Source organism: Vescimonas coprocola, from assembly GCF_018408575.1.
GTDB classification, from domain to species: Bacteria; Bacillota; Clostridia; order Oscillospirales; family Oscillospiraceae; genus Vescimonas; species Vescimonas coprocola.
The window spans coordinates 626733-857418 of the sequence record NZ_AP023418.1 but is presented as its reverse complement, the minus strand read 5'-3'; the positions used below and the strand labels follow the sequence as shown (position 1 = coordinate 857418).

The 230686-nt window shown below is 58.7% G+C and carries 217 protein-coding genes, 4 tRNA genes, 3 pseudogenes and 1 other annotated feature (2 of these 225 only partly in view); of the genes and pseudogenes, 66 read left to right on the top strand and 158 right to left on the bottom strand.

The genetic code is table 11. The features are described 5' to 3' along the window. Both KJS28_RS04220 and KJS28_RS04215 read right to left on the bottom strand, forming a co-directional pair. On the bottom strand, nt 1-1288 hold the 5' portion of the coding sequence (locus KJS28_RS04220) for a recombinase family protein (protein WP_213541862.1). The gene continues 755 nt to the left of window position 1, outside the view; the window shows 1288 of its 2043 coding nt (coding positions 1-1288); it begins with the start codon at nt 1286-1288; the stop codon falls past the left edge of the window. Next, a complete protein-coding gene (locus KJS28_RS04215; protein WP_213540306.1) occupies nt 1279-1587 on the bottom strand; it encodes a transposon-encoded TnpW family protein in 309 nt (102 codons plus the stop codon). Before KJS28_RS04215 ends, KJS28_RS04220 begins: the two co-directional genes overlap by 10 nt. A gap of 160 nt (nt 1588-1747) precedes the next feature. Between KJS28_RS04215 and KJS28_RS04210 the strand changes: the two genes are divergently transcribed. The 3 genes from KJS28_RS04210 to KJS28_RS04200 are packed head-to-tail and all read left to right on the top strand — an operon-like array spanning nt 1748 to nt 4682. Beyond that, a complete protein-coding gene (locus KJS28_RS04210; RefSeq protein ID WP_213541861.1) occupies nt 1748-2680 on the top strand; it encodes a sigma-70 family RNA polymerase sigma factor in 933 nt (310 codons plus the stop codon). Between the two features lie 56 nt (nt 2681-2736). Beyond that, nucleotides 2737-3645 (top strand): recombination protein NinG, encoded by a 909-nt coding sequence (locus KJS28_RS04205; RefSeq protein WP_071431000.1) that lies wholly within the window; start codon nt 2737-2739, stop codon nt 3643-3645. Nucleotides 3646-3656: 11 nt separating this feature from the next. Beyond that, complete coding sequence (locus KJS28_RS04200) at nt 3657-4682, top strand: virulence RhuM family protein (protein ID WP_071431002.1); 1026 nt, start codon at nt 3657-3659, stop codon at nt 4680-4682. A gap of 48 nt (nt 4683-4730) precedes the next feature. Here the strand turns inward: KJS28_RS04200 and KJS28_RS04195 are convergent, their stop codons facing one another. The 7 genes from KJS28_RS04195 to KJS28_RS04165 form a co-directional block, all read right to left on the bottom strand. Further along, nucleotides 4731-5102 (bottom strand): TnpV protein, encoded by a 372-nt coding sequence (locus KJS28_RS04195; protein WP_071431004.1) that lies wholly within the window; start codon nt 5100-5102, stop codon nt 4731-4733. Then, entirely contained in the window at nt 5086-5385 is a 300-nt protein-coding gene (locus KJS28_RS04190) for a hypothetical protein (RefSeq protein WP_228298439.1), read from the bottom strand. The genes KJS28_RS04195 and KJS28_RS04190 overlap by 17 nt, the downstream gene beginning before the upstream one ends. A gap of 43 nt (nt 5386-5428) precedes the next feature. Next, nucleotides 5429-5695 (bottom strand): hypothetical protein, encoded by a 267-nt coding sequence (locus KJS28_RS04185; RefSeq protein ID WP_213541860.1) that lies wholly within the window; start codon nt 5693-5695, stop codon nt 5429-5431. A 50-nt stretch (nt 5696-5745) separates the two neighbouring features. Then, nucleotides 5746-7212, bottom strand: coding sequence for a relaxase/mobilization nuclease domain-containing protein (locus KJS28_RS12450; RefSeq protein WP_228298438.1), 1467 nt, complete (start codon nt 7210-7212; stop codon nt 5746-5748). Nucleotides 7213-7215: 3 nt separating this feature from the next. Then, nucleotides 7216-7527 carry a plasmid mobilization protein gene (locus KJS28_RS04175; protein WP_213541859.1) on the bottom strand — a complete coding sequence of 104 codons (312 nt, stop codon included), beginning with the start codon at nt 7525-7527 and terminating at the stop codon, nt 7216-7218. Nucleotides 7528-7728: 201 nt separating this feature from the next. After that, nucleotides 7729-8604 carry an AAA family ATPase gene (locus KJS28_RS04170; RefSeq protein ID WP_229365628.1) on the bottom strand — a complete coding sequence of 292 codons (876 nt, stop codon included), beginning with the start codon at nt 8602-8604 and terminating at the stop codon, nt 7729-7731. A gap of 29 nt (nt 8605-8633) precedes the next feature. Beyond that, entirely contained in the window at nt 8634-8804 is a 171-nt protein-coding gene (locus tag KJS28_RS04165; protein WP_213541857.1) for a hypothetical protein, read from the bottom strand. 219 nt (nt 8805-9023) lie between these two features. On the opposite strand from KJS28_RS04165, the gene KJS28_RS04160 reads away from it, so the two are divergent. The 8 genes from KJS28_RS04160 (at nt 9024) to KJS28_RS04125 (ending at nt 18602) form a co-directional block, all read left to right on the top strand. Beyond that, nucleotides 9024-10340, top strand: coding sequence for a DUF6076 domain-containing protein (locus tag KJS28_RS04160; RefSeq protein ID WP_213541856.1), 1317 nt, complete (start codon nt 9024-9026; stop codon nt 10338-10340). Next, the gene (locus KJS28_RS04155; protein ID WP_213541855.1) at nt 10330-11241 is read left to right on the top strand and encodes a sigma-70 family RNA polymerase sigma factor; all 912 of its coding nucleotides are present in this window, start codon (nt 10330-10332) and stop codon (nt 11239-11241) included. The genes KJS28_RS04160 and KJS28_RS04155 overlap by 11 nt, the downstream gene beginning before the upstream one ends. 145 nt (nt 11242-11386) lie before the next feature. Further along, a complete protein-coding gene (vanR, locus tag KJS28_RS04150) occupies nt 11387-12082 on the top strand; it encodes a VanR-ABDEGLN family response regulator transcription factor (protein WP_213541854.1) in 696 nt (231 codons plus the stop codon). Then, the gene (locus KJS28_RS04145) at nt 12075-13181 is read left to right on the top strand and encodes a sensor histidine kinase (protein ID WP_227106235.1); all 1107 of its coding nucleotides are present in this window, start codon (nt 12075-12077) and stop codon (nt 13179-13181) included. Before vanR ends, KJS28_RS04145 begins: the two co-directional genes overlap by 8 nt. 131 nt (nt 13182-13312) lie before the next feature. Beyond that, nucleotides 13313-14353 carry a D-alanine--D-serine ligase VanG gene (gene vanG / locus KJS28_RS04140; RefSeq protein ID WP_021858468.1) on the top strand — a complete coding sequence of 347 codons (1041 nt, stop codon included), beginning with the start codon at nt 13313-13315 and terminating at the stop codon, nt 14351-14353. Then, the gene (locus KJS28_RS04135; RefSeq protein WP_407701752.1) at nt 14350-15102 is read left to right on the top strand and encodes a M15 family metallopeptidase; all 753 of its coding nucleotides are present in this window, start codon (nt 14350-14352) and stop codon (nt 15100-15102) included. The genes vanG and KJS28_RS04135 overlap by 4 nt, the downstream gene beginning before the upstream one ends. Beyond that, the gene (gene vanT / locus KJS28_RS04130) at nt 15089-17170 is read left to right on the top strand and encodes a serine racemase VanT catalytic subunit (RefSeq protein WP_213541852.1); all 2082 of its coding nucleotides are present in this window, start codon (nt 15089-15091) and stop codon (nt 17168-17170) included. The genes KJS28_RS04135 and vanT overlap by 14 nt, the downstream gene beginning before the upstream one ends. Nucleotides 17171-17591: 421 nt before the next feature. Continuing rightward, nucleotides 17592-18602, top strand: coding sequence for a helix-turn-helix transcriptional regulator (locus KJS28_RS04125; protein ID WP_213541851.1), 1011 nt, complete (start codon nt 17592-17594; stop codon nt 18600-18602). A 47-nt stretch (nt 18603-18649) separates the two neighbouring features. Here KJS28_RS04125 and KJS28_RS04120 read toward each other — a convergent pair whose 3' ends face one another. The 4 genes from KJS28_RS04120 to KJS28_RS04105 form a co-directional block, all read right to left on the bottom strand. Next, a complete protein-coding gene (locus KJS28_RS04120; protein WP_213541850.1) occupies nt 18650-19585 on the bottom strand; it encodes a tyrosine-type recombinase/integrase in 936 nt (311 codons plus the stop codon). Nucleotides 19586-19717: 132 nt separating this feature from the next. Next, nucleotides 19718-20719, bottom strand: coding sequence for a GGGtGRT protein (locus KJS28_RS04115; RefSeq protein ID WP_213541849.1), 1002 nt, complete (start codon nt 20717-20719; stop codon nt 19718-19720). 14 nt (nt 20720-20733) lie between these two features. Next, nucleotides 20734-21426 (bottom strand): iron-sulfur cluster assembly scaffold protein, encoded by a 693-nt coding sequence (locus tag KJS28_RS04110; RefSeq protein ID WP_213541848.1) that lies wholly within the window; start codon nt 21424-21426, stop codon nt 20734-20736. Between the two features lie 157 nt (nt 21427-21583). After that, complete coding sequence (locus KJS28_RS04105) at nt 21584-24016, bottom strand: ATP-dependent helicase (protein ID WP_213541847.1); 2433 nt, start codon at nt 24014-24016, stop codon at nt 21584-21586. Between the two features lie 283 nt (nt 24017-24299). Between KJS28_RS04105 and KJS28_RS04100 the strand changes: the two genes are divergently transcribed. After that, nucleotides 24300-25568: a putative DNA modification/repair radical SAM protein gene (locus KJS28_RS04100; protein ID WP_213541846.1), complete on the top strand. Its 1269-nt coding sequence runs from the start codon at nt 24300-24302 to the stop codon at nt 25566-25568. Between the two features lie 4 nt (nt 25569-25572). Continuing rightward, complete coding sequence (locus KJS28_RS04095) at nt 25573-26436, top strand: TIGR03915 family putative DNA repair protein (RefSeq protein WP_213541845.1); 864 nt, start codon at nt 25573-25575, stop codon at nt 26434-26436. A gap of 287 nt (nt 26437-26723) precedes the next feature. Here the strand turns inward: KJS28_RS04095 and radA are convergent, their stop codons facing one another. Together radA and KJS28_RS04085 are read right to left on the bottom strand one after the other, a co-directional pair. Further along, nucleotides 26724-28094 carry a DNA repair protein RadA gene (gene radA, locus KJS28_RS04090; RefSeq protein WP_213541844.1) on the bottom strand — a complete coding sequence of 457 codons (1371 nt, stop codon included), beginning with the start codon at nt 28092-28094 and terminating at the stop codon, nt 26724-26726. A 20-nt stretch (nt 28095-28114) separates the two neighbouring features. Then, nucleotides 28115-28834 (bottom strand): N-acetylmuramoyl-L-alanine amidase, encoded by a 720-nt coding sequence (locus KJS28_RS04085; protein ID WP_213541843.1) that lies wholly within the window; start codon nt 28832-28834, stop codon nt 28115-28117. 168 nt (nt 28835-29002) lie between these two features. On the opposite strand from KJS28_RS04085, the gene KJS28_RS04080 reads away from it, so the two are divergent. The 3 genes from KJS28_RS04080 to KJS28_RS04070 all read left to right on the top strand — a co-directional run bounded on the left by KJS28_RS04080 (nt 29003) and on the right by KJS28_RS04070 (nt 31845). Beyond that, a complete protein-coding gene (locus tag KJS28_RS04080; protein WP_021859092.1) occupies nt 29003-30019 on the top strand; it encodes a tyrosine recombinase XerC in 1017 nt (338 codons plus the stop codon). Between the two features lie 85 nt (nt 30020-30104). Beyond that, a complete protein-coding gene (locus KJS28_RS04075) occupies nt 30105-30914 on the top strand; it encodes a transketolase (protein WP_213541842.1) in 810 nt (269 codons plus the stop codon). Between the two features lie 4 nt (nt 30915-30918). Continuing rightward, on the top strand, nt 30919-31845 hold the full coding sequence (locus KJS28_RS04070; protein ID WP_213541841.1) for a transketolase family protein: 927 nt from the start codon (nt 30919-30921) through the stop codon (nt 31843-31845). 117 nt (nt 31846-31962) lie between these two features. Here the strand turns inward: KJS28_RS04070 and KJS28_RS04065 are convergent, their stop codons facing one another. The 12 genes from KJS28_RS04065 to KJS28_RS04010 all read right to left on the bottom strand — a co-directional run bounded on the left by KJS28_RS04065 (nt 31963) and on the right by KJS28_RS04010 (nt 40940). Next, nucleotides 31963-32412: an 8-oxo-dGTP diphosphatase gene (locus tag KJS28_RS04065; protein ID WP_213541840.1), complete on the bottom strand. Its 450-nt coding sequence runs from the start codon at nt 32410-32412 to the stop codon at nt 31963-31965. A 237-nt stretch (nt 32413-32649) separates the two neighbouring features. Next, nucleotides 32650-33384 carry a YebC/PmpR family DNA-binding transcriptional regulator gene (locus KJS28_RS04060; RefSeq protein ID WP_021859097.1) on the bottom strand — a complete coding sequence of 245 codons (735 nt, stop codon included), beginning with the start codon at nt 33382-33384 and terminating at the stop codon, nt 32650-32652. 15 nt (nt 33385-33399) lie between these two features. Beyond that, nucleotides 33400-34182, bottom strand: a complete 783-nt coding sequence (locus KJS28_RS04055; protein ID WP_213541839.1) for a Nif3-like dinuclear metal center hexameric protein — start codon at nt 34180-34182, stop codon at nt 33400-33402. Beyond that, nucleotides 34166-34864, bottom strand: coding sequence for a class I SAM-dependent methyltransferase (locus tag KJS28_RS04050; protein WP_213541838.1), 699 nt, complete (start codon nt 34862-34864; stop codon nt 34166-34168). The genes KJS28_RS04055 and KJS28_RS04050 overlap by 17 nt, the downstream gene beginning before the upstream one ends. Nucleotides 34865-34927: 63 nt before the next feature. Then, a complete protein-coding gene (locus tag KJS28_RS04045; RefSeq protein ID WP_021859100.1) occupies nt 34928-35137 on the bottom strand; it encodes a DUF1858 domain-containing protein in 210 nt (69 codons plus the stop codon). A gap of 183 nt (nt 35138-35320) precedes the next feature. Next, nucleotides 35321-35599 carry a zinc-ribbon domain containing protein gene (locus KJS28_RS04040; protein ID WP_021859101.1) on the bottom strand — a complete coding sequence of 93 codons (279 nt, stop codon included), beginning with the start codon at nt 35597-35599 and terminating at the stop codon, nt 35321-35323. A 35-nt stretch (nt 35600-35634) separates the two neighbouring features. Continuing rightward, nucleotides 35635-36258: a sigma-70 family RNA polymerase sigma factor gene (locus tag KJS28_RS04035; protein ID WP_213541837.1), complete on the bottom strand. Its 624-nt coding sequence runs from the start codon at nt 36256-36258 to the stop codon at nt 35635-35637. 53 nt (nt 36259-36311) lie between these two features. Continuing rightward, a complete protein-coding gene (gene glmM / locus KJS28_RS04030) occupies nt 36312-37679 on the bottom strand; it encodes a phosphoglucosamine mutase (RefSeq protein ID WP_213541836.1) in 1368 nt (455 codons plus the stop codon). A gap of 19 nt (nt 37680-37698) precedes the next feature. After that, nucleotides 37699-38739, bottom strand: a complete 1041-nt coding sequence (ruvB, locus tag KJS28_RS04025) for a Holliday junction branch migration DNA helicase RuvB (RefSeq protein WP_213541835.1) — start codon at nt 38737-38739, stop codon at nt 37699-37701. A 29-nt stretch (nt 38740-38768) separates the two neighbouring features. Further along, nucleotides 38769-39371: a Holliday junction branch migration protein RuvA gene (ruvA, locus tag KJS28_RS04020; RefSeq protein WP_213541834.1), complete on the bottom strand. Its 603-nt coding sequence runs from the start codon at nt 39369-39371 to the stop codon at nt 38769-38771. Nucleotides 39372-39373: 2 nt separating this feature from the next. Beyond that, complete coding sequence (gene ruvC, locus KJS28_RS04015) at nt 39374-39886, bottom strand: crossover junction endodeoxyribonuclease RuvC (protein ID WP_213541833.1); 513 nt, start codon at nt 39884-39886, stop codon at nt 39374-39376. A gap of 187 nt (nt 39887-40073) precedes the next feature. Next, complete coding sequence (locus KJS28_RS04010; RefSeq protein ID WP_021859107.1) at nt 40074-40940, bottom strand: radical SAM protein; 867 nt, start codon at nt 40938-40940, stop codon at nt 40074-40076. 120 nt (nt 40941-41060) lie between these two features. On the opposite strand from KJS28_RS04010, the gene KJS28_RS04005 reads away from it, so the two are divergent. From KJS28_RS04005 to KJS28_RS03990, 4 genes are all read left to right on the top strand, one after another. Next, nucleotides 41061-41675: a single-stranded DNA-binding protein gene (locus KJS28_RS04005; RefSeq protein WP_213541832.1), complete on the top strand. Its 615-nt coding sequence runs from the start codon at nt 41061-41063 to the stop codon at nt 41673-41675. Nucleotides 41676-41766: 91 nt separating this feature from the next. After that, nucleotides 41767-43167, top strand: coding sequence for an MATE family efflux transporter (locus KJS28_RS04000; protein ID WP_213541831.1), 1401 nt, complete (start codon nt 41767-41769; stop codon nt 43165-43167). Then, on the top strand, nt 43164-43334 hold the full coding sequence (locus tag KJS28_RS03995) for a DUF6472 family protein (protein WP_021859110.1): 171 nt from the start codon (nt 43164-43166) through the stop codon (nt 43332-43334). Before KJS28_RS04000 ends, KJS28_RS03995 begins: the two co-directional genes overlap by 4 nt. A gap of 23 nt (nt 43335-43357) precedes the next feature. Continuing rightward, nucleotides 43358-43825 (top strand): GNAT family N-acetyltransferase, encoded by a 468-nt coding sequence (locus KJS28_RS03990; protein ID WP_021859111.1) that lies wholly within the window; start codon nt 43358-43360, stop codon nt 43823-43825. 85 nt (nt 43826-43910) lie between these two features. Here KJS28_RS03990 and KJS28_RS03985 read toward each other — a convergent pair whose 3' ends face one another. The 9 genes from KJS28_RS03985 to KJS28_RS03945 form a co-directional block, all read right to left on the bottom strand. Continuing rightward, entirely contained in the window at nt 43911-45302 is a 1392-nt protein-coding gene (locus KJS28_RS03985; RefSeq protein WP_213541830.1) for an aminopeptidase, read from the bottom strand. Further along, nucleotides 45299-46939 (bottom strand): L-threonylcarbamoyladenylate synthase, encoded by a 1641-nt coding sequence (locus KJS28_RS03980; RefSeq protein ID WP_213541829.1) that lies wholly within the window; start codon nt 46937-46939, stop codon nt 45299-45301. The genes KJS28_RS03985 and KJS28_RS03980 overlap by 4 nt, the downstream gene beginning before the upstream one ends. Nucleotides 46940-46968: 29 nt before the next feature. Then, complete coding sequence (locus KJS28_RS03975) at nt 46969-47610, bottom strand: lactate utilization protein (RefSeq protein WP_213541828.1); 642 nt, start codon at nt 47608-47610, stop codon at nt 46969-46971. 3 nt (nt 47611-47613) lie between these two features. Beyond that, the gene (prfA, locus tag KJS28_RS03970) at nt 47614-48690 is read right to left on the bottom strand and encodes a peptide chain release factor 1 (RefSeq protein ID WP_213541827.1); all 1077 of its coding nucleotides are present in this window, start codon (nt 48688-48690) and stop codon (nt 47614-47616) included. A 9-nt stretch (nt 48691-48699) separates the two neighbouring features. Next, nucleotides 48700-49191 (bottom strand): flavodoxin family protein, encoded by a 492-nt coding sequence (locus tag KJS28_RS03965; RefSeq protein ID WP_213541826.1) that lies wholly within the window; start codon nt 49189-49191, stop codon nt 48700-48702. Nucleotides 49192-49294: 103 nt separating this feature from the next. Beyond that, the gene (abc-f, locus tag KJS28_RS03960) at nt 49295-51187 is read right to left on the bottom strand and encodes a ribosomal protection-like ABC-F family protein (RefSeq protein WP_213541825.1); all 1893 of its coding nucleotides are present in this window, start codon (nt 51185-51187) and stop codon (nt 49295-49297) included. 36 nt (nt 51188-51223) lie between these two features. Then, complete coding sequence (locus KJS28_RS03955; protein ID WP_213541824.1) at nt 51224-52579, bottom strand: UDP-N-acetylmuramoyl-tripeptide--D-alanyl-D-alanine ligase; 1356 nt, start codon at nt 52577-52579, stop codon at nt 51224-51226. After that, nucleotides 52576-53637 carry a D-alanine--D-alanine ligase family protein gene (locus KJS28_RS03950; protein WP_213541823.1) on the bottom strand — a complete coding sequence of 354 codons (1062 nt, stop codon included), beginning with the start codon at nt 53635-53637 and terminating at the stop codon, nt 52576-52578. The genes KJS28_RS03955 and KJS28_RS03950 overlap by 4 nt, the downstream gene beginning before the upstream one ends. A gap of 171 nt (nt 53638-53808) precedes the next feature. Next, nucleotides 53809-54957 (bottom strand): FtsW/RodA/SpoVE family cell cycle protein, encoded by a 1149-nt coding sequence (locus KJS28_RS03945; protein WP_213541822.1) that lies wholly within the window; start codon nt 54955-54957, stop codon nt 53809-53811. A 171-nt stretch (nt 54958-55128) separates the two neighbouring features. Here KJS28_RS03945 and KJS28_RS03940 point away from each other — a divergent pair, with 171 nt between their 5' ends. Genes KJS28_RS03940 through KJS28_RS03930 form a run of 3 tightly spaced genes read left to right on the top strand, consistent with a single transcriptional unit; the run spans nt 55129 to nt 56721 of the window. Continuing rightward, nucleotides 55129-55359 (top strand): AbrB/MazE/SpoVT family DNA-binding domain-containing protein, encoded by a 231-nt coding sequence (locus tag KJS28_RS03940; RefSeq protein ID WP_324614761.1) that lies wholly within the window; start codon nt 55129-55131, stop codon nt 55357-55359. Next, complete coding sequence (locus tag KJS28_RS03935; RefSeq protein ID WP_213541821.1) at nt 55356-56108, top strand: ABC transporter ATP-binding protein; 753 nt, start codon at nt 55356-55358, stop codon at nt 56106-56108. The genes KJS28_RS03940 and KJS28_RS03935 overlap by 4 nt, the downstream gene beginning before the upstream one ends. Next, nucleotides 56089-56721: an ABC-2 transporter permease gene (locus KJS28_RS03930; protein WP_213541820.1), complete on the top strand. Its 633-nt coding sequence runs from the start codon at nt 56089-56091 to the stop codon at nt 56719-56721. Before KJS28_RS03935 ends, KJS28_RS03930 begins: the two co-directional genes overlap by 20 nt. Nucleotides 56722-56810: 89 nt before the next feature. On the opposite strand, the gene KJS28_RS03925 is transcribed toward KJS28_RS03930, so the two are convergent. Next, nucleotides 56811-57080 carry a hypothetical protein gene (locus tag KJS28_RS03925; protein ID WP_021859124.1) on the bottom strand — a complete coding sequence of 90 codons (270 nt, stop codon included), beginning with the start codon at nt 57078-57080 and terminating at the stop codon, nt 56811-56813. 180 nt (nt 57081-57260) lie between these two features. On the opposite strand from KJS28_RS03925, the gene pfkA reads away from it, so the two are divergent. Further along, nucleotides 57261-58238, top strand: coding sequence for a 6-phosphofructokinase (pfkA, locus tag KJS28_RS03920; RefSeq protein ID WP_213541819.1), 978 nt, complete (start codon nt 57261-57263; stop codon nt 58236-58238). Between the two features lie 302 nt (nt 58239-58540). Here pfkA and KJS28_RS03915 read toward each other — a convergent pair whose 3' ends face one another. Both KJS28_RS03915 and fba read right to left on the bottom strand, forming a co-directional pair. Continuing rightward, nucleotides 58541-60445 carry a hypothetical protein gene (locus tag KJS28_RS03915; protein ID WP_213541818.1) on the bottom strand — a complete coding sequence of 635 codons (1905 nt, stop codon included), beginning with the start codon at nt 60443-60445 and terminating at the stop codon, nt 58541-58543. A gap of 79 nt (nt 60446-60524) precedes the next feature. Then, nucleotides 60525-61493: a class II fructose-1,6-bisphosphate aldolase gene (gene fba / locus KJS28_RS03910; protein WP_213541817.1), complete on the bottom strand. Its 969-nt coding sequence runs from the start codon at nt 61491-61493 to the stop codon at nt 60525-60527. Between the two features lie 177 nt (nt 61494-61670). Between fba and KJS28_RS03905 the strand changes: the two genes are divergently transcribed. Next, nucleotides 61671-62909: a 6-phosphofructokinase gene (locus KJS28_RS03905; RefSeq protein ID WP_213541816.1), complete on the top strand. Its 1239-nt coding sequence runs from the start codon at nt 61671-61673 to the stop codon at nt 62907-62909. Between the two features lie 53 nt (nt 62910-62962). Here the strand turns inward: KJS28_RS03905 and KJS28_RS03900 are convergent, their stop codons facing one another. Beyond that, nucleotides 62963-63559 (bottom strand): manganese catalase family protein, encoded by a 597-nt coding sequence (locus tag KJS28_RS03900; RefSeq protein WP_213541815.1) that lies wholly within the window; start codon nt 63557-63559, stop codon nt 62963-62965. Continuing rightward, nucleotides 63559-64020, bottom strand: coding sequence for a spore coat protein CotJB (locus KJS28_RS03895; RefSeq protein ID WP_021859130.1), 462 nt, complete (start codon nt 64018-64020; stop codon nt 63559-63561). Before KJS28_RS03895 ends, KJS28_RS03900 begins: the two co-directional genes overlap by 1 nt. A gap of 141 nt (nt 64021-64161) precedes the next feature. On the opposite strand from KJS28_RS03895, the gene pepF reads away from it, so the two are divergent. After that, complete coding sequence (gene pepF / locus KJS28_RS03890) at nt 64162-65961, top strand: oligoendopeptidase F (protein ID WP_213541813.1); 1800 nt, start codon at nt 64162-64164, stop codon at nt 65959-65961. A gap of 171 nt (nt 65962-66132) precedes the next feature. Here the strand turns inward: pepF and KJS28_RS03885 are convergent, their stop codons facing one another. The 4 genes from KJS28_RS03885 to ylxM all read right to left on the bottom strand — a co-directional run bounded on the left by KJS28_RS03885 (nt 66133) and on the right by ylxM (nt 68451). Beyond that, nucleotides 66133-66363 (bottom strand): KH domain-containing protein, encoded by a 231-nt coding sequence (locus KJS28_RS03885; RefSeq protein WP_021859132.1) that lies wholly within the window; start codon nt 66361-66363, stop codon nt 66133-66135. Between the two features lie 15 nt (nt 66364-66378). Beyond that, nucleotides 66379-66618: a 30S ribosomal protein S16 gene (gene rpsP, locus KJS28_RS03880; protein WP_021859133.1), complete on the bottom strand. Its 240-nt coding sequence runs from the start codon at nt 66616-66618 to the stop codon at nt 66379-66381. A 78-nt stretch (nt 66619-66696) separates the two neighbouring features. Further along, nucleotides 66697-68082 (bottom strand): signal recognition particle protein, encoded by a 1386-nt coding sequence (gene ffh / locus KJS28_RS03875; RefSeq protein ID WP_213541812.1) that lies wholly within the window; start codon nt 68080-68082, stop codon nt 66697-66699. Between the two features lie 3 nt (nt 68083-68085). Next, complete coding sequence (gene ylxM, locus KJS28_RS03870) at nt 68086-68451, bottom strand: YlxM family DNA-binding protein (RefSeq protein ID WP_021859135.1); 366 nt, start codon at nt 68449-68451, stop codon at nt 68086-68088. Between the two features lie 216 nt (nt 68452-68667). Between ylxM and KJS28_RS03865 the strand changes: the two genes are divergently transcribed. Genes KJS28_RS03865 through KJS28_RS03850 form a run of 4 tightly spaced genes read left to right on the top strand, consistent with a single transcriptional unit; the run spans nt 68668 to nt 72934 of the window. Further along, nucleotides 68668-69996: a DUF512 domain-containing protein gene (locus KJS28_RS03865; protein WP_213541811.1), complete on the top strand. Its 1329-nt coding sequence runs from the start codon at nt 68668-68670 to the stop codon at nt 69994-69996. A 5-nt stretch (nt 69997-70001) separates the two neighbouring features. Then, entirely contained in the window at nt 70002-71330 is a 1329-nt protein-coding gene (der, locus tag KJS28_RS03860; RefSeq protein ID WP_021859137.1) for a ribosome biogenesis GTPase Der, read from the top strand. Then, nucleotides 71323-71982 carry a glycerol-3-phosphate acyltransferase gene (locus tag KJS28_RS03855; RefSeq protein ID WP_213541810.1) on the top strand — a complete coding sequence of 220 codons (660 nt, stop codon included), beginning with the start codon at nt 71323-71325 and terminating at the stop codon, nt 71980-71982. Before der ends, KJS28_RS03855 begins: the two co-directional genes overlap by 8 nt. Before the next feature lie 31 nt (nt 71983-72013). Further along, entirely contained in the window at nt 72014-72934 is a 921-nt protein-coding gene (locus KJS28_RS03850; protein ID WP_213541809.1) for a DMT family transporter, read from the top strand. A 71-nt stretch (nt 72935-73005) separates the two neighbouring features. Here the strand turns inward: KJS28_RS03850 and KJS28_RS03845 are convergent, their stop codons facing one another. The 11 genes from KJS28_RS03845 to KJS28_RS03795 form a co-directional block, all read right to left on the bottom strand. After that, nucleotides 73006-74445, bottom strand: coding sequence for an aminoacyl-histidine dipeptidase (locus KJS28_RS03845; protein ID WP_213541808.1), 1440 nt, complete (start codon nt 74443-74445; stop codon nt 73006-73008). 193 nt (nt 74446-74638) lie between these two features. Then, nucleotides 74639-75340: a P-II family nitrogen regulator gene (locus tag KJS28_RS03840; protein WP_213541807.1), complete on the bottom strand. Its 702-nt coding sequence runs from the start codon at nt 75338-75340 to the stop codon at nt 74639-74641. Nucleotides 75341-75348: 8 nt separating this feature from the next. Beyond that, nucleotides 75349-76854: a DUF1538 domain-containing protein gene (locus KJS28_RS03835; RefSeq protein ID WP_407701755.1), complete on the bottom strand. Its 1506-nt coding sequence runs from the start codon at nt 76852-76854 to the stop codon at nt 75349-75351. Nucleotides 76855-77090: 236 nt separating this feature from the next. Further along, entirely contained in the window at nt 77091-77357 is a 267-nt protein-coding gene (locus KJS28_RS03830; protein WP_213541806.1) for a hypothetical protein, read from the bottom strand. A 19-nt stretch (nt 77358-77376) separates the two neighbouring features. Next, nucleotides 77377-78012 (bottom strand): IMPACT family protein, encoded by a 636-nt coding sequence (locus KJS28_RS03825; protein ID WP_213541805.1) that lies wholly within the window; start codon nt 78010-78012, stop codon nt 77377-77379. Beyond that, nucleotides 78005-78538, bottom strand: a complete 534-nt coding sequence (locus KJS28_RS03820; RefSeq protein ID WP_213541804.1) for a GNAT family N-acetyltransferase — start codon at nt 78536-78538, stop codon at nt 78005-78007. The genes KJS28_RS03825 and KJS28_RS03820 overlap by 8 nt, the downstream gene beginning before the upstream one ends. Beyond that, a complete protein-coding gene (hflX, locus tag KJS28_RS03815; protein WP_213541803.1) occupies nt 78535-79845 on the bottom strand; it encodes a GTPase HflX in 1311 nt (436 codons plus the stop codon). The genes KJS28_RS03820 and hflX overlap by 4 nt, the downstream gene beginning before the upstream one ends. A gap of 101 nt (nt 79846-79946) precedes the next feature. Further along, nucleotides 79947-80150, bottom strand: coding sequence for a 50S ribosomal protein L31 (gene rpmE / locus KJS28_RS03810; RefSeq protein WP_021859148.1), 204 nt, complete (start codon nt 80148-80150; stop codon nt 79947-79949). Nucleotides 80151-80249: 99 nt separating this feature from the next. Next, nucleotides 80250-83786: a helicase-exonuclease AddAB subunit AddA gene (gene addA / locus KJS28_RS03805; protein WP_213541802.1), complete on the bottom strand. Its 3537-nt coding sequence runs from the start codon at nt 83784-83786 to the stop codon at nt 80250-80252. Continuing rightward, on the bottom strand, nt 83773-87102 hold the full coding sequence (locus KJS28_RS03800; RefSeq protein ID WP_213541801.1) for a PD-(D/E)XK nuclease family protein: 3330 nt from the start codon (nt 87100-87102) through the stop codon (nt 83773-83775). Before KJS28_RS03800 ends, addA begins: the two co-directional genes overlap by 14 nt. A gap of 17 nt (nt 87103-87119) precedes the next feature. Next, entirely contained in the window at nt 87120-87902 is a 783-nt protein-coding gene (locus tag KJS28_RS03795; RefSeq protein ID WP_213541800.1) for an HAD-IIA family hydrolase, read from the bottom strand. A 218-nt stretch (nt 87903-88120) separates the two neighbouring features. Between KJS28_RS03795 and KJS28_RS03790 the strand changes: the two genes are divergently transcribed. The 4 genes and pseudogenes from KJS28_RS03790 (at nt 88121) to KJS28_RS03780 (ending at nt 91183) form a co-directional block, all read left to right on the top strand. Then, a complete protein-coding gene (locus KJS28_RS03790) occupies nt 88121-88675 on the top strand; it encodes a bacteriocin transport accessory protein (protein ID WP_213541799.1) in 555 nt (184 codons plus the stop codon). Continuing rightward, nucleotides 88675-89490: pseudogene (locus tag KJS28_RS12695) on the top strand (MBOAT family O-acyltransferase); the annotation flags it as partial. The gene KJS28_RS03790 and the pseudogene KJS28_RS12695, both read left to right, overlap by 1 nt. Nucleotides 89491-89584: 94 nt before the next feature. Next, nucleotides 89585-90070 carry an MBOAT family O-acyltransferase gene (locus KJS28_RS12690; RefSeq protein ID WP_324614777.1) on the top strand — a complete coding sequence of 162 codons (486 nt, stop codon included), beginning with the start codon at nt 89585-89587 and terminating at the stop codon, nt 90068-90070. Nucleotides 90071-90082: 12 nt separating this feature from the next. Further along, nucleotides 90083-91183, top strand: a complete 1101-nt coding sequence (locus tag KJS28_RS03780; RefSeq protein ID WP_228298437.1) for a hypothetical protein — start codon at nt 90083-90085, stop codon at nt 91181-91183. A 467-nt stretch (nt 91184-91650) separates the two neighbouring features. Here KJS28_RS03780 and spoIIR read toward each other — a convergent pair whose 3' ends face one another. From spoIIR to KJS28_RS03725, 11 genes are all read right to left on the bottom strand, one after another. Next, complete coding sequence (spoIIR, locus tag KJS28_RS03775; protein ID WP_213541798.1) at nt 91651-92283, bottom strand: stage II sporulation protein R; 633 nt, start codon at nt 92281-92283, stop codon at nt 91651-91653. Nucleotides 92284-92547: 264 nt separating this feature from the next. After that, on the bottom strand, nt 92548-93396 hold the full coding sequence (ispE, locus tag KJS28_RS03770) for a 4-(cytidine 5'-diphospho)-2-C-methyl-D-erythritol kinase (RefSeq protein WP_213541797.1): 849 nt from the start codon (nt 93394-93396) through the stop codon (nt 92548-92550). Between the two features lie 314 nt (nt 93397-93710). Then, entirely contained in the window at nt 93711-94937 is a 1227-nt protein-coding gene (gene tyrS, locus KJS28_RS03765; RefSeq protein ID WP_213541796.1) for a tyrosine--tRNA ligase, read from the bottom strand. A gap of 75 nt (nt 94938-95012) precedes the next feature. Beyond that, nucleotides 95013-95262: a binding site (T-box leader), on the bottom strand. A gap of 53 nt (nt 95263-95315) precedes the next feature. Then, nucleotides 95316-96989 (bottom strand): DNA repair protein RecN, encoded by a 1674-nt coding sequence (gene recN, locus KJS28_RS03760; RefSeq protein WP_213541795.1) that lies wholly within the window; start codon nt 96987-96989, stop codon nt 95316-95318. 27 nt (nt 96990-97016) lie between these two features. Beyond that, nucleotides 97017-97469 carry an arginine repressor gene (gene argR / locus KJS28_RS03755; RefSeq protein WP_213541794.1) on the bottom strand — a complete coding sequence of 151 codons (453 nt, stop codon included), beginning with the start codon at nt 97467-97469 and terminating at the stop codon, nt 97017-97019. Beyond that, complete coding sequence (locus KJS28_RS03750; RefSeq protein WP_213541793.1) at nt 97466-98338, bottom strand: NAD(+)/NADH kinase; 873 nt, start codon at nt 98336-98338, stop codon at nt 97466-97468. The genes argR and KJS28_RS03750 overlap by 4 nt, the downstream gene beginning before the upstream one ends. Before the next feature lie 12 nt (nt 98339-98350). Continuing rightward, nucleotides 98351-99154 carry a TlyA family RNA methyltransferase gene (locus tag KJS28_RS03745; protein WP_213541792.1) on the bottom strand — a complete coding sequence of 268 codons (804 nt, stop codon included), beginning with the start codon at nt 99152-99154 and terminating at the stop codon, nt 98351-98353. Further along, nucleotides 99144-100991, bottom strand: coding sequence for a 1-deoxy-D-xylulose-5-phosphate synthase (dxs, locus tag KJS28_RS03740; RefSeq protein WP_324614760.1), 1848 nt, complete (start codon nt 100989-100991; stop codon nt 99144-99146). The genes KJS28_RS03745 and dxs overlap by 11 nt, the downstream gene beginning before the upstream one ends. Nucleotides 100992-101012: 21 nt before the next feature. After that, the gene (locus KJS28_RS03735) at nt 101013-101594 is read right to left on the bottom strand and encodes a DUF21 domain-containing protein (RefSeq protein ID WP_228298436.1); all 582 of its coding nucleotides are present in this window, start codon (nt 101592-101594) and stop codon (nt 101013-101015) included. Nucleotides 101595-102433: 839 nt separating this feature from the next. Then, complete coding sequence (locus KJS28_RS03730; RefSeq protein ID WP_213541790.1) at nt 102434-104170, bottom strand: Rqc2 family fibronectin-binding protein; 1737 nt, start codon at nt 104168-104170, stop codon at nt 102434-102436. A 1-nt stretch (nt 104171) separates the two neighbouring features. Then, entirely contained in the window at nt 104172-104576 is a 405-nt protein-coding gene (locus tag KJS28_RS03725) for a Mini-ribonuclease 3 (protein WP_213541789.1), read from the bottom strand. 183 nt (nt 104577-104759) lie between these two features. Here KJS28_RS03725 and nifS point away from each other — a divergent pair, with 183 nt between their 5' ends. The 3 genes from nifS (at nt 104760) to sigG (ending at nt 107504) form a co-directional block, all read left to right on the top strand. Further along, nucleotides 104760-105944: a cysteine desulfurase NifS gene (gene nifS / locus KJS28_RS03720; RefSeq protein WP_213541788.1), complete on the top strand. Its 1185-nt coding sequence runs from the start codon at nt 104760-104762 to the stop codon at nt 105942-105944. Nucleotides 105945-105972: 28 nt separating this feature from the next. Next, complete coding sequence (nifU, locus tag KJS28_RS03715) at nt 105973-106410, top strand: Fe-S cluster assembly scaffold protein NifU (RefSeq protein WP_213541787.1); 438 nt, start codon at nt 105973-105975, stop codon at nt 106408-106410. 323 nt (nt 106411-106733) lie between these two features. Then, nucleotides 106734-107504, top strand: coding sequence for an RNA polymerase sporulation sigma factor SigG (gene sigG / locus KJS28_RS03710; protein ID WP_021859168.1), 771 nt, complete (start codon nt 106734-106736; stop codon nt 107502-107504). Between the two features lie 44 nt (nt 107505-107548). On the opposite strand, the gene KJS28_RS03705 is transcribed toward sigG, so the two are convergent. The 3 genes from KJS28_RS03705 to KJS28_RS03695 form a co-directional block, all read right to left on the bottom strand. Further along, a complete protein-coding gene (locus KJS28_RS03705; protein ID WP_213541786.1) occupies nt 107549-108079 on the bottom strand; it encodes a hypothetical protein in 531 nt (176 codons plus the stop codon). 65 nt (nt 108080-108144) lie between these two features. Then, on the bottom strand, nt 108145-109098 hold the full coding sequence (locus tag KJS28_RS12635) for a GDSL-type esterase/lipase family protein (RefSeq protein ID WP_213541785.1): 954 nt from the start codon (nt 109096-109098) through the stop codon (nt 108145-108147). 12 nt (nt 109099-109110) lie between these two features. Continuing rightward, the gene (locus tag KJS28_RS03695) at nt 109111-110448 is read right to left on the bottom strand and encodes an MBOAT family O-acyltransferase (RefSeq protein ID WP_213541784.1); all 1338 of its coding nucleotides are present in this window, start codon (nt 110446-110448) and stop codon (nt 109111-109113) included. 120 nt (nt 110449-110568) lie between these two features. On the opposite strand from KJS28_RS03695, the gene KJS28_RS03690 reads away from it, so the two are divergent. Then, nucleotides 110569-110799, top strand: coding sequence for a hypothetical protein (locus tag KJS28_RS03690; protein ID WP_213541783.1), 231 nt, complete (start codon nt 110569-110571; stop codon nt 110797-110799). A gap of 69 nt (nt 110800-110868) precedes the next feature. Here KJS28_RS03690 and KJS28_RS03685 read toward each other — a convergent pair whose 3' ends face one another. Continuing rightward, complete coding sequence (locus KJS28_RS03685; protein ID WP_213541782.1) at nt 110869-111414, bottom strand: TetR/AcrR family transcriptional regulator; 546 nt, start codon at nt 111412-111414, stop codon at nt 110869-110871. Nucleotides 111415-111709: 295 nt separating this feature from the next. Between KJS28_RS03685 and KJS28_RS03680 the strand changes: the two genes are divergently transcribed. From KJS28_RS03680 to KJS28_RS03635, 10 genes are read left to right on the top strand one after another with little or no spacing between them, the layout of a single operon-like run. Next, nucleotides 111710-112180 (top strand): Na+/H+ antiporter subunit E, encoded by a 471-nt coding sequence (locus KJS28_RS03680; RefSeq protein ID WP_213541781.1) that lies wholly within the window; start codon nt 111710-111712, stop codon nt 112178-112180. Then, entirely contained in the window at nt 112180-112500 is a 321-nt protein-coding gene (locus tag KJS28_RS03675) for an MrpF/PhaF family protein (protein WP_228298459.1), read from the top strand. Before KJS28_RS03680 ends, KJS28_RS03675 begins: the two co-directional genes overlap by 1 nt. Then, a complete protein-coding gene (locus KJS28_RS03670) occupies nt 112490-112840 on the top strand; it encodes a cation:proton antiporter (protein ID WP_021859175.1) in 351 nt (116 codons plus the stop codon). The genes KJS28_RS03675 and KJS28_RS03670 overlap by 11 nt, the downstream gene beginning before the upstream one ends. Then, nucleotides 112837-113142 (top strand): Na(+)/H(+) antiporter subunit B, encoded by a 306-nt coding sequence (locus KJS28_RS03665; protein WP_021859176.1) that lies wholly within the window; start codon nt 112837-112839, stop codon nt 113140-113142. The genes KJS28_RS03670 and KJS28_RS03665 overlap by 4 nt, the downstream gene beginning before the upstream one ends. After that, nucleotides 113117-114022 carry a hydrogen gas-evolving membrane-bound hydrogenase subunit E gene (mbhE, locus tag KJS28_RS03660; RefSeq protein WP_213541779.1) on the top strand — a complete coding sequence of 302 codons (906 nt, stop codon included), beginning with the start codon at nt 113117-113119 and terminating at the stop codon, nt 114020-114022. The genes KJS28_RS03665 and mbhE overlap by 26 nt, the downstream gene beginning before the upstream one ends. A 3-nt stretch (nt 114023-114025) precedes the next feature. Beyond that, nucleotides 114026-114418: a cation:proton antiporter subunit C gene (locus tag KJS28_RS03655; protein WP_213541778.1), complete on the top strand. Its 393-nt coding sequence runs from the start codon at nt 114026-114028 to the stop codon at nt 114416-114418. Continuing rightward, nucleotides 114415-115902 carry a complex I subunit 5 family protein gene (locus KJS28_RS03650; protein WP_213541777.1) on the top strand — a complete coding sequence of 496 codons (1488 nt, stop codon included), beginning with the start codon at nt 114415-114417 and terminating at the stop codon, nt 115900-115902. The genes KJS28_RS03655 and KJS28_RS03650 overlap by 4 nt, the downstream gene beginning before the upstream one ends. A gap of 24 nt (nt 115903-115926) precedes the next feature. Continuing rightward, nucleotides 115927-117372, top strand: a complete 1446-nt coding sequence (locus tag KJS28_RS03645; RefSeq protein WP_213541776.1) for a complex I subunit 5 family protein — start codon at nt 115927-115929, stop codon at nt 117370-117372. Nucleotides 117373-117386: 14 nt separating this feature from the next. Further along, nucleotides 117387-118847: a complex I subunit 5 family protein gene (locus KJS28_RS03640; RefSeq protein ID WP_213541775.1), complete on the top strand. Its 1461-nt coding sequence runs from the start codon at nt 117387-117389 to the stop codon at nt 118845-118847. Continuing rightward, the gene (locus KJS28_RS03635; protein ID WP_213541774.1) at nt 118844-120832 is read left to right on the top strand and encodes a complex I subunit 5 family protein; all 1989 of its coding nucleotides are present in this window, start codon (nt 118844-118846) and stop codon (nt 120830-120832) included. The genes KJS28_RS03640 and KJS28_RS03635 overlap by 4 nt, the downstream gene beginning before the upstream one ends. 56 nt (nt 120833-120888) lie before the next feature. Here KJS28_RS03635 and KJS28_RS03630 read toward each other — a convergent pair whose 3' ends face one another. Together KJS28_RS03630 and KJS28_RS03625 are read right to left on the bottom strand one after the other, a co-directional pair. After that, nucleotides 120889-121638: an acyl-[acyl-carrier-protein] thioesterase gene (locus tag KJS28_RS03630; protein ID WP_213541773.1), complete on the bottom strand. Its 750-nt coding sequence runs from the start codon at nt 121636-121638 to the stop codon at nt 120889-120891. 137 nt (nt 121639-121775) lie between these two features. After that, complete coding sequence (locus KJS28_RS03625) at nt 121776-124796, bottom strand: M14 family metallopeptidase (protein WP_213541772.1); 3021 nt, start codon at nt 124794-124796, stop codon at nt 121776-121778. 203 nt (nt 124797-124999) lie between these two features. Between KJS28_RS03625 and KJS28_RS03620 the strand changes: the two genes are divergently transcribed. Together KJS28_RS03620 and KJS28_RS03615 are read left to right on the top strand one after the other, a co-directional pair. Further along, complete coding sequence (locus tag KJS28_RS03620; protein ID WP_213541771.1) at nt 125000-125677, top strand: response regulator transcription factor; 678 nt, start codon at nt 125000-125002, stop codon at nt 125675-125677. Continuing rightward, nucleotides 125670-127004 carry a sensor histidine kinase gene (locus KJS28_RS03615; RefSeq protein WP_213541770.1) on the top strand — a complete coding sequence of 445 codons (1335 nt, stop codon included), beginning with the start codon at nt 125670-125672 and terminating at the stop codon, nt 127002-127004. The genes KJS28_RS03620 and KJS28_RS03615 overlap by 8 nt, the downstream gene beginning before the upstream one ends. Nucleotides 127005-127063: 59 nt before the next feature. Here the strand turns inward: KJS28_RS03615 and KJS28_RS03610 are convergent, their stop codons facing one another. The 17 genes from KJS28_RS03610 to KJS28_RS03530 form a co-directional block, all read right to left on the bottom strand. Next, the gene (locus KJS28_RS03610; protein ID WP_213541769.1) at nt 127064-127723 is read right to left on the bottom strand and encodes a hypothetical protein; all 660 of its coding nucleotides are present in this window, start codon (nt 127721-127723) and stop codon (nt 127064-127066) included. A 40-nt stretch (nt 127724-127763) separates the two neighbouring features. Continuing rightward, on the bottom strand, nt 127764-128117 hold the full coding sequence (locus tag KJS28_RS03605) for a TfoX/Sxy family protein (RefSeq protein WP_213541768.1): 354 nt from the start codon (nt 128115-128117) through the stop codon (nt 127764-127766). Nucleotides 128118-128228: 111 nt separating this feature from the next. Then, nucleotides 128229-128316, bottom strand: a tRNA-Leu gene (locus KJS28_RS03600). Nucleotides 128317-128344: 28 nt separating this feature from the next. Continuing rightward, a tRNA-Leu gene (locus KJS28_RS03595) sits at nt 128345-128432 on the bottom strand. 36 nt (nt 128433-128468) lie between these two features. Further along, nucleotides 128469-128555 (bottom strand) — tRNA-Leu (locus KJS28_RS03590). 199 nt (nt 128556-128754) lie between these two features. Continuing rightward, complete coding sequence (locus KJS28_RS03585) at nt 128755-128988, bottom strand: hypothetical protein (RefSeq protein WP_213541767.1); 234 nt, start codon at nt 128986-128988, stop codon at nt 128755-128757. An 828-nt stretch (nt 128989-129816) separates the two neighbouring features. Beyond that, a complete protein-coding gene (locus KJS28_RS12435; protein WP_228298435.1) occupies nt 129817-131571 on the bottom strand; it encodes a hypothetical protein in 1755 nt (584 codons plus the stop codon). A gap of 34 nt (nt 131572-131605) precedes the next feature. Continuing rightward, on the bottom strand, nt 131606-133297 hold the full coding sequence (locus KJS28_RS12430; protein ID WP_228298434.1) for a hypothetical protein: 1692 nt from the start codon (nt 133295-133297) through the stop codon (nt 131606-131608). A gap of 122 nt (nt 133298-133419) precedes the next feature. Beyond that, nucleotides 133420-133593 carry a BTB/POZ domain-containing protein gene (locus KJS28_RS03570; protein WP_213541766.1) on the bottom strand — a complete coding sequence of 58 codons (174 nt, stop codon included), beginning with the start codon at nt 133591-133593 and terminating at the stop codon, nt 133420-133422. Between the two features lie 812 nt (nt 133594-134405). After that, nucleotides 134406-135350: a hypothetical protein gene (locus KJS28_RS03565; protein ID WP_213541765.1), complete on the bottom strand. Its 945-nt coding sequence runs from the start codon at nt 135348-135350 to the stop codon at nt 134406-134408. Further along, the gene (locus tag KJS28_RS03560; protein ID WP_228298433.1) at nt 135347-136615 is read right to left on the bottom strand and encodes a DNA cytosine methyltransferase; all 1269 of its coding nucleotides are present in this window, start codon (nt 136613-136615) and stop codon (nt 135347-135349) included. The genes KJS28_RS03565 and KJS28_RS03560 overlap by 4 nt, the downstream gene beginning before the upstream one ends. Beyond that, entirely contained in the window at nt 136605-136835 is a 231-nt protein-coding gene (locus tag KJS28_RS03555; RefSeq protein ID WP_228298432.1) for a helix-turn-helix domain-containing protein, read from the bottom strand. Before KJS28_RS03555 ends, KJS28_RS03560 begins: the two co-directional genes overlap by 11 nt. A gap of 176 nt (nt 136836-137011) precedes the next feature. Then, nucleotides 137012-137389 carry a TnpV protein gene (locus tag KJS28_RS03550; protein ID WP_213541763.1) on the bottom strand — a complete coding sequence of 126 codons (378 nt, stop codon included), beginning with the start codon at nt 137387-137389 and terminating at the stop codon, nt 137012-137014. Nucleotides 137390-137523: 134 nt separating this feature from the next. Further along, complete coding sequence (gene gltA / locus KJS28_RS03545; protein ID WP_021859023.1) at nt 137524-138924, bottom strand: NADPH-dependent glutamate synthase; 1401 nt, start codon at nt 138922-138924, stop codon at nt 137524-137526. A 1-nt stretch (nt 138925) separates the two neighbouring features. After that, complete coding sequence (locus tag KJS28_RS03540; protein ID WP_021859022.1) at nt 138926-139768, bottom strand: sulfide/dihydroorotate dehydrogenase-like FAD/NAD-binding protein; 843 nt, start codon at nt 139766-139768, stop codon at nt 138926-138928. A gap of 138 nt (nt 139769-139906) precedes the next feature. After that, nucleotides 139907-140557 (bottom strand): Crp/Fnr family transcriptional regulator, encoded by a 651-nt coding sequence (locus KJS28_RS03535; RefSeq protein WP_213541762.1) that lies wholly within the window; start codon nt 140555-140557, stop codon nt 139907-139909. Further along, nucleotides 140535-141224, bottom strand: a complete 690-nt coding sequence (locus KJS28_RS03530) for a phosphatase PAP2 family protein (RefSeq protein ID WP_213541761.1) — start codon at nt 141222-141224, stop codon at nt 140535-140537. The genes KJS28_RS03535 and KJS28_RS03530 overlap by 23 nt, the downstream gene beginning before the upstream one ends. 181 nt (nt 141225-141405) lie before the next feature. Between KJS28_RS03530 and tig the strand changes: the two genes are divergently transcribed. Then, entirely contained in the window at nt 141406-142671 is a 1266-nt protein-coding gene (tig, locus tag KJS28_RS03525) for a trigger factor (RefSeq protein ID WP_213541760.1), read from the top strand. A 103-nt stretch (nt 142672-142774) separates the two neighbouring features. On the opposite strand, the gene KJS28_RS03520 is transcribed toward tig, so the two are convergent. Genes KJS28_RS03520 through glgB form a run of 5 tightly spaced genes read right to left on the bottom strand, consistent with a single transcriptional unit; the run spans nt 142775 to nt 150907 of the window. Continuing rightward, nucleotides 142775-145192, bottom strand: a complete 2418-nt coding sequence (locus KJS28_RS03520; protein ID WP_213541759.1) for a glycogen/starch/alpha-glucan phosphorylase — start codon at nt 145190-145192, stop codon at nt 142775-142777. 28 nt (nt 145193-145220) lie between these two features. Further along, nucleotides 145221-146642, bottom strand: a complete 1422-nt coding sequence (locus KJS28_RS03515; protein ID WP_213541758.1) for a glycogen synthase — start codon at nt 146640-146642, stop codon at nt 145221-145223. Nucleotides 146643-146697: 55 nt separating this feature from the next. Further along, nucleotides 146698-147813: a glucose-1-phosphate adenylyltransferase subunit GlgD gene (glgD, locus tag KJS28_RS03510; protein WP_213541757.1), complete on the bottom strand. Its 1116-nt coding sequence runs from the start codon at nt 147811-147813 to the stop codon at nt 146698-146700. Beyond that, the gene (locus KJS28_RS03505) at nt 147810-149021 is read right to left on the bottom strand and encodes a glucose-1-phosphate adenylyltransferase (protein ID WP_213541756.1); all 1212 of its coding nucleotides are present in this window, start codon (nt 149019-149021) and stop codon (nt 147810-147812) included. Before KJS28_RS03505 ends, glgD begins: the two co-directional genes overlap by 4 nt. After that, nucleotides 149018-150907, bottom strand: coding sequence for a 1,4-alpha-glucan branching protein GlgB (glgB, locus tag KJS28_RS03500; protein ID WP_213541755.1), 1890 nt, complete (start codon nt 150905-150907; stop codon nt 149018-149020). The genes KJS28_RS03505 and glgB overlap by 4 nt, the downstream gene beginning before the upstream one ends. Before the next feature lie 287 nt (nt 150908-151194). Between glgB and KJS28_RS03495 the strand changes: the two genes are divergently transcribed. Then, entirely contained in the window at nt 151195-151689 is a 495-nt protein-coding gene (locus KJS28_RS03495; RefSeq protein ID WP_213541754.1) for an N-acetyltransferase, read from the top strand. Nucleotides 151690-151804: 115 nt separating this feature from the next. Here KJS28_RS03495 and KJS28_RS03490 read toward each other — a convergent pair whose 3' ends face one another. The 3 genes from KJS28_RS03490 to KJS28_RS03480 all read right to left on the bottom strand — a co-directional run bounded on the left by KJS28_RS03490 (nt 151805) and on the right by KJS28_RS03480 (nt 153478). Further along, nucleotides 151805-152227: a CD1247 N-terminal domain-containing protein gene (locus KJS28_RS03490; RefSeq protein WP_213541753.1), complete on the bottom strand. Its 423-nt coding sequence runs from the start codon at nt 152225-152227 to the stop codon at nt 151805-151807. Nucleotides 152228-152262: 35 nt separating this feature from the next. Continuing rightward, nucleotides 152263-152829, bottom strand: a complete 567-nt coding sequence (efp, locus tag KJS28_RS03485) for an elongation factor P (protein WP_021859011.1) — start codon at nt 152827-152829, stop codon at nt 152263-152265. 145 nt (nt 152830-152974) lie between these two features. Next, nucleotides 152975-153478 carry a YqeG family HAD IIIA-type phosphatase gene (locus KJS28_RS03480; protein WP_213541752.1) on the bottom strand — a complete coding sequence of 168 codons (504 nt, stop codon included), beginning with the start codon at nt 153476-153478 and terminating at the stop codon, nt 152975-152977. A gap of 136 nt (nt 153479-153614) precedes the next feature. Here KJS28_RS03480 and KJS28_RS03475 point away from each other — a divergent pair, with 136 nt between their 5' ends. Next, nucleotides 153615-154391, top strand: a complete 777-nt coding sequence (locus tag KJS28_RS03475) for a glycoside hydrolase family 18 protein (protein WP_213541751.1) — start codon at nt 153615-153617, stop codon at nt 154389-154391. Between the two features lie 59 nt (nt 154392-154450). On the opposite strand, the gene rpsU is transcribed toward KJS28_RS03475, so the two are convergent. From rpsU to KJS28_RS03385, 18 genes are all read right to left on the bottom strand, one after another. Continuing rightward, complete coding sequence (gene rpsU, locus KJS28_RS03470) at nt 154451-154636, bottom strand: 30S ribosomal protein S21 (protein ID WP_021859008.1); 186 nt, start codon at nt 154634-154636, stop codon at nt 154451-154453. Nucleotides 154637-154831: 195 nt separating this feature from the next. Continuing rightward, nucleotides 154832-156274, bottom strand: coding sequence for a TasA family protein (locus tag KJS28_RS03465; RefSeq protein WP_213541750.1), 1443 nt, complete (start codon nt 156272-156274; stop codon nt 154832-154834). Nucleotides 156275-156534: 260 nt separating this feature from the next. After that, nucleotides 156535-158961: a leucine--tRNA ligase gene (gene leuS, locus KJS28_RS03460; RefSeq protein ID WP_213541749.1), complete on the bottom strand. Its 2427-nt coding sequence runs from the start codon at nt 158959-158961 to the stop codon at nt 156535-156537. A gap of 339 nt (nt 158962-159300) precedes the next feature. After that, nucleotides 159301-159669: a ribosome silencing factor gene (gene rsfS, locus KJS28_RS03455; RefSeq protein WP_021859433.1), complete on the bottom strand. Its 369-nt coding sequence runs from the start codon at nt 159667-159669 to the stop codon at nt 159301-159303. Then, nucleotides 159666-160853 (bottom strand): nicotinate-nucleotide adenylyltransferase, encoded by a 1188-nt coding sequence (nadD, locus tag KJS28_RS03450; protein WP_213541748.1) that lies wholly within the window; start codon nt 160851-160853, stop codon nt 159666-159668. The genes rsfS and nadD overlap by 4 nt, the downstream gene beginning before the upstream one ends. Nucleotide 160854: 1 nt before the next feature. Continuing rightward, nucleotides 160855-161175, bottom strand: coding sequence for a ribosome assembly RNA-binding protein YhbY (yhbY, locus tag KJS28_RS03445; RefSeq protein ID WP_213541747.1), 321 nt, complete (start codon nt 161173-161175; stop codon nt 160855-160857). A 1-nt stretch (nt 161176) separates the two neighbouring features. Then, on the bottom strand, nt 161177-161767 hold the full coding sequence (gene rdgB, locus KJS28_RS03440) for an RdgB/HAM1 family non-canonical purine NTP pyrophosphatase (RefSeq protein ID WP_213541746.1): 591 nt from the start codon (nt 161765-161767) through the stop codon (nt 161177-161179). Further along, nucleotides 161767-162489 (bottom strand): ribonuclease PH, encoded by a 723-nt coding sequence (gene rph / locus KJS28_RS03435; protein ID WP_021859429.1) that lies wholly within the window; start codon nt 162487-162489, stop codon nt 161767-161769. Before rph ends, rdgB begins: the two co-directional genes overlap by 1 nt. 12 nt (nt 162490-162501) lie before the next feature. Then, a complete protein-coding gene (gene ftsY, locus KJS28_RS03430) occupies nt 162502-163371 on the bottom strand; it encodes a signal recognition particle-docking protein FtsY (RefSeq protein WP_213541745.1) in 870 nt (289 codons plus the stop codon). A 34-nt stretch (nt 163372-163405) separates the two neighbouring features. Beyond that, nucleotides 163406-166978: a chromosome segregation protein SMC gene (gene smc, locus KJS28_RS03425; RefSeq protein ID WP_213541744.1), complete on the bottom strand. Its 3573-nt coding sequence runs from the start codon at nt 166976-166978 to the stop codon at nt 163406-163408. Nucleotides 166979-167173: 195 nt separating this feature from the next. Beyond that, on the bottom strand, nt 167174-168931 hold the full coding sequence (locus KJS28_RS03420; RefSeq protein ID WP_213541743.1) for a M3 family oligoendopeptidase: 1758 nt from the start codon (nt 168929-168931) through the stop codon (nt 167174-167176). Between the two features lie 153 nt (nt 168932-169084). Continuing rightward, on the bottom strand, nt 169085-169702 hold the full coding sequence (locus KJS28_RS03415; protein ID WP_213541742.1) for a flagellar basal body L-ring protein FlgH: 618 nt from the start codon (nt 169700-169702) through the stop codon (nt 169085-169087). Nucleotides 169703-169876: 174 nt separating this feature from the next. Then, complete coding sequence (locus tag KJS28_RS03410; RefSeq protein WP_213541741.1) at nt 169877-170587, bottom strand: hypothetical protein; 711 nt, start codon at nt 170585-170587, stop codon at nt 169877-169879. Between the two features lie 61 nt (nt 170588-170648). Beyond that, nucleotides 170649-172271 (bottom strand): recombinase family protein, encoded by a 1623-nt coding sequence (locus KJS28_RS03405; RefSeq protein ID WP_213541740.1) that lies wholly within the window; start codon nt 172269-172271, stop codon nt 170649-170651. A 100-nt stretch (nt 172272-172371) separates the two neighbouring features. Beyond that, a complete protein-coding gene (locus KJS28_RS03400) occupies nt 172372-172566 on the bottom strand; it encodes a hypothetical protein (RefSeq protein ID WP_002334813.1) in 195 nt (64 codons plus the stop codon). 71 nt (nt 172567-172637) lie between these two features. Further along, nucleotides 172638-173582, bottom strand: a complete 945-nt coding sequence (mobV, locus tag KJS28_RS03395; RefSeq protein ID WP_118769790.1) for a MobV family relaxase — start codon at nt 173580-173582, stop codon at nt 172638-172640. 182 nt (nt 173583-173764) lie between these two features. After that, nucleotides 173765-174160 carry a replication initiator protein A gene (locus tag KJS28_RS03390; RefSeq protein ID WP_118769789.1) on the bottom strand — a complete coding sequence of 132 codons (396 nt, stop codon included), beginning with the start codon at nt 174158-174160 and terminating at the stop codon, nt 173765-173767. Nucleotides 174161-174271: 111 nt separating this feature from the next. Beyond that, a complete protein-coding gene (locus KJS28_RS03385) occupies nt 174272-174685 on the bottom strand; it encodes a cysteine-rich VLP domain-containing protein (protein WP_118769788.1) in 414 nt (137 codons plus the stop codon). Between the two features lie 353 nt (nt 174686-175038). On the opposite strand from KJS28_RS03385, the gene KJS28_RS03380 reads away from it, so the two are divergent. The 4 genes and pseudogenes from KJS28_RS03380 to ant(6) all read left to right on the top strand — a co-directional run bounded on the left by KJS28_RS03380 (nt 175039) and on the right by ant(6) (nt 177602). Then, nucleotides 175039-175224: a DUF4177 domain-containing protein gene (locus tag KJS28_RS03380; RefSeq protein WP_204876404.1), complete on the top strand. Its 186-nt coding sequence runs from the start codon at nt 175039-175041 to the stop codon at nt 175222-175224. Between the two features lie 37 nt (nt 175225-175261). Beyond that, nucleotides 175262-176062 carry a helix-turn-helix domain-containing protein gene (locus KJS28_RS03375; protein WP_005610219.1) on the top strand — a complete coding sequence of 267 codons (801 nt, stop codon included), beginning with the start codon at nt 175262-175264 and terminating at the stop codon, nt 176060-176062. A gap of 106 nt (nt 176063-176168) precedes the next feature. Beyond that, nucleotides 176169-176555: pseudogene (locus KJS28_RS03370) on the top strand (zf-HC2 domain-containing protein); the annotation flags it as partial. Between the two features lie 180 nt (nt 176556-176735). Continuing rightward, nucleotides 176736-177602, top strand: a complete 867-nt coding sequence (gene ant(6), locus KJS28_RS03365) for an aminoglycoside 6-adenylyltransferase (protein ID WP_118497395.1) — start codon at nt 176736-176738, stop codon at nt 177600-177602. A 10-nt stretch (nt 177603-177612) separates the two neighbouring features. Here the strand turns inward: ant(6) and KJS28_RS03360 are convergent, their stop codons facing one another. The 16 genes from KJS28_RS03360 to KJS28_RS03285 all read right to left on the bottom strand — a co-directional run bounded on the left by KJS28_RS03360 (nt 177613) and on the right by KJS28_RS03285 (nt 191599). Beyond that, nucleotides 177613-177960, bottom strand: a complete 348-nt coding sequence (locus tag KJS28_RS03360; RefSeq protein ID WP_228298431.1) for a hypothetical protein — start codon at nt 177958-177960, stop codon at nt 177613-177615. 239 nt (nt 177961-178199) lie between these two features. Beyond that, nucleotides 178200-178337 carry a helix-turn-helix transcriptional regulator gene (locus tag KJS28_RS03355; protein WP_228298430.1) on the bottom strand — a complete coding sequence of 46 codons (138 nt, stop codon included), beginning with the start codon at nt 178335-178337 and terminating at the stop codon, nt 178200-178202. A 181-nt stretch (nt 178338-178518) separates the two neighbouring features. Further along, complete coding sequence (locus tag KJS28_RS03350; protein WP_213541738.1) at nt 178519-179526, bottom strand: transglutaminase domain-containing protein; 1008 nt, start codon at nt 179524-179526, stop codon at nt 178519-178521. Between the two features lie 66 nt (nt 179527-179592). After that, on the bottom strand, nt 179593-180705 hold the full coding sequence (locus KJS28_RS03345; RefSeq protein WP_213541737.1) for a peptidoglycan-binding domain-containing protein: 1113 nt from the start codon (nt 180703-180705) through the stop codon (nt 179593-179595). A gap of 15 nt (nt 180706-180720) precedes the next feature. Next, entirely contained in the window at nt 180721-182532 is a 1812-nt protein-coding gene (locus tag KJS28_RS03340) for a DUF859 family phage minor structural protein (RefSeq protein WP_213541736.1), read from the bottom strand. Between the two features lie 4 nt (nt 182533-182536). Beyond that, on the bottom strand, nt 182537-183262 hold the full coding sequence (locus KJS28_RS03335; protein ID WP_213541735.1) for a hypothetical protein: 726 nt from the start codon (nt 183260-183262) through the stop codon (nt 182537-182539). Beyond that, nucleotides 183259-184977: a hypothetical protein gene (locus KJS28_RS03330; protein ID WP_213541734.1), complete on the bottom strand. Its 1719-nt coding sequence runs from the start codon at nt 184975-184977 to the stop codon at nt 183259-183261. The genes KJS28_RS03335 and KJS28_RS03330 overlap by 4 nt, the downstream gene beginning before the upstream one ends. Before the next feature lie 10 nt (nt 184978-184987). Then, on the bottom strand, nt 184988-185362 hold the full coding sequence (locus tag KJS28_RS03325; protein ID WP_213541733.1) for a hypothetical protein: 375 nt from the start codon (nt 185360-185362) through the stop codon (nt 184988-184990). Between the two features lie 18 nt (nt 185363-185380). Further along, nucleotides 185381-185584, bottom strand: coding sequence for a hypothetical protein (locus KJS28_RS03320; protein WP_021859403.1), 204 nt, complete (start codon nt 185582-185584; stop codon nt 185381-185383). A 67-nt stretch (nt 185585-185651) separates the two neighbouring features. Continuing rightward, nucleotides 185652-186875, bottom strand: coding sequence for a N4-gp56 family major capsid protein (locus KJS28_RS03315; protein WP_213541732.1), 1224 nt, complete (start codon nt 186873-186875; stop codon nt 185652-185654). A gap of 63 nt (nt 186876-186938) precedes the next feature. Next, nucleotides 186939-187538, bottom strand: coding sequence for a hypothetical protein (locus KJS28_RS03310; RefSeq protein WP_213541731.1), 600 nt, complete (start codon nt 187536-187538; stop codon nt 186939-186941). Nucleotides 187539-187571: 33 nt separating this feature from the next. Further along, a complete protein-coding gene (locus KJS28_RS03305; protein ID WP_213541730.1) occupies nt 187572-187859 on the bottom strand; it encodes a ribosomal-processing cysteine protease Prp in 288 nt (95 codons plus the stop codon). After that, on the bottom strand, nt 187856-189598 hold the full coding sequence (locus tag KJS28_RS03300) for a portal protein (protein WP_213541729.1): 1743 nt from the start codon (nt 189596-189598) through the stop codon (nt 187856-187858). Before KJS28_RS03300 ends, KJS28_RS03305 begins: the two co-directional genes overlap by 4 nt. Before the next feature lie 122 nt (nt 189599-189720). After that, a complete protein-coding gene (locus KJS28_RS03295) occupies nt 189721-191085 on the bottom strand; it encodes a phage terminase large subunit (RefSeq protein WP_228298458.1) in 1365 nt (454 codons plus the stop codon). After that, nucleotides 191082-191426 (bottom strand): helix-turn-helix domain-containing protein, encoded by a 345-nt coding sequence (locus tag KJS28_RS03290; RefSeq protein WP_213541727.1) that lies wholly within the window; start codon nt 191424-191426, stop codon nt 191082-191084. The genes KJS28_RS03295 and KJS28_RS03290 overlap by 4 nt, the downstream gene beginning before the upstream one ends. After that, on the bottom strand, nt 191426-191599 hold the full coding sequence (locus KJS28_RS03285; protein ID WP_213541726.1) for a hypothetical protein: 174 nt from the start codon (nt 191597-191599) through the stop codon (nt 191426-191428). Before KJS28_RS03285 ends, KJS28_RS03290 begins: the two co-directional genes overlap by 1 nt. Before the next feature lie 354 nt (nt 191600-191953). On the opposite strand from KJS28_RS03285, the gene KJS28_RS12880 reads away from it, so the two are divergent. Further along, the gene (locus KJS28_RS12880; protein WP_456341199.1) at nt 191954-193150 is read left to right on the top strand and encodes a GNAT family N-acetyltransferase; all 1197 of its coding nucleotides are present in this window, start codon (nt 191954-191956) and stop codon (nt 193148-193150) included. 142 nt (nt 193151-193292) lie between these two features. On the opposite strand, the gene KJS28_RS03270 is transcribed toward KJS28_RS12880, so the two are convergent. The 6 genes from KJS28_RS03270 to KJS28_RS03245 form a co-directional block, all read right to left on the bottom strand. Beyond that, nucleotides 193293-193703 (bottom strand): DUF4430 domain-containing protein, encoded by a 411-nt coding sequence (locus tag KJS28_RS03270; RefSeq protein WP_213541724.1) that lies wholly within the window; start codon nt 193701-193703, stop codon nt 193293-193295. An 18-nt stretch (nt 193704-193721) separates the two neighbouring features. Further along, on the bottom strand, nt 193722-194333 hold the full coding sequence (locus KJS28_RS03265) for a thiamine diphosphokinase (RefSeq protein ID WP_213541723.1): 612 nt from the start codon (nt 194331-194333) through the stop codon (nt 193722-193724). Between the two features lie 5 nt (nt 194334-194338). Further along, nucleotides 194339-196486 carry a SulP family inorganic anion transporter gene (locus KJS28_RS03260; protein ID WP_213541722.1) on the bottom strand — a complete coding sequence of 716 codons (2148 nt, stop codon included), beginning with the start codon at nt 196484-196486 and terminating at the stop codon, nt 194339-194341. A gap of 10 nt (nt 196487-196496) precedes the next feature. After that, nucleotides 196497-197270, bottom strand: coding sequence for an SDR family NAD(P)-dependent oxidoreductase (locus KJS28_RS03255; RefSeq protein WP_213541721.1), 774 nt, complete (start codon nt 197268-197270; stop codon nt 196497-196499). 76 nt (nt 197271-197346) lie between these two features. Further along, nucleotides 197347-197967 (bottom strand): cytidylate kinase-like family protein, encoded by a 621-nt coding sequence (locus KJS28_RS03250; RefSeq protein WP_213541720.1) that lies wholly within the window; start codon nt 197965-197967, stop codon nt 197347-197349. 72 nt (nt 197968-198039) lie between these two features. Then, nucleotides 198040-198966, bottom strand: coding sequence for an adenylyl-sulfate kinase (locus KJS28_RS03245; RefSeq protein WP_213541719.1), 927 nt, complete (start codon nt 198964-198966; stop codon nt 198040-198042). A 214-nt stretch (nt 198967-199180) separates the two neighbouring features. Between KJS28_RS03245 and KJS28_RS03240 the strand changes: the two genes are divergently transcribed. Further along, nucleotides 199181-199257, top strand: a tRNA-Arg gene (locus tag KJS28_RS03240). A gap of 118 nt (nt 199258-199375) precedes the next feature. Here KJS28_RS03240 and KJS28_RS03235 read toward each other — a convergent pair. Continuing rightward, nucleotides 199376-200527: a tyrosine-type recombinase/integrase gene (locus tag KJS28_RS03235; RefSeq protein WP_213541718.1), complete on the bottom strand. Its 1152-nt coding sequence runs from the start codon at nt 200525-200527 to the stop codon at nt 199376-199378. A 1001-nt stretch (nt 200528-201528) separates the two neighbouring features. Between KJS28_RS03235 and KJS28_RS03230 the strand changes: the two genes are divergently transcribed. Continuing rightward, the gene (locus KJS28_RS03230; protein ID WP_213541717.1) at nt 201529-204873 is read left to right on the top strand and encodes an LPXTG cell wall anchor domain-containing protein; all 3345 of its coding nucleotides are present in this window, start codon (nt 201529-201531) and stop codon (nt 204871-204873) included. Between the two features lie 804 nt (nt 204874-205677). On the opposite strand, the gene KJS28_RS03225 is transcribed toward KJS28_RS03230, so the two are convergent. The 3 genes from KJS28_RS03225 to KJS28_RS03215 form a co-directional block, all read right to left on the bottom strand. Beyond that, nucleotides 205678-206829: a tyrosine-type recombinase/integrase gene (locus KJS28_RS03225; protein WP_213541716.1), complete on the bottom strand. Its 1152-nt coding sequence runs from the start codon at nt 206827-206829 to the stop codon at nt 205678-205680. 587 nt (nt 206830-207416) lie between these two features. Continuing rightward, nucleotides 207417-207866, bottom strand: coding sequence for a helix-turn-helix domain-containing protein (locus tag KJS28_RS03220; RefSeq protein ID WP_213541715.1), 450 nt, complete (start codon nt 207864-207866; stop codon nt 207417-207419). After that, complete coding sequence (locus KJS28_RS03215; protein WP_228298429.1) at nt 207856-208071, bottom strand: helix-turn-helix domain-containing protein; 216 nt, start codon at nt 208069-208071, stop codon at nt 207856-207858. The genes KJS28_RS03220 and KJS28_RS03215 overlap by 11 nt, the downstream gene beginning before the upstream one ends. 465 nt (nt 208072-208536) lie before the next feature. On the opposite strand from KJS28_RS03215, the gene KJS28_RS03210 reads away from it, so the two are divergent. Then, nucleotides 208537-209496 (top strand): DUF6076 domain-containing protein, encoded by a 960-nt coding sequence (locus KJS28_RS03210; RefSeq protein ID WP_213541713.1) that lies wholly within the window; start codon nt 208537-208539, stop codon nt 209494-209496. Nucleotides 209497-209562: 66 nt separating this feature from the next. On the opposite strand, the gene KJS28_RS12620 is transcribed toward KJS28_RS03210, so the two are convergent. From KJS28_RS12620 to KJS28_RS03170, 9 genes are all read right to left on the bottom strand, one after another. After that, entirely contained in the window at nt 209563-209694 is a 132-nt protein-coding gene (locus KJS28_RS12620) for a hypothetical protein (RefSeq protein ID WP_267873553.1), read from the bottom strand. A gap of 75 nt (nt 209695-209769) precedes the next feature. Next, nucleotides 209770-210924: a pyridoxal phosphate-dependent aminotransferase gene (locus KJS28_RS03205; protein WP_213541712.1), complete on the bottom strand. Its 1155-nt coding sequence runs from the start codon at nt 210922-210924 to the stop codon at nt 209770-209772. 12 nt (nt 210925-210936) lie between these two features. Continuing rightward, complete coding sequence (locus KJS28_RS03200) at nt 210937-211962, bottom strand: sugar kinase (protein ID WP_213541711.1); 1026 nt, start codon at nt 211960-211962, stop codon at nt 210937-210939. A gap of 12 nt (nt 211963-211974) precedes the next feature. After that, a complete protein-coding gene (locus KJS28_RS03195) occupies nt 211975-212931 on the bottom strand; it encodes a bifunctional 4-hydroxy-2-oxoglutarate aldolase/2-dehydro-3-deoxy-phosphogluconate aldolase (RefSeq protein ID WP_213541710.1) in 957 nt (318 codons plus the stop codon). Nucleotides 212932-212949: 18 nt separating this feature from the next. Continuing rightward, complete coding sequence (locus KJS28_RS03190) at nt 212950-213888, bottom strand: amidohydrolase family protein (RefSeq protein WP_213541709.1); 939 nt, start codon at nt 213886-213888, stop codon at nt 212950-212952. A 12-nt stretch (nt 213889-213900) separates the two neighbouring features. Next, entirely contained in the window at nt 213901-215022 is a 1122-nt protein-coding gene (locus KJS28_RS03185) for a BMP family ABC transporter substrate-binding protein (RefSeq protein ID WP_213541708.1), read from the bottom strand. Between the two features lie 23 nt (nt 215023-215045). After that, complete coding sequence (locus KJS28_RS03180) at nt 215046-215945, bottom strand: ABC transporter permease (RefSeq protein ID WP_213541707.1); 900 nt, start codon at nt 215943-215945, stop codon at nt 215046-215048. Continuing rightward, nucleotides 215942-216979, bottom strand: a complete 1038-nt coding sequence (locus tag KJS28_RS03175) for an ABC transporter permease (RefSeq protein ID WP_213541706.1) — start codon at nt 216977-216979, stop codon at nt 215942-215944. The genes KJS28_RS03180 and KJS28_RS03175 overlap by 4 nt, the downstream gene beginning before the upstream one ends. After that, nucleotides 216972-218501, bottom strand: coding sequence for an ABC transporter ATP-binding protein (locus tag KJS28_RS03170; protein ID WP_213541705.1), 1530 nt, complete (start codon nt 218499-218501; stop codon nt 216972-216974). Before KJS28_RS03170 ends, KJS28_RS03175 begins: the two co-directional genes overlap by 8 nt. Nucleotides 218502-218645: 144 nt before the next feature. Here KJS28_RS03170 and KJS28_RS03165 point away from each other — a divergent pair, with 144 nt between their 5' ends. Continuing rightward, nucleotides 218646-219437, top strand: coding sequence for a GntR family transcriptional regulator (locus KJS28_RS03165; protein ID WP_213541704.1), 792 nt, complete (start codon nt 218646-218648; stop codon nt 219435-219437). Between the two features lie 2 nt (nt 219438-219439). Here the strand turns inward: KJS28_RS03165 and KJS28_RS03160 are convergent, their stop codons facing one another. The 3 genes from KJS28_RS03160 to KJS28_RS03150 form a co-directional block, all read right to left on the bottom strand. Further along, the gene (locus KJS28_RS03160) at nt 219440-219817 is read right to left on the bottom strand and encodes a VOC family protein (RefSeq protein WP_213541703.1); all 378 of its coding nucleotides are present in this window, start codon (nt 219815-219817) and stop codon (nt 219440-219442) included. Between the two features lie 4 nt (nt 219818-219821). Beyond that, nucleotides 219822-221147 (bottom strand): amidohydrolase family protein, encoded by a 1326-nt coding sequence (locus tag KJS28_RS03155; protein WP_213541702.1) that lies wholly within the window; start codon nt 221145-221147, stop codon nt 219822-219824. Between the two features lie 401 nt (nt 221148-221548). Beyond that, nucleotides 221549-221860 (bottom strand): hypothetical protein, encoded by a 312-nt coding sequence (locus tag KJS28_RS03150; RefSeq protein WP_213541701.1) that lies wholly within the window; start codon nt 221858-221860, stop codon nt 221549-221551. A gap of 263 nt (nt 221861-222123) precedes the next feature. On the opposite strand from KJS28_RS03150, the gene KJS28_RS12750 reads away from it, so the two are divergent. From KJS28_RS12750 to KJS28_RS03135, 3 genes and pseudogenes are all read left to right on the top strand, one after another. Further along, nucleotides 222124-222369 (top strand): DUF6076 domain-containing protein, encoded by a 246-nt coding sequence (locus KJS28_RS12750; protein WP_213541700.1) that lies wholly within the window; start codon nt 222124-222126, stop codon nt 222367-222369. 194 nt (nt 222370-222563) lie between these two features. Further along, a pseudogene (locus KJS28_RS03140) lies at nt 222564-223451 on the top strand (radical SAM mobile pair protein B); the annotation flags it as partial. Nucleotides 223452-223822: 371 nt separating this feature from the next. Further along, nucleotides 223823-224263, top strand: coding sequence for an isochorismatase family protein (locus KJS28_RS03135; protein ID WP_228298427.1), 441 nt, complete (start codon nt 223823-223825; stop codon nt 224261-224263). A 168-nt stretch (nt 224264-224431) separates the two neighbouring features. Here KJS28_RS03135 and KJS28_RS03130 read toward each other — a convergent pair whose 3' ends face one another. Continuing rightward, a complete protein-coding gene (locus KJS28_RS03130; RefSeq protein WP_213541698.1) occupies nt 224432-224935 on the bottom strand; it encodes an SLOG family protein in 504 nt (167 codons plus the stop codon). 105 nt (nt 224936-225040) lie between these two features. Beyond that, nucleotides 225041-225568: a DUF4364 family protein gene (locus tag KJS28_RS03125; RefSeq protein WP_021858982.1), complete on the bottom strand. Its 528-nt coding sequence runs from the start codon at nt 225566-225568 to the stop codon at nt 225041-225043. A gap of 170 nt (nt 225569-225738) precedes the next feature. Here KJS28_RS03125 and KJS28_RS03120 point away from each other — a divergent pair, with 170 nt between their 5' ends. After that, nucleotides 225739-226575, top strand: coding sequence for a hypothetical protein (locus KJS28_RS03120; RefSeq protein ID WP_021858983.1), 837 nt, complete (start codon nt 225739-225741; stop codon nt 226573-226575). Nucleotides 226576-226728: 153 nt separating this feature from the next. Here the strand turns inward: KJS28_RS03120 and KJS28_RS03115 are convergent, their stop codons facing one another. Continuing rightward, a complete protein-coding gene (locus KJS28_RS03115) occupies nt 226729-230217 on the bottom strand; it encodes a DNA polymerase III subunit alpha (RefSeq protein WP_213541697.1) in 3489 nt (1162 codons plus the stop codon). A gap of 67 nt (nt 230218-230284) precedes the next feature. Beyond that, a protein-coding gene (locus KJS28_RS03110) for a C-GCAxxG-C-C family protein (RefSeq protein ID WP_228298456.1) crosses the window boundary here: on the bottom strand, nt 230285-230686 show its 3' portion. It continues 51 nt past the right edge of the window; 402 of the gene's 453 nt are visible here — the last part of the coding sequence; its start codon lies beyond the right edge, outside the window — the gene reads right to left on this strand; its stop codon occupies nt 230285-230287.

The window sequence follows — 230686 nt, the reverse complement described above, 5'->3', positions numbered from 1 at the left end:
GCTTTTTGTCCTTGCTCAGCTTTCGCTTGGCATCTTTGGCCGCTTCCACCTGCCGGAGCTGGGAGGCAGAGCGCACCTTTTCCATAAACGCCGCCTGATTGGAAATTGCAAAGGTGCTGACCGTGCGGATGGTGTCCAGAATCAGGGTGCGCAGAGCTTTGGTCGTGATATAGTGGCCGCAGCAGGCGGCAGTTCTTTTCTGATGGGCGAGGGTATAGGAGGAACAATCGAAGAAGTCAGATGGATAGGGATTGTTCTCTGTGCCGCCTTTGGAGCGGTGGTTATACATCTTCTCGCCGCAGTCGGCGCAGTACAAAAGGCCGGTCAGCGGATTCGCTTCCCCCAGCGTGTCGATGCGCTTGGGCGTCTTGCGGAGCTTCTGGGCAAGCTCCCATGTTTCTCTGTCCACAATGGCCTCGTGGGTATCTTCAAAGATCAGCCAATCCTCCTTGGGATTCATTACGGCGTTTTTATCTTTATAGGACTGCTTGTGGGAGCGGAAATTCACCGTATGCCCCATATACTCCGGCTTGGAGAGGATCTGTCCCACGACATAGCCGCTCCAGTTATAGGGATTGGAAAATTCCTCTTTGCTTTTCCAGATGCCCTTGTTTTGCTTGCCGAAGTAGACCGCAGGGGTGTCGATCTTGTCATCGAACAGAATGCGGGCGATGTCATAGGGACCTTTGCCCTCGATGGTCAATCGGAAAATACGCCGCACCACGGCAGCCGCTTCCTCGTCGATCAGCCAGTGGTATTTGTTCTCCGGATCTTTCTTGTAGCCGTAAATGGCGCAGTTGGTGGTGGGCTTGCCGGATTCCCCCTTGACACGGATGGCGGTTTTCTGCTTGCGGCTCAGGTCGCGCAGATACCATTCGTTCATGATGTTGAGGAAGGGGGCAAACTCATCGCTGTTCTGATCGTCGCTGTCCACGCCGTTGGCAATCGCCACAAAGTGGACGCCGTGCTGCCGGAAGAATACCTCCGTGTAAAAGCCGGTTTGCAGGTAATCACGACCGGCCCGGCTCATATCCTTGACAATGACATGGGCAACCTTTCCGGCCTCGATGTCCGCCACCAGCCGTTTCCATGCGGGACGGTCAAAATTACCGCCGCTCCATCCGTCATCGGTATAGTGGCGGCAGTTGGCGTAGCCTCTCTGCTGGGCATAGCTTTCGAGGTATTTTTTCTGATTCACGATGGAGTTGCTATCACCAGCATTGTCATCGTCACGGCTCAGCCGCTCATACAGAGCGGTGATCTTTTCCTCAGTCTGTTTCATGCGCATTCGGCGCTCCTTTCAGACTGACGGCTCATTTGTGGTGCTTCCATTATACCACAAGTACCGTCATTTGTAACCCCCTCATTGCGGATCATCCGCAGAATCTTTTCCTCCATAGTCTCCGCTGCTGTTTCGCTGAATGCGACCCTTACCTTATAGGTGGTGCCGCCGATGCGCCGAATGATGAACTGTTCCTGTTGCGTTTGCTCCATAGGCTTCCTCCTTGCGTAATTTGCTGGTTTTTGATATAATAAATCCGGTTCCGTTGACTGTAAGCCAACCGTGTCTTTCTGTTGGTTTTCCATGCCCCATATCCTCCTTTTCTTCGTTGATGGCTCGGAGAGTAACCTGTGTAACTTGCGTTAAGATTACTTCCTCTACTAATAGGAGAAATACGGGGTGTAAATCGGAACTGTTTTTTTGAGAAAAAAGAAAAAATATTTTTTTCGAGGAGGTGAAGCTGTCGTGGAATCATGGGAGGATGAACTGCTGTGGGATGATGATTTTTCCGATGAGGAAGAAGATACCGAGGAGCAAATAGAGGAAGCCGACCTTGAAATGGATGAGGATAGCTTCGCCGATTGGGAGGATGCGTCGGACGGTGCGCCGGAGAACGAATCGCTGGAGGAAGCGCTTGCAGAGGAACGCACGCTGGAGCTGGAAAGCGAGCTGGAGCAGGACGAGCATCCCAGAAACTATGCCGCCGAGCTGGAGGACGAGGAAGAGGAAGCCGCGCCCACCAGCGAAAAACGGCTCAAGCGGGAAATTCGCGCAGAGGCTGTGCGGCGGCTGGAGGAAGCAGCCCGGACGGAATCGGATTTTTTGACTGTGGTAGACGAGTGGAACAAGCTGGACAGAAATCGGGAACGCCGGGAGCGTGACCACGAAAACCTGCGCGGGGATGTGCCGTTGGAGTTTCAGGCCGTGCCAGAGCCGAGAATTGCTCCCCTCTGGATGAATCTGCCAAGGTTCCGCCAGCTCTGTCAGGGAAATTTTCTCGACATCATCTTCTCCTGTCCCTACGAGCTGCATGAGCTGACAGCAAACCGTTTTCTCTCCAAGCTCTTCTTCACCCTCAGTGATGAACAGAAGGAGGTACTGTATTACCTGTTCGTCAAGCAATACAGCACCACAAGGCTTGCTGCCATCCGTGGGCAGTCCGACCGGAATATCCGAAAGTTGCGTATGACCATTCAGAAAAAGCTGCAAAGGCGGATGTATGAGCATCTGAGTGAAAAGCTGGAAAGGGACTACAGCATTACTCTGCGGGAGCGCGAGTTCGTAGAGGAATATGAAGCACTGCTGCAAACCATGGGCAAAGATGCCGTGATCCGCCGGGAAAACAAAACCAAACCGAGAAAAAAGAAAGCCGCCCTTGACGATGACAAGGACGGTTGATACAATAGTAATACGGTTAATATATAGTTGGATTACGAGTTGAGAGGAACAGCGCCATGAAGAATCTCTTTGAGCAGTCCCGTTCCCATTGGGTACGGTATGACCGCTATGAACTGAAAACAGCCGCAGACGGCAAGCGGTATATCACGCCGGGGAAGAATGCCAAGCCCGACATATATAATCCCTTGAAGGAAGCGCCGGGAATCGTGCTGGATGCGCTGAATGTGGGAATGCTGATGATGAACCGCAGCCCGGAGGACGAGGTGCAGAAGGCCATTCTGGAATTTGTAACCCATTACGGTCTGCTGGGCCTGATGACAGCGCTGCCCACCACGCCGTCCTTCATGGATTATGAGGCGGTCTATCTGCCGAAAAACCACTTCATCAAGGCAGAATCCATGGAAACCGAGGACTATCTGGCGCTATTCTATCCCTTTGACCAGCTGGATCTGGTCAAGAAGGGCATTGAGTCCAGATGGAGCGTGTCCGGCGACAACATGATGGTGGCGCTGACCATGACCTTTGCGAGTGAACCCATGGCGAAAACCATGAGCTTCCAGCGAGAGTATGCTGAAGCCTATGACTGGGTGGCGCAGCAGTTCAAGGACTGGGCCTTTACGCTGACCACATCTATTCTGTACTACAACGATTATGACCTGATCGATGAGGATACCCGGAATCTGTATCGCAAAGGCATGGCTGCTTTCGGCGGCATTGCGCCCAGCTATCATATTGAGCTGCTGGACAAACCGACCATCTATTGGGACTTCCATTCGCTGCTGCTGGGCATCCAGATGATGTTCAGCTTCCTGCTGGTGGACGGAGAGAAGCCCCTGCGGCTGTGCAAGCACTGCCAGAAGGTGTTCCTGAGCAGCCGCTCCAATTCCGCTTTTTGCAGTCCCCGCTGCAAGAATCAGTATAATGTCTATAAGAGCCGTGGGAAGAAAACCAGCGAAGAAGATTGAGGTGAAACGACATGGCAGACGCCAAGAAGGATAAACTGCAAATCCGCAACAGCACAGTGGATTTCCTTGTGTTCACGAAAGATGCCCATGAGGATGGCATTGAGGTACGGGTACAGGATCACGACGTTTGGCTGACCCAAAAGGCCATTGCACGGCTTTTTGATGTAGACCGGAGCGTTGTGACAAAGCATCTGAAAAATGTATATGAAAGCGGTGAATTGTCCGAAGATGCAACTTGTGCAAATTTTGCACAAGTTGCGGATAACGGAAAAACCTATCACTATAAGTTCTACTCTCTGTCCGCCATCATAGCCGTAGGCTATCGGATCAATTCCGGCAGAGCCACGCAGTTCCGCCAGTGGGCAACCAAGGTGCTGGACACCTTCACCAAGCAGGGGTATGTGCTGGACAAGAGCAGGCTCATCAATGGGCAGATTTTTGATGAGGACTACTTCGATCACCTGATTTCCGAGATTCAGGAGATTCGGGCCAGCGAACGGCGCTTCTATCAGAAAATTACGGATATTTACGCCACTGCTGTGGACTACTCTCTCGATAGCCAGACCACAAAGGATTTCTTTGCCACAGTTCAGAATAAGATGCACTATGCCGTCCATGGCGGCACAGCGGCAGAGGTCATTATGGCACGAGCCGATCACACCAAGGAACACATGGGGCTGACCTCATGGAAGAATGCTCCTGACGGCAAGATTGTCAAGGCAGATGTGTCCGTTGCAAAAAATTACTTATCCATGGATGAAATGCAGGAACTGAACGAAATCGTCACCATGTATCTGGACTATGCTACCCGGCAGGCCAGACGGCATATTCCCATGACCATGGCAGATTGGGCCTCCAAGCTGGACGCTTTTCTGCAATTCAATGATGCAGAGATTCTGCAAAATAAGGGAAAAGTCACCGCTGCCATTGCAAAAGCCTTTGCCGAAAGCGAGTTTGAGCAGTACCGCGTCATTCAGGATCATCTGTATCAGAGCGACTTTGACCGTCTGGTAGCCAGCACGGAACAAAAGAACTAAAGTGTAAAAATGCCCGTTATCGGCCACGCAACCGATAACGGGCATTTGTCATTCATATACAAGCTCGGTCAAAACGATTTCCTCCGCGCGGCTGCGGATGCTGTTCATGCGGCGCACCCATTCCATTTGATCGGCAGCTTTGAGTGCTTCGGTCACGCCTTCTTGCTTCACCATTGCAGAAACGATGATTTCCATGCGCTCGTTGCAGGCTTGGTCGATCTCGGCAAGGTGCCGATGCAGCGTTCCGTTTGTGAGCAGGTTTGTGTAGAAAATAGGGCGATGTTCTTTCAGATAGCTGCGGCGCATATGTCCATACTTGCCAATCTGGTATTCCGGTTCCTCTGGCAGCGCAAGGTTTGGAATGAGATAATCGCCCTCCTGACGGTAAGTGCCGCCCATTTCCTCAAATAGAGATTTCATAAAAATTAGCTCCTTTTTGTGTTGATTTCCAGCGGTTATACGGACTTTTCTTCTCCTTTCCTACAACTGCTGTTCCATTCACCACAAATGAGCCGCAGTCATATGTATTAGGTGGGAGAAACCACCCTTTACATATTAACTCTTGGTTCTGGATACTGTTGGAGTCGCCCTCCAGATTATCATCTCGGGACAGACGGCAATAGAGCGCCGTGATCTTTTGGTTTGGCTGTAACATATTGACCTCCTTCATAAAATGCCAAACCGATTGAGAGATTGCAACCATACAATACCCCCAATCGGTTTGTTTGTCTATGCGAACCTGTTTTTCAGGCGGAAATATTTTTTGCGTCCTGCTCCAGGTCGATGACCTGTTTCATAAGATCGACCGTAGATTGCGTTCCTCCGAAACTGAATTCCGCGAACACAATGTACTCTCTGCCGCATACATGCTGTCGGCGGCTTTTTATAATCTTGCCGTCCCTTTCTTCCACTGCGGTATCCTGCACTGCCTTGGCAGAGGGAATATCCTCATCTCCATGCTTTTCTTCACTGTAGGAGCGGGGACGCTCATTGTATTTGAATTTATACGCCATATCGTTCCTTTCCCCTGACGCTACAGTCAGGCAACAAAAATAGCAGACCGTTACATGGTCTGCTGCTGTGTTTGTTCTGCCTGCTGATCTTCGGTCCACTGCTGTTCTGTAGATGATTGCTCATCCTGTGTGAGCACCATGGCTACGCCGGCCACCAGTCCGATGACAGCGCCGATATTTTTGGCTTCCTGTTCTGCCTGGATACGGCGGTAACGTTCCTCGACATCTTCGTTACCATCATCCAGTAACGCTCCAGTTACCGCCAGACCATACAGTCCAGCGTGGAGCGGCTTCATAGAAACAGGTTGCGGATGTTGCTGACCACTGTCGCTGTGCCATACCCCATCCCCAGCAGTGCCGCCACGATGAGCAGTACCAGTACGATCCATTTGGCCACTACGATCAGGTCGAAGTCCGGAAGCCAGTCCAGCCATTTGCAGGAATGCTTTTCTTTCTTCTTCCCAGCCTGTTCCAGCAGAGTGGTCATCTCCGTCAACGATTTCTGGATCTCCGCCATGCTGTTCTGCACCGCTGTCAGGTCTGTGTGTGATCTCAGGTTCGGAATATACTCCCGCATTCCACGCACTTCCCACCCGATGGATTCTGTCTTCTGTGTCAGCATCGTCAGAGCCTCCGGCAACGGACACTGGATGACAATGGGCGTGATCGGTGAACTCGACTCCTGCGCTGTCGGCTGCGGTGAAGGCTCGGGCCGGTTCAGGGCCATGAGCTCGTCCATAGATAATTTCTTCTCTGATCCTGAATTCATATTCCATGTTCTCCTTTAGATATTTGTCACCGAACAGCAAACGGTCCCGACACTGCCAGCCACTCGGCGTGGTATAGGTGATATTCTTTCGGGACTTTTCCCAGCGAACCTTGTAGCCCTCGCTCTCCATCAGCGCAATGAACTCCTCGCGGTTGGAAGCGTGGCGCATACAGTCATTGATGATATTCATGAGCTGCAGCTTCTTGCTCTGACCGCGGGCCGCCGTGTGATACTCTCCGATGGTCATAGTCTTTGTTTTCTGCTTTTGTTCCCTGGGTTGAAATACAGGAAGTGAAAACTCCTTGCAGACCATGTCGTTGCGTTGCCGCAGTTCCTGGAGCTGCTCCTTTGCGATATGCAGTTTCCGTCCGGTATCGAAATTGACCGAGTTGATGAGGAAGTGGGAATGGATGTGCTCACGGTCTGTGTGGGTGCAGACCAGAACTTCGTATCCCTCATAGTACTCGGCCAGCTTCAGTGCGGCCGCGTGAGCGGTGACCGGGTCGACTGCTTCGCCTTTCGGGAAGCTCTGTACCATGTGATAGAACAGTACACCGTCCGTCTTGTGGTAGAGCCGCTTGGTGGTCATGAAATCCGCGTAGACAGATTCCGGCTGACAGTTGATACCTGTGACCAACTGCTGCCCCTCGAACTCGGTCTTTTTATCCTGCATGGTATACCGCATCACGGCGCTCATGCATCCGGTGGTCTGGCCCCGCTTGTAGTTTGTGAAGCTGATGATAGCCATAGCTTACCAGCGCTTTCGTTCAAGGATCATCCGAACGGCACCACAGAGTTCAGAGAACGCCCGACATACGCTTTCCAGATCGATCACGGTCACTCGTCCCATGTGCGCCAGGGTGACGAGCTGGTTCAGATTTCTGCCGATGGACTTCAGCTCCTTCAGCACTTCTTTCAGGCCGTCGATGACCACCACCTGCTTTCCCAGGCAGCAGGCAGTGACGTAGTCGCTCATGGACGTCCCGGACTGCTTCGCCAACTCCTTGATGGCCTCCCGGTCTGTGGACGCCATGCGGGTGCTGAATTTAACATCTTTTTTCATGTCGTTTCCTCCAAATCGTAGATAAAGTGGGCCCGGGCTTCTGCCCGGAATTCATGCGGAAGTCGGGCAGCGGCGTTGCCGCAGACCAGACAAACGCGATGCTGGCCACCTCCAAGGAGGTGATTTCCCTGCACCGAACACCCGCGCTCCGCTTTCGGCCACAAATGGCCACAAACGGCGTTTCTTTTTCCCTGCGGGTGTTTACTCGCCATGCCCGGCAATCTCCCGCAAATCGCCGCACAGCGCCCCAACAGGGTCAACAGGGGCGACCACAGGTACACCCTGGGCATCGTCACTTTCGGCACGGCGCAGCTCGATGAGCCGCTTCCCGTTGCTGCGGCGCACCATACCGAAAATTCCGATTTTGCTTAGCGCGTCAAGGCTTTGCAGGATTAGGCGGGACACTTTCTTAGGCGAGATACGCTCCATACCGACAGGGTCGATTTTTTCAGACAGCTCTGTGGGAGTGCCGATAAATTTCGTACGGTCGCGCATCAGTTCAGAGACCAGATAGGTGATCCGGTCGCCCAGTAGCTCCGGCTGCGTTCTGCTGTCTGCTACCATCTCCCACACGTTTTCAACGTTGCGTTCCAGAGACAACTCCCGGTATTCAATGTCACGACCGATGCAGGAGAGCTTCGCCTTACCGCTGCCGCGCCGATCTTCCACCAGAGTAAAACTGGAATCCACCGCCCCGCTGATGGCTGTCGTACCGGAGATACGGTTGAACACATCATCGGCAGTTTCCTTTCGCAGATGATGGATCAGCAGGATGGCGATGCCGTGCTTGTCCGCCAGCCGCTTCAGCACGGACAGGTCCCGGTAGTCATTGGCGTAGGTGGCATCGTGGACGGGGCGGACCATCTGCAGCGTATCGACGAGGACCAGAACAGTATCCGGGTGAGCTACGAGGAAGCCCTCCACCTGCTCCTCCAGCCCCTGGCCGATGGGAGCACACTCCGTACAGAAATGGACGCTGTCCGGCGCGTCCTCTGTGATCTCGAAGAGGCGGTTCTGGATGCGAAGGACGGAGTCCTCCAGGCAGAGATAGAGGGTGGTGCCCTGCTTCACGCTCATTCCCCAGACCGGTTCTCCCTTGGCCACCGTCACCGCCAGCCACAGGGCAGCCAGGACTTGCCCACCTTGGGTGAACCCGCCAGGATATGCAGACCCTGAGAGATCAGCGTGTCCACCACAAAATTGGGCGGCTCCAGCGGACGGTCCATCAGCGTCCTACCGTCCACCGTGACCAGGGGACGGTCCATTTTGTTGCTCATAGTCAGTACCTCCAATTCAAAATATCTGAATACAAAAATCTCCCACCTCGAAAGAAGTGGGAGCAGTATTCTTTTAGAGGAGCAGTGCCCACAGGACTTTTGAGCATCCCCTTGCCCCTCTGCTTGTATTGTGGTGGAAAAGATGGTATCCTGATAAAAAGCATGGACAGATTAAAAATCAAGTAGGACAAATTATTGCAGAGGAGGGGGCCAGCGGAAATGGAGGGGAGCATCATATTCTATACCTACGGCAGCACCTTGGAGCTGAACGGGCAGCAGTTTGAGGCAGGCAGGCTGACCGAAGATCTGCTGAATCTATCACCGGATGACTACCACCCCCTGCACGAACGGATGGTGCGCATCCGTACCCTTATGGACATCTACGAGTATGTCCGCAAGAGTGAACTTTGGTGGAAACTGAATGATGAGATGGAGCAGCTCTGTCAGGAACTTCGCCGATATACTGTGTTCCGCTTGCTACCGGACGATTGCTATGACGCTTTCTTTTCGGTGATACGGGAGATCACAGGACAGTTCAGCTTGTTTCCTCCCGAGGAGCACAGCCTTTCAGAGGATGATCAGACAAAACTTCTCAGCGCCTCAGCGGAAGAATTCTTCCAGAGCGATGATGGGGACAGCGATCCTGAAATCTCCTTGGGACTGCTGGATCTGTTTCGTCGCAGAGAGGGCAGCGAGGAAAAGGGCGAGTTGTTTTATTACGAGATGTTTCGCCTCCTGGGAGCGTGCGAAGATACCTGGAGTGCCTACAAGAAATACATCGACCGCTACATGATGTATCTTCACGACATCCGTGCCTTTGTTCCTACCATCCGGAATTTCATCAAGTTTATCCTCTCCACACTCACGACCAATGGGCCGGAAAGTTATGCGGCAGCGCTCTATGGTTTCTATAACGATGATCGCACCGCAGAGAAGCTGATCGTCAACCCCATCACTTACCACGGGGACTGCTACAGGAGACACGATGAATATATGCTCTCCTATGTCCCGCGGGAGCTGCCGGACGGCTCCATGGCCATCTGTCAGGAGCATGTGACGGACAGCTTACAGGCGCTGATGAAGGCAGACTATATGCTGGCCCTGAATAGCGGACACAACATCCGCCGCTGCATCATCTGCGGGAAATACTTCATGCTGAAGAGCGGCGTCCACGCTTTGTACTGCGAAGGGGCCTGTCCCCACGCTCCTGGCTACACCTGTCGGCAATTTGGCACGGTGGAAGTTCAAAAGGAACTGGCAAAGAACAACCCCAAGGTGAAGGCCAAGCTGACTGCCTTTTCCAGGATCACGAAGGATATGCAGCGGAGAGCTATCTCTCAGGAGGATGCCAGAAGAGCCAAGGATCATGTGCGAGACCGGCTCTACGATGCGCTGCGCAGCCCGGATATCTCTGTTGAGGAGTTTTCTGAACAAATATCTACTGCGCAAGTGTATGAATATTGCCGCATCACCAGAGTGAGCAAGCCCCGAGGGCGTCCACCGAAAGCAAAGGCGGGTGGGACCCATGACCAATGAGGAATTGGTTCGCCGATATTACGGCGGTGATGAGCGCGCGCTGGAGGAGTTGTACCGCAGGAATCTCGGGCTGATCCGGCGCATCGCCCGGGAGACTGCCAGAGAGTTCAACTGTCTGCATATGGACAGGGAAAGACCGGGAGAGTTGTCCGGCTATACGAAAACGATTCTGGAGGATCTTTGCGGCGAGGGTGCGTTGGAATTTCTGACACGGGTCCAGAGCAGAGAATACGATGAGAGCCGTGCTGTGCTTGCCACCTACCTGTACCCACATCTGAAAGGCCGGATGATCCGTTGGCTGGAGCAACATATCGGAAATCTTTCTCTGAGCAAGCACGAGATGGATGCTGTCCGGCAGGCACAAAGGCTATATCATTCAGGTCAGTTCAGCATCGAAGAGATCGCGGAGAAAATGGATGTCCTTCTGGAACAGGCTGTCAAGCACATCCGTTACAACACCCATTTTGTTGGTGTCAATGATCTTATCCCTGGGAGCTATGACGGTGATCCCTTTGAGCGGCTGATGCCTGGGAATCTCTCTGTTTCTGCGGAGCAGGTCGTGTATCGAAAAGTCTGCATTGAGCTGCTGCAGGAACTATTTGATGCTCTCCCGAAGAAGGACAGGGACATCCTCGGAAAATTCTACGGCGTATTCGGATTTGAAAAAACTTCGCTGAAGGAAATCGGCATGTACCACATGATGAAGGAGTCCGCCGTGGAAAAGGCAAAGGAGCGTGCTGTCACAAAGCTGAAAAAAGCCTATCCGGGTAGCAGGCTGCAGATCTGGAGGAATGTTCATCGTATGATACGCAGACCGATCCTGCCAGCGAAGGATGACAGAGCACTGCGGCGCAGCTTCACGACTTCGACCCTACGAAATCAGGAGTCTGGAAGATCGTAGTTTCGATACAGTCTGGTGAGAATTTTGCGCAGACAGGAGACCGCAACAGTCCCCTTTAGGACATGTTTAGGAAAAATCAAGAGTCATACTCGCTTTTTTATACGTTCCGTGCTATAATGCAGAAAAACACGAAAGGCCGGCAACTATGGCTACACATATTTTAGTCGTCGATGACGAGACTGCGATCGCAGATCTGGTGGAGGTCTATCTGAAAAACGAAGGCTTCACCATCCACAAATTCTATAATGCCTCCGACGCCCTGGCTTGTGTGCGGACGACACGCTTGAATCTGGCGGTGCTGGATGTGATGCTGCCGGACATGGACGGCTTTACCCTCTGCCAGCGCATCCGGGAGGACCACCTGTTCCCCATCATCATGCTCACCGCAAAGGTGGAGGATATGGACAAGATCATGGGGCTGACCTTGGGAGCGGACGACTACATCACCAAGCCCTTCAATCCTCTGGAACTGGTGGCCCGGGTCAAGACTCAGCTGCGCCGCTACACCCGGTACAACCCCAGGGAGGGGACAGTCCAGGAGGTCACCGAATACGACTTTCGAGGCCTTCAGATCTCCAAGGCCACTCACAAGTGCGTCCTGTTCAGCGAGGAACTGGCCCTGACGCCCTTGGAATTCTCCATTCTCTGGTATCTATGTGAGCACCGGGGGAATGTGGTGTCCAGCGAGGAACTGTTTGAACATGTTTGGGGCGAGGCGTTTATGGACAGCAACAACACCGTCATGAGTCACATCGCCCGGCTACGGGAAAAGATGCACGAGCCCAGCCGAAAGCCCAAATTCATCAAGACCGTTTGGGGGGTGGGGTACACCATTGAGTAAGAAAGGAAATACCCGCAGCCGCCGGAGATCTTTGCGCATCTGGGGCGGCTACCTGCTGGTCCTCATGGCTTGGGTGGTCGCAGTGATGGCCTTGGCATTCCTGGGCTTCATCATCTGCGCCAGCATCACCTGGCAGCCCTCGCCGCTCTACGACTTCCTGAATTGGGTTCGAGACTACATCGTTCTGGTCTGCATCGTCACAGTGCTGGCGGGCTGGGTGGTCATCAGCTTCTATTTTATCTCCAAGCCCATCAAGCAGCTGGACGTGGTGGCCAATGCGGCAGAGCAATTATCCCGCCCCAGTGAGGAGCCCATCCAGCTGCCGGATTCCCTGGAGGACATCTCCATCCAGCTGAATCTGGCCCGGGAGCAGGCTCTCCGGGACGCCCGGGCAGCCCGGGAGGCAGAACAGCGGAAAAACGACCTAATCGTCTATCTGGCCCACGACCTGAAAACGCCCCTGACCAGCGTCATCGGCTACCTGACCCTCCTGCGGGATGAGCCTCAGATCTCCCCGGAGATCCGGGCCAGGTACACCGGCATCGCCCTGGAGAAGGCGGAGCGGCTGGAGGACCTCATCAACGAGTTCTTCGACATCACCCGCTTCAACCTCTCTCGCCTGGAGCTGGAGCGGCAGAGCGTGGACCTGACGCGGATGCTGGAGCAGGTCGCCAGCGAATTCCGCCCCATTTTCGCAGAATCGGGGCTGTCATGCAGCCTGGATCTGCCGCCCAAGCTGCACTATTCCTGTGACCCGGATAAGCTGGCAAGGGTCTTTGATAATCTCCTGCGCAACGCGTCTTATTATAGCCTGCCGGACAGCACGGTGGAAATTGCCGGACGGATAGAGGCCGGGAAAATCGTACTCACCTTCTCCAATGCGGGAAAGAACATCCCCCAGGAGAAATTGGACCGGATCTTTGAACAGTTCTTCCGTCTGGACAGCTCCCGCGCCACCCGGACAGGTGGTGCGGGCCTTGGCTTAGCCATCGCCAAGGAGATCGTGGAGCTCCACGGCGGGACCATTCGGGCGGACAGCACCGAGGATCGGATCACCTTCACCATCTGTCTTCCGTCAGACCATTCAGAAGCGCCGTAAGAAAATCACAAGAATTTCGCAGAAAACTTGCAAGGCATCCGTTGGTAGATAGACAAGTATGAAACGCCTGGTTCTGGTACCATTTCAGTATCAGAACCAGGCGCTTTATTTTGATTAGGAGGTCTTATCCCATGAAAACCATTCTCGTTCTCTTCGGCGGATGCTCCACGGAGTACGAAGTTTCTCTCCATTCCGCCTATGCGGTGCTGTCCCACATGGACCCCGCCCGCTATACTCCTTTGGCTGTGGGCATCACACGGGAGGGGCAGTGGCTCTGCTATACCGGCGACCTCTCCCGGCTGGAGGACGGTACTTGGCAGCAGGCGGCAGACTGTATCCCCTGCACCCCGCTGGTGGAACGGGAGGCCCACGCTTTACTACTGCTGGACGGCTCCGGCCGCCGTCTCCTCTTTGACGCGGTATTCCCAGTCCTCCACGGCAAGAACGGCGAGGACGGTACGGTACAGGGACTCTTTGAACTGGCCGGGGTCCCGGTCATCGGCTGCGGGACATTGTCCAGCGCCTTGTGCATGGACAAGGACCGGGCCCACCAGCTGGCGGCCCTGGCCGGCATCCGGGTCCCCCGGAGCCACGTCTTTCATTCCAGCGATGATTTCAGCCGGATCGCCCAGGCAGCGGAGGAACTGGGATACCCGGTGTTTGTCAAGCCGGTCCGGGCCGGCTCCTCCTTCGGTATCACCAAAGTCTCCGGGCCGGAAGAGCTGCCCGCCGCCATGGAGGAGGCCTTCCGCCACGACAGCGCCGTGATCCTGGAGGAGACGATCCCCGGCTTTGAGGTGGGCTGCGCGGTCATGGGCAACGAGGAACTGACCGTGGGTCTGGTGGACGAGATTGCGCTGTCGGAGGGCTTTTTCAACTATGAGGAGAAGTACACCTTAAAGACCTCCGCCATCCACTGTCCCGCCCGCATCCCGCCGGAGAAGGCGGCAGAGATCCAGGCAGCGGCAAAAACCATTTACCGTGCCCTGGACTGCCGGGTATTCGCCCGGGTGGATCTGTTCCTCACCCCGGATGGGGAGATCGTCTTCAATGAGGTCAACACCATCCCCGGCTTCACCGCCCACAGCCGCTACCCCAGCATGATGCAGGGCATCGGCATTTCCTTTGGGGAGCTGGTGACCCGCCTGATCGAGTTGGGGGTGGCGGGATGAGAACCGTGTCGATTCCCCGGGAGCAGATTTTTCAGGGGCCGCTGGTCCTGGTCAACCGGGCGCATCCCCTGCATGAAAAAGAGCGATCTGCGCTGACCTCGGTGGACCCGCACCACCCCGGCATTCTTCTTGAAAGCCGGGCACGGCAGCTACTGTCTGCCTGTATCCAAAAGGCGGGGGGACAGCGGGAGATCGTGCCGGTGTCCGGCTGGCGGAGCCAGCAGGAACAGCAGCGGATCTGGGATGACTCCATGGCGGAGCATGGGGAGACATTTACCCGCCAGTATGTGGCCCTTCCAGGATGCAGTGAGCATCAGACCGGCCTCGCCATCGACCTGGGAAAGGCTGCCGGATACATCGACTTCATCCGGCCTGCCTTTCCCTATGACGGCGTCTGCGGAAGATTTAGGCGTCTGGCGGCCCGGTACGGCTTTATCGAACGCTACCAGCGGGGCAAGGAGGAAGTCACCGGGATCTCGGCTGAGCCGTGGCACTTCCGCTATGTGGGGGCGCCCCACGCCCAGCTGATGGAAACCAACGGGCTGTGTCTGGAGGAGTACCGGGACTTTTTGCGGCAGGGTCCCCGGAGCGTCGCTCTGGAAAACGGCCGCATGGCCCAGGTGTTCTATGTGCCCGCCGCCGGAGCCGTCACAGAGGTGGAAGTGCCGGAGGGCTGCTGCCAGATATCCGGCGACAATGTGGAGGGATTTATCCTGACATGGTGGGGGGATACCCATGAGAACGGCTAAGAAAACCGTCCCGACTTTGGACCTCTTTCGTCTGGCGGCAGTCCTGCTGGTGGTGATGAACCACACCTCGCCCCTGGCGGATGTGTCTGCCATGGCTGATTTCTGGCTTACCCGGGTACTGGCCCGGGTGGCAGTCCCATTCTTTCTGATGACCACTGGGTACTTCCTGAGCCGGAATCACTGGGCTGGTGTGGGGCGGCAGCTGAAAAAGCTCTGCCTGCTCTACGGCGTCTGCATCCTTTTGTATCTGCCAGTGAATCTCTATGCCGGCAGCTTCACCGGTCCGGCGGATGTTTTGCGGAAACTGCTGGTGGACGGCACCTTCTACCACCTGTGGTATTTCCCGGCGACCATTCTGGGCATCGTCATCGCCCGGTGGCTCAGCCGGCTGGGCCACCGGGTGGCTCTGCCTGTGGCGGCGCTACTCTATCTCATCGGTCTGGGCGGGGACAGTTACTATGGACTGGTTTCCCAGATCCCGCTGCTTCGGACCCTTTACGACGGCATTTTTACACTGTGCGGCTATACCCGCAATGGCCTGTTCTTCGCGCCACTGTTCCTTCTGCTTGGGGTCGCCGGAAGGCGGTGGAACCAAAAGCTGTCTCTGGCGGGCTTCTTCCTCTCTCTGGCAGCCATGAGCGCCGAGGGGCTGTGGCTCCATCGCATGGATGTCCAGCGCCACGACAGCATGTACCTCGCCCTCCCCCTGTGCATAGTATGCCTTTTTTCTCTGCTGCTGGGCAGAAACAAGGGCGAGTCCAGGAAAGTCCGGGAATTTTCCACAGCCGTGTATGTGCTCCATCCCCTCTGCATCGTACTGGTCCGGGGAGCGGCAAAGCTACTGGGACTGGGAGAAATGCTCATTGAAAACAGTGTTCTCCATTTTATTGTGGTGCTGGCGCTCAGTGCGCTGCTCTCCGCCCCTTGCCTGCTGAGGCTTCAAAAGAAGCCCAGCCCCACCGCTCGGGCCTGGCGAGAGGTGGATCTGGCGGCCCTTGGGCACAACGCCCAGGTGCTGTGGAACACATTGGCCCCGGGGACAGAGCTGATGGCGGTGGTAAAGGCGGAGGCCTACGGTCACGGCGGGGCAGTGACCGCCCGCACCTTACAGCGAGCGGGCGTCCGGGCCTTTGCCGTGGCCTGCCTGGCCGAGGGGATTGCTCTGCGAAAGGCGGGCATCCGGGGGACGATCTTGATCTTAGCTTATACCTCCCCGGAGGAAACTCCGCTCTTGACACGATGGCATCTGACCCAGACGGTGGCGGATATTGACCACGGGCGGGCCTTGGCAGCCAGAGGGCGGCGTGTCCATGTCCATCTGGCCCTGGACACGGGGATGCACCGGCTGGGCATCCTGGCGGAAAACCGGAAGGAGATCCTGGAGGCATTCCGGCTTCCGAACCTGGTAGTGGACGGTGTCTTTTCTCATCTATACGTCTCGGACAGCCTGGAAGCCGAAGATGTTGCCTACACCCAGGAGCAGCTGACCTTGTTCTATGATACGGTGGCCTGGCTCCGAACTGCCGAATATGATCCCGGCAAAGTTCATATCCAGTCCAGCTATGGACTTTGGAACCTCCCAGCTCAGCCCTGTGACTATGTCCGGGCTGGAATCGCACTCTATGGAGTTCGAAGCGATGATGCGCCTGTTCAGCGAAGCCTTGATCTGCGACCGGTTCTGTCTCTCCGGGCCAGAGTGGCCAGTATCCGCACTGTGCAAGCCGGAGAGAGCGCCGGGTACGGGCGGGTCTTTCAGGCAGAGCAAGAAACCAAACTGGCGGTGGTCACCATCGGCTACGCGGACGGTCTGCCCCGGGATCTGCCTCAGCGGGGCGGCCAGGTGCTGATTCAGGGCCGGCGTTGTCCTATGGTGGGGCGGATGTGCATGGACCAGTTGCTGGTGGACGTCAGCGATCTTTCGGAGGTCGCTCCTGGCGATACAGTGACTATTATCGGCCGGGATGGCGGTCAGGTGATTCGGGCAGAGGAACTGGCTGCATGCTGTGGGACGATTACCAACGAACTGCTCTCCCGGTTAGGCATGCGGTTACCCATTGTTTCTGGTTAAAGAGCGGTAGGGAATTTTACAAAGATTCCGGTTCGGATTTCAACATGAATATACCTTTAAACAGGAATAGCCACCAACCACGATGAAATGGTTGATGGCTATTCCCGTTTGGTCGACACCAAGAGATTCTCTCAATCGGTTTAATCTGGTGTTTTCAAGATGTCCTTATGAGGAGTCGCCCTTCTGCGCATTGGTATTAAGTTGTGTCGCAAGATTATAATATCATACCCGCCCAAAAAAATCAAGGCAAATCGGAACATTTTCAAAGCGTTCAGTACAATACTTCCTATAAAAATTCTATCATATAGGAATTTGAACAACAATTAACTGGCTGCATAGGATTTCATATTTTTGAAAATCGCTTTTCTCTTTCCCTTTGGCATGTTATACTAATAGAAAACAGCAAAGGAAGGTTCTGCCTATGGCGAACTATGGAAAATACTACATCGCCGTCCGTCTGCTACTGCTGAAACAATATCTTGAAGCCAACGCAGGCAGAAACAGAATTGTACAGCGGCGGGAACTGGAAGACCTCTTGAGAAAACATGATATGCCAGTGGAAAAGAAAACCTTGTATCAGGACTTCGCCGCCTTAGGGGATGTCTGCGGCTTACAGTTGGAATACGATGTTCACAAGAAAGGCTACCGACTTCTCAACCCGCCCTTTGAGCCTTACGAACTTCGCCTTTTGGTGGATAGTGTTCAGTCCTCCAAGTTCATCACAAGGGAAAAAGCAAGGGAGATCACTGCCAAACTGAAAAGGTTTGCGGACAAGGACACCGTGGAGAGCCTGAACAGAGAAAACCATGTTGCCAACCGAGTGCGGAGCATGAACGATAGTGTGGTCAAGGATGCCGACCGCATCCACGAGGCCATCCGCAAAGACAAAAAAATCGGCTTCCGCTATTTCCACTATTCCCCCGCCACAGGAAACGCTAAAAACTATGTGAAGGACGGTCAACAGCTGATTGTCAGTCCCTACGCCCTTCTTTGGAACAACGGCAACTACTATCTTTACGCCTACGACGGAAAAAAGTTCCGCTATTACCGAGTGGACAGGATGGAGCGCATCAGTCAGCCTTTGGCAATGCCCCGAGAGGGTAGAGAGCTTTATAAGGAGAAGGACATCACAAGCCAAAAGGCAAAGGTGTTTGATATGTATGGGGGCACGGCTTGCGATGTTCGCATCCGCTTCCGCAATGAACTTGCCGATGCCGTCATTGACCAATTCGGCAAGGACATCCAGATGTTTGCGGTGGATGCCGAGCATTTCACCATTACCGCCCCCATCGAAGTCAGCCCCACTTTCTTTGCGTGGATTGCCACTTTTGGAAGAAGGGTAAAAATTCTTTCTCCTGAACCTGTCGTTGCAAAAATGCAGGAATTTCTGCAAAAATCCTTGGAAATGTATAAAAATGATGGAGAGATGTGAAAACACCTCCCCATTTGCTTATAGAGGATGAAAGATGATAGAAGATGCTAGGCTTTCATCCGAACTCGCTCCTGCTTCAAACTTCGGATGATGTTTACCTTGTCCACGTCCTCTTTCAAGTCGCTGGTCAGAATATTCAGATAGTTTTCTGTAATTGCCAAGCTGCTATGTCCTAATATCTTTTGGAGCGTCACCACGGAGCCGCCCATGGTTGCCCATTTTTTGGCGAACGTATGCCGAAAACGGTGAACACCTGTCTGTTCCAGCCCTCTTTCGTGGCAATAGTCCCAAATAGCATGGTAGCAGCTGCTTCTGGTGAGCTGTTTTCCGTACACCGAGCAAAAGAGCCAATCGTCGGCCACGCCGCCACGATACTGCAAGTATTCCTGTAAAATCTTCACAATGTCCTCGTTCAGAGGAATAATCAAGGGCTTTCTGTTCTTCGTCGTATTGACGTAGACCACACCGTTGTCAAAATCCACGTCCCTGATTTTAATATTGACCAAGCTGTTCTGTCGAACGCCAGTAGAAAGCAGAAAGTTCACAATCACCCAGCTTCGATAGGTGGAGAAGATGCACTTACGGACATCAGGCTTTTTCAGGAGCTTCCGCAGTTCTTCGTCCGTGTAGGTCTGAATGGGCGCTTTGTCTGCTTTTGGAAGGGGAATTTCAAAATGGGGGACATACCCACATTTCATAAAAAAGCGCATCAGGGTTTTCAGGTCTCTGGCATACGTCCCCATGGAAACTTCATTCAAATTTGGGTCATCACGCAAAGCAATGTAGAACTTCTGCATGGTCTGCTGATTCAAAGAGGATATCGGCGTATTGGGTGGAATTCTCTTGTAAATCTGTTTGACGGATTCCTGATAATGGTGGATGGTTCCGTCCCGTAAATTCCTTGCCTTGCAGTCCAGAATATATTCTTGGAACCCGTCGCTGAACGTCTTTTCTCTTGGAAAGCACATCCTCATTTTCTTCATCAAAAACACCCCTAAAACAGCAAAAACAGGAAGCACATCTTGCCGAATTTCTTCGGCAGGACGTGCTTCCTTGCTTATTATTTGCGAAAAGTGGGGTTTGAACTTTTGAGGTTCAAAAGCAGGGGTTTACCCTTACTTCTTCAGAGCCTCTTCCACAGCCACAGCCACGGAAACGGTAGCGCCGACCATGGGGTTGTTGCCCATGCCCAGGAAGCCCATCATTTCCACATGAGCGGGGACGGAGCTGGAACCGGCAAACTGGGCATCGGAGTGCATCCGGCCCATGGTATCGGTCATGCCGTAGCTGGCGGGACCGGCGCCCATGTTGTCCGGGTGCAGGGTACGGCCGGTGCCGCCGCCGGAGGCCACGGAGAAGTACTTCTTCCCCTGTTCGATGCACTCCTTCTTATAGGTACCGGCCACAGGATGCTGGAACCGGGTGGGGTTGGTGGAGTTGCCGGTGATGGACACATCTACACCCTCGTGGTGCATAATGGCCACGCCCTCCCGGACATCATCGGCACCGTAGCAGCGGACGTCAGCCCGCTCACCCTCGGAGTAACGAATCTCCCGGACGATGCTCAGCTTGCCAGTATAGTAGTCAAACTGCGTCTGAACATAGGTAAAGCCGTTGATGCGGCTGATGATCTGGGCAGCGTCCTTACCGAGACCGTTGAGGATCACCCGCAGGGGCTCCTTACGGGCCTTGTTGGCGTTCTTCACGATACCGATAGCGCCCTCGGCAGCAGCGAAGGACTCGTGGCCCGCCAGAAAGGCAAAGCACTTGCTCTCATCGCTGAGGAGCATGGCCCCCAGATTGCCGTGACCCAGACCCACCTTCCGGTCCTCGGCCACGGAGCCGTCGATGCAGAAGGACTGCAGGCCCACACCGATCATCTTGGCGGCCTCGGCAGCGGTCTTGACGCCGGACTTCAGGGCGATAGCTGCGCCCACGGTATACGCCCAGCAGGCGTTTTCAAAGCAGATGGGCTGGATGCCCTTGACGATCTCATAGGGGTCGAAGCCCTTGGCCTTGCAGATCTCCCGGCACTCCTCCACGGAGCCAATGCCATACTGAGCGAGGACGCCATTGATCTTGTCGATTCTTCTTTCGTAGCTTTCAAACAGTGCCATTTTTTGTCCTCCTCTTATTCCTGCCGGGGGTCAATGTACTTGGCGGCGTTCTCGAACTGGCCGTAGTGACCCTTGGCCTTCTCCAGCGCCGCAGCGGCGTCGTCGCCCTTCTTGATGAAGTCCATCATCTTACCCAGACTGATGAACTCATAGCCCACGATCTCGTCGTCCTTGTTCAGCGCCAGCCGGGTGACATAGCCCTCGGCCATCTCCAGATAGCGGGGTCCCTTGGCCTTAGTAGCGAACATGGTACCCACCTGAGAGCGCAGTCCCTTCCCCAGATCCTCCAGAGAAGCGCCCACGGATAGGCCGCCCTCAGAGAAGGCAGACTGAGACCGGCCATATACGATCTGCTCGAACAGCTGACGCATGGCGGTGTTGATGGCGTCGCACACCAGATCTGTGTTCAGCGCCTCCAGAATGGTCTTGCCGATGAGGATCTCGGAGGCCATGGCGGCAGAATGGGTCATACCGGAGCAGCCGATGGTCTCCACCAGTGCCTCCTCGATGATGCCATTTTTAATGTTCAGGGTCAGCTTGCAGGCGCCCTGCTGAGGGGCGCACCAGCCGACACCGTGGGTAAAGCCGGAGATATCGGAGATTTCCTTGGCCTGCACCCACCTCCCCTCCTCAGGGATGGGAGCCGGGCCGTGGTAAGCGCCCTTGGCCACCGGACACATATGCTGTACTTCCGCAGTATAGATCATGGTAACGATTCCTTTCTGTGCTGAATTTTTTACCATTGTGGATGGGTTTATCCTTTGGGGCTATTATAGCAAACGCCGGGAGAAATTTCAAGAAGTTCTAAGCAAATATTCCGAACATTCCGTGCATTTTTGCGCCAACGCAGGGAGTCTATCCCTCTCACAGCTTGGTCAGATGGGTCCCGGCGGCCTTGAGCATCAGTTTTTTGGTGCCGATCTTGTCAAAGGCCACTTCCACCAGCGCATCGCCGCCCATGGGCCGGACGCTGAGCACCATACCGTCTCCGAAGGCATTGTGGCGAACGCTGTCGCCGGCCCGCAGCTGCATCAGGGGCGCAGAGGGTGCTGCGGAGCGAGCCCGCACCGACGGAGCGGACGGAGCCGTTGTAGATCGGACCGGCTCCTCCCGACGGGTACGTACCTGAGACGCAGCGGTAGGACGCTGCCACTCCCCCTCCCAGTGGGACGCCGCCTGCTGGGGTTCGGGCTTCCCCAGCCACTCCATATTCTCCTCCGGGATCTCCTTGAGAAAGCGGGAGGGCATAGCGGGGCTGGTACGGCCGTACAGGGTGCGCTGCCGGGTATTGGTGAGGGTCAGCTTCTCCTTGGCACGGGTCATGGCCACGTAGCACAGTCGCCGCTCCTCCTCCATCTCCTCCTCATCCCCCATGGCCCGGTTGCCGGGGAACAGGCCGTCCTCCATGCCCACCACGAACACGCATGGAAACTCCAGCCCCTTGGCGCTGTGCATGGTCATGAGGGTGACGCAGTTGTCGGAGTCCGCCTGACTGTCCAGATCCGTATATAGAGCCACCTCGTCCAAAAAGCCCGCCAGAGTGGGGTTCTCCGGCTCGTTCTCCAGAAAGCCCATGATGCTGGAGGCCAACTCCTGTACGTTCTCCAGCCGGCCCCGGCTCTCCATATCGTCCTTTTCCTGCAGCATCCGCACATAGCCGGTGCGGTCACACACATATTCGTAGAACTCCACCAGCCCCAGATCGGCCACATGGCGGCGCATTTCCTCCATCATATCTGTAAATGTAAGAAGCTTTACAGCGCTTGCTTTCAGTTCTGGATAGTCGGATGCGTGGCAGAGGATCTCATAGAGGGGCCTCCCCTCCTCCGTAGCGATCACCTGCGCCTTATCCACCGTGGCGGTGCCGATCTTGCGGGAGGGTACGTTGATGATGCGCCGCAGCCGCAGATCATCGGTGGGGTTGTTGATGACGCACAGATAGGCCAGCATATCCTTGACCTCGGCCCGGTCGAAGAACTTCATGCCGCCGATGATCTTATAGGGTACGCCGTTGCGCTTAAAGGCATACTCCATGGCGTTGGACTGGGCGTTGGTTCGGTAGAGCACGGCGTGTTCCTTCCAGTTGACGCCCCGACGGTAGTTCATCATGATCTGCCCCACTACATAGTTGGCCTCGTCGGACTCATTGAAGCAGGTCTTGACGGTGATGATTTCCCCTTTTCCGTTCTCCGTCCACAGAGTCTTGCCCTTGCGGCCGGTGTTGTGGCGGATGACGGCGTTGGCCCCGTCCAGAATGTTCTGTGTAGAGCGGTAATTCTGCTCCAGACGGATGGTACGGGCGCCGGTATACTGCTTTTCAAAATTCAGGATGTTCTCGATGTTGGCCCCCCGGAAGCGGTAGATGCTCTGATCGTCGTCGCCTACCACGCAGATGTTGCGGTGTCCCCCTGCCAGCAGACTGGCCAGCAGATACTGCAAATGGTTCGTGTCCTGATACTCGTCGATGAGGACGTAGCGGAACTTACGCTGGTAGTAGGCCAGCGTCTCCCTGTCCGTCCGCAGCAGATCCACCGTGTGGAGGATGATATCGTCGAAGTCCAGCGCATTGGCGTCCCGTAGTTTCTGATTGTAAAGCGCGTATACTTTACCGATGCGCTTACGCCGCCAATCCTGAGATTTTTCTGCCTGAGCGGCAAACTCCTCCGGCAGGATCATATCATCCTTGGAGCGGGAGATGATGGTCTGGATCTCCCGGACGGGAAAGGTCTTTTCATCCAACTCCAATTCCTTGAGAATGTCCTTCAGGAGCCGTTTGGTGTCATCGGTATCGTAGATGGTAAAACTGCGGTCAAAGCCCAGCTTGTCGATGTCCCTCCGCAGAATCCGCACGCAGGCGGAGTGAAAGGTGGCGGCCCACACATCACGGGACTCCTCCCCCAGCATCCGCTCCAGACGATCCTTCAGCTCATTGGCAGCCTTGTTGGTGAAGGTGATGGCCAGTACCTCCCACGGGCGGGCGGGCTCCACGGCGCACAGATAATCCGCCAAGGGCTTCTGCTCCGGATCCGGGTGCCGGACATACTGCTCCAGAAACTCCACCTCATCGTCGGAGATGGGCATGGGGATCTCCTCCGTGTCGCTGCCCCGGCCATAGCGCAGAAGGTTGGCCACCCGGTTGATAAGCACCGTGGTCTTGCCGCTGCCGGCTCCGGCCAGCAGAAGAAGCGGCCCCTCCGTGGAGAGCACCGCCTCCCGCTGCTTGTCGTTGAGATGCTGATAGTTCAGGGCGATGGCCTGCCGCCTTGCCCGGATAAAGCGCTGCTGTAATTCATTCATGTATTTTTATCCCCTGCTTGTTGTTTTCCCCTATTTTAATACAAAATCCGGGGCCGGTCAACCTCTCTGCAGAAATATAGAAATTTTGTTCGATTTCATATTGACAGAAACGGATGTTCGACTTATAATGAGGATAGAACAAAAGTTTCACAGGAGGTATGTACTATGACGACCTTTGGATTTATTATGATGGTGGTGGGCGTGGCTTTCTTCTCCGGCAGCGCCATTCATGTCATCGACCGGCTGGATCGTCCCCAGCAGCGCCGCCGCACGGTGTAACGGCATGGAGCTGCTGGATAAGCTGGCCATCCTGACGGACGCCGCCAAATACGATGCGGCTTGTACGTCCAGCGGTGTCAAACGCAGCGCCCGGCCTGGGATGATCGGCAACACCACCTCCTCTATCGCCGGCTGCTGCCACAGCTTCTCTGCCGACGGGCGATGCATCACCCTGCTGAAGGTGTTGATGACCAACAGCTGCGTGTTCGACTGCAAGTACTGCGTCAACCGGCGCAGCAACGATACCCGCCGGGCGGCCTTCACACCACGGGAGCTGGCGGAGCTGACCATCGGCTTTTACCGCCGCAACTATATCGAGGGGCTGTTCCTCTCCTCCGGCGTGCTGCGAAGCCCGGATTATACCACCGAACGGATGATCGAGTGCCTGCGGATCCTGCGAGAGGAGTATCGCTTCAACGGGTATATCCATGCCAAAGCCATCCCCGGCACATCGCCGGAGCTGGTGCAGCGGCTGGGGCTGCTGGCAGACCGGCTCAGCGTTAACATCGAGCTGCCCTCTCAGAAGGGCTTACAAACTCTGGCTCCGGATAAAAGCAAACAGGCCATTCTGCGGCCCATGGCACAGATTCGGGACCGGGCCAGAGAGAGCAAGGCAGAGCTGGCGAAGTCCCGCCACGCCCCGGTGTTTGCCCCGGCCGGACAGAGCACTCAACTCATTGTGGGCGCCACGGCGGACAATGATCGCCATATCCTGCACCTGACCCAGTCTTTGTACGAGAAGTACCGTCTCAAACGAGTGTTCTATTCTGCCTATGTGCCGGTAGTCGAGAACAGTCTGCTGCCCTCCAAGGATACGAAGCCCCCTCTGCTGCGGGAGCACCGCCTGTATCAGGCGGACTGGCTGCTGCGGTTTTACGGCTTCCGGGCCGAGGAGCTGTTGGACGAGCAGCACCCGGACTTCAATCCGCTGGTGGACCCCAAGTGCCACTGGGCCATCGGACATCTGGAACAGTTTCCGCTGGAGATCATGAACGCCGAATACGAGACGCTGCTACGGGTGCCGGGCATCGGTCCGATAAGCGCACGGCGTATCGTCTCGGCCCGCCGCCATGGTACGCTGCGGTTCGAGGACCTGAAAAAACTGGGGGTGGTGCTGAAGAGGGCGCAGTTCTTTATCACCTGCGGCGGCCGGATGCGGCAGGGCCTGCAATTTACCGCCCAGACCCTTCAGCGGCAATTAGAGGCGATGGAGCGAGGGCAGCTGCCGCCGGAAGAGTGCCGGCAGCTGTCGCTGTTTGACTCGGCGGGGTGATACGATGGCATGGCAGGATGTGGTCTTTCAATACGACGGCAGCTTCGACGGATTCCTTTGCTGCGTGTTTGAAAGCTATGTACACAAAGAATTCCCCATCGCCTTTTACAGCGATGAGGAGTGTTTTTCCCTGTATTCCGTCCGCAGCATCCTGACGGTGCCGGAGCACGCCCGCCGGGTGTACCGGGGCATCTTCAAGCGCTCCAAGCGTGCCGCAGAGTTGCTGCACCGTGCCTTTCTCACCTGTATGGAGGATAAAGAGTTGCACCTTTACACCTTTGTCCGCAAGCTGATGGACGAAGGACCGGATTTCCTGAGAAACCAGTCGGATGCGGCCTACTACCCCGTGGCCAAGGCTCTGCGGCACATGAGCGGCGAGTTAGAGAAGCTGCGTGGCTTCATCCGTTTTTCCGAGTACAGTGGCGTGCTGGGAGCGGAAATCGAGCCAAAAAATCGAGTCCTCCCCCTGCTGCGAAACCACTTCTGCAATCGCTATGCCAACGAATCCTTTTTTATCTACGACAGTACACACAAGGACCTACTGCTATACAGCAGCGGCCGATCCCGAATGATGCGGGTAGACAGCCTGCAGTTGGCCCTGCCCGGTGAGGAGGAGCTTTGCTTCCGATCCCTATGGAAGCGGTTTTATGAGACGGTGGCCATCAGGGAACGGGAGAATCCCCGCTGCCAGAATACCTTCCTGCCCAAGCGATATCGAGGGACGATGACGGAGTTTCTTCCGCTGGACTATGAAAGGCAGCAGCAAAATCTCCCCTCCTCCCATGATGTAGCAAACGGCGCAATTATCAGAATGCTTGATTCAATTGAATTGCCGCCTACCACCAGTTTACCGGAACACTCTATATAGTTTCCGAACAGGTCGTGAGGAAGAGAATCTCCTTCAAATGGATAATTTACAGGATACTCGCTCTCTTTTGACGTGGGTACATATTTTGTTGAGATTCGCCCTTACCCTTCGCTGTCAGCAGACATAACAGAATATCTGGCAATTCTTAGCGTGTCAAGGATGGTGCTTATCCCCCGAAAGCAGGTCGCCGAAAACCAGGAATTTCTATTAGTCACTGTAAAGTATTACTATCTTACATCCGTTACAAAAAAAGGAAGAGGGCATATGCCCTCTTCCTTTTTCTCGCATCACTTCATCAGCTTTCCCTGTACCAGCAGCTGGAGAGCCTGCGCCACGTTCTGTACCGGCAGAAGCTCCAGATGCGGCAGTTCTTTCATCTCTTTGACCCGGTGCTCCGGGACGATGCACTGCGTGAAACCCAGTCGCTGCACCTCAGATAGACGCTGCTCCATGTGATTGATAGACCGTATTTCCCCAGACAGTCCCACCTCTCCGATGGCGGCCATATGGCTGGGAACGGGCTTGTCCAGATAGCTGGAGGCGATGGCCACCACAGCGGACAGATCTGCCGCCGGTTCCTCCAGCGTTAGACCACCGATGATATTCAGGTATGCATCACACTGGGAGACCTTCAGATTCCCCCGCTTCTCCAGCACCGCCAGCAGCATCGCAAAGCGGTTGTAGTCAAAGCCGTTGCTCATGCGCCGGGGATTGGCGGCGCTGGCCGGAGCGATGAGAGCCTGCACCTCCGCCAAAACCGGGCGGGCTCCCTCCATAGCGCAGGTGACGCAGGTCCCCGGTGCATCCTTGGGACGGCCCGACAGCAGCATTTCGGAGGGATTCTCCACCTCCTTCAGGCCCCAGTCCATCATTTCAAAGACGCCGATCTCGTTGGTGGCGCCGAAACGGTTCTTGGCTGCCCGCAGGATGCGGTAGGTCATGTGCTGATCGCCCTCGAAATACAGCACGCAGTCCACCATGTGCTCCAACACCTTGGGACCTGCGATAGAGCCCTCCTTGTTGACGTGGCCGATGACAAATACCGTAATGCCCTGTCCCTTTGCCAGTTGCATCAGGGCCATGGTACAGTCCTTCACCTGCCCCACGCCGCCGGCGGGAGAATCCATCTCTTCATTATACAGTGTCTGGATGGAGTCCACGATGAGCACATCCGGTTTTTCCTCCCGGACACATTCCATGACATTCCCTAAACACGTCTCCGACAAAACATACAGATTTTCGCTCTCCACCCGGAGCCGCTGCGCCCGCAGCTTCAGCTGGTGGGTGGATTCCTCGCCGGAAACGTACAGCACCTTGGAGAACTCTCCCAATTTTTTACAGATCTGGAGCATCAGTGTAGATTTGCCAATACCCGGCGCACCGCCCACCAAGACCAGTGATCCCTTGACGGCGCCGCCCCCCAAAACCCGGTCCAGCTCCCCCATACCCGTCAGGAAGCGGATCTCGTCAGAGGTACCCAGTTCTGTGATGCGTTCTGCCTTTACAGTTGTGGAAAAAACAGACTTTCTTCCGCTTTTTACCGGCTTATCCGTCTGCTCCACAATGGTATTCCATGCACCACAGGCGGGACAGCGTCCCGACCACTTGGGCGTCTCATTGCCGCACTCCGTGCAGAAAAAAACAGTCTTCGCTTTCATGGATATCCCCTTATTTTTTGTCAATGATTCCCAAAATTCAAGTATCCGGCCACAATGGCCGCCACCAGACGCTTCTGCTGCTCCGGCTGTCGGAGCAGCTGCGCCTCGTCGGCGTTGGACAGGAAGCCGCACTCCACCAGCACCCCCGGACACGTGATGTGCTTCATGAGGTACACCGAGTCCCCTATGGCCTTGGCGGTCTTTTCGTTTCCGGTGTTTACTGTCAGATTCAGCGCCTGCTGGATGGATTGCGCCAGCCCGGCGGCAGGCTCCTGTGGATTACTGAAGACCTGCGCTCCGTGGACGGCGGGGTGCTGGGGCATACTGTTCTGATGGATGCTGAGCAGCACCGCATGGGGCAGGGCGTTGATAAGCGCCACACGGTTCTTCAGGTCCGATACTTTCTTCTCCCGCAGGGTCTGGGCCTCCGGAGAATAGATGGCCTCCTCCCCTGTTCGGGTCAATCGGACACTGCGGCCCAGAAACACCAACAGCCCCTCCGCCTTTCGGACGATCTGCAGGTTGATGCCGCTCTCCGGCACGCCATCCGGGGACACGGCGCCGCCGTCCTCCCCGCCGTGTCCGGCATCCAGCACGATGACCGTCCCCGGTGAGGATATCTCTCCGCCGACCGCAGTGGGCCGGGTTTGCCGTCCGGTCAGCAGAAGTGTCAGCAGCAGGGTCGCCAGCGCTACCAGAATGCTCCACAGGAGCCGCCTGTGCCGCAGCCACAGTACCATGGCCCTCACCCCCTCCGGCACACTCTATGCGCCGCCGGGGTGCTCTATGCTGGGATTATACCATACCCATGCCGAGGATGCAAACCCCAGCGCCTTGCAAAATCCCCGCAGCATGGTATAATAGCTGCAGAGCGGCGGCGACGCCGTGCCATTTTGCGAGGTGAGACCATGCCCATCGACTACCGGCAGGAGGCCCCCCAGCTGCTGCTGGACTTTCTGTCCTACCATGAGACCATTAAGGCCCACTCCCAGCGGACTGTGGACGAGTATTTTCTGGATCTGCGGAATTTTTTCCGCTACCTGAAGCAGACCCGTGACCCGGCTCTGCGGGATGTCCCTATGGATCAGGTCAGCATCCGGGATGTGGATCGGGACCTCATCGCCTCGGTAACGCTGACGGATATCTACGGCTATATGACCTACCTCAGTCGGGATCGGGTGCTGCACCAGAATAGCCAGCGCTCTGAAAAGGGACTCAACGCCGCCTCCCGTGCCAGAAAGCTGGCCACCATTCGCTCCTTTTACGGCTATCTCTGCAACAAGGTCCATGTGCTGGAGGAGAATCCCGTGAAGGATATGGACTCGCCCAAGCTGAAAAAGACCCTGCCCCGCTATCTGACACTGGAGGAGAGCATGGCCCTTTTAGACAGCGTAGACGGCCCTAATCGGGAGCGGGATTACTGTATTTTAACGCTGTTTCTCAACTGCGGTCTGCGGATCTCCGAGCTGATCGGCCTGAACCGCAGTGACATTCAAGGAGAGGCCCTCCACGTGCTGGGCAAGGGCAACAAGGTCCGCATCGTCTACCTCAATGAGGCGTGTCAGGCGGCTCTGGAGCAGTATCTGGCGGTGCGGCGCCCCATCACCGGCAGGGATGAGGACGCCCTGTTTCTCTCCCAGCAGAACCGACGCATCAGCCGCTCCATGGTCCATGCGCTGGTGAAGCGGCATCTGCTGGAGGCGGGGCTGGACAGCACCCACTACTCCTCCCACAAGCTGCGCCACACGGCAGCGACCCTGATGCTGCAAAACGGCGTGGATGTCAAGGCCGTGCAGGAGGTGCTGGGCCATGAGCACCTGAACACCACCGAAATCTACACCCACATCGACAACGAGGCCCTACGGGTGGCGGCCCGTGCCAATCCCCTGTCACGGGTGAAGCCCAAGGGCAAGATAGACGAGTGATCCGCCGGATTTTTCCCGCAGATTCATTGACTTTACCGTCCAAATGCTATATGCTAAAAGAAATATGATGAGATGGAGGTTACCCATGAATACGGCAGAACTTTCCTGCATTTGCAAACAGGTGCGCCGGGACATCATCAACATGACGGCCAACGCCGGCAGCGGCCACCCCGGCGGCTCCCTGTCCGCCACAGAGCTGATGACCACCCTGTTCTTCCGACAGATGCGTATCGACCCCAAAAATCCCAAGGACCCCAACCGTGATCGCTTCGTTCTCAGCAAGGGCCATTCCGCCCCCTGCTATTATGCAGTGCTGGCGGAGCGTGGCTTCATCAGCCGGGACGAGTTCACCAACTTCCGCCAGCTCCACAGTATCCTGCAGGGGCATCCCGATTGTAAAAAGGTTCCGGGCGTGGACGCCTCCACCGGCTCTCTGGGACAGGGCTGCTCCATCGCTGTTGGTATGGCACTGGGTGCCAAGCATCAGGGGCAGGACGTGAAGGTCTACACACTGCTGGGCGACGGCGAGTGTCAGGAGGGGCAGATCTGGGAGGCATTCATGTCCGCTGCCCACTATAAGCTGGACAACCTGACGGTCATTATCGACAACAACGGGCTGCAGATCGACGGGCGCAACGACGAGGTCATGTCTCTGGGCGATCTGCCCGCCAAGCTGCGGGCCTTCGGCTTCGATCTCCACGAGATCGATGGTCACGATCTGGATGCCATTGCCGCAGCGCTGGACGCTCCCGCGGCCTCCGGCAAGCCCAAGTGCATCCTGGCCCACACCGTGAAGGGTAAGGGCGTTTCCTTTATGGAGGATCAGGTGGGTTGGCACGGCAAGGCTCCCAACGAGGAGCAGCGCCAGCAGGCTTTGAAGGAATTGGAGGACTGAGAGCATGAGTGAAAAAATCGCCACCCGTGAAGCCTACGGCAAGGCGCTGGTAGAGTTGGGCGCTTCCAACGATAAGATTGTGGTGCTGGATGCCGATCTGGCCGGGGCTACCATGACCAAATTTTTCAAGGCGGCCTATCCCGACCGCTTCTTTGACTGCGGCATTGCCGAGTGCAACATGATGGATGTGGCGGCGGGTCTGTCCACCATGGGGCTCATTCCCTTCTGCTCCACCTTTGCCATGTTCGGCGCAGGCCGGGCCTATGAGCAGATCCGCAACTCCATCGCCTACCCCCGTTTCAATGTGAAGATCTGCTGCTCCCACGCCGGCGTGTCCGTGGGCGAGGACGGCGGCAGCCACCAGTCCATCGAGGATATCGGCCTTATGCGGATGATCCCCGGCATGACTGTCATCGTCCCTGCCGACGGCAACGAGGCCCGAAAGGCCACCTTCGCTCTGGCTCAAATGGAGGGTCCCGCCTATCTGCGGACCGCCCGGCTGGCCTCCCCTGTTTTCGAGCAGGACTATCCCTTCGAGATCGGCAAGGCCAACGTCCTCCGGGAGGGTAAGGATGCTGCGGTGTTCGCCTGTGGCCTGATGGTCAGCGAGACGCTGGAGGCGGCGGAGCTGCTGGCCGCAGAGGGCATTCATATCTCTGTCATCAACGTTCACACCATCAAACCCATCGACGCCGCCTGCGTCACGAAGTACGCACAGAAGTGCGGCAACGTGGTGACGGTGGAGGAACACAGCGTCATCGGCGGTCTGGGCGATGCCGTGGCGGACGTCCTCATGGGCAAGGTGAACTGTAAATTCCGCAAGATCGGCATCAACGACTGCTTCGGCCAGTCCGGCAAGGCCAAGGATGTGCTGCGGGAGTACGGCCTCACCGCCGACCAGATCGCAGCCAAGATCAAGGAGACTCTGTAAAGCGCATCCGGATATACGAAGGCATCCCCCGGTAAACGCCGGGGGATGCCTTTTAGCGTAAAACAGATGCATCAAAGCAGGACAGCATGAAGTTTCCTGCTCTTTATCACCGCTTTACTACTTCAGGTCATACTTCCACGCACTGCCTTCCTGATAGTAGAAGAACTCGCTCAAAGCTTCTTCTGTGAAAACCCGAAGCATATCACACATATCCAAAGACAGCTTAAGCTTGGGCAGATCGGCAATATCCTCCCACCAGACCCTACCTTCGGGGCTGGAGCGCAGTTCGCCATCAAAACAAGTTGCCTTATAAAGCAGCACAACAAACCGGCACTGATTCTCACACCAGTCCTTGATGCCGCAGAGCTGAGGGGAACGGATATTCAGTCCGGTTTCCTCCTGCACCTCCCGAATCACGGCATCCGTAAAGGATTCTCCCGGCTCTACATGACCTCCGGGGAAGGTGACGCCCGGCCAGTCCCGCTTTTTCCGGTCGATCACGACGACCCGGCTGCCATCACAGATCATGCACATATTGGTAAATTCAACCGTTTCGATTCTCTCCATTATGTTCCTTTTCTGTTCGTGTGTATACGCAGTATAGCATAGCAATCATTTAGCTTTCAATAGGCGTGACGGAAGTTATCTCCCAAAATGTAACCTTTCTGCGAATACAAATGGATCTCAGCCTTTTCCGGTGTGGAACACATAAAATGTGAAATGCACAAAAGCAGGCGGCACCAAACTGAAGTTGAGCGCCGCCTGCTTTTTCATGTAAGGGCCGTTTTCTTGCAGGACTCTTTCTTAGTCCTGCTGCCAGTTGTGCCACACGTTCTGCACGTCCTCGTTGTCCTCCAGCATATCGATGAGCTTGTTCATGTTCTTCACATCATCCTCGCCGGTCATGGTCACATAGGTCTGCGGCACCATCTCCAGCTCAGCGCTGGCGAAGGTATAGCCCTTGGCCTCCAGCGCCTTCACCACATCGTTGAAGCTGTCGGGATCGGTGGTGATCTCGAACACGGGGCCGTCGGGAGAGAAGTCCTCGGCGCCGGCATCCAGCGCATCCATCATGACGGCATCCTCATCCAGCTCGCCATCCTCATTGTCGATGACAATGACACCCTTGCGGTCGAAGGACCAGGATACGCAGCCCTGAGCGCCCATGCCCTTGCCGAACTTATCGAAGTAATGGCGGATCTCCGGGGCGGTGCGCTGACGATTATCGGTCAGGGCCTCCACGATCACGGCCACACCGCAGGGGCCGTAGCCCTCATAGGTGACGGACTCGTAGTTATCGGTGTTTCCGGCGCCCAGTGCCTTGTCGATGGTACGCTTGATGTTGTCATTGGGCATATTGGCGGCCTTGGCCTTGGCCACCACCGTAGCCAGACGGGAGTTGTTGGCGGGATCGCCGCTGCCGCCCTGCTTGACGGCCACGATGATCTCCTTGGCGATCTTGGTGAAGGTGGCGGAGCGCTTGGCGTCAGCCGCACCCTTGGTCTTTTGGATATTGTGCCACTTGGAATGTCCGGACATAGTATCGTTCTCTCCTTATCTCATGTAAAATTTAACTGCGTCGCCATGTACGGCGGACTTTGTGACCTCCAGCTCCGGGAACGTCTCCCGCAGCCGGCGGACGATCTCCTGACACACCACATCCTCCGTGGGGAAGTGTCCTGCATCGATGAGATTCAGCCCCTGCGTATCCAGAAAGTCATTGTACCGCAGGTCGGATGTCACAAAGGTGTCGCAGCCCTGAGCGATGGCCTGAGGGATGTATTCCCCACACGCTCCGCCGCCCACGGCTACCCTGTGAACGGGCCGGCCGCCGTCTCTGTATCGCAGTCCATTGCAACTTAATGATTTTACCACATCTGATAGGAACTGTTCAAGGGGTTTTTCACAAGAAAGTGTGCCGATCCGCCCGATTTTTTCCTCATTCAGCGGTTTTGTATCCTGCAGACCCAGCGTGCAGGCCAGACAGTCGTTGACGCCGCCCTCCGCCGCATCCAGATTGGTGTGCATACACATGGCGGAGATATCCCGCTTCACCAACTCCGTCAGCAGCCCGCCCAGCCGGGTATCCTCCCGGAGCGTCTGCATCTGCTGGGCGTGCCAGCGGATGTTCATCACCGGGTGGTGGGACACGATCAGGTCGGTCCCCGTCTCTGCTGCCTCTGCCGCTACGTCCGGAGACACATCCAGCGCCACCAGCACCCGGTGGACCTCCCGGTCGCCCCGGCCCACCAGCAGACCCACATTATCCCAGTCCATGGCCAGCTCCGGAGGAGCCCACCGGAACATCATCTGCGTTACATCATTGACCGTTACCACGCTGCCACGCCTCCTTCTTTTCTTCCAGAATATCCGCCAGAGCCGCCAGCGGCTCCGCCTCGCTCTCGTCTCCGCCCCGGTGCAGGCCGTCCATCCGCAGATAGAGCCGCCGCAGCTGCTGCTCCAGATACAGGCCATACAGAGGGTCGTGCTCCAGACAGAAGCCGCCGTACCGCTCCGCATCCGACGCCTCACCGGAGGGGCCACCGGTGACGGACAGGATCACATACAATTTCCCCTTGTCCTGCACCAGACGCTCCTCGGTGCAGCGGTATCCGTTTTCCCGCAGCCAGCCCCGCAGCAGCTCCACCTTGGTCATGGGCTGCAGCAGCAGGGTGTGGTGGCCGTCCGCCGCCCATGGAGCGGCACGGAGGATATCCCGGATGGTCTCGCCGCCCATACCGGCAATGACCACGGTGTCTGTCTCCTCCGCCTCGATGCCGGACAGGCCGTCACAGAGCCGGAAGTCCAGCCCCTGTGTCTCGTATTCCTCCGCCGTGCGGCGGGCGTGTTCCAGCGGCTCCGCCCCCACATCGGCGGCGATGGCGGAGGGGATACGCCCTTCCTGCAGCAGCCAGACTGGCAAATAGCCGTGGTCGGTGCCGATATCCGCCAGACGGCCGCCATGCGGCGTCATCTCCGCCAGCAGACGCAGCCTTGGCTGTAATGTGATCCGTTTCATGGGGCCTCCTTCCAGACAGAAAGGAACGCATACGGCACCATGACCGTATGCGTTCGCTGCGTTTTACTCAGCGGCCTTGTTGGCCTCCTGATTCACCAGCTCCAGCAGCTTGTCCACGTCCACACCGTGAACGGCGCAGGCCTCCTCCACAGTCTCGCCACGGGAAGAGGGGCAACCCAGGCAGTGCATACCGATGGAGAAGAAGATGGGAGCGGTCTGAGGGGCAACATCCAGAATATCACCGATGATGGTGTCCTTTTTGATTTCGATCATGTGTCAAAACCTCCGTTTGATATTTACATCGTTAGTATATCCCATGTTTCCGTCTTTTTCAACAGGAAAATCATGAACAGCCTGTGAAAATCACAGAAAATGCAGAGTCCGTATCGGGCTGGGCATATAAAATGCGGGAGCCGCCGCATAGGCAGCTCCCGCATCATATGTCAGTCTGGCTGATCAGCCGTTCTCACGCATCTTAGCGAAGCAATCGCTGCAATACACGGGACGGTCGGTCTTGGGTTCGAAGGGAACCTTCGCCTCGCCGCCGCAGGCTGCACAGGTAGCGGTGAAGTACTCACGGGGGCCACGGGCGGCGTTCTTGCGAGCGTCGCGGCAGGCCTTGCAGCGCTGAGGCTCGTTCTGGAAACCACGCTCAGCGTAGAACTCCTGCTCACCGGCGGTGAAAACGAACTCCTTACCGCACTCCTTGCAAACCAAAGTCTTGTCTTCGTACATGATGTTACCCTCTCTTTGAGAAAAATATATTGCGTTCAGCGCTTGCTGATATCGCCTGATGAAAGTTGCCGAGCCACCTTGCGCCGGATGCGCTGCACGGCGTTGTCCACCGACTTGGGGGACCGGCCGACGGCCGCAGCGATCTCACGGCAGGTAAGACCGTCCAGATAAAACCCTAAAATCATGACCTCGAATTCGGACAGCTGCTTGCGGACATTCTCCAGCAGGCTGACAGCCTTCTCCCTGTCGATCAGCAGATCCTCGGGACCGGGCTGTGCAAAGGAAACATTTGCTTCAAAGAGTGAGGGATTCAAGGGAACCGATTGATTCAATGGGGCGTGCTTCCCCCCCGCCGCAGCCTTCACAACGGAATAGAGCCGGTGGCGGATACACGTTTCGGCAAAGGTTCGGAAGGAGGCATCCCGGTCCGGGTCATACTCCCGCATGGCCTTGATGAGACCGAACATCCCCTCCTGCATCAGGTCCTCGCTGTCTCCGCCCGCCAGAAAATAGGGCCGGGCGCAGGAACGAACCACCCGATGGTAACGGGCGGCCAGAACCTCCTCCGCCGGACGGTCCTGCTCCCTGATAAGGCGGCACAACGCCTCGTCCGGCAGCTGTTCCAGAGGGGCGCCGCCGGATTCCTGATCCTTTGTCATAGTCTATTATACCTTTTCACTAAAGAATTTGTCAAGTCATCCACGACGATTTGTCAAAACTGTATTTTTTCAGACAGAATTTTTATGAGATCAGCTAAATCTTCCGCCACTTTTCGGGCAACTTCGGTGGTTTTCGCCTCCACCATGACCCGAATCAGGGCCTCCGTACCGGAGGGACGGATCAGAACACGTCCCTTTCCGGCCAACTCCTGCTCCATCTGAGCGATAGCGTGCCGGAGGGCGGGATCCTGCATGATCGCATCCTTGACGCCGGGAACGTGGGATACGGCCACATTGATAAGCTCCTGTGGATACTGGGGGCAGCAGGATGCCAGTTCGGAGGCCCGCTTTCCGGAGCGGCGCAGGGCCTGCAGGAATTGCAGAGCCGTCAGCTCACCGTCGCCGGTGGTGGCGTATTCCCGGAAGATCGTGTGGCCCGACTGCTCGCCGCCGATGGCGTAGCCGCACTCCAGCATCTTCTCCAGCACATGGCGGTCGCCTACGGCGGTGCATACCAGCTCGATACCCTCCTTGCGGCAGTACTCGTGCAGGCCGAGATTGGACATCACCGTGGCCACGATGGCGTTGCCGGAGAGCTTTCCGTGACGCCGCAGATCGGCACCGCAGACAGCCATCACCTTGTCTCCGTCGATGGTATGGCCCGTCTCGTCCACCAGTAGGCAGCGGTCGGCGTCGCCGTCGAAGGCGATGCCCAAGTCGTAGCCGCCGGCCACCACGCCCTCGGACAGGGATTTCAGGTGGGTGGAGCCGCAGCCGTCGTTGATGTTCACGCCGTCCGGCTCTCGGTGGATGAAATCTGCGTGCAGGGGCAGGCCGTCAAACAGATCCGGCGCTGTGGCAGAGGCCGCGCCGTTGGCGCAGTCCACCAGCACCCGCAGGCCCGACAGGTCGCAGTCGATGCTGGAAATCAGATGGTCGATGTAATCCCGCTTCATCTGCCGCATCCCGTGAAGGCGCTTGCCGATCTCGCCGTGGGTCTTGACGTCCATGGGAGCGCCGCTGAGGATCAGCTCCTCCACACGGGCCTCACTCTCGTCGGAAAGCTTATAGCCCCGAGCGTTGAACACCTTGATGCCGTTGTGCTCATAGGGGTTGTGGGATGCCGAGATGACGATGCCCGCATCCGCCTGCTCCAGCACCGTCAGATACGCCACCGCCGGTGTGGGAATGGTGCCAAGGGGCATCACGTCACCGCCCACAGAGCAGATGCCCGCCATCAGCGCCGCCTCCAGCATATCCGAGGAGATACGGGTGTCCTTGCCGATGGTAATGGTGGGCTTGCTCCCCTTCTCCTCCGTCAGGACGGCAGCCACTGCCTGCCCCACATGAAAAGCCAGTTCTACGGTGAGATTTTCACCAACGATACCACGGATGCCATCCGTGCCAAACAGTTTGCCCATAAGAGGTTCCTCCTACTCCTTATATCTCCAGCTGTTCCTGTCCTAAAAACGCTATGTGCAGGTGCTCATATGCCTTCCGGGTGACGCAGCGGCCACGGGGTGTCCGGGTCAGGAAGCCCAACTGCATGAGGTACGGCTCATACACATCCTCCAGCGTCACGGACTCCTCGCCGATGGTAGCGGCCAGCGTTTCCAGCCCCACCGGGCCGCCGCCGTAGTTTTCGATGATGGCCCGCAGCATCCGCCGGTCCACTGGATCCAGCCCCAGATAGTCGATCTCCAGCGCCTGCAGGGCGTGATCCGCTACGGCCTTGGTAATAACACCGTCCGCCCGCACCTGAGCAAAGTCCCGCACCCGCCGCAGCATCCGGTTGGCGATACGGGGCGTTCCACGGGAGCGCCGTGCGATCTCCATGGCGCCCTCCGGTTGAATGGGGACATTCAGTATTCCGGCGCTGCGGGTGACGATCAGGGCCAGTTCTTCCGGGGTATAGAGCTCCAGCCGCAGTGTTACGCCGAACCGGTCCCGCAGCGGAGCGGACAGCTGTCCGGCCCGTGTGGTGGCGCCGATGAGGGTGAACTTGGGCAGATCCAGCCGAATGGAGTTGGCGGAAGGGCCCTTGCCGATGATGATGTCGATGGCATAGTCCTCCATGGCGGGGTACAAAATCTCCTCCACGGAGCGGTTCAGCCGGTGGATCTCGTCCACAAAGAGAATGTCGTTTTCGCTGAGATTCGTCAGCAGGGCCGCCAGATCACCGGGCTTTTCAATGGCCGGGCCGGAGGTGATGCGGATGTTGACTCCCATCTCGGCGGCGATGATGCCCGCCAGCGTGGTCTTGCCCAGACCCGGAGGGCCGTGGAGCAGCACATGATCCAGCGGCTCCGTCCGCCGCCGGGCGGCCTCGATAAAGACGGAGAGATTCTCCTTGGCCTTGGTCTGGCCGATGTACTCCGCCAGTGTATGGGGGCGCAGGCTCACCTCCGCATTGTCCTCCGGCAGCAGCGTCTTGGCTACCAGTGGCTCCTCGTAGATATCGGTGCCGAAATCAATGCTCATACGTCTCCCCCCTTCTCCTGCTTTTCATGTCACTTTACCATTTTCTTCAGCGCCTGCCGGATGATCTCCTCCAGCGGCAGAGCGTCCATATCGATGCCCTTCAGGGCCGTACTGATCTCCTGAGAGCCGTAGCCCAGCACTGCCAGCGCTGCCGCCGCCTCGCCGGACTTGCTGCCGCCTAAGGGCATGGGGGCGCTGCCGCCGCCGCTCGGTACCGTGAAGCTGCTCTGTTCCTTGGCCAGCTTATCCTTCAACTCCAGAATGATGCGCTGAGCAATCTTCTTGCCGATACCCTGCGCCGCCGTCAGCGCCTTCTCGTCCTCCGTCACGATGGACAGGGCCAGATTCTGGGGTGTGGTGGCCGACAGAATGGCCAGCGCCGCCTTAGGGCCAACACCGGACACGCCGATGAGCATCTTGAAGCTGTTGAGCTCCTGCTGACTGGCAAAGCCGTACAGCTCGAAGATATCCTCCCGCACGTGGAGGTAGGTGTAGAGCCTGGCCCTCTCCCCCTTTTTCAGCTGAGACAGGGTATAGTTTGTGGTGGCGCAGGCATAGCCCACGCCGCCGCAGTCGATGACGGCCAGACCGGCGGCGATCTCCGCCACGGTGCCGTTGAGATAGTAAAACATATTCAGACCGTCTCCTTTACATCGGGGTCCTTTCGCCGCAGCAGGGACGTGGCGCTGCGGGCGTGGCAGATGGCGATGGCCAGCGCATCGGCGGCATCGTCAGGCCGGGGGACGGCCTTCAGCTTCAGCAGCCGCCGGGTCATATCCATGACCTGCCGCTTCTCCGCCAGACCGTAGCCTACCACCGCCTGCTTGATCTGCATGGGAGTGTATTCATATACTGGCAAGTGCATTTTCTCCGCCGTGTACAGCAATACCCCCCGCCCGTGGGCCACGGCAATACCGGTGGTGATGTTCTTGCTGAAAAACAGCTCCTCGACGGACATCTCATCCGGCTGGAATTGCCGGATCAACTGCCCCAGATCGTCCCCGATCTGCACCAGCCGGGCTGCCAGCGGCATACCCGCCGGGGTGGTAATGGCTCCGTACTGGACCATCCGCTGCCGCCCGCCCTCGGAATCGATGACGCCGAAGCCCACGGTGGCCACTCCCGGATCAATGCCCAAAATACGCATAGCCGCTCCTTCCCGTTCACCCGCAGAGGATATAAAATCAGTTTATTATAGCAAATTCCCAGCGAAAAGGCAACAGGGAAAAACATTTCTCCCGCAGGCGGGCGCTGCCTGAGTGCAGAGGAAGCCGCCCCGGAGGGCGGCTTCCTCTGTGAAATAATAATACTTTACAGTTCTTTGCTCGCAGCGCTCACAGAGCACGCAAGTACTCCGGTCGCAGGCCGTAGCCCTCCAGGCCCTTCCGCACTCGCTCCAGCATGGCGTCCCGGTCCTGATTCAGCGTCCCCTTCAGCGTCAGGTAGTTGGAGGCGTGGTTCATCCGGAATACGCTGCCCTCGCTGTCGATGTGCTGGAGCAGCAGCTCCGTCTCCCGCAGGATATCCTCCGGGCCCAGAACGGTAAAGCTGCCCTCACGCACCCATTTCTCCAGCGGCGTACCCGGCTCCACCATCAGCGTCAGCAGACCGATGTACTCCGGCTTCATGGCGCTGAATGCCTCCGCCGTACCGATGGCGTGCTCCCGCATCAGCTCCCGGCTCCCAAGTCCTGAGATGGCCGTTACCGACAGAGCCAGTCCACAGCGCCGGGCCTTCTGCCCCGCCGCCACGATGGCCGCCGCCGTGTGGCCCTTGTTCATCCGGCGCAGCACCTCATCACAGCCGGACTCCAGCCCCATATACACCATGGTCAGGCCCTGAGACCGCAGCAGGCGCAAGTCCTCCTCGCTTTTGATCTGGAGACTGGTGGGCGAGGCGTAGCACGTCACCCGCTGGCACTCCGGGAACAGACCGTAGATCAGGCCCAGGATCTGGCTCAGCTCCTCCGTTTTCCGCATCAGGGCGTCGCCGTCCGCCAGAAAGACCCGCTCCACCTTTTTATAGACCCGGCGGGCCATCTCGAAGTCCTCCCGGACCTCCTCCATGGGTCGGATGGCGAAGTGCTTGTCGTCGTACATATCGCAAAAGGCGCAGCCGTTGTGGCTGCATCCGTAGGTCACCTGCACGATGAGGCTGTAAGCCTCACTGGGCGGACGGTATACCTTTCCCTTATAACGCATGGTCTCACGCTCCTTTGGTCGTTTGCTCCATTGTAGCAGATTTCTTTCCGTTTGAAAAGCACATATTCTCCGCAGGCGGTACATATAGTGTGCTGACTTCAACCAACGAGGTGACCGAATATGGAACAGAACTTCAACCACGTTCTTCTGTGCGGACAGGTTCTCACCCAGCCGCAGCCGTCCCACGTCAACCACGGCCAGAGCTTCTCCCGGTTCCTGCTGTCCGTCCCCCGGCTCTCCGGGCAGGAGGACTGTCTGCCGGTGATCGTCCCCCAGCCGCTGCTGGAGCTGTGTCCCCTGTCCCCCGGCGCAGCCGTCACCGTCACCGGCCAGCTTCGCTCCTTCAACAACCGCAGCGGACAGGGGCCACGGCTGGTGGTGTCGGTCTTTGCCCAGACCCTCCAGCCCGGTGGAGAGGGGCCGGTGAATCGCATTCGGCTGTCCGGCGTGCTCTGTAAGCCCCCTACCCTGCGCTGCACGCCCTTGGGACGGGAGATCTGCGATATCATTCTGGCGGTGAACCGGCGCTACGGCCGAGCGGACTACCTCCCCCTTATCGCATGGGGTACCGTTGCCCGTCAGACGTCCATTCTGGCGGTGGGCGCCCGTCTGACGGTGGAGGGCCGCATCCAGAGCCGCACCTACACCAAGAATCTGGAGACCGGGCCGCAGGAGCGAGTGGCCTATGAGGTGTCCGTCATGCGTCCGGCAGAGCTGTCGGAATTTGTAGAGTAGCTGCCGGATTTTGCGGTGCGCCTATTGAACCGCCATCCAAACCGTGGTATGCTTATACCTATACGAAAATCATGTAAAGGAACGCAAGACTATGCACCATATCCAGCACCCTCATCCGACCCACTCCGGCGTGGATATGACCGAAGGCAATATCACCGGCCATCTGATTCGCTTTGCGCTGCCGCTGCTGGCGGGCAACATCTTTCAGCAGCTATACAACATGGTGGATACATGGGTGGTGGGCAATTTCGTCTCCAACGAGGCCTTCTCCGCCGTAGGCACAGTGGGCCCCATCGTCAATATGCTCATCGGCTGCTTTCTGGGCTTTTCCAGCGGCGCCGGCGTGGTCATCAGCCAGTACTACGGCGCACGACGCACGGAGAGGGTCCACGACGCCGTCCACACGGCGCTGGTGCTGACGGTGATCCTGTGTGCAGTATTCACGGCGCTGGGCATCGGCTTTACGCCCCTGATGCTGCGTTTGATGAACACCCCTGCCGAGGTGTTTCCGGAGTCCTCCGCCTATCTGACCATCTATTTCGGCGGCATCAGCGGCCTACTGATCTACAACATGGGCTCCGGCATCCTCCGGGCCGTGGGGGATTCCCGCCGCCCCTTCTATTTTCTGGTGGTCTCCGCCGTACTGAACACGGCGCTGGACCTGCTATTCGTGCTGCGGTTCGGTATGGGTGTGGAGGGCGTGGCATGGGCTACGGTTATTGCACAGGCCGTCTCGGCGCTTCTGGTGATCGTTGTCCTTCTGCGAACGGAGCAGACAGTGCGGCTGATCCCCCGTGACCTTCGCATCCATCTTCCTGTGCTGCGGCAGATCATCCGGGTGGGCGTCCCCTCCGCTCTGCAAATGGCCATCACCGCCTTCTCCAATGTCTTTGTCCAGTCCTACATCAACTCCTTCGGCGCCGACTGCATGGGCGGCTGGACGGCCTATACCAAGATCGACCAGCTGATGCTGCTGCCGATGCAGTCCCTGGCCCTGTCCGCCACTACCTTTGTGGGGCAGAATCTGGGCCGCGGCAACGAGCCCCGTGCTCGGCAGGGCGTGCGCCGTGCGCTGGCCATTGCCATGGCCGCCACGGTGCTGGTGATGATTCCGGTGCTGGTCTTTGCCCCGCAGATGACGGCCTTTTTCAACCGGAAGCCGGAGGTGGTGGCCTACGGCGCTCTGCTGCTGCGGTGTATCTCCCCCTTCTATGTGCTGTGCTGCTTTAATCAGGTCTACGCAGCTGCCCTGCGGGGCGCCGGAAACAGTAAGGCCACCATGATCATCATGCTGTGCTCCTTTGTGCTGTTCCGACAGGTCTACCTGTTCATTATGTCCCACTACATCTCCCATGAGCTGATCCCGCTGGTCATGGGCTATCCTGCCGGATGGCTGGTATGCAGCGCCGCCACGCTGATCTACTATCGCCGTACCTCCTTCCTGTCCACCCGGCTGGTGGCGGAGGACGGCAGCAAGGAGGACATCCAATGACCAAGTGTGAGAGCTGTGTGTTCTATCAGTACGATGAGAACTACGACGATTATGTCTGCGACATGGACTTGGACGAGGACGAGATGGTGCGCTTCCTCTCCTCCCAGACAGACAGCTGTCCCTACTGGCGGCCTGGCGATGACTATCTCACCGCCCGCAGGCAGTAGATGAAGTACGGAAGGAATTTATTATGAACATCCGAGAAGCCACAAAAAATGACTGTGTGCATATGGATGCACTCCTGACGAAGCTGATCCGTTATGAGGCCCGATTTGATCCTAATTTGAGTCCAGAGGTCGTCATAGAGGACAATTACGCCGGGCAAATAGCCGCAGAAGGCTGTAAGGCTTATGTCGCAGAGGACCATGGGATCATCGTTGGATATCTCTATGGATTTACATACCGGATCCCGCAGGTGCTCTTGCAGCCCATCGCCATCGTCGATGCCCTGTATGTCGAAGAGGGCTACCGTGGGAAGGGAATCGCCAAAGATCTATTCCGCAAGTTTCAGGAGTTTGCGTCGGGCTGCGGCGCTGCCAGCATTGAGTTGAAGGTGATGTCCCGTAACAGAGATGCGCTGCGCCTGTATGCGTCGCTGGGGTTTTGCGAGACAAAAAAGTATATGGCGCTGCCGCTGTCGCAGAATGGAAGCAAATGACATTTTCCTTTAATAATAACGAAACAGGAACCGGCTTGCCCCGTAAAGGTCACGCCGATTCCTGTTTTGTGTATTTATTTGCACTTTACGCCAGATAGACGGCCTTGCAGCCCAGATAGTTCATGTAGCAATCCAGCTTGCCCACCGTCTCGAAGGGAGCGTGCATACTCAGCACCGGCACACCGGCATCAATGGTGGTGATGTTGCGGTTGGCCATGTACTGGGCCACCGTACCGCCGCCGCCGGCGTCGATCTTGCCCATCTCACCGATCTGCCACACCACGCCAGCCTCGTCCATCACCCGGCGGACATAGGCCACCGTCTCGGCGTCGGCATCGGAGGAGCCGCCCTTGCCACGGGCGCCCGTGTACTTGCACAGCCCCAGACCGTGGTTCACCTGAGCGTCGTTGCGCTTCTCATACACCTCAGCGAAATTGGGGTCATAGGCCGCCGTCACGTCGGAGGACAGGCAGAAGGCGCTCTCATAGCACACCCGCAGGGCAACGCCCTGACTCTCGCACAGATCCTCCATAAAGGTATCGAAGAAGGCGGACTGCATACCGGTGACGCCCATAGAGCCGATCTCCTCCTTGTCCGCCAGCATACAAACGGCGGTCTTGGTGGGGGTCTCCAGCTCCAGCAGAGCCTTCAGGGCCGCATAGCTGCACACCCGGTCATCGTGGCCGTAGGCGCCGATGAGGCTGCCGTCCAGACCGATATCCGTGGCATTAAAGGCCGGGACCACCTCCAGCTCGGCGGATGTCAGGTCATCCTCGCAGATGCCGTACTTCTCGTGGAGCAGATCCAGCACCCGCAGCTTCACACGGTCGCTGTCCTCGCTGTCGCCCAGAGGACGGCTGCCCATAAGAATATTCAGCGTCTCACCGGCAATGGCCTCGTTGAGGGGCTTCTTCCCCTGTTCACCGCCCAGATGAGGCAGCAGATCATTGATGACGAACTTGGGCTCGTCGCCCTCGCCCAGCACCACGGACACCGCCGTGCCGTCCTTCAGGGCTACCACACCCCGCAGCTGCAGGGGGATCGCCACCCACTGGTACTTACGGACGCCGCCGTAGTAATGGGTCTTGCCGTAGGCCAGCTCGCTGTCCTCATAAATGGGATGAGGCTTCAGATCCAGACGGGGAGAGTCGATGTGGCAGGCCACGATCTGTGCGCCCTCGGACAGGCTCTCCCGGCCGATCACGGCCAGCATCACGCTCTTCTTCCGGTTCACCCGGTACACCCGGTCGCCGGGCTGCAGGGCCATGCCCCGCTCATAGGGGATAAAGCCCGCCGCCTCCGCCAGCGCCACGGTGTGGGCCGTGCACTCCCGCTCGGTCTTGCTGTGGTCCAAAAAGCTCTTGTAGTCCCGGCAATAGGCCTCCATGGCATCCAGCGTCTGTTGGTCCACCCGGTCATAGCCGTTCTTGCTGCCGGAAAACAGCAGCTCTCTCTTGGCCTTCATTTCATCGGTCATCGTTCATGTCCTCCTTCGGTGATATGGTGGAGCTGCCGCAGCAGATCCCGGAAAAAAATCTCCGCCTTCTCCCGGAACGCCTCCGGCGTCTCCTCCTGATTTTCCAGCACATCTGTGCAGTGCTCACGATAATAGCTGTCCGGCTTCTGGGCCTGAATACGCAGCCGTGCGTACTCCTCCGGGATATGGTCCCGCTGCATGATCCGCTGAACCCGCTGCTCGCCGGGGGCCAGCACCGCCACCGTCCGGCAGCACAACTCCCCCAGGCCGCTCTCTATGAGGTTGATGGCATCCAACCCCACCAGAACCCTTCCCTCCATCCTCCTCCGCAGCACGCCGGGGAGATAGTCGAAAATAATGCCGTTGAGCCGCTCCAGCGCCTGCGGATCGGAAAAGACGAGACTCCCCAGCTTCTGCCGGTCCAGCTCCGTTCCCCGGAACACCTCGCCAAAGGCGTCCCGGATGCGGCTGCGCAGGGCTTCGTCCTCCCGCAGGGCCTGATGATACACGGCGTCGCAGTCCAATACCGTGCCGCCCAGCGCCTCCAGCGCCTGCAGGGCGCTGGTCTTTCCGGACCCGGTGCCGCCGGTGATGCCGATGACCACTGGGGCATCTCCGTCAATGAGGTGGAAGCCCGCCGCTTTTTTCAGCCGATTCCCTACCGCCAAGCCCAGCCCCGCATCATCGGGACACTGGGCGAAAATCTCCGTCACGTCCGTTCCGTCGAAGGTGCGCAGAGCGTCGAACACCCGCTGGGCCTGCGCCAGCTTGTCCGTGAACGGCCCCAGCCGATGGACGATATGACCTTCAAAATACCCAGCGAACTCGTCAAAGCAGATGACCCCCGCCTTTTCCCGCAGCAAGCCCCGGATCACCAGAGCGCTGTGGGCCGGGTCTCCGGTCACTGCCGTCACCGGCGCCTTGGGAGCGTAGTGACGGTACTTCATCCCCGGCGCACGGGGCTTTTCCCCGTCCTTCAGAAGCCCGGTGACGGCCTTATCTACCGCCACCGTACCCAGCACCTCCTCCAGCGCCTCCAACGGCAGTCCGCCGGGGCGCAGCAGCCGGGGCGGCGTCACCGTCAGGTCGATGATGGTGGACTCCACCCCCACCGCACACGGCCCGCCGTCCACGATACCGTCGATCTTGCCGTCCATATCCTCCGCCATGTGGCCTGCCGTGGTGGGGCTGGGCCGTCCGGAGGTGTTGCCGCTGGGGGCCGCCACCGGCACACCGGCAGCCTCGATGATGGCCCGTGTCACCGGATGGTCCGGGCAGCGCACGCCCACCGTCTCAAGCCCGCCGGTGGTTTGCAGGGGTACGTTCTCCCGCCGGGGCAGGATCATGGTCAGCGGCCCCGGCCAGAACCGCTCCGCCAGACGGTAGGCCGTCTCCGGTACCTCCCGGCAGTACCGCTCCAGCCACGAGGCATCCGGCACATGGATGATGAGGGGATTATCCTGCGGACGGCCCTTGGCCTCGAAAATATGGCGCACCGCCGTCTCGTTGAGGGCGTCCGCCCCCAGACCGTATACCGTCTCCGTGGGGATGCCCAGCAGCCCGCCCCGCCGCAGGATAGCGGCGGCCTGCGGGATGGCGTCTGCATCCGTCTCCGGATGGAATAGAATGGTTTTCACTGCGATCCTTCCCTTTTGCGGCGTATTTCTCAGAAACCCAGCTCCTCGCCCACCAGCACCACCTTGATGCGGCCTGCCGGGCGACAGATGCGGGTGGTGACGATCTGGCAGCAGATGCTGTCAGGCCCCGTACAGTCGGCGCACAGGCCGGTGACGGAACATGGAGTCTTGAGCCCGGCAAACCGCTGAGCGTTGACGGGAGCGGCGACCTCTCTGGCCCGGCGCATGGCTCCCTCCAGATCTCCGGCCACCTTGTTCATGCCCGCCACCACAATGACCTGCTCCGGTCCGAAACACAGAGCTGCCACACGGTTACCGGTGCCGTCAATGTTCACCAACTGACCGTCGGCGGAGATGGCGTTGCTGCTCATCAGGAAGGTGCCGCAGGTCAGCGCCTTCTTCAGCATCTCCTGCCGCTCCTGCGGCGTCTGGGCCGTATCCCGGTCAATGAGGGCGATGCCCTCTTGCGCCAGCCGCTGCTTGATCCCCAGTGCGTCCACCGTGGCGGTGCCGCCCCAGGACACCGTGTGCTCCTTGGGGATCAGCTCCACCACTTTCTCCACAGCCTCTGCCGCCGTGGAGACGTAGTAGGCCTCGAAGTGGCGCTTTTCCAGCGCCTTCACCACCTGCGGACCAGCCTTGTCGTATCGCTTCTTCGTGTTTGCATCCATGGCTCATTCTCCTTTCTCATAACCCTCCTGCAGCCGCCGGGTCTGATCGGCCAGCGTCAGCGCATCGATGAGGGCATCCAAGTCGCCGTTGATGACGGCGGCGAGGTTGAAATTTTTACTGTCCCCCGTGAGGCGGTGGTCCGTCACACGGTTCTGGGGAAAATTATAGGTACGTATCTTGCCGCTGCGGTCACCGGTCCCCACCTGACTGCGCCGGGTGGCAGCGATCTCGGCGTTCTGCCGGGCCTGCTCCGCCTCGTAGAGCTTGCTTCGCAGGATCTTCATGGCCCGATCCTTGTTCTTATACTGGCTCCGCTCGTCCTGACACTCCACCACCGTACCGGTGGGCAGGTGCGTAATGCGGATGGCGGACTCTGTCTTGTTGACGTGTTGTCCTCCTGCGCCGCTGGAGCGGAAGGTGTCGATCTGCAGATCCTTGGGGTCGATGGAAAGCTCCGTCTCCTCCGCCTCCGGCATCACCGCCACCGTGGCGGCGGAGGTCTGGATGCGTCCGCCGGATTCCGTCTCCGGCACCCGCTGCACCCGGTGGGTACCGGCCTCGAATTTCAGCCGGGACCACGCTCCGTCGCCCTCCACCGTGGCACAGACCTCCTTCACGCCGCCCAGCTCCGTGACGTTCTGACTGACGATCTCCAGCTGCCAGCCCCGGCGCTCGGCGTACATGGTGTACATCCGCAGCAGGTCCGCCGCAAATAGAGCGCCCTCCTCGCCGCCGACACCGCCCCGAATCTCCAGAACCACACTTTTTTCATCGTTGGGGTCTCTGGGCAGCAGCAGGCGCTTCAGCTCCTCGGCCAGCCGCTCCCGCTGCTCCTTGATCCGTGTCAGCTCCTCTTGGGCCAGCTCCCTCAGCTCCGGGTCCGACAGCATCTCCCGTGCCTCTGCGATGGCTTGCTCCATCTGCTGTAAAGCAGTAAAGGTTTCCACCACAGGCGTCAGCTCCTTCTGCTCCCTGCTCAGGTTCTTCAGCCGCTGCTGGTCGCTGTACACCGCCGGATCGGCCAGCTCACGCTCCACCTGCCGCAGCCGCTCCGCAATTTGATTCAGCCGATCTTCCATGGGGCCTCCTTACGTCTGCTCTGCCAGATAGCGCTGCACGTCCTGAATGAATTTATCCCGCCAGAACACATAGCCCACGGAGCCAGGCCGCAGGGATGCCTCCAGCAGATGGGGCTGGGCGGTGTAGCTGTCCATCTGCCGATAGACCTCCTCATACCGCTTATCGCCGCCTCGGGTCAGCACATAGGCCACCCGACTCAGCTCCTGCCCCCGGCGCTTCAGCAGCCCACGCACGGGGCTGGCACACCGTCCGGCCCACACGGGGCTGCCCAAAATTACCAGTCGGTATTCCTCCAAGGGCTTAGCCGTCTCGAATTTCTCCAGCGGATGGGTGGAGCGCCGCATGGCATCCAGCCCGGAGCGGAAATATCCCTTCCGCCCCTGCCGGTCCACGCCGTCGGTAAACTCCACCAGCTCGGCTTCCAGCGCCTCGGCGATCTCCGCCATAGTCTGACGGGTATTGCCGCTGCGGGAATAGTATAAACACAAAATGTCGCTCATCTATGGTGCCTCCTGATGGCCTGCCGGAGCAGGCCAGAGTAGAATTTCCTTGTTATTACAATATCTGTAAAGTGATAATACTTCTCAGCTTTTTCAAGGCGTGTTACTCCTCAATCTGCAGAGAAAGCTCCTCCCAGCGGGCCATTTCCTGCTCCAGCCGGGCCTCTACCTCCTGCTTCTCCTGATAGAGCCGATTCAGTTCCCCGGCATCGCAGGCGTGGGCCGCCATCTCCTCGTCCAGCCGGCGGCACTCCGCCTCCAGCTTGCTGATCCCTGTTTCGCAGATGGTCAGCTGCCGCCGGGCGGCCTGCTGGCTGCGGTTTCCACGTGGCGGACGGGTATCCCCTTTCTTCTCCTGAGCCTTCACCGGCTGGGGAGCCTTCTCCTGCGCCTTCACCGCCCGGTACTGGGCAAAGCCCATGGGGTAGTCAGTGATGGTGCCGTCCGCCAGCTCCCAGATACGGGTGGCAAACCGCTGGATGAAGTAGCGATCGTGGGAGACGAACAGCAGCGTGCCGTCAAAGGCCTCCACCGCCTCTTCGATCCACTCCCGTGCGGCAATGTCCAAATGGTTGGTAGGCTCGTCCAGAATGAGGAGGTTGATCTCCTCGTCCATCAGCATACACAGCCGCAGGCGGCTCAGCTCGCCGCCGGACAGCACCGACACCGGCTTGAACACATCCTCCCCCTGAAACTGGTAGGCGGCCAGCCGGTTCCGGGCGCTCTGGGCCGTCATACCCTTTTTCTCGTACAGCATAGTATCCAAAATGCTGCGCTCCGGGTGGTCAAAGTGAATGATCTGTGGCAAGTACGCTGCCTTTATAGACGGCCCCAGCTTAAAGATGCCGCTGTCTGTGGGCTCTATCCCCAGCAGCATATTCAGCAGCGTCGTCTTTCCGGTGCCGTTTTCGCCGATCAGGGCGATGCGCTCACCATCCTCCACCCGCAAATAGATGTCGGAGAACAGTGTCCGTCCGTCGAAGGCCTTGGAAACCCCCTTCACCTGCAGCACCTCGTCGCCCTTGAACTGGCGGCTGGCAAAGCGGGCATCCATTTTTTTGGCCTTGGTGGGCTTCTCCGTAGTACGCATCCGCTGGATGCGCTTTTCCATGGAGAAGGCCCGCTTATGGAGGGCGTCATTGCCCATGAAGGCCCACAGGTGCATCTGCTCGGCAGCCTTTTCCAGCTGCTGGATCTTGGCCTGCTCCTTGAGATACTGCTTCAGGCGCTCCTGGTAGCGGCGCTCCTTCTCCACGGCGTAGAAGCTGTAATTCCCGCTGTAAAACTCCGCCTTTCCGTCCAGCACCTCGATGATGCGGGTAACGGTGCGGTCCAGAAAATACCGGTCGTGGGAGATGGTCACCACCGTGCCACGGAAGGTGCGGATATATTCCTCCAGCCACTCCGTGGCCTGAAGGTCCAGATGGTTGGTGGGCTCGTCCAGCAGCAGGATATCCGTGTCCTCTAAGATCAGACGGCCCAAATTCACCCGTGTCTTTTCCCCGCCGGAGAGTTGGTCAAAGAGCCGCTGGCGCATCTCGGTATCGATGGAGAGGCCGTTGGCCACCTTGTTGACGGCGGTATCCGTATCGTAGCCGCCCAACCCCTCGAACCGGGCCGTCAGCTCGCCGTACCGCTTCAGGGTCTGGGAAGAGCTGTCTCCCGCCGCCATCTGCTCGGTAAGGCGGTCCATCTCCTCCTTCATCCGGAACATCCGTTCAAAGGCAGAGCGCAGCACATCCTCCACGGTGTATCCGTCGGGATACACCGGGATCTGGGAGATCAGGCCCACCCGGCGGTCGGGGGCCACCATTACCTGTCCCTCATCGTAGTCCAGTTCTCCGGTGAGGATACGAAATAAGGTGGTCTTACCGGCGCCGTTTTTCCCCAGCAGGCCCACCCGCTCCCCGGTGTCGATCTGGAAGGTGATGCCATCCAATATTTTCTTTTCCAGGTCAAAGGACTTGACCAGCCGGTTCACGCTGATATCGATCATAGATATTTCGTCCGTTTCGTTGTTTTCAGATGTATACTATGCTTCCTGAGTAAGGGCCTCCACGATGCGGTGGAACTCCATGGCATGGGACGCCTTTACCAGCATGGCTGTGCCGGGGGTCAGGGCCTCCTGGACGGCGGGCATTGCCTGCTCCACCGTGTCAAAGTGCAGGGCGATATTCCCCGCTCCCTGCGCCATAAGCCGGGCCTTTTCACCGATGGCGATGACCTGATCCAGCCCCAGCCGGGCCGCCAGCGCACCGGCCTCTCGGTGGGCGTCGCTGCTGAGCCGGCCCAGCTCGCCCATGTCTCCCATCACCGCCACCCGGCGACGGCAGTCGGTGTCCGCCAGAATGGTCAGCGCCGCCGCCATGGCCTGAGGATTGGCGTTATAGCAGTCGTCGATGATGAGCCGCTCCTCCGGCAGACGGATGCGCCGCATCCGGGAGCCCGTGGAGACATAATGCGCCACGCCCTCCCGGATCTGCTGTGCCGTCAGACCCAGCCGCTCGCCAATGGCCACCGCCATGGACGCCGGATAGATCATGTAGTCTCCCGGTGACGGAATGTGCAGCGGATAAACGCCGCAGGGCGTGGTCACGGTGCAGGAGAGGCCCTCCACTCCGTGGGTGACAATGTCCGTAACACGGACGGTGCAGTTCTCTCCCCGGCCACAGAGGATGGTCTCGAAGGGCAGCTCCAGTCCTGCCAGCAGAGCATCGTCGCCGTTGAGTACTGCCAGCCCGCCGGGCTGCAGATGCTCGAAGATCTCGCTCTTGGCCCGCAGGGTACCCTGACGGGTGTTGCCGAGATTTTCGATGTGGGCATCCCCGATGTTGGTGATGACCGCCACCGTGGGACGCACCATCTCCCCCAGATAGCGGATCTGGCCGAAGTGATCCATGCCCGTCTCGATGACCGCCGCCTGATGCTCCGGCATCAGGCGCAGCAGGGTCTGTGGCGTACCGATCTCGTTGTTGTAGTTGGCCTCGGTCTTGAGGGTAAGGAAATGCCGGCTCAGCACCGAGGCGATCATCTCCTTGGTGGTGGTCTTTCCGGCGGAGCCGGTGATCTGCACCACGGGGATGGGGAATTTCTCCCGATACCACCCCGCCAGCTGTCCCAGCGCCCGGAGGGTATCCTCCACCTGCACATAGAACTTCCCCGGCACCAGCGCCTCCGGCAGGCGGCTGCACAGGCAGCCCGCAGCGCCGTTCTCCAGCGCCTGCGTCAGATAGGTGTAGCCGTCAAAGCGCTCACCCACCAGTGGGATGAACAGGCAGCCCTGCTCGACCCTGCGGCTGTCGGTGCTGACGCAGGAAAAGCCCTCGCCGTCCTGCACCAGCGTGCCGCCGGTGGCCGCACACAGCTCCTTTGCCGTACAGGTCATCATGTCCGCTGCACTCCTCTCGCCTTCAGAGACTCCTCCACGATCCTCTCACAGAGGTCGGCATAGCTCAAACCCACCTGCGCCGCCTCCTGCGGAACCAGACTGGTGGGGGTCATGCCCGGCAGTGTGTTGATCTCCAGGCACCACGCCTTTCCCTCCTCATCCAGCAAAAAATCGGAGCGGGAATACACCGACAGGCCCAGTCCCCGGTGGAGCTTCAGCGCCATCTCACCGATCTGGTGCCACTCCTCCTCCGTGATGGGGGCGGGGCAGATCTCCTGAGCACCGCCCTTCTGATATTTGGAAACGTAGTCGAAATATTCGCCACGGGGGATGATCTCCACCGCAGGCAGATAGGCGTCCCCCAGCACGGCAATCTGGATCTCACGGCCCTTGATCTTCTTCTCCACCACCACGTGGTCGCCGTAGGTCAGCAGCTTGGCCAGGGCTTCCCGCAGCTGCTCCTTGGTATCCGGCAGCTCCACACCGATGGAACTGCCGCCGTTGACGATCTTCACGGCGCAGGGGACCTCCAACTCCTCCACCAGACGGGGGATATCGGAGGCCGTGTAATGGACGTCACGCCACGGTGCCGTGCGAATACCCTCAGACTCCAAAAACCGCTTGGTAACGGATTTGTCCATGGCCATGCCACTGCCCAGATAGCCAGAGCCGGTGTAGGGTACTCCCAGCAGATCCAGCGTGGCCTGAATACGACCGTCCTCGCCGCAGGAGCCGTGGAGCGCCAGAAACACGATATCCGCCATGGCGCACACCGCCAGCACGTCCTTGCCCAGCAGGGACGGCCCCTGATCCTTCCGACTGCGGCGCACGGCCTCCAGATCCGGAGCCTCCTCCGTGACCCGGTTGTCGCCGCACAGGCCGTCCGGGGCATCGAAGATATCCTCCAGCCGGCCCTCATAGCTCTCCAGCCCCAGGAACATATCCACCAGAATAGCCTGATGTCCCCGCTCCCGCAGCGCCCGGCACACACCGGTGCCGGAGGTCAGAGCCACCTGACGCTCCGTGCTGAGTCCACCGGCCAACACAACGATCTTCATAAGCTTTGCCTCGCTTTCCCTTGAATCACAGGGCGGCCCGCCGACTGCAAGCCACCTATTATATCAGTATGTCAGTATAGCATATCCCTCCGGCGATTACAACCGGGCAGGGAAATTTTCAACGACAAAAGAACCGCCCCATGGGGCGGTTCTTGGAAAAGCTCTATGCAGCTAACGCAGCCGGTCCGGCAGGGAGCGCTTCTGGATGCCGGAGACCATGCCCATGGCGATGAACAGCGTCACCACCGACGAGCCGCCATAGCTGATGAAGGGCAGCGTCAGGCCCACCACCGGCAGCACAAACAGGCACATCCCCACGTTGGAGACGATCTGGAACACCAGCATCCCCGCTACGCCCACGCAGATGTATGCGTCCAGCTGGCTCTTGGCGTTGCGGGCCGCCACGATACAGCGGATAACGATGGCCGCCAGCAGCGCCAGCGTCAGCACACAGCCCAGCATCCCCAACTCCTCCCCGATGACGGCGAAGATGAAGTCCGTGTGCCGGAAGGGCAGGTTCACGGAGGAGGTACTCTGGGTCTGAGCCCCGTGGAGCAGCCCTTGTCCCGTCAGGCGACCGCCGCCGATGGCCATCAGGCTCCGGGTCTGCTGCCATCCGGCCCCCAGCGGATAGAGACTGTGGTCCACCAGTACCTGAAAGCGCTCCTTCATATAGGGTGGGATCTTGTCCAGCTCCCACAGTAGGTAAAAGCCAGCCCCGGCGCCAAAGATGCCCAGAGCGAACCACCGGAGGGCTACCCCGGCGGCAAAGGCCATGCAGGCGAAGATACACACATACACCAGTGCGCTGCCCATGTCGGAGGAGATCGCGTAGTAAAGGCCGATGGTCACCAGCAGATTCCCCGCCAACAAACCCACAGCGGGGATGGACTTCATGTCGCCCCGGCCCTTCATCCACACCAGCTGGCGGGCCAGCAGCAGGATAAAGGTCAGCTTCACCACCTCTGCCGGCTGCACCTGAATGGGGATGCCCCGGACGCCCAGCCACGCCAGATTGCCGTTGGCCGACACACCCAGCGGAGTTTTCAGCAGCAGGAAGAAGCCAAGGTTAAAGGCCAGCAGCCACTGCCACTTTTTGCTGATCTCCGTCAGGTCCACCATGGACACCACGAAATACAGCACAATGCCCAGCGCCAAGCCGCACAGCTGGATGATGACGCACTTGAGTCCCCCCTGATACCGGGTGGCGCTGTAGATCATCACCACGCCGAAGAGGGACGTCACGGTACACAGGGCCAGCAGTAGAAGATCTGCTTGACGGATAATATCTAATATGGTATTTTTCACACTTTTCAGCATGGATGTTTCCTCGAATGATCTATATAGAGCTTATATCAATTTAGTGTACCACGTTTTCCTGCCGGTGTAAACCGAAGTTTTTGTGAACGTGGGATTGACAAGCGATGCCCGCGGTGATATATTGGAGTAAAAGTAAGAAAAGTTATACTTTTCATATTAGGAGGGATTGCAGTGGGAAAGAAGGACGACCGGTACTATATGTCCTCGGTAAAAATCGGCCCCAAGGGCCAGATCGTCATCCCCAAGGAGGCACGGGCCATGTTCGGCCTGGAGCCGGGGGACACGCTGGTGCTGCTGGCAGACACCAAAAAGGGCATCGCCCTACAGACGGCGGATAAGCTGAATCCCCTGCTGCGGCGGGTGTTTCAGCAGCTGCCGGGAGACGAGGAGGCGGAGGAATGAACGCACTGGCGGTCAAGGGGCTGTGTAAGCGCTATCCGGCCTTTTCGCTGGAGAACGTGAGCTTTTCCGTGCCGGAGGGAGCCGTCATGGGCTTCATCGGACGCAACGGAGCGGGCAAATCCACCACGCTGAAGGCTCTTCTGGGGCTGGTACACCCGGATGCCGGGGAGGTAACGGTGCTGGGCAAGTCCTTCCGGGAGGAGGAACAATCTATTAAAGAGCGCATCGGCGTGGTGCTGGGCGGCATCGACTTCTATCCCAAGAAGAAGGTACGGCTCCTCAGCGACGTGACCCGCCGGTTCTACGGCAACTGGCAGGAGGAGAAGTACCGTCACTACCTGAATCTGTTCGGCATTGACCAGGAGAAGCGGGTGGATCAGCTGTCTACCGGCATGAGGGTAAAGTACATGATCGCTCTGGCCCTGAGCCACGATGCCCGGCTGCTGATCCTGGATGAGCCCACCAGTGGGCTGGACCCGGTATCCCGTGACGAGCTGACGGAGCTGCTGCGGCGCATTGCCGCCGACGGGCAGCGCAGTGTGCTGTTCTCCACCCACATCACCTCGGATCTGGAGAAATGCGCCAGCCACATCACCTTCATCAAGGACGGCACCATCCAGCACACCGGCACGCTGGCGGACTTCCGGCAGCACTACGACTACCTCCGCCAGCCGGGACAGGAGCTGACGCTGGAGGACATCATCGTTTCCGTGGAGAGGAGGCCCTTGGATGAAAACGCTATTATATAAGCAGCTGCGGCTGGTGTGCCAGCCTATGACGCTGGTATTCTGCCTGTTCGGAGCCATGCTGCTGATTCCGGCCTACCCTTATACCGTCATGTGGTTCTATGTGATGCTGGGGCTGTTCTTCTCCTTCCTCAACGGGCGGGAGCAGAAGGACGTGTACTACTCCGCCTTGCTGCCCATCCGAAAGCGGGACACCGTCAAGGCCAACTGCCTGTTCGTGGGGCTCATCGAGCTGCTGGCGCTGGTCATCGCCGTCCCCTTCGCCCTGCTGCGGGCGAAGCTGGGTATCGGGGACAATCCCGTGGGCCTCAATGCCAATGTGACGCTGTTCGCCTGCGGACTGATGCTGTTCGCCGTGTTCAACGCCGTGTTCCTGCTGTCCTTCTACCGGACGGCCTACAAGGTGGGCGTATCCTTCGTGAAGGCGTGTATCGTCATGGCGGTGGCGGCGATCATCATGGAGGCCGCCGTCCACTTCCCGGCACTGAGCCGCTTCAACGGCTATGACCTGGCCTGTCAGCTGCCGCTGCTGGCGGCGGGACTGGTGATCTGGTGCGGCAGCTGGCCCCTGATCTTCCGGGGTGCCGCCGCCCGATACGAGAAGGTCGACCTGTAAGCGAGTGACCCTCAGCATCATCTGCGGACGGCAAGGACACCCTCTGAACAAAAGAGGACAGGGCTGCGCCCTGTCCTCTTTATGCTCTCTCAGTCCGCCAGACCTTTCCCGGCGGAAAACTGATCGTATTTCGCCTGAAGCCACTGCTTCAGCTCCTCCACACCGGCCTCGTCCCATGGGAAATCTCTCTCCTGCCTGTCCTGCGCCACCTCGTAGCAGTACACGGAATAAACCGCCGTGTGCAGTATGCCCTTTTCCTTCCCCATGTCAAAGCGGTAGCGGAAGTCTCCGATGCTGCCGGTATAGACAAAGGCCCGCTTGAACCAACGGGGCGTCAGCTCTGCAAATTGTGGATGCATCCTGTCCCCTCCCCTTTTGTTTTTTATCAGTATACCACAGCCTGCCGAAAAAGGACAGTCAAAAATAGACACCCGGCGGCAAAATCAGGAAAAAGCGCTTGAAAATCTCCTCCGACCGTGGTATCATGTATGTAACGTTTGGAACATTTAAGCTTCGGCTGAGAAAAGGGGTATCCGAATATGGAAAGTGCAGTGAAACGCATCGGCGTGCTGACCAGCGGCGGCGACGCTCCCGGCATGAACGCCGCCATCCGTGCGGTGGTGCGGACGGCAATGAAGAACAGCATCGAGTGCGTGGGCATCCGCCGGGGCTGGGCGGGCCTTATCGCCGGGGATATCTGTCCCATGAATTCCGGCAGCGTCAGCCGCATCATCAACCGGGGCGGCACCATTCTCTACACCGCCCGCAGCGACGAGTTCCGCACGCCAGAGGGACAGAAGAAGGCCGCCAACACCTGCAAGCTGCTGGGGCTGGACGGCATCGTGGCCATCGGCGGCGACGGCACCTTCCGGGGGGCGCAGGATCTGTCCAGATTCGGCGTGTCCGTGGTGGGTGTGCCGGGTACCATCGACAACGACATCGTCTGCACCGACTATACCATCGGCTTCGATACCGCCGCCAATACCGCCGTGGAGTGCATTGACCGTCTGCGGGACACCATGCAGTCCCACGAACGCTGCTCCGTGGTGGAGGTCATGGGCCGTCACGCCGGGTATCTGGCTCTGTATGTGGGCGTAGCCGTGGGGGCCACCGCTGTGCTGGTACCGGAGCATCAGTATGACTTTGAAAAGCACGTGGCCGAGAAGATCCGCGCAGCCCGGTTGGGGGGCAAAACCAACTTCATGATCGTGGTGGCCGAGGGTGCCGCCAGCGCCATGGATGTGGGCAAGGAGATCAAAGAGCATCTGGGGCTTGACCCCCGTGTCACCATTCTGGGCCACATCCAGCGGGGCGGCAGTCCCACCGCCAAGGATCGTGTGCTGGCCACCCGCATGGGCTACGAGGCGGTGCGGGTGCTGGCCGAGGGCATGACCAACCGGGTCATATGCGTCCGGGATGACCAGATCGTCAACGTGGATATCGATGAGGGACTGGCCATGAAAAAGACCCTCAACGCCGAGGAATTCGAGGTCATGACCGTTATGACCGGTGTGTGAGCCATATACGAAATAGAATAAGAGTATCCCATGGAGGAGAAGCACAGCTTCTTCTCCATGGTCTTTTTGTGCAAAAAGCGTTGACGGACATCGAATCTTATGGTTCGTAATAGGAAACTTTTCTTATGCTCCCTCTGCGTCACGGAGCGCTGTTTGTTGTGTTCTGCGCCGAACCTGCCTGTTTTGTCAAAAATGTTCATCTGTTATTGTGCATTTTTGCCGCCGCGCCCCCTCACGGGGTGCATGGATTGAAATCATAGTTGATAATTCAAGATATACATGGTATACTTAGCCGCACCCCCTCACGGGGCGCATGGATTGAAATTCATTGTTCTGACGCAGGTACAGTCAGGCAGAGTCGCCGCCTCCCTACACGGCATAGAGAAAAAATGTTCCAAAGGAGTGCTGTCCGAATGAATCCTGCTGATATCATCAAAGATGCTGTTGCACTTATCAAAGAATATGCACAGGAACTCAGTCAAAAAGAGCACAGAAATGATGTTGAATCCGGGGAATTGATCGGCTATACTGAGGCTCTTAGTGTACTTCAGGATGCGTGTTCGCCAGATATGCGCCGTGAAATCGGTCTTGATTTCGATATCGACGCAGCATACCTGAATAGTACGAAAAAAGGAGAGACTTGCTGTTATGACCTCGATGGAAAAGAAATTGACTGAAAACCGATTAACCGAACCACGGAGGAAAAAGGCAAGCCCTTGATGTTGACATTCTGCCCAGCATAGGTTATACTGCCAATATAACCATTCCGCAGAAGCTGCCGGGACGCTATTGTAAGCCCGGAAGAGCGAAGAAGCGGGATGGTTCTTTTTTATGTCCAGCATGGACTCGGAGTTTTTCGCCATTTGGGCGGCGATCCGCAGCACGTCCCGGTCGGAAAGCGGCGAGCTGCGAATTTGTGCTTGACTTTCCGTCTGGCCCTGTGCTACAATATCTCCAGTGGTGGATGTGGCCAATTCTCTGGCCCGCCCCACTTTTTTTATTGGGCTGATATCATACAGGTATTTTACACCGTTTGTGGATGTTGCGATGTGAAGCGTCGCCTCCCATACGGTGTTATTTTTATCCTGTAAATATGTAATTCGCTTGTCCCATGCGTTCTTCCCGTTGTTGTCCAACCACCCATGGGGGTAAGAAGCAGGTTTACTTTCCTTATACTGGGAAGTTCGGATCACCTCATCCGCCAAAACGACGGTTTCCTGCTTAATCTTTACAGCGTTCCCCTTTACAGCAATATCTTTTGTAGCGGCAACCTTCCGCCCATTCCGGTTGCGGAACTTCTCGCTGGGAGCTGCGATGCGGATATCCACCGCTTCCCCGTTGGGGTCATAGGCCGTGATGGTCTGGCCCCCCAACTCCTTCACCCGCTCACGCATCATCTCCTTGCGCTCTGCGTCCGTCAGCCCCTCCAGCAGCGTGGAATCCAGATAGACACCCTTGCCGTAATTCCTCCCGTCCTCGCCCTTGATCTCCCGGATAGAGAACTGATCCTTTACTCCCCGCTGATTCTCCGAGCTTCGTCCAGAAGCTCTTCCGGCGTTGCGTTCATGTTGTCCGCTATGAATTCTGCCATTTTCATCGCCGTTTCGTCCTCCCCGGCCACTTTGCAGAACACTGCCGCCCTGACCCATTCGGGAATGCTGATGTACTTCAAGCCACCTTTTAAAATCGACTGTGCTTCCGTCATTGTTCGAGCCCTCCATATAAACATTAATATTCTTAGCTTCTTTAACAGCTTGTTTGCCGCCCACTGCATACAGCGGAGTGGCTTCGGTGCCATCGCCAATGCCGTACAAGGCGAACACCTGTACGCCTTTTTCATCAGCATACACCCACTTGGTTGCCTCGTCAAGAAAGTTTTCCCCGCTTTTGATCTCGTCGTTCATCCGCCGTTCCAGCAGCTCCCACTCCGCTCGTTTCAGCTGCGGCCGCCAATACTTGCCCCTTGCCATGTACTGGGTTTCGCCGCCCTCGCTCCGGGTCTCCGCTCCCTGATAGCTCTCCACCGCTGCCGTGGCCGCCTTGTCATAGGCTTCCACAATGCGCTCCAGATAGTGCAGTCCGCCGTCCCGCATCTCCTTCAAGAGCGCCGCCTCCGCCTTGGTGTTGGTGGTCAGCCCATCGAAGTACGCCTTCACCTTGGCGATGAAGTCCTTCAGTTTGCCGATGAGCTTTTCCGTCCCCCACACTCCCCGTCGGCAGCGAGACACAAAAAATTCCCGGAGAGCCTTCGTTCTCCGGGAATTTTTTATGAGTCAATAGACGCTATCAAGCCTTGCCGGCGCAGCCCAGCACGTCCACCAGCTTGTGGCGCACCAGCTCCTTGATGTTGGCACGGGCGGGCTTCAGATACTCACGGGGGTCGAACTTGTCGGGATGCTCCTCCATGAACTGACGGATGGTGCCGGTCATAGCCAGCCGCAGATCAGAGTCGATATTGATCTTGCACACGGACAGCTTGGCCGCCTCACGCAGCTGCTCCTCCGGCACACCGATGGCATTGGGCATCCGGCCGCCGTGGTCGTTGATCATCTTCACGTACTCCTGCGGCACGGAGGAAGAGCCGTGCAGCACGATGGGGAAGCCGGGCAGACGGCGGGAGACCTCCTTCAGCACGTCGAACCGCAGGGGAGGCGGCACCAGAATGCCCTGCTCGTTGCGGGTACACTGCTCAGGCTTGAACTTATAGGCGCCGTGGCTGGTACCGATGGCGATGGCCAGAGAGTCGCAGCCGGTCTTGGACACGAACTCCTCCACCTCCTCCGGACGGGTATAGGATGCCTCATGAGCGGCCACCTTCACCTCATCCTCAATGCCGGCCAGCGTACCAAGCTCGGCCTCCACCACCACGCCGTGGTCGTGGGCATACTCCACCACACGCTTGGTGATCTCGATGTTCTCGGCAAAGGGCTTGGAGGATGCGTCGATCATCACAGAGGTAAAGCCGCCGTCGATGCAGCTCTTGCAGGTCTCGAAGTCGGGACCGTGGTCCAGATGCAGCACGATGGGGATATCGGGGCAGCACTCCACAGCGGCCTCCACCAGCTTCACCAGATAAGTGTGGTTGGCATAGGCACGGGCGCCCTTGCTGACCTGAAGGATCACGGGGGCGTGCTCCTCCTGGCAGGCCTCGGTGATGCCCTGTACGATCTCCATGTTGTTGACGTTGAAAGCGCCGATGGCGTAGCCGCCGTTATAGGCCTTTTCAAACATTTCCTTGGAAGTGACCAGTGGCATAAAAATCGCTCCTTTAGCAAAATAGTTCTTGACTTGTACGGAATGATTGGAATAATATATCCATGGCTTATTGTATCACACTTTTTCTTTTTTGCAACCCCCAGTCATTTACTTTATGGCATTTCCGTGCTAAACTGATAGAGCTTGATTAAAAATTCTTCTGTGGAGGTATAGATCATGAAAGAATTAAAGGGTGCCTGCATCATCGGACAGTCCGGCGGGCCTACATCGGTCATCAACGCCAGTGCCTACGGTGTCATCGACACGGCGCTGAAGTCCCCCTGCATCACGCAGGTGCTGGGCGCCGAGCACGGCATCAAGGGCGTGCTGAATGACCGTCTGTTCGACATGGGGCTGGAGGACCCGGAGGAGCTGCGGCTGCTGAAATACACTCCCTCCTCTGCTCTGGGCTCTTGCCGCTATAAGATCGCAGACCCGGAAAAGGACGATACCGACTATCGCCGGATCCTGGAGGTGTTCAAGAAGCATAACGTCCGCTACTTCTTCTATAACGGCGGCAACGACTCCATGGATACCTGCAACAAAATCAACACCTATATGCAATCCGTGGGCTACGAGTGCCGGGTCATGGGCGTACCCAAGACCATCGATAACGACCTCTTCGGTACCGACCACTGCCCCGGCTACGCCTCGGCGGCCAAGTACATCGCCACGTCCATGATGGAGGTCTATCACGACGCCCATGTCTATGACACCGGCATGATCGTGGTCATGGAGATCATGGGCCGCCACGCCGGCTGGCTGGCCGCCTCTGCGGCGCTGGCGTCGGAGTACGGCGCAGGTCCCGACCTCATTTATCTGCCGGAAACGGATTTCAGTATGCCCAAGTTCATCGAGGACGTGAAGCGGGTCTATGCTGAAAAGGGCAGCTGCATCATCGCCGTCTCCGAGGGCATCCACTATGAGGACGGCGGCTTCGTCTCCGAGGCCAAGGTAGCCGCCAATGACGGCTTCGGCCATGCTCAGCTGGGCGGTCTGGCCGCCATTCTGGCGCAGGTGCTGAAGGAGGAGACCGGCGCCAAGGTCCGTGGCATCGAGCTGAATCTGCTGCAGCGCTGCGGCGCACATCTGGCCTCCGAGACGGATATCGAGGAGTCCTTTATGGCGGGCAAGGCCGCCGTGGAAAACGCCGTCAACGGCATCAACGGCCGCATGATCGGTTTTGAGCGCGGCGTCCGGGACGGCCGCTATGCCTGCAAAACCAAGCTGATCCCTCTGATGGAGGTGGCCAATGTGGAGAAGAAAATCCCCCGTGAGTGGATCAATGCCGAGGGCAACGGCGTAAACCACCAGTTCATCGAGTACGCCCTGCCTCTGATTCAGGGTGAGCCGGATCTGCCCAAGGTGGACTCTCTCCCCCGCTTCGCCAAGCTGAAGAAAATTCTGGCAAAATAATTGCAGCCATAAAAAATGTCCGGCCATAGGGCCGGACATTTTTTGCAGTTCTCCTACTGATCGAAGGAGGGGTTGACGAAGTAGAGATTCTTCTGATCCATCTTCTCCTTTGCCAGCCGCAGCCCCTCGCCGAAGCGCTGGAAATGGACGATCTCACGGGCCCGCAGGAACTTGATGACATCGTTGACGTCGGGGTCATCCGACAACCGCAGGATGTTGTCATAGGTCACACGGGCCTTCTGCTCTGCTGCAAGGTCCTCTGTCAGATCTGCAATCAGGTCCCCCTTCACCGCCATGGAGGCGGCGTTCCACGGGAAGCCGGAGGCGGCAGTGGGATAGACCCCGGCGGTGTGATCCACGAAGTACGCTTCATAGCCGGCGTCCTTTACCTCCTGCTCCGTCATGTTCCTGGTCAGCTGGTGAACGATGGTTCCCACCATCTCCAGATGCCCCAGCTCCTCCACACCAATATCCGTCAGCAGCGCCTTCAGCTCCGGGTATGGCATGGTGTAGCGCTGGCTGAGATACCGCAGGGAGGCTCCCAGCTCTCCGTCCGGCCCGCCGTACTGGCTGATGATGAAGGCCGCCAGTTTGGGATTGGGGTTGGCGATGCGTACCGGGTATTGCAGCTTCTTCTCATAGACAAACATCAGTCCGAACCTCCTTCATCCCAGGGCCACGGGTCCTTGAGCCACCGGTAGCCGCCCTCGGTAACGGTGGTCTGGGTCAAGGGGCCGTACTGCGCCTCATAGCGGGCTCTCCCCTCCTGCGCCAACCGGATATATTCCCAGTAGAGGGCCAGCACCTCCTGATCCTCGGCATGGGTCACCAGATACAGCCCCAGCTCGTCGATGGCGAAATCCAGTGCCATCAGCTCTGACAGCGCCGTGTTGGCCGCCGGGAACCGGCTTTTCAGCTCCTTATGAAACGGCAGGTCCAGTCCGGGGAACAGCGTCCCCTGCTGCAAGGCCTCCCGCTGATCGTAGCGCTTGGGGTCCTGCCCCTGCATAGCCACAAAGGGAAACGCCATAGCGGCGCACCGTCCCGGCAGCTGCCCCTTCCCCTCCGGGCACTTATTCTCCGCCGCAGCGTTGGTGATTTCTGTGTACAAGAGTCCTTCCTCCTCACAGGTCATGTGTGAGCCAAGCGGCTCATCCCATTCTATGCCACCGCCGTGAAACTGGGGACTTCCCTTTTCGGAAACTTATGGTATAATGTCTCTAACGTATCTTTATCATAGGAGGAATCAGATATGGCAAACCAGATCATCCCCCAGCGCAGTGAGGTTCCGGAGGAATACACATGGAACCTGAAGGACCTGTATGAAAGCGATCAGGCTTGGAATGAAGAATACGAAGCCCTGAAGGCCCTCCCGAAGCAGATCGCCGCCTTCCGTGGCACGCTGGGCCGCAGTGCCGAGGACCTGCTGGCATGGTTCCGGCTCCAGGATCAGGTGGAGGAGCGGTTGAGCCGCCTGTATGGCTACGCCAGCTGCAAGGGCGACGAGGACACCGGCAACAGTTTCTATCAGGATATGCGCGGCAAAGCCATGAGCACGCTGGTGACCATCTCCAGCGCCGCCGCCTTCGCCACCCCGGAGATCATGGAGATCCCGGAGGATACCCTGAATCTGTTCTACACCGCCCAGCCGGAGCTGGAGACCTACCGCCGCAGCCTGTATCAGATCCGCCGCCGCAAGGCCCATATCCTCTCCCCTGCCGAGGAGAAGCTGCTGGCCTCCGCCGGCGAGATGGCCAACGCCTCCGAGAACGTAGCCAGCGTGTTCCGCAACGCCGATATGGTCTATCCTGACGTGGTGGACGAGGCCGGCAATGCCCATCAGCTGACGGACGCCACCTTCGTCCCCATGCTGATGAGCCCCGACCGGGAACTGCGCCGCCGTGCCTTCGAGACCTACTACAAGGCGCTGGGCCAGTATAAGAACACCGTGGCCGCCACGCTGGACGGCCAGTTCAAGCAGCTGTGCTTCTTCGCCAACGCCCGCCACTACGACAGCACCCTTCAGGCATCTCTGGACGCCACCGAGGTGCCGGTGCCGGTGTATCTGAACCTCATTGAGGCAGTCCACGGCAATCTGGATAAGATGTACCGCTATGTGGCCCTGCGAAAAAAGGTCATGGGCGTGGACGAGCTGCATATGTACGACGTCTATACCCCCATTGTGGCGGACGCCGACAAGGAGATCACCTATGAGCAGGCCAAGGAGACCGTGCTGGAGGCCCTCCATGTGCTGGGCGATGACTATGTGGCTCTGCTGAAGGAGGGCTTCAACAACCGCTGGATCGACGTCTACGAGAACGTGGGCAAGCGTGGCGGCGCCTATTCCTCCGGCATCAGCCGTCCCCACCCCTATGTGCTGCTGAACCACAAGAACAATCTGGACTGCCAGTTCACGCTGGCCCACGAAATGGGCCACGCCCTGCACAGCTACCACAGCTGCAAGTATCAGCCCATCAGCACCAGCGACTATGTCATCTTCGTAGCCGAGGTGGCCTCCACCTGCAACGAGGTACTGCTGATGCGCCACCTGCTGAGCAAGACCACCGACAAGAAGCAGCGTGCCTATCTCATCAACCACTTCCTGGATCAGTTCAAGGGTACCGTGTACCGCCAGACCATGTTCGCTGAGTTCGAACTGGCCATGGGCAAGATGGCCGAAAACGGCGAGGCCCTGACGGCGGACGCCCTGTGCAGGAAGTATCATGAACTCAATAAGCTCTACTTCGGCCCGGATATGATCTCCGATGACCAGATCGCTCTGGAGTGGGCCAGAATCCCCCACTTCTTCTATAACTACTATGTGTTCCAGTACGCCACCGGTTTCTCCGCCGCCGTTGCCATCGCCAACCGCATCCTCAAGGAGGGCGCTCCCGCCGTGGCGGACTATAAGAAGTTCCTCTCCGGCGGCTGCAGCACCGACCCCATCAGCCTGCTGAAGATCGCCGGCGTGGATATGAGTTCTCCGGAGCCCGTCAACAGCGCTCTGGCCCTGTTTGGTGAGCTGGTAGACGAGCTGGCAGAGCTGCTGTAAAGCAGTTTTCCTGCACAGCTATCCCGACCTATGACCATCCCCCATTCCGCTGCCCCGGCAGAATGGGGGATGCCTTTCGGAATGATCTCATCCAAACCTCATACCAAAACTCCCCCTGCGCCATATGGCGCAGGGGGAGTTTTACACGATTTGACGGGATGTGCCTTCCCTTTAGTCTACAATATCCACCGAAGCCTTCACGCCGGTGCGCTGTGCGTAGGAGCGGATCAGGGTACGGATCTCCTTGGCGATGCGGCCCTGACGGCCGATGACCCGGCCCATATCCTCCGGGGCCACACGCAGCTCCAGCGTCAGCTCATCGCCGGTTTCTACCTCCGTCACAGTGACCTGATCGGGATGCTGAACAAGGCTTCTGGCGATGTAGAGCAGCAGCTCCTTCATGCCTCTGCCTCCGCTTTACTGAACGTCGACTTTCTTCAGCAGAGCACGAACGGTCTCAGTGGGCTGAGCACCGGTCTTGATCCACTCACGGGCCCGGTCAGCGTCGATCTTGATCTCAGCGGGAGACACGCAGGGGTTGTAGGTGCCGATCTCCTCGATGAAACGGCCGTCACGGGGATAGCGGGAATCCGCCACTACCACACGATAGTAAGGAGCCTTCTTAGCGCCCATTCTTCTCAGTCTGATCTTAACCATGATGTTTTTCCTCCAATAATGTAAAATAGAATTGTATTTGATAAATGCTCCTGCACTTATTTACGGTCTTTGCGCCGGTCACTTCAGCCGCTTCTTACGCCCGAAGCCCTGCATTTTTCCACGGCCACCCATACCGGGCATTCCGCCCATGCCGGGGATCCCCCGGAAGCGTCCCTTGCTCATGGACTTGGTGAGCTGCTGGAGCATCTCGAAGGACTTCAGCAGCCGGTTCACATCCACCACCTGCAAGCCGCAGCCTGCGGCGATGCGCCGTTTGCGGCTGGCGTTGAGGATCTGGGGATTCTCCCGCTCCAGCGGCGTCATGGAGAGGATGATGGCCTTGGTGTGGGCCATCTGTTTTTCATCGATCTGGCTGGCATCCAGCTGCTTGCCCAGATTCCCCGGCAGCATCCCGGCGATCTGGCTCAGGTCGCCCATGTTCTGCAGCTGTTCCATCTGATCCAGATAGTCCGTCAACGTCAGTCGGTTCTTGCGGAGCTTCTCCTCCAGCTTCTTGGCCTGCTTCTCGTCGTACTGCTGCTCCGCCTTCTCGATGAAGGTCAGCATATCGCCCATGCCCAGGATCCGGGAGGCCATGCGCTCCGGATGGAACAGCTCGATCATGTCCAGCTTCTCGCCGGTACCCACGAACTTGATGGGCTTGCCGGTGGCCGCCCGGATGGAGAGCGCTGCACCGCCACGGGCGTCGCCGTCCAGCTTGGTGAGAAGCACACCGTCGATACCCAGCGCCTCGTCAAAGGCGGAGGCGGCATTCACCGCATCCTGACCGGTCATGGCATCCACCACCAGCAGGATCTCTGTGGGCTTCACCGCCGCCTTGATGGCCTTCAGCTCGTCCATCAGGGCCTCATCGATATGCAGCCGTCCTGCGGTATCCAGAAAGACCATGTCGTTGCCGTGGTCCCTGGCGTACTTGACGGCCTCCTCGGCAATGTGTACCGGGTCCGCCTGACCCATTTCAAACACCGGGATATCCAACTGTTTGCCCACTACCTGCAGCTGGTTGATAGCGGCCGGACGGTACACATCGCAGGCCACCAGCAACGGCCGCTTGCCGAACTGTCGGCGCATCAGGCCCGCCAGCTTGGCGCCGTTGGTGGTCTTACCGGCACCCTGCAGACCCACCATCATCACAATGGTGGGGCCCTTGGAGGCAAAGGTCAGCCGAGCGTTGGAGCCGCCCATCAGGGCCGTTAGCTCCTCGTTGACGATCTTGACGATCTGCTGACCGGGGGTCAGGCTGTCCAGCACATCTGCGCCTACACAGCGATCTGTGACCTGCGCCACAAAATCCTTGACCACCTTATAGCTGACGTCCGCCTCCAGCAGCGCCAGCCGCACCTCACGCATCCCCTCCCGGACATCCGCCTCGGTGAGACGGCCCTTGCCACGGAGCTTTTTGAATGCGGCGTTGAGTTTTTCGGAAAGTCCTTCAAATGCCATAGCTTACTCCCTCAGAGCGGCGGCATATTCGCAGATCTGCGCCGTCAGCCGTTCCAGCTCCGGATTCTCATACTGCCGGTAGTTGATAGTTCTGATCTCCTTGGCGGCGTCCTCAATGCCCTGCACCTTCTTCTGCATCTGCATGAAGCGCCGGATGAGACCCGTCTTATCCTCCAGCTCCGTCATGGCGGCCTCCGCCCGGACAATGACGTCCCGGACGCCCTGCCGGGAGATGCCGTAGTTCTCAGCGATCTCCGCCAGTGACAGATCCTCATTGTAGTAAAGATCAAAGAACTCCTTCTGCCGGTCCGTGAGGATCTCCCCATAAAAATCGAACAGCATCGTCATGCGATAGGTCTGGTTTTTCACGAAGATCCCTCCTATGTAAAGTCGATTTGCTTTACAAGCATGACTATCATACCCTATTCTTCCCCTCTTGTCAAGGTGAATTTTGCGGCAAACGAAAGTTTTTCCTCTACTGCTGCTGGTATTTTTCATGGAATAATTCTGCATTTTGCTTGCACAATTCCGTTGGTTTGGCTATAATAGACTGGATGCTAATGTGAAATATGAAGGAATGAACCCATGAGTACTGTTATCACCTCTGTGGATCACCGCAGCCCGGCCCAGCGGGCGGGGGTCCGGCCCGGAGAGAAGCTGCTGACCATCAACGGCCACGAGATCGTGGACGTGCTGGACTACCGCTTCTACGGATACGATGCCAAATGCCGGCTGGAGCTGCTGGAGCCCAACGGTTCCGTGCGGAATGTACAGATCAAAAAGGAAGAGGGCCTGGATCTTGGGCTGAATTTCGACACCTATCTGATGGACGAAATGCGCTGCTGCGCCAACCACTGTGTGTTCTGCTTTGTGGACCAGATGCCCCCCGGAATGCGCCAGACCCTCTATTTTAAGGACGACGACGCCCGGCTGAGTTTTCTGCAGGGCAACTATATCACCCTCACCAACCTGACGGAACGGGAGGCCCAGCGCATCATCGACCTGCGCATCAGCCCCATCAACGTCTCCGTCCACACCACGGACCCCCAGCTCCACTGCACCATGCTGGGCAACAAGAACGCCGTGCGCTCTCTGGAGTATATGCGCCGGTTCTGTGAGGCCGGCATCGTCATGAACGGGCAGATCGTCATCTGCCCCGGCTGGAACGACGGCGACCAGCTGCGCCGCACCCTGCGGGACCTGACGGAGATGGAGTTCTCCAGCTGCTCGCTGGTGCCGGTGGGCATCACCAAGTACCGCAAGGGCCTTGCCAAGCTGCGCCCCGTGGACGCCGCCACCGCCGCCGAGATCATCGACATCGCAGACGAATTCGGCCGGGAGAATCTGGAGCGCTTCGGCACCCGGCGCTTTTTCTGCGCCGACGAGCTGTTCCTGCGGGCGGGCCGCCCCCTGCCGGAGGAGGACTACTACGAGGGCTACCGCCAGCTGGAAAACGGCGTGGGGATGCTGCGCTCGCTGGGGGACGATTTTCTGGCAGCGCTGGATACGGTGGATGTACCGGAGGAATTTTCCTCCTTCACCATCGCCACCGGCACGGCGGCGGCCCCCTTCCTGACGGGACTGGTGCAGCAGGCACAGGCCCGCTTTCCCGACCTCCGGGGCGAGGTGGTGGCCATCGACAACGACTTCTTCGGCCACACCATCGACGTGGCGGGCCTGCTGACGGGACAGGACATCTCCGCCCAGCTGCAAAAGCGGCCGCTGGGAGACCGGGTGCTGATCCCGCTGCATATGCTGCGGCACGGTGAAACGGTATTTCTGGATGATTATACAGTAGAGCGTCTGTCTCAGGAGCTGGACCGCCCCGTACAGGTGGTGGGTCTGGACGGCTTCGATCTGGCCGACGCCCTCTTTGCCCCGGCGGAAAGCCGGCAGGACAACGGAAGGAGCTGATACCCATGTCCAAACCCTTGATTGCCATCGTCGGACGGCCCAACGTGGGCAAGTCCATGCTGTTCAACAAGATCATCGGTCGGCGTCTGTCCATCGTGGAGGACACTCCCGGTGTCACCCGTGACCGCATTTACGGGGAGTCCGATTGGAACGGCCGCAAGTTCCGCCTGGTGGATACCGGCGGTATCGAACCCAATACCGACAACCAGATCCTTGCCTTCATGCGGGAGCAGGCTCAGATCGCCATCGACAACGCCAACGTCATCATCTTCGTTACCGACATCAAGACCGGCATGACCGCCGCCGACCAGGAGGTGGCCGGGATGCTCCAGCGCTCTAAGAAGCCCATCGTGCTGGCAGTGAACAAGATGGACTCCACCGGCGCCGTAGACCCGGACTTCTATGAGTTCTACAATCTGGGTCTGGGCGACCCCATCGCCGTGTCCGCCGTCCACGGCCACGGCACCGGCGACCTGCTGGATGCCTGCCTGCAATACTTCCCCCCGGAGGACGAGGAGGAAGAGGACAGCGACGTCATTCAGGTGGCCATCATCGGCAAGCCCAATGTGGGCAAGTCCTCCCTCACCAACCGTATCCTGGGCCAGCAGCGGGTCATCGTCAGCAACGTGGCCGGCACCACACGGGACGCCATCGACAGCTACTTTGAAAACGAGACCGGTAAGTATAACTTCATCGACACCGCCGGAATGAGGAAAAAGTCCAAGGTGGACGACAACATCGAAAAATACAGTGTCCTGCGGGCCACCATGGCCATCGAGCGCAGCGATGTGTGCCTCATCATGATCGACGCACAGGACGGCGTCACGGAGCAGGATACCAAGGTGGCGGGTCTGGCCCACGAGGCCGGCAAGGCCTGTATCATCGTGGTGAACAAGTGGGATCTGGTGGAAAAGGACGACAAGACCATGGACCGGATGCGGGAGGATATCCGCCGGGACCTGAGCTATATGACCTACGCCCCCATCGTGTTCATCTCCGCCCTGACCGGCCAGCGTGTCACCCGTCTCTTCGAGCTCATCAACTATGTCCGGGAGCAGTCCTCCATGCGGATCACCACCGGTATGCTCAACTCCGTTCTGGCGGATGCACAGACCCGTGTGCAGCCCCCCACGGATAAGGGCCGCCGCCTGAAGATCTATTATATGACGCAGGTGGGCATCCGCCCGCCCCACTTTGTGGTGTTCTGCAACGATAAAAAGCTCTTCCACTTCTCCTATCGCCGGTATCTGGAAAATCAGATCCGCAGCGTGTTCGGGCTGGAGGGTACGCCCATCATCATGAGCATCCGTCAGAAGGGAGAAGAAGATGCATAACGTGACTGTAGCCTTCGCCGTACTGCTGGTGATGCTGCTGTCCTACTTCTTCGGCTGCTTCAACGGCTCTTTCATGGTATCCCACTTCATCATCCGGGACGACGTCCGCAAGCACGGCAGCGGCAACGCCGGTCTCACCAATTTCTATCGCACCTACGGCGCCAAATACGCCCTGCTGGTCATCGCCTGCGACATGGGCAAGACCGTGGCGGCGTGCCTGCTGGGCAGCTTCTTCTTCCGCTGTCTGGGTTGGGACGGCACCTTGGGTACGCTTCTGGCGGGCCTCGGCTGTGAACTGGGCCACATCTTCCCGGTGTTCTACGGTCTCCGAGGCGGCAAGGGCATCCTCTCCGGCGGCACGCTGGTGCTGCTGCTGAACTGGCGGGTGGCCGCCGTGGCATGGGCGCTGTTCCTGCTGCTGTGGCTCACCACCCGATACGTCTCGCTGGCCTCCATCACCGCCACCTGCAGCGCCCCCATTACCGTGTACTTCGTCTATGGCCACAACTGGCTCTACACCGGTCTGTGTCTGGCGGTGGCGGCTCTGGTGGTCTGGTGTCATCGGGAAAATATCCAGCGCCTTCTCCACGGAACGGAGAAAAAATTCAAGTGGCACGTCAACCCCACGGAGGGCAAGGATCCGCCTAAATAAGAGAGAGAATAAACAGAAAGGAACCAAGCACATGAAACACAACCAAATGCGTCAGGTGGTATTCCCCATTCTGGCGGCCTTTATCTGGGGTACTTCCTTCGTGTCGCAGGATATCTGCGCCGACTCCATGGGGGCCTTCACCTTCAACGGCACCCGTTACTTCATCGCCGTACTGTCTCTGCTGGTGGTGATCGCCGTCATGAACACCACTCGGAAGGACCGGCCCCAGCCCACGGCGGAGGAAAAGAAGGCCTCCCGCAAGCAGCTGTGGCTGGGCGGCCTCTGCTGCGGCACCGCTCTGGCCGTCGCCTCCAACTTCCAGCAGGCGGGTCTGGTGGCCGGCACCGACGCCGGCAAGGCGGGCTTCATCACGGCGCTGTATGTGGTGCTGGTTCCCCTGTTCGGTCTGTTCTTCCGCCGGAAGGTCAGCGGCCCGGTGTGGATCGCCGTGGTGCTGAGCGTGGTATCCCTGTACCTGCTGTGCATCAAGGGCGGCTTCTCTCTGGCCCCCGGCGACCTGCTGGTGCTGGTGTGCGCTGTGTGCTTTGCCGTACACATTCTCCTCATTGACCACTTCACCGCCCGCTGCGACGGCGTGAAGCTCTCCTGCCTGCAGTTCCTGTTCGCCGCTATCTGGTCCACCATTCTGGCCCTGATCTTCGACACCATTGACTTCCACGTCCTTTGGGAGTGCATCCTGCCCCTGCTGTACGTGGGCGTGTTCTCCTGCGGCGTGGGCTACACCCTGCAAATTCTGGCCCAGAAGGATTCCAACCCCACGGTGGTCACCATCCTGCTGAGTCTGGAGAGCGTGTTCGCCGTCATCGCCGGTGCCATCATCCTGCACCAGCAGATGTCCCTGCGGGAGTATATCGGCTGTGCTCTGATGTTCATTGCCGTGGTGCTGGCGCAGGTCCAGTTCCCCGCCAAAAAGGCCAAGCAGCTCCAGTAAGGCCTTTACAAATCAACAAAAGACGCCCTCCGGCATGGCCGGAGGGCGTTTCTCTATTCACTTCTTCCCTTTCAGGGCTTCATGCGGCGCAGCAGCTCCACCAGCATCTTCCAGACCCGCTGCACGGAGGAGATGGACATTTTCTCCCGGAAGGTGTGGATCTCCTTCAGATCCGGTCCGAAGGACACGCAATCCAGCCCCGGCAGCTTGGCGGAGAACAGCCCACACTCCAGACCGGCATGGATGGCCTCCACCTTGGGTTCATAGCCGTACTGATCGGTGAACACCTCCACCATCAGATCCCGCAGCGGAGAATCCGGCAGATAGGCCCAGCCGGGGTACTCCCCACGGGTGGAGGTCTCCCCGCCCAGCTCCGCCGTCAGGCAGGCGATGCGCTGGAGCAGCATCTGCTTCTGGCTCTCCACGCTGCTGCGAACGCTGCTGGACAGATGCACCGCCGTCTCGCCGGTGGTGAGGATGCCCATGTTCAGGGAGGTCTGCACCAGACCGGGGATGTCGGCGCTCATGACCTGTACGCCGTTGGGGTGGCACACCAGCAGGCACACCGCCCGGCGGGTGGACACTGCGTCCATAGGCAGCATGGCCGTCTCGGCAGGCTCCACCGTTACCTCTACGTCGGGATCCGTCACCCGGTACTCCTCCCGCAGGGACTGCGTCATGCGGCGGCAGACCTCGGCGGTGACCTCGGCGTTGGCGGAAATCAGCGCCTGTGCGCCGGTGGGAATGGCGTTGTCCTTCAGACCGCCGCAGACCTCCACCAGCCGCAGCTCCGTCTCCTCCGCCACAGAGGCCAGCACACGGCCCATCAGCTGAACGCCGTTGCCCCGGCCCTTGTCGATCTCCGTGCCGGAGTGGCCGCCTACCAGCCCCTGAACGGTAATGCGCTGCACAGGAGCCGCAAAGACCTCCCGCCGCACCGGCAGCACGCAGTCCATCCGAGCGCCTCCGGCACAGCTGACGGTGAACACGCCCTCGTCCTCAGAGTCGATATTCAGCATCCGACGGCCCTTCAGGCCGGACACGTCAATGCCCATGGCCCCGTCCATGCCCGTCTCCTCGTCCACGGTGATGACCGCCTCAATGGGAGGATGGGGCAGGCTCTCGTCGTCCAGCACCGCCAGCGCCATGGCCACGGCGATGCCGTCGTCGCCGCCCAGCGTGGTCCCCTTGGCATAGACAAAATCTCCGTCGATGGCCAGATCCAGCCCCTCACGGGTCATGTCCTTGCCGCAGTCCGGCGCCTTTTCACACACCATGTCCATGTGACCCTGCAAAATCACCGGCTCCGCCCCCTCGTACCCGGCGGAGGCGTCCTTAAAGATGATGATGTTGTTCAGCGCATCCTGCTGATACCGCAGGCCCCTCTCCCTGGCAAACTCCGCCAGCCAGTCGCTGACGGCCTTGGTGTTGCCCGAACCGCGGGGAATAGCGCTCATCTGCTCAAAAAAGTGAAATACCCGTCCCGGCTCCAGATGCTCCAGAACTGCCATATACATCGCTCCTTTTCTCTGTATGGGATATCACCCTTAGTATACCCCCTGCCGCCGGATTTGACAAGAGAAAAACTGCCGGGACTCTCCTCCCGGCAGCTTTCACGCTAAAACATCTAAAGCTTTTTCTAAGGGCCACCCACAGACGGCGCGGCCTTGCGCCGCTTGATTGGAGATTGCCCCTCGCCGCCTCTTATTCGTCGGCGTTGATGTGGTACAGCCCCGCCACATCCTCCAGCGCCACCGAGAAGGTCACGGCCTGCGCCTCGGTATGCGCCCCCGCTTGGGCCATGATGGCCTGCATCACGGTGTTCTTGTCGCCGGTAGGCACCACCATGAGGATGATCTCCCGCTCCTCGGCAATGGACATTCCAAAGAACTTCCCGGCATCCTCGGCGCCGGTGCTCTTGGCGTGCAGAATGGTGCCGCCGTGGGCTCCTGCGCTGCGAGCGGCTCCCATCACCGTGTCGGTGTAGCCCTGATTGGCAATGGCCACGATCAGCTGATACGCTGCATCCTTCATGCTCTCATCCTCCTTCACTTCCACATCCGGCTCCGCCTCCGGGTTGCCGGTAATCAAATAGTTCATGGCCGTCCGCCCGCCGATGCTGCTCAAAGGCAGGCACATGGCAATGCCGGTGCCGGGGTTGGTCAGGTGCATGGTGCTGACCAACTCCTTCATCAGCACCTCCTTGCACGCCGGCGTCACCACCGACAGCATCACGGACTTCTCTGTGGCCTCCAGACCCAGATAGCTCAGTACCTCATCGCTGGCAGTCCCACGGCCCAGCGCCGTAAACACCACCGGTGCGCCGAAGGCCCGGTAGAAATCCACAAATCGCTTGGAGCCCATCACCCGGTTGGTAATGGTGATCATCAAATACAGTCGCTTCATATGCCCTCCTATGCCAGCTCGATGATCTCCTCCACCTGCCCAACGGCCGGTACAGGAGTGCGCTTGCTGAGCTTTCGCTGATAGCTGACGCCCAGCAGCTGGATGGTCACCAGCGGCGTCATAGCCACCATGGCCACCACGCCGAAGGCGTCCGTCACCACATTGCCCCCCAGCGCATCACAGGCCCCCATGGCAAAGGGCAGCAGGAACGTGGCCGTCATCGGACCGGAGGCCACGCCGCCGGAGTCGAAGGCGATGGAGGTAAAGATCTTCGGCACCACAAAGGACAGCGCCAGACTCAGCACATAGCCGGGGATCAAAAACCACATGATGGAGATACCCGTCAGCACCCGGATCATGGCCAGCGCCAGCGACACCGACACGCCGATGGAGAGCGCCGCATTCATGGCGCTGGCGGGAATGGCTCCGGCGGTGATCTCCTCCACCTGCCGGTTCAGCACATGGACCGCCGGTTCCGCCGACACGATGAAGTATCCGATGAGCATGGCAATGGGGATCAGCAGCCAGCTGTAGCTCTCATGGGCGGCGATGCTCTCCCCCAGGAAGCTGCCCACGGGCATGAAGCCCACGTTGACACCGGTAAGGAACAGCACCAGCCCGATATAGGTGTACAGCAGGCCAAAGAGCATACTCATGACCTCCCGCCGGTGCATCCGCCGGGTGACCAGCTGGAACAGGACGAAAAACGCCAGAATGGGCGCCAGAGAAAGGAAGATCTCCTTGAAATACTCCGGCAGCGCATGGGTATACGACCGGAACATCTCCGCCGTGTCCTTGGCATCTGGCACGCTCACCGGGGTATAGGAGCTGCCGTCTGGCTGATACAGCAGGCCCAGCAGCAGCACCGTGATGATGGGGCCGATGGAACACAGGGCCACCAGACCGAAGCTGTCGCCCCCGGCGTCCTTATCGTTACGCACAGCACTGACGCCCACGCCCAGCGCCATGATAAAGGGTACCGTCATGGGGCCGGTAGTGACGCCGCCGGAGTCGAAGGCGACGGCCCAGAAGTCCGGGGACACGAAGCCCGCCAGCACGAACACGATGGCATAAAACCCGATCAGCAGATACGACAGCTGGATGGCAAACAGGATACGCAGCAGGGCGATCACCAGAAAAACCCCCACACCCAGCGCCACAGACCAGATGATGACCCGATCCGGGATAGACGGCACCTGCCCTGCCAGCACCTGCAGATCCGGCTCCGCCACGGTGATGATGACGCCGATCAAAAAGCTGATGGCCACAATGACCCACACCTTTTTGGACTTGGTGATCTCCTTACCTACCGCCTCACCCAGCGGGATCATGGACATCTCTGAGCCCAAGGTGAACAACCCCATGCCCACGATCAGCAGCAGACTCCCCAGCAAAAACGCCATCATGGCGTTGTTGGAGATAGGGGTGATGGTAAAGCACAGCACCAGCACAATGGCGGTGATGGGCAGCACCGAGGTCAGCGATTCCTTCAGGGGCTTGCGGAAAATGGTCAGCACCTCTCCGGCCTCCCGCCGCTTGCGCCGCAGGCGATCCTGCTGCGCCTGTACGCTCAATGGCTTACGAGACAAATATCTTCCTCCTTTTCCAATTTTCTCCTGACAAAACGAGAGCGCACCTGTCCGCACATCGGGCAGATACGCCTCGTCTCTTCGTTGATACTATTCTACCATGAAAAGCCCCCTCAGGGCAAGGGGTTTTCCGTAAAGAATCCGTGAACAAATGGCAAGGCTTACTCCTTGTCAGTGTCCGCCGCATCCTGCTTCTTGGCTTTCTCCTCCCGTTCCCTGCGGATATGATCCACCAGCAGCATCACGCCCATCAGCAGGCAGGCGATGCCCAGCACCAGATAGATGGCGCCGCCCCGCTCCAGGATCCCCACCAGCGCAAACAGCACGCCGAGGATAAAGACGATGACCGTGATCTGCTGCCGCTTGCGCCGGTCCCGCTGGCGCTTGATCTCCTGGATCTGTTCGTCGGTGTATTCCGTGTACTTCATTCCTTCTTCTCCTTTTCCGTTATAACTCCTCCCGTGGGCCGGGACGGTAGCTCTCCTCCATCAGCGCCAAGGTCAGCCCTCCGGCGGACAGCTCCGTCAGCCGCCCCTGCAGGGTCTCCCGCCTCTCCGACGGCAGAGATACCGTCAGCGTCACATCAGCGCCGTAGTCCATATCGTCCAGAATACCGTCCGCAGCGGCGATCTCCAGCTTCACCCGCTCAAACAGCGGATAGGGGCAGCTGAGCCGCACACGGGCCCACAGACCCATGGTGGCCACGCCCGCCGCCGCCAAGGCATCCCGTGCGCCCTTGGAGTAGGCACGGGTCAGTCCTCCGGCCCCCAGCAGGATACCGCCGAAATACCGGGTCACCACGCACACCGCTCCGGTGACGTTCTCCCGCTGGAATACGTTCAGCATGGGCTGTCCCGCCGTTCCCTGAGGCTCTCCGTCGTCGGAGTAGCGCACCAGATTCGGCCCCAGCAGATAGCACCAGCAGTTGTGCCGTGCGTCATAATACTTCTTCTTCGTCTCCTGGATCCGGGCTTGGGCCTCCTCCTCCGTCTCCACCCGCCACACGTGGCTGATGAACCGGGAGCGCTTCTCCACAAACTCGCTCTCCGCCTCCTGAAAGGGGATGCGAAAGCCGTCAGCCATGGCGCACCTCCCACTCCTGTCTCGTAATGGCCTGACACACGCCGGGATGCTCCGTTCCGTCGGGCCACGGCGACGGCGGCGTATCGCAGACATGGCGGAAGCCGCACTTCTCCTGCACCCGCCGGGATCGTTCATTCCCCGGAAAATGGGCGCACCACACACGCTCCGCACCCATCTCCCGAAACTGCCAGCGCAGCATCGCCTCCACAGCCTCCGGGATCAGTCCCTGTCCCCAGTAGGGGCGGGCGATCCAGTAGCCGATCTCCGGCTCACCCCTCCCCTCCGGTATCTCCGTGGGGAATACGCCGATGGCCCCGATGGGGCCGCCGTCCCCGCCCTTGAGCACCACGGCAAAGGTTCCCTCCTTGGCCAGCACCGTCCGGATGATGTCCCGGCTGTTTTCCACGGAGGTGTGGGGCGACCATCCGGCGGCGGGGCCTACCTCCGGGTCGCTGGCCCAGCGGTACAGCGCCTCGGCATCGCTCTCCTGCCACGGCCGCAGCAGCAGCCGTTCCGTCTCCATCATTCCCAGTCCTCCTTCGGCTCCGTCCAGCCCTCGATATAGTCCTTCAGCTGGCCCAGCACCTTGGGGGGGCACACCGCCGTCACATCAATGCTCTCCTGATAGGCCACATCCTCCACCTTGGCCTCTCGATAGAGGCTGTCCAGCATCCCCGCCTTGTCATAGGGCAGATGGATCACCACCCGGCGGGTGCCCTTGTCCAGCCTCCGGTCGATGGCCTCCATCAGCGCCGGGATGCCCTCCCCGGTCTTGGCGGAGATGGACACGGCGTCCTCCTCATGGCTTCGCTCTCCGGAGAAGGCCACGTCGCACTTGTTGTATACCCGGATGCAGGGGATCTGATCCGCCTTCAGCTCGTGGATCAGGTCCTCCACAATGGAGGCCTGCTGCTGCCACTGGGGATTGGACACGTCGATGACGTGCAGCAGCAGATCGGCGTACTCCAGCTCCTCCAGCGTGGCCTTGAAGGCCTCCACCAGCTGGTGGGGCAGCTTACGGATAAAGCCCACGGTGTCGGAGATCACCACATCCAGCGTATCGCTGACGGTGAGCAGCCGTGTGGTGGTGTCCAGCGTATCAAACAGCCGGTTGTTGGCGGGGATACCCGCCCCGGTGATGGCGTTGAGCAGGGTGGATTTTCCGGCATTGGTGTAGCCCACAATGGCCACCACCGGGATCTCGTTTTTCTGCCGCCGCTGGCGCTGGGTGCTGCGGACCCGCCGCACCTCCTCCAGCTCCGCCTTCAGCTTGTCGATCTTCCGGTGAATGTGGCGGCGGTCCGTCTCCAGCTGTGTCTCGCCGGGGCCCTTGGAGCCGATGGGGCCCTTGCCGCTGGTTCCGGCCTGTCGCTCCAGATGAGTCCACATACCCACCAGCCTCGGCAGCAAATACTGGTACTGGGCCAGCTCCACCTGCAAGCAGCCCTCCTTGGTCTTGGCCCGCTGGGCAAAGATGTCCAGGATCAGGCCGCTGCGGTCCAACACCTGTACCCCGGTCATCTCCGTCAGCACCCGGATCTGTGAGGGCGAGAGGTCGTTGTCGAAGATGACCATGGTGGCCTCTTCCTCCTGCACCATGCGCCGTACCTCCTCCACCTTGCCCTCTCCGATGAAGCTGTGGGGGTCCGGCTTCTCCCGGCTCTGCAAAATGGTGCCGACGGCTTGCCCTCCGGCGGTCTCTACCAGAGCCGCCAGCTCCGCCAGACTCTCCTCGTCTGCGTTATCCTCCCGCAGCACCGGGGAGCGCAGCCCCACCAGCACCGCATAGTCTCTCTTATTTTCCCTGTTTTCTTCCAAAGTTCTGCGTTCCATGTACATCCTCGCTTCCGGTTTTCACCTAATAATATAGTATACCCGGCGGCAAAAGTAAAGAACCCGCAGCCAAAAAGCTGCGGGTCCTGTAAAAAGTGTCTTTACTTGTCCAGGCCGAAGCGCTTGTTGAACTTCGCCACACGTCCGCCGGTATCCACCAGCTTCTGCTTGCCAGTGAAGAAGGGGTGACACTTAGAGCAGACTTCTACGCGAATATCCTTCTTCGTAGAACCTGTCTCAATTACATTACCGCAGGCGCATTTGATAGTAGTCTGCTGATAATTGGGATGGATTCCTTCCTTCATTGCTCTGGTTCACCTCTTTCTGGTACAATAGTCCTCTTTCACAAAGGCAACTGTGATGATACCACATCTCATGGCAAAATGCAAGCACTTTTTGCAAATTTACAAATTTATTGTGGCGCCCGTGGAGAAAAAGTACAATACCTTGCGGCAGACCTTCTCCTCCATCACCCGCTCCAGCGCCTGAGCATAGGCCTCCAGCTGGGGCCGGTACTCCTCCGCCCGCTGCGGCTCCTCGCCGGGAGCCAGACGGTCGGTCTTGAAGTCCACCACCACAAGCCCCTCCTTCGTGCGGAAGGCGCAGTCCACAACGCCCTGAAGCATCAGCTCCTCTCCCTCCGCCGCCGGGTCGTACAGCGCCGCCGGCATCAGCAGGGCAAAGCGATACTCCCGCCAGACCTGCCGGGCCTGCCGGATCTCCTGCGCCAGCGGCGTCGCCAGAAACGCCCGGATGCGCTCCGTGTCCACCGCCTCCGCCTGCTGGGGCGTCAGAAGCCGCCGCTCCGTGAGCTGCCGCACCTGCTCCTCCGGGTCCGGGCCGTCCAGCTCCAGATACTGCATCACCAGATGCATGGCCGTCCCCCGCTCCGCAGCAGTGAGCCTGCGCTCCTGCTGCAAAAAGAGGGGTCGCTGAAAGTCCAGCCGCCGTGGCCGGGCGGATGCCGCCCCCTCTGCGATCTCCTCATCCAGCACCCTGCCCTTCAGCTGGGTAGCCGTCACCTTGGTGGGGATGGTGCAGGCCGCCGTGTGGCCATAGCGCAGTTCCATGGCGGAGAGATCATACCGCCGCTCCTGCACCGCAGCCTCCTCCGGGGCCGCAGCCGCAGACCCACATTCAAACACCGGGTTCTCCCACAGCCGCACCTGCCAGCCACCATCGGAGAGGGCCGGCTGCTCCGGCTCCATGTCCGCCCACTGCCGCAGCACCGCCGCCTCCGGCGTACACAGCAGCGGCAGCAGGATCCAGTCCCCCGGCGCCTTGGCGCTCCCCACGGCCTCCGGCGCCGCAGGACAGCCCGCCACACTGAGCAGGCCCCGGACCCGATTGCGTGCAAAGCGCATACAGTCCACGCAGATCAGCTTCTCCTTGGCACGGGTCATGGCCACGTACAGGATCCGCATCTCCTCCGCCAGACTCTCCCGTGACAGGGCCAGCTGAATGGCCTGCTTGGAAACGGTATCGTACCGGATACGCCTCCTCCGATCCACCCGCTCCGTCCCCAGTCCCAGCCGGGGATGCACCAGCACAGGCCGCTGGAAATCGTCCCGGTTGAAGCCCTTCTGCAGATCCGCCAGGATCACCACCGGGAACTCCAATCCCTTGGACTTGTGGATGGTCATCAGCTGTACGCCGCCGCTCTCCTGCCTTGCGCTGATATCCGGCAGGTCGCCGCTCTCCATCAAGTCATGCAGATAGCTGACAAAATCGAACAGGTTCCCCCGTCCCGCAGCCGCCAGCTGCCCGGCGTAGGCGTACAGCGCCAGCAGATTGCTGCGCCGCTGCGCACCACCCTCCATGGCCCCGAACACCGCCAGTGCCTGCCAGTCCGTATACAGCTTCCACAGCAGCCGATCCGCCGTCAGCTCCCCGGCCGCCGCCCGCAGCTGCGCCAGCCGCTCCAGAAAGGCACGGCTATCCTCGCCGTCGTCGGCACACAGAGCGCCGTAGTAGTCTCCCCCCGGATGCCCGCCCCGGATCTGGGCCAGCCGATCCGGCGAAAAGCCCAGCAGCGGCGACCGCAGCACCGCCAGCAGCGGCACATCCTGCCGTGGATTGTCCACGATCTGCAAAAACGACACCATCACGGCGATCTCCATGGTCTCGAAGAAGGACTGCTCCTCCCCGCCGGCGCAGGGGATATCCTCCCGCTGCAGAGCCGCCGTGAAGGCCTTCCGCCTTGCCGCTGGAGAGCGCATCAGGATCACGATATCCTCCGGCTGAACAGGGCGCTGCTGCCCGTCCTCCCCCTGCACGGGGAAGCCCTCGTCCAGCAGCTGCCGGATGCGATGAGCCACGAACCGGGCCTCCACCTCCGTCCGGTCGAAGCGTTCCTCCTCCGTATCCGCCACGCTGATCAGATGGAACTCCGTATCCGTGTCGCTGCGCTCCGGATAGCCTGCGGCCCCGTAGTTCAGTCGTTCCTCCGGCCCGTAGTCCATCTCCCCCATCTGCCGGGACATGATGCTGCCAAACACAAAGTTGGCAGCCGAAAGCACCTGCCGCCGGGAGCGGAAGTTCTGGCTCAGCAGCACCTTTCGTGGCTGCCCCTCCTCCGCCTCCTCTGCCGGTCGGTAGGCCAGATATTTCTCCAGAAAAATGGTGGGGTCCGCCAGCCGGAACCGATAGATGCTCTGCTTCACATCCCCCACGGTGAACAGGTTCTGCCCGTCCCGTGAAATGGCCCGGAAGATGCAGTTCTGCACCTCGTTGGTGTCCTGATACTCGTCCACCATGATCTCCCGATATCGCCCGGACAGCTGCCGCCCCAGCGGCGTCGGCGCACCGTCGTCACCCTGCAAAAGCCGGATGGCATAGTGTTCCTGATCGCTGAAATCCATGCAGTTGCGCCGCACCTTCTCCGCCTGATAGGCGGCGGTGAAGTCCTCCGTCAGCTGCACCAACGCCAGCATGGCCGGGGCCATGGCCTCCAGATCCTCCAGCTGCTCGCTCTCGCTGACCGCCAGCAGCGCACCGATCTCATCCAGCTCGTCCTTGCACCGCTTGCGTACCGCCTGCGCCTGCTCCTTGGCCCCGTCGCAGCCCTTGACGACGCCCATCCGCCGGAAGGAGGGCTTCAGCCGGGCCATGGCGTCCCAGCCCTCCTGCGCCGCCGTCTCATAGCCCTGCAGCTGCTCCGCCATCTCCAGAAACCGGTCGCCGTAGCCCCGGTACAGATCCGGATACTGCTCCATCCACGCCGCCGTCTCCGTCAGCTTCCTCGCCCAGAACCGGGTCCGCCGCAGGATGCTGTCCGTCAGTACCTCCCGGTAAGGCCCCACGGACTCCGGCACCTGCTGCCACTGCTCCCGCAGCCGCTCCAGCCACCGCATGGGGTAGGCGTGGCTCTGGATCTTCCCGTGGATATCCAGCACCAACCGCTCCAGCGCCCGGTCGTCCCGCCCGGCGCCCAGCGTCTCCGCCAGCTGCTGGGCCTGAGTATCCCCCCGGCCGATGCGCTGGTAAAACTCCTCCAATACCTGCTCCAGCACCTGCATCCGCAGCAGCTCCGCCTCCTGCTGATCCAGCACCCGGAAATCCGGGGTCAGGCTCCTTTGCCCCTCCGGCGGCAGCAGGTGGATGTTCTCCCGCAGCAGGCTCCCGCAAAAGGCATCCACCGTTTTGATGTCCGCCTGATACACCCGCATCATCTGGCGGCGCAGGTGCATATTCTCCGGCTGACGGGCCACTCTCTGGCTCAGCTCTGCGGCGATCCGGCCCCGCAGCTCCGCCGCCGCCGCTTTGGTGAAGGTGATGATGAGGAAATCGTCGATGCGGCAGCGCTCCCGCTCCATATAGCCGAACAGCCGCTCCACCAGCACCTTGGTCTTGCCGGAACCGGCGGCGGCGGACACCAGCAGACTGCCGCCCCGGTCCTCCATGGCCCGCCGCTGCTGCGGCGTGGGCTCAAAGCTCCCCATGACGTCCCTCCTCTCCCGTCTCATGCGCTACAAATTCCCAGAACTCGTCGGCCTTCACCCGTTTCAGCGGCCGCAGCCGGTCGTCGGCCTGCCCGTCCTGGAAGTGACAGGCCGAGGCAAAATCGCAGTAGGTGCAGGCGCTCTCCTGAGGCCCCCGCCAGCAGGGGTCTGCATCGATGTTCCCCTGCCGCAGCTCACGGGTGATCTGGTGCAGCAGCTTCTCCACATACTGCCCCAGCCGCCCCAGCTGCGCCGCCGTAGCCACGCCGCCGCTGATGCCGCCGTCCTTGCTCACCTGAATGGGCAGGAAGCACGGCGCCTCCAGCGCACTGTGCTCCATGGCCCGCAGCACCTCCGGGTCTCCCAGCACCATGCCGTCCCGCCGCAGTTCCCGATCCATGGCCCTGCGGAGGGCCTCCGGTGAAATGTCCCGCTCGGTCTTCAGGATCAGATCCCGTGCCGGGTGGTACAGCACCCCCGCCGGGACAATGGGGTATCCGAAGCAGGACTGTCCCTCCTTCTCCAGCGTGAACAGATACAGCAGCATCTGGATCCCCAGCCCGTACCGCACATCCGACAGATCGAAGGACTTGCGCCCCGTCTTATAGTCCACCACCCGCAGATACAGCTTCCCGTCGTGGAGCCAGCCGTCCACCCGGTCCACTTTTCCGCTGACGGAGAGGGTGGCATCCCCCTCCTGAATGGTGATGGCCGGCAGTGTGCCGTCCCGTCCGCCGAAGCCCAGCTCAAAGGCCACGGGCTTGAAATCCGATTCCGCCAGCTCCTCCGCCATGCGGTCCACGATGTCCTCCGCCGTGGTGCGCAGCCGCCCGAACAGATAGCGGAACCGGGCGCTCTTTTCCTCGTAACCCGGTATCTCGTCCCGGATGTAAAGGTCAATGTATTTACGGACCATAGCGTGTAGCTGCGGCGTTTTCACCGCCGCCCAGCCGCCGCTGCCTGCCACCTCACGGGCGGTGTTCTCCAGCAGATAGTGCAGAAACGTCCCGATCTCCGGGGCCTCGAAGCCCGCCGGACGCCGCTCCTTGGCCCGCAGGCCGTACTGCATAAAGTAGCCGAAGTGGCACTGCCGCACCCGATCCATCCGGGAGGCGGACATCCCCATCCGGGTCCCGTACAGGGACTGCACCGCCGCCGGGGACAGCCGTCCCCGGCGCAGCTGTCTGGCCCGCTCCATGGCCGCCAGCGTCCCGGCGTACTCCTCTCTCCCGGCAAAGTACCGCCACAGGGAGCCGCCCATCTCCTGACCGGCCTCCTCCAGCGCCACCGCCGGGGTCAGCAGACGCACCGTCTCCCGCTCCGGCATCAAGCCCGGAAACAACCGCTCCAGCCGCCGCACCACAAAGGAGGGCCGCAGCTGTCCGCCGTTGTGATCCGTCACCGGATAGCTCACCGTCAGATGCTCCGACGGCTGGGCCAGACAGGCATAGATGTTCTGCAATTCGTTGTCCAGCGGGTCAAAGGCCGCATCCGACAGCAGAATGTCCCGCTGCTGCAAAATCTCCCGCTCCTCCGGCTCCAGCAGGCCGTGGCCCGACGGCGGCTGGGGCAGCACATGGTCGTTGGCCCCCAGCAGAAACAGCCGCTTCACCGAGTGCCGGTCGTTGCGGGTCAGCTCGCTGACCTTCACCTGATCCAGCGTCGCCGGGATGGTTCCCACGCTGTACTGGGTCAGCACCAGCCGCAGAAGCCGGGCAAATTCCTCGCCGGAGAGCTCCATCTCCCCCAGGATCTCCGCCATCTGATCCAGTACGCCGCACAGGATCCTCCACAGCTGGCTGTATTCCTCCGCCAGCTGGGCCTGTCCCTGCCGCAGCAGCTCCTCTGTCGTCTCCTTCAGGCGCTGCGGCACGCCGGACTCCTCGGCAAATATGTAAAGCATCTCCGCTTTATCCCTGGCCTTCGGCCTATCCTTCAGGCCATCGCTCAGGGGCAGCAGCGTAGAGCGCACCTTCTGCCTTATGCGGTTGACATCCGCCAGCCGCTGCTGCCGCTCCGGGGTCATCTCCTGCCCGTAGCCGTCGGGGTTTGCCGTCCACTCCGTGTCCCGCAGCCACATATTTCCCCGGATGCTCCACAGGATCACATAGTTCTCCAGCAGGTCACATTCCTCCGCCGTGATGCCCGCCATCCCCGTCTTGAGATAGCGGAACATATCCTCCCGCCGGAAGCCGCCGGTAACGGCATCCACCGCCCCCAGCAGCATGGTCAGGGGCGGCTTTGCCAGAATATCGCTGCGGCGGCTGATGTACGCCGGGATGCCATCCCGCTGAAAAACGCTCTCGATGACCGGGCCGTATACCTCCATGTTCCGGGCGGTAACGGCAATGTCCCGCCAGCGGCAGGCCCCGGAGGCCACCAGCTTCCGAATCTGCGCCGCCGTCCGTTCCACCTCGCCGTATACCGTGCCGCACTCCCACAGCGCCACCTGCTGTCGGCAGTCGTCCCCCTCATAGGGCATATCCTCCCCCAGCAGGTGCTTCTCCAGATGGGCCAGCGGCCCCTTTCCAGAGCCGGTGAGCCACACGATCTCGCACTCCGTCCCCAGCTGCCGGGCCATCCGCTCCAGCCGCTGCCGCTGACGCAGGGCATTCTGAAACAGCGTCCCCTCCGCCCGGTCGCCCAGCAGCGTCACCGTCACGCTCTCCGCCTGACGCATCACCTGCTCCAGCACGCTCTCCTCCAGCTTGTTCAGGTAGGAGAACCCGTCCAGATACACGTCCTTGCCCCGGAGATAGTCGCTCTCCGCCAGCCGGTCCCGCAGCTTCTGGAGCCGGGACCGGGCGTCCACGCCCTCGGCATGGAGCTTCCCGTCATAGGCGGCATACAGCAGCGCCAGATCCCGGAGCTTATCGCCCATGGCGCCCTCCATATCCTCCACCTGCTGCCACAGAGCCTGTGGCGTGATCTCATAGGCGTAGAACTCCTCCGTCAGATCCGTCAGCTGCCGCAGAAACGCCGCCCGCTGGGAGGGCCGTCCGAACACCTTCAGCCGGCTGTGCAGCTCCTGCAGCGCCAGCCGCATGGTCAGCAGCTTTCCGCCGCCGTCCAGCGTAAACTCCGCCAGTCCGCCGGTCTGGGCCAGCACCCGGCTGCCGAGGCTCTGGAAGCTCAGCACCTCCGCATCACGGGAGGCCGTAGGCCCCAACGCCCGGCACAGATCCACCTCCGCCTCATGGGAGATATGCTCCGGCACCAGCAGCACCTGCGGCCTCTGGCTGCGCTGCCGGGCCATGGTCTCCAGCACCCGGCGGGACTTTCCGGCCCCCGCCCGTCCGATCCATATGGAAAGCATGGCTTCCCTCCTTCACCTTACTCCGTCACGCCGGGGATATCTCCCACGCCGTCCAGCACCAGCCGGGGCCGGTACGGGAACTTCTTGATGTCCGCCCGGCTGGTGATGCCCGACAGCACCAGCACCGTATCAAGGCCTGACTCGATGCCTGCCACCATATCCGTATCCATCCGGTCACCGATCATGGCCGCCTCCTCGGAGTGTACCCCAAGGATCCGCAGGCCCGTCCGCATCATCAGGGGATTAGGCTTGCCCACAAAGTACGCATTCTGTCCGGTGGCCATCTCGATGGGTGCGATCATAGCCCGGCAGGCGGGGATGATGCCGTCCTCGGCAGGCCCCGTCAGATCGCTGTTGGTGCCGATGAGCTTGGCCCCCTTCAGCACCAGCCGAACCGCCTTGAGGATGTTCTCATAGTTATACGTATTGCCCTCGCCGATGATGACGTAGTCCGGGTCCACATCGTTCATGGTGATGCCCTCGTCGTGAAGGGCCATAATGAGCCCCGCCCCGCCGATGACATAGGCGCTGCATCCCGGCGCCTGACTGCTGATGAACCGGGCCGTGGCCAGTGCGCTGGTATAAAAGTGGCTCTCGTCCACATCCAGCCCCATGCGGTGCAGCTTCTGCTGCAGCTCCTTAGGAGACCGCTCGGAGGAGTTGGTGAGGAACAGGAAATTCTTCTGCTCCCGATACAGCCACTCCACAAACTCCTTCACCCCCGGCAGCAGACGGTTCCCATGATAGATCACACCGTCCATGTCGCAGATAAAGCCCTTCTTCTTTCTCAGTTCCTCCATGGATCATGCTCCTTTCTGAATTGGCCTTTTTCAACACTTATATTATACCTTGCCGTGGGACATAATCCAAGCACGCTTTTGTAAAATCCGCTGTTTTCCAGAATTTTTAGCAATTTCCTGCGGGAAGTACATATTTTGCTTGCTTTTCCCTGAAAATCGGGTACAATATAAGGGCGTCTGCTCTCCGGCAGACAAAAAATCGACTTTTGGAGGAACCTATGAAAAAAATCGTATCTCTGGCGCTGGCCGTACTGCTGGTGCTCTCTCTGGCTGCCTGCGGCAGCAAGAACAGCGGCACCGGTGACGTGTCCGATGCCCTGACCCTGCTGAACACCGTCTGGGCCACCTACAGCGAGGAGGAAAAGTTCCCCGTCAGCGGCGGCGACTATGACCACCCCGTGGACGACGCTCCCGGTGCCTTCGACATCTCCAACGCCGACAACATGGACTATATGCTGGGCTTCCCCGGCCCCTCCGTGGCCAATCTGGTGGACGCAGCATCCCTGATGCACATGATGAACGCCAACACCTTCACCTGCGGCGCCTACCACCTCAGCGATGACGTCAGCGCCGCCGACGTAGCCTCCTCCCTGCGGGATAATATCATGAACCGCCAGTGGATGTGCGGCTTCCCCGACAAGCTGGTGGTCATCACCATGGGCCAGTTTGTGGTCTCCGTCTACGGTGCCGAGGATCTGGTGGATACCTTCCGGGATAAGCTCCAGAACTGCTTCTCCTCCGCCGCTGTAGTCTACGACGAGCCCATCGCCTGATGCTCTTTTCCAGTATCCCCTTTCTTTTTTACTTCCTGCCGCCGGTGCTGCTGCTCTACTTCCTGACGCCGGACCGTTGGAAGAATCTGACTCTGCTGCTGAGCAGCCTTGTGTTCTACGGCTGGGGCGAGCCCCGGTTCCTGCTGTTCATGCTGGCCTCCATCGCTCAGGGCTACGCCTTCGGTCGGCTCATGGAGCGGTATCCCCGTCATAAGCGGCCCTTTCTCATTCTCTCGGCAGTGCTGAGTCTGAGTCTGCTGGGCTACTGCAAATACGCCGGCTTCTTCCTCCGCACCTTGGGTGCGCTGACGGGCCTTTCCCTGCCGGCTCTGCAGATCGCCCTGCCCATCGGCATCAGCTTCTACACCTTTCAGGTGCTCAGCTACGTCATCGATGTCTACCGTGGCACGGTGCCGCCCCAGCGGAACCTGCTGCAGCTGGCCACCTATGTGGCCATGTTCCCCCAGCTCATTGCCGGACCCATTGTCCGCTATGCAGACATTGCCCCGGAGCTGACCCGCCGCCGCCCCACGCTGGCGGACGCTGCCGCCGGCGCACGGCGTTTCGTGGTGGGGCTTGGGAAAAAGGTCCTGATCGCCAACGTGCTGTATGAGTTGATGTCCGCCTTTTTGCAGTCCATCCAGCCCTCGGTGCTGTTTACATGGCTCTACGCCGTGGCCTGCGCCCTGCAAATTTACTTCGACTTCTCCGGTTACAGCGATATGGCCGTGGGCCTCGGCCGGATCTTTGGCTTTCATTTCCCGGAAAACTTCCGCTACCCCTTCCTCTCCGGCAGCGTCACGGAGTTCTGGCGGCGCTGGCATATCAGTTTGGGCAGCTGGTTCCGGGACTACGTCTATATCCCGCTGGGGGGGCAGCCGATGCTCCCGCAGCCGGTGGCTGCTGAACGTGTTCCTTGTCTGGGGCCTGACGGGCCTGTGGCACGGGGCGGCATGGAATTTCGTGCTGTGGGGCCTGTTTTTCGCCGTCCTGCTGGCGGCGGAAAAGCTGTGGTACGGCCACGGGCTGGAAAAGACCCGGCTCTTAAAGCACCTGTATATGTTCCCCCTGCTGGCGGTGAGCTTCGTACTCTTCAATGCCGCCGACCTCCCCGCCGCCGGGCAGCAGATCGCCGCCCTCTTTGGTTTCGGCGGCCTGCCCGCCTCCGGGGTGGAGAGCCTTTACTACCTCCGCAGCTACGCTGTGGTGCTGGTCATTGCCCTGCTGGGGGCCACCCCCCTGCCCGTCAAGGCGGTGCAGCGCCTTCGGGACACCTCTGCCGGCAGCGCCGTGCTGTCCGCTGCGGAACCTGTGGCGCTGGTGCTGCTGCTGGCGCTCTGTACGGCGTATCTGGTGGACGGCTCCTTCAATCCCTTCCTGTATTTTCGGTTTTAAGGAGGGCTGACCGTGAACGAAAAACGCACTGCCCTGCTGACGGTATGCCTGCTGGGGGCCTTTCTGCTGACATTCTCCCTCTGGGCGTACCTGAAGCCCGACGGCGCCTTTTCCCAGAGTGAGCGCCGCAAGCTGACTCCAAAGCCAAGATGTACAGTAGAAAGCATTTACAGTGGGCGCTATATGTCGGATTTCGAGACATACGCCCCGGATCAATTCCCCCTGCGGGAGCAGTTCCGGACCCTGAAATCCCTGACCAGTCTCTACCTGCTGCGCCAGAGAGACACCAACGGCGTATATCTGGCGGAGGGCTATGTCTCCCGTCTGGAGTACCCCATGCAGGAGGACTCCATCGCCCACGCCGCCCGGCGCTTTGACTACCTGTACGACACCTATCTCTCCGGCACGAACTGCCGGCTGTATCTGTCGGTGATCCCGGACAAGAATGCCTTTCTGGCCTCCTCCCACGGTTATCCGGCGCTGGACTACGGGGCCTTCACCCAAAGCCTGCGGGAAAAAACTCCCTACCTCACCTATCTGCCGATAGGCGATCTGCTGTCGCTGGAGGACTACTACCGCACCGACCTCCACTGGCGGCAGGAGCAGCTGACGGACGTGGCTGCCCGCCTGCTGGAGGGGATGGGGGCCGAAGCCCCTGGCACCTTCCGAGAGGAGACTCTGCCCACCCCCTACTACGGCGTGTACTACGGCTACGCTGCCCTGCCCATGGAGCCGGACACCATCCGCTATCTCACCAATGACACCTTGGAGAGCTGCACCGTCTACCACTACGAGACCGGCCAGACCACCGGCATCTACGATGGGGAGAAGGGTGCCGGGCGGGACCCCTACGAGTGGTTCCTCTCCGGCTCCGAGTCCCTGCTGACGGTGGAAAATCCCCATGCTGCCACGGACCGGGAGCTTGTGATCTTCCGGGACTCCTTCGCCAGCAGTCTGGCCCCCCTTCTGGTGGAGCAGTATGCCAAGATCACGCTGGTGGACATCCGATACCTTTCCAGCACAACGCTTGGAAAGTATCTTACCTTTACAGATCAGGATGTGCTGTTTCTGTATAGCGTTCCCGTCCTGAACCACAGCGACACCCTGAAATGACCCCGTCATCCCTGACGTGGCCGCAGCATTCCCCTGTCTGGCAGCGGTACTCTTGACCCCTTGCTAACCCCGACGCATCCACAGTATGGCCCTGGCTGGCAGCGGTATATCTGACCGCCTTCATCCCTGCAAACATCACGCATCCACAGTATGGCCCTCCCCGGCAAATGCCGGGGAGGGCCATGTCAGCGTGTCGAAAAAGTCTTTTCGACACGCTGAGGCATTTTTCAGACCTTCAAAAAGCTCTGAAAAATGCGGATCATCATCGTGCAGGACACCCTTCCCGGGTTTCCCGCACACACCCTTCCGCCCCGTTGACGAAAGGTTTCCGCTCTTTTGACAGGCTCACATGACCCTCCCCGGTGTTTACCGGAGAGGGTCATGTATCGTATATCTTAAAGCTGTACAGATTCAACATTCCATATGGAATCTTCTCACCAACCCATCCGACCGGCCGCCCTCTCCGCTCAGTGCTTTCCCAGCCACTGGCGCAGGCCCTCCCAAAGCTCCACCGCCCGGAACCGCAGGACGTAGCCGCCGTCCTCCTCGGTGATGAGGGACAGATCCTCCTCCCCCAAGCCGCCGGAGACGGCCGTCTCCTGAAAGTCGCAGGCGGCAGTGGTACACAGGGGTGGGAACACCACGCACCACCAGTTTTTCCCGGCTCCCTCCCCGATGACCACCCGCAGAGCCAGATACTCCCCGGAGGGTAATGCAAAGCCGTCATACTCCCGTGTAGGAAACTCCGTCTCCTCCAACCAGGCGCTGACGGTGTATCGGCTGCCCTGAGCGGCGATCTCCTCCGCCGCCGTCTGCTGCAGCCGGGGCAGCGCCTCGGCGAGACGCTGCCGGGCCTCCTCCATGTCTCTCGACTGGCGCAGGATGTCCTCCGCCAGCACCAGCACCCGATCCCGCACCCGCAGCTTCAGGGCCTGATCCGCCTCGCTGTCGGAATTGGCGATGACGTGGAGTCGGATGACCTTCTGCTCCAGCGCATCCTGCCGCTGGAGGGTGCAGGCCCCCCACAGCAAAGCCGCCGCCACTGCCAGCAGCAGCGCCGCCTCCCATGTATGTAATTTATTTCCAGTTTTCTTCCGCATAGGAAACACCTCTCCGTGTCGTTGATTTTTGCACGGAAGGATGAAAGCACCGTCCCATGCAGCTTATCTGCATTGTGGACGGTGCTTTTGCGTTTTATACCGGTACGGAAAAATTTTGGACGATCACAGGACAAAGCCGGGACAAAATCACGACCTCTTTTTTCTTCCTTTTTGTCCGCTGGACGTCCGATAAATGTCCAGAAAAATGTCCAGAGAAATGTCCAGAGAAATGCCTAAAAGGATATCAGGCCGCCGTCGGGCAAATTACCCCCGTCCCACGCAGCGGACAAAGGGGACCTCGGTCATGGCCGCTGCGGATGACCGGGCAGCTTCCTCCTGAGAAAAAATTCCCACCACGGCGGATCCGGAGCCGCTCATGCAGGCCGCCCCCGCCCCTAATGTCAGGAGCCTATTCCGGATGACAAAAATTTCACTCTCCGGTGACAGCACCTGTTCAAAGACGTTGCCGATCCGGGAGAAGATCTCCGCCAGATCCCGGCGCTGTAAGGCATCCATCATCCGGCGGGTGTCCGGGTGGACCGCCATCCCCGCCTCATCCAGTCGCCGGTACATCTCCGCCGTGGAGAAGGACACCTGCGGCTTGCACACAACGAACCAGCACTCCGGCAGCGCCCGCAGCGACAGCAGCTGCTCTCCCTTCCCCTGCACCAGCACCGTGCCGCCCCGGACGCAGTAGGGGACGTCACTGCCCAACTCCATGCCCATGCGTTCCAGCGCCTCCATGGGCAGCTCCGGGGCGTACAGCTTCCGCAGGCCACGCAGCACAGCGGCAGCGTCGCTGCTGCCGCCGCCCAGCCCCGCCTGAGAGGGGATACTCTTTTCCAAGGTAATATGCAGGCCATCGCAGGCCACGCCTGTGGTGCGGAAGAACACCTCCGCCGCCCGCCACGCCAGATTGCTCCCGTCGGCGGGGATCGCCGCATCGTCGCAGGTCAGGGAGATGCCCTCCCCTGTGCCGCTCTCCATCGTCACCGTATCGTACAGCGCCACGCTCTGCATCACCGAGACTACCTCGTGATAGCCGTCGGGGCGTCTGGCCCCCACATCCAGCGTCAGGTTCACCTTGGCGGGTGCCAATTCTTGCCGCTTCATGCCGCTCCCTCACTCTCCTTGTTCTCTCGATGATTATATCACAAGTCATGCGGAAATTCCATAGTGAGAAGGAAATTCGTGAAAAATGGTCAAGACTCCGATCCAAAAGGGTCGGAGTCTTGTGGTATGACCGTCGAAATGCCGGGCCTTTCTTAAAAGTCTTTGCCTTTCCCGCTTCCGGAGGTGAGGGCATTCCCCTTATGGTTCCCCGCTTTTTGTGGGATGGCGCACACATTGCCGCCCTTCGGCAGCGGGCAGACCGGTGTCTTTCAGGACGCTGGCCCCCGGTTTACGGTATTTCGCTCTCTGGGAGATCAGACCAGTACGACCCTGTGGAACACCTTCTTACCCTTGCGGATGATGACGCCATCGCCGGTGAACTGCTCACAGCCCAAGGCTTCGTCAATGGACTCCACCTTCCGGTCGTTGACGCTGACGCCGCCCTGCTGCACCAGACGGCGGGCCTCGCCCTTGCTGGCGCACAGGCCGCAGCGGACCATCAGGTTCAGAATATTGATCTGCCCGCCTCCCAGATCGTCGTTGGTCAGCTCCGTGGTGGGCATATGGGCGGCGTCGCCGGCACCGGAGAACAGAGCCTTGGAGGCCTGACGGGCCTTGTCGGCCTCCTCGTCGCCGTGGACCAGCTTCGTCAGCTCATAGGCCAGAATGTCCTTGGCCTCGTTAAGCTTTGCACCCTCCCAGCCGGCCATCTCGTCGATCTGCTCCAGAGGCAGGAATGTCAGCATCCGGATGCACTTGAGCACATCGGCATCCGCCACGTTGCGCCAGTACTGATAGAACTCGAAGGGACTGGTCTTGTTGGGATCCAGCCACACGGCGTTGCCGGCGGTCTTGCCCATCTTGTTGCCCTGAGAGTCCGTCAGCAGGGTGATGGTCATGGCGTGGGCATCCTTGCCCAGCTTGCGGCGGATCAGCTCCGTGCCGCCCAGCATATTGCTCCATTGGTCGTTGCCGCCGAACTGCATATTGCAGCCGTTGTGCTGGAACATATAGTAGAAGTCGTAGCTCTGCATGATCATGTAGTTGAACTCCAGGAAGCTCAGGCCCTTCTCCATGCGCTGCTTATAGCACTCGGCCCGCAGCATATTGTTGACGGAGAAGCAGGCACCCACCTCACGCAGCAGATCCACATAGTTCAGCTTCAGCAGCCAGTCGGCGTTGTTGAGCATGACGGCCTTGCCCTCGCCGAACTCGATAAAGCGCTCCATCTGGCGTTTGAAGCACTGGGCATTGTGGTCGATATCCTCCTTGGTGAGCATCTTCCGCATATCGGTGCGGCCGGAGGGGTCACCGATCATGGTGGTGCCGCCGCCGATGAGGGCGATGGGCTTGTTGCCCGCCATCTGCAGGCGCTTCATCAGGGTCAGGGCCATGAAATGACCCGCCGTCAGAGAGTCCGCCGTGCAGTCAAAGCCGATGTAGAAGGTGGCCTTGCCGTTGTTGATCATTTCACGGATCTCTTCCTCGTTGGTGACCTGTGCGATCAGGCCACGGGCCACCAGCTCTTCATAAATTCCCATAGTTGTTCTTTCCTTTCTCCTTTATGTGGGATGTGATCGGGCGCAGGGGGAAAAGAAAACGCCCCCTGTCCGCAGACAGAGGGCGATGTATCATCGCTGTACCACCTCAGTTTCGCCGCTCCCTCACGGAAGGCGGCCTCATGGAGTGCCATCACACTCCGCCGCTGTAACGGGCGGGCCCGACCGTGCCTACTGGCCCGCAGCGGGGCGTTGGGGCGGCTGCTCCGGGATGTATTCGCAGCGGCGCTCCTCTCCTCTTTTCACCGGACAGAGGCTCTCTGGGCAGGCAGCAGGCGCTGTTACTTGTTCCCTTCCTTGCAGTAGTTTTTGTAGTTGCTGTGAGGACATTATAGGGGGTATCGGCGGGTTTGTCAAGCCCTATTCCAGCGTACGCTTGAAATCCTCCGCCGCAGACAGCAGCTCCTCCGCCCCCTCCAGCATGGTGGGAGTGATATGGGCGCCGCCGGTGAGGCGGGCCAGCTCCTGCCGCCGCTGGGCCCGATCCAGCCGCCGCACATGGGTAAAGGTGCGGCCGTCGGTGACGCCCTTCTCCACGGAGAAATGGGTATCGGCCATAGCGGCCAGCTGGGGCAGATGGGTGACGCACAGCACCTGCTTGGTGCGGCTGATGCGGGCCATCTTCTCCGCCACCTTCTGAGCGGCCCGGCCGGAGACACCGGTATCCACCTCGTCAAAGACCATGGTGCCTACCCGGTCCTGCTCCGACAGAACGTTCTTCATGGCCAGCATGATGCGGGCCAGCTCGCCGCCGGAGGCGATCTTCTGGATGGGACGCAGTTCCTCGCCCACGTTGGCGGACATAAGGAAGCGCACGGCGTCCATTCCGGACTCAGACAGGGGCTGGGGCTGGAAGTCGATGGCGAAGCGGATGCGGCCCATATCCAGCTGGCGAAGCTCCGTGAGGATCTGCTCCTCCAGCCGCTCGGCCGCCTGATGGCGGGCCTTGGACAGCTCCTCCGCCGCAGACTGGGCAGCAGACAGGGCCTTCTTCTCCAGCTGCTGCAGGTGCAGCAGGGTGTCGCCGGCGTCCTCGATGGCGTCCAGCTCCTTGGTGCTGCGGTCCAGATAGGCCAGCATACTCTCTACATCCGGGCCATACTTCTTTTTCAGCCGGTACAGCTGATCCAGACGGCCCTCCACCTCGTCCAGCTCCTGCGGGGAGAAGTCGAAGGCGTCCCGCTTGTCCTGCACAGTGTAGGCCAGATCGTAGACCTCGCTGTACACCGCCTCCAGCCGCTGGTACAGCTCCTCGAAGCTGTCGTCCAGACGGCGGATGGGCTCCAGAGCGCTCTGGGCCTGCCGCAGCAGGGCCAGTGCGCCGCTGGTGCTGTCGTCGCCGCTGAGGCAGAAGTCTGCCTCGGAGACGGCGGACATGAATTTTTCGCCGTTGCGCAGCAGGTTGCGGCGGGAGGTCAGCTCCTCCTCCTCACCGGGCCTCAGCTTGGCCCGCTGAAGCTCCTGGATCTGGTAGCGCAGGGTATCCATGCGGCGGGCCTTCTCCGCCTCGTCCATTTGCAGGGCGTGCATCTGGCGACGGATATCCGTCAGCTTGGCGTATTTCTCCCGATAGGCGGTCAGAAGCGGCTCGGTGCGGCCGAAGCTGTCCAGATACAGCAGGTGCTGCTCCTCATCCAGCAGCTGCTGGCCGTCGTGCTGACCGTGGATGTTCAGCAGGCGGCTGCCCAAGGTGCGCAGCTGCGTCACCGTGACGGGGCGGCTGCCCACCCGGCAGACGTTTTTGCCGTCGGCGTGGATCTCCCGCTGCAGCAGCAGTTCCTCATCCCATGTGATGCCCAAGTCCTCCCCTACCTCCGGCGGGATGCCGGTGAAGCAGGCGCTGACGTAGGCCTTGTCGGCCCCGGTGCGGATCAGGTCACGGGAGGTGCGCTGACCCAGCACGGCGCTCAGCGAGTCAATGACGATGGATTTACCGGCGCCGGTCTCGCCGGTGAGGGCGTTGAAGCCCGGCTCAAAGGTGATATCCGCCCGATCGATGATGGCGATATTTTCGATATGGAGCAATTCCAGCATCTGTCATCCCTCCGTACAGGCGCTGTTTCAGCGCAGCATCTCCTTGATCTCGTCGGCAAACTCCGCCGCTGCGGCGTTGTCACGCAGCACCAGCAGAACGGTGTCGTCCCCCGCCAGAGACCCCACCAGATAGGGAACCTCCATGCCGTCCAGCGCAGCGGCGGCACCGTTGGCCAGACCCGGCATGGTCTTGATGACCACCAGATTCTGGGCGTAGTCCACGCTGAGGACACCCTCCCGGAAGATGGTACGCAGGCGGTCGGCAAAGTTCAGCTTTGTCCGATGGGCGGACACGGCATAGCGGTAGCGGCCCTGCCCTACCGGCTCCTTGATGAGGTGCAGCTCCTTGATGTCCCGTGAAATGGTGGCCTGCGTGCTGCGGATCCCCCGCTCCTGAAGCCGTTCCAGCAGCTGTTCCTGTGTCTCCACCGTCTCCTCGGCAATGATCTGCAGCAGATGCTCCTGACGCTGATTTTTCATGCTTTTGTGACCTCCCCGCCCATTTTCTTATCCAGGATCTCGCAGAAGCTCTTCTTGGACAGCCGCACCAGCTTGGTGGTGTATCTGGAGGTGCTGACACGCACCTGATCGTTGTTTTTCAGAGAGAACGCCTTGCCGCCGTCCACGGACAGGTAGACGAACTTGCGGTTGGCGTCCGGTGCCTCCACGGTGATGACGTGCTCCGGCGAAAGGACGTAGCTGCTGGAGCGGGTGGAGTGGGGGCAGATGGGGGTCAGCAGCAGGTTCCGGGCCGTGGGCTCCACGATGGGGCCGCCGGCGGCCATGGAGTAGCCGGTGGAGCCAGTGGGGGTGCTGGCGATGACGCCGTCGCCGCCGACCTTGGTGAGCTGGCCCTCCTCTGTAAAGATATTCAGCCTTACAACCCTTGCAATAGAGCCCTTGGAGATGACAGCGTCGTTGAGGGCGATGTTGTTATACACGGACTTTCCGCCCCGGAGGACGGACACGTCCAGCATCATCCGGGACTCCACGTCGAAGCTCCAGTCCGCCAGATCCCGCAGGCGGTCCAGCTCGTCCACCTCCAGCTCCGACATGAATCCGAGGCTTCCCAGATTCACTCCCAGCACCGGGACGCTGTGCAGCGCCACCGTCCGGGCCAGATGCAGAATGGTGCCGTCGCCGCCGAAGGCGATGAGCAGATCCGCCGAGCGGATCTCCTGATGCAGCGGGGTGATTCGCAGGCCCAGCTCCGCACCGTAGCCCTCCCGCTGGAAGGGCAGGCACACCACCGTCTGAAAATGCAGGGCATCCAGCAGCTTTTTGGCCTCCTTGCACACCCGCAGCTCGCTATCCCGATAGGGATTGGGGCAGAGGATCACTTTTTTCATATCTACTCCTCCTCAGTCCTTCAGCTGACTGTGCGACTCCGCCACCAGTGTCGGTAGGTCAAAGCTGCCGTCCGGCTCATCGCACTTTTTCAAATAGCCAAGATATTCGATGTTCCCCTCCGGTCCACGGATGGGAGAGTAAGTGATTCCAAGCACTGTAAAGCGACTCTCCTTGGCATGGGTCAGGAAGTGCTCCAGCACTTCGAGATGTACAGCAGGGTCCCGTACCACACCTTTTTTGCCTACCTTTTCCCGGCCGGCCTCGAACTGGGGCTTGATGAGGCAGGCGATCTCGCCCCCCTGCCGCAGCAGACCGTACAGCGCCGGGAAGATCAGCTTCAGGGAGATGAAGGACACGTCGATACTGGCAAAGTCCAGTGGATCGGGGATCTGTTCCGGAGTCAGATACCGGGCGTTGGTGCGCTCCATGCACACCACGCGGGGATCGCTGCGGAGCTTCCAGTCCAGCTGGCCGTAGCCCACGTCCACGGAATAGACCTTCCGGGCGCCGTTTTGCAGCATACAGTCCGTAAAGCCCCCGGTGGAGGCGCCGATGTCGGCGCAGATCTTATCGGTCAGGGTGATGGGAAAGGTCTTCATGGCCTTTTCCAGCTTTAATCCGCCCCGGCTCACATAAGGCAGAGCGTGGCCTCGGACCTCGATAGGGGCGTCGCTCAGCACCGCCGTGCCGGGCTTATCCACCCGCTGGCCCGCCACGAACACGTGGCCCGCCATGATGACGGCCTGTGCCTTCTGGCGGCTCTCCGCCAGGCCACGCTCCGTCAGGAGTACGTCCAGCCTTGTTTTATTGCTCATGCACAGCCTCCTCTGCCGCAGCGGCGACGCCCTCAGCGTCCAGTCCGCAGAGATGACGCAGCTCCGCTACACTGCCCTGTGGGATAAAGCGGTCGCCTGTATTTTTCAGCACCAGCCGCCGGGGGGCCATGCCCAGCTGGGCCATCATGGCCGCCACCCGCTGGCCCACGCAGCCGGTCTCCACGCAGTCCTCCAGCACCAGCAGACGCTCCGTGCCGGTCAAAGCCGTGCGGATGGTCTCCGGGGACAAAGGGGCAATGGTGCTGAGCTTCAGCACCTGAGCGGAGATACCCCGCTGTGCCAGCAGATCGGCGGCGGACAGGGCTTCGTTGATGAGGGTGCCGTAGGTCAGGAGGGTGATATCCGTCCCCGGACGCAGGCAGGCGATGGCCTCATCGCTGCGATCCTCCTGATAGGCCCCCTCCCCGCCACGGGGATAGCGCACCGCCACGGGACCGGTCTCCTCCTGCACCGCACGGCGCAGCATGGTCCGCAGCTCGGCAAAGCTGGCGGGGCAGAACACCTTCATGCCCGGCACCTGCGACAGGTACATCACGTCGAAGCAGCCGTGGTGGGTCTCGCCGTCAGCCCCCACCAGTCCGGCCCGGTCCACCCCCAGCACCACATGGAGCCCGCTGAGGGCCACATCATGCAGCAGCATATCATAGCCACGCTGTAGAAAGCTGGAGTACACCGCCAGCACCGGCACAAGGCCCTGCTTGGCCATGCCCGCCGCCGTGGCCACGGCGTGGCCCTCGGCAATTCCCACATCGAAAAAGCGGCTGGGGTAGGTCTTGGAGAATTTCGTCAGCCCCGTACCGTCCACCATGGCGGCTGTCAGGGCGCAGATGCGGCGATCCTCCCCCGCCAGTCGGGTCAGTGTCTCACCGAACACGGAGGAAAAACTGGGTGCGGCGGGCTTGCCGCTGCCGGTACGGACATCGAAGGGTCCGATGCCGTGGAACCGGCCGGGATCCGCCTCGGCGGGGCCGTAGCCCTGCCCCTTCACCGTGTGGACATGGAGCAGCACCGGACAGTGGAGATCTTTAGCCTCCCGCAGCATCCGGGTCAGCTGGACCACATCGTGGCCGTCCACCGGCCCCATATACGTAAAGCCCATGTTCTCAAACAGGGTGCTGCCGGGAAGCAGGGACTTTTTCAATGCCGTTTTCACGTCGTGGCTGACGGAATAGAGCCTCTGCCCCGTCTGGGAGGACTCCAACACCTGACGGTAGCGCTTTTTGAAGGCGTAGTAGCCGGGCTTGCTGCGCAGGCGTGACAAATGCCGGGACATCCCGCCCACATTGGGGTCGATGGACATCCCGTTATCGTTCAAAATCACGATCATAGGCTCGTGAGAGGCCCCGGCGTCATTCAGTCCCTCGAAGCTCAGACCGCCGCCCAAGGCTCCGTCGCCGATCAGGGCCAGCACCTGATAGTGCTGATGCAGCAGCGTCCGGGCCCGTGCCATGCCCAAGGCCACGGACACGGAGTTGGAGGCGTGGCCGGCGATGAAGGCATCATGGGGACTCTCCCACGGCTTGGGGAAGCCGGAGAGGCCGTCCAGCTGGCGCAGGGTGCCAAACAGCTCCCGCCGCCCGGTGAGGGCCTTGTGGACATAGCACTGGTGTCCCACGTCGAACACCAGACGATCCTGCGACGTGTCGAATACCCGGTGGATGGCCACCGTCAACTCCACCACGCCCAGATTGGACGCCAGATGCCCGCCTGTCCGTGACACCTGCTCCAGCAGGAAGGTGCGCAGCTCACGGCACAGCAGGCGGGCCTGTTCATCATTCAGTTTCCTCACATCGGAGGGGTCATGTATCTGTTCCAACAGCAAGTTGATCGCTCCATTTCATCGGTAAAGATGCAGGGTATGCATGAGCCGGGCCACCCGGTACACCACGCCGGTACACTCGTTGATGGCCACCGTCTTTCCCAGCGCCTTGCCGCCGATGGTGATACCGGAGATCAGCGCCGTCACGGCGATGGAGATAAGAATGGAGGTAGTGCTCAGGTCCTTCTGCAGCTCCACCACGATGACAGCCGCCGTGGAGCCGCTGACGATGCCGCAGATGTCGCCCACCACGTCGTTGCAGAAGGAGCTGACCTGATTGGCGTTTTTCAGCAGACGGATGGCCTCCTTGGCGCCCTTTTCCTTGTGGGCCGCCATGGAGTGGAAGGGCTTGGGGTCGGCGGCGGTGACGGCCACGCCGATCATATCAAACACGATGCCGAGGGCGATGAACACCGCCAGCACGATGATGGCCACGGCGTAGCCGGTCCCCTCCAGCGCAGTGGAGGAGAAAAAGCTCAGCAGCGCCGACAGCGCCACCGCCAGCAGAAAGACCCGCAGCGCCCAGCTGCAGCCGCTTTTCTTCTTGTTCTTACTCTTGCTCTTTCCCTTATTTCTATCGGTTTTATCGCTTTCGCTCAAAGGAATATCCCTCTCTTTGCTTTGCAAAAATATAGATGCTTCATAAGAAAATACTGAACAGGGCAGCGCCGAGGGTTAATCTTGCGGCTTAGGTACGGGTAGGATTTCCCCACAGCACACCTCTCGTTGCCGATCAGGCGGTTTCCCGTTCGGTGCTGCGCCATGATGTTACCGGTCATGAAACCCGACTGCCACTTAGTCCGCACTGCAATCCCCCCTGCGCCCCTGTGGGACAGCCTAGGTGATTTCCACAGCAGTCAAACCGTCTCTTAGCCTCTTTTGCAGGCAGGGTTTCGAGAGAATCAACACGCTGCCCCTGGCCAGGGGCAGTGGTGCTTCCACTTCCCTATCTACCCTACCCACGCAAGGCAGGCTACTCTGCACACAGCGTTCACGGCACAAGGCCGGGTAGCACCGCATTGCAGGTTCATAATCTGCCTCGTACACAAGTCGCTTGACCACAAAGGGAGTACGCCTGTGCACAACAGCAGGTCTCCACAGAGGCAGGGTCGGGTCCTCCATGCCATTGGAGGGCGCCCCACCACCGCAGATGCGGGGGCTCCCGCATCTCCTCCCAGCACCCACCCCAAACTGGGCGTAAGCAGCAGGCACCAGGAGTTTCACAGTTGTGCCCTTAAAAGGATTTTTAGGCCCTTCTTAGAAGACGGCAGATCTGACTAGGATACTGCGCCGCTGTTCAGTGATTCAATATATTATCATACTTCCGCCGAATTTACAACTGATTTATGCAAGATATTCCGTATATTTTAAGTCATCCGGGGAAAAATCGGCCGTTAAGAAATTTACAAGCCCCGGAGGAAGGGCCTCCGGGGCTTACCTTACCTCACCGACAGACGGCGGGTCAGTGCCTCATCCGGTACGGCGTAGATCGTCTGATAGGTGGTATAGACTACCATGCCGGGCTTCCCCCCGGCGGGCTTTTTCACGAATTTCACCGGGGTATAATCCACCGGCACCTTGCCGCCCTCCCGGCCCTGAGAATAGTAGGCGGCCAGCGAAGCGGCCTCCTCAATGCTCCGGCGGTCCGGCTCTGTGCCGCCGGTGCAGAGGATCACATGGGAGCCGTGGATCTTTTGGGTGTGGAACCAGATATCCCGGCGGTCGGCGTCCTTGCACGTCAGCTTGTCGTTCTGACGGTTGCTGCGGCCCACCAGAATTCGCAGGCCCGCCGTGGAGCGGAACTCCCGTGGGCGGGAAGCCCGCTGGAAGCCGGGCTGTTTCTTGCCCCGGCCCCGAAGGTAGCCGCCCTCCGTCAGCTCGGTACGGATGTCGTTGAAGTCCTGCTCCAACTCCGCCTGCTGTAGTTCCTGCACCACGCTCTCCAGATAGGAGAACTCCTGCCGGCCCTTTTCCAGCTGCTCCGTCAGGATGCGCTCCGCCGTCTTGGCCTTGGCATACTGCTTGAAATAGCGGGCGGCGTTCTGCTGAGGCGTCAGCAGCGGGTCCAGACGGATATCCAGCTGGGGGCAGCCCTCCTCGTAGTAGTTCTCCGCCGTCAGGTGGGTCATGCCCCGCTCCAAGCGGTAGAGATTGGCGGTGATGAGCTCACCGGCCAGTCGCAGAGGCTCCCGGTCCTGTGCGGCGGCGTACTCCTTCTCCTGAAGGGCCAGCTTCCGGCGGACACGATCCCGTGCGGCGGTGGCGGCCTTCATCAGATCCTGCCCCTTCTGGCGAACACGGTCCGCCTGTTCCCGGCCCTGATAGAAGTCATCCAGCAGTTGGGCGAAGGTGTCGTAGGTGCGGCAGGTGACCGAGGGTCCGTACTGGGTCACGGGGAAATAGGAAAAGTCCGCCGGTCGGCCCTCACGCTCCAGCAGCTGCGGGAGAAAGCGGCCCTCCTGCACCTGCTGCTGCCATGTGTGGAAGGTCTGCCACAGGGCATCGGGTTCGGCGCTGCGGGCGTCCGTCTCGCCGCAGGTGCGGCAGACCAACTCCCGTGCCAGCAGAGGCGGAATGGCGGTGAAGGTATCCATGAGCCAGCGGTCCAGCGGACTGTCCTCCGGGCGCCGGGCCAGCAGGCGGCGGAAGGCATCCTCCTCCGTCGTCAGCGGGTCGCACTTATCCTGACGGGGCGGCAGGTGGTAGTAAAGCCCCGGCAGTACCTGACGCTGCTGGGACATCTCGAAGTCCACCCGGCGCAGGCAGTCCACGATGCGGCCCTCCCGATCCACCAGAATGAGGTTGGCGTGGCGGGGCATGGCCTCCAGGATCAGGCGGTAGTCGCTCTGCTCCCCCAGCTCGTCCACCGCCCGGACGGTCAGCGTCACCACACGCTCCAGCGGCTCCTGCTCCAGACGCAGCAGCCGTCCCCCGGCCAGATGCTTCCGCAGCAGCATACAAAACATGGGGGGCTGGGCGGGGTTGTCCCGCAGCTGCTGGGTCAGATGCAGCCGGGGCTGGCTGGCTCCGGCGTTGAGCAGCAGGCGCCGCCCGCCCCGCAGCAGCAGGATCACCTGATCCCGTGCCGGCTGCTGGATCTTCTCAATGCGGGCATTTTCTATCTGTGCGGCGGTCTCACGGACCACGGCCTGCATACAAATGGCGTCCAGCGGCATATTATTCCCCCTCCATCATCACGGCGAACAGCTGCTCCACCCGGTCGTGGCGGCCACTGAGATGCAGCCAGCCCAGCAGCGCTTCCAGCGCCGTGGCCTGCTGGTACTGCGCACGGCTGGCGTGGGCGGGAATGGAGTGGACGTTAGCGTTGCGACCCCGGCGGAACACCGCCTGCTCCTCCTCTGTCAGCAGGGGCAGAATGCGCTGGGCCAGCTCCGCCTGCTTGGGGGCGCACACCAGCGCCACCGTGGCCCGGTGCAGGCCCTTGCCAGTGGCCTTGCCGTGGGCGCAGAGCCATGTCCGCACCAGCAGCTCATACACGGCATCCCCCATATGGGCCAATCCGATGCTGCTGATGCCCCGGATCTGATCCGGCGGCAGCTGTATGTGAAGGTAGTCGGTCATATGCGTTATCTCCTGAATCTATATATGTGCTTCAGTGTATCACAAAGCAGGGTGAGATGCAAGCGCACCGGCGGAGAGGGCTTTTTCTCCCAAAATTTTCAATACCCCTTGACTTGGTAGGTTAATCCTGCTATACTACTAACATACCAAAATGGTAGGTAAATCTTTTCAGGAGGAATCCCTATGATATACGCAGATAATGCCGCTACCACCAAGATGAGCCCTGTGGCGCTGGCCGCCATGCTGCCGGCGCTGGAGGACAACTACGGAAACCCCTCCAGCCTGCACAGTGTGGGCCAGCACGCCGCCGAGCTGCTGCAGAGCGCCCGTGAGGCCATGGCCCGGTGCCTGAACTGCAAGCCCCGTGAGATCCTCTTCACCTCCGGCGGCAGTGAGGCCGACAATCAGGCTCTGCTGTCCGCTGCGGAGCTGGGACGGCTGAAGGGCAAGAAGCACATCATCTCCACCGCCTTTGAGCACCACGCCGTCCTCCACTCCCTGAAGCGTCTGGAGAAGCAGGGCTTCGAGGTGACGCTGCTGCCGGTGGGCCCCACCGGCACCGTTACCGCCCAGCAGGTGAAGGAGGCCATCCGGCCGGATACCTGTCTGGTAACGGTGATGTACGCCAACAACGAGATCGGCAGCATCCTCCCCATCGAGGAGATCGGCGCCGTATGCCGGGAGGCGGGCGTGCTGTTCCACACCGACGCCGTACAGGCGACGGGACATCTGCCCATTGACGTCAAGGCCCAGCACATCGATATGCTGAGTCTCTCCGGCCACAAGTTCCACGGCCCCAAGGGCGTAGGTGCTCTGTATGTCCGGCAGGGCGTACCCATCACCAGTCTCATCGAGGGCGGCGCACAGGAGCGGGGCAAGCGAGCCGGTACGGAGAACGTCCCCGGCATCGCCGCCATGGCCGCTGCGCTGGAGGATGCCTGCGCCCACATGGAGGAGAACCGGGCCAAGGTGACGGCTCTGCGGGACAAGCTCATTGCGGGGCTGTCCCAGATCCCCCACAGCGCTCTCAACGGCGACCCGGTGAACCGGCTGCCCGGCAACGTCAACTTCTGCTTCGAGGGCATTGAAGGCGAGTCTCTCCTGCTGCTGCTGGATGATGCAGGCATCTGCGCCTCCTCCGGCTCCGCCTGTACCTCCGGCTCGCTGGATCCCAGCCATGTGCTGTTGGCCATCGGGCGGCCCCATGAGGTGGCCCATGGCTCCCTGCGGCTGAGCCTCAGCGAGTGGAACCAGCCCTGGGAGATCGACCACATCCTGCGGGAGGTTCCCCGTGTGGTGGCGTATCTGCGGTCCATGTCCCCGGTATGGAAGGATCTGGAATCCGGTAAGAAGCAATTCATGCTGTAAGCGTTGATTTAGTGAAAGGAGTACTATCATGGCACTGTATACCGATACTGTAATGGATCATTTCATGCACCCCCGGAATGTGGGTGAGATCGCCGACGCCGACGGCGTGGGGCAGGTGGGCAACGCCAAGTGCGGCGACATTATGAAGATGTACCTGAAAATCAAGGACGGCGTGATCGAGGATGTGAAATTCGAGACCTTTGGCTGCGGCAGCGCCATCGCCTCCTCCTCCATGGCTACGGAGATGATCAAGGGCAAGACCATCGATGAGGCGCTGGCCGTCACCAACCGGCAGGTGGTGGAGGCGCTGGGCGGTCTGCCGGCCCACAAGCTGCACTGTTCCGTGCTGGCGGAGGAGTCCATCAAGTCCGCCATCAAGAACTACTATGACCGCAACGGCATCGAGTACGACCATAGCAAATTCCCGGATGACTGCGGCGAGGTGGAGTCCTGCCGCATGGTGTAAGGGCGAAATCGTTTACAGATCAAAAGTCCCTCAGCTGTATCTGACAGCTGAGGGACTCAGCGTGTCGAAAAGTTTTTTCGACACGCTGCAATCATTTTTCAGAACTTCAAAAAAGTTCTGAAAAATGGTGATTATTATCGTGCAGGACACCCCTTCCGGGTTTCCCGCACACACCCTTCCGCCCCGTTGACGAAAGTGTCCCCCCTTTTTGACAGCCAAGAGGCTTTCTCTATTCTCCGTCGAATGTGCGGGATTTTTGTCACGCCGTATAAGCCGCCTATCTGCGGGAAATACTGTCATCATCCAAGTGGTGGAGGCGGCGTATGCAGGGGAAGGTGGAAATCTGCGGGATCAATACAGCCCGGCTGGAGATCCTGAAAAACGACGAGATGATGGAGCTTCTCCGGCGCACCAAGCAGGGGGATATGGCGGCCCGTGAGCGGCTGATCCGGGGCAATCTCCGGCTGGTGCTGTCGGTGATCCAGCGGTTCAGCAGCCGGGGCGAGAACGCCGACGATCTGTTTCAGGTGGGGTGCATCGGTCTTATCAAGGCCATCGACAACTTCGACATCCGTCAGCCGGTGCGGTTCTCCACCTATGGCGTTCCCATGATCGTGGGGGAGATCCGCCGCTATCTCCGGGACAACAGCACCCTGCGGGTCAGCCGGAGTATGCGGGACACTGCCTATAAGGTCCTGCAGGCCCGTGAGCGGCTCCTGCGCCAGCAACAGCGGGAGCCTACGGTGGAGCAGATCGCCCAGGAGCTGGAGCTGCCCCGTGAGGAGGTGGTGTTCGCCATGGACGCCATGTCAGCCCCGGTGTCTCTGTATGAGCCGGTGTACGCCGACGGCGGGGACGCCGTGTGCGTCATGGATCAGATCCGGGATGACCACAGCAGCGATGAGGGCTGGCTGCAGCAGCTGGCGCTGAAGGACGCCATCTCCCACTTGCAGCCCCGTGAGCGGAACATTCTGGCCCTGCGGTTCTGTCAGGGCAAGACCCAGATGGAGGTGTCCTCCGAGATCGGCATCTCGCAGGCGCAGGTGAGCCGGTTGGAGAAAAATGCCATACGCTCCATCAAGCAGGAGCTGTGAAAAAGGAGGTGTGACCCACAGGTCACACCTCCTTCGGTCATTCTTCAGTTGCTCCACGGGGCGTTGCTCTCAGGTGACAATGGCCATGAGATATTCTGCCAGTCCGTTCGATCGGTGTAGTAGGAGTAGGTGTTCCCCTCCAGCGATACAAAGGAAACGAACACACCCTCCCAACGGCCGGAGCTGCTGCGCTTCAGCGGATAGCGCCACAGGCGCATCACCGAGGTGTCACTGTAATAGAGGGTGGCATCCGGCTCCCCCTCCGGCAGCCGGTCGGTGAAGTGGCCCACGCCCAAAGCGGCCAGACTGCTGTATATGGAGCGGGCGTTACTCTCCCGCAGGCGCAGCTCCTGTCCGTCCACCAGCGCCCGGACGCCCCGGTGGCGCTTGGCATAGATGGTGCTGGCGGAGACGGCGTCCATGCAGGCCTCGTAGCGGTTCTTGATGTGCTGGGGCCGGCTGATGAACAGGCCGATGCAGGTCAGCACTACCAGAGCGATCGCCAGAATGACCGCCCACCACGGGAAGGTTTTTTGCCGGGGGCTGCGCTGCACCCGGTCATAGAGTTCCGTCATTTTGCCGCCCCCTTTCCTTTTGTGTTCTTACACAGGATACCACACATCCGGTGATCTGTAAAGGCCTACCGGCCGCCGCTGATCTGCTGGCACAGCCACTGGGCAAACAGCGCTGCATCCTTGGCGTAGGGATGGACGCCGTCGCTGGTGTACTCCTCTTTCATGTAGCCCTCGTCATCGCAGTAGAGGTGGGAGGCGTCCAGACAGTGAACCTTCTTGCCGTCGGCCAGACCGGCGATGCCGTCGTTGACCTCCTGTAGGCGCTGGGGGCTGAAGTAGCTGGCGCTCTCTGCCACGGAGCGGGACACACCGTAGACCTTCAGCAGGTAGATGGTGGCATCCGGCTGGAGACTTTTCAAGGTGTCGATGTCCTCCTGATAGGCGCTCAGCAGGCTGCTCATGGGGTAGCCACACTCGTTGATGCCCAGCATGATGAAGATCTTCTTATAGGTACGGTTTTGCAGCAGGGTCGTCAGGTCCGTGGCATCGAAGTTATCGTCCGAGGCGGTAACGGAGAACATCTGGAAAACATTCATGCCAACGTCTGTGAAGTAATTTGCCTTGCCAAGTCTTGCATAGTAGGCGGAGCTGACCATGCGGGAATCTCCGATGAACAGGGCATCGTCGAAAAAGCTCTCGTCCTCGCCGTACTTGGCCCCCGGCACCACGGTGGGAAGCTCCGTAGGCACTCCCGGCACCTGCGGCTTCTCCGGTTCGTCGGGTTTTTCCGGTTCAGTGGGCTGCTCCGGCTCGGCAGGCTTTTCCGGTTCAGTGGGCTGCTCCGGCTGCTTTGGCTCATCCTGACTACGCTGCTTGGCCTGCTCCATGCGGCGGAGGTCTGTGTCGTCATGCAGCAGCATGAATGGCACGGCGATGGCCAGACGGTCCTCCCAGCCCCCTACATACTTTTGCAGCTGGGCCTTCAGCACAAGGCCCGTTACGGTGGCTGCCAGGGAGGTGGCCACCAGCAGGATGGCCAGCGCGGCCAGTCCTCTCTGTTTTGGTTTTAATCTCTTCATGGCTGCTCGTCCTCAAAAGCTGAAATACATAAAGGGGTCGTTGGTGGCCACCGCCATACAGTAAACGCATACCCAGAACAGCACCAGCAGGAGCACCGTTCCCAGCGGGGAGGTGCGGATGCGGCGCCAGAGCTTCTCCGGTAAGGGCGTGGACACCAGCAGACCGATGACCAATACCACGGCGTACTGCCGTCCGTAGACCAGAAAATCCCGTGCATGGACCGCCGTGCCGCCGGAGAAGGCAAAGAGCCGCCCGATATAGCTGCCGATGTCCTTCAGGGAGGGGATGGCGAAGAGCATCCAACTTAGGGGGATCACCAGGAGCATATAGAGCCGGGAGATCACCTGACTGCGCCGGAGCACCTTGCCCCAGCCCAGACGTTCCAGAGAGATGAGGGCAAAGAGGAACAGTCCCCACAGCAGGAAGTTCAGCGTACTGCCGTGCCACAGGCCCGTAAACAGCCACACCACCAGCAGGTTCAGGTAGGTACGGCCCTCCCCCTTTTTGCTGCCGCCCAGCGGGATGTACACATAGTCCCGAAACCAAGAGCTGAGACTGATGTGCCAGCGGCGCCAGAAGTCCCGCATGGAGCGGGCGGCGTAGGGGTGCTCGAAGTTCCGGGGCAGCCGGAAGCCCAGCATCTCCCCTACGCCGATGGCCATCCATGAATAGCCGCAGAAGTCCAGATACAGCTGCAGAGAGTAGGCCACAATTCCCAGCCACGCCATAGGGGTGGAGACGCTCTCGAAGCCGATGGTCTTGACCTGACGCCACAGGCCGCCGATCTGGTTGGCCAGCAGCACCTTCATGGAAAGACCGATGATGAAGTCCCGCAGGCCCGCATCCAGCTCCCGCAGGGTGCAGGTGCGGCGGTACATCTGCTCCTTCAGATCCGCCGGGTCCATGAGAGGGCCGGAGAGGAGCTTGGGGAACATCAGGATCTCTGCGGCGTAGGACACCGGACACTCCTCCGGCTCCATGCGGCCACGGTACACGTCGATGACGTAGGCAGCCATCTGGAAGGAGTAAAAGCTCAGGCCCAGCGGCAGGGCGATGCCACTGCCCAGCAGGCCGGCATATTTGAAGCCGAAAAGGCACAGGCCCAGCACCAGCAGGTTCCCCACCAGCAGGGGCTTGCTCCCCGCCAGCTTCCGGCCGGAGAGCCACGTCAGAGCCATGAGCCCCAGCAGCAGCGCCAGACACCACGGCCGCTTCCATGTGCCGAGCAGGTAAAAGACAAGACTCCCTAATGTCAGAACGCCGTTTCGCAGTCGCTCCGGCATCAGGTAATATACTGCCAGAAACACCGGCAGAAAGATGAAAATAAAGGGTAGTGTGTTAAAGCCCATGCGATTCTCCTATGGTATTGAACGTGACCGATGCTGTCTATCCAGAAAGACAGCCCGCAGATCACTCTGCAGGCTGTCCCGTAAGCTGCGTGAAACTGTATTCTATTATGGTCTATCCCCATGGGAATTACAATTACAAAATATGCACAAAATGGTTACAATTTGTCTTTTATCTCCGGACGAATAGAGTCCCACGGCATCGCCGTGGGACTTTCGTTCATCGGTTTCAGTTTTGATGCTCGTCCGGCCACGCAGCCGGTGCAGCGCATATTGCAGGCGGAGGTGGGATCCATGCGGATCAGCCACGGCACGTTGATATCGTACTTTTCCGCCGTCTCCCGGGCCGCATGATAGCCCCGCCCTCATAGACGGCGGCAGAAGCGTCCTATTGGGGACATTTCTGCCGGTTTATCCGAAAATTCAGTTCGCCGGCTCCGCCATGGCGCTGCGGACAAAGGCGGTCATCAGCTCCCCCAGCCGGTCCACGCTGCGGTCGATGTCCGCCTCCATACGGTTCCACAGGAATTGCAGGAAAAAGCCCACATAGGCATAGCGACAGAAGGCGGCGATCTCCTCCACCCGCTCCTGCGGCAGGCCGCTGTCTGCCGTCTGCTGCTGCACCAGCCGGAAAAAGGTGTCGTCCGTCAGGGAGAGCACATACTGCTCCATCCGGTCCCGTGACAGGGCGTTGAACACATGGTAGATCTTGGCGGGATGGGCCTGACACTCCCGCATGACGGCCTTGGTGGACGTATGCCAGTCGGTACCCTCTCCGGTGAAGCGGCCCAACTCCAGATGGAACCACGCATCCAACAGATCATAGATGTCCCGGTAGTGGTAATAAAAGGTGTTGGAGCTGATATCGCACCGCTTTACAAGGGCCGTCACGGTGATCTTGTCGAAGGGCATCTCCTCCAGCATCTCCCCAAAGGCCCGCATGATGGCCTTTTGTGTGTATAGCGCCATGAACGCACCTCCTGTTCTTCACCGTATTATAACAGGAGACGCCCTCCGGCGCAAGGGGTGCCTTCCGGCGGTGGAAATATGCCAAAAACCGGCACGATTTCCTATGCTGCGGACTGGAACTTTCCGGGTTTCCCGGCGGCTTTCCTTCATTTTTTCGCATTGTGAAACCTTTTTTTATTGACTTGTGCTTTCCAACCATGGTACAATAAATTTTGCGTGCAACTTTGGACGTTTTATGTAAATTATCAGGGGATGGGTACGGAACAGCCCGCCCCGGAAAAGGATGTGACAGTCCATGCTGATGTGTGTGTTTCTGTTTCTGCTGTGGCTTATTTTCAACGGGCGGGTGACGCTGGAGATCTGCCTGTTCGGCATCGTCGTAACGGGGCTTGTATATGCCTTCTGCGTCGCCGTGCTGGGGTATCATCCCCGGAACGAGCGGCGGGTGCTGGGGCGGCTGGGGCGGTATCTTCAATACGGCGTGACGCTGGTATGGGAGATCGTGAAGGCCAATGTGCAGACCATGAAGGTCATTCTCTCCCCCAAGGCTGCCTACCGCCCTGCCGTGGTGCGGCTGCAGGTGCCGCTGGAGGAGGCCAGCTCCCGTGTGCTGCTGTCCAACTCCATCACCCTGACCCCCGGCACCGTCACCATCCGGCAGCAGGAGGAGGAATTTCTGGTACTGTGTCTGGATAAGGACGGCGGTGAGGCCATCCCGGACTGGAATCTGGTTCGTATTCTGAAGAAGCTGGAGGGCAGCAAGTGATGGATCTGATCGAGCAGTGCTATAATTATCTGTTCTGGGGCGCTCTGGTGGTGCTGGCTGTGGGCATTCTTGCGGCGCTGGTGTATATCATCCGGGCCAGGCTGACGGTGGACCGCATCATCGGCATCAACCTCGTCGGCACCATCGTGGTGATGGTCATCGTGGTGTTGACCTTCCTGTTGGGAGAGGATTATCTGGCGGACATCGCCCTGATCTATGTGGTGCTGTCGTTTATCGCCGTGATGATGCTCTGTCGCATTTACATCAATCTCTATCAGCGCAATCAGCGGAAAAAGGAGGAGGCGTCCCATGATCGGTGAATGGATCCGCTTCGGCGTGACGGCCCTATGCGTGGTGGGGGGGCTTTTCGCCCTGCTTACGGCGCTGCTGGGCCTGTTCCGCTTTGACTATGCCCTGAACCGGCTCCATGCTGCCGCCATTGCCGATACGCTGGCGCTGGGGCTGGTACTGCTGGGCGTCATGGTGGCGGTGGGCTTCCGGGCCGTGCTGTGGAAGCTGGTGCTGGTGCTGGTGATCCAGTGGTATACCTCTCCCCTGTCCAGCCATATGCTGGCGCAATTCGAATACCGGGCCGGGCAGGAGGATCTGGCCCGCTATCTGGAGCTGCCGGAGGAGACGGAGGAGGTGAGCGCCCCATGAGCACCGTGTTCCGTCTATTGCTGCTGGCGGGTCTGCTGGTGTGCGCCGTGGCCACGGCGCTGGTGAAAAAGCCCCTGCGGGCGGTCATCATCTACATGGCCTACTCCATCATCATGTCCGTCATCTGGATCCTGCTGGAGGCGCCCGATCTGGCCCTGACCGAGGCCGCCGTAGGCGCAGGCATCACCGGCATTCTGTTCTTCCTGACGCTGCGGCGCATCGACCGCATCGACCGGGATGCCGACGTGGAGGAGACGCAAGGAGAGGAGGAACCCCATGAAGAAAACGAAGCGACCCACTGAGCAGGAACTGCTGCACCAGTGGCTGGAGGGCGATCTGGACCTGACTCAGCAGCTGTATGTGGAGAAGGACGAGCCGCAGCCGGAGGCTGTGGAGCCCTATCAGCCCAAGCGGGATCGGGACACCTTCCTACGCTCCCTGCGGCGCTCCCTGCGGCTTTATAATGTGCTGGCCTTCCTGCTGTGCGCCGTGTTTGCGGCGCTGATGCTGATGACGGTGGCCAACCTCCCCCGCTACGGCTCGGCGGATGCACCCACCGTCAATGAGGTGGCCCAGCGCTATGTGGAGCAGGGTACGGAGGAGACCGGGGCCGTCAACACCGTGGCGGGTATGATTCTGGACTACCGTGCTTTCGATACGCTGGGTGAGTCCTTTGTGCTGTTCACCGCCGTGTGCGCCGTGACCATCCTCATGAATCTCTCCCCCAAAAAGCGCCGCCCCCTGCCCAAGGAGGTGGTGAACTACGCCGCCGATCCCATTGTGGCCGGGGTGTGCCGGGGGCTGATCCCGGTGATCCTGCTGTTCGGCGTATACATCCTTCTCAACGGCCATCTCTCCCCCGGCGGAGGCTTCTCCGGCGGAGCGGTGCTGGCGGCGGGTCTGATGATCTATGCGCTGGTATGGGGCGACGAGGCCGCCTCCCGCACCTTCCGGGCCTCCATTCTCCGGGCGGTGGTGGTGTGCTCTCTGGGCTTTTACTGTCTGGCCAAGAGCTACTCCTTCTTCACCGGCGCCAACCATCTGCACTCCATCATCTCGCCCGGCACGCCGGGGAACATTCTCTCCGGTGGTCTGATCCTGCCGCTGAACGTGGCGGTGGGACTGGTGGTGTGCTGCACCATGTATAGCTTTTATATGTACTTCCGAAGGGGGGAGCTGTAAAAAATGCATCTGGAAAATCTCCCCTTTAACTATGAGGAGGCTGTGGCGGTGCTGCTGTTCGTCATCGGCTTTTGTATGCTGCTGTTCTCCCGGAATCTCATCAAGAAGGTCATCGGACTGGACATCATGGACAGCGGCGTCTTTCTGCTGCTGGCGGACCGGGGCTACATCGCCGGGCGCACCGCTCCCATCATCGTGGACGGCGTCACGGACATGAGCCGGTATGTCAATCCCATTCCCGCCGGTCTGGTGCTGACGGGCATTGTGGTCTCCGTCAGCGTGTCGGCGGTGATGCTGTCGCTGACGGTGCGGATCTACAAGACGTATCGGACACTGGACGTGGATAAGCTCTACATGATGATCTCCCATAAGAAAAAGAGGAGGGACCGCCGATGAGCTTCGTGCAGAACTTCCCCCTCTTTGCCATCATTCTGTCGCTGGTATGCGCTGTGATCTCCTTTGCCGCCAACGACCGCTGGGCCAGAGGTCTGACGTTGTTCCTGCTGAGCGTCAGCGTCTGTATGCAGGCGGCGCTGCTGGTGTTCTGCGCCGTGAACGGCACCAGCTACTCCTATATGATGGGTCATTACCCCGCCCCGTGGGGCAACGAGATCACCGTGGGGGTGCTGGAGTCCTTCATGGCCCTGCTGTTTGCGGCGGTGATGCTGATGAGCGTGCTGGGTGGGATGCCCCGCATCCGCCGGGACATCCCGGAGCACCGAATGAGGCTTTACTGGGTGATGATCGATCTGGCCCACGTGGCTCTGCTGGCCCTGTGCTACACCAATGATATCTTCACCGCCTACGTGTTCATTGAGGTACTGACCATCGCCTCCTGCTGCCTGCTGGCGGCCCGTGACGGCGGACGGCCCCTGCTGGCCGCCGTGCGGTACATGATCTTTTCTCTGGTGGGCTCCGGGCTGTTTCTCATCGGCGTCATCTTCACCTACTCCATTACGGGCCAGCTGCTGTTCCCACAGCTGAAGGAGTCCATTGCCCTGCTGTGGGCCGACGGCACCTACCGCTTCTCCATGACCGTGGCCATCGGTCTGATGGTGGGCGGACTTGCCATTAAGAGCGGCCTGTTTCCCTTCCACTTCTGGATGCCCGACACCTATGGTCGGGCCACCCCCGCCTCCGCCGGTATCCTGTCGGGAGTGGTGTCCAAGGGATACATCTTCCTGCTCATCAAGATCATCTATCAGGTCATCGGCATCGAGGTCTTTGCCGCCAGCGGTATTCAGGACCTGCTGCTGGTGCTGGGCATCGGCGGCATGGTGGTGTGCAGCATTTCCGCCATTCAGACGGGGCGGCTGCGGACCATGATCGCCTACTCCTCCGGCGCACAAATCGGATACATCTACATGGGGCTGGGCATGGGGACCCAAGCCGCCCTTCTGGCGGCGCTGCTGCAGATCGTGGCCCACGCCGTCACCAAGCCCATGCTGTTCCTCTCCGGGGCAGGGCTGGCCGGGGCATCCGGCGGCCATCAGGACTTCCGTTCCCTGCGGGGGGCGGCCCATCGGGCTCCGGCAGCAGGCGTGCTGTTCACCATAGGCGCTCTGTCCATGGTGGGTATTCCCATTTTCGCCGGGTTCATCCCCAAGCTGTACTTCGCCACCGCTGCCGCCGCCACCGTCGGGTGGCGAGTCTGGGCGGTATGGCTGGCGCTGGGGGCCTCCACGGTGCTGAACGTGCTCTACTTCCTCTACACCGCCATGCTGATCTGGGTGCCGGAGGAGACGGAACACGCCCAGCGTCCCAAACGCTTCTCCCCCCTGCCTACGGCGGGGCTGGCGGCCATGAATCTGGCCGTTGGCCTTGGCTCCGCCGCCGTGACGGAGCTGTTCGCCATGGGCATGGGTCTATTCTGCGGCTGACCGGAAAGGAACAGGTGACCATCTATGCTGATTCTCTTGATCGCACTGCCCCTGCTGACCGGTCTGGCGGCAGCGCTCCCCTTCCCCAGCCGCCGGGGGCGGCTCACGTTTCTGCTGACCATGCAGATCATCGAAACGGCGCTGGTGGTCTGGACACTGGTGTCCGGACGCAGCTATACCACCAACATCTGGCACCTGACGGAGTCCCTGACCATCGCCATGAAGCTGGACGGTGTAGCAGCCGTGTTTTCCGCCCTGACGGCGGTGGCTTGGCTGCTGGCCCTCATCTACTCTGTGGAGTACATGAGTCACTCCCAAAATGAGGCACGGTTTTATGTGTTCCTCTTTCTGTCGGAGGGGATGCTGCTGGGGACGGCTTTGTCGGCAGACTTCGTATCTATGTACGTCTTTTACGAGCTCACCAGTCTCTGCTCCATGCCGCTGGTGCTCCATGAGCTGACCCACGACGCCGTTACCGGCGCTATGAAGTACCTCTACTACTCCATTGGCGGCGCCTTCTTCGTGCTGTTCGGCATCGTGGTACTCTACACCAATACCTCCACCCTGGACTTCGCCCCAGGCGGCACCCTCATTGCCGGGCAGCACACGGGACTGGAGCTGCTGGCGGTGTTCTTCGTGGTGCTGGGCTTTGGCACAAAGGCAGGCCTGTTCCCCATGCACAACTGGCTGCCCTCGGCCCACCCGGTGGCTCCCGCTCCTGCCAGCGCCCTGCTGTCGGGCATCATTACCAAGGCGGGCGTCATCGGTATCATCCGGGTACTGTACTTCATCGCCGGCCCCTCTGCGCTGCGGGGTACATGGGTTCAGACGGCCTGTCTGGTGCTGGCGCTGGGGACGGTGTTCATAGGCTCCATGCTGGCCTACGGCGAACGGGACTTCAAGAAGCGGCTGGCCTACTCCAGTATCTCCCAGATCTCCTACGTGCTGACGGCACTGTTCCTGCTAACGGAGGACGGCCTCACCGGCGGCCTTTTGCAGGTATTCTTCCACGCATGGGCCAAGATCGGTCTCTTCCTCATTGCCGGCGTCATCATCCATCTGGCAGGGCTGCGGAACGTGGAGGACTTCCGGGGACTGGGACGGCGCCTGCCGGTGACGTTTTTGTGTCTGGTGTTCGTCTCTCTGTCGCTGGTAGGTATCCCGCCCTTCGGGGGATTTGTCAGCAAGTGGGCCATCTCTCTGGCGGCACTGGACGGACTCGGCGGCCCTCTGGCCTATCTGGTCCCGGCGGTGCTGCTGGTGTCGGCACTGCTGACGGCGGGATACCTGTTCGCCCCCATCGTCAGCGCCTTCTTCCCCGGCGAGGGCTTCGCCGGGGAGCCACGGCTCCGGGAGCCTCCGGCCATGACCCTGCCGCTGGTGGTGCTGGCGGCGGTGTGTCTGGTGCTGGGTCTGTTCCCCGACCGGCTGACGGCGCTGTTCCAGTCTCTGGCAGCGCAGGTGCTTTAAGGAGGTGCGGGTAAATGAACGGACTTTATCTGACGCTTCCCATTTTCCTGCCGCTGGTGGGCGGGCTTGCCTCGTACCTGATCCGCTTCCCCAGCACTCGCAGCCGCCATCTGTTCTATGGGGTGCTGATCTGCCTGACCTCGGCGATAACATGGCTCTCCATTCTCCGCTGCGGCAGCGAGAGCTTCCAGCTGCTGCGCTTCACGGAGGAGCTGACCCTTACCCTGCGGATGGACGGCGCTTCCCGGCTCTTTGCGGGGCTGGCCGCTACCCTGTGGCCCTTTACCATGCTGTACGCCTTCGACTACATGAGCCACGAGAAGCATCTGTCCATGTTCTGGTCGTTTTTCACCGTCTCCTTCGGCGTAACGCTGGGAGTGGCCTTCGCCGGAAACATGATGACCATGTATCTGTTCTATGAGCTGCTGACACTGGCCACTCTTCCGCTGGTGATGCAGCCCATGTCCACCACCGCCCGGAAGGCCGGCGTCAAGTACGCCGTCTACTCCATGAGCGGGGCGGCGCTGGCCTTTATCGGGCTGGTTTTTCTCGTTGTCAACGATGCGCAGGACTTCACACTGGGCGGCCATCTGGCGGGCTACACCGGCGATCGGCAGCTGCTGCTGGCGGTATTCGTGCTGGCCTTTGTGGGCTTCGGCGTTAAGGCGGCCATCTGGCCCCTGCACGCATGGCTGCCCGCTGCGGCGGTGGCCCCCACACCGGTGACGGCGCTCCTCCATGCGGTGGCCGTGGTGAAATCCGGCGCCTTCGCCTGTATCCGCCTGATCTACTACGCCTTCGGCACGGAGATCCTGGTGGGGACGTGGGCGCAGCAGGCGGTGATGACTCTGACCCTTATCACCATCCCGTTCGCCTCCTGTATGTCGGTGAAGCAGCGGCACTTCAAGCGGCGGCTGGCCTACTCCACGGTGTCGAACCTGTCGTACATCCTCTTCGCCGCTACCATTATGACCCTTCCGGCGCTGACGGCGGCCTTTCTGCACCTCATCGTCCACTCCGTGGTGAAGATCCTGGCCTTCTTCACCGCCGGAGCCGTACTGCATTACAGTCACCGGGAGTACGTCCATCAGCTGGAGGGGCTGGGCAAGCGGATGCCCGTGACCTTCGTGTGCTACACGGTGGCGGCCTGCGCCCTGACGGGCGTCCCCCCCTTCACCGGCTTTGTCAGCAAGTGGTACATGGCTCTGGCGGCGGTGGACACCTATCAGCCCCTGCCCATCATCGGCTTCGGCGTGCTGCTGGTGTCGGCGCTGCTGACGGCTATCTATATGTTCCAGATCGCAGTCCGGGCATGGTTCCCCCGGCACAGCGCTCCGGCCATTCCGGAGGGCTCCATCCATGAGGCGGGGTGGCAGATGCTGGTACCCATGGTGGTGCTGGCGGCGGCCTGCCTGCTGATGGGCCTGATGCCCCAGGGGCTGCTGGATCTGATCCGAGAGGCGGTGACACTGTGACGACCTTCTATCTGCTGATCCTGTTTATGCTGCCCGCCGTCATGGCTGTCGGCATCGCTATCCCACGGCGGAGGGAGCTCTCCGCTCAGTGGGTCGGAGAGCTGGTCATCGCCACGGCGCTGCTGGTGCTGGGGGCCATGCTGGCCCTGTGCCGTCTGCCGGTAGGGACAGTCATCGTCTCCCCCGTAGTGGGGCTGTCCTTCACCTTTGGCGGCTTCCAGCGGCTCTATGGGCTGGTGGTGTGCTTCATGTGGCTCATCTGCGCCATGCTGTCGCCCCAGTATTTCCGGGGCCATCACCACCTGCGGCGGTACTATTTCTTCTTCCTCATTTGCCTGAGCTTTACGCTGGGCGTGTTCCTGTCGGCGGATCTCAAGACCACCTTCCTGTTCTTCGAGCTTATGAGCCTCGGCTCCTATGTGTGGGTGGTGCAGGAGGAGACGCCGGAGGCGCTGGACGCCGGAAAGACCTATCTGACCATCGCTGTTCTGGGCGGTCTTGTGACGCTGATGGGGCTGTTCCTGCTCCAGCATCTGACGGGGACACTGGTGCTGTCGGAGCTGAAGGATGCCTGCGCCGCCGTAACGGACCGCACGGCCCTGTGGTGGGCGGCTCTGTGCGTGTTCTTCGGCTTCGCCGCCAAGGCGGGTGTGTTCCCGCTGCACATCTGGCTGCCCAAGGCCCACCCGGTGGCCCCGGCCCCCGCCAGCGCTCTGCTGTCGGGCGTGCTGACTAAGGCGGGTATTTTCGGTATTCTGGTCGTCACCGTCTACCTGCTGCCGGGCAACCGCAGCTGGGGCGTTCTGGTGCTGATACTGGGCTGCATCACCATGGTACTGGGCGCCGTAATGGCGGTGTTCTCCACCAACCTCAAGTACATTCTGGCCTGCTCCTCCCTGTCCCAGATCGGGTTCATTCTGGTGGGCGTGGCCATGCTGACCCTGCTGGGGGAGCACAACGCGCTGGCCGCCCACGGTACGGTGCTGTATATGCTGAACCACTCGCTGGTGAAGCTGACCCTCTTTCTCTTTGCCGGTGTGGTGTATTACAACACCCACCAGCTGGATCTGAACCGCATCCGTGGCTTCGGGCGAGGTAAGCCCCTGCTCCACGGACTGTTTCTGTGCGGAGCCTGCTCTCTGGCCGGTATCCCCGGCTTTCTGGGCTACGTCAGCAAGACGCTGGTCCACGAGGCGGTGGTGGAGCTGGCGGTGGAGACCGGCAGCACCGCCATTACGGTGGTAGAGTGGCTGTTCCTGCTATCCGGCGGATTGACGGTGGCCTATCTCACCAAAATCTATGTGGCGGTATTCTGGCAGACGGCACCGGCAGATGCCCACGCCGCCTCCCGGCGCTGGGGAACGCCCCTCTCCGTGGCGGCGCTGATGCTGGCAGCGATACCGCTGCCGATGCTGGGTCTGCTGCCCCATGGGCTGTCGGAGAAAATCGCCGCCGCTACCCTCTCCTTCACCGGCGGTCATGATTTCTCCCATGCCGTCCACTATCTGGCTTGGGAGAACCTCAAGGGCGTGGTCATCTCCCTGTCCATCGGTATGCTGGTATATTTCCTGCTGATCCGGCCCCTTCTCACGGAGCGTCGGGACGGCGAGATTCGCTACCGCTCCCTGTGGCCGGCGTGGCTCAGCTTGGAGGAGAGCGTCTACAAGCCCCTCTTCCGGTGGCTCATCCGGGTACTGATGACCCTGTGCCGGGTGGCATGCGACCTGTTGGACCTACTGGTGCTGGTGATGCGCCGCACCCTGCTGCGGGATACCCGTGACCACGTCCGCCGCTCGCCCCATAGCTCTGTGGTGCGGGCCATGTCCCACAACAGCAAGTACTCCCAAGAGGAGACGGCAGATCACGTAGGTACCGTACTGGACACCTTCCAGCGGATGGAGGGAAGTCTCTCCTTTGCCCTGCTGATGGCGTGTCTGGGTCTGTGCCTGATCCTGCTGTGCGTCATCCTCCACGTGTTCGGATAAGCAAAAAGCCCCCGCAGGAAACGGAAGCGTTTCCTGCGGGGCTTTTGTATGCTCACTTACTTTTCGTGAAAGCGGACGGCAGCCAGTACGGCGGTCTTGCCGTCGGGCTTCCGCACAGCCATGCGGCAGATGCTGCCCTCCCGGCGGCAGAGAACCGACAGCTCCTCCCCCTCGAAGCAGGGAGCGGCATAGTGGACCTCCATGGAGGCGATTTCCCCGCCTGCCAGCACGCTGGCCGGGAAGCAGTCCAGCAGCAGCCGCACATAGGCCACATTGTTCATATGGTGGCCCATATCGATGTCCGTAGAACGCACCGTATGCCGCTGCACCAGCTCCTCCGGCAGCAGGTCGTCCCGGAACCGGGCGGGGGCCTCCGTGATGCCCTCCCGCTCCGCAAAGAGGAAATCCTCCGGGAAGCCAGACTGGGCAAAGGGAATGAGCCGCCCCTTCTCCCCCAGCACCGCCCACTGGGTGCGGCCCAGCGCCAGCAGCTGATCTCCCTGCCGCAGGCTGTAGCTGCGGAAGCAGCGCAGGGATCTCCCCTCGCAGTGCTCCGGCCATGTGGCCGCCGTCACCTCCTGCGCCAGAGCAGGCCATTGAAAAAAGTCCACCCGACTGTGGAGAGTCAGCCAGAAGGCGCCACGTTGCGCCATGGCTGCACCGCCTACGCCGATGCGCTCGGCGTGTTCTGCGGCAATGGCCTGAAACATAGTGAAGGCCGCCAGCGGCGACATCCGGGCCGATGCCCCGCAGTAGTCCGGGGACAGGGTGAAGTTCTTCTCAAAAAAGCCTTGCAGTTGGGTCATAACGCACCTCCGGGGAAAATGTTTTTTAGTATCATACCACATTTTCCCATTTCCGGCAACCCGCCGAAAAAACAGCCTCCTCCGCCTGTAAGGCGGAGGGGGCTATTTTCAGGTTATGTGGCTATTTGGGAAGAAGATCAATCCTCACGCTTCTTGGCGGAGAGCACCAGCACAGCGGCCACAGACAGAGTCGCTGCCATGACCCACACGGTAACGGTCATGCCGTCTCCGGTCTCCGGAGACTGGGTATCCTTGCCGGTATCGGGCTTGGTATCCGGGTTGGGGGTGGGCTCAGGGGTCTCGCCGGACTCCACGTTGAAGTCGGTACCCAGGAGCTTACTGTAAATGGCGTTGGTAGCCAGACGGTAGTCATCGGTCTGGTGAGCCTTATTGGTGATGCTGGTGCAGAACACCGTCATATCCAGTCCGTTGGCCTGATAGTCGATAGCCACGGCGTGGCCCTTCAGGCCCGCCTCAGGATCGTCGATGCCGTTCCACCAGCCGGCCTTGTAGAAGTCATCCTCGCTGCTGGCCCGCATGAGCACGGCGGCCTCCTCCGGGTAAGCGGAAATGATGGAGCCGCCCTTGGTGTAGGTGGTAAAGTCGCCGTCGGCGGCATAGCTGGCAGTGATGAGGCTGTCGGCATACTCCACGTTGAACAGGGCCTCGTAGTCGTTATAGACCTCCTCGGGGCCGTACATTCCCTCCTCGATGATCCACTGGATGTCGAAGTCGAAGCCGGGGATGGTGGCCTTGGCGTACTCCAGGATGTTGGCGCTGGCGCCCACGAAGGGCAGGCCCGCCTTTACCGCAGCCTGCACGTCCTCCTCCGGCTCGTTGCTGGAGAACACCACGTTGGCCTCGGAAACATCGCTGGTGGTCTTGAAGTTCATCTGGCGGCTGAAGGCGAAGCGGTCAAAGTGGTCGTCGTCCACATAGACCTTAGGCTCGGTGATGACCTTGGCCTTGGGCACATCCGCCACATGGGTAATCTCGATGACATACTGGTCGTCGATCTGACCGGCATCCTTGTGGTCGATGACGAAGTCGCCCTTGCTGTAATGATCGCCGGCCTCAGTGATGAAACCCACGGTGACGCCCTTGGCCAGCAGGTCATTGACGGCGTTGACGGCGGCCAGACCGTTGTTGCTGATAACGGTGGCGGTGTTTCCGTAGGTGGTGACCCATGCCGTGCCGTACTCCACGGTGTTGGCGTCGGCGGTCTTACCCTCGAACACACCGGCCTTGGTGATGGCGGTACAGTCAAAGCCACGCAGCTCCGGGAAGTTGGTGACGGACTCACTGTAAAGCCCCGTCCAGTTCTTCACGATCTTGCCCTTATACAGAACGGCGTTGGCGAAGCTGCGGCTGATCTGGTGCATATCGATGACGAAGGCGCCGGCCTTATAGGTCACACCGTCCACCGTCACGTCCTCGGTGAGCTTCTCCACCTGCACGCCGTTGCGGATGAAGTACTCCTGCATGAAGTAGGCGTCGGCGATATCCCGCTGGGAATCGGCATCGGTGGGAATGACGTAGTACTCCGGATAGAACTTACCGTACTCGTCCTTTTCACGGAAGTTGGCCTCCACCTGATTGTCCTGGGTAACGAACCACTTCTCGGTCTCCGGGGACTCCTCGTTGTTCAGCGCCCGCCGGAAGAACTCCAGCTGGTTCAGGTACAGGTCGTCCTTGTTCTCGGCCACGTAGGCGGTATGGCCGATGAGGCCGTACTTACCCATGGTGACGGAGGCTTCGTTGTTCTCGCCGCACTCCACCGTGTAGCCGATGGTGCCGTGGAACAGCGCATAGGTGGGGGTGTAGTTGGTGGACATATCGTCGGAGGGATACTCGAAGCGGCCGGTAGCGGGATCAAAGCCGGACTCCAGAGCGATGTCGTACCAGGGCTTGTTGTCCTCGGTGGCGCCATTCTCCTTGGCGTACTCGCTGGAGGAATTGTAGATGGAGTTCATGGAGGCCACGTCGCCGAACGCCCGTGCGCCCTGCAGGGCGTAGTTCATGAACAGGTCGTACTCCAGATTGGGCTCGTGGGGAGGCGTGCAGGGCTCGATCTGCAGCTGGGTGCGGGCATAGTAGATGAAGCCGTGCAACTCCACCAGCGTGACGGGCTTCCACTTCACCAGATCCGCCGTGGCTACCTGAGACTCGATCTGGGTCTGATAGGTGCTGTCACGGTTCAGGTCAAAGTCCTCGGAGTTGCCACGCTGATAGTGCTCCAGTGCATAGGGGTTCTCGGTGGGACGGATGATGAAGAACACGTCGCTCAGCACGTCTTTGACGTTATAGGTGCAGGTCTCGTTGTCGGCGTTCTTATAAGAGATGGTCTCCTCCGTGGCGATGGCCTTCAGGAACTCGATCTGCTGGTCCACGGCGGGGCACTCATTGGGGTGGATGTTGGTGATGTAGACGGGGATCTGATAGTCCGCCAGCTTGCCGGACTTCACATCGGCGGCCACGGCCTCAGGATCGGTCTGAGCCCGCTGCAGCAGGGCCATGTAGTTGTCCACCACGGCCTTGTCCCGTGCCACGATGACCTCCATGATGTCCTTGCCGTCGGTGGAAAGGCCCGTGGATTCATAGGACATATACAGATTGTTGGTCTGGTGGTCCATGATGTCCTTGATCTTGCTGTCCAGCTCGTCATAGGGGGTGTAGGAATCGTAGACCTCATAGCGCATGGTTTGGCTGGCGCTCTTGCCGGTGGACTTATCCGTCACCTTCAGCTCATACAAACCACGGTAGGCGTACCAGGGACGCCAGTAGGCGGCGTCATCGCCGTCAAACAGGTAATCCACACTGAGGACTGCCGACACGTCGCCGTTTTCGGCAATGGTCAGATCCTTCACGGTGAACACGGGCTCACCGCCATTCTCCTCGTCCTCCCAGTTGCGCCACTCGTCCAGAGGATCGCCGCCGAAGGTCCACTCCAGATTGGTGGCCTCAGGCTTGTAGCCCAGGTTGAAGGACAGGGTGACCTCACGCTGATCCGTCATGGACAGGCGTGTGGTGCTGATGCTCGTAAATGCCGCTGAGTCGCTGCCGGTCTCGGCAGCGTTTGTGGTGACCGCCAGGGGGATGAGCATTGCGATGCATAGGACAGTCGCCAAAATTTTGGTTACAAATCTGCTCTTTCTCATGCTTTTTCCTCTCTTCATGGTTGATATTGCGGGGTACGAGGTCTATACTGATTATAAGACGTTTTTCTGCCCCGTCGGGGGAAGCGTAAGAATCATAATGATTTTCATGCAAATCTTACATTTCTTAACATCCGGTCTTTTCACCAAAGTTCTATGAGATAATGTACCAAAACCCGGCACGATCAACAGAGGAGCGGTGGACTATGGCAGGGAAAATTTTGATCGTCGATGACGACAGAGACATCACCCAGATCATCCAGCTGCTGCTGGAGGGCGAGGGCTACGACACGGCGGTGGCCGGAAGCGGCGAAGAGGCGCTGGAGCGGCTGGACGGCACTGTGGAGCTGGTCATTCTGGATATCATGATGGAGGGCCTGAACGGCTTCGACACCTGCCGCCTCATCCGGCAGAGCAGCTATGCCCCCATTCTGTTTCTCTCCGCCATGTCCGGGGAGACGGAAAAGGTGGCGGCCCTGATAGCCGGGGGCGACGACTATCTCTGCAAGCCCTTTTCGGCGGCGGAGCTCATTGCACGGGTCCGCTCCCTGCTGCGGCGCTACACCGTCTATCAGGGGCCGGGGCACACAGAGCCGGAGAAGGAGCAGCTGGTGCTGGGCATGGACAACGAGGTCATTGTCAACGGTCAGACCGTCAAGCTGTCCTACACGGAGTATGAAATTCTCCACCTCTTTCTCAAGCGTCGGGGACAGGTGCTGTCCATTTCGGAGATCTACGAGGCCATCTGGACAGAGCCGTACAGTTACAGCGCCAACAACATCGTCATGGTCCACATCTATAAGCTGCGGCGCAAGCTGGAGCAGGACTGCAAGCATCCCACCATCCTGAAAACCGCATGGGGAAAGGGCTACTACATTGAATAAACTGTTTCACCGGCTCAGCACCCGCATCCTGCTGGGGATCCTGCTGGCCGCCGCCATCAGCGCCGTGGTGTACACCGCCGCCAACGGGGCCCTCAAGGCTTTTTTCCAATACTACGCCATGCAGCCGGAGGTGTTCCAGCGCCTGTCCGACGAGCATTTTGCAGACCTCCAGGATTTTGCCACGGAAAACCATATTGTCAGCACCGACGGCAAGCCCTTCACCCAATGGAACGACAAATACCACTATGTCTCCCTCATGGTCATCCGACAGAATGAAGGCCTGTGCTACAACTCCTTCGTCTCCTACAATATGACCTACACCGAGGAGGACAGCCAGACCTTCTTCTGGGGCTCCAAGGTTCTCCCCACCTATGAGTACCAATTGCAACTGGAGGACGAGACCTGCAAGGTCTATTTCAGCGGCTATTTCGATCAGGCCTATACCTCCCTGCGAAAGGCCATCTGCGGTGTGCTGTTCGTAGCTTCCTTCGTGACGGCCTTCTTCCTTCTCTTCCAAAAGTACATCCGGTACATCGGTGAGATGGAGCAGAACGTCTCCTCCCTGTGCAACAAGAATTTCAGCCAGCAGATCCCCATCCGCTACAAAACGGAGCTGTCCACGCTGGCGGCCAACATCAACCATCTGGGGGACACCATCCAGCTGCTGCTGCTGACGGAGGACGCCAAGCTCAAACAGAAGGAGCAGTTCGTCAAATCCATCGCCCACGATATCCGGACGCCCCTGACGGTGGTCATCGGCTATCTGGAGCTTCTCTCCAAGGGCTACGCAGGCAGTCAGGAGAGCGCCCAGCTGTTCATCGACCGGGCGCTGGAAAAGACCAACCACATCCGCCGTCTCACCGATGACCTCTTCACCTTCGAGGAGAATTGCCGCACCCTGCCGCTGGATACCTACGACGGGCAGGAGCTGCTGCGGCAGGTGATCTCCAACATCACCAGCTTCCTGACCAGCAACCGCTTCCGGCTGGAGTACACTAGCTTCGTCTCCCAGCCCTTCCGGATGCGGGCCAATGTCACTCTGCTGATGCGCCTGATCGACAACATTTGCTCCAACATCGCCAAGCACGGCGCCCCGGAAAAGCCCGTGGTTCTCACCGTCTCTGCCGCCGAGGGATATCTGGTGCTGGAGGAGCGCAACGCCATTCTCCGCAAGACCGTAAAGACCGCCGCAGCCGACAGCGGCTACGGGCTGGCCATCTGCGAGGACGTCATGGGTGCCATGGGCGGCAGCATCTCCCACCGGACTCAGGGCAGTCTCTTCTCCGTGACCCTTCGTTTCCCCATCCTGCCCCAGCAGGAGGTGTGAGCGACGAAACAAAAAAGGACCTCTCCGTCATGCGGCGGAGAGGTCCTTTTTGTTGACTTTCAAGCGCTTTTACAGCGATCAGTGGATGGTGATGTGATCGGTGTAAGCGCCAGACACATTAAAGTAGTTGTCCAGTGCTTCACCGCTGACCTGCGTACCATTGTGGAAGAAGGTGCAGTTGGTGCAGTCGATGGTAGCGGTATATATTGCAACGGCTGGTCAATCAAAAAAGCTTCCAGATATTGATAAGAGCCTTTTTCCGTGTAGAAAAAATTGTTTTTGCGTATGATTCCGATTCCTGCCTTCATTCCTGCCCACCGCAGCGCAGTAATACCAAAATCACGGTCAGTTGCTGTTTGAAAACCACAATCCATAAGATATTTTTCAAAACGTGTGCTGGTTTGATATCCTTCTGAATTTGGATTTCTTCTTCCATCTGTCAAATAGTATTTTGCAACATAATTTTGCAGATTGTTTGGAATATAGTATTTCCCATACCAAAATGACACAACGACAATTGCCTTTGCCAAAGAGTAATCGTTTTGTAAGTGTGCAAAACTTCTAAACGACTCATATTTATCCTTCGTTTGCGGAAAGTGCTCCATGCGCTCTTCGAGTCTCACCTCATAATCACGCATCATTTGAACCGGAATAATACCGCACTTGTCAAAGCCGAGTTCTATTGCTTTATTTACAATATCTAAAGCTGTGATCTCCATATTTCACTATCCTTACAAACAAACGCCGATCTATTGGTTTCTAAAGGGATTTTATCAGTTCGACAAATTGGAAGTTGTTCATTTTTTTCGGCTTTTGGGCTGGCAGTTCATCACACATCGCATGAAACAAGCCTGTCAAAAATCTCTTATTATCAACTTCATTTACCAACAGCATCTCTTTTGCTCCTTCATAGGGTAATTCATACGGAGCTGTCGGCATATAACTAATTGCTGATTTTACTGGTTTAACAAGTAATCTATCGTCATAGATACCGCCTGCAATCTTGCCACGATAATAAATAATAAATTCTCCCATCATAGCTCGATAAGTAATTTCTTCTAACTCAGATAGCTGCCCTAAAATAAACTCTAAGTATTCCTTGCTTGATGCCATATTTCCACCTCAAATCCCGATTGGTCAAGATTATTCTATCATCATGCAGCCTGCCAAGCAATAAATAGCAAAAAATTCCGCTGTAATTTTATCAAAATTACAGCGGAACCTTGGTGCGCGAGGCGGGACTTGAACCCGCACGCCCGTAATGAGCACTAGAACCTGAATCTAGCGAGTCTGCCAATTCCACCACTCGCGCATATCCATATGAAGTTTGAAAAAAAGAATGGTGCGCGAGGCGGGACTTGAACCCGCACGCCCGTAATGAGCACTAGAACCTGAATCTAGCGAGTCTGCCAATTCCACCACTCGCGCATATCCGTTCTTCTTTTTTTCACCGCAGGAGAGGGATGGTGCGAGTGATGGGACTTGAACCCACACGTCCAATCGAACACAAGCACCTCAAGCTTGCCTGTCTGCCTATTCCAGCACACTCGCAAATGAGTCCCTCAACCGGCGACTTGTTTATTATATCATTTTGTTCGATTTTGTCAAGAGCTTTTCCCAACTTTTTTATTTTGGCAAGTTGTAATATGTATTTTGACAGGTGGGACCTGTCGAAATACAGGGTCGGATCAAGACCCAGAAGATATGGAGGTACATCCAATGGAAGAAAAGGTATTTGTATCGGCACCTCTTAACTGCCTCCGATGTCTGCCGTGTAGTCCCCTCCTGCGGCAGTCAAACTGCCGTCAGGCGTGCTATTATCCTGAATAACGAGCCAATCTATATTCATCTTCTGAATACCGGCACCGCCGGTATTGCTTTTCGCTATATTTGTGCCATTCAATTCCAGCGTTACCGCACCCTGCCCTGTCGTTTTGATTGCAGAGCCGCTGCTCATTTGAATGTCCACATTGAAAAGTGTCACCAGCTCCGTTTTCCCCCATCCGCTTTAATCGTAATCGCATTTTGGGTCATGGTACCGGTAATCACAACATAAGTAAAAGGCCTGTTTTTGCCGGAAAAAGTCCTGTTCAAGACCGGCAGAATTCACGGATTTTCTAATAGAAACGCCGCAGACGATGCGGAGGCCGTTTGGCGCTCCCACAAAAAGAAATCTGCGAAAAATTACAGTCTTGACCGTCAAACGACTTCCTCACAAATAGGAGAAATCACGGGTGTAAAACGGAACTGTTTCTTGAAAAATTTGCGGATTGTTTGCCGCTTCACCCGAATGGCGTTTTTCTATCCCTGCCCCGGAATCTCACCGCAGCGTTGTTCTGCTTGCCCCCATCGGGGAGGTCGTGGCAGAATCATATCCCATTCGGACGGTCATTCAGTTTTCAATTTACCCCTCAATAGGTAGGCAGCGAGAAGGGCCAGAAATTAACCCCCTCTGCAAAATTGTTTGAACGGTATCTATAACGGCAAAAAGAGTCGGTACACAGCACATCAAATCAGCGGGAGATGATCTCTCGCTATATCTTTGATGAAACTATGTACCGGCTCTGAAATTCAGAAACCTTCAGTGTCTGCTTTTTTCGCCCCGCAGGCAGACACTGCATCAGGAGCGGCGCAGCCACAATCTCTTTCGGCGGCTGCCTTGTGTTTCACTCAGATATTCAGTTGTGGCCCTCTAATGAGAGCATATAGATTATATCATACAGAACACTTGTTCGTCAATCTTTTTCGGTATATTGTGACAGGAAAGACGGCTGCCGTTTCCGACAGCCGCCCTTGGGTTAAACATTTGATTTTACTTTACGCTATACTTTTTCTTCCTGCTGACAACCGTTGTGCCAATGGCTGCACCGCTGCTGACAAACAGCAGGGCCATCCACAAAGCAAGGTTGCTGGTATCGCCGGTCTGCGGACTCTTATCGGATGTTCCCGGTTTGGTACTGGCAGGTTTTTTCTCAAGAGCAGCAATGGCATCTTCGATAGCCTTTGCCATCTTGTCTACTTCAGATTGCTCCGTAATATTTTTACCACGGACAACAGCCTTGACAGCAGCTTCCACACCGGAGAAATCCTTGTAGTCATCCTTCTTCAAAGCGTTCGCTTTGGCAATGGCTGCATCTACCTTTGTGTAATCTGCATCCTTGTATTGCAGGGCAGCAATGGCATCTTCAATAGCCTTTGCCATAGCGTCTACCTCTGTTTGCTGGGCTTTGCTTTTTGCTCGGTCAACAGAGTTAATGGAATCTTCTACCGCAGAATAATTTGTATAAAGGCTGCTATCAAGAGCCGTTGCCCTTGCGATGGCTGCATCGACAGCTGTGTAATCAGCGGGGATGTTATTGTCATCCCACACAAAAGTTGGATGACCGATTCCGGCAACCCATTCAACGTCCGCACCGGCATTGGTTTGCAAGCCAGCAAGGACATCTGCGGAGGTGAAGTTGGAGACAGCAGTGCCGCACGATGACTGGTCAAAGGTCGGGTCGGCACCCGCAGTACCTGCATCCCAATCAACCACCAGCTTAGTAACGGCTAAGTAATTGCCTTTATTATCAGGATATTTTTCTTCATCAAGCGTTACACCATCAGGAGGGGTATCCGGCCAAATGCAGTCGGTAACATGGGGCTTTACAACAGCTGTAATCCAAGTGATATTGCCAGGCTCAGCGCCAGTGATGTTTTTTGTTGCAACTATGCAATTTTTGATTATTACGCCAGGCCTGTTCCCAGAGAAGTTTTCAAAGTTTGCACCGAGAATACCACCTACAGCTGAATAGATATTTTTGCAGGAAACAGAACCGCCAAACCAACAATCGGTAATCGACGAGCTGTCCGCAGAGTTTTCCCACTGACCAATCAGCCCGCCAACGGTATCAACATGATCTTCATCGGATTCTGTACTGATAACCGTGGCGTCTGAGCCGCAGCCTTTTACTTGTGTGCTCCCAGTGCATTGGCCAATCAGTCCGCCGACCATCTTGTCGCCAACATTGTTTTCTATCTTTCCGCTTGTATAGCAGTTTTCAACTGTGCCGCCATCGACCCAATCTGCCAAAATGCCGGCAAGTAACGAACCATCATTTGAGGCAATATCAGCGTCTATAACAAGTAAATTCTTTAATGTACCACCGTCAGAAACAACTCCGAATAGTCCGTTTCGAATAAGTTCGTCACCAGTAGAGTGATGATGCAAATTCGTGATTTTGTGATACTGCCCATCAAAAGTACCAGCAAAATATCTGCCAAAGTTGCTGCCATTTCCAATGGGGGTCCACTGGCAGCCGGATAAGTCGAGGTCATTATCTAAGTAAATCGTTTTCCCTTCAAATGATACAGATGCAGTTTTGTCATTGACTAACTGCGCTAAACCGGCCAACTGTTCGGCAGTGGTGAAATGGTATTCAGTATCCGTCTTATGGTCGGTGTACCAGCTTATATCTGCCGTACCGTCCCAATTATCTACTGAAGTTCCTTCAGCAAACGCTGTCATTGGAACAAGTGCCATCACAAGGCACAATGCAAGCAGAAGGCTTAGAATTTTCTTCTTCATTTTCATTCCTCCAAAATAAGGGAACGCTATTCCATTATCTGTTGTACTTTTTCTTCCTGCTGACAACCGTTGTGCCAATGGCTGCACCGCCGCTGACGAACAACAGGGCGATCCACAAAGCAAGGTTGCTTGTATCGCCGGTCTGGGGACTCTTATCGGATGTTCCCGGCTTGGTGCTGGCAGGTTTTTTCTCAAGAGCAGCAATGGCATCTTCGATAGCCTTTGCCATCTTGTCTACTTCAGATTGCTCCGTAATATTTTTACCACGGACAACAGCTTTGACAGCGGTTTCCACACCAGAGAAATCCTTGTAGTCATCCTTCTTCAAAGCATTTGCCTTGGCAATGGCTGCATCAACCTTTGTGTAATCTGCATCCTTGTATTGCAGGGCAGCAATGGCATCCTCGATAGCTTTTGCCATTGCATCTACCTCAGATTGTTCCGCTTTGCTTTTATTCCGATCCACAGCCTCAATTGCAGCCGTTACATCCGAATAATTCGAATACAGATCCGCATTCAAGGCTTCTGCCTTTTTGATTGCTTCGTCAACTGTCGAATAGTCAGCGGAAACATTTCTGTCATCCCATCCAAATGTCGGATGTCCAATCCCGGATACCCACTCTACATCGCTTCCTGCATTTGCCTGAAGTCCTAGGAGAACATCGTCAGAGTTAAAGTCGTTGGTAGCGGTTCCTGCTGAGTTGCCGCTTTCTTCATTAGAAACATTTGAACCATATCTGTCATCAGCAGGCCAGAAACAATTTTCTGCTGATACATCTACGACATAACCAAGCCAGTAAGTATTTTCCCAGCCATCGTTGCCGATTTCTTTTGTAGCGACAAGGCAGTTGACCATGCTTACACCTTTGCCATATCCGATAATACCGCCAACGGGAGCCTGAATGGAGTTTACAACGATTTCTCCGCCAAACCAACAGTCGCTTATTGTCACCTGACCAGTATATGAGGCTCCAACAATGCCACCCAGCGAATCCCAACAATCCATCGGCTCTAACCCGCCTTCTTGTTCTGCATAGTACTCGCCGTCATAGTTACCCGTAATTGCAGCGGTAGAATAACACTGGCTGATACTGTTGTTCCCATTTAAAAATCCTGCAATACCACCTATGTATTTTTCTACATAAGAGCCTCCAGTAATAGAACCAGTAGTATAACAATTATTTATAGTGGAATGGGTCATCCAGTCCACCAAAATACCTTTTCCGTAAGTGGATCCATCTTTCATTGGTATCACGATATCCGCATTTTCAATGCCGAGATTTTTTACAGTCGCATTATATATACTTCCGAACAAACCATTTCTATACAAGTTATTGTTATTGTCTTTGTTTTCAGATTTTAGGCCCTCATGAGAATACAGGTTATAAACTACATGGCTTTGTCCGTCAAAAACCCCCTGAAATGATCCCACATCCGTATTTGCTCCGTCACCGATAGAGATCCATTCATGCCCGCCTAAATCCAAGTCATTATCAAGATAAACAGTTTTGTCCTTAAAATATGCTGTATCATCATTGATAAGCTTTGCCATGCCTGCCAACTGCTCGGCTGTTTGCAGATGAAATTCCGTTTCATTCTCATCATACCAGCTTGTATCGGCTGTCCCATCCCAAGAGTCTGTGGTGCCTGCCGCAAACGCTGTCATCGGGACAAGCGCCATCACAAGACACAACGCAAGCAGAAGGCTTAGAAGTTTCTTCTTCATTTTCATTCCTCCCAAATAATTCTATCCGCTATTTTTACTTTCTCCGACAGCGGACACGCCGGAGAAGACAGAAGGTTTAACCGGAAAAGATAGATTTGCCGGTCGTGGTTAGAACTTCAATATCAAACCACCACCCTTCCGGCAAACGCAAAAGCCGAAGCCAAGGCACAATGCGCCCTGTCTCCGGCAACTGGTTCGTTATAAATTGTATGAAATAAGACTTGACACGCTGAAAAAACGGCGCTATGCTCCTGCCGAGCCGAGCCGATAATAATCGGCGCATTTCCATTTGCCATAGTCAAGTCCTCCTTCCATAATTTCTAAGACAAAAGGATATGACTTCCCCTACCCCATAGATATACAAAGGTATTTTAGCAGATTTTCCCCAAAATCTCAAGTAGTTTTTAGAATATTACTCTCTTTTTTCTCAAAGTATTGCCTTCTTCCATTACTCACGGAACTTTATGACTTCTTGAATACTTCCCGAAAAAGAAAAGCCGCCGTCGCTTGACAGCGACTTTTCTCTTTAGCGGGTAAACCGTATCAGCAGTTCATTTATAGCATCCACTGCGCCGTGTCTTTTCGCCTGTATCTCTCGATTTCTGCTTGCAGCTCCTTTCGCATTTCCTGCAAAGCTCGTTATATTTCTTCCTGCCACGCTCATCAAGAAAGAACGCCCATTCTTTCTTGAGGTATTTCGGCATACGGGGCATAGGGGCCACCTCCTTTTCACTGTCGAATTGCCGATTTGCTCCCGAAACGCAGAAACGCCCAAAACCTGACCCCGCTGTATGGTTTCGGGGCGATTCTGGGCGTTTTCTTTCGATATGAGCGGCTTTGTTTTGACGGCGGTATCCTTATCGTCCGTCATTCAAAAGCCGCTGTTTGTCGCTTCCGGGTAACAAAAAAGCGCCGTATTACTACGACGCTTTTGTCTTGCTCGGAAAAGAATATTATGTTGCGTTCAAAAATTATATTTTATCTTTCCACCACGGGAAATTGCCTCCACCAATTCCCCAAAAATATGTTTTTAAGGCATCCATTGATACTCCATAATCAATAGTAGATTTTCTTGAAACCAAATCCGCCCATATCATTAGACGGCGATTTAGCGCCTCGATATCAAGCGTTTTGCTTCCTGACAATTCCATTGGGTCATTTTGAGCCATTCTTCCAAAAAGAGTTCTGGACTATTTTTTATTCTACGATAGGCCCCTGGAAATTTCACTTTTTTACCATTGGACAATAGCATTTCCTCTTGTCCACCTGCTGAAAATTGATCTCGTATGTGGGGGTCAACAATTCCTTGTGAAGTTAACCACAACGCATATCTATCATAATTACCGCCAAATACTTCTGGATAATTCACGCAACCAAAGATAGTGTATTTTCGCTTATCTTCTGGCGATACATTTTTCCATAGTCTTATCGTTGCAGATACCGTTTCATCAGAGGAGTCTCCTGTCCACCATAGGCTTTCTCCCTCTTTTAGTTGACTGCGATAATATTTCGCAACTGGAGCAATCGGATTATCCATTTTTCTTAGGTCATCATAAGGAACGCCCATTTTATCAAAAATGGTTTCACCTTGGTTTAACCTCATATCAATAAGATAGCGTGGCATATGAGTTACAGCAATACCATATAAGCACTGTTCATAAGGTTTTGATAAAAACTCTATTGGATTTCCGCCAAGTTTGCCGAAAGTCATATATATTCGTTCAATGCCATTCACTCTTGTCGTTTCAAGTATACTGCTTCCCGTTGATGTCCAGTGATTTTCTTTGGTACTTTTCACCTCTACGCCGTAATATTTTGCAGCAATAATATCGGGAAATCTTTGACCAGAAATTTTTTCAATTGTGTTCTCGAATGCAGTACCTTTTGCCGATTCAACAAGAGCTTCTTTCACATCATCCTCAAGCGGATTACCGCCTCTTGTAGCATAGTATTTAGGTCGTTTTAATGCGTCGGCATTCAAAAGCCGGTCAGTTTGAAACATCAGCTTCTGAAATTCGCTTAATGGCGGATGAGGATTAACTGATACGATCATTTCATTTCCTCCTCAAAATAAACACTCCACTTTTCTGATATATGTTTTGCAATATTGTATGCAAGGACACAGGGCACGGCATTACCGATAATTTTATATGCATCACTGGAGGATACTCCGCAAACATCTCCTCTTTTGGGAATGATAAATTGATAATCATCAGGAAAAGTCTGAATGCGCGCACATTCTCTCACAGTTAGCCTGCGCTCTTGTAATCCAGCCATCAGCTCTTCTGTATGGCTTCCTCCGTGTTCTGCAGCAAGGCGGCGATATTCAATATTGCCGTGATGTTCGGATCGGATTGTCGGTCCGATGGAGTCCAGCCTTATTTCTATTTGTCCCTGACAATGTTTTCCCATATACTTTGCTTTAGAATACTTCTTCTGGGATGGATCATTAGTTTCATTGGGTTCTAACAGGCCATTAAATGCCTCACAACAAGTTACAGGAGGATATAAAGAAGCATCATCAGTTGTAAACGAATGAGTTCTTGGAGGATATGGGTCATAAGTAACAGGAATATCCTTCTTCCTCAGTGCCGTCAATGCGTTTTTTTTGAGAGCCGACTTCTTAAACCCAAAAAAAATCACACGCTCTCGTGATTGTGGCACACCATAATCTGCTGCGTGAAGTACCCTTGCCGGAACAACAAGGTATCCGCCATTTGCAGCATTTGAAAAGTCTTTTTCGATGACCTCTTTAACATCATCTAAGTTTGTAAGCCCTTTTACATTTTCGGCAATAAACAAAGCTGGTTCTGTTAGCGTTACAACATCTCGCATCCACATATACAGTTGTCCACGACTTTCCACAGAAGGTTCTCCAACTTCTAATTTTCCTCCATTATGGCTCTTTTCAGAATTAAAGCCCTTTCTTTTGCCTGATATTGAAAAATCTTGACAAGGAAATCCACCAGTAACAACATCAATATTGTCCGGGAAAACCTTTTCGCCATCTTTTGCACGCTTCACAAGATCAACAATACTATCAATATGATATATTTCTTTGGCATTCTTCATTCTATTGGAAAAATAAGAAACCCAAGCCGTCTTTGCATCTGGACGAATATCATTAGCAAAAACAGTATGAAATCCTGTCTCTGCCACTCTTACGGTATTGCCGCTTTCTTCTGTAATCCAATCTGGGTGAACCTTAATGTTAATTGAACGCTTGAGGCAGGTAAAGCCGCCTTCAAATCCAATATCCATACCGCCACACCCAGAAAATAAAGACAACACATTCACAACATAGTCCTCACATTTCATTTTGAGCGTTGAGCCACTCAATTTCTATCGATTCGTATTGGAGTTTATGTTTTTCACAGAACTGTTTCAGATTTTTCATTGCAGTTAAATTAGGCTTTGCTTTTCCGTGTTCCCATCTATTTATGGTTGAAGCGGTTACTCCCAACTCTTTTGCAAAAGCTTCTTGTGTCATAAAAGCTTTTTGTCGAGTTGTTTTCAAAACCAAGGAAAGTTGCATCATTCTTACGCCCTCCTAACACGATATTGGAATTATTATAGTATTAACCACGCGTTTAATCAAGCGGTGCTTAAAAAATTTTCGGTTTCTTCCATTACTCACGGAACTTTATGACTTCTTGAATACTTCCCGAAAAAGAAAAGCCGCCGTCGCTTGACAGCAGCCTTTCCGATAGCTTGTTATGCGTAAATCAAATCGTTTGAAACAACCTCCATAGCGGCGCTGCGGATGCTGTTCATTTTCTGCACCCACAGCATTTGGTTTTCCGCTTTGATCGCTTCCGTTACGCCCTCCTTTTCGGCAAGTTGTTTTACCAGCCGAGAGAACATTTCCTCTGCTTGCTCGTTTATGTCGGCAAGGTAATCGTTCAGTTTGCCGCTTATCAGCAGTTCGGAATAGAGTCCCTTGCGGTGCTGTTTCAGATACCGCAAATGCCGCTGTCCCCATACGCCGATATGCCTTGATTCTTCTTTAGGCAGTTTCAGGCAGGGAAGATAGTAATCGCCCTGCACTTCATACCAAAGTCCGTTTTTCTCGTCATAAATGTACTTATCCATTTTGTAATCCTCCAATTATGATTGATTTTGCCTACAATCCAATCATTCCGGCCGATTACAAAAGCCAAAGGGAGAGGACTTCCTTACGAAGCCTCTCCCTTGGGACAGTCCTTGTTTTTTATGTAAACTCTCGCTTACTTGTTGCTCAGATACTCGTCGATGGACTTGGCGCCCAGCTTACCGGCACCCATAGCCAGAATGACGGTGGCAGCACCGGTAACGGCATCGCCGCCGGCATACACGCCCTGACGGGAGGTCAGGCCATCCTCGTTGACGATAATACCGCCCTTCTTGTTGACCTCCAGGCCCTTGGTGGTGGACTTGATCAGGGGGTTGGGGGTGGTACCCAGAGACATGATGACAGCGTCCACATCCAGCTCGAACTCGCTGCCCTTCTTCTCCACGGGACGACGGCGGCCGGAGGCATCGGGCTCACCCAGCTCCATCTCCACGCAGGTCATGGACTTGACGCAGTCCTGCTCGTCGCCGTTGATCTGAACGGGGTTATTGAGAGTCTTGAAGATCACGCCCTCCTCGATGGCGTGCTCCACCTCCTCGTGACGGGCGGGCAGCTCCTCCATACCACGGCGGTACACCACGTACACATCAGCACCCAGACGCTTGGAGCAGCGGGCGGCGTCCATAGCCACGTTGCCGCCGCCTACCACGGCCACCTTCTTGCCCTTCAGATCCATGATGGGGGTATCGGAATCCTCACGATAGGCCTTCATCAGGTTGATACGGGTCAGGAATTCGTTTGCGGAATACACACCCTTCAGGTTCTCACCGGGAATGTGCATGAACATGGGCAGACCGGCGCCGGAGCCAACGAACACGGCCTCGAAGCCGTTCTCCTCCATCAGCTCATCGATGGTGATGGTGCGGCCTACCACGATGTTGGTCTCCACCTTCACGCCCATAGCCTTCAGGCCGTCCACTTCCTTCTGCACGATGCTCTTGGGCAGACGGAACTCGGGGATGCCGTACACCAGCACGCCGCCGGCCAGATGCAGAGCCTCATACACGGTGACCTCATAGCCTTTCTTGGCCAGATCGCCGGCGCAGGTCAGGCCCGCAGGGCCGGAGCCAACCACGGCCACCTTGTGACCGTTGGACTGGGGCTTTTCAGGAGCCTCGGTGCTGTGGGCGTTGTGCCAGTCGGCCACAAAGCGCTCCAGACGGCCGATGCCCACGGGATCGCCCTTTTTGCCACGGACGCAGTGCATCTCGCACTGGCTCTCCTGCGGACAGACACGGCCGCAGACGGCGGGAAGGGAACTGGTCTGATGGATCACCTGATAGGCGCCCTCATAGTCCCGCTCCACGATCTTGGCGATGAACTCCGGGATGCGGACGTTGACGGGGCAGCCGTTGACGCAGGGATGGTTCTTGCAGTTCAGGCAGCGGGCCGCCTCGTCCAGAGCCTGCTCCTCGGTGTAGCCCAGAGCCACCTCGAGGAAATTCTTATTCCGGACATTGGGGTCCTGAGAGGGCATTTCGTTCTTATCCAAACGCATATTGATCTTTGCAGCCATCTTACTTTACCTCCTGCTTGAACAGATTGCAGACTTCCTCGTGCTTATGCACCTCGAAATCATGATACATCTGGTTGCGCTTGACAGCCAGATCCCAGTCCACCAGCTGACCGTCGAAGTCGGGGCCATCCACGCAGGCGAACTTGGTCTCGCCGCCCACGGTCAGACGGCAGCCGCCGCACATACCGGTACCGTCGATCATGATGGGGCTCATGGAGACGGTGGTGGGTACGCCGTAGGGGGCCGTGGTCTTGCAGACGAACTTCATCATGACCATGGGGCCGATGGCAAAGATCTCATCATACTGATTGCCGGCGTCCAGCAGCTCCTTCAGTGCCTCGGTCACAAGACCCTTCTGGCCATAGGAGCCGTCGTCGGTGCAGACCTTCATCACGGAGGATACGGCCTTGAACTTATCCTCCAAGATCACCACGTCCTTGCTCTTGAAGCCCACTACCGCGTGGACCTCAGCGCCGCAGTCGTGGAACTTCTTCAGAACGGGGTAGGCAATGGCGCAGCCCACGCCGCCGCCGACGACGCAGACCTTTTTCTTACCCTCGGTCTCGGTGGGCTTGCCCAGAGGACCCACAAAGTCATGCAGATAATCGCCCTGCTGCTTGTGGCTCAGCTTCTCGGTGGTTGCGCCCACGGTCTGCACGATGATGGTGACGGTCCCCTTCTCACGGTCATAGTCGTGGATCGTGATGGGGATACGCTCGCCGTTCTCGTCCACACGCAGAATGATGAACTGACCGGGCTGGGCCTTCTTGGCCACCATGGGTGCCTCGATCTCGTACAGGATCACAGTGGGCTTCAGCGCTTCCTTCGTTACGATACGATACATGGATGTTCCTTCTTTCCTCAAAAGTCATGGCTTGCTACGTTCCATGGGCACACACGGAACTCCTCACCCGTGTGCGCTCGTCTTATCTTATCACATCCGCCCATGGTTCGTCAAATATTTCCTTGCACTTTCCCTTTTTCATGCAAGGGCATGGTGCAGCGTCACCTGTCCCCGGTCGATATCCACCAGATGCTCCTCCTTCATTTTCCGCAGCTCCCGCATCATGGCACTGCGGTCGGCGGAGATATAGTCCGCCAGAGCACTGAGGGTAAAGGGCAGATGAAAGCTGCCGCAGTCGTCGCCGCCGGTCTGAAGGCCGAAGTAGCACAGCAGTTTCTCCCGGATGCTGCGGCGGCTCAGAACCTCCACCCGCTCGGAGAGGGCGGCGGCCTTGCCGGTCATGATATGGAACATATTCTCCACCAGTCGGCTGTGATGGGTGCAGGCCTTTTCGCATCGCCGGGTCAGATGCTCGGCGCTCATGAACCACACCCGGCACGACTCCGCCGCCACCACCGTGATGCTGTCCCCGGCCACATTTTCGAACATCAGCATCTCTCCGAACACGCTGCCTGTGGGCAGATGCTCCAGAATGGTGCGTCCCCCCTGCCGGTCGATGCGCTGGATGACGGCGCTTCCGGCGGTCAGAAGCCCCAGCTCTCCCCGGCCCTCGCTGATGTCATAAATCACAGTGTCGGCCCGGAAGCGCTCCTCCCGGACGCCGAAGCACACCCGCATCTGCTCTACCTCATCGGAGCTGATGCCCTCAAGGATCGGTATGTTCTCCACAGGGGACCTCCTTTCCCGCTGCCGCCATGCGGCGATCCCGCCGCCCGCCGATGATCACATAGATGATGACATAGGCGATGGCGCCCACCACCAGGCCCGCCACCACATCGATGAAGGCGTGCTGCTTGACAAAGAGTGTGGAGCAGATGATGATGACGCCCCATATGTCTGCGAAAGTGCGCCATCCGGTGCGCCGCAGTCCCGGCGTCCGGTGAACGGCATAGAGGGCGTCCAGCACCCCCAGCACATGGACGCTGGGCAGCACATTGGTGTTGGTGTCCAGATTGTAGGTGTTCTGGAGGAGCCACGTGCAGAAGTTGTGGTGCTCCATCACCGCCGGGCGCAGGTCCTGTCCGTTGGGTACCAGCGCACAGAAGATGGTGGCAAACCCGAAGGTCAGCATGATGCTCCACATATACCGCCGGAAGCCCTCGGCATCCTTGACGATCAGGTAAAGGCCCAGCGCCAGCAGAAGAAAGCTCCACGAGTCATAGGGAATGACAAAGTACTCGCAGAAGGGGATGTATTCATCGATGAAGGTCTGGGTGGCCCAATAGTTGTCGGTGATGAAGTGCTCAATAAGGAAAAAGCCCCCCAGATACACCGGCAGATACAAGCCCCACCACATATGGGGGTGGTCCTTGATGAAGGTCTTGATGGTCTGCATGAGAATCCTCCTGATTTCAACAATTTTCCGTGAGGGGCATTATAGCATAGCCCCGCCCAAAAAGGAAGTGCTCCTGTGATATAAGTCACAATTATTTTACAAATCCATTTCCCGGTTGCGGCGGCGGCAGATTTCGAGTATAATAGATCTGTTATAAATGAAAAGATATGGAGGAATCCCCATGATCCTGCAAAAGAAAGAGGAGCTGGCCAACCGCCAGCTGCGCCTGACCATCACCGTGGAGCGTGATGCGTGGGAGAAGGCCCTGAACGACGCCTATCAGGAGGTCAAGGCCCTGTACCCGGTGGAGGGCTACGCCGTGGGCAAGGCTCCCCGTGAGGCGCTGGAAAAGGCATACAGCCACGATCTGTTCTATCAGGAGGCGGTGAACGAGACCTTCCCCGCCGCACTGGTGGAGGCCATCGCCTCCGAGGACATCCAGATCGCCGCCCCTCCCGCCCTGAACGTGGAGACCATTGGCCCCGACGGCTACACCTTCACCGCCCTCATCGACCTGTACCCGGAGGTGAAGCTGGGTCAGTACAAGGGCCTGTCCGCCCCGTGGGAGAATGTCGAGCTCTCCGACGATGACACCAACGAGGCCGTCCAGCGTTTCCTGACGGAGCATCTGGTGGAGCAGGAGCAGAACCGGGCCGCCATGGGCGACGAAGTCACGCTGGACTTCGAGGGCTTCGTGGACGGCGTACCCTTCGAAGGCGGCAAGGGCGAAGGCTATCCCCTGCTGCTGGGCAGCGGGATGTTTATCCCCGGCTTCGAGGAGCAGGTAGCGGGCATCCGCCCGGAGGAGGAGCGGGATGTCCACGTCACCTTCCCCACCCAGTATGTGCCGGAGCTGGCGGGCAAGGATGCCACCTTCCACGTCAAGGCCCACCGCATCGTCCGGCGGAGCCTGCCCCAGCTGACGGATGCCTTTGCACAGGAGCAGGGCTTCGAGGACGTGTCCCATCTGCGCCGCAGCATCATGGAGCAGGCCATCCTGCAAAAGCAGCAGGCTGCCTCCAACGCCTTTGCCGAGGCCCTGATGCAGCAGGTGGTGGCGGGCATGGAGGTGCAGCTGCCCGACTCCATGGTGGAGAGTCAGCTCACCGGCATCCTTCAGGAGCTTCAGCAGCATCTGGAGAGTCAGGGCGCCTCTCTGTCTGACTACCTGCAAGCAGCGCAGCTGACCATGGACGACCTGCGGGACCACGCCCGTGAAAATGCCATTGCCGCCGCCCGCTACGAGCTGGCCATGACGGAGATCGCCCGTCAGGAGGGCATCACTATCACCGAGGAGGAGCTGGAGGAGAAGTATCAGGAGATGGCCGCCCTCTACGGCATGACCGTTCCCCAGCTGCGGGAGCAGGTGCCTCCCGCCCGGCTCCAGCACGATCTGAAGCTGGCCAAGGCCCGTGCCGTTGTTGTGGACTCCGCCCTGCGGAAGTAACTCCCCTGCAAAGCCTTCTCCCGCAGAAGCCCTCATAGAGTAAAAAAGCACTCCCGGAGGATGCAAATGCGTCCTCCGGGAGTGCTTTTTTCAGTTCCGGTGCTTACTTCTTATACGGTACGTGCCAGATGGTATCGGCATAGTCCGCCACCGACCGATCGGCGGAGAAGATTCCGCTGCGGGCGATGTTGTGCAGACTCATGCGGTTCCATTTCTCCCGATCCCGGTAGGTGTCCGTCACCCGCTGGGATGCGGCGCAGTAGGAGGCAAAGTCCGCCAGCAGCAGATACTGATCCGCCGGGCAGTCCACACCGAACAGCAGCCTCTGGTACAGATCCTCGTAGCTGACGCCATCCCGGAACCCGGCCTTCAGCTGATCCAGCGCCCGGCGCAGCACTGGGTCACGGGTGTACAGCAGATATGGGTCATAGCCCCGGCTCATGTGGGAGGCCTCCTCCGCCGTCAGGCCAAAGAGGAACATATTCTCGTCCCCCAGCACCTCGTGCATCTCCACGTTGGCACCGTCCAGCGTGCCGATGGTCAGTGCGCCGTTCATCATGAACTTCATGTTGCCGGTGCCGCTGGCCTCCTTGCCGGCGGTGGAGATCTGCTGACTCACCTCGCTGGCAGGCATCAGCATCTCCGCCATGGAGACCCGGTAATTCTCCAGAAATACCACCTGCAGCTTCCCCTTGCAGATGGGGTCGTTGTTCACCTGATCCGCCAGAGAGTTGATGAGACGGATGATGCGCTTGGCTACGGCATAGCCGGGAGCGGCCTTGGCGCCAAAGAGGAAGGTCTGAGGCGGGAAGTCCATGTCCGGGTCGTCCTGCAGCTGCTGGTACAGGGCGATGATGTGCAGTACGTTCAGCAGCTGCCGTTTATACTCGTGGAGCCGCTTCACCTGCACGTTGAAGATAGCGTCCGTGTTCAGCTGCACTCCTTGCTGCCGGTACGCCCACCGGGCAAAGGTCTCCTTGTTGCAGCGCTTGATCTCCTCCAGCCGGGCCAGCACCGCCCCATCCTCAGCATAGGGGTCCAGTTCCTGCAAATGGCCCGCATGGGTCAGATAACCGTCCCCGATGAGCTCCCGGATCAACCCGTCCAGACCAGGGTTGATCTGGCTGAGCCAGCGGCGATGATCCACGCCGTTGGTGACGTTCTTGAACTTCTCCGGCTCCATTCGGCAGGCGTCCCGGAACACATCGTGGCGCAGGATATCCGAGTGCAGAGCGGACACGCCGTTGATGGCCATACCGCCGGCGATGCAGAGGTTGGCCATCCGCACCACGCCGTCCCAGATGACCGCCATCTTGGCGGTCTTTTCGGGGTCGTGATAGAAGTTCTCCACCTTCTCCTGCCAGCGGCGGGCGATCTCCTGCAAAATCTGCCAGACACGGGGCAGCAGCGTCTCGAACAACTGCTGGGGCCAGCACTCCAGCGCCTCCGCCAGCACCGTGTGGTTGGTGTAGGCCACGGAGCAGGTGGTAATGTGCCACGCCTCGTCCCAGGAAAGGCCCGCATCGTCCACCAGAATACGCATCAGCTCCGGGATCACCAGCGCCGGATGGGTGTCGTTGATCTGGATGATGTTCTTCTCGTGGAAGTTTTTCAGGGTGCCGTAGGTCTGGATGTGCTGCCGTGTGATGGACTGCATGGTGGCCGAAACGAAGAAATACTGCTGCTTCAGCCGCAGGGACTTGCCCTCATAGTGGTTGTCCTCCGGATACAGCACTTTGGAGATGACGTCCGCCATGGCCCGCTCCTCCCCGGCCCGCAGGTACTGCCCCTCGCTGAACAGCTTCATGTCGATGGGCTTGGGACTCTTGGCGTCCCACAGCCGCAGGGTGTTCACCTGCTGGGTATCGTACCCGGCGATCTCCATGTCGCACGGCACCGCCAGCACACGGGTATAGTCCTCATGCACCACCATCAGGTGGCCGTTGTCCCACCGGGTGCGGACCTTGCCGCCAAAGTGGACCTCCTCCGTCTCCTGCGGCTTGGGCATGAGCCATGCATCGCCCAGATTCTTCCAGTCGTCGGGCAGCTCCACCTGCTGGCCGTCCACGATCTTTTGCTTGAAGATACCCAGCTCGTAGCAGATGGAGTAGCCTGTGGCGGGGATCTCCAACGTGGTCATGCTGCCCAGATAGCAAGCCGCCAGACGGCCCAGACCGCCGTTGCCGAGACCGGCATCCGGCTCCATGTCGAAGATGTCCGCCGCCTTGAAGCCCAGCGCCTCCACGGCCCCTGTCAGCGGCTCCAGCAGCTCCAGATTGTAGGCGTTCTTCATCAGGCTGCGTCCCATGAGAAACTCCATGGACATATAGTGGACCTTCCGCTTCTCCTGACTGTCCACCTCCTCACGGGTACGCACCCCCCGCTCGGCCATGATATCCCGCAGCACCAGAGCGCAGGCCTTCATGATCTCTCCGTCGGTGGCCTGCTTCTCCGTGCAGCCGTAGTTCAGCCGCAGCTTCTGCACGATGGCCTCCTGCAATGTTTCCTTCGTATAAGTCATAAATATCCTCCTGTATTGCATCCGGGACTTACCGCCCCAGCAGCTTTCCATAAATATTCCGGTAGGCCCCGGCGCTGCGATCCCAGCTGAAATCGCCCTCCATGCCCCGCCGCCGCACCATGCGGAAGCCCTCTGCATCGCCGTGGTACAGGCCCACCGCCTGCCCGATGGTGTCCAGCATGGCCCCGGCGTCGTAGGCGGCAAAGACATAGCCGTTGCCGTCGGGCTGCCCCACCTGACAGGACCGGACGGTGTCGTTGAGACCGCCGGTCTGCCGGACGATGGGTACAGCACCATAGCGCATGGCGATCATCTGCGACAGGCCGCAAGGCTCGCTCTTAGAGGGCATCAGAAACAGGTCGCTGCCGGCATAGATGCGGCGGGACAGGCCTTCGTTGTAGCCGATCCAGGCACACAGCCGTCCCGGATAGCGGTTCTGAGCGTGGCGGAAGAAATTCTCATATCCACCGTCACCGCTGCCCAGCACCACCAGCTGACAGCCGGTGGCCATGATGCCATCCAGCGCCTGACACACCAGATCCACGCCCTTGTGTCCCACCAGCCGGGTCACCATAGAGAGGACCGGTGTCCCCTCCTCCTGAGCAAGGCCCAGCTCCTGCTGAAGTGCCGCCTTGCATAAGGTCTTCCCCTCCGACTCCGCCGCCGTGTATCGGGCGGGCAGATCGGGGTCGCACTCCGGGTCATAGCTCACCATATCGATGCCGTTGAGCACGCCGGAGAATTTCCACTGGATGCTGCGCACCACGCTGTCCAGTCCGGCGGCATAGGCGCTCTCCCGCAGCTGGGCGGCGTAGGTGGGGCTGACGGTGGTCACGGCGTCCGCCGTCACCATGGCCCCCTTCATGAGGTTCACGCACCCATCCATCTGTAGAACGCCGCTCTCGTACCAGTCTCCCCGGTTCAGGCCGAAAAGATCCTCCACCGTGTCGGCGCCGTACTTGCCCTGATACTCGATGTTGTGAATGGTGAACACGGTGGAAACGTTTTCAGCCACAGTTTTCAAGTAAATCGGCACCAGTGCAGTCTGCCAGTCGTTGCAGTGGATCACCTCCGGCCGCCACTCCAGCATGGGAAGCACCGACACCACCGCCTTGGAAAAGAAGGCAAACCGCTCTCCGTCGTCCATCTGGCCATACAGCGCCCCACGGCGGAAGTACCGCTCGTTATCCAGAAAATACCAGACGACGCCCCGGTGCTCCAGCGAGAACAGGCCGCAATACTCATGCCGCCACGCCAGGTCCACATAGGTATAGCCGTGCCAGCGCATTTTCTCTCTCCATGCGTCCGAAACTTGCCCGTACAGCGGCAGGATCACCGCCGCACGATCCCCACCGGCAGCCACCGCCGGCGGGAGACTTCCCAGCACATCCGCAAGACCTCCGGTCTTGCAGAAGGGAGCCGCCTCGCTGGTCACATATAAGATATCCATGCCGTTACCTCCTTGCACCCCCTCCCCGCAGTCTGCGGGGAGGGACGTGATTCGTTTATACGGTGGCGTTGCGGGCCACCACCACAGGATAGCTCTCGTCTCCGATGAGGGTGCGTCCCTCCCGGATGGTCACAGCCTTGTCGGCAATGACGCAGCGCAGGGTGGCATCCTTTTTCACCACCGTGCCCTTAAAGAGCACGCAGTTCTCCACCTGCGCTCCCTTCTCTACCCGGACACCCCGAAACAGGATGCAGTTTTTCACGCTGCCCTGAATATCGCAGCCATCGGCAATGAGGGAATTCTCGCACACCCCGGCGGGATCCAGATACGTCGGGGGCGCATCGTTCTCCTTGGCCAGAATGGGCCGTTGGGGGTCGAACAGCAGCCGCCGCTGAGCCGGATCCAGCAGCTCCATGCTGCGGCGGTAGTAGGTCTGTACCGTATCGATGCGGGCAGCATACCCCTGCCACACATAGGCGTGCAGATGCAGCCGATCCTTCTGATCCTGTAAAATGTGGTGGCGGAAGCTGTACCGGTTGTGGGCCATGCACTCCTCCACCAGCTGCACCAGCAGCTCCCGCCGCAGGATGCACACGTTCAGGCAGCGGTAACCCGCCGGGGTGTGGACGTCGTAGGCCACATCCACGATACGGCCCTGTTCATCCATCTCCAGATAGGTATCGCTGGGGTCGCCGGGCTCCGCCGTGCATACCTCCGTCAGGTCGGCCCCGGAGGCGATATGCGCCTGCAATACCTGCTCCAGCGGCAGGTTGATGACCAGATCGCTGTCCGCCAGCACCACATACTCCTGCCGGATCTCCCGTAGGTACTCCAGCACGCAGCCCAGCGCCTCCACCTTCCCCCGGAAGCGTCCGGCGGAGTTGCGGCTCTCGGCATAGGCGAAGGCCGGCAGCAGCGTCAGCCCGCCCCGATTGCGGCTCAGATCCCAGCTGCGGCCGTTGCCCAGATGATCCAGCATACTCTGGCACTTGCCGTGCATGATGACGCCCACGTCGTGGATCCCGGCGTTGACCATGCTGGAGAGCATAAAGTCCACCACCCGGTAGTTGCCGCCGAAGGGCATGGAGCCGGGGATGCGGTGGGCGATCAGATCCCCCAGCCCCGTGGGCTTTCCGTAAGAAAAGATGATGCCGTGCATGGTGTGGTTCATGCCTTCACCTCCCCGTGATGCCGGTCCAGCAGAGTCTTGGCGGAGACGATCTCCCCGTCCCCTATCACGGTACCGGGTCCCAGCACCGCCACGCCCCAGTCATCCGGATCCTGTGCCGTCTCCGGCGGAGCGCCCACCTGAGCGTCCCTGCCGATGCGGCAGTTCTCACCCACGATGGCGTACTGCACCACGGCTCCCGACTCCACCACGGCGCCGGGCATCAGCACGGAGTAGGAGACGACGGCCCCCTCCCCCACCTGAGTGTTGTAGCTGAGGACGCTGTTCTTCACCTCGCCCAGCACCTCGCAGCCCTTAGCCACGGCGCTGTTGCCGATGTCCGCCTTGGGCCCCACATAGGCCGGGGGACAGGAGGGCGTGCGGCTGTAAATAGGCCACCGGCGATCCAGCAGGTTCAGTCCGGAGCCGGGACTCAGCATATCCATGTTGGCGTCCCACAGGGACACCAGCGTTCCCACGTCCTTCCAGTAGCCGTCAAAGCGCCATGCGGTCATCCGTTCTCCCGCCGCCAACATGGCGGGGATGATGTTCTTGCCGAAGTCGTTTTCCGAGGTGGGGTCCGCCTCGTCGGCCACCAGATACTCCCGCAGCTTGCTCCATGTGAAGATATAAATACCCATCGACGCCAGATTGCTCTTGGGTTCCTTGGGCTTCTCGGCAAACTCCGTGATGCGGTCCTCCCCGTCCACCGACATGATACCGAAGCGGCTGGCCTCCGCCCACGGCACCTCCATCACGGCGATGGTGCAGGCAGCCCCGGTCTCCTTGTGGCGGCGCAGCATCACGGCATAGTCCATCTTATAGATGTGGTCGCCGGAGAGCACCGCCACATACTCCGGATCGTACAGATCCACGAAGCCGATGTTCTGATAGATGGCGTTGGCCGTCCCCTTGTACCAGCTGGCGCCGGTGGCGCTCTGGTAGGGCGGCAGAATGTGAACGCCGCCGTCCAGCCGGTCCAGCTCCCACGGCTGACCGTTGCCGATGTAGCTGTTGAGCTCCAGCGGCCGGTACTGGGTCAGCACGCCCACAGTGTCGATACCGGAGTTGGCGCAGTTGGACAGGGGAAAATCAATGATGCGGAACTTCCCGCCAAAGGGTACCGCAGGCTTTGCCATGTCGCCGGTAAGCACATACAGCCGGCTCCCCTGTCCGCCGGCCAGAAGCATGGCGACACATTCTTTTTTCATGTCCGTCCCTCCGTTCCGTTTTTCGGTTCTGCGGGCCGCCTGGACCGGCCCTTGAGGATCACCCCGCCCAGCGGCGGGATCCTGATTTTCAGGGACCTTTCCCGCCCGTGGGAGGGAATGTCCTCCACGGTCAGCAGCCCCTCATTGCACACACCGGAGCCGCCCCACTGGAGGCTGTCGGTATTGAACACCTCTTCATAATACCGCTTGCCCCCCGGCACGCCGAAGCGGTAGTCCTCCCACGCCTCCGGGGAGAAATTCACCGCACAGACCAGCTCATGGCCCGCCCGATCCCGCCGCAGGAACACGATGACGTTGCTGCGGTTGTCATCGACCACCAGCCACTCGAAGCCATTCCAGTCGCTGTCGTTCTCCCACAGGGGCCGGTTTTTCCGATAAAAGCGGTTCAGCTCCCGGATACATTCATGAGTCCGGCGGCAGTCCTCCTGCTCCAGCAGATACCAGTCCAGCTGTCCGGCGAAATCCCACTCGTGCCATTGGGCCAGTTCCGTTCCCATGAAGGTCAGCTTCTTGCCGGGGTGCGCCAGCAGGTACAGGTAAAAGCCCCGCACCCCCGCCAGCTGCCGCCAGTCGTCGCCGGGCATCTTCCCCCGGAGGGAGCCCTTCATGTGAACCACCTCGTCGTGGGACACCGGCAGCACGAACCGCTCCGAGAAGGCATACACCATGGAGAAGGTCACATCCTTGTGGTGGTACTGGCGGAACCACGGATCCATTTTCAGATAGTGGCAGATGTCGTTCATCCACCCCATGTTCCACTTGAGGTCGAAGCCCAGACCTCCCTCCTCTACGGGCCATGTGACCTTGGGCCACGCCGTGGACTCCTCCGCCGCCGTCAGGGCCGGCGGATCCATGGCGGCGGCCATCCGGTTCAGATCCTGCAAAAAGGAGATGGCCTCCAGATTCTCATGGCCGCCGTAGACGTTGGGCCGCCACTCCTGCCGGTCATAGTCCAGATACAGCATAGACGCCACGGCATCCACCCGCAGGCCGTCCATGTGGTACTCCCGCAGCCACCACGCCGCCGAGGACAGCAGGAAGCTCCGCACCTCGCCCCGGCCGAAGTCAAAGACCCGTGTTCCCCATCCGGCGTGTTCCCGCTTCAGGGGGTCGCCGTACTCGTACAGGCAGGTGCCGTCGAAATCGATGAGCCCGTGCTCATCCTTGCAGAAGTGGGCCGGCACCCAGTCCAGGATCACGGCGATCCCGGCCCGATGCATCCGATCCACGAAATATTTCAAATCCTCCGGGGTGCCGTAGCGGGCGGTGGGTGCAAAATACCCCACACACTGATACCCCCACGAGTCATCCAGCGGATACTCCGTCACCGGCAGCAGCTCCACGGCGTGATAGCCCATGTCCCGAACATAAGGGGCCAGCCGGTCCGCCAGCTGCCGATAGGTGAGAAAGCTGCCGTCCTCCTGCCGCTGCCAGGAGCCGGGATGCACCTCGTAGATGTTGAGTGGCCCCTCCCACAGAGGCTCCCGGCGGCGCTTTCCCCTCCATGCCGCATCCCGCCACGGATAGGGTGCCATCTCCCACAGACGGCTGGCGTTCGCCGGACGCAGCTGGCTGTAAACGCCGTAGGGATCCGCCTTCCAGCGGGTGCGCCCGTCGGCGCCCTCCACCACATATTTATAGGACTGCCCCACTTGGGCCTGCGGCACCGTGGTCTCCCAGATGCCCTCCGGCCAGCGGTTCATGGCAAGGCCCTGCCAGTCGCTGAAGTCCCCCGCCACCCGGACGCTCCGAGCATTGGGGGCATAGACCCGGAAGCACCAGCCCTCCGCCGTGCGGTGTGCGCCCAGCAGAGACTGCGCCTCCTGCCAGCTGCCCTCAAAAAACCGTTTCAGACCGCCTTCCATGCTCTCCCCTCCGTCTCTGGGGCAGGCGCAAACTCCCCTACCCCACCTTTGTGGGCTTATTTTACTCCAATCCCCTCCCCCCGTCAAGCGCCGGTGGCCGTCAAGACACCATTTCTACGAATCCCACAACGAAAAAGCGCACGGGCTATCCCGTGCGCTTTTTTCAGCCTTTTCCGCAGCTTATGAAAGTCCCTTCCAACCATCCGATGCGTTCTTGCGGCGGCCGCCCGGATATGCTATACTCTCCTTATCAACGATGTACATCTCCACCATGAAAGGAGCCCTCCATGCTGACCATCCGCAGAGCCGCTGTCGCCGATCAGCCGCAGCTTATGGCCATCTATCGCACGGCGCAGGAATATATGCTGCAAACCGGAAATCCCACCCAGTGGGGCCGCTCCTATCCGTCGCCGGAGCTGATCCGCTCCGATATCGCTCAGGGCATCTGCCGGGTCCTTAGCGATGAAGCCGGGATACATGGGGTGTTTGCGCTGCTGGATACCCCCGAACCCACCTATTCCCGGATAGAGGGTGCCTGGCGGAACGACGCCCCCTACCTCACCATCCACCGTCTGGCCGGGGACGGCCGGACACACGGTCTCTTCCGCTGTGCTGCGGACTACTGCAAGGCCATTTCCCGGAATGTCCGAGCGGATACCCACGCCGACAACCGCACCATGCAGCATTTGCTGGAGGAGAACGGCTTCCTCCCCTGCGGCACGATCCATGTGCGGGACGGAACGCCCCGGCTGGCATACCATTGGACGGCAGACCGCCCGTGACCTGTACGCCATCCACCGCCTTGCGGCCCCAGCACTCCCCCATACAGCACGCAAAAAGGCCCGGCGCATCATGCGCCGGGCCTTTTCATCGCTATTTTTGCCGCAAGTCAGCTGCTTACTCCTCGTCTTCATCCTCGGCATCCGCCAGATCGCTCAGGTCGAACTCCAGCTTCTCGCCGCAGTTGGGGCAGCGGATCTCGCCGCTCTCCAGCGTGTCCTCGTCGAACACGATCTCCTCCTCGCAGACGGGGCAGGTGGTCTCGAAGTACTCCTCGTCGTCATCCTCGTCCTCGTCATACTCGTCGTCATCGTCCTCCAGCTCGTAGAGGGCCTCCTCCACCTCGCACAGGTCGTCGCTGACGGCGTCCAGACCGTCCTCCACGTCGCACAGCTCGTCCTCCAGATCCTCGAACTTCCCGGACATATCGTCCAACACGTCGATGATGGCGGCAATGAGCTTGCCCTCCTTGGACTCGGTGTCCAGAGCCAGCCCCTCGGCCAGACCCTTCAGATACGCTACCTTCTCAGAAATCTCCATGTTTGTTCTCCTTTCTAAGTACGGTGGTCCTTTCCTTACTTGGCCCGGCCGATGTACTCGCCGGTACGGGTGTCGATACTGATCTTATCACCGATGTTGATGAACAGGGGCACCTTCACCTCAGCGCCGGTCTCCACGGTGGCGGGCTTGAGGGTGTTGGTGGCGGTGTTGCCGGCCAGACCGGGCTCGGTCTCGGTGACCTCCAGATCCATGAAGTTGGGACACTCCAGGCCAAAGACGCTGCCCTTGTAGCTCAGCACCTTGCAGACGGTGTTCTCGGTGACGAAGCGGAAGGCGTCGCCCAGAATATCCTTGTTCAGGGGGACCATGTCATAGGTCTCCTGATCCATGAAGTAGTACAGGTCGCCGTCGTTGTAGCTGTAAGCCATGTCCTTGCGCTCCACGAAGGCCTCCTCGAACTTAGCGGTGGGGTTGAAGGAAGTCTCGGTGACGGCGCCGGTCACCACGTTCTTCATCTTGGTGCGGACGAAGGCAGCGCCCTTGCCGGGCTTGACGTGCTGGAACTCCACGACCGTCATGATCTTGCCCTCGTACTCGAAGGTCTTGCCGTTTCTGAAATCACCGGCAGTAATAGTTGCCATAGTTGTATCCTCCCATATTATGAGAAAATCTCCTTCTGTGGGAGTATTTCCTCGGATTCATGAATTTGCATAGCAGTTGTATTTTACATGATATGTCCCGTTTTGGCAAGGGCTTTGCCATATTTTTTCCCGCTTTCCGGGGAAATTATGTATGCCGGCGGCGGCAGACGGCCTTAAAGGGCGCCTGCAAGGCGTGGAGCACCCAGTTCCATGCACCCTTCGGCCCTCCGGCAGGCTCCACCATCAGGGCCAGTACCCCCGCCAGATTGGCCCCCAGCATATCCGTCAGCAGCTTATCCCCCAGCATGGCCGTCTCGGCGGCGGTGACTCCGGCCCGCTCCATAGCCCGGCGGAAGCCCGTGGTGCGGGGCTTCTGTGCATGGCCCACATAGGGGATGCCCAACTCTCGGCAAAAGGTCTCCACCCGGTGGGAGGAGCGGTTGTTGGACAGGATCATCACCTGCACCCCGCCTTCCTCCATGCGGCGCAGCCACTCCCTTACCCGGTCGTCCGGGTGAGGGACGTACTTAGGAGCCAGCGTATAGTCCAGATCGCTCAGCAGCAGACGGATACCCCGCTGCCGCAGATACTCCGGGGTGATCTCCTCATAGGTTTCAAACAGCCGGTCCGGCACCAATGATACTCGCATACATCCGCTCCTGCCTACATAATCTGCCTATGGTATCCTCGGGCAAAGAGAATCTCTCCGCATCATTCCGACCCTTCTCTCTGCCTGTCAGCGCTATCATACCATGAAATCCGCCGGATGACAAGGGGGACTGAACATGACGCTGTATCTCACCGCCGCACCGGACCGGCTGGCGCAGGCCAGAGCCGCCACAGCCCAGCTGGCCCATGCGGCCTACCGCATCGGGCCGGGCTCCCAGCTGCTGGCAGCGCCCCTCCCGGCGGCGCTGCGGGGTGGCCTGATGGTGGTATCTGACCGACAGGCCCCGGCAGTGGAGCAGCCGGAGCCGCTGGCCCGTCAGCTGGTGCGGGTGTGCCTGCGGCGGGGCTTTTCCGGGATAGTGCTGGATCTGGAGGAGCTGCCGGAGGGCCGGTGGGCGGAGGATCGGGCGGCCCTGATCCGGCAGCTGGCGCCGCTGCTGACGGCCTACGGCCGCCGCCTCTATGTGCCGGAGATCTACGCCGCTGCCTCGCCGGAGACGGTGGTGCTGCTGTGTACCGCCCTCTCCGGCGGCAGCCTGCAGGGTCGTCTGGAGGAGGCCTGCGCCGCCTACGGCGCTCAGCGGCTGGCGTTGGATCTGGAGCGGCTGATGATGGACTTCCCCCTGCCCTGCCCCAGCGGCGAGGGGGTGCGGCTGAGTCGGGAGGAGCTGTCCATACGGATGCAGGGACGGTCCGTGTTCTACGCCGAGGATCTGTGCGCCCGGTACTTCACCTATCGCCGGGGCGGACAGACACATTTTGTTCTCTTTGATGACGCCGGAACGCTGAAGCGGAAAATGGAGATGGGGCAAGTACTGGGCATCCGGGAGGGGTTCGTGATGCTGCCGGAGGTGGAGGATCTCACGGGATTTCTCTTCACCGGGGAAGGCTGACGCATCGAAAATCTGAAAAAACGAAGGTCTGAGCAGATGCTCAGACCTTCGCAGTGAGATCAATAATATCTCTTGTTTCTGTTCTTGCGGGCAGCCTCGGACTTCTTGCGGCGCTTCACGCTGGGGCTTTCGTAGCACTCTCTCTTACGCACCTCAGCCAGAACGCCAGCCTTCGCACAGCTTCTCTTGAAACGCTTCAGAGCGCTATCCAGGGACTCGCCTTCCTTGACGTGTACTTCGGACATCTATTTTTCCCTCCCTCCGATGCACCCGGCTATTTCCAGGGTGCTCTTTAAGAGCCACTATACATGACTTTAACAGGGGATATTATACCGGGAAGTATGGTACTTGTCAAGGCATTTTCAGAAAAAACGGCGGGAATTGCGAAAAAAGTCCCGCCTGTCGATACAGGCGGGACTTGCATTCAAAACGGTACTGATTTAGCTTATTGCAGTGCCGTCAATGGTCAGTTTACCGGTGGTGCCGGGAACAAAGCGTCCGTACAGCTCGCTCTGACCGGCAGGAGCGGTCTTGCTGTCCTGTGCAAGGGTATTGCCGGTAGAAACGGCATGGTTGATGGTGACCTCGCCAACATTGGCCGTACCCACCACTACGCCGACACGCCAGCCACCATCATCCGTGGAGTGCAGTTTGGTATTCGTCACCGTGCAGTCGGTGATGGAGTGATAGGTGGCGGGGTTTGCACCGGCGTGACCGATGATACCGCCCACAGAGCCTTTGGCCGTGATTTCGCAGTTATCCACAGAGCATTTGGTGATGGTCACATAGGTATCCACCGGACCGTCATTGGGTTTGTTATAGCCGGAGGACCAGCCCACAAGGCCACCCACACGAGCGCCAGCGGTGCTGGTGATGGTGGAATTGGTCAAATGGCAGTTGACCAATTCGATTTTCGGCATGGAATCCACATTGCAGATGAATGCACCGATGCCCTGCGTATTGGTGCTGTCGTTGATGGTCATCTTATCCAACGTCAGATCCTTGATCACGATACCGGAGGTACCGGCAAAACCGCCGGCGAACAGAGCGTTGTTCAGGCCGGAGATGGTATGGCCGTTGCCCTCCACCGTAATGACACCGGCGCCACGATAACCATCCACCGTAATGGGCGTCCAGGTCTCGCCCTCTGCCAGCGTGATATCCTCGTTGATGATGACCTTGTTGTCGCCGGAGCCTGCATCCGTGAGGGTGGTCAGTGCCGTTCTCAGCTCCTCAGCCGTTGCAACGGTAACGGTGGTGGGTACCTTTTCGGGATACTCGGCAGCGTTATCGTATCTGTTGTTGAAGCTGTCGCTCTCTACGGTGTCCTGCGTAGCCACCACGGTGATGGTGATGTTCTTGAGCTCCTTGCCCATGTAATCATTGCCTGCGGTGGTATCCATCGTACCGGTGAGGGTGATCAGACCGGTCGATGCCTTATCCGTACCCTTGGCGGTCAGGTGACCTTCCTGATGGATGTCAAAGGCAGTTCCATCCGCCGTCTTATAGGTAAAGGTGATGACCTTCAGCAGACCAGAGTCACCCTCCAGACCGGTAACAACGATTTTGTACTTCAGGGCCAGATTGCCCTTGTTGACGATCTGGAAGGGGGTCAGCTCATAGGTGCAGCCCGGCTCCCACAGGGGATTCTGCTCTTCGTCAAAAGCGGTACCCTCCTGCGTTTTCCATGCCAGATTTTTGATTGCATTGCCGTTTTCGTCCTGAATCTCGATATCCAGATTACCGGCCTGGATCTTGTTGACACCCGTGCTTGCGGTGTCGGTGAACCATGCAAAGGTAGCGCCTACCAACATGGCCAGGCACAAGACCATGGCCATGACGCTGCCCAGCAAGGCCCGTTTGGTGGACTTGCGATTTGTCATGATATCTTCCTCCTATTTTCTTGTGCGTGACCGATGGAGCGCTTGCACAGGGAGTGTTCCTTCGTCACACTGTCTATACACGCATGTTAGCACTCCTTACGGCAAATTGCAAGAGGGAACGCCAATTTTCATCGATTTGACGCAAATATTTGCAGTGTGCTTATGCAGCATTACATAAAATACCACATTCTCCGGGGAAAAAGGGGTTTTTGGGCAGAATAAGCGCCGTCCCCTTTGCGGGAGGCGGCGCTTCTGCGTTTTTACTTGGCGGGCTTGACGATGAGGTTGATGAGCTTATTCTTCACCAGAATGGTCTTAACGACCGTCATGCCGTCGGCGGCCTTCTGAACCTTATCCAGCGCCAGAGCGGCGGCCTTCACCGTCTCCTCGTCGCTGTCCATAGCCACGGTAACGGTACCCTTGAGCTTGCCGTTGATTTGCACGGCCATCTCCACGTGGGAGTCCACGGTCTTGGACTCGTCCCAAGTGGGCCAAGGCATCTGCATGGCCATCTTGCCGGTCTTGGCGGCGTAGCCGGTGAGCTCCCACATCTCCTCCACCATGTGGGGGGCGAAGGGAGAGAGCATCAGCATCAGCTGCTGCAGGTCGCCACGGGTCAGGCCGGAGGAGTAGAACTCGTTGACCATGGCCATGAGGGCGGCAATAGCGGTGTTCATCTTCAGGTCGTCGATGTCGGTGGTGACCTTCTTGATGGTCTTGTGGATGATGGAGGCGTTCTTCCCGGAGATCTCATCGCTGTCCTGCGCCAACTCCATGAGGTTCCAGCAGCGATCCAGGAAGCGCTTGGAGCCCTTGACGGCCTCGTTGGACCATGTGACGGCCTTCTCGAAGTCACCAATGAACATGATGTGCAGACGCATGGTGTCGGCGCCGTACTGGGCCACGATATCGTTGGGATTGACCACGTTGCCGCGGGACTTGGACATCTTCTCGCCGCCCTCGCCAAGGATCATGCCGTGGCTGGTGCGCTTGGCGTAGGGTTCCTTGGTGGGGACCACACCGATGTCATAGAGGAACTTATGCCAGAAGCGGGAGTACAGCAGGTGCAGAGTGGTATGCTCCATGCCGCCGTTGTACCAGTCCACGGGGCTCCAATAATCCAGCGCCTCCTTGCTGGCCAGCGCCTTGTCGTTGTGGGGGTCCATATAGCGCAGGAAGTACCAGCTGGAGCCGGCCCACTGGGGCATGGTGTCCGTCTCCCGCTTGGCGGGGCCGCCGCAGCAGGGGCAGGTAGTGTTGACCCAATCGGTCATCTTGCTGAGGGGGCTTTCGCCGTCATCGGTGGGCTCGTAGCTCTCCACCTGCGGCAGCACCACAGGCAGCTGCTCCTCCGGCACCGGCACCCAGCCGCACTTTTCGCAGTTCACCAGAGGGATGGGCTCGCCCCAATAGCGCTGGCGGGAGAACACCCAGTCACGGAGCTTGAAGTTCACCTTCTCCTTGCCGAAGCCCTGCTCCACCACGTACTTCTTCATGGCGGGGATGGCCTCCTTGACGGTCATACCGTTGAGGAAGCCGGAGTTGACCATGATGGCGGTGTCATCCTTGGCCACGAAGGCCTCCTTGGTGACGTCGCCGCCCTGCACCACCTCGATGATGGGCAGGCCGAACTTCTTGGCAAACTCCCAGTCACGCTGATCGTGGCCGGGGACACCCATGACCACGCCGGTGCCGTAGCCCATGAGGACGTAGTCGGAGACGAACAGAGGCAGCGGCTTGTGGGTGACGGGATTGATGGCCTCGATGCCCTCCAGCCGGACGCCAGTCTTTTCCTTGTTCAGTTCACCACGCTCGAAGTCGGACTTGCGGGCAGCCTCCTCCTGATAGGCGGCCACGGCATCCCAGTTCTTGATGTGGGGCTGCCAGTTCTTCAGCAGGGGATGCTCCGGGGAGATGACCATATAGGAGGTGCCGAACAGGGTATCGGCACGGGTGGTATAGACGGTGACCTCGTCACCGATGTTGGTCTGGAAGGTGATCTCGGCGCCGGTGGAACGGCCGATCCAGTTGCGCTGCTGGATCTTGACACGTTCGATGTAGTCCACATCCTCCAGATCGTCCAGCAGGCGCTGGGCGTAGGCGGTGATCTTCAGCATCCACTGGCTCTTCTCCTTACGGATGACCTCGCTGCCGCAGCGCTCGCAGACGCCGTTGACCACTTCCTCGTTGGCCAGCACGCACTTGCAGCTGGTACACCAGTTGACGGGCATAGTGGTCTTATAGGCAAGGCCACGCTTGAACATCTGCTGGAAGATCCACTGGGTCCACTTGTAGTAGCTGGGGTCGGTGGTGTCGATGCAGCGGTCCCAATCGAAACCGTAGCCCAGCATTTTCAGCTGGCTGGTGAAGTTGGCGATGTTCTGCTTGGTGACGATGGCGGGGTGGATATGGTTCTTGATGGCATAGTTCTCCGTGGGCAGGCCGAAGGCATCGAAGCCGATGGGGTACAGGACGTTGTAGCCCTCCATACGCTTTTTGCGAGTGACGATGTCCATGGCCGTGAAGGGCCGGGGATGGCCCACGTGCAGTCCCTGACCGGAGGGGTAGGGGAACTCGATGAGGCCGTAGAACTTGGGGCGCTTGTCCCCGGTGACGGCGGCGTAGGGCTTGGTCTCCTCCCACCGCTTCTGCCACTTTTTCTCGATGGCAGCAAAATCGTACTTCATGTCGTTTTCTCCTTTTATGTTACAGTCTTTTCCTGACAAAACAAAAGCCCCCGACCGCTGCTGCGGTCAGGGGCGAAGCAACTCGCTGTACCACCCTGCTTCCGTGATGAGGTTCTCCCCCCTCACGCTCAGGCGGCTTTAACGCAGGCCATACGTCCCGCCCTGTTCAGGCAGGAGGCTCCGGGGCCAGTACAGCAAGGCACCTCCGCCGACTCACACCATACGTCGGCTCTCTTGGGGGCAGGTCTGCCTTGCCTTTTTCCCTTCATTGCTTTTGACAATACCCTTTTATGATAATATTCTTCGATGGATTTGTCAAGCGTTTAGCCGGGAATTGTTTTATTCCTTGGCGTCCACCACGCCCGTCAGATCCACCGGCGTACCGTCACGCCACAGGCGCTCCAGCCCGTAGAACTCACGGGCCTCGGCGTTAAAGACGTGGACAGCGATGCAACCGTAGTCCAGCAGCACCCACGTGCCGCCACGGTAGCCCTCCCGGTGCAGGGGATCCTCCTCCGCCTCCTCCAGCAGGACCTTCTCCACGTTGTCCACCAGTGCGTTGATCTGGGTGTTGGAGGAGCCGGTGGCGATGACAAAGTAGTCCGCCAGCGTGGTCAGCTCCCCGATCTCCAGCACCTGAATTTCCTTTCCCTTTTTATCCGACAGCGCACGGGCTGCCAACAGCGCCAGCTCCTTGGCATTTTTCATTTTGCTTCACCTCTTAACAGAAAATCTCTCGCTTCCAGCGTATCATGATGCACGGGATTGCCCATGCGCTCCATCTCGTCGATGGTGTCGGACAGGCCCATCAGGAGGCCCTTGTCCAGATCGTCGTATACCGCACGGCGCAGTCTCTCCACCCCCGGAAAGTCCCGATTGGGCTCGATGTAGTCCGCCAGATAGATGACCTTTTCCAGCAGGGTCATATCCGGCTTGCCGGTGGTGTGCCAGCGGATGGCCTTGTAAACGGCGTCCTTCACGCCGAAGATGTCACGGGCCACAGCGGCGCCGGTCTTGGCGTGCAGCAGCTTCAGGGCGTGCTGCTCCAGCTCGTCCAGCCGAATATCGTACCTGCGGCACAGGGCCAGCTGCTGCTCCATATCCAGCTTCTTGGTGCAGTCGTGGAGGAGGGCGGCGATGCGGGCATCCGTCTCGTCGGCCCCGTAGCGCCGGGCCAGCCGGATGGCCTCCTGCTCTGTTCCCAGCACATGGGGCATCCGCTTGGGCTTTAAGAAGCTCAGGGCGATGGGCCGCAGCTCCTCCGGCGTCAGGTGCTTCAGCTCCGCATGGGTGCCGTAGAGCCGCTGGCGCAGGATGTAGCCGTACACCGCCTCCGGCAGATACTCCCTGCCCTCCGGCAGCAGCTGCCGCAGACGGGTGGAGGAGATATCCACCACATGGGGGTTCTCCACCACCGTCACCTGCGCCCCGAAGGTCTCCTCCAGATATGCCCTCTGCCGGGCAAAGCGCTGCTGCTCCGGGTCCCCGGTGCGGCTGAAGGCCGCCACACGGGCAAGGCGCAGGATCTCCTGCGGCTCACGCCAGTCCTGCAAGGACAGGAACATATCCGTTCCCATCAGCAGCCACAGCTCATCCTCCGGGTACTGCCGGCGCAGGGTGCGGAGGGTATCCGCCGTGTAGCTCTTCCCCCGCCGCTTCACCTCCACGTCCAGCACCTGTGCAGGGCAGGACAGCTCCGCCGTGGCCAGCGTGGCCATCTCCAGACGCTGGGCGGCATCGGCGCCGCCCTCCGGCAGTGCCTTATGAGGCGGGATGCTGGCGGGGATCAGCAGCAGAAGGTCCAGCCCCAACTGCTGCGCCGCTGCCTGTGCCGCCGTGATATGGCCCCGGTGAATGGGGTCAAAGGTCCCGCCGTAAATACCGATCTTCATATCACACGCTCTTCTTCCGGTCCTTGACCAGCTCGATCTTCCGCTTGACCTTGTCATGCTGCATCCGATAGAGGACGAATTTGCTGCCGATGACCTGCACCACCTCGCACCGGGCGGCTACCTTCAACTCCTCCGCTGCCTCACGGGCGGTGAGCATGGAGTTCTCCAGCACCCGGCCCTTAATGAGTTCCCGTGCCTCCAGGGCATCATTGACCTGCTTGATGAGGTTCTCCCCGATGCCGTCTTTGCCCACATGGACGATGGTATCCAGCGTGGACGCCATCCCCCGCAGCTGGGCTCGCTGCTTGCTTGTCAGTTCCATATCAGTGATTCTCCATATATTCTTTCAGTTTTTCCCCAAAGGCCCGCAGGGCCACGCCCCGGTGGCTGATGGCGTTCTTCTCCTCCGGCGTCAGCTGGGCGAAGGTCTTTCTCAGCTCCGGCACGAAGAACACCGGGTCGTAGCCGAAGCCGTTCTCCCCCTGCGGGGCATAGGCGATGGTGCCGTGGCAGTCGCCCTCGGCCTCCAGCACGTCCCCGTTGGGGAAGCAGCACACCACCGACGTATGGAAGTGGGCGGCACGGGTCCCGGCTCCCCGGAGATTCTCCAGCAGCAGCCGATAGCGGGCCACATCGTCATCCAAGCCGCCATAGCGGGCGGAGTACACACCGGGGGCGCCGTTGAGGGCGTCCACGCACAGGCCGGAGTCGTCGGCAATGGCGGGCAGTCCGCTGGCCTGCATGACGGCCTCGGCCTTGATGCGGGCGTTTTCCGTGAAGGTGGTGCCGGTTTCCTCCGGCTCCAGCGCCAGCCCCAATTCGGACTGGAGTACTACCTCCACCCCCAGCTGGCCCAAAATGCGCTGCATCTCCGCCAGCTTGCCCTGATTATGAGAAGCCAATACGAATTTCATCACAGTACCTCCCCCAGAATATCCTTTTCCTTCCGGATCAGCTCCCGGCAGCCCTTGGCGCACAGCTCCACCAGCTCCTGCTGCTCTGCGGCCGTAAAAGCCCGGCCTTCACCGGTACCCTGAAGCTCGATGATCTCCCCCAGCTCATTCATGACGCAGTTCAGGTCCACCATGGCCCGACTGTCCTCACTGTACGGCAGGTCCAGCATGGGTGCATCGTCGATGATGCCGGCGGAGATGCCCGCCACGAAGTGCTTCACCGGCGTCCGGGGCAGCACCCCCTCCTCCACCAGCTTGCGGCAGGCCAGTGCCAGAGCGATGAAGCCGCCGGTAACGGAGGCGGTACGGGTGCCGCCGTCGCCCTGCAGCACGTCGCAGTCCACGGTGATGGTGCGCTCGCCCAGCAGGCGGCGGTCTACCGCCGCACGGAGGCTGCGGCCGATAAGGCGCTGGATCTCGGCGCTGCGGCCGGAGAGCTTCAGCTTGTCGATGTCCCGGCGGGAGCGCTGGCGATTGGCACGGGGCAGCATGGAGTACTCCGCCGTCACCCAGCCGCAGCCGGGGGCCACATGGGGCGGCACCCGCTCCTCCACGCTGGCGTTACAGAGCACCACCGTGTCGCCGCAGCGGATCAGCACACTGCCCTCAGCGAATTTGATGAAGCCCGTGGTGATCTCCACCGGGCGCAGCTCATTATATTTTCGTCCATCTGCACGGGTCATATGCCTTCCTCCTCAGATAAGATCGTTGACGAATTCCCTTGCGTCAAAGGGGCGCAGGTCATCGATGCCCTCGCCAAGGCCCACGAACTTCACCGGCACCTGCAGCTCCTGTGCGATGGCAATGACGATGCCACCCTTGGCGGTGCCGTCCAGCTTGGTGAGGATGATGCCCGTCAGACCCGCCGTCTCTTTGAACTGCCGGGCCTGAATGAGGCCATTCTGGCCGGTGGTGGCGTCCAACACCAGCAGCGTCTCCTTGGCGGCGTTGGGGGCCTCCCGGTCGATGATCTTGCGGAGCTTCGCCAGCTCCTTCATCAGGTTATCCTTGTTGTGCAGGCGGCCTGCCGTGTCGCACAGCACCACGTCCGTATTCCGGGCCTTGGCCGCCGCCAGCGAGTCAAACAGCACGGCACCGGGGTCGGCTCCTTCGTTCTGGCGCACGATGTCCACACCGGCCCGCTCCGCCCAGATCTCCAGCTGATCGGCGGCGGCGGCACGGAAGGTATCTCCGGCGCACAGCAGCACCTTCTTGCCCTCATTCTTCAGCCGGTGGGCCAGCTTGCCGATGGACGTGGTCTTACCCACGCCGTTGACTCCGATGATGAGGGCCACGCTGGGCCGGGTAGAGAGGTCCAGCGCGGGATCGCCCACCGACAGCTTTTCCGTCAGAATGTCCCGCAGGGCGTTTTTCACGTCCTCCTCGTGGGTCAGCAGCTTGGCATAGGCCCGCTTTTTCAGCTGGGCCACGGCGTCCACCGCCGTATCCATGCCCACGTCCGCCAGGATCAGAGCCTCCTCCAGATCGTCGTAGAATCCCTCGTTGAGGGAGTCGAAGGACATGGGCTTGAGCCACGCCTCCTTGAATTTTGCAAACAGTCCCATGGCTGCTTCCTCCTTGCATCGGGCTGCCGCCCGGTTATTTGATCTTCAGCTCCTTGGCCATATCATTGAGGTTGATGGTAAGGATGCGGCTGACGCCACGCTCCTGCATGGTGACGCCGTACAGCACGTCGGCCTCCTCCATAGTGCCACGGCGGTGGGTGATGACGATGAACTGGGTCTTACCGGCGATGCGGCGCATATACCGGGCGTAGCGCACCACGTTGGCCTCGTCCAGTGCCGCCTCGATTTCGTCCATGACACAGAAGGGCGTGGGATGTACCTTCATGATGGCAAAGTACAGGGCAATGGCCACGAAGGCCTTTTCACCGCCGGACAGCAGCGTGATGGTTTTCAGCTGCTTGCCGGGGGGCTGGACCTTGATCTCGATGCCGCAGCCCAGAATGTCGTTCTCGTCCTCCAGCTCCAGCCGGGCCTTGCCGCCGCCGAACAGCTCCAGAAATGTCTCCTGAAAGCTCTCGTTGAGCAGCCGGAACTGCTGGGCGAAGATCTCCGTCATCTGGCGGGTGATCTCGTCGATGACCCCTGTCAGCTCCTCCTTGGCCTTCTCCACGTCCGTCCGCTGCTCGGAGAGGTAGGTATAGCGGGTATTCACCCGGTCGAACTCCTCGATGGCCCCGATGTTGGGAGTGCCGAGGCTCTTGATCTCCCGGTTCAGCTCCCCGATGCGGCGGGTGGCCTTGGGGATACTCTCCAGCTCCATGCGTTGGCTCTGGGCTTCGGAGTGGCTCAGCTCATACCGCTCCCACAGCTTATCCAGAATGTTCTTCTCCTCCATGGCGGCGGCGTTTTTCTGCTGCTCCAGCCGGGCCACCTCACGCTCCGTGTGGAGGACCTCCTCGTTGCAGCGCTGCATCTCCTGATTCTGCTGGGTGCGGCGGCGCTCCAGCTCCAGCTTCTCCGCCGCCAGCGATGCCAGCTGCTCCTTCAGCTGGCGGCATCCGGCCCGCAGCTCTTCCGCCTTCTGCCGATGGATATCCATCTCCTGGCCGGCTTCCTCATTGGACCGACGGAACCGCTCCAGCAGCGCCTCCCGCCCGGCCCGGTCGGTATGCATCTGGACCTGCAAACGCTCCAGCTCCCGGCGGCTGTGGAGCGAGGTCCCCCGCTCCGCCGCCAGCGCCGCCAGCGCCGTCTTATGCTCGGTGATCTGGCCGGAGATCTCATCTGTCCGGGTCTGTAGGTCGCTCTGCCCAGCCCGGCTCTCCTCCGCCTGACGGGACAGGCGCTCCGCCTCGCCCTCGTGGGCGGCGATCTCCTGACGCACCGCCTGCATCTGCGTCTCCTGCTCCTGTAGGCGCCGGGTCAAAGTCTCCCGCTCCTGCTGCAGGCCGTCCTGAGACAGACGCAGATTCTCCAGCAGGATCTCATGGTGCTCCTGCCGGCCCTCCAGTGTCAGCACCTGTTGGGCTGCCGCCCGCTGCTGCTCCTTGGCCACATCCAGCTCATACTGGGCCTTTTGCAGCTCACGGCCCGTCTCCTGCGCCCGGCGGTCGGCATCCGCCAGCTGCCCACGCAGCTGCTCCAGCTGACCTGCCAGCCGCTGCAGCTCGTTGGCACGGGACAGTACACCGGCGCTGCGGCTGACGCTGCCGCCGGTCATGGAGCCGCCCCGGTTGATGACCTGCCCGTCCAGCGTCACGATGCGGAAGCGGTTCTGGTACCGCCGGGCCATGGTGACGCCGCAGTCCAGATCCTCCACCACCACCGTGCGCCCCAGCAGGTTCTGGAACACGCCGTCGTAGCGCTTTTCATACTGCACCAGCTCCGAGGCAACGCCCACGAAGCCGTACTCCTCCTCGATGCGGCTCTCCCGCAGCTTCTCCCCCCGGACAGCGTCCAGAGGCAGGAAGGTGGCTCGTCCGCCGTCCCGCTGCTTCAGGTAGCCGATGGCGGACTTGGCATCGTTCTGCGTGTCCACCACGATATTTTGCAGGGCGCCGCCCAAGGCGATCTCGATGGCCACGGTGTATTGCTCCTGCGTGGTCATGAGGCTGGCCACCGGGCCGTGTACGCCCCGCAGGCCGCCCTTGTCCGCCGCCTGCATCACCAGCTTCACCGCACGGGAAAAGCCCTCGTACTCCTTCTCCATCTCCGTCAGCAGGCGGATGCGATCCTCCATGGCCGCCGCCTGACGGCTCAGCTGCTCCCGCTGCTGGGCGCTTTCCTGCGCCCGGCGCTGTCGCCCGCCCATTTTCAGGCCGTGGCCCTGAATGACGTTCTCCGCCGCTGCGGCCTCCTCACGGGCCTCCTCCAGCGCCTTACGGTTCTCCGCTGCTGCGCTCTCCTCGGTTTGGCGGCGCTCCTGCAGCTGCTCCAGCTCACGGCCCACCTCCTCCAGTCGGGTGCGGGCCGCCTGAGACTGGGCCTCCAGTCCTGACAGCTGCGCCCTTCCATCGGCGGCAGCCGCCGTGGCCAGCGTCTCTCTGGCCCGCAGGACCTCCGCCTCACGGACGGCGCTGCCGGCACGCTGAGTCATGGACTGCAGCTGCTGCATCCAGCCCTCCAGTTCGCCGGTCAGCTCCTGCGTCCGGCGGTCGATCTCCTCCGTGCGCCGGGTGAGGGCATCCATCTGCCCCTGCAGATCCTCCGTGCGGCTGCTGCTGTCGGCCATCTCCCGCTCCAGCCGGGTCATGGACTCCTGATTATGATCCACCCCCGTCTGCAGCACGGCGATGGCGGCGTCCTCCTCCCCGGCAGCCGTCTCCAGTCCGGACATCCGGCCCCGGAGGGCCTCGGCCTGCATATCGTTCTGCTGCACCTGCTCCACGCAGGTCTCTGCGGCGGCATACACCTCATCCAGCGCCGTCTGCGCCCGCTGCTTATCCTGACAGGCGGACTGGTGATCCGCCTCCAGCTTCCGGGCCTTGACCTTCAGGGCCTGAAGATTTTCCAGCCACACGCTGATCTCCAGCACCCGCAGCTCGTCCCGCAGCACCAGATACTTCTTCGCTGTCTCCGCCTGCTTCCGCAGGGGCTCCACCTGCAGCTCCAGCTCAGCGATCTTGTCGTTGATGCGGACCAGATTCTCCTCCGTCCGCTGGAGCTTGCGCTCCGACTCCTCCTTGCGGTGGCGGTACTTGCTGATGCCCGCCGCCTCCTCGAACACCTCACGGCGCTCGCCGCTTTTGACGGACAGGATCTCGTCGATCTTGCCCTGTCCGATGATGGAGTAGCCCTCCCTGCCCATGCCGGTGTCCATAAACAGCTCGTTGACATCCTTGAGACGCACGGACTGGCGGTTGATGTAATATTCCGACTCCCCGCTGCGGTAGTAGCGGCGAGTGACTGCCACCTCCGCCTCGTCCCGGCCGGGGAAGATGTGCTCCGTGTTGTCGATGACCAGCGTCACCTGTGCAAAGCCCATCTGGCTGCGCTTCTCCGTGCCGCCGAAGATCACGTCCTCCATCTTGGCTCCCCGCAGCTGGCGGCTGTTCTGCTCGCCCATGACCCAGCGGATGGCGTCGGAGATATTGGACTTGCCGGAGCCGTTTGGCCCCACGATGGCCGTGATGTCCTCACCGAAGTTCAGCACCGTCTTATCAGGGAAACTCTTGAAGCCCTGGATTTCCAAAGCCCGAAGGTACACGAGTCGCTCACCTCTTTCATGTTTGCATATAATAACTAATTTATTATAGCAGGCTATCCCCCCTGTTTCAAGCAAAATCCGCTGACGAACCGGGAAAAGCCCATCAAAGCGGCGATGGTGGTGCCATCTCCTTCCAAAAGACAACCCCCCTGACCGCCTTGCGGCGGACAGGGGGGTATGCTCGGGGAATACGGTTTACTTCACCAGCTGGCAGAACAGATCGATCTCATCAGCCAGAGACTGGAGTCCCTGCCGCCAGAAGGCCTTATCCGTCAGGTCGATGCCGGCGATCTTGGCGGTATCCTCCACGCAGGTGACGGAGGTGGCGTGGAGCATCTTCTTATACAGCGGCACGAAGTCCTTGCCCTCCTGCTGATACTTGGCATACAGGCCACGGGCAAACAGGCCGCCGAAGGCATAGGGGAAGTTGTAGAAGCTCAGGCCGCCGCTGTAATAGTGGCCCTTGCACAGCCACATATACGGGTGCAGGCAGGTCTGATCCAGCCCGTCGCCGTAGGCCTTCTTCTGGGCCTCCAGCATCATCTGGCACAGGCGGTCGGGGTCCAGGAACTCCTCCGGCCGGGCGGCAAACACGGCGGACTCGAACAGATACCGGGAGTAGATGTCGCAGATGATCTGGCAGGCGTCGGACAGCTGGCTCTCGATCAGGGCCAGCTTCTCGTCATCGCTCTCGGCGGCATCGATGGCGGCGCTGACGGTGAGCACCTCGTTGAAGGTGGAGGCCGTCTCTGCCACGGGCATGGTGTACTCCTGGCACACCAGCGGGTGGGAGAACACCTGCTGATCGTGGAAGGCATGGCCCAGCTCATGGGCCAGCGTCACAATATCGCCGAAGGCGCCGTCGAAGTTGGTGAGCACCCGGCTCTGCCTGGCGCTGGGGACACCGCAGTCAAAGGCTCCGCCCACCTTGCCGTTGCGGGGATAGAAGTCGATCCACGCCTCGTCGAAGGCACGCTCCACCATGTCGTGAAGCTGGCTGTCGAAGCCGCCGAAGATGTTCAGCAGATAGTCCTTGGCATCCTGTGTGGTGTACTTCTTGTCGCTCTTGCCCATGGGGGCGAACAGCTCGTACCAAGGCAGGCCGTTCTCATGGCCCAGCGCCTTGCCCTTGGCCCGCAGATACTGCCAGAACTTGGGCAGATACTCATCCATGGCCCCCAGCAGGGCATCCAGCGTCTCCGGCTTCATGCGGCTCTGATACAGGGCCTTGTTCAGCGGGGAGGCATAGCCCCGGACCTGGCACTCGTTGATGACCTGCAGCTTGATGCTGTTGAGGGCATAGGCCACGGAGTCCTTGATCTTGTCATAGCACGCCAGCTCCGCCTCATAGGCGCTCTTGCGGACGGCAGGATCGGGATCGTAGGCCAGATTGCGGATGGCGGACAGGTTGGTGATGCCGCCGTCGTACTCCACCTTCACGCTGCTGGTGAGGTTATCCCGCAGGCTCTCCCACGCCGAAGCACCGGAGATGTTCATCCGGGCGAACAGCTCCTCCTCCCGGTCGGTGAGCAGGTACTTGCTGTCCCGGCGGATGGACTCCAGCAGGAAGCGATAGGGCTCCAGCGCCGGGTCGGCGTCCATGATGGCATCCAGATCCTCCAGCTCCGCCACCGTCCGGCGCAGGGATGCGTTGGCGGCGGCGCAGCCGCTGAGCTTGGCGCTGAGCTGGTCGCCCAGACTGTTGGCCTTGGTATCGGCGGTGTTGGCGCTGCACCGAAGGCTGCAGAAGATGAAGAGCTTGTTGGCCAGCTCCTCCACCCGCTCCTGCACCTGCAGGAAGCGATGCACCAGCTGACTGTGCTCCATGCCCGCCGCCTCACCGGCCAGCGTGTTCACCGCCGCAATGGCCTCGTCCAGTGCCTTCATATCCCCGGTAAACGCCGGGTCGTCAAAATCCTTGTAAAGGATACTCAGATCCCATACCTCGTTCATGTTCGTTCCTCCTGCTTTTCAGATAGGCGGCTCCCCGCCGATTTTTCCGTCTCATTATATCACACCCTTCCACCGGTTACAACCATTTGTTTCCGGGAAAAGAGCATCCCCCGGAGCAGTACTCCGGGGGATGTGTGGTTTCATATCGCTCCGTCATCCGCACTGGTGGGAGTGAACTGTATACTCTGCGGTGTCGTGGCCGTCGTGGTGGATCAGGACGATCACGCCACCGTCATACCGCAGCGTCACCGTGCCGTCCTCCGCCCGCTCGCCGCCGGTGAGGGTCACAGAGGTCATACGGGTATCCGTGTGGGCGACGTAATAGCTATCTGTCTCCGCCCAATAGATGAATTTGGACAACCCCACCTGATTGGTTTCCGCCAGAGACACGCCGAAATACTCCTTCAGCACGGCGTCCATCACCTGCCGGGGCGCCCGAAAGTACTGCATGACCGACTCCGGATCCAGCGACGTCAGATACGCCCGCTCCCGGTCGGTGAGATAGGTGTGGCCATAGAGAAGCCCGTAGAACCCGATGCCGTCGTAAAACAGGTGGTGCAGGTCGATATCCTTCGGGGAGGTATAGCTGCTGGTGGTGGCCTGACTGTACCAGCTGCCCGGCGTGAACATCGCCTGAAACTCCTCCAGCTCCTCAGCCGTCAGCGTACCGTTTTCCGGCTTCTGAGGATCGGGCTGCTGATTCTGGGCGCAGCCGGCGCACAGTCCCACGCACAGGCACAGCATCAGCACCATCGTCAGGAAACGTTTCATAATATGATCCTCCTTCACTTCAAAGCTCTTTTTTACGGTGCTCCTCTGTAAAAGACCTTACCATACCCGTCTGCGCCCGTCAATAGTTTTTCGTAAAAACATCTATATTCCTTCCGTTTTTCTTTCATCTAATATATACAAATTCGTTACAATTTGATACAAAGCTGTTACAGCTTACTCCTCCTCGGAAGGCTTCCTGCGGAACATCTCCCGCAGGCTGTCCTTCAACCCCTTGGCCGTCTGGCGGATATCCTCCACTGTCTCCGCCACGTCGGAAACCTCCACGTTCCTTTCACCGGTAGTGAATACGAAGCCGTCGCCGCCCTTGCGGCACACCACGTCTCCCCCGGCCCGGACGCTGCCGCCTACACTCCAGCAGGCCACATCGCCGCCGCTCCGGACGTCACCCGTCACCCCGCCGCAGGCCACATCGCCGCCTGCGGTGACATTGCCCTCCACACCGGCGCAATGCACATCACCGCCGGCCTGCACGCCGCTGCCTACGGCGTCACACGCCACATCTCCGTCAGCCGTGACACTGCCGCCTACCTCGCCGCACTTCACGTCTCCTCCGGCGGTGACGCTGCCCTCCACCGGGCCGCTCTCACACACCACGTCGAACCAGCTGCTGACATTCACCGCCGGACCGTCGTACACGAACCGCAGTTCCTCCCGGTGTCCTCTCAGCGCTGCCGGCTCCTCCGTCAGCAGCTGATGCCCATGATACACCACTGCATATAGAGTATCATCGTCCGGCCACGGCAGGGTGCGCTCCATCTCCATCTCCTCCTGCTCCGCCGTCCGCTCCGGTTGCGGAGCCTCACGGCCAAACAGATCGTCCAGCGTCACATGGAACAGATCCGCCAACTGCGGCAGCAGCTGCACATCCGGGCAGGACAGCCCCGTTTCCCTTAGTTAAAGATATTGTTGGGTATCTCAAGATGTGTCATTCGATTTTGCCGATAAAGCGGTAGAAGATTTCCACTTCCTGTTCCCGGCTTCCGTCCTCACTTTTGACCGCTTCATGGACAAGGATTTTTTCAATCAGCGTATTCAGAAGTTCAGCCGTCAATTCTGTGGGATTGACATACTGTTTCATCAGACCTATCCACTTTTCAGCGTCAACCGCTGTCTGGGCGGCGACCTCCATCGCTTCGTGAAGCCGTTCAATTTTTGCGTCCAATTCTCGCTGTTCGCCCTGATACTTTTCGGACAGCATATTGAAATTGTATTCTGTAATGCGTCCGGCAGACCAGTCCTCATACATTTTTGCAAACAGGGTGTCTACTTCTGCTTTGCGCTTTTCCGCCTTTTTCAGTTCGGCTGTCTGCCGCTTCCTTGCAGTATTGCGTTCCTTGTCGCTGGCGTTAAGTAGCCGTTTCAGAAGTTTGTCCCCATCCTGCTGTACCAGCACAGACCAGTATTGCAGACGGGAAAGGACATAGGCGTAAAGCACATCATAGCGGATATAGTGCATGGAACACTGGTGCAATCCTTGCCCATACTTGCTACAATGGTAGTGGGCATAGGGATTTTTGTTCTGGCTGTTCATACCATAGGCCAGCGACCAGCCGCAGTCCGCACATTTTACCAGCCCGGAAAATATCTGTGTTGTGCCGTTCTTCTGCCGTCTGCGCCTGTTGCAAATCTGCTCCTGTACTTGACGGAACACATCTTCGGAAATAATCGCTTCGTGGGTGTTCTCCACACGATACCATTCCTCTTTTGGCTTGCGTACTTTCTTCTTGTTTTTGAATGAAATATTGGTCTGCTTATTGTGGACGCTGTGTCCGATATAGGTTTCCTCTTTCAGAATACTTTTCACCTGCGCTATCGTCCACGCATAGGCTTTTTCCTCCGGCGCTCCGGCATAGATATTTGCGAAAGTGCCGTATCTCTGGAAATTCAGCCAGCCGGGAGTAGGTACTTTTTCTTCGACCAAAATCCGTGTAATGCTGGCGGCTCCCCGGCCATGAACGGCAAGGTCAAAAATCTTTTCGATAATCCACCTTGTTTCCGGGTCAATCAGAAGATGGCCTTTCTTATCTGGGTCTTTGACATAGCCAAACGGAGCATAGGCTCCATAGTGTGCGCCATTTGCGAACCGTGTCCGCATGGCCGCCTTTACCTTTTTGCTGGTCTGGCGGGCGTGCATTTCATTCAGAATGTTGAGGAATGGGGCAAGCTCATTCTCTCCGTTGATGGTGTCCACATTGTCATTGACAGCGATATAGCGGACGCCTTTGCTGGGAAAGTAGATTTCCGTGTACTGGCCGGTCAGAATGTAGTTTCTGCCTAAGCGGGATAAATCCTTCGTAACAACGCAGTTGATTTTCCCGTCCTCAATGTCATCAATCATTCTCTGAAAATCCGGCCTGTCAAAGTTCGTTCCAGACCATCCATCGTCGATATATTCATCTATGACATTCAGGCCATGCTCGGCGGCATATTGCCGGAGCATCATGCGTTGTGTCTGAATACTCCCGCTTTCTCCTTGCAGTTCATCGTCCCGGCTCAATCTCATATAAAGCGCCGTGTTGTAAATCGTAGTATTGTAAGGTTGTTTCACCGTTAAAAATCCTCCTTCTAAAGAAACAACCCACGCTTACAATACTTTTGCTCTATGGCAATTATATCATAAGCGTGGGCGTGTTATCAATGATGGGCTATCAGGTTGAAGCGGCTTTTTCTGCGGTATGCCGCACCACATCTACAATCAGATCACCGAGGGGCTTCCCGCCTGCGGCGAAGTGTTCGGAGATTTTTATACGGTTGTTCCCACATACAAAATACTGCGTGCCGTTCTCTGCTTGTATGACCTGCCCTGTCCGGGGTGTAAAAATATCGCTTTCGCTTTTTGCCATCCAGTGTCCTCCATATTCAGTTTTCAAGGTACAATGCCGCACAGGAGCGGCGAAAATTTCTGCTTATACTATCACCTTTCCTTTACCGTGTGCCGCTGCTGCCGTTTCAGTTCCGCCAGTATATCCGGCGGGATACGGTCAACCAGCCGCTGTAAATTGTCCAGTTCGCTTTTCAGCTTTGCCCGTTCCATCGTATCTTTCATCTTGCCTTTTTCACTGGCCTTTGCCCTTGCTTCCAACTTCTCATTCTCCGCCAACAGGTCATTGATTGTGACCTTGTACTTTTTCAACTGCCCGGAGAAGTTCTCCATCTGCGGGAACCACTTTTTCAGCATGGAGAGGGCTTCCTCTTTTTTCTTTCCGGCGTTCAGCGGGTTAATGCCGTCCAGTGTGGCTTCAATGGCTCTTGCCTGCCGGGAGAGGGAAACCGCCTGTTTGAAAAGCCGGGTGGGGATATGCTTCCGGCCTGTCCTGCTGGCGCTCTCCCCACGCTCCAAGTCAGGATATTTCTCCACCATATAGGCGTGAAAATCGTCCTGCCACTTCGTCAGGTTTGCCCGGTTGCCGATAATCTCCTTTGCACACAGGCGGTTGTCCTTTGTCAGCGGAACAAAGGTCAAATGCAGGTGGGGCGTTTTCTCGTCCATGTGTACCACCGCCGACACGATATTTTCCCGTCCTACCCGGTGGGTGAGGAAGTCCGCCGCCCTCTGGAAAAACGCCTGTATCTCCTTTGGGGATTTCCCCTTGAAAAACTCCGGGCTGGCAGTTACCAGCGTATCGACAAACCGTGTGCTGTCCTTGCGGGTTCGGCACCCGGCCTGCTCAATCCGGCTCTGAATGAAGTGGTAATAGCGTCCCTCCGGCTTGACGATATGGAAGTTGTATTTGCTCCGGCTTGTGTCAATGTCGGGATTGCTGGCATACTGTTCTTTCTGTCTTTCGTGATGGGCTTCCAGCGGCCTTGCCGGGTTGCCCTTGTGCTTCTCAAACCGTAAAATTGCGTGTTGTGCCATTCTGCTCCTTTCCCCATTCCTTTCCTATCCGGGGTTTTCCACAGGGAAAATCCCGCAGAAAATAGCTCGGATAGGATTGGAATGGATAGAATATAAATCAATCTTTTTATCTTTGTATTTCTATATACCGTCCGGTTTTCGTACGTCTCAGGAGTGATTTCCGTACTTCATGGGTACGGTTTTCAGTCCTCCGGCGTACCAGAACCGGATTTCTTGAAGTCGGTGTTTGGAACCGCTTCATAGGATTTTGGGAAAATGCGGTTGGGTTTTCCACAGCCCTGCTTCTGGATTTCCACCAGTCCGGCGTATTGCAGTTCCCGCAGGGTGTTCACCGCTTTCTGCCGCCCACAATGGAGCAGGTCAACCACTTCGCAGATAGGGTAATACAGGAAAATCCGTCCGTAGTCATCCGCCCACCCATTCTTGCGGGACAACTCTGTCCGGCGCAGGATAAAGGCGTACAGAACCTTTGCCTCGTTGGACAGGGGCTGGAATGTAGGGGCTTCAAAGAGGAAATTGGGGAGCCGGGTGAAGCTGAACGCCTGTTCCGGCTGATGAATGTAAATCGTGTTTGTCATAGCGCGTTTTGTGGACGGTTAGAAGCCCGTTTTCCGGGCCGGGCGATACTTTATACCACCTGCCCCGGTTTGGGGCTTGCAAAGCCTGATAAATCAAGGCTTTTTTCGCTCCTAACTGTCCACAGCAGACCTCCTTTTCCGTTCACTTTCTGTTTTCTGCCGCCTGTGAACTCTGGCGGCACAGCCGGGGCAGTATTTTGCCCGGTTGGATTTGGGGACGAACACGCCACCGCAGACCGCACAGCGTTTCAAGTCCTTATCCCGGAAAATTTCCGCTTCCAGCGTCCCGTCCAGCGGCAAGACCGCCCAGCGGAACCACTTACAGCAGACCGAGAAAGAAATCGTCTGCGGGCAGGTGCAGGTGTCCCCATCATCAAGGACAATGCAGTTGCCGTCCTCACGGCAACAACACTCCCGGCGTATCAGGCTGGCCGCCTGTTTTCTCTGCGCCGGTGTCATGCGGTAAAGGGAACCGTCCGGCCTGCGTTCCAGTGGCGGCAAGTCTTTATAGGGGTTATCTCTCATGCGTTCCCTCCATTTTGCTTTCTGTTGCCGTTCTCCCCGAAAAGGTTTCCTGCCCCATTCCTGCGGCGTGTTCCGGCGTTGGCACGTTCCCCGCAACTTCGGGACAACTTGTCCCGAAGTCCAGCTCCTTGCGGTGCTTCCCCAGCCGGGGTATCCTTTTTCGGACGGTCATTCTGTTTTCAAGGTGCTGTCCATCGATGAACTACCATAAGTCTACACCTAAATGACCGTCCGTCCCGTATATCCGAAAGGTAGGAAATCGGCTTAAAAAACAGGCTATTTCCACGCTCTCGGAATTGTGGTAAAATAATAAGTACAGAGTGACAAATTGGAAGTTGAAAAGGAGATTAGAAATGAAAAGATATGAGTATATGACCGTAGATTTAAGCGCAGAGCCTTCGTTTAATGTTCATGTTAAGTTAGACAGATATATTGCTAAGCTGAATGAATATGGTAAGCAAGGGTGGAGATTGATTTCTGGAACTGATGATTGGAAATATTCAATTTTTGAGCGAGAAATTGAGGATAAGGAAGAATGATAAATCCTAATTTATCTGGCAGACAAGGAGGGAGAGCATGGAACTATCCATACAAGAACGATTGAAAGACCTGCGTGTGGAGCGTGGCTTGACGCTGGAGCAGCTTGCGGAGCAGACCCATCTCTCCAAGTCTGCTTTGGGCAGTTATGAGGGGGACAAGTTCAAAGACATCAGCCACTATGCCCTTATTGAGTTGGCGAAGTTCTATGAAGTGACCGTTGATTATCTGCTGGGCCGTTCTCAAACAAAAAATCACCCAAACGCCGATCTTGCAGACCTGTGTTTGAGTGACGATATGATTGAACTATTGAAAAGCGGGTTGGTGGACAATTCTCTTTTGTGTGAACTGGCGACCCACCCGGAATTTCCCCGGCTCATGGCCGACCTTGAAATCTATGTGAACGGCGTAGCGGGAAAGCAGGTGCAGAGCGCAAACGCCATTGTGGACGCTGTGAGTGCAACGATTATGAAACAACACAATCCCGGATTGACCGACCCGCAGTTAAGACAGCTTATCGCCGCCCATATTGACGACGACAGCTTTTGCCGCTATGTGATACAGCAGGACATAAACAAGATAGCCCTCGACCTGCGGGAAGCCCATAAGGACGATTTTTTCAGCGTTCCGGAGGACAACCCACTGGAAGATTTCTTACAGACCGCCGAGGAAACTGCCAGTCCCGACAGCGACCCGGAACAGGCGGCTATGGCATTTATCTGTAAGCGGCTCAAGCTGAACTATGGGAAACTGTCAGAGGAAGAAAAGAAGTGGTTGAAAAAGATTGCACAGAAATCGGATTTACTGAAAAATCCAAAGCCACAACGGGGTAGAAAGTAAGGGAGCGACAAAATCCTACTTGACAAAGGAGTGCGATGATATGAAAAAAGCGATAGGTTTGATAGCCTTGCTGATTTTAATAATGGGGCTGGTCGGCTGTAACGGAGAAACGGTTAATATCGACTTTCCCTTTGAGGTTGGAGATGTTGAGAATATTGAAATGTACCACTATGCGGGAGTACCTGTATCAGCGGAAAAGAAAGTAGTCGTTGCAGAAAGTGATATAACGGGCTTGTATGATATGTTTGAGGACTTATCGTTGAAAGACAAACAAGTTGAGGAAACCACAGGGGCAGATGTGACCAGCTTTCGATTTAACCTTTCAGATGGAACAAACTACGAACTGATTTATGTCTGTAATGGAGTCAAGAACGGAAAGCTGAAATCCTCCACGGGCAATTTTGAATATTTTACAAGTTCAGATATTGGCTCTTATTGGTCTAATATTGACCTTGAAGCAGTTCCAGTTGAAGAAAGCGAATTGCCGAAGTAGCCCGACTAATTAATTTTTATCGGGGAGATAGCAAAGCCAACCGAGCCAGTCAACGGTCAAGATGAACGGCGCATAAATGCGCCGCCGTTGACAGCCCCGCCCGTCCTTGCTGATGGGCAATCAAGGCGGGAAAGCCCTAAAATGGCTTCACACCTATTTCAATAATTGGAGGAGATAAAAATGAGATCAGAAAAGGAAGTTTATGATATTGTTTTGAATTTTGCAAAAACAGACAAACGCATTCGCATGGTTACTTTGGAAGGATCTAGAACAAATACAAATATTCCGCCTGATGATTTTCAGGATTTTGATATTACTTTTTTTGTTACGGATATGGACAGCTTCACAAGTGATGATAAATGGCTAGATATATTTGGTGAAAGGTTGATTCTGCAAAAGCCGGAAGATATGGAATTATTTCCAGCTGTAGAAAAGGGATTTTCATATTTAATGCTGTTTACTGATGATGTTAAGATAGATTTAACTTTGCTGCCGCTGGAACTGATAGACGAGTATTTTACATGGGATAAACTGGTAAAGTTACTGTTGGATAAAGACAACCGTATCGTAAAGCCGCCAATACCAACGGATATAGACTACCACTTGCAGAAGCCTACTCAAAGAATGTTTGACGATTGCTGTAATGAATTTTGGAATACTACAACATATGTAGTAAAGGGCTTATGCCGCAAAGAAATTCTTTTTGCTATTGACCATATGAATGATATAGTACGAAAAGAATTGCTTCGCATGATTTCCTGGCTGATTGGTATCAAACAGGGATTTCATTTCAGTTTGGGAAAAAACTATAAATTTATGAAGCAATATGTCCCAGAGGAATTGTGGGAACGACTTATGTCCACTTATAATATGGATTCCTATCCCCATATGTGGGAATCCTTTGAACAATGTATGGCATTGTTCCGGGAGGTTTCGTCAGAAGTGGCATGCCAGTTGGATTACCAGTATCCACTATATGATGAAAAAATCAGTAATTATGTGATTCGGCAAAAGAAAAAATATGTCATTGAAGATGATAACAAATAAATTTTTTCAATCAAAAAAATTTATTTTGATTATTCAATTTTGAAAAACTGAATACCTCAAAATCAGAAAGAGCGCGGCCAAGCACTTTGAGGGATTGGCCGCCTTGTCCACCCATCCAGCGGGACGGCGGGTGGCGGTCAAGGCCGGGTGTAAACCCGTTCATTTCAGCCTTGACGGTTGCCCGCTGTCCTGCTACTTTTCCGGGAGTGTGGCCACAACTTCGGGACACTTTGTCCACAAGTCGGAGCGTAGGACGAGGGACGGGGGCTTTCATATACGCCCAGTCTGCTGTTGAAACCAGACCTGTGCTTACGGCTCTACGCCACGCAAGCACAGCCCTGTTTTCCTGCCGCTTCAAATGCCCTTGCCCTCCCCGGCGGCAACGGCATTTTCACGGCAACGCCGACAGAGCGTATAACACACTACACTTTGCTTTGCAAAGTCGTGTGCCAAATGGGGGCGTTGCCCCCTTTGGAAACCCCCACAAGAAAAGGCGGTACGCTACCCCTCCACGGGGCGCATACCGCCTTTTCTTGTTATCCAGCCCTCCGGCTGTATCGGTTGAGCAAAAGTCAGCGTGGGATTGATGTGGTATCTTTATCTAAGTGAACCCCCATTCTCCCACTTGCTCACCGACTGATACGTCAGTCCCAGGGCATTGCCCAGCTGTTCCTGGGTCATGCCCGCCTCTTTCCGCAGCTGTGCGATGCGGCCTGCCAACAAATTCTCACTCATCGTGTGTTCGCTCCTTTCATTTTGTGCTCTCAGCATATAAAAAACCGTCTAAAATGGCAATAACGGCGTAGTTGAATTACGGATATTATAATTCAACCAACGGTTGAGTGCAACAAAAAGAGGCGCAAAACCCCCGGTTTTGCACCTCTCACCCCTTCAAGAGCCTGAAATCCTTACCCATTCACAGCTTCTGTCCCTCGTCCGGCTCCTCCACCAGCACCTCTCCCGCCGGGGCGTCGGAGAAATCCAGCTGGATCACCGCCTGCGCCCGGTTCAGGGAGCAGCCCACGGTCTTGCCCCGCTCTGCCGCCGCACCGGCGCACTTCTCCAGCAGCTGCCTCAGGATCTCCTGATTCAGCCCGCCGCCACGCCAGTGGAACACGAAGTGCTCCTGCTTCTTCCGCAGGGCCTGCCGCACCCGCTTCTCCACATCCTCCGTCTTGGTGAAGGACAGCGACCGGTAGAAGTACCCCTTGTCTCCGCTGCACTCCGGCAGCGGCAGCACCAGCTTCTGATGGTCCCGGAAGATATGCCGGTCGTCCAGATTGAAGTAGTCGTACCGCTTCATCCCCCGCTGGAGGGAGTTATCAAAGGTGGCGTCCATATGATACCGCTGCCCCTCCACCGTCACCACGTTCCATGTGTGCCGGTATCGCACGCCGATCTCCGGTGCCGCCTCGCTGAGCGCCACGATACAGGGAAGCCCCACAGCGTCGCACAGGGCCTTCACCGTCTTGGCGATGCCCTCACACACCCCCACCCCTTGGGTCAGCGGCCCGATGATTTCGTGAGAATAGGACTTTTTCAGCTTGTCATAGGTGACGTTCTCCAGAATGAAATCGTGGATGGCCAGCTCCTTCTCCCGGTCACTCTTTCCCTTCAGGGGCCGGGCCAGCCGCTCCAGCCGGGCCGTCACCGCCTGCCGGTGCATCTTCACCTTTCCCCGGTCGAACAGATAGTCCGGCAGCACCTCCACATGATCCGCCCCCGGCATCTTTCGGTAGTGAAATCCCGTCACAAAAAACAGCAGCGGCAGATCCAGCTTCATCCGCAGATAGATGTCCGACAGCACCTCCGTCCCCAGATCCGGCACCCGGATCACCGCCGCCAGCGCATCGCACCCCGCCGCCAGCATATCATAGACCGCCTTTTTCTCCTTGCTCAGCTGTCCGTAGTAGTATCCCGCCATTCCTCAGCGCCCTCCCCTTACAAGTCAGGCTCTATTGTACCCGCCCCGCCGCCCTTTGGCAAGTCCTTACCAGCCGATGGCTGCGCCGTACTTGTCAAACAGCGCCGAAAAGCGCTTCTTCTGGGTGGGCGTCATCCGCTCCTTGTACAGGGTAATAAGGTTCTGTGCGCTGCGGGTATCCCCGGCCTTGAGATAGTTACCCATGGCCCGCTCCAGACTGTCGCTGGCAGTGGAGCTGAGGGACTGGGGCTTCTCCCCCTCCACCGTCCGGCCGCTGCCGTACCGCACCCCATCAGCGGCCTTCTGTTCGTCCGCCGCCTTGCCGGCATAGTACTTCAGCATGGTGCTGTACAGATCCCGGTCCTCCTTCCCCACGCTGTTATAGTACTCATACGCCCGGTCGCTGTCGGACTGCCACGCCTTCAGCTGATCCTGCCAGCGGCTGTAATCCACCTGCTCCGCCTGCTGCAGCAGGCCGTACCGGTCCATCAGGGCCTGTCCCTGCTGCTCATAGCGGCTGCGAGCCTGCTTCTCCAGCTCCGGGATCAGGGCCGACAGCTCCGACAGATACTGGCTGTATGCCTGCTGCCCCGTCTGCTGGGCATAGCTGGAACCATACCCGCCGGACAGCGCCGCCGCCTGCCCCATGGTATCCTCCATGGCCGCCTGCCCCTGCCTCTGATAGAGCCGTGCATAGCGCTGATAGTCGGCGTCCTGCTCCGGGTCGTAGGCATAGGGCTTGCGGGAGCTGATCTGGTCGTACAGCGCCGCCAGCTGCTGCTGGAACCGGGACTCATATTCCCCCGGCTTCTGCCCCTGCAGGCTCTCCCACAGAGCACGGGCCGCCGTCACCTCATCGGATGGGGTATATCCCTTCTCCAGCTGCCGCATCCGGCTCATAGTCTCATCCGACACGCCGGAGAGCACCTGACCGCTGGTGCTGGGGCCTGAGGTAGCCGGGGTCAGCCGTGCCAACAGGCTCCCCATGGTCTCGCTGCCCGCCACGCCGTCCACCCGCAGACCATTCTTGCGCTGATAGTCCAGCACCGCCGCACGGGTCTTTTCCCCAAAGCCGCCGTCCACGTCCAGCGAATAGCCCACCTGGTTCAATGCCTGCTGCAGCTGCTTCACCGTCTCTCCGTAGGAGCCGTAGTAGACGGTAGGATAATTGGATGCCATCTTTCTTCCTCCTTTTCATGCCGTCCGTTGCCAGACGTACACCGCCAGATACGGCGGCATATTGTTGTGGGCCTTCCCGCCGCCCACGCTGCCCGTTTTGGTATTGCGGCTGATATCAAAGGCCGCCGGGGCATAGGGATAGTACCGGCCGCTGCCACTCTGCACGCCCATATCCCCCACGGCAAAGACCTTCTGGCTGTTGGTGATAAAGCCGTAGTACCCCGCCTCGTTGGCCGGGTTGTGGGCATGGGCGGGCAGTTCATTCTCCGTCAGCGTGTGGACCGCCTCACCGCCGGTGGTCCCTGCACCATACGCAGTGCCTGCCGCCAGCAGGAACCTGTCCCGGATGCGCTCCCACGTTCCGCCAAACAGCACCCCCGGATCGGTATCCGCCGCCGACAGATACAGGCTCCCCACAGGATAGATCAGTTCCCACAGGGCCTTACCCTTCACATAGACCTCCCACTCCGGGTTCACCTCCACCGCCCGGTCGTGCTCGGCATACTTCCCCACGCCTACCGCCGTGCCGCCGGAGGCCAGATGCACCGCAGCCGCCGCCGTGGGAATGGCGCACACCACCGTTCTCCGGCTCCCCGGCAAGTCCTCCGCCGAGAGCTCCAGTTCATACGACAGCAGCGGAGAAAATCCCGGCAGCACCTTCTCCACGCCGCTCTCCAGCGCCGTATAGCCGCCGAACTCCCCGCCGGGACGCCGGGAGCGCACCCGCAGGCTCACCTGATTCCGTCCGCCCACGTCGGAGCACTGCGTCCCACACTTCACCTTCACATAGCCGCCGTCGCTGCACGCCGTGCCGTCGGCATCGCACCGGCATACCGCCGGCCGGGTCATGGTGGGGCCGCTGTAATCGTATATTGTCACCGCCTCTGCTTCTACAGAGACGCTGCGCCCCCGACTGTCCTTCACTGCGGCCGCAGCCGTCACCTCGCCGCTCACCGACACCGCCCCAGCAGACACACCGTTCAGACCGCTGCCGCCTACACCGCCGCAGCTGACGCTGCACCCGTCGATGGAGGCCCCATAGGCTCCCTGCGCCGTCACCTGCCACCTCAGCCGGGTCATTCCCTTGACAAACACGCCCCACTGCTCCAGCACGGCATTGTCGTTCACCGGCGTTACCGTCAGCGCCGCCGTGGGCCGCACCGTATCCGGCACATAGACCCTGCACTCCGTGACGCTGCTTCCCATGGTGGTGTCGCCGTCATAGGTGGTCACCGTCAAACGCATGGTCCCCGCCACAGACTGAGGCAGCTGCCGGGCCAGCTCCAGCGGCGGAGTCCACGTCAGCTCCCGCTGCGCCGTCTCCTGCACCACCGTGCCGCTGGCGCTCCCCAGCGCATACGTCACCCGATGGGTGTACCGCTCCTCCTCTGCACGAATGGACAGCACACACGCCTGCCCCAGCGTCAGTTCCGCCGCCCGCAGCACCGAGGGCCGCAGGATACGGGGCAGCGCTACCGCCGCCGACACCGACAGGCTGGCCGGGGTCCAGCTGGATTCCACATCCGACACCCACTGACCGCCCAGCTGCACCGAGCCGTTTCCGTCCGCCCCATGGCGCACCGTCACCGTCCGTTCTCCCAACAGATACCATCCCGGCGCCGTGTACTGATACGTCTGATAGACCTTCTGTCCCTGCAAAACGTAGTACGCCGAGTCCTTCTCCAGATTGTATGACCCCGTGGTGTTGGCGTACAGATACAGCCGCAGCCTCAGACTGGATGTGTTGGCCGCCCGATCCTGCGTCACCGTATAGTCCAGCCTCAGCTTCCAGCCGTTGCCGGAGGCCCCTCCGTAAATACTGGCCATTTCCTCAACCTCCCATCCACCGGATCACCAGTCCGTTCTCTGACGAGATCTCCCACTCCCCGATGCTCATACCCTCCAGCACCGTGATGTTGGTGATATACAGCCGGTTGTTGGACACATATGCCACCTCGCTGGCATCCTGCCAGAAGGACAGCTTGCTGGCAGTGAAGGTGGCCCGGAAGTCGTTCTGCTCCACCACCGTCTCTCCGTCCACCTCCCGGCAGGTGAGGTTCTGCCCCACCGCCACGCCATACTGCGGCACCGCCCCGTCGTAGCACACGATGCCCGTCCGGATGTATCCTTCTGTCTCCACCCGGTACTGCTCAAAGGCGGCGGACACCGTCTCCGTGCTGGCCTGCAGGTCGGCAAAAAAGCTGTAATACTGGGTCAGCGCCTCCGGATTCGCCTCCAGATACGCATTGAGCCGCTCCACATAGGTACCGAACTCCGACGCCGCCACATACTCTCCCGTCAGCTTGGCCGAAAGCTGATCCATACGCCTCTGCACCGTGTCCGCCGTCTTGACGATCATACTCTTCAGAGTCTGATACTGCTGCTCCCGCGCCGCCGGGGCCGCAGTGCCGCCGGAGGGTGCGGCAGTCCCGCCGCTCTCCAGCTGTCCCAGCGCCACATTCAGCTGCTGGGCCATCTGAAACAGGTACGAATACTGCCGCACCAGCTGCTCCTGCACCGTCCCCTGAGGGCTGGGCGGCATCATCAGTGTGCTCACGGGCCGTCACTTCCCTTCTCATACACCGCCGTCAGGCTGTATACCCGGCAGCCGCCCACGCCATAGAGCCGCAGCCGCAGTCTCCGGCACCTCCGGGGCCGCACATGGAGCACGCAGTCCCGCAGCCGCCCGCTGCCGGTGACGCCGCCCTGCTCCTGCCACGTCTCCCCCTCGTCATAGCTCACCGCTACCCGGACAGCGCCGCCCTCCTCCGGCCGCAGCCGCAGAGACAGACGCACCAGGTACTTTCCCTCGCCGGAATCCAGTCCCAGATCGCCGGTCTCCGCCCACCATACAACAGGCTCTTCCTGCACTGTGCCGCCGCCCTTTAAGGCGAGAATGTCCCCCGCCCCGGTCATGGCGTACAGCACGCCGCCGCTGACGGCGAAGCCCACCGCCCGCAGGTCGTCCTCCCGGTGCCACAACCCCTGCCGCACATCGTATACCAACAGCTGCGGCTGATTTTCGGCGTCCAGCACCGAGAGATAGTACTTCCCGTCTGCGCCTCCGGCCACAGCGCCGTGATACTCATCCTCCCCCAGCGCTTGGGATACCCGCTGGGGCATACTGCCGTCAAAGGCATATACGCCGCCGCAGCCGTGGTAGTACAGCACGCCCTCCACCGTCTGAAGGCTCCGTCCGCTGCCCTTCCTGACGCCGGGACACCGCACCGTCACGATCTGGTGCGCTCCCGCCGCACTGGGATATACCCGCTCGACGCAGTCCTCCTTGAAAAACAGAGGACTGCCCAGATAGTCCGCCGCCCCGGTGAAGGGGCCGTCGGAGCCACGGGTGGCTGCATAGCTGTCGGTGCTGCGCCCGGCGTAGCAGTTCCAATTCTTGAAATCCCCCAGCTTACTGGCATAGATCTCATTGACGGCCTTTCCGTCCACCACACCGTACTTGCACCCCCACAGCCGGTTGCCGCTCTCGATAACGAAGTCCATCTCCGGCACGCTGCGCCGCACCGTCAACGTCTCCGTCTGGGTCGCCTGACTGGCGATCATCCCCGGCACCACCAGAGCGCCGTCCTCCGCCGCCTCCAGCACATGGCTGCCGTTGATGCTCTCCTCACGGCACCCCTCGATGACCACGCCGTCCCCGGCGGTGAAGCCCACGCCGATGCCGCCTGCCGCTATTTTTACATAGGTATCCTCCCGGATGCTCCAGCCACTCTCACCGTACTGCCGCAGCACCGGCAGTTCTCCGGCGGTGTCTAGCCACAGGCACCCTCCCGCCGGGTCCGCCGGCGGCTCCTCCGAGACCAGATAGTCCCCCAGCGCCGCCCCCTTGGCCCCGCAGAGAGACAGCGTCACCTGTCCCTGCGTCTGCACCCGATTCTCCAAACTGCCGTACCGGCTGAGGTCGCCGGTGTTGATGTACTTCTTGTCCGGCCACACGATAAGCCAGCTGCCCATGCTAATGAGCTGCTTGCTTCCCTCCGTCAGCACCAACTCTGTGGCCACGCCGCCGATATACAGGGTGTGCCCGTCCACCCAGATCAAAGCATCCTTGGCGGCTATGCCGCCGGGGGACTCCACCCGCCCTGCAAGACCACGCCGGGGCCGCACCGTCAGGGTGGGATAGCCGTCGGAGGTGAGGTTCTCCATCTCCCGGAAGGAGCCCAGCTCCCCTCTGGCCCGCCGATCCAGCCCTAAAAAGCTGCTGACCGTCACCGTGCTCTGCACCGGCACGCTCATTTTCTGAAAAAACATCCCATCCCCCTCACATCAGCCGCAGCGCCTTCACCCCCTGCCGGGGCATATGACTGCGGCACCAGAAGTCCCGGTATGTCAGCAGGGCGTTGTTCCAAGCGGCACAGGCATTGTTGTACCGCTCCATCTCCCCGTTGGCGTAGTGGATCTGTGCCTCCACATAGTGGCGGTACAGCTCGTCATAGGGCGGCTGCACCAGCAGCACCGTGTCCTCCCCGGCGTCCTCCGGCGGCACCTCTGTCTCCTCTCCGCCTGCGTGGGGCTGATGCACCTCCCGCACTACGAAGCCCTCCGCCTGCAGAAGCCACCGCCGCTTCTCCGCCGTGGTGTACTGGTTGGGGAGCATGGCGTCCACCTGCTCCAGCACCTGCTTGACCGTCGCCATTCTCTCTCCCCCTTCCGTTCAGTTGGCCATGCGGTCTACATAGCTGCGGGCATCGTCCTCCATCATCCGGGCGTTCTCCAGCACCTGCGCCACAAACTCCGGCACCTGTACCTCCACGCCCTTCATGATCTTGAAGTTCCGCCCATTCACCGATACCAGCACGAAATTCTCCTCGTTCTTCCGTCCTCTGGGGATGAGCACCGTTTTCATTTTCTCCTGCATCTGCCTGCTCCTTTCCGTCCGCCGGGTGCGGGCGATACCGCCCGCACCCTCTGTTTTCCGCTTCTCTTTAGTTGGCCTTGTCCTGCCCGGAGTAGGAGGAGCCGCACTCCACCCGCACGATGTACTCGTCGTACAGGATCGCAGCGGCGTGAACGCCCTTCCAGCCCACGCTGGAGCGCTGATCCAGCGGATCGGCAGTGCCGGAGGAGCCACGGGGCTTCACGATGACCTCCGTGCCATCGTTGAGATCCACCACGCCGTAGGCGCCCTTTCCTACGAACAGGCAGCCGTATACGGCACAGCCCTCGGCGCCGCCCTCGCCGGGATAGATGACGGCGTTGTCGGCGGCGGTCACGGCGCTGTCCAGCGTCATGCTGCTGCCGGTGTTGCTGACCACACGGCGGCGCTCACCGCCCAGCAGCACATACCGGCCCGCCAGAGCGCCCGCCGCCACGGTGCCGCCGTCAAAGGCCACCACGGCGTTATTCTCCACCTTGCCGTTGACCAGCAAGGTGCGGCCGTTCTGTGCCAGATCCTCGCCCCGGAAGATTTTTGCCTCCGTGGTCTCCACAAAACGCACTCCGTGCAGCTCACCGATCTCGCCGGAGAACAGCTCCGTGGCAGCGGCATACTGATGTGCGGCGATCCACGCCTCGTCCTGCCGCAGATCGAAGGCCACACTGGGGTGCAGAATGCACACATACTTGCCGTCGAAGGTAGGTGCGTTCATCTTCTTCAGCTGGGTAGCGGCCTTGGCCACCATCTCGCTGGTCAGGCGGCACGCCGCCGTCAGAGCGCCACGGGCAGTGACCTCCGTCTTGCTGCCGTCTGCGCCGATGGCCGGAGCATACAGCACCTGCTTACCCTGCTGGATCTCATTGCGGGTCACGGTATCCAGCGTCAGCCCCATGTTGGCGCCGTGCCGATCGGTGATCTCCAGCACCACATCGTCGATGGCTGTCAGATCCAGCATATCCGACACCGTGGTGTAGTCACCGTACTGAGCCAGCTCCTTGGTGATGTAGCTGACGGAGATGCCGCTGCCGTCCGGGGTCACGCCCTCCGTCAGCGGGGTCAGCGCCTTGTCGAAGGAGCCGAACTTGCGCCATTCCACCGTCTTGCCGCCGCCGGTAGGCAGGGGCTTGGTGGCGGCGAACTGGTTGTGTACCAGCTGGGGCTTGGCGTTATCCAACAGCTCCATGCCGTAATAGGTTTTCATCTCGGCGGACAGTCCGCCGGTGGTCTGGGTGTTCTCCTGTGCAAACACCTGCAGATCGAACAGTTTCTCCATATTCCTCTTTCCTTTCTCCGCTTCGTTGTGTTCTTCCTGCGGCTCCATCCGTGGCCGCTCCCATCAGAAGGAGATTTTCTCCCCCTCCATGACCCGTCTGCGGATATCCGCCAGTTCACGGGAGGTCAGTCCTCTGGGATCGCTGCCCGTCACGCCTACACACCGCCCGCCGTTCTCTGCCGGACGTCTGCCCACGCTGGCGATAGAACGTGCCGCCTGCCGTGCCGTCCGCTTGGCGGAGTAGGCCATGGCCCGCCGCAGGATGTCCTCCCGATGCACCACCTCATAGGCCGCCATAGGCTCCACTCCGGCGCACACCAGCCGTCCGAAGGCCGGGTTCTCCATCTCCCGCTGCCACCGGAACTCCGGATAGACCTGCCGCACCTGCTCCTCCTGTGCCGCCATGGCCTCTATCGCCTGACGGGCCTGCTCCTGCCGCTGCTCCCGTTCCTGCCGGAGCCGTGCATTCTCCTGCCGCAGGCCCCGCAGCCGTCCATCCAGGATCTTCTGTACTCTGGCGTCGAAGTCCGCCTTGTACCTGCCCCGGATCAGCGCCGCAAAATTCTCCTGCTCCCCGGCGTCGGGAGCCGTATCGCCCGTCCGGGCCGCCTCATCGGCCACCCCCTCCTCTGCAAACCACTGCATCCACTGTACCCCTCTCATAGAGATACCTCCTTTCCGTGGTAGGTCACGACCCTATCTGCAATTCCCCTCCACCTCTACGCATTGGGGATACTGCGCCGCCAGCTGCGCCAGTCCGCACCGCACCAGCTCCAGCTCTGCCCGGCACGGCCCCTTGGCCGCCGCCGTCACATACCCCGGCCGGATCACCACCTCCCGCAGATTCTCCTCCTGCCGCAGGCTGCCGATCAGGGCAAATACCAGCGCCGATGCCGCCGCACACACGATGTCCTGCCCCTTGGGAGCATACCCGGCGTGACCCATCACCGTCACCCGGTCCCGTCCGAATACCGCCCGGATCATCGGGGCCTCACCGCCTCATGGGTCTGCTGACGCATCCGCTCCATGGCCGACTGCTTCACCGCCGTCCCGCCGCCGGAGGCCGCTCCCTCCGCCGGGGGCGCCATGGCAGCCTGCTGCTTACCCTGCAAAATAGCCGCCGTCAGCTGGTCCTTGTTCTTGAAGTCCATCAGCTCCAGACACCGCAGCGCCTGATCCGCCATATCCTCCCGGAAAAAGCCCATCTGAAACAGCTGCAGGGCCAGCTGGTTATACTCCATGGTCTTGTAGGGATTCTCATCCTGCGCCGACACCTCCAGATCGAACTCCGGCACCCGGTAGCAGACCCCCGTCCCATCGTCCATCACCTGCTCCCGCAGGCCCTGCCCGTCGTAGCTGACGAATTCCTCCCGGCCCATGGCCCCCAGCAGCCGGAACTGCCGGGGAAGCTGATAAAATTGCCGGATCAGCTCGATGACCAGCGTCACCACATCGGAAAACGCCTCATACCCGTCGTCGATCATGTTCCGGGACAGCTTGCCCCCCGCCTCCTGCAAGGCGGCGATGGCCGTGGCCGCCGTCACACCGGAGGCCGTTCCGCCGTTGGCCACGTCCCGGTTCCCCGCCGTCTCCTTCATCTCGGCGATCTTGCTCTGCATGATGGCCACATACACGCTGTCCAGCCCCGCCGTGTGAATAGGCGCAATGGAGTCCGCCCCCAGATTGCCGTTGGTGTGTACGAAGGGCCGGGTCCAATCGGCGTACTCGTTTTCGTTCACCGCCCCGTCCGACCGAATGAAAAACCGTGGCGTGGCCGCCGCCAGCGTATTCTTGAGAATGGCCTGATTCATCAGGTCGATCTGCTTCTGCGGGGATTTGCACAGATCCACATACCCGTACCCGCAGGGCGTCCCCTCCTCCGGGAACAGCACGTCGAACACAAAGGGATACTTCCCATGGTCATACCACCCCCGCTCCCGCAGCTCCGGGTCGTTCTCCGTGGCATACAGCACCGTCTCCCCCACGAACTTGCAGTACTGCAGCACCCTGCGCCCCTTCTCACGGGTGTGGTAGTACCAGTCCACCACCAGTGCCTTGTCGGAGGTATCCACCTGATCGTCATACAGGAACCGGCTCACGGTAAACCCTCCGCCGCCCAGCTTCCCCTTCAGCTGGGGATACTGCTCCTCCAGCACCTCATGGCTCACCAGCTCCGTGGAGAAGAAGTTGGCCGAATCCTGAATGTCCGTCACCCCCGGCTCCCAAAACAGGTTCAGCAGATCCATCCGCCGGATGGACACGTCCCCCAGACCGTTGAGCTTGCCCGCATCCCAGAACACGCCGTACACGGCGCACCCGCTTTTCAGCTTGTACCACCATGCGCTGGAATAGGTTCGCTTGAACTGGTTCTTCTTCAGGATGGCCGGCAGGATACGGGTCAGCTTGGCCGCCTCCGCCCGGTCCCCCGGTTCTCTGGGCAGCACCGTAGGCTCCGGGTAGCAGTCCATGGCGTCTGCGTGCTTGGAGAGGATGCAGTTCACCAGCCACCCGCTGGTGGGCTGCGGGTCGCCGGGATTTCCCCCCTCCCCCTTCTTCTCCATCTGCGGCCAGTGCCGCAGCTTCCAGAACTGCTCATTGTCGATGATACGCCGCTCCAGATTCACCTTCCCCTGCCGGTACTTCTTCAGAAGCTCCGCCGCCCGGCGCACCTCCTGCTCTCCGATGCGGGGCTTCTCCCCCGCCGTCTGCTGCGTTTTTCTCATGTCATTTCTCCCCTTCCGTTTGTCCAAAACAGCTTTCCTGTCCTCACTTCTCCGCCCACCGCCGCCGGAAGTTTCCCCTCCTGTTGCACGCCCCTGTGCAACACCGGAAATTTTTCCCGGTATTACCGCCTCGCCAGCATATTCAGTGGATCGTCCTGCACCGGCAGTGCCGTCTCCACCCGCCGGGGCGGGATAGGCCGGGCCATGCACAGATACCGGCTCTCATCGGCCACATGATCCTCCATCCGGGTGTCCAGATCCTCCGGCTCCGTCTCGGAGAACAGCAGCCCCGGCACGGTCCTGCGAAAAGCCCGGCACCCGGTGAACACATACAGCTGCGGATACCCCTCCTCGTCGAAGGCCATCCGATAGTGCATCTGCATCCATCCCGGTATCCGCCGATTGTCCCCCTTCATAAAGAAGATGCGGTGCTTCAGCGCCGTCTCATAGATGCTCTCTCCCCGGCTGCTGTCCCAAATGGCCGGGTCCGCCACCCCTAAAATATCCCGTCCCTTCAGCCACGGGTGGGTGTCCTCGATACGCCGGATCTCTGCAAACTGCTTCTCCGGCGTCCACTTTACCCCCTCATCCGGCTCCCCGGTGCAGCCATACAGTTCCAGGATCCGATACACGCACCCGTCGTGATCCACCGCCCACCAGCCGCAGGAAAAGGGCTTGGCATAGCCGAAGTCGTAGCTGCGCCAGATGCTCCACTCTCTGGGGATGTCGAAGGGCTCGATGACGTGGGTGAACCGCCTGTCCCGATAGTGGGCCGGGTCGTCCACAAACTCCTGAAAGAACTGCCCCTGAAACACGTCCCACTTGCCCTCCAGCCACGCCTGCCGCAGCCGCAGGGGCAGGGCCTCCAGCTGCCGCAGATAGTCCGGCTGCGCCCGCAGCAGCGCCTGATTGTCCGTGACCTTGGCGGGGATGAAGGCGTATTCCTCCGCCCGCTCTCCCGCCCGGTATCGCCGGTCGATGAACAGCCGCTTGATGTACCCATGCCCCGGCCCGCCGGGGTTGCAGGTATAGTACATCCTCTTGGGGAACTCATTCACCCCTCGCAGACACGCCGCAAACTGCCGCAGCCACTCCTCCTTCAGCTGGGTGGCCTCATCGATACAGATCACGTCGAACTCTGCCCCCTGATACCGATCCATATCCCCGTCACAGGCGCAGTACCCCAGCTCCAGCACGCTGCCGCCGGGGAACACCAGCTGCCGGGAGACCGCCTTGTATTCCGCCACCCCCGCCAACTGCCTGCGTAAAAACCGCAGGTGATTGCTCTCCAGCTCCGGCATGGTCCGCCGTACCAGCAAAATGCGGATGCCGGGGTACTTCAGGGCCATCAGCACTGCCTTGGTCCGCACTGCCCAGCTCTTCCCGCCACCTCTGGCCCCGCCGAAGGCCACATACTTCTTTTCACACTTCAAAAACTCCTCCTGCCGGGGGTTGGGCCGCTCCAGCTTCACCACCTGCACGCTCATCTGCTCCACTCCTCCGCTTCCTTCGCCAGCACCACCTTCACCGTCTCCGGCCCCTTGTCCGTCCGTTCCTCCAGCGTCACCAGCTCCCGCAGCAGCGCCGTCAGCTCCTTGAGTTCCTTGGCGTCCATATCCTCCATCTGCGCCACCATGCTCCCTGCACTGCGGCACAGGTTCCGGGCCGCCTGCTGCAAGCTGCCCCTCTGCTCCAGCCGCTCCCGCTGCCCTCGCTTATAGACACTCTCCACGGACACGCCGAACTCCTCCGCCAGCGCACGGGCCGTCTCCCCCTCTTTTCTCCGCCGCAGGATCTCCTCCCACGGCACATTTCTTTCCTTCCCCATCACACAGTCCCTTCTCTGAAAAACCCCGCAAAAAATTGCTCCGCATACCTCTCCAGACAATCCCGGCAGAAGATCTCCCCGTTCACCTGATAAAACCCCTCCTCCGGCCAGATCTCCCGTCCGCACAGCCCGCACTCCGCCACGGCCCGATCCCGATAAAACCGCTTCCGCATCTCCTCACCCCTCCTATCCCTCCCCGATCACCGGCCTTTGTTGCACCCGCTGTTGCCCTTTCCCGTCTCACACCTCCATTTTTCGCCCGCTCTCCTCCGCTGCCTGCAAAATTTTCTCCCTCCATCGCCGCCATCCCGCTCCAAATCACCGGAAAGCCCCCTCCCAGCCCCTCTTGCAGTCCCCCTCCCTGTGTGGTATCATAGTCTCCATCCCCCCGCTTTGATTTCACATTCAGGGGCCACGCCATGGGCATCATCCCCTGCGAGATACCGCTTCTGGAGTTCGATCCGGAGCAGACCGCCGTCATCGGCCCGGACTATGAGTAGCTGGACCTGCATCTGCCCCGGAAATGCGTGTTCGCCTTTCTCGGCGGCTACATCGACCGCTGCGCCCACGCTGCGGGAGCCAGACAGGTCGCCACCTTCAACAGCGCCACCAGGCTCTACCCCATCTATGTCACCACCTACCACGGGCAGGAGGTCGCCCTCTGTCAGGCCCCGGTGGGGGCCGCCGCAGCGGCCCAGCTGCTGGACTGGCTCATCAGCTACGGGGTCCGTGAGATCATCTCCGCCGGCAGCTGCGGCGTGCTGACGCCCTTTGACGAGGGTACCTTCCTTGTCCCCTGCAAGGCGCTGCGGGACGAGGGGGCCTCCTACCACTACGCCCCGCCCTCCCGCTATATAGAGATCAGCGAACCCGCCCGGCGGGCCATCGAGCAAACCATCCTCGCCCACCATATGCGCTATCAGGAGGTCGTCACATGGACGGCTTCTTCCGTGAGACGAAGGAGAAGGTCGCCTACCGCAAAAGCGAGGGCTGCTCCGTGGCGGAGATGGAGTGCTCTGCCCTTGCGGCCTGTGCCGCCTTCCGCAGCGCCACTTGGGGGATGCTTCTTTATACAGCGGACAGCCTTGCTGACGTCCAGCGCTACGACCAGCGGCACTGGGGCGGCAGCGCCTATGAATACGCCCTCACCCTGTGTCTCGACGCCGTTCTGGCCCTCTGACCCGAAATTTTCCCCCTCAGCAGATGCAAAGGAGGCCCTCATGAACCACACTGTGCACATCCGAAGCGTAAAGCCCGGAGATGCCCCGCAGCTTGCCCACATCCAGACCGAAAGCTGGAAAGCCGCCTTTCGGGAGATCATCCCCGCCGGCATCCTCTCCGAATATACGGACCCGGAGCCTGTGACCCGAATGTATGAGCATCTGCTGACCCATGGCAGCGCCCATGGATACATTCTGGAGTTGGACGGTGCGCCCCACGGTATCGCATGGTGGGACGCCGCCAGAGAGCCCGACATGGCCGGGACCGCCGAGCTGATCTGCATCCATTCCCTGTCGGCACACTGGCATCAGGGCTATGGCAAGCTGCTGCTGGAGAAGGTCCTGCGGGACGTGAAAAGCGCCGGATACCCCTCCATCCTGCTTTGGGTATTCGATGCCAATCTGCCTGCCATCCGGTTCTATCAATCCCTCGGCTTCACCGCCAGCGGCAGAAAGCGTCCCTCCTTCGGTTCCGTGGAGGAGATGTATACCAAGGCCCTCTGACCCCCACAACCGCCCAAAAGGCCCGCCGCAGAAGTATCTGCGGCGGGCCTTTTCCCCAAATTAAAAAATCCCCCGAAGCACTCCCATAAGAGCGCTCCGGGGTGTTTTGTCTTTCCACACTGGCCGGTATCCCGGCCGCTTGTTATTTCTCGGCCCGGAAGGCGTATACTGCGCCATCCTCTACACCGGTGGCGTCCACGCCGGTCTGGGCGTACTCGCCGTTGATATAGAAGGCCCAGTACATCCCGTCGGTGTCATAGTCCAGCGTGATGCCGTTGACGGTCTTGACGTACAGCCCATAGCTGCTGTCCTCTCCGGCGATGACACCCTGATCCAGCAGGGCCTTGCCCACGGTGTCGGCGTCGGTCTTGACGGTGAACGTCACCTTACCGCCGTCCTTATCCACCACCTCCATGGTGAAGGACTTGGCACCCTCACCGATGGTGGCGCCGTCCTTGGCCACGCCGTTTACCACGCCATTGTCCTTCTGGCCGCAGCCCACCATCACCAGCACCATTACCAGTGCCAGCACGCCGGTCACCATCTTTTTCATGTTTGTTACCTCCAAATTTTAATCATGTAACCCCAGCAGCAAACTGCCGTGTGTCACCTCTACCATAATATCTTGCCCAATAAAGTGATTGCTTACACCCAGCGGCACCGAGGCCGTCAAGGTCGCCCCCTCCAGCGGGTACTGCGCCCCCCGGATGGTGACGCCCTCAGCGTCCGGCCCCACGCAGAAAACCGACAAAATGCCCTCCGGACGGGCCGGAAACACGATGCTGCCGTCCCGGATGGCGGTCCATCGCTCGCCCCGTCCGTGGAGCCAGCCTTCGGCCCCGTGATCCGCCAGATACAAAAGCGCCTGAAAATTGGCCACGGTGTGATCCGTCCGCTGTCCTCCCATGCCGCCATAGAGATGGAACAGCGTCTCGCCCCGCTCCAGCCCCCGCTTGACGGCCAGCATCATGTCCGTGTCATCCTTCTCCACCGGCACCCGCTCCACATGGGGCAGCGCCGGTACCTCCGCCAGCGAATCGAAATCCCCCAGCAGCAGCTGCGGCTCCACCCCCGCCCTCCGGCAGGCGGTGTATCCGCCATCGGCGGCGATCACATAGTCCTCCGCACCGGGCCGTTCCTCCAGCCCGTCAAAATCTCCTGCGCCGAAAATATAGCACGCCATGTCCGTCACCTCTGCTCCTTCGTTTCATCCTCCGGCAGCTGATGCAGCCGCTGGCGCAGCTCGTGGATGTGCCGGGCCGCCTCTGGATACTTCCGCTGGAACCGCTGCTCCAGCTCCTCTCGATGAGCCGCCAGATACGAAGCGATCTCCGGGTGTTGACGCCGCAGCGCCTCCGTCACCCGTTCCCGCTCCTGCTCCAGCTCCAGCAGCACCGCATCCTCCGACCGCTCCAGCAGCCGGGAAAGCTCTGCCAGATGCTCCTCCAGATGCTGTAAAATAGCGTCCCGGTCGATCACGCCCTGCCACCGGCCCCGCTCCAGCAGGAACTCCAGCTCCTGCTCCCGCTGCTCCGGCTTCGTCTCCTCCAGCGTCTGCAAAACCTGTCCCGTCATGGCATCCAGCTTGCTCTGGGCTTCCTCGCCGTAGGCCCACTCCAGCTCCTGCGTCTGCCGCAGCAGCTCCGGCACCGCATGGCGCATCTCCTCCGGGATCCACTGCTTCACCTCGCCCTCTGCGGCGCCGCAGTCCTCCAGCGCCGCATACAAGGTCCGGCGCACAGCGCCCTCCTCGATGAGTTCCCCGGCCCCGAAGCGCCGCAGCTCGTCGTTGACCTGTCCGATATGCTCCGTCAGGTACAGCCGCACCCCCTGCTCCTTCAGCCGCCGGTACAGCAGCACCAGCCGTTCCGCCGAGGTCAGATCCACGCTGACGATGCCGCTGGCATCCACGATCACCGCCCGGATACCGGGCTTCACGCAGTTCTCCACATCCTTCTGGAACCGGTCGATGTTGGCAAAGAACAGTCCGCCGCTGAACCGGTACAGGGCCACTCCCTCCAGCGGATGCGCCTGACTCATGCGCCCCAGCGGGTAGAAGCCCGGCTGCCCGGAGATGACCCCCAGCAGCTCCCGGCTGGGCTGGGAGGCCCGCCGGATCACATCCACGAAGGACAGCAGCACGCCGATGACCACACCATAGATGGTCCCCAGCACCAGCACGCCCAGAAAGGCCGCCAGAAAAATGGCCAGCTCCTTCCGATCCGCCCGCAGCAGCCGGTGGGCCATGTCGAACTCCACCGCCCCCAGCAGGGCCGAAATAACGATGGCCGTCAGCACCGGCACCGGCAGCAGCCGGATCAGCCCGCTGCCCCACAGCAGCACCGCCGCCATCCCCGCTGCCGCCACCAGCGACACCGCTTGGGTCTTGCCCCGGTACTGCACATTCATGGAGGAGCGGGACACGCTGCCGTTTACCGGGCAGCAGCCCACCATGCCGGCTCCCAGATTGGCCGCCGCAAAGGCCAGCAGCTCCTGACTGTCCCGAATCTCATAGCCGTCCCGCATGGCGAAGCTGCTCTCGGCCAGCAGCGTCTCCGCCATGATGACCACCGCCACCGGCAGGCTGTTGCCCAGCCCCTCCGTCAGGCTGACAGCGCTCCAGTCCGGCAGATGCAGCGCCGGAAGTCCCGGCTCCACTGCGCCCAGACACGCTACGCCATGCCCCGGCAGGTCAAACAGCACCGTGGCCAGCGCCCCCAGTCCCATCACCACGATGGCCATGGGGAATTTGGGTCTCAGCCGCTTGGCCGCCAGCAGGATCACCAGCGCCGCCGCCCCCAGCCCCAGAGACAGGGGATGGACCTGCACCCCGGCCAGATGCCGCACCAGCTCCGGCAGCTCTCCGGTACCGGCGGTGCCGCCCATGAGCTTGGGCAGCTGCATCAGAATGATGGTGCAGCAGATACCGCTGATAAATCCCCCCATCACAGAGGTGGACACGAACCGCAGCACCCGCCCCGCCCGCAGCAGGGCAAACAGCAGCAGCCATACCCCCACGTAGAAGGTCAGAACCGGCACCACCCGCTCCGCCTCGGCGGAGCCCATGGCGATGCCCATACCTCCCAGCACACCGCCGATCATGGCCGCCGGGGCGGCATCCACGCCGAAGATGAACTGCGGCGACGTAGACAGCAGCGCAAACAGGATCACCGGCAGCAGTGATCCGTACAAACCATATACCGCCGGAAGCCCGGCGATCTGGGCATAGCCCATGGAAATGGGGATGGACACGGCGGCAATGACCACGCCGGACAGCACGTCCTGCCCCAGCCACTTCCGCTGATAGCCCTTCCCCGTGGGAAACAGATACCTCATCCCCGCTGCCTCACTTCAACTTCTGCTGATGCATCCATACATCCATCACCAGACTGTGGGGCAGGAGCTTCGTCAGTCCCGTCTGGAACCGGGCCACAAAGCCGAACTGGCTCACATCCTTCCCCCGCTTGGCATCCCGCCATGCCCGCTGCACCAGCTGCTCCGGCTCATACATGGCCACATACTTCTTCACCACCGATTCACCGCCGTTGACGGTGGCACGGGCAAAGAAGGCCGTCCGGGTCCAGAAGGGGCAAAGGGCCATGACCCGGATGCCCCGGCCCCGCAGCTCCCGGTTCAATGCCCGGCTGAAGCTCAGCACAAAGGCCTTGCTGGCCCCGTACACGTCGATATACGGAATGGGCTGGAAGGCCGCCACCGAGGCGATGTTGATGATCTGCCCGCCCTCCGGCATATAGGGGATCGTCAGCTGACACAGGGCCATCACCGCCTGACAGTTCAGGTCCACCATGTTCAGGTTCACCTCCAGCGGCGTATCCACCACCGCCCGGAACTTTCCGAAGCCGCTGGCGTTCACCAGCAGGCCCACCTCCACCGGCTCCTCCGTCAGCACCTTGGCATACGTCGCAAAGCTGCTGCAGTCCGTCAGATCCAGCGCCAAAGGCCGCACGGGAAACGGCACCTGCTCCCGCAGCCCCTCCAGCGCCGCCTCATGGCGGGCGATGACCCATATCTCATCAAAGCGACCGAAGGTGTCCACGGTCTCAGCGAACCGGCGTCCCATACCGCTGGAGGCCCCGGTGATAACTGCAATGCGCTTCATATTGCCTGCTCCTTTCCGTTGACGCAAAGAGAGACTGCCGGCGGGCTCTCCCTCCCGGCAGTCTCCGCTGTCCTGCTTATTCCTCGTTGAACCAGCACCGCACATAGGCGGCCAGCCCCGGAACGATCTCCTTCATGTACCTCTCCGTGGTGTTGACGCACAGGTGATAGGACTCCTTGGCGCCCCACTTGGTATCGCTGTACATCTGGCGGTACTGGGCACGGTTCTTATCCACCTGCTTGATCATCCGCTCGATCTCGTTGCGGGTCAGATGCTCCCCCTCCGGAGCCCGGCGGATGCAGCGCTCCACCTTGGCCTCCATGTCGGCGTAGATGAACAGGTTCAGGGGGTGATAGTCCTTCAGGATCACGTCGGCGCAGCGGCCGATGATGACGCAGTCCCCCTGCTTGGCGAAGTTCTCGATGATCTGGCGCTGGGCCGCCGCCACCCGAATGGGCTGCTCCATGATCTCCATGGAGGGCATGGCGAACCGATGGCCGATGGTCATGGGATAGGCGGCCTCGATGCTCTTCTCGGACACATTGGCCACATACCGCTCGTCAAAGCCGTTCTCCTTGGCGATCATCTCGATGATCTGGTGGTCGTAGCAGGGGATGCCCAACTCCTCCGCCAGGCGCTTGCCCAGCTCACGGCCGCCGGAACCAAACTCACGGCTGATGGTAATGATCTTGTGCATACTTCATTTCTCCTCTCTAAAAAGGCACGGATAACAACATATCTCACAGCCCACAGAGCTGCTTCTTACCATTTAATACTCGTAGCAGCTGCCGCCCACAAACTCCCGCACGATGGAGTTCAGCGGCACATACGGCGTGTGCAGGGGCGGCACCTCCCGCACCACCTTCATCAGATCCGTCAGATCGTTCTCCGCCATGAATTCGTCCGTCAGCTCCTGCCGGAACTGGGGGATCTCCAGCAGATACTTGGCCAGAATACACGGCTCATAGTCGTGGAAGCTGTCGATCTGGATGGCGGCGTTGGACTTATAGGGCTTGATGTAGTTCTCCTCGCCCCGGTTGACGCTGGCCGCCCGCTCCACCGTCTCCCGCAGAGAGTGGCCTCTGGTGTTGTAGTCCCGGATGAGCCGGCGGGCCACCCGCAGCTGCTCCGGCCGGACGATCTTGTCGTCATAGGTGATGATACGGGTACGGGGCGCCACATAGATGCCGTTGGCAATGCCCCGGATCTTCTCGAAGATCAGCGGGTTGAGCATATGGATGCCCTCTGCAATGATGATGCCGTCCTTGTCGCCCTGCATCTTGCGATATCCGCCGGTCTTGCCCTCCTTAAAGTCGTACCAGGGGATATCCGCCTCCTTGCCGTCGGCCAGCTGGGAGATGCAGGACACCAGCTGCTCCACGTTGACGCAGTAGGGGGATTCCCAGTCGGTGGCCTCCGGAGGGCGCTGATCCAGCGGCAGGAAGAAGTTATCCATGCTCAGCAGGCACACATGGACTCCCAGATTCTGCAAATACTCCTGCAAACGCATGGCAGTGGTGGTTTTGCCGCTGCCGGAGGGACCCGTCAGCGCCACCAGCGGCTTTTCGCCCTTGTTGGAGAGAATGGTGGTCGCCGCCGCACTGATCTTATCGTGGAACACCTCCTCACACCGCAGCACGAATTGCGTCTCGCTCCGCATGGCATAGTTGATGTTCTCCAGATCAATGACTCTCATAACCGGTGGCTCCTTTCTCTGCGGCACTCTCTCGCCGCTTCCCTGCATCCATCATGCAATATTATTAGGCGTATATTATAGCACATCTTCCCCCCGCTGTCCAGCGCACATTTTCCCCTCCTCTGGCCCTATAAAAATTTTTTCAAGAAAAATGAAAAAAGCCCTTGCAATTCCTGATATCATGTGCTATGATGTCAAAGTCGTCAAGAGACAAGCGCCGTTAGCTCAGCTGGATAGAGCGTCTGGCTACGGACCAGAAGGCCGGGGGTTCGAATCCCTCACGGCGTGCCAAAAATCCTCGAAATCGTAAGATTTCGAGGATTTTTGTTTGCATAAGTTGCTAATTTCGGATGCCGCTCTTTTTTCTGACCCAAACGCTGACCCCAACGGGAGCGGATAGCGGAAAGGTCTATACCGCACGGGAGAGGATGCTCCCCATCGTTTGCGCCGCTTTGAGCTGTGCGTCGGTGGTGACATGGGCATAGGTGTCCAGCGTGAAGCCCGCGGAGTAGTGTCCGAGCATACTGCTGACCGTTTTCACGTCCACGCCGTTTTGCAGGGCCATCGTCGCGAAGGTGTGGCGTAGGTCATGAAAGCGTATCCGTGGCAATCCCGCCCGGTTCAGCACTCTTTGCAGCATATGCAGGACGCTGTCCGGGGACATAGGGCCTCCGGTGGGCGATGGAAATACCCATTCGCTGCTTCCCACCTTGTTTTTCTGTGCCTTTAGAACGTCTATCGCGTCTGCCGACAGCGGCAGCGTGCGGTAGGCGTTTTTCGTTTTCAACGGTGCCTCGACTACTTTGCCGTTTTGCCGGGAAATGGCCCGTTGGATTTTCAGTATGCCACGGTCGAGGTCGACGTCCGTCCATTTCAGTCCCAGCAGTTCACCCCGCCGAAGTCCGGTGGCGAGGTCGAGGTAGTAGAGTTCGTACACGCCGCTGTCCCTGGCCTCCTGGAAGAAGGCGCTGAGTTGGTCGGCGGTCAGCGTTTTCATCTCCTTGTGCTCCACCTTCGGCAAGGCGCAGCCTTGCGTTGGATTTTTGCTCACCAACTTCTGCTCGATGGCAAGGTTGTACGCCGAACCGATCATCTGATGGATGTTCCGCACGGTTTTCGGTGCTAACCCTTTCGGCTTTTTCTTGGCCTCGATACGGTCAACCCGGCCACCATCCAGCAGGTGCTTATAGAACTGCTGTAAGTCCAGAGATGTCAGGTCTGCCAGCGGAATGCTGCCGATCTGCGGCTTGATGTGGTTTTCGATGTAGCCATGGTAGGTCAGGTAGGTGGATGGGCGCATCTTGATTTTGGCATAGTTCTCGTACCACACTTCTAACCAATTACCTACCGTGTAGGTTTTGGCTCGCCCATAGTCGATGCCGACGTTTTCCTCGATAGCCTTTTTCAGTTTCTCTTTCACTTCTGCTTGTGTCTTGCCGAGGACATTTTTGATGATGGCCTTGCCAGTTTCTGGATCGTGGCCGACAGTGTACCGGCCTTCCCAGCGTCCATCCTTGCGCTTTCGGATGTTCCCTTCCCCGTTTGCTCGTCTTTTTGGCATAAAATCAGCCTCCTTTGTAACGGCACACAATACCGTAAAAGGCAGAGAAAAGCTATGGGGAAGCCACACTATTATCAGAAAGTTATCAATTCTCAACCGCCGCTTATCTTTGTTTATGGCGTAGCAAGATTTGAGCTGCTACGGAGACTTCCGCCGACTACAACGGTATAAAGCGTACCGATTTTCTATCAAAGCGCCGCTGCAAACCGTTGTGACACGGGGCTTTGCGGCGACTTTTCTCAAATTTAGCGTCAAACAGTTCCGGGAACCTCGAAAAAAGCGTCAATTTCCAAAACCCGCAAACCCTTGCGGCAGCTCGCACTGCGGGCTGCTGTGAATAGGCATTGGCGCGAAAAGCGCCAATGCCTTTCTCCTGCTTCTCTCTTCGTCCCGAAAGTCCTCCGCAAAACCGCCCGAAAACCACCTTTAAGGCCGGGATGCCCCCTCCCTGCCCTGTCTCAACTGTTTTCGTAAAAAACACCGGACATCTCCCTTGCAATTCCCGTTTCGATGTGATACACTACATTACGACAACTAAAGATACGGACGGTGCGCCGGGGAACAAACGCGAATGCGAAAACAACACCCGGCGGCGGAATGGGGTGAGAGGCCCCGCGAGAAGGTCACTGTGATGCCTTGGGCGGCGCGGAAACGCGGCGCGAGGGGGCTAAGTCAGATACGCTATGCACCGGGCCGGTTGGTTTTGCCATTCCCGAAGCCAAAATGAGAGGTGCGGCGCACGGTCATTTGGGCCATGCGCTTTTGTTTTTCCACAACGCATAGCCGGGTTTGGCTGTGCGTTATTTTTTGCGGCTGACTACGGTGATAAGCCGCTTTTCTCCGGGCGGGAGAGGGGGCGCTCCCCTCTCCCAGCCTCCTCAAGTCCAGAAGATCTCCTCATAAAGCGATATCGCTTTATGTTTTTGCGCATATGCGCAAAAATTCAGACCTCACGGCCTTTTAAGATAAGAAAAATACAAAAGAGAAAGGAAAATCACGCGATGAAAAAGAGAATCCTCTCGCTTCTGCTGGCGCTGATGATGGTGCTGAGCCTGATCCCCACGCTGGCGTTTGCCGCGGGTGAAGACAACAGCAAGGTCACGGTTTATTTCTCCCTGTCGGATAACGGGAAGTACAAAAACGGCACCAGCGGCAAAACGCTGGCCTATGTCCCGGTAACGGTGGAGTATTTTGATCTGGATGACTACGGTCTGGGCAAATACACCCGTGCGGACGCAGGCGAGCAGCCCACGGTGCTGCACCTGTTCATCAAAATGCTGGAGCAGGAGTACCTGAACAGCGGCAAGCTGACGGTAGGCGGAGACGCGCTTACCGTGTCCGGTGCCGCCGGAAGTATGTACATGACGCAGTTCTGGGGCCACGATCAGAACCTGACCTATTATGTGAACCATGTGTACCCCATCATGTCGGGCAGCACCGGCGCCACGGCGGACCGGATCATCCTGAAAGATGGCGACGTGGTGGACGTGGCGATGTTCGACGACTGGAGCTTCTGGGGTGACGCCTACGCTGGCTTCCAGTATTTCATGGACGGCGATGCGCCCACCCACAGCTATACCGCCACGGCGGGTGAGGCCAAAACCATCACCTGTAAGACAGCGCAGACGAACATGATGAGTCCCAGCGGGACGCAGTATAACGTCTGCGGTACGCAGACCGTTTACTACGGCAAGACGCTGTTTGCCAGCGACGCCCAGAGCGTCACCACCGACTCCAGCGGTGCGGCCAGCATCACCTTCCCCGAAGCAGGCGACTGGTATGTGTGGGCCAACGGCGCCAAGGGTAAGAGTACCAACAATGTCGTCAGCTCCCCCGCCTACGCCGCGGTGACGGTGGAGGCAGGCGGCGTGACCACTCCCAAGCTGACGCTGACCACAGACAAGGAAAGCGTCATTTGGAACGAGAAGGTCACCGTGACTGCCACCAACGAAAAGGGCGAGCCGGTGGTCTGTAATTGGACAGTCAACGATCCCTCCGTGATGCCGTACAGAGCAAAGAATCCTTGGGACGGACAATCCAGCATTGCGATCAAGGGCACAGAAGTGAAAAATGCTCTTGTGCTGACAGCCACTTCGGTGGACGATCCGACGCTACAGGGTGAGCTGCAGTTTAACGTATTGCCGTTGGCCGAAGTGTATGCGGTCTTTGGTGACGGAACTAAGCAACCCTTGACCATGAAGGCAGAGACCAGAGCTGTCGGAAATGGCACCTTCAATGTGATTGAGATTCCTGCCGCCGTCGACCACATCTTAGTCCGCCCTGCCAAAGGCTATACGATTATTGATAATAGCGGCCCTGCAACCGGTACACCTCTTTGGACACCAGAATATGACAGTGAAGGTTTTTGCGCTGTGACACGTGCGCAGGGCGATTTAAGCAAAACAACCTTTGCGCCCGAAAGAGTTCTGTTTACCCGTGGAATACTACCGAAATACCCTGAGAGCGACTGGTTCTGTAACAGGATTAAGGTAGAAAAGGAAAATGTATTCTTGGCGTGGGAGCAGGACACAGACAGCCCCATCCAAGAGGTCAAGGTAGAAAATGCGACCCTCTATACTCCAGTGCAGACGGCACAGAACAGTTTTAGCATGATACTTGACCGCAATGCAGAGACCGCTTCTTTCCTTTTTAATACTGAGGCAAAGAAAGTCTATCTCACCGATGAACAATACAAGGCAGAGGGCGCTGCACTGGAGCAGAAGGATGGCTTCTACGTGCTGCCTGTCAATGCTTCCGAGCTTGAGGCCAGCGGACTGCATTCCCGGCGGATGGAAAAGACCTACTATGTGCTGGCAGAGTCTACCACTGGCCGCAAGCTGCGCTTTAATGTTACGGTGTACCAGCGGGATAACGCTATGGATACCCCCACAGCGGTGGAGGAATATCTGTGTCTGGCCAGCCAGTACACCAACAACGCCAATAACGCAACGGGTACTTATGGAACCATGCCGGAGCGGGCGCTGGCAGGCTTCCCGCAGAGTGGTACTGGTATGAATATGCTGGTATCTTTGGGCAACTTCGGCGGCTACATCATCTACCGCTTTGACCAACTGATCACCAACGATCCCAACCACCCTTACGGCGTGGACTTCGTGGTGCGGGGCAACAACTACGGCACCAACCACTTCGGCTTTTATGAGCCTGCCAATGTGTTGGTATCGCAGGATGGCAAGACGTGGTATACGCTGGCTGGTTCCGACCACTACAGCAACCACGCCTATTGGGATTATACCATAACTTACACCAAGTCCACCGGCACCTCCACCGTCTATGGCGGCGCTTCCGGTACGGCGGCAGACTGGACAGACAGCATGGGCTATTCCGGCACCAGCTATCTCTATCCCAACAAAGCCCTCTATCCCCTGTTCCCGTGGACAGCTGAAAATGATACCAGTATTACCGTTACCGGTACGCTGTTGGGCGGCAAAGGAACCACTCGTAATGAGATTTTCGATGTGGCTGTTCCCAAGTGGGGCTATGCCGACACCTGCTATAACGGCTTGAATCCCTACACCGGTGCCGAGGGCGGCGAGGTATTCGACCTTGACTGGGCCGTAGACGAGAACGGCCAGCCCGTGAAGCTGGATTGGGTCAAGTACGTAAAGGTGCAGACCGCCTCCAACGTCGATGGCGGCGGCATCGGCGAAAAGTCCACCGAGGTCAGCGCCATCTATAAGACCGACGCGGCTGCCGCTCCCGTTGGCGTTACCGCCGCTCCCGCCTCCATCTCCATCAACGGCCAGAAGCTGGCGCTGAAGGATGGCGTGGACGTGTATTCCGCCGTGGCCGATACCGCCGTTGAGGTGGCTGTGGACGCGCCGGAGAACACCAACGTCTACATCAACGACGTTTACGGCAAGAGCGCCAAGTTTGACTCCCTGAACCACCGCATGGTGCGCGTTGTGGTGCAGGAGGGCGAAAAGGAGCCTGTGATCTACTACGTGAACCTCAAGACACAGGCTCAGGCCGACGAGGACGCTGTGGCGGATGTGATCGCCAAGATCGACGCCATCGGTGAAGTGACCAAGGACAGCGGCAGCAGCATCAAGGCCGCCCGCAAGGCCTATGACGCGCTGTCCGATGCGCAGAAGGAGCTTGTCACCAACTATCAGACCCTGCTGGATGCCGAGAAGTCCTACAAGAAGCTGACCCGCCCCACTGGCGGCAGTTCCAGTTCCAGCACCACCGATGACAAGAAGAACGACGGTAAGGACGTGAAGTCCGGTAACACCGGCGACGCGGGTATCACCCTGTATCTGGGCATGGGTCTTGTGGCTGTCATGGCTGGCGCGGTGATCGTCACCCGTAAGCGCAAAGAGAACTAACAAGCCGCCTTTCTTTGATTTTTCTCTATATGGCAAAAGCGGAGGTGCGTCAAGCGCCCCCGCTTTTGCCGTTTTGTGTGGGGGGAAGGAACGCCTGTCGTTTCCGGTCTCAGTATTCTTTGATTACAGCGTGGTCATTTTTGCGCTGCCACACGACACGGCTCAAACGCAGAGTCTTTTCCAAATCCGCCCGAAACCGGCTTGAAAGCCTTCTCTTGGGCTGGGATGCTTCCCTTCCCCGAAGGAGGTCACACAGCGGCTCACGAGGGCAAACACGGGGTACTTCTGTGCGAGGGTCTCGTCAGCTGACACAGCAAAGCCGGAGGAAGCGGATGTATGCGTTTACAGCGTGCGTCCGCTTTCTCCGGCATCGCAGCCCCGCAGGGCTGCGGGAAGCCTATTCTTGAATTGTGGAGGTTTTCACATTTTTATTAGGTTCGTTGTTGTATATGCTCTTACACTATGGTACAATGACCTTAAGCGATAGCATATGCTGTATGGAAAAGTATTTTGACCCATTTTTGACCCAGAATAGAACTGGAACAGGCAGTTACGGGCGGAAACAAAGGAATGCCTGTCCAGCAAATATCGGTAAACAGCTTGAAACGGAGCCGAAACGGCTCCGTTTTTTCTTCGGGACAACCTACGGACCAGAAGGCCGGGGGTTCGAATCCCTCACGGCGTGCCAAAAAGACCCGAAACCGTAAGGCTTCGGGTCTTTTTGTTTGCATAAGTTGTTGTTTTCTCCCGCTGCTTTTTTCTGACCCAAACGCTGACCCCAACGGGAGCGGATAGCGGAAAGGTCTATACCGCACGGGAGAGGATGCTCCCCATCGTCTGGGCGGCTTTCATCTGGGCGTCAGTGGTGACATGGGCGTAGGTGTCTAGCGTGAAGCCTGCGGAGTAGTGACCGAGCATCGAGGACACGGTTTTTACATCCACGCCGTTTTGCAGCGCCATGGTGGCGAAGGTGTGACGCAGGTCATGGAAGCGTATCCGTGGCAATCCCGCCCGTTTCAGCACTCTTTGCAGCATATGCAGGACGCTGTCCGGTGACATGGGGCATCCGGTGGGCGATGGAAATACCCACTCGCTGCTTCCCACCTTGTTTTTCTGTGCCTTTAGAACGTCTATCGCGTCTGCCGACAACGGCAGTGTGCGGTAGGCGTTTTTCGTTTTCAACGGGGCTTCCATTACCTTGCCGTTCTGCCGCGAGATGGCCCGTTGGATTTTCAGCACACCACGGTCGAGGTCGATGTCCGTCCATTTCAGTCCCAGCAGTTCGCCCCGCCTAAGTCCGGTGGCGAGGTCGAGGTAGTAGAGTTCGTACACGCCGCTGTCCCTGGCCTCCCGGAAGAAGGCGCTGAGTTGGTCGGCGGTCAGCGTTCTCATCTCTTTGTGCTCGACTTTTGGCAGGGCGCAGCCCTGCGTTGGATTCTTGCTCACCAACTTCTGCTCCATGGCGAGATTGTACGCCGAACCGATCATCTGATGGATGTTCCGCACGGTTTTCGGTGCTAACCCTTTCGGCTTTTTCTTGGCCTCGATACGGTCAACCCGGCCACCGTCCAACAGGTGTTTGTAGAACCGCTGCAAGTCCAGAGAGGTCAATTCTGCCAGCGGAACGCGGCCGATCTGCGGCTTGATGTGGTTTTTCAGAAAGCCTTGGCTGGTCTTGAACGTGGAGGGTCTGAGTTTTACTTTCGCGTAGTTCTCCATCCAGACCTCCAGCCATGTTCCCACGGTGTAGGTCTTGGCCCGCCCATAGTCGATGCCCACATTTTCCTCGATGGCTTTCTTCAGCTTTTCTTTTACTTCCGCTTGCGTCTTTCCAAGAACGTTCTTGATGATGGCTTTTCCGGTTTCCGGATCGTGACCGACTGTGTAGCGGCCCTCCCATCGTCCATCCTTGCGCTTTCGGATATTGCCTTCTCCGTTTGCTCGTCGTTTTGGCATAAAATCGACCTCCTTTGTAACGGTACACAATACCGTAAAAGGCAGAGAAAAGCTATGGGGAAGCCACACTATTATCAGAAAGTTATCAATTCTCAACCGCCGCTTATCTTTGTTTATGGCGTAGCAAGATTTGAGCTGCTACGGAGACTTCCGCCGACTACAACGGTATAAAGCGTACCGATTTTCTATCAAAGCGCCGCCGCAAACCGTTGTGACACGGGGCTTTGCGGCGACTTTTCTCAAATTTAGCGTCAAACCGTTCCGGTACCCTCGAAAAAAGCGTCAATTTCCAAAACCCGCAAACCCTTGCGGCAGCTCGCACTGCGGGCTGCTGTGAATAGGCATTGGCGCGAAAAGCGCCAATGCCTTTCTCCTGCTTTCTCGCCGCAGCGTCCAAAATCCCCCTATTTTGCCCGTCTCGGTGTTTTCCACGGTTGCCGCATTTCCTCTTTCGACCGAACCCGATGCGCTGGGCTTTGGTCGAATTTTCTGTTCTCCCGCACGGTGGCGCAACGTCCGGTCTTGGGTTTCCGGTGGGTACGCGCCCGGCTGTGTCCGGAAAACCGGACACAGCCGCCACACGCGGCTCACGCGGGTGGACAGGTGGTTTTCTGCCGTGCCTGTTGGAGCGCTTCCAAGCGTTTTCGGATGCGTTCCTGCTCACATTCCGTGTCCAGCTTTGCAAGCTTTTGCTCATAAAACTGCTGGATAGAGAACTGAATGGGCAGGAGCGTGTACAGAAGGCTTCTGTTCTGCTTGCGTCCATCCTGCGTGATGATCGTAGTGCGTTCCGTCTTGATGAGTCCTCGCTCTACCAGTTCTGTCACATATTTTCGCACGGTGTTCGGACTCATATTGACGGCTTTACCAATCGTTTTGTAGCTTGCATGGCACTGATATGTCGTCCGATCCTCAGTGTACATCAGATAGCTGTAGACAGCCAACGCGCCCGGTGAAAGACCGAGGGCGAAAACTTCATTCGGCAGAGGAAAGTAGTTTTTAATCGGATCGCGCGACGTGTAATACTTATTCCTCATGCGTGCCTCCCGTCTGCCGTTCTACCCATAGACGGAACTGCTCCTTCGGTACGACAAGCCGGCTGCCGATCCGCAGCGACGGAAAGCCGTCCTCATGCAGAAGTTCATAGGCGCTCGACGGCGAAACGCCCAGCGTGCGGGAGACAAGCTGTGCGTTTAGAAACAGCGGCAGCTCGTCAAAATTTTTGATGCTTGATGTGTTCAAAGTCTTTTTTACCTCCATATAATTTTAGAATTTTCGGAGAAAAAACTTGCGTTTCGGAGGTCCCTCTGTTAGATTGAACACAGTTGCAGTCCGTGTTTTCCGAAACGCGGCGCGCCGTCCGACTGTTGCAGCAGCCGGACGGCTTTTTTCTTTTCCGGTTACCATCCTCCATACCCGTTCCTGCCCTGCGGCCTTTTGTTGACGCACACGGCGTTGGCTTCGCCTCGGTACGCTGGCTGCTTTTGCAGCGTCGCGGCATACTTCTCCGGCGAGTATCGTCTTTGGAGATGGGTGTGAAATTTTCAAGGTACAGAGCAACTTTTCGTTGACAAGCTGTCTATGTGATGCTAGACTATGATAAAATAATTTAGACAGCTTTCTGATTTTAAGGTAACATAGAGCTATATTTTTGTCAAGGCTATTGCATTTATAATTTACAATTAGTCCATATTTGAGGTGACGACTATGTGGTATGCAAAGATGTATTTCTCCGGTGAGAAGGAGTTCTTTGAAAATGATGCGTTCGGAATGCAGGGGCTGCCGTCCAAGCGGCTGGAACTTCCGTTTTTGGAAAGTCTGCTGACGTTTCTGGAACTGGACGAAAAAGAAATCACGCCGATGCTGGAACGCATCAGCGTGAATTGGGAACGCTTCGTTGAGAGCCGCGCCCGCGAAGCGTATACAGCCGCGATGGTGGAGCTCGGTGTGCTGGCCGAGAAGCACATTTATCTTCGCCTTCTATATACGCGCAGCTTCGGCTGTTTTTCCGTAAATGGCTACGGTCAAGCGGAAATTCAGGCGATTGCTTTGGACTTAAAGGAGTTTGCAAAGCAGTTTTCAGAGACAAGGAAGCAGGTCGAGAAGTTTTTGAAATGTGTGCTGGACGTGGATTCCGCCGGGCGTGAACCGCAGAAACAGGCGGCGAAAAACTATCATCACGACCAGCCGAGAGATCCGGAGCTGTTCCGATTTGAGCCAATCCCGCTGAGCTTTGAACCGGTCGAGCCGGGCCGGTGCGCGCCTGTTTTATACTCGTCCGTCGTGCGCGACATGATCGACTATTCGCTGCGAAGCTGCGTCGAGCGCGGCGTGACCGTGCGCCGCTGCAAGAATTGCGGCCGCTGGTTTCCGCAGACCGGCCGCGTGAGCGCGGAGTACTGCGAGCGCCCGGTAAAGTACGGTGAGCAGCGCTGCCGCGAGATCGGTGCGTTCCGGCAGTGGACGAAAAGACAGACCGATGACCCGATTTTCAAAGCATACCGCAAGGAGTACAAAAAGCGCTTCGCGTGGATCAAGGCCGGGCGCATCACCGACGAGCAGTTCTATGCCTGGAGTGAAAAAGCCAGAGAAGAAAAGAAGAAGTGCGACCGGGAGATCATCTCGCTGGAGGATTTCCAGCAGTGGCTCCGCGACTCCAAAATATGAAAATACGCTGCCGGTAAGCTGTCGGCAGCGTATTCTTTGTCTATAGCGGAGCAAAATACAGTCCTTTTACGCAAACGTTTTCACCAGGTCGGAAAGCTTTTGCAAACGGAAATCCGCAAGCAAGGAATTTGCCGCGGAGCCGATGGCCGCAGCGTAGAAACCGCCGGCCTTTGCAGCCTTGTATGCGAGATAACCCATGTCATCTTGTTTTCAAAACTCATGCCTATATAATGCGCAGCGCTGCCATCGGCAGAGGCGGAAAGGGAAAGAGGCTTACAGAGATTTGCAGAAGGTGTCGATGCGGCGGAGCGCCTCACGGAGATTGTCATCCGAGCAGGTGTATGCGATACGGATGAAGCCTTCGCCGCATTCGCCAAAGGCGCTGCCCGGAATGCAGACGACCTTCTGCTCGTCGAGCAGGCGGTTGCAGAACTCGACGCTGCTCAGGCCGAAGCTGCTGATGTCGGCAAAGACATAGAACGCGCCGTTCGGGCGGTTGCAGCGGATGCCGTCGATCTTGGCGAGGCCGTCGAGCAGGATGCTGCGGCGGCGCTCAAAGACCTGACGCAGCTCTTCGCAGAGCTCCGGATGGTCGAGCGCAACGGTCGCCGCGTACTGGCCGGGGGCGTTGGCGCAGGCGTTGAAGTTTTCCTGACACTTGGTCATGCGGTCAACGATCTCCGCCGGGGCTGCGACAAAGCCGATGCGCCAGCCGGTCATCGCATAGGACTTTGAAAAGCTGTTGACGATGACGGTGCGCTCTCTCATGCCCGGGAAAGACGCGATGCAGTGCGCTTCCTCTCCGGCGTAGAGCAGGGTGTTGTAGACATCGTCAGAGATCACCAGCAGATCGTGCTTCACGGCCAGCTCGGCGATCTTTGCCATCGTTTCGCGCGTCATAACGGAGCCGGTGGGGTTGTTCGGGGTGTTGATCATCAGCGCCTTGGTGTGCGGTGTGATGAGCTTTTCGATGGTTTCCGGCTGCATTTCAAAGTTATGCTTCAGATCCGTGGGGACGCGGACCGCCGTGCCGTCACAGTATGCGACCTGCGCCACATAGTTCAGCCACTGCGGATCCTGAATGAGGATTTCATCACCCTTGTTCAGCAGGATGAGGAACAGGAGACTCAGCGCGCCCATGCCACCGTTGGTGATGATGATCTCCGTGTTCGGGTCGTAGTGCAGATCCTTCAGGTAGGATTTTTCCGCGATGGCCTGACGGAACGAGAGCGTACCGGCGTTCGGCGTATAATGCGTGATGCCCTTGTCGAGCGCTTCCTTGCAGGCCTCACAGACCAGCTTCGGCGTAGGCATATCGGGTTCGCCGATGCCGAGGCTGATGACGCCGGTCATGGTGTTTGCGCGGTCAAACATGGCGCGGATTGCGCCCTGCTTCAGTGTTTTTGCTTTTTCATTGATCCATTCCATGATATTCTCCTGTTATCTCTGCACCCGCCCCGTGCCGTCGCCGCCCATGAGCTTTTCCACATCGGAAACGCTGACACGGTTAAAGTCGCCGATGACGCTGTGCTTCAGACAGGAAGCTGCAACTGCAAATTCGAGCGCGGACTGCTTGTCCTCATACTGGTTCAGGCCGTAGATCAGACCGCCCGCAAAGCTGTCGCCGCCGCCCACGCGGTCAATAATGTCGCGGATTTCATATTTCTTTGAAACATAGAAATCCTTGCCGTCATTCAGGCACGCCGCCCAGCCGTTCCAGTCGGCACTGTGGCTCTCACGGAGCGTGATGGCGATGCACTTCATGTTCGGATAGCTTTCCAGCACCTTGTTGCCGAGCGCTTTATACTTCTTACGATCGAGTTCACCGGACTCGACGTTCACATCGACGGTAATTTCGAGCGATTTCTGCACGTCTTCTTCGTTGGCAATCGCCACATCGACATACTTTGCAAGCTCTCGCATGACCTCGCTGGCCTTCTTGCCATACTTCCAGAGGTTCTTGCGGTAGTTGAGGTCACAGGAGACGGTGATGTTCCGCTTCTTCGCTTCCTTGACGGCTTCGAGCGACAGCTCCATTGCGGATTCGGAAATTGCAGGCGTAATGCCCGTGATGTGGAACCAATCCACACCCTCGAAGGCTTTGTCCCAGTCGATATCGCCCGGCTTTGCAAGTGCGATTGAGGAATACGCACGGTCATAGACGACCTTGCTCGGCAGCTGATTTGCGCCGCCCTCTAAGTAATAAATGCCCATGCGACCCTCGCTGCGGACGATCTTCTTTGTGTCCACGCCAAAATAGCGCAGTTCGCGGATACAGCACTCTGCAATATCGTTCTTCGGCAAGACGGTCAAAAATTCTGCGTCCATGCCGTAATTTGCAAGGGAGATTGCCACGTTGGCTTCGCCGCCGCCGAAGGTCGCCTCAAGCATCGGGCTCTGGAAGAAGCGCTCGTGTCCCGGCGCTTTCAGGCGGAGCATAATTTCACCAAATGTCAGAACTTTCATCTTCGTCCCTCCTTACTTCTGCAGCAGATGCACGGCGAAACCGCCGAACTCGTCTTTGAGGTATGCAGCTGTCATACGTCCGTTTTTGTACTTTGCCGAGCTTTCGTCATACGCAAAGCCCTTCTTTGCAAGCCCTGCCACCGCCAGCTCCACAGAGTTGGTGCGGATCGCAATATGACCGTTTTTGCCCTTGAACATGGACTTCATGACCTCGATACCGCTGGATGCAAACATCGAAGAGTTGCCGTCTTTGACCGGCAGATCAAACGCTTTGTTCAGCTTCTCGCAGACCGCGGATGCCGCATCGGCATCTTCGCAGTTGACGCCGACGTGCGCTACCTCGAACCCCAGCGCAGCGGCTCTTGCTTCCTTGCAGAGCTTTGTGATCTTCTCAAAATTACCGGCTGCAATGTCCGCCTTCGAGCAGACCCAGCTGCCGCCGACTGCGTGGATGAACGGCGCGGCGATGAACTCGCCGATGTTCTGACCATTCACGCCGCCGGTCGGGATGAATTTGATCCCGCCGAACGGACCCGAGAGCGCCTTCATGGCAGAAAGTCCGCCATAAACGCCAGCCGGGAAGAACTTCACAACGTTTAAACCCAGCTTCATTGCCGCCATAATTTCCGTCGGCGTCACGCAGCCGGGCGTCACGGCAACGCCGTTTTCCACGCACCAGCGGACGACTTCTTCGTCAAAGCCGGGGGATACGATAAATTTTGCGCCGCACTCGGTGGCTTTTTTACACTGTTCAAGCGTAATGACCGTTCCTGCGCCAACTAACATGTCGGGGCAGCTTTCCGCGACTGCCTTGATCGAGTCCGCCGCAGCAGCCGTGCGGAACGTGATTTCCATCACGTCCACGCCGCCGGCAAGCAAAGCCTTTGCCGTCGCGACCGCGTCCTTCGCGTCATCCAATACCACAACCGGCACAACAGCCGATGCAGCCAGTCTTTCAGAAACATTCATTTTGTCGACTCCCTACTTTCATTTGCGATGATTCCAATAAACATCCCATGCGTTTCCTGCAAACATCATCTCTCGCTCTTTCTCCGTACAGTCGGACAAAAGGAATTTTCCGTGTGCCACCAACTGCTGATAGTTTGCCGTCCCCAGCAGCCATGGAATATCTGTCCCCCATAACAATTTCTTTGCTCCCACGATCCCGCGTGCCAAGTCAAAATAGCGTTTCGTACTGGGAAATGGATATTCTTCTTCCTTCTGCACATGATACGGGAGCGCGGAAAGATCAAACCAAACATTTGGCAACGTACCCAAACGAATCTGCTCCAACCACGCAGACCAAAGCTCCGGGTTGCGCTCTGCAGCTCGCGAGGGCTGCCCCATGTGGCAAAGCACGATTTTCAATCCCGGATGACGCTTTGCGATGGACGCGATCTGATCTGTCTGATAAGAACCATCGCCTGGCCGACCGAGGTCAAACGAAACCGTTTTTCCACCTGCTTCCATGGCCTCCCAAAGCCATCTTAGCTCTGGTGCATCCAGCTGTACGCCGGGATAGACACCGTACAGGCCGCCCGCCTCAGAAAACTCAATTTTAATGTTTTTCCAAAGCGATCCTTCCAGCTTTTCGGCATAATACTGGCGCGCCGCGGGACTCCAAGGGTCAAAAAAAGCGGAGGCAGTAAACTGCTCCGGATAGTCCCGGCATGCTTGCAGTACATACTCGCTCCAGTCTCCATAGCATGGGCAAAGAATCAGGACAGCTTTATCCACCTGTGCCTGCCGCATCTCATGCAGCAGCATCTGCAATGTATGGCTGGTGTTTTCGTTGATCGCCGGCAGCACATCCTGTGCAATGCCGTCTCCTGCATCAATCCGGCCATATCCCGCGCCATGGGTATGGCCTTTTGGGCCATACCCATCAACGTTTGGGAAAATATGAACATGCGCGTCAATCAGCATAGCTTTTCCCGCTCAGTTCATGCTGCCCTTTACGCCCTGAACCAGTTGATCGATCACGTTGATTTCTTCGATCGTCGGTCTGTATCCGTCCTCAAACATGACCGAACCGTCCTGCGCATAGATCGGGCCCTCAAACACGGCAATCTCCTTGTTAATCAACTGCTCGCGCACTTCACCAAGCTTCGCCACGATCTCATCAGAGACTGTGTCGCCAAATGTTGCCTGCTTGATCAGGTTCAGTTCCATGCCGCCGCTGATGTTCACCGGTTCATATTCTCCGTCAATCGCCTGCTTCAGATACGGAATATAGCCGCTCCAATCCGTAATGCACGCAGACAGCCACGTCTGGGGATCCAGCTCATACGCATCAGAGTTGCAGCCGAAGCAGTGCACGCCACGGCTGCGGCAGATTTCCATCATCGTCTTGATGGAATCCTGGAACGGCGCAATGACATCACAACCGCTGTCGATCAACTGGTTCACAGATGTGGTCTGCAGGCCAGTATCCGCCCACGACCCGGTAAAGACCGCGGTAATATCAATCTCAGGCTTGATCGACTGCGCGCCAAGTGCAAACGCGTCGATGGCAACAATGACATCCGGGATCGGCAGAGAGCCAATGAAGCCGATCTTGTCCGTTGTCGAATACATGGCGGCCAGGACACCATTCAGATACCAGACATCCTGCACTTCTCCATGGATGATGGAAAAGTTTCCGCCGGCGTAATCCGTGATCGGGAGCGAATAGAACGCTACCTCAGGATGACGCAGCGCGACATTGTGCGAGTATTCGAGGAATCCAAACTGCGAGGGGAACAGAATGGTGCACCCCTGTGCAATCAGCTCCTCCATGACACCTTCGCTGTCAGAGGTTGTAGGGACGTTTTCCTTGATCACGACTTCAATGCCAAGCTCTTTCTCAACAAGTTCACCAAGCTGCACGAAATTCAGGTTGAAGCCATAGTCGTCTTTTGTTCCGCTCAGGATAATGCCAAGCTTCTTTGCCCCCGCACCGGGCTTGACGTCGCCCGTCTGTTCCGTCTGCGTCTGGGTGGGGTCAGCCGGCTTTGCGCATGCCACCAGCGTTGCCGCGAGCAGAACCAGCACCAACATCATTGCAACTACTTTTTTCATTGTTTTTCCTCCGTCCTTTTTCTTTAAGTAATAATTTTCAGTTGTTCCGGCATCGACGGCTTTTTGGACGTCGAAATAATTGCCAGAGCAACCAATGTAAACAGGTAGGGCATCATCAATGTCACATACATGGAAATGGGCACTTCGTGGATCTGGAAGAATATCTGCAGCGCCTGTGCCAGGCCGAACAGATACGCCGCAAGGTATGCTCGCTGCGGCTTCCACGAGCAGAGGATCACCAGAGAGGAGGCAATAATTCCCCGTCCGTTGATCATGTTGTTTGCCCAACTCATCGCATAGATCACGCTCATATGTGCCCCGCCGATTCCAGCCAGAACACCTGCAAAAATAACCGCTCCGTATTGCAGAACCACCGGGTTATACCCGTACGCTCTTGTGACATCAGGCCGTTCCCCCACAGAACAGAGCACCAGCCCCGTTCTTGTTTTTGTCAGGAACCACCAAGCTAACACCGGAAGTACATAAGCGATATACGTCAGAATATCCTGCTGAAAAAAGGCCGGCCCAATCACCGGAATCTTGCTCAGAACCGGAATGGCGAGGGAAAACGACTTTCCAAGGCTGACGCCGAGCTGCGATCTTCCAAAAAAGGTGGTCAGGCCCTGCGCAAAGAAAATCAGGATAAACCCGGTCGCCATCATGTTGCTTTTTCTGGAGATGGAAAGGAACGCCTGGATCAGCCCAATCAAGCCGCCTGCAATCGCTGCGCACAAAACAGCCAAAAACAGGCTTCCGCTCCCGGCTGCTACGGCAAAGCCTACACATGCGCCACAAAGCATGCTTCCTTCTACGCTCAGGCTGGTGATGCCGGTTCGTTGGCCAACCAAATCCCCAAGCAGCGCGTAAATGATGGGAGTTCCTGCGCTGACCATGCAAATGAGAATCGTTGTTAGTTCATTCATGCCTTTCTCTTTCCTCCCACCGTCATAATTGTCAGCAAAACGAGCATGATCAAAATCTGCATTGTCGCCGCCGGAAGCCCGGTGTTGATCTCCATGCCGTTACCGGCGACGGTCAAACCGCCGATCAGTAAGGCGGACAGGATCAGCAAAAGCGGGTTGTTTCCAGCCATTCCTGCAGCAAGGAAGCCCATAAAGCCCATGGTCTCGCCCGCACTGATCCGCACACGGCCCTCGACGCCGACGACCATGACCGCGCCGGCAAGGCCGGCAAGTGCACCCGCGAACAAGAACACCCAGGTCTGTATTTTTCTCACTTGTATGCCTGCGTAACGTGCAGCCATCTGGTTTCCGCCGATCGTACGCACCGCAAACCCCACTCTTGTATGATAGATGATATACCAGGTCAAGCCTGCCATGGCAATCGCGACAAAGATACCGGCGTTCATTCTTGTTCCAAAAAAGGTGTGAAAACGCAGCTGGGGCGCAATTTCTACCGTCTGCGGGTAATTCCATCCATTTGGATCGCGAAGGCTGCCAAACAGCATGGCAGAGATCAGGTAGGTCGCAACATAGTTCATAAGGATTGTCGTCAGGATCTCGTTCATTGCAAGCTTCTGCTTCAGAAAAACACCGACGCCTGCATACAAAGCCCCGCAGATCATACCAACCAGCAGCATCAGCGGGATTCCGATAACACCGGGCAGATTTGCCAGCACTGTGCTTCCGGCAACAGCGGTTCCGAGAGCGGCAATCGCCATCTGGCCTTCTCCGCCTGCGTTGGCCAGGCCAACACGGGCCGGAATGCTTGCCGCAAGACCCGTCAGGATCAGATACGACGCACGGACAATTACTTCGCCAAAGCCGTAAGCCGAACCAAAAATAGATGTAATGATGGTCTGATACGCCACAAGCGGCGATTTGCCCTGCGACAGGAGCAGCCCGGCAAACGCGATCAGAGGAAACAGGACGCAGATCAGGATCCTAACTGCCAAGCTGTCTTGAAGTTGCAGCGGCTTCTTTTGTGCCTTATTCATGTGCGTTCTCTCCTTGAAGCATAATTTTTCCGATCTCATTCGGCGTACACGCGTCTACACAGTACGGTCCAAACGCAGTGTGAGAAGACAGGACCAGGATCCGGTCGCACATCGTGAACAGCTCCGAGATATCTTCGGAAATCAGGATCGTACCCACGCCCTGTTTTTTCAGCCGGAACAGTGTCTTGTGGACTGCGTGTACTGTGGCGATGTCCAGTCCCCGGCTTGGATAACTGGCAATTAACAGGCGCGGTCTAGAGATAACGGCACGGGCAAACGTCATTCGCTGCAGATTGCCGCCAGAAAGTGTCCCGGCAATTCTTTCTGCCTGTGGGACCCGGAGGGTCTTGACCTCAGAATGTGTCTGCAGCTGACTGCGCATTGCCTGCCAGTCCATATCACCATGGCGGTAAATCGGATCCAGGCCGACCAGCGCCATGTTTTCCAGAATCGAAAACGTCGGAACAACGTTGTCGCGAATGGGATCCTCAGTCACCATTCGCATCCCCAACCGGATTCTATGCGCAATATCTGTTGAGGAGATATCCTCTTCATTTGCGCTCAGGATACCGCTCTGCAGCTTCCGCGCTCCGTATATGGCCTCCGCCAGTTCTCTCTGCCCATTTCCGGATATGCCGGCAATGCCCAGGATCTCTGCTTTGTGCATTTCAAAGCTGACATCATGCAGAATCAACTGATCGTGGTCATCCTTTATGCTGACTCCGGAAAGCGACAGCTGCAGTGCCGCTGCTTCGTTTTCCTCACTGCATTCCGGGCGTTCCAGCTCAAAGTTGACCGGAACATTCCCCATCATTGCCGAGATGATCTGCTGCTGGCTGAAGCCATCTCTGCGTTCAAAGGTACAGACATGTTCGCCCTGACGCAGAATTGTGATTCGGTCAGCCACAGCAAGGATCTCGTCAATTTTGTGCGTGATCAGGAAGATCCCATACCCCTTATTGCGGAATCCGCTCAGCATCTGCAGAAAAGCCTGCACTTCGTGCGGTGCCAGCACGCTTGTGGGCTCATCGAAAATCATCACACGGGTCTGCGGATCCAGCAGAATCTTCAGGATCTCCACATGCTGCCGCTGTCCGAGGTCAAGCTTCCAAACCTCCGTGTCAGGATCCACGGAAAGGCGATACTCCGCAGAGATTCGATTAATTTCATCGCGAAGCTTCTTTTTATTGATCTTCCACCCGGCAGAATGGAGGGAAAGGAATACATTTTCCAGAACTGTGAAAGCAGGAACGAGCCGGAAATCCTGAAATACCATTCCGATACCCTTTTCGCGGGCAATCGTCGGATTCCAGCGCTCCATTTTTTCTCCGTCAATATACAGATTTCCGGCAGTCGGCTGATAGACACCATAGAGCATCTTCATCAGCGTACTTTTTCCCGCACCGTTCTCGCCTGCTATCGCATGGATTTCACCGGCGTGGATTTCGATGTCAATCTCCCGGTTTGCCGTCAATTCTCCGAATCGTTTCGTGAGTTTTTCCGCCCGTAAAATCGGTTCCACTCGCCGTTCCTCCTGTTTTATCATCTCTGCTCACTATAGATCACAACATGATTTCCATGCGGATCAAGCAGGGTAAACGCCCGCGTTCCGTCCTTGCAGCCACAGGGTTCCTGCAAAACCTGAACCAGCGGCGCTTCCTTTTTCATGATTGCCTCAAAGCAACTGTCTGCATCCTGTGCTTCAAACATCAGCGTCTCGTTCCCCTGCGGCATCGGATCCTTTCTGCAAAGTACCTCCAGCGTTCCGTTTGAACTCCTGCTGCGCAATGCGGAACCCGGCGAACGGCTGCCCTCAGAGCCTGCGCTTGCAAAGCGTTTCGATGTCAGCCGAACCACGATCCGGGAAGTCATGAGCCAGTTGGAAACAGAAGGCTTCGTCCAGCGCAGGCAAGGAAGCGGCACCTATGTGCGTCATCAGCCGCTGCTGGAGGATGAAAGCCTGCTCCACTTTGTCGATTTTCCGACGCTGATCTCCAAGCAGGGACACACGCCCGCCATGCGGCAGCTCGGATTTGTGCAGCAGCGCGCAGGAGCTTTCTTTTCCACCCGTTTTCACATCGGTGAAGAAGATCGGATCCTCACCCGGCGCTGCCTGTACACGGCAGATGAACATTTTTGTGTACTGGCTGAAGACAGTTTCCCGCTGGCCTTCCTCTCGAAAGGTCAGCGTGTACAGCTGCTTGGGTCAAACAATACCGATCTGCGGCTTTTCCTTTTTCTCGCAACCGGCCGCGCCGCCTGTCAGGACGAAACCACAATCTCCGTTGCCCAACCGGAAGACTACCCGTTCCTTGAATCCCCGCTCGAGGACAAGCAGCATCCGCTGCTCTTTCTGAGCAGCATGTGTCTTGATAATCACAATGAACCGTTTATCAGTTCGCAGATTTACTCGGACACAGACTATATCAAGTATCAGCTGAACCGCAGGATCGTCTGAACTCAGTGATTGCTGTGATACAGGTTGATCCGGTTTCCACAGGGGTCTTCAACGGCAAAGTACCTTGTACCGTAGCTCTGTGTTACAGGCTTGCTCACAATCCGGATGCCTTCTGCAGCCGTAAGCTCCTGATAGGTCTGATCGACATCTTCGGTTTCCAGATTGACGATCACAGGGCCGGTCTTTCTGTCATGTGCCTGACAGAGTACGCTGATTGTACCGCGACCAGCCCGGAACTTTGCGCCGCAATCCTGCGCGCTTTCGTTCCAACTGTAATATGGCTTCTGTCCGAGCAGCGTTTGATAGAAGTCTCGGCAGACAGAAAAGTTTTCCTCTTCGGTGTATAGAAGGATTTGAATGTCTCCTGTAAATGCTGTCATGTTCTTATTCTCCTTTTTTGTAGACACAGACGCCGTCAATATATTTTGCACAGATGTCTCGATCATCCGACCTGGTAATTAACCGTTCTATCCGCTCATACGGTGTCCGCTGCACGCCGTCGCAGAAGCGGCTGTCATCCAAAATCACCGCATCAAAGCAATATCCCGGTTCAAAGCTCCCGCTTTTCCAAAGTACGCCGCCGCCTTTTGTTGCAAGGTAAAACGCATTGGGCAGAGACAAAACTTTCCGCTGATCCATATTGCGCGCGCTGTTTTTGGAAGCCCAAAAGACTTTAGACGCCAAAATCGCTTCAAAGATCGTTCGGAACATATTCAGGGTATTGCCGCCGCCGACATCCGTGCCCAGTCCGACTGCAATTCCAGCATCGAGATATTCCATGATTGGTGCTGCGCAACCGCAACTGTTCATATTCGACTGTGGACAATGTGCTACCAGCACATTGCGTCTTTTCAGCGTTTTCACCTCTTCGGGGGAGGAAAAAACGCAGTGCGCCATCACAGCCCGTGTATGCGGTCCAAGCAAACCAGCACGGTCATAGGCCTGCGCATAATAATCAAGATCCGGTGCAAGCTCGTGCACCCAGTCAATTTCATCCAGCCCCTCCGAAAGATGTGACTGCACTGGGACGTGGTATTCCTCGGCAAGCTCTCCCAGTTGCTCTAAACAGCTTTCCGTACAACTCGGGAAATAACGCGGTGTGAGGATCGGGTAGATTGCACCAATACCATCTTTCGTTTCCTCTAGCCAAAGGCGGGTCTGCGCAATTGTTTCCTCTGTTGTTTCCAACAGTCCAGCTGCACAGTTTCGATCCATATTGACTTTCCCAACGTAACCTGCAAAGCCGAACTTTGCCAGAGCTTTCATGAGAGTCTCTGTCGCCGTGCGGCTGGTCGTGGCATAGGCACACAGGCGCGTCGTCGGTGTAGCAAGAAGTGACTTCGCAAAGCGGGTGTAGGTCAGTTCCGCATACGCTGGATCGTTAAATCTAGACTCGTCTGGGAACGCATAACGCTCGAACCATGTGTTCCACTGTCCGTTTTCAATATTTTGCCCAATACCTTGAAAGGGTGCTTGTGAGGCGTGAACGTGGATGTCGCATGTTCCGGGAATCACAAATTTCCCGCTTGCATCCAGAACCTTAATTTGACGATATTGCTCCGGTAACGCTGAATAAGTCCCTGCAACTTTTTTTCCATCGCAGACCAGATATGCGTCTTCCATGATGGTAAATTGATCCCGCTGTGCGGTAAAAACCAGCGTCCCTTTGATTGCAAAGCTCCGCTCCGCAAAATATTCAACTTGGCTCATAGCATCCCCTACTCGGCAATTCATATAAATCTTAGCTACATAATATCAACATTTTTGGTCACCGTCAACACAAACAAGTGCTTCAATAACATCTTTGGATACATGCAAAAAAACACTCTGTTTACCTCCCTTTCTTTTCTGTTAAAAGTGCAATTTGTACGACAAATTACCCAAAACTGCTCTGCGACTGCCCATGGGCATCCTGCTTATGTCCTATCGCCACCCGCTTCTGCATGAGATTTTTACGGCGTTTGGAGTCCACGCAGATGCCCATCGGGTTGCTGGGTGGCGCGGCGGTGTCGTGGAAAACTTGCCTCATCTGGTGAAACAATTTGACGCTTGAACTCAAAAGATATTCGGATGGAAGACGCACTTGGTGAGAAGCTGCGGATAGAGTATTTTCACCTGCAAGTGTCGGATTTGTAGAAGTCTGTGCAAAAGAATCTTCGAGCTGAAAGCGCAAATGCGCCGCTTCTTGAATAATGACGTTCTTGATTGCGCGAAATTCTTTCTGCTGCGAAAGCGGATTGTGCTTGTCCGGACCTGCTTTTGTAGTAACTTTCTAGCGTATCACGCAGGTCATTCCAGATGGAATAATACGTTGCTACCTCCGGCATCTTTTCAAGTTCATCCACGATGAAATCCAGCATATCTTTCAGCGGCTTTTTGAGGTACCCATATTGCTTTTTGCCATTGACCGTACGCAGTTCCATCGCAAACTCCAACAGTTTCTGATGAACAACTCCGATGGATTTTCAATACTCTAGCTGGCCAATGATTCTGCGCATGGCCTCCCATGCCGCTTTGTTCACGTCTTTGTCGGCAACATCTTTCCGAACGACTATCAGTTCGTCTGTATACACACAAAGCTTTTGCAGACCGTCATTTACCACGCTACCATAGATTCAGCACGGAGCATACGCGATCGCTGGGTCCACAGACCGGGCGCGTGAGCGCGGAGTACTGTGAGCGTCCCGTGAAGTACGGCGAACAGCACTGCCGCGAGATCGGTTCCCACAAACGGTACGACGACAAATGCAAAAATGAATCCATCTGGCTCGCGTATAATCGCGCGGACAAAACGCATTTCGCCCGCTACCTGAAGCGGAAAATGACCACCGCTCAATTTGAGCAGTGGTCTCGGTATACTGTAGAATTACGGCAGAAGGCAGAGAACAGTGAAATGGAACTGGCGGACTATCAGAAGGAACTGCGAATTTGACGATTTACTGCTTAATCTTTGATTACTGCGGCGCAGTTTCTGCGCCGCTAGTTTTCTGCTCTGACCCAAACCGTGACCCAAACGCGGAAAAATCCGGCGGATTTATCCGTACCGGAAAGGATACCGCTGTGAAATTTCCCGAGCGGAAAGGTGTGGAAATGCCCTGAAATGTCCGCGAAAAATATCCGACCAACCTTCAGGATGTAGAAACCAAAAATATTATGACAAAATCCACCCTGCCGGTGGGAGGCTATTCCGTCAATCCTTATGTAGGCTGTACCCATGGCTGCAAATACTGCTACGCTTCGTTCATGAAGCGGTTCACCGGCCATACTGAGCCTTGGGGTACTTTTCTGGATGTGAAGCATTGGCCTGCCATCAAAAATCCCCGGAAATACGCCGGACAGCGCGTAGTCATCGGTTCTGTGACCGATGGCTATCTGCCCCAGGAGGAACAGTTCGAAAATACCCGCAAGCTGCTGGAGCAACTGAAAGACAGCGGCGCGGAGATTTTGATCTGCACTAAGTCTGACCTGGTAGTACGGGATATCGACCTTCTGAAAGAGATGGGAAAGGTCACGGTTTCCTGGTCGATCAATACGCTGGACGAGGATTTCAAAAACGATATGGACAATGCCGTCAGCATCAAGCGGCGGCTGGATGCCATGAAACAGGTTTATGACGCAGGTATCCGCACCGTGTGCTTTATCGCTCCGGTTTTTCCCGGTATCACGGATTTCGAGGCCATCTTCCGCCGGGTGAAGGATCAGTGCGACCTGGTGTGGCTGGAAAATTTGAATCTGCGGGGCGGTTTCAAAAAAGACATCTTAGACTATATCCAGGAGAAATATCCCCACCTGTTCCCCCTGTACGACACCATCTACAGCAAGGGAGACAGAAGCTACTTCCGTGGTCTGGAAGAACAGGCGGAGTACCTTGCAAGAGAATGCGGTTGTCCCTTTGTGGACAACGAACTCCCCTACGGCCGGGCAGAGCCGGGACATCCGGTCATTGTGGATTATTTTTACCACGAGGAAGTACGCGGCTCTGAGAACACCGGAAAGCGAACTCAAAAAGTATGATCTTAGGGTGCTCTGAAACGTAGTATGGACAATCGACACCCACACTCTAAGTCACGTGTGTCAACGTGATAAAAATTATATTGGACAAACGCTTGACAACTTTTGTTTTGTAATTTCAAAATTTTCTCTGACCCAGTTTTGACCCAGAATCCGAAAAAAGCGGGCAGGGCTGAATGGAAACAACGGAAAATCCGCCGAGCGAACGGTGGTAAAAAGCGCAAATCGGAGCCGAAACGACTCCGATTTACCCTTGAGACAACCTACGGACCAGAAGGCCGGGGGTTCGAATCCCTCACGGCGTGCCAAAAAGACCCGAAACCGTAAGGCTTCGGGTCTTTTTGTTATCCACAGAAGTCAACAGGAGGTCTGTTATGCGAATCATCCGAGAAAAAACCGCCGTCGTCTGCGTGGACTATCAGGAGCGTATCCTGCCCGCCATGACTGATCCCGAAACGCTGCTCCAAAACACCGTAAAGCTGCTGAAGGGTCTGCGGGTGCTGGGCGTCCCCGTGTACCTGACGCAGCAGTATACCAAGGGTCTGGGTGATACCGTGGCCCCCATCCGGGAGGCCGCCGGCACATCGGAGCATCTGGAAAAGCTCACCTTCAGCGCTTATCCCCAGCTGCGGGAGAAGCTGCTGCCCCCGGAGCAGCAGCCCTATGTGCTGCTCTGCGGCATCGAGAGCCACATCTGTGTGCTCCAGACCGCCATGGATCTGAAGGCCCACGGCTACCAGCCGTATCTGGTTACCGACTGCCTCTCCAGCCGCAAGCCCGCCGACCACCGGATGGCGCTGGAGCGGGCCAAATAGGAGGGTATCCTCCTCACCACCTATGAGGCCACCCTCTTCGAGCTGCTGGCCGCCGCCGGCACCCCCGACAGCAAGGCCATCCAGAAGCTCATCAAGTGACAGAGCATAGATCAACAGAACGCAATACAAGAAAAGCGTGGGATGCCCTCCGGCGTCCCACGCTTTTGCCTATCCCACCGGGATATCCACAATGCCGATGCCCCGCCGCAGGGCGTATTCGATGGTGCGCCGGGTGCCGCCGGGAAGCCCGTCGTGTACGGCGATCAGCAGCGAGGCGTGATCCACCATGTACCGGTTGCGCCGCTGCATACAGCCGGGGCTGTACTGCTGCTGCACCATCGTCTCATAGTCGCAGGCCGCCACCAGCCGCTGCCACCGCAGCCGCTGCTCCGCCGGCCACCCCTCCGCCTGCGAGGGACACGGGATGGCCGCCTCCACCGTCACGTCGCCGTGCAGCTGCCGCAGCGCCAGCGCCAACTCGCAGAAATACAGGTCGCACCCTTGGGCCATGCCGCAGATGAAGTGGCGATAGCCCCGCTCATAGGCCGCCTCCATCGCGTTCCACAGCCGCTCCTTCAGCGCAAGACACCGGCGATCTCCCTCATCGTCGCCCCACGGCAGCTTACCGGGCCGATGGCCGGAAAAACAGCAGCTGATCGGTCTGGCTCGCATAGCGCTCCCTCCTTCCCCCTTTGGTTTCCATTTCATTATAGAACATATTTTCTATTTTGTAAAGCCCAAAAAATCGGAGGACGGCTCCCGCCGCCCTCCGTCATTTCACTTCTGTTCCTCGTACAGGGCCTCCAGCACACGGGCATAGAGATGCTCCGGGTCCTTGCGAAACCGCTCCGCCAGATCCTTGGCCATCTCCTCCGTGGCCACCATCAGCTCCAGCTGCATCAGGCTGTCCACATCGTCGCTGAGCTTTAATTCCACGGTGTAGGTGCCGTTTTCCCGTGGGATGGCCTTCCCCTGCACCTGCGCCTGCCGCAGCAGCTCCTTGTTGTATTCCTCGATGTTCCTGTCCGTCCGCAGCCGCACGGAATAGGGCAGGCTGGACTCGCAGATGGCGCTGTTTTTCAGCCCCTTGGGGGTGATGGCGTACCGCCCCTCCTCCGTCAGGCGCAGATGCTCCGTCTGCACCAGATCGTTCAGACACTCCGAAAAATCGAAATAGTCAATGCCGTCGTCGCACATGGTCAGCTCCTGCATCCCCTCCAGCGGCAGCGGCTCCGACACACGGGCGGCAATGTACAAAATGAGAAACTTGATCTCCAGCTTGTCACGGATAAATCCGACTCCCATTGGATCACGTCCTTTCGGCTTTTCTATACACCCCTATTATAATGAAAAATTTCCGATTTGTACAGAGGTTTTTCCCCTCCTCGCCTGCATTTCCCGCACCCCGCCGGGCCGGACGCATAGACTGGATTGAAAGGGCGATGCCCTTGAGTACTTAAATAGGAGGTTTTTCTATGCCTGAAAACGGTATGCCCGGCCCGGTCTGCGATCTGAGCAGCGTGCGTGAGGCCGTCTGCATCCATACCCATAAGATCTTCGACTCCTGCCGTGACAAGGACTGCGTGGAGGATCTGCGCTTTTACCCCACGGCATCGGCTCAGGAGGTGCTGTCGGCCTGCCAGATGGTGCGGGGCGGCACGGCGGAGCTGCTCTACGTCTATACCGACGTGGAGCCCGTCACCTTCAACCGGGGGTTCTACTCCATCGATATGCGGTTTTTCTACCGGGTCACTCTCCAGGTCGGCACCGGCACTCCCCGCTGTACCGAGGCGGAGGGCCTGTGCGTCTTTGACAAGCGGGTCATTCTCTTCGGCAGCGAGGGCAGCGCCAAGATTTTCTCCTCCGACACGGTGCTGGACGATCTGGATATCCCCGGCTGCCGCCGCAGCAACCTGCCCACGGCGGTGGTGGAGGCGGTGGACCCCATCGTGCTGGACGCCCGTGCCGAGGACCGCTGCAAGCCCTGCCGCTGCGACTGCGGCCTGACGGAGATCCCCGCCTTCATCGCCCAGAGCTTCGACCAACCCCTGCTCTTTGACGACAACGGCGGCCGTCGGTATTATGTCACCTTAGGACAGTTCTCTCTGGTGCGGCTGGAGCGGGACACCCAGCTGCTGATCCCGGTGTATGACTACTGCATCCCCCAGACGGAGTGCAGCGGCGGCGATCAGGAGGACCCCTGCGGCCTGTTCCGCAGCGTGGCCTTCCCGGTCAACGAGTTCTTCCCGCCCAACACCGTGGAGATGCCCAAGGACTACGCCAGCACCCGCAGCTACTGCGCCTGCCACTGATCCTTCCCCCTTTCCGTTGCCCCATTTTCCGTAAGCGCACTGCTCCATCCCAACGACAAGACCCATCCGGCATAAAAGGCCCCGGACACCCATGGGTGTCCGGGGCCTTGTCTCACGCTTTGCGGCATCTGCTGCCCGCAGGCGGCAAGAGCCTCATTTTCCGGTGAAGGCGGTTTTCACCACCACGTTCTCCGGACCCAGCCACTCCCGGCACTCCTGCACGAAGGCCGGGTGGTTCAGGCACTTGGCCCCCAACAGCTTGCCGCTGTCCGCCAGCCGGATCTTCAGTGGCGTGTCCCCCTCGAACATGGTCATCACCAGCTTGATATGCTGGAACGCCGGGCTGTCCATGCCGGGGACCCGCAGATAAATGGTGGCGTTCTCCTGTACCGGACGGCGGTTCTCCCGCCGGGGCGGCAGCCCCTCCTTCAGGGGATAAACGCTGTCGCACATGATCTGCGGCGGTTTCTCGTCCCGGACGGAGAGCTTCCCCTGCACCAGCACCGGGCTGTTCACCTGCATATAGCTGCCGCAGCGCTCAATGGTGCGGCTGAAGCACAGCAGCTCGATGGATGCCGCCTCATCCTCCACCGTCACGTAGGCCATGAGGGCGTTGTTGCGGGTGGTACGGGTGCGGCTGGCAGTGACGATGCCCGCAATGGTGATGCTCTGGCCGTCGGCGAACCGGACAGGCCCGTCCTCGGCGGAAAAGTCCTCCAGAATGGTGTGGATAGGCACCGCTCCCGCCTGCCGGGCCATTGCCCGGTAATCCGCCATGGGGTGGCCGCTGAGATAAAGGCCCGTAGTCTCCTTCTCCATGAACATCCGCTCGGCAGCGGTGAACTCCGGGATGTCCGGCAGGGGCGTCTCCGCCGGCGGGGCGTCCTCCCCCGCCGCCATACCGAACAGATCCAGCTGGCCCTCCACGTTCTTGCGCCGGGACTCTGCAATGCTGTCCAGCACCTTTTCAAAGACCTGGATCAGCTGGGAGCGCCGCACCTTCATGGAGTCGAAGGCGCCGCTGCGGATCAGATTCTCCACTGCCCGCTTGTTCATGTCCGTGCAGTCGAACATCCGCTGGCAGAAGTCCTGAAACGACCGGAAGGGGCCGTCCTGCTCCCGCCGCCGCATCATGGTCTGGATAAAGCCCCGGCCGATGTTCTTGATGGCCACCAGCCCGAAGCGGATGCCTCCATCCTCCACGGTGAAGCCGTCGCTGGAGCGGTTCACGTCCGGGGGCAGCAGCTCAATGCCGCAGTCCCGGCACTCAGCGATGTACTCAGCCACCTTGTCGGAGTTATCCAGCACCGACGTCAGCAGCGCCGCCATGTACTCCCGTGTGAAGTAGTGCTTGAAATACGCCGTCTGATAGGCTACCACCGCATAGCTGACGGCGTGGGCCTTGTTGAAGGCGTAGTTGGCGAAGTCGTAGATCTCGTCGTAGATGGCCTGAGCCGTTGCCTCCGGGATGCCGTTGGCCACACAGCCCCGGATGTTCCGGGTGGGGTCGCCGTGGAGGAATGCCTCCCGCTCCCGCTCCACATCCTTGGCCTTCTTCTTGGACATGGCCCGGCGCACCATGTCCGCCTGCCCCAGCGAATAGCCCGCTAGCTGCTGGAAGATCTGAATGACCTGCTCCTGATAGACGATGCACCCATAGGTGCCGGAGAGGATGGGCTGGAGGGAGGGATGCTTGTACACCACCAGCTTGGGGTCGTGCTTGCAGGCGATGAACCGGGGGATGGACTCCATGGGGCCGGGGCGGTACAGGGCGATGATGGCGGTGATGTCCTCGATGCTCTGGGGCTTCAGCCCCACGCACACCCCGGTCATGCCGGCGGACTCCATCTGAAATACGCCGCCGGTCTTGCCCTGCGACAGCATTTCGAACACCGCCGCATCGTCCATGGGGATATCCGCCAGCCGGAAGTCCGGTCGGTACTTCTGCACCATCTTCACGGCGTCGTCCAAAACCGTCAGGTTCCGCAGGCCCAGAAAATCCATTTTCAGCAGCCCCAGCTCCTCCAGCGTCACCATGGTGTACTGGCAGACGATAGACTCGTCATTTCGGGCCAGCGGTACATATTCATATACCGGCCGCTTGGTGATGACCACACCGGCTGCGTGGGTGGAGGCGTGGCGGGGCATCCCCTCCAGCGCCTGCGCCATGTCGATAAGCCGGCGGACCCGTTCATCCGTCTCATAGAGGTCGGAGAGCTGCTTGGATAGCTTCAGCGCATCCTTCAGGGTAATGTGCAGGGCCGTTGGCACCAACTTGGCCACCACATCCACCTCGGCATAGGTCATGTTCAGCGCCCGGCCCACATCCCGAATGGCGGCCCGGGCCGCCATGGTGCCGAAGGTGACGATCTGGGCCACATGGTCGTCGCCGTACTTGCGGCGGACGTAGTCCACCACCTCGCCCCGGCGGGTGTCTCCGAAGTCCATATCGATATCCGGCATGGATACCCGCTCCGGATTCAGGAAGCGCTCAAAATACAAATGGTACTGCATGGGGTCGATGTCCGTGATGTACAGACAGTAGGAGACCATGCTCCCCGCCGCCGAGCCTCGGCCCGGTCCCACAGGGATACCGGCATCCTTGGCGTATCGGACGAAATCCGACACGATGAGGAAATAATCCGTAAAGCCCATGCGTCCGATCATGTCCAGCTCGTAGTCCAGCTGGCGGCGGTATTCCTCATGCTCCGTGCCGTAGCGCTCCGTGAACCCCTTTTCACACAGCTGCCGCAGATAGGTGGGAGAATCTACCCCCGGCGGCAGCTGGAACTCCGGCAGGTGATACTTGCCGAAGGTAAACTCCATCCGGCAGCGGTCAGCGATGCGCTGGGTGTTGGCTACGGCGTCGGGATAGGCGCCGAACAACTCCTCCATCTCCTCCGTGGAGCGGAGGTAGAAGTTTCTCGGCTCGTAGCGCATCCGGTTCTCGTCGTCCACGGTCTTGCCCGTCTGGATGCACAGCAGTACATCGTGGCTCTCGGCGTCCTCCGGCCGCAGGTAGTGGGCATCGTTGGTGCAGACCAGTGGGATGCCCGTCTCCTGATGGATGCGGAGCAGATCCCGGTTCACCAGCGTCTGCTGGGGGATGCCGTGGTCCTGCAGTTCCAGATAGAAGTTATCCTCTCCGAATATCTCCTGCATGGTCAGGGCGTACTCCTTGGCCCCGTCGTAGTCGCCGTTTACCAGCCGCTTGGGGATCTCCCCGGCCAGACAGGCCGACAGGGCGATGAGCCCCTCGCTGTGCTGGCGCAGCAGGTCCAGATCGATGCGGGGCTTGATGTAAAAGCCCTCCACAAATGCCTGACTCACCATGTACGACAGGTTCCGGTAGCCCGTCTCGTTTTTGCACAGCAGCACCAGATGCCTGGACTCGGCGTCATATTCATGAACTTTGTCGAACCGGGTGCGGCGGGCCACATACACCTCGCACCCGATGATCGGATGGATGCCTTCCGCCTTGCAGGCCCGGTAGAAGTCGATGGCACCATACATGACCCCGTGGTCGGTGATGGCCACCGCCGTCTGGCCCATTTCCCGGATGCGGGCCGGAAGGTCCCGGATGCGGCAGGCCCCGTCCAGCAGGCTGTATTCCGTATGCACATGAAGATGCACAAATCCCATAGCTACTCTTTCCTCCGTCGCAGGTTCATCCCTGACCGCTTGCTCTTGGCAGCTTATTCTCGGCTTCTTATTTTTGGCCGTCCAGCTCCGCCAGATAGTCACACAGCAGCTCCACCGCCGAGACGATGAGTGTTCCGCAGTGGTCGTCGGCCCCTACCGCCTGCGCCGTAGGCGTAGGATGCAGGCCACGCTCCGCCAGCAGTTCCCGGCAGTTCAGCAGGTGAAACTGCTGGGTGAAGCGGCGCTGGAACTCCTTCACCTGTTCCACAGAGCGCCGCCGGCCCTCCGGCCCCTCCTGTGCCGTGTAGGGATGCAGCAGGCCCAGCACCAGCACGCCGCCGGACACGGCGCCACAGATGCCGCCGCAGCGCATCCCGCTGCCGAGGCCGCTGCCAAGGCCCCAGCACTGCTCCTCCGTCAGACCCGTCAGGTCCCGGAAGGCCCCCAGCACGCTCTGGCCGCAGTTATA

Bases quoted from the DNA above. Each gene is read 5' to 3' on its own strand.
- KJS28_RS04215 (WP_213540306.1), bottom strand. From the start codon at position 1,587: ATGGAAAACCAACAGAAAGACACGGTTGGCTTACAGTCAACGGAACCG.
- KJS28_RS04205 (WP_071431000.1), top strand. From the start codon at position 2,737: ATGAAGAATCTCTTTGAGCAGTCCCGTTCCCATTGGGTACGGTATGAC.
- KJS28_RS04200 (WP_071431002.1), top strand. From the start codon at position 3,657: ATGGCAGACGCCAAGAAGGATAAACTGCAAATCCGCAACAGCACAGTG.
- KJS28_RS04195 (WP_071431004.1), bottom strand. From the start codon at position 5,102: ATGAAATCTCTATTTGAGGAAATGGGCGGCACTTACCGTCAGGAGGGC.
- KJS28_RS04190 (WP_228298439.1), bottom strand. From the start codon at position 5,385: ATGGTTGCAATCTCTCAATCGGTTTGGCATTTTATGAAGGAGGTCAAT.
- KJS28_RS04185 (WP_213541860.1), bottom strand. From the start codon at position 5,695: ATGGCGTATAAATTCAAATACAATGAGCGTCCCCGCTCCTACAGTGAA.
- KJS28_RS12450 (WP_228298438.1), bottom strand. From the start codon at position 7,212: ATGGCTATCATCAGCTTCACAAACTACAAGCGGGGCCAGACCACCGGA.
- KJS28_RS04175 (WP_213541859.1), bottom strand. From the start codon at position 7,527: ATGAAAAAAGATGTTAAATTCAGCACCCGCATGGCGTCCACAGACCGG.
- KJS28_RS04170 (WP_229365628.1), bottom strand. From the start codon at position 8,604: ATGAGCGTGAAGCAGGGCACCACCCTCTATCTCTGCCTGGAGGACTCC.
- KJS28_RS04165 (WP_213541857.1), bottom strand. From the start codon at position 8,804: ATGAGCAACAAAATGGACCGTCCCCTGGTCACGGTGGACGGTAGGACG.
- KJS28_RS04160 (WP_213541856.1), top strand. From the start codon at position 9,024: ATGGAGGGGAGCATCATATTCTATACCTACGGCAGCACCTTGGAGCTG.
- KJS28_RS04155 (WP_213541855.1), top strand. From the start codon at position 10,330: ATGACCAATGAGGAATTGGTTCGCCGATATTACGGCGGTGATGAGCGC.
- vanR (WP_213541854.1), top strand. From the start codon at position 11,387: ATGGCTACACATATTTTAGTCGTCGATGACGAGACTGCGATCGCAGAT.
- vanG (WP_021858468.1), top strand. From the start codon at position 13,313: ATGAAAACCATTCTCGTTCTCTTCGGCGGATGCTCCACGGAGTACGAA.
- KJS28_RS04135 (WP_407701752.1), top strand. From the start codon at position 14,350: ATGAGAACCGTGTCGATTCCCCGGGAGCAGATTTTTCAGGGGCCGCTG.
- vanT (WP_213541852.1), top strand. From the start codon at position 15,089: ATGAGAACGGCTAAGAAAACCGTCCCGACTTTGGACCTCTTTCGTCTG.
- KJS28_RS04125 (WP_213541851.1), top strand. From the start codon at position 17,592: ATGGCGAACTATGGAAAATACTACATCGCCGTCCGTCTGCTACTGCTG.
- KJS28_RS04120 (WP_213541850.1), bottom strand. From the start codon at position 19,585: ATGAAGAAAATGAGGATGTGCTTTCCAAGAGAAAAGACGTTCAGCGAC.
- KJS28_RS04115 (WP_213541849.1), bottom strand. From the start codon at position 20,719: ATGGCACTGTTTGAAAGCTACGAAAGAAGAATCGACAAGATCAATGGC.
- KJS28_RS04110 (WP_213541848.1), bottom strand. From the start codon at position 21,426: ATGATCTATACTGCGGAAGTACAGCATATGTGTCCGGTGGCCAAGGGC.
- KJS28_RS04105 (WP_213541847.1), bottom strand. From the start codon at position 24,016: ATGAATGAATTACAGCAGCGCTTTATCCGGGCAAGGCGGCAGGCCATC.
- KJS28_RS04100 (WP_213541846.1), top strand. From the start codon at position 24,300: ATGGAGCTGCTGGATAAGCTGGCCATCCTGACGGACGCCGCCAAATAC.
- KJS28_RS04095 (WP_213541845.1), top strand. From the start codon at position 25,573: ATGGCATGGCAGGATGTGGTCTTTCAATACGACGGCAGCTTCGACGGA.
- radA (WP_213541844.1), bottom strand. From the start codon at position 28,094: ATGAAAGCGAAGACTGTTTTTTTCTGCACGGAGTGCGGCAATGAGACG.
- KJS28_RS04085 (WP_213541843.1), bottom strand. From the start codon at position 28,834: ATGGTACTGTGGCTGCGGCACAGGCGGCTCCTGTGGAGCATTCTGGTA.
- KJS28_RS04080 (WP_021859092.1), top strand. From the start codon at position 29,003: ATGCCCATCGACTACCGGCAGGAGGCCCCCCAGCTGCTGCTGGACTTT.
- KJS28_RS04075 (WP_213541842.1), top strand. From the start codon at position 30,105: ATGAATACGGCAGAACTTTCCTGCATTTGCAAACAGGTGCGCCGGGAC.
- KJS28_RS04070 (WP_213541841.1), top strand. From the start codon at position 30,919: ATGAGTGAAAAAATCGCCACCCGTGAAGCCTACGGCAAGGCGCTGGTA.
- KJS28_RS04065 (WP_213541840.1), bottom strand. From the start codon at position 32,412: ATGGAGAGAATCGAAACGGTTGAATTTACCAATATGTGCATGATCTGT.
- KJS28_RS04060 (WP_021859097.1), bottom strand. From the start codon at position 33,384: ATGTCCGGACATTCCAAGTGGCACAATATCCAAAAGACCAAGGGTGCG.
- KJS28_RS04050 (WP_213541838.1), bottom strand. From the start codon at position 34,864: ATGAAACGGATCACATTACAGCCAAGGCTGCGTCTGCTGGCGGAGATG.
- KJS28_RS04045 (WP_021859100.1), bottom strand. From the start codon at position 35,137: ATGATCGAAATCAAAAAGGACACCATCATCGGTGATATTCTGGATGTT.
- KJS28_RS04040 (WP_021859101.1), bottom strand. From the start codon at position 35,599: ATGTACGAAGACAAGACTTTGGTTTGCAAGGAGTGCGGTAAGGAGTTC.
- KJS28_RS04035 (WP_213541837.1), bottom strand. From the start codon at position 36,258: ATGACAAAGGATCAGGAATCCGGCGGCGCCCCTCTGGAACAGCTGCCG.
- glmM (WP_213541836.1), bottom strand. From the start codon at position 37,679: ATGGGCAAACTGTTTGGCACGGATGGCATCCGTGGTATCGTTGGTGAA.
- ruvB (WP_213541835.1), bottom strand. From the start codon at position 38,739: ATGAGCATTGATTTCGGCACCGATATCTACGAGGAGCCACTGGTAGCC.
- ruvA (WP_213541834.1), bottom strand. From the start codon at position 39,371: ATGTTTTACTATCTCAACGGCACCGTGGCGGAGATCGCCGCCGGTCTG.
- ruvC (WP_213541833.1), bottom strand. From the start codon at position 39,886: ATGCGTATTTTGGGCATTGATCCGGGAGTGGCCACCGTGGGCTTCGGC.
- KJS28_RS04010 (WP_021859107.1), bottom strand. From the start codon at position 40,940: ATGCGTTATAAGGGAAAGGTATACCGTCCGCCCAGTGAGGCTTACAGC.
- KJS28_RS04005 (WP_213541832.1), top strand. From the start codon at position 41,061: ATGGAACAGAACTTCAACCACGTTCTTCTGTGCGGACAGGTTCTCACC.
- KJS28_RS04000 (WP_213541831.1), top strand. From the start codon at position 41,767: ATGCACCATATCCAGCACCCTCATCCGACCCACTCCGGCGTGGATATG.
- KJS28_RS03995 (WP_021859110.1), top strand. From the start codon at position 43,164: ATGACCAAGTGTGAGAGCTGTGTGTTCTATCAGTACGATGAGAACTAC.
- KJS28_RS03990 (WP_021859111.1), top strand. From the start codon at position 43,358: ATGAACATCCGAGAAGCCACAAAAAATGACTGTGTGCATATGGATGCA.
- KJS28_RS03985 (WP_213541830.1), bottom strand. From the start codon at position 45,302: ATGACCGATGAAATGAAGGCCAAGAGAGAGCTGCTGTTTTCCGGCAGC.
- KJS28_RS03975 (WP_213541828.1), bottom strand. From the start codon at position 47,610: ATGGATGCAAACACGAAGAAGCGATACGACAAGGCTGGTCCGCAGGTG.
- prfA (WP_213541827.1), bottom strand. From the start codon at position 48,690: ATGGAAGATCGGCTGAATCAAATTGCGGAGCGGCTGCGGCAGGTGGAG.
- KJS28_RS03965 (WP_213541826.1), bottom strand. From the start codon at position 49,191: ATGAGCGACATTTTGTGTTTATACTATTCCCGCAGCGGCAATACCCGT.
- abc-f (WP_213541825.1), bottom strand. From the start codon at position 51,187: ATGATCGATATCAGCGTGAACCGGCTGGTCAAGTCCTTTGACCTGGAA.
- KJS28_RS03955 (WP_213541824.1), bottom strand. From the start codon at position 52,579: ATGATGACCTGTACGGCAAAGGAGCTGTGTGCGGCCACCGGCGGCACG.
- KJS28_RS03950 (WP_213541823.1), bottom strand. From the start codon at position 53,637: ATGAAGATCGTTGTGTTGGCCGGTGGACTCAGCACGGAGCGTCAGGTG.
- KJS28_RS03945 (WP_213541822.1), bottom strand. From the start codon at position 54,957: ATGCTGAAAAGTGTGAAAAATACCATATTAGATATTATCCGTCAAGCA.
- KJS28_RS03935 (WP_213541821.1), top strand. From the start codon at position 55,356: ATGAACGCACTGGCGGTCAAGGGGCTGTGTAAGCGCTATCCGGCCTTT.
- KJS28_RS03930 (WP_213541820.1), top strand. From the start codon at position 56,089: ATGAAAACGCTATTATATAAGCAGCTGCGGCTGGTGTGCCAGCCTATG.
- KJS28_RS03925 (WP_021859124.1), bottom strand. From the start codon at position 57,080: ATGCATCCACAATTTGCAGAGCTGACGCCCCGTTGGTTCAAGCGGGCC.
- pfkA (WP_213541819.1), top strand. From the start codon at position 57,261: ATGGAAAGTGCAGTGAAACGCATCGGCGTGCTGACCAGCGGCGGCGAC.
- fba (WP_213541817.1), bottom strand. From the start codon at position 61,493: ATGCCACTGGTCACTTCCAAGGAAATGTTTGAAAAGGCCTATAACGGC.
- KJS28_RS03905 (WP_213541816.1), top strand. From the start codon at position 61,671: ATGAAAGAATTAAAGGGTGCCTGCATCATCGGACAGTCCGGCGGGCCT.
- KJS28_RS03900 (WP_213541815.1), bottom strand. From the start codon at position 63,559: ATGTTTGTCTATGAGAAGAAGCTGCAATACCCGGTACGCATCGCCAAC.
- pepF (WP_213541813.1), top strand. From the start codon at position 64,162: ATGGCAAACCAGATCATCCCCCAGCGCAGTGAGGTTCCGGAGGAATAC.
- KJS28_RS03885 (WP_021859132.1), bottom strand. From the start codon at position 66,363: ATGAAGGAGCTGCTGCTCTACATCGCCAGAAGCCTTGTTCAGCATCCC.
- rpsP (WP_021859133.1), bottom strand. From the start codon at position 66,618: ATGGTTAAGATCAGACTGAGAAGAATGGGCGCTAAGAAGGCTCCTTAC.
- ffh (WP_213541812.1), bottom strand. From the start codon at position 68,082: ATGGCATTTGAAGGACTTTCCGAAAAACTCAACGCCGCATTCAAAAAG.
- KJS28_RS03865 (WP_213541811.1), top strand. From the start codon at position 68,668: ATGAGTACTGTTATCACCTCTGTGGATCACCGCAGCCCGGCCCAGCGG.
- der (WP_021859137.1), top strand. From the start codon at position 70,002: ATGTCCAAACCCTTGATTGCCATCGTCGGACGGCCCAACGTGGGCAAG.
- KJS28_RS03855 (WP_213541810.1), top strand. From the start codon at position 71,323: ATGCATAACGTGACTGTAGCCTTCGCCGTACTGCTGGTGATGCTGCTG.
- KJS28_RS03850 (WP_213541809.1), top strand. From the start codon at position 72,014: ATGAAACACAACCAAATGCGTCAGGTGGTATTCCCCATTCTGGCGGCC.
- KJS28_RS03845 (WP_213541808.1), bottom strand. From the start codon at position 74,445: ATGGCAGTTCTGGAGCATCTGGAGCCGGGACGGGTATTTCACTTTTTT.
- KJS28_RS03840 (WP_213541807.1), bottom strand. From the start codon at position 75,340: ATGAAGCGACTGTATTTGATGATCACCATTACCAACCGGGTGATGGGC.
- KJS28_RS03830 (WP_213541806.1), bottom strand. From the start codon at position 77,357: ATGAAGTACACGGAATACACCGACGAACAGATCCAGGAGATCAAGCGC.
- KJS28_RS03825 (WP_213541805.1), bottom strand. From the start codon at position 78,012: ATGGCTGACGGCTTTCGCATCCCCTTTCAGGAGGCGGAGAGCGAGTTT.
- KJS28_RS03820 (WP_213541804.1), bottom strand. From the start codon at position 78,538: ATGATGGAGACGGAACGGCTGCTGCTGCGGCCGTGGCAGGAGAGCGAT.
- hflX (WP_213541803.1), bottom strand. From the start codon at position 79,845: ATGGAACGCAGAACTTTGGAAGAAAACAGGGAAAATAAGAGAGACTAT.
- rpmE (WP_021859148.1), bottom strand. From the start codon at position 80,150: ATGAAGGAAGGAATCCATCCCAATTATCAGCAGACTACTATCAAATGC.
- addA (WP_213541802.1), bottom strand. From the start codon at position 83,786: ATGGGGAGCTTTGAGCCCACGCCGCAGCAGCGGCGGGCCATGGAGGAC.
- KJS28_RS03800 (WP_213541801.1), bottom strand. From the start codon at position 87,102: ATGCTTTCCATATGGATCGGACGGGCGGGGGCCGGAAAGTCCCGCCGG.
- KJS28_RS03795 (WP_213541800.1), bottom strand. From the start codon at position 87,902: ATGGAGGAACTGAGAAAGAAGAAGGGCTTTATCTGCGACATGGACGGT.
- KJS28_RS03790 (WP_213541799.1), top strand. From the start codon at position 88,121: ATGAAAAAAATCGTATCTCTGGCGCTGGCCGTACTGCTGGTGCTCTCT.
- spoIIR (WP_213541798.1), bottom strand. From the start codon at position 92,283: ATGCGGAAGAAAACTGGAAATAAATTACATACATGGGAGGCGGCGCTG.
- ispE (WP_213541797.1), bottom strand. From the start codon at position 93,396: ATGAAGCGGCAAGAATTGGCACCCGCCAAGGTGAACCTGACGCTGGAT.
- tyrS (WP_213541796.1), bottom strand. From the start codon at position 94,937: ATGGGAATTTATGAAGAGCTGGTGGCCCGTGGCCTGATCGCACAGGTC.
- recN (WP_213541795.1), bottom strand. From the start codon at position 96,989: ATGCTGGAATTGCTCCATATCGAAAATATCGCCATCATCGATCGGGCG.
- argR (WP_213541794.1), bottom strand. From the start codon at position 97,469: ATGAAAAATCAGCGTCAGGAGCATCTGCTGCAGATCATTGCCGAGGAG.
- KJS28_RS03750 (WP_213541793.1), bottom strand. From the start codon at position 98,338: ATGAAAAAAGTGATCCTCTGCCCCAATCCCTATCGGGATAGCGAGCTG.
- KJS28_RS03745 (WP_213541792.1), bottom strand. From the start codon at position 99,154: ATGAGCAATAAAACAAGGCTGGACGTACTCCTGACGGAGCGTGGCCTG.
- KJS28_RS03730 (WP_213541790.1), bottom strand. From the start codon at position 104,170: ATGCCGCTGGACGCCATTTGTATGCAGGCCGTGGTCCGTGAGACCGCC.
- KJS28_RS03725 (WP_213541789.1), bottom strand. From the start codon at position 104,576: ATGACCGACTACCTTCACATACAGCTGCCGCCGGATCAGATCCGGGGC.
- nifS (WP_213541788.1), top strand. From the start codon at position 104,760: ATGATATACGCAGATAATGCCGCTACCACCAAGATGAGCCCTGTGGCG.
- nifU (WP_213541787.1), top strand. From the start codon at position 105,973: ATGGCACTGTATACCGATACTGTAATGGATCATTTCATGCACCCCCGG.
- sigG (WP_021859168.1), top strand. From the start codon at position 106,734: ATGCAGGGGAAGGTGGAAATCTGCGGGATCAATACAGCCCGGCTGGAG.
- KJS28_RS03705 (WP_213541786.1), bottom strand. From the start codon at position 108,079: ATGACGGAACTCTATGACCGGGTGCAGCGCAGCCCCCGGCAAAAAACC.
- KJS28_RS12635 (WP_213541785.1), bottom strand. From the start codon at position 109,098: ATGAAGAGATTAAAACCAAAACAGAGAGGACTGGCCGCGCTGGCCATC.
- KJS28_RS03695 (WP_213541784.1), bottom strand. From the start codon at position 110,448: ATGGGCTTTAACACACTACCCTTTATTTTCATCTTTCTGCCGGTGTTT.
- KJS28_RS03690 (WP_213541783.1), top strand. From the start codon at position 110,569: ATGGGAATTACAATTACAAAATATGCACAAAATGGTTACAATTTGTCT.
- KJS28_RS03685 (WP_213541782.1), bottom strand. From the start codon at position 111,414: ATGGCGCTATACACACAAAAGGCCATCATGCGGGCCTTTGGGGAGATG.
- KJS28_RS03680 (WP_213541781.1), top strand. From the start codon at position 111,710: ATGCTGATGTGTGTGTTTCTGTTTCTGCTGTGGCTTATTTTCAACGGG.
- KJS28_RS03675 (WP_228298459.1), top strand. From the start codon at position 112,180: ATGGATCTGATCGAGCAGTGCTATAATTATCTGTTCTGGGGCGCTCTG.
- KJS28_RS03670 (WP_021859175.1), top strand. From the start codon at position 112,490: ATGATCGGTGAATGGATCCGCTTCGGCGTGACGGCCCTATGCGTGGTG.
- KJS28_RS03665 (WP_021859176.1), top strand. From the start codon at position 112,837: ATGAGCACCGTGTTCCGTCTATTGCTGCTGGCGGGTCTGCTGGTGTGC.
- mbhE (WP_213541779.1), top strand. From the start codon at position 113,117: ATGAAGAAAACGAAGCGACCCACTGAGCAGGAACTGCTGCACCAGTGG.
- KJS28_RS03655 (WP_213541778.1), top strand. From the start codon at position 114,026: ATGCATCTGGAAAATCTCCCCTTTAACTATGAGGAGGCTGTGGCGGTG.
- KJS28_RS03650 (WP_213541777.1), top strand. From the start codon at position 114,415: ATGAGCTTCGTGCAGAACTTCCCCCTCTTTGCCATCATTCTGTCGCTG.
- KJS28_RS03645 (WP_213541776.1), top strand. From the start codon at position 115,927: ATGCTGATTCTCTTGATCGCACTGCCCCTGCTGACCGGTCTGGCGGCA.
- KJS28_RS03640 (WP_213541775.1), top strand. From the start codon at position 117,387: ATGAACGGACTTTATCTGACGCTTCCCATTTTCCTGCCGCTGGTGGGC.
- KJS28_RS03630 (WP_213541773.1), bottom strand. From the start codon at position 121,638: ATGACCCAACTGCAAGGCTTTTTTGAGAAGAACTTCACCCTGTCCCCG.
- KJS28_RS03625 (WP_213541772.1), bottom strand. From the start codon at position 124,796: ATGAGAAAGAGCAGATTTGTAACCAAAATTTTGGCGACTGTCCTATGC.
- KJS28_RS03620 (WP_213541771.1), top strand. From the start codon at position 125,000: ATGGCAGGGAAAATTTTGATCGTCGATGACGACAGAGACATCACCCAG.
- KJS28_RS03610 (WP_213541769.1), bottom strand. From the start codon at position 127,723: ATGGAGATCACAGCTTTAGATATTGTAAATAAAGCAATAGAACTCGGC.
- KJS28_RS03605 (WP_213541768.1), bottom strand. From the start codon at position 128,117: ATGGCATCAAGCAAGGAATACTTAGAGTTTATTTTAGGGCAGCTATCT.
- KJS28_RS12435 (WP_228298435.1), bottom strand. From the start codon at position 131,571: ATGAAGAAGAAAATTCTAAGCCTTCTGCTTGCATTGTGCCTTGTGATG.
- KJS28_RS12430 (WP_228298434.1), bottom strand. From the start codon at position 133,297: ATGAAGAAGAAACTTCTAAGCCTTCTGCTTGCGTTGTGTCTTGTGATG.
- KJS28_RS03570 (WP_213541766.1), bottom strand. From the start codon at position 133,593: ATGGCAAATGGAAATGCGCCGATTATTATCGGCTCGGCTCGGCAGGAG.
- KJS28_RS03565 (WP_213541765.1), bottom strand. From the start codon at position 135,350: ATGATCGTATCAGTTAATCCTCATCCGCCATTAAGCGAATTTCAGAAG.
- KJS28_RS03560 (WP_228298433.1), bottom strand. From the start codon at position 136,615: ATGAAATGTGAGGACTATGTTGTGAATGTGTTGTCTTTATTTTCTGGG.
- KJS28_RS03555 (WP_228298432.1), bottom strand. From the start codon at position 136,835: ATGATGCAACTTTCCTTGGTTTTGAAAACAACTCGACAAAAAGCTTTT.
- KJS28_RS03550 (WP_213541763.1), bottom strand. From the start codon at position 137,389: ATGGATAAGTACATTTATGACGAGAAAAACGGACTTTGGTATGAAGTG.
- gltA (WP_021859023.1), bottom strand. From the start codon at position 138,924: ATGGCTGCAAAGATCAATATGCGTTTGGATAAGAACGAAATGCCCTCT.
- KJS28_RS03540 (WP_021859022.1), bottom strand. From the start codon at position 139,768: ATGTATCGTATCGTAACGAAGGAAGCGCTGAAGCCCACTGTGATCCTG.
- KJS28_RS03530 (WP_213541761.1), bottom strand. From the start codon at position 141,224: ATGCAGACCATCAAGACCTTCATCAAGGACCACCCCCATATGTGGTGG.
- tig (WP_213541760.1), top strand. From the start codon at position 141,406: ATGATCCTGCAAAAGAAAGAGGAGCTGGCCAACCGCCAGCTGCGCCTG.
- KJS28_RS03520 (WP_213541759.1), bottom strand. From the start codon at position 145,192: ATGACTTATACGAAGGAAACATTGCAGGAGGCCATCGTGCAGAAGCTG.
- KJS28_RS03515 (WP_213541758.1), bottom strand. From the start codon at position 146,642: ATGGATATCTTATATGTGACCAGCGAGGCGGCTCCCTTCTGCAAGACC.
- glgD (WP_213541757.1), bottom strand. From the start codon at position 147,813: ATGAACCACACCATGCACGGCATCATCTTTTCTTACGGAAAGCCCACG.
- KJS28_RS03505 (WP_213541756.1), bottom strand. From the start codon at position 149,021: ATGAAAAAAGAATGTGTCGCCATGCTTCTGGCCGGCGGACAGGGGAGC.
- glgB (WP_213541755.1), bottom strand. From the start codon at position 150,907: ATGGAAGGCGGTCTGAAACGGTTTTTTGAGGGCAGCTGGCAGGAGGCG.
- KJS28_RS03495 (WP_213541754.1), top strand. From the start codon at position 151,195: ATGCTGACCATCCGCAGAGCCGCTGTCGCCGATCAGCCGCAGCTTATG.
- KJS28_RS03490 (WP_213541753.1), bottom strand. From the start codon at position 152,227: ATGGAGATTTCTGAGAAGGTAGCGTATCTGAAGGGTCTGGCCGAGGGG.
- efp (WP_021859011.1), bottom strand. From the start codon at position 152,829: ATGGCAACTATTACTGCCGGTGATTTCAGAAACGGCAAGACCTTCGAG.
- KJS28_RS03480 (WP_213541752.1), bottom strand. From the start codon at position 153,478: ATGCGAGTATCATTGGTGCCGGACCGGCTGTTTGAAACCTATGAGGAG.
- KJS28_RS03475 (WP_213541751.1), top strand. From the start codon at position 153,615: ATGACGCTGTATCTCACCGCCGCACCGGACCGGCTGGCGCAGGCCAGA.
- rpsU (WP_021859008.1), bottom strand. From the start codon at position 154,636: ATGTCCGAAGTACACGTCAAGGAAGGCGAGTCCCTGGATAGCGCTCTG.
- KJS28_RS03465 (WP_213541750.1), bottom strand. From the start codon at position 156,274: ATGACAAATCGCAAGTCCACCAAACGGGCCTTGCTGGGCAGCGTCATG.
- leuS (WP_213541749.1), bottom strand. From the start codon at position 158,961: ATGAAGTACGATTTTGCTGCCATCGAGAAAAAGTGGCAGAAGCGGTGG.
- rsfS (WP_021859433.1), bottom strand. From the start codon at position 159,669: ATGAAAAATGCCAAGGAGCTGGCGCTGTTGGCAGCCCGTGCGCTGTCG.
- nadD (WP_213541748.1), bottom strand. From the start codon at position 160,853: ATGAAGATCGGTATTTACGGCGGGACCTTTGACCCCATTCACCGGGGC.
- yhbY (WP_213541747.1), bottom strand. From the start codon at position 161,175: ATGGAACTGACAAGCAAGCAGCGAGCCCAGCTGCGGGGGATGGCGTCC.
- rdgB (WP_213541746.1), bottom strand. From the start codon at position 161,767: ATGAAATTCGTATTGGCTTCTCATAATCAGGGCAAGCTGGCGGAGATG.
- rph (WP_021859429.1), bottom strand. From the start codon at position 162,489: ATGACCCGTGCAGATGGACGAAAATATAATGAGCTGCGCCCGGTGGAG.
- ftsY (WP_213541745.1), bottom strand. From the start codon at position 163,371: ATGGGACTGTTTGCAAAATTCAAGGAGGCGTGGCTCAAGCCCATGTCC.
- KJS28_RS03420 (WP_213541743.1), bottom strand. From the start codon at position 168,931: ATGAACGAGGTATGGGATCTGAGTATCCTTTACAAGGATTTTGACGAC.
- KJS28_RS03415 (WP_213541742.1), bottom strand. From the start codon at position 169,702: ATGAAACGTTTCCTGACGATGGTGCTGATGCTGTGCCTGTGCGTGGGA.
- KJS28_RS03400 (WP_002334813.1), bottom strand. From the start codon at position 172,566: ATGGCAAAAAGCGAAAGCGATATTTTTACACCCCGGACAGGGCAGGTC.
- mobV (WP_118769790.1), bottom strand. From the start codon at position 173,582: ATGGCACAACACGCAATTTTACGGTTTGAGAAGCACAAGGGCAACCCG.
- KJS28_RS03390 (WP_118769789.1), bottom strand. From the start codon at position 174,160: ATGACAAACACGATTTACATTCATCAGCCGGAACAGGCGTTCAGCTTC.
- KJS28_RS03385 (WP_118769788.1), bottom strand. From the start codon at position 174,685: ATGAGAGATAACCCCTATAAAGACTTGCCGCCACTGGAACGCAGGCCG.
- KJS28_RS03380 (WP_204876404.1), top strand. From the start codon at position 175,039: ATGAAAAGATATGAGTATATGACCGTAGATTTAAGCGCAGAGCCTTCG.
- KJS28_RS03375 (WP_005610219.1), top strand. From the start codon at position 175,262: ATGGAACTATCCATACAAGAACGATTGAAAGACCTGCGTGTGGAGCGT.
- KJS28_RS03355 (WP_228298430.1), bottom strand. From the start codon at position 178,337: ATGAGTGAGAATTTGTTGGCAGGCCGCATCGCACAGCTGCGGAAAGAG.
- KJS28_RS03350 (WP_213541738.1), bottom strand. From the start codon at position 179,526: ATGGCGGGATACTACTACGGACAGCTGAGCAAGGAGAAAAAGGCGGTC.
- KJS28_RS03345 (WP_213541737.1), bottom strand. From the start codon at position 180,705: ATGGCATCCAATTATCCTACCGTCTACTACGGCTCCTACGGAGAGACG.
- KJS28_RS03340 (WP_213541736.1), bottom strand. From the start codon at position 182,532: ATGGCCAGTATTTACGGAGGGGCCTCCGGCAACGGCTGGAAGCTGAGG.
- KJS28_RS03330 (WP_213541734.1), bottom strand. From the start codon at position 184,977: ATGTTTTTTCAGAAAATGAGCGTGCCGGTGCAGAGCACGGTGACGGTC.
- KJS28_RS03325 (WP_213541733.1), bottom strand. From the start codon at position 185,362: ATGGCGACGGTCAAGCAGGTGCTGGAGCAGGTGGACGCCATGCTCCCC.
- KJS28_RS03320 (WP_021859403.1), bottom strand. From the start codon at position 185,584: ATGCAGGAGAAAATGAAAACGGTGCTCATCCCCAGAGGACGGAAGAAC.
- KJS28_RS03315 (WP_213541732.1), bottom strand. From the start codon at position 186,875: ATGGAGAAACTGTTCGATCTGCAGGTGTTTGCACAGGAGAACACCCAG.
- KJS28_RS03310 (WP_213541731.1), bottom strand. From the start codon at position 187,538: ATGAGAGGGGTACAGTGGATGCAGTGGTTTGCAGAGGAGGGGGTGGCC.
- KJS28_RS03305 (WP_213541730.1), bottom strand. From the start codon at position 187,859: ATGATCCGGGCGGTATTCGGACGGGACCGGGTGACGGTGATGGGTCAC.
- KJS28_RS03300 (WP_213541729.1), bottom strand. From the start codon at position 189,598: ATGAGAAAAACGCAGCAGACGGCGGGGGAGAAGCCCCGCATCGGAGAG.
- KJS28_RS03295 (WP_228298458.1), bottom strand. From the start codon at position 191,085: ATGAGCGTGCAGGTGGTGAAGCTGGAGCGGCCCAACCCCCGGCAGGAG.
- KJS28_RS03290 (WP_213541727.1), bottom strand. From the start codon at position 191,426: ATGGGGAAGGAAAGAAATGTGCCGTGGGAGGAGATCCTGCGGCGGAGA.
- KJS28_RS03285 (WP_213541726.1), bottom strand. From the start codon at position 191,599: ATGCGGAAGCGGTTTTATCGGGATCGGGCCGTGGCGGAGTGCGGGCTG.
- KJS28_RS03270 (WP_213541724.1), bottom strand. From the start codon at position 193,703: ATGAAAAAGATGGTGACCGGCGTGCTGGCACTGGTAATGGTGCTGGTG.
- KJS28_RS03265 (WP_213541723.1), bottom strand. From the start codon at position 194,333: ATGGCGTGCTATATTTTCGGCGCAGGAGATTTTGACGGGCTGGAGGAA.
- KJS28_RS03260 (WP_213541722.1), bottom strand. From the start codon at position 196,486: ATGAGGTATCTGTTTCCCACGGGGAAGGGCTATCAGCGGAAGTGGCTG.
- KJS28_RS03255 (WP_213541721.1), bottom strand. From the start codon at position 197,270: ATGAAGCGCATTGCAGTTATCACCGGGGCCTCCAGCGGTATGGGACGC.
- KJS28_RS03250 (WP_213541720.1), bottom strand. From the start codon at position 197,967: ATGCACAAGATCATTACCATCAGCCGTGAGTTTGGTTCCGGCGGCCGT.
- KJS28_RS03245 (WP_213541719.1), bottom strand. From the start codon at position 198,966: ATGAGAGTCATTGATCTGGAGAACATCAACTATGCCATGCGGAGCGAG.
- KJS28_RS03235 (WP_213541718.1), bottom strand. From the start codon at position 200,527: ATGCCAAAAAGACGAGCAAACGGGGAAGGGAACATCCGAAAGCGCAAG.
- KJS28_RS03230 (WP_213541717.1), top strand. From the start codon at position 201,529: ATGAAAAAGAGAATCCTCTCGCTTCTGCTGGCGCTGATGATGGTGCTG.
- KJS28_RS03225 (WP_213541716.1), bottom strand. From the start codon at position 206,829: ATGCCAAAACGACGAGCAAACGGAGAAGGCAATATCCGAAAGCGCAAG.
- KJS28_RS03220 (WP_213541715.1), bottom strand. From the start codon at position 207,866: ATGAGGAATAAGTATTACACGTCGCGCGATCCGATTAAAAACTACTTT.
- KJS28_RS03210 (WP_213541713.1), top strand. From the start codon at position 208,537: ATGTGGTATGCAAAGATGTATTTCTCCGGTGAGAAGGAGTTCTTTGAA.
- KJS28_RS12620 (WP_267873553.1), bottom strand. From the start codon at position 209,694: ATGGGTTATCTCGCATACAAGGCTGCAAAGGCCGGCGGTTTCTACGCT.
- KJS28_RS03205 (WP_213541712.1), bottom strand. From the start codon at position 210,924: ATGGAATGGATCAATGAAAAAGCAAAAACACTGAAGCAGGGCGCAATC.
- KJS28_RS03200 (WP_213541711.1), bottom strand. From the start codon at position 211,962: ATGAAAGTTCTGACATTTGGTGAAATTATGCTCCGCCTGAAAGCGCCG.
- KJS28_RS03195 (WP_213541710.1), bottom strand. From the start codon at position 212,931: ATGAATGTTTCTGAAAGACTGGCTGCATCGGCTGTTGTGCCGGTTGTG.
- KJS28_RS03190 (WP_213541709.1), bottom strand. From the start codon at position 213,888: ATGCTGATTGACGCGCATGTTCATATTTTCCCAAACGTTGATGGGTAT.
- KJS28_RS03185 (WP_213541708.1), bottom strand. From the start codon at position 215,022: ATGAAAAAAGTAGTTGCAATGATGTTGGTGCTGGTTCTGCTCGCGGCA.
- KJS28_RS03180 (WP_213541707.1), bottom strand. From the start codon at position 215,945: ATGAATGAACTAACAACGATTCTCATTTGCATGGTCAGCGCAGGAACT.
- KJS28_RS03175 (WP_213541706.1), bottom strand. From the start codon at position 216,979: ATGAATAAGGCACAAAAGAAGCCGCTGCAACTTCAAGACAGCTTGGCA.
- KJS28_RS03165 (WP_213541704.1), top strand. From the start codon at position 218,646: ATGATTGCCTCAAAGCAACTGTCTGCATCCTGTGCTTCAAACATCAGC.
- KJS28_RS03160 (WP_213541703.1), bottom strand. From the start codon at position 219,817: ATGACAGCATTTACAGGAGACATTCAAATCCTTCTATACACCGAAGAG.
- KJS28_RS03155 (WP_213541702.1), bottom strand. From the start codon at position 221,147: ATGAGCCAAGTTGAATATTTTGCGGAGCGGAGCTTTGCAATCAAAGGG.
- KJS28_RS03150 (WP_213541701.1), bottom strand. From the start codon at position 221,860: ATGGAACTGCGTACGGTCAATGGCAAAAAGCAATATGGGTACCTCAAA.
- KJS28_RS03135 (WP_228298427.1), top strand. From the start codon at position 223,823: ATGCGAATCATCCGAGAAAAAACCGCCGTCGTCTGCGTGGACTATCAG.
- KJS28_RS03130 (WP_213541698.1), bottom strand. From the start codon at position 224,935: ATGCGAGCCAGACCGATCAGCTGCTGTTTTTCCGGCCATCGGCCCGGT.
- KJS28_RS03125 (WP_021858982.1), bottom strand. From the start codon at position 225,568: ATGGGAGTCGGATTTATCCGTGACAAGCTGGAGATCAAGTTTCTCATT.
- KJS28_RS03120 (WP_021858983.1), top strand. From the start codon at position 225,739: ATGCCTGAAAACGGTATGCCCGGCCCGGTCTGCGATCTGAGCAGCGTG.
- KJS28_RS03115 (WP_213541697.1), bottom strand. From the start codon at position 230,217: ATGGGATTTGTGCATCTTCATGTGCATACGGAATACAGCCTGCTGGAC.